The 230,686-nt window shown below is 39.9% G+C and carries 214 protein-coding genes, 14 tRNA genes, 1 other RNA gene, 6 pseudogenes and 1 riboswitch (1 of these 236 cut by a window edge); of the genes and pseudogenes, 102 read left to right on the top strand and 133 right to left on the bottom strand.

Translation table 11 applies throughout. From position 1 onward, the window contains the following. A pseudogene (locus A9J31_RS15860) lies at positions 1-110 on the bottom strand (hypothetical protein); the annotation flags it as partial. A 6-nt stretch (positions 111-116) separates the two neighbouring features. Next, positions 117-1,085: pseudogene (locus A9J31_RS08550) on the bottom strand (MBL fold metallo-hydrolase); the annotation flags it as partial. A gap of 261 nt (positions 1,086-1,346) precedes the next feature. On the opposite strand from A9J31_RS08550, the gene A9J31_RS08555 reads away from it, so the two are divergent. Continuing rightward, positions 1,347-1,721 carry a diacylglycerol kinase gene (locus A9J31_RS08555; RefSeq protein ID WP_067764182.1) on the top strand — a complete coding sequence of 125 codons (375 nt, stop codon included), beginning with the start codon at positions 1,347-1,349 and terminating at the stop codon, positions 1,719-1,721. 139 nt (positions 1,722-1,860) lie between these two features. On the opposite strand, the gene A9J31_RS08560 is transcribed toward A9J31_RS08555, so the two are convergent. Further along, positions 1,861-3,465, bottom strand: coding sequence for an isocitrate lyase (locus A9J31_RS08560; protein ID WP_067764185.1), 1,605 nt, complete (start codon positions 3,463-3,465; stop codon positions 1,861-1,863). Between the two features lie 681 nt (positions 3,466-4,146). On the opposite strand from A9J31_RS08560, the gene A9J31_RS08565 reads away from it, so the two are divergent. The 4 genes from A9J31_RS08565 to A9J31_RS08580 all read left to right on the top strand — a co-directional run bounded on the left by A9J31_RS08565 (position 4,147) and on the right by A9J31_RS08580 (position 8,516). After that, complete coding sequence (locus A9J31_RS08565; RefSeq protein ID WP_067764188.1) at positions 4,147-5,139, top strand: LysR family transcriptional regulator; 993 nt, start codon at positions 4,147-4,149, stop codon at positions 5,137-5,139. A 129-nt stretch (positions 5,140-5,268) separates the two neighbouring features. After that, positions 5,269-6,597, top strand: a complete 1,329-nt coding sequence (gene paeA / locus A9J31_RS08570; RefSeq protein ID WP_067764190.1) for a polyamine export protein PaeA — start codon at positions 5,269-5,271, stop codon at positions 6,595-6,597. A gap of 106 nt (positions 6,598-6,703) precedes the next feature. Further along, positions 6,704-6,931 (top strand): hypothetical protein, encoded by a 228-nt coding sequence (locus A9J31_RS08575; RefSeq protein ID WP_245668220.1) that lies wholly within the window; start codon positions 6,704-6,706, stop codon positions 6,929-6,931. Between the two features lie 244 nt (positions 6,932-7,175). Beyond that, on the top strand, positions 7,176-8,516 hold the full coding sequence (locus A9J31_RS08580) for a CitMHS family transporter (RefSeq protein WP_067764193.1): 1,341 nt from the start codon (positions 7,176-7,178) through the stop codon (positions 8,514-8,516). A 45-nt stretch (positions 8,517-8,561) separates the two neighbouring features. On the opposite strand, the gene A9J31_RS08585 is transcribed toward A9J31_RS08580, so the two are convergent. Further along, positions 8,562-9,068 carry a hypothetical protein gene (locus A9J31_RS08585; RefSeq protein WP_067764196.1) on the bottom strand — a complete coding sequence of 169 codons (507 nt, stop codon included), beginning with the start codon at positions 9,066-9,068 and terminating at the stop codon, positions 8,562-8,564. A gap of 194 nt (positions 9,069-9,262) precedes the next feature. On the opposite strand from A9J31_RS08585, the gene A9J31_RS08590 reads away from it, so the two are divergent. Then, positions 9,263-9,997, top strand: a complete 735-nt coding sequence (locus A9J31_RS08590; RefSeq protein WP_067764199.1) for a hypothetical protein — start codon at positions 9,263-9,265, stop codon at positions 9,995-9,997. Positions 9,998-10,168: 171 nt separating this feature from the next. Beyond that, positions 10,169-10,254: transfer RNA gene (locus A9J31_RS08595), tRNA-Leu, on the top strand. A gap of 829 nt (positions 10,255-11,083) precedes the next feature. Here A9J31_RS08595 and A9J31_RS08605 read toward each other — a convergent pair. From A9J31_RS08605 to rlmE, 4 genes are all read right to left on the bottom strand, one after another. After that, complete coding sequence (locus tag A9J31_RS08605) at positions 11,084-11,398, bottom strand: DUF5713 family protein (protein WP_067764205.1); 315 nt, start codon at positions 11,396-11,398, stop codon at positions 11,084-11,086. A 159-nt stretch (positions 11,399-11,557) separates the two neighbouring features. Then, complete coding sequence (gene folP / locus A9J31_RS08610) at positions 11,558-12,409, bottom strand: dihydropteroate synthase (RefSeq protein ID WP_067764208.1); 852 nt, start codon at positions 12,407-12,409, stop codon at positions 11,558-11,560. A 133-nt stretch (positions 12,410-12,542) separates the two neighbouring features. Continuing rightward, on the bottom strand, positions 12,543-14,441 hold the full coding sequence (ftsH, locus tag A9J31_RS08615; RefSeq protein WP_067764989.1) for an ATP-dependent zinc metalloprotease FtsH: 1,899 nt from the start codon (positions 14,439-14,441) through the stop codon (positions 12,543-12,545). A gap of 136 nt (positions 14,442-14,577) precedes the next feature. Beyond that, positions 14,578-15,228: a 23S rRNA (uridine(2552)-2'-O)-methyltransferase RlmE gene (gene rlmE, locus A9J31_RS08620; RefSeq protein ID WP_067764210.1), complete on the bottom strand. Its 651-nt coding sequence runs from the start codon at positions 15,226-15,228 to the stop codon at positions 14,578-14,580. Between the two features lie 195 nt (positions 15,229-15,423). Between rlmE and yhbY the strand changes: the two genes are divergently transcribed. Both yhbY and A9J31_RS08630 read left to right on the top strand, forming a co-directional pair. Next, complete coding sequence (gene yhbY / locus A9J31_RS08625; protein ID WP_067764212.1) at positions 15,424-15,747, top strand: ribosome assembly RNA-binding protein YhbY; 324 nt, start codon at positions 15,424-15,426, stop codon at positions 15,745-15,747. An 8-nt stretch (positions 15,748-15,755) separates the two neighbouring features. Beyond that, positions 15,756-16,295: a DOMON-like domain-containing protein gene (locus tag A9J31_RS08630; RefSeq protein WP_067764221.1), complete on the top strand. Its 540-nt coding sequence runs from the start codon at positions 15,756-15,758 to the stop codon at positions 16,293-16,295. A gap of 197 nt (positions 16,296-16,492) precedes the next feature. Here A9J31_RS08630 and A9J31_RS08635 read toward each other — a convergent pair whose 3' ends face one another. Continuing rightward, positions 16,493-16,978 (bottom strand): hypothetical protein, encoded by a 486-nt coding sequence (locus tag A9J31_RS08635; protein ID WP_067764224.1) that lies wholly within the window; start codon positions 16,976-16,978, stop codon positions 16,493-16,495. Positions 16,979-17,288: 310 nt separating this feature from the next. Between A9J31_RS08635 and carA the strand changes: the two genes are divergently transcribed. From carA to A9J31_RS08670, 7 genes are all read left to right on the top strand, one after another. Further along, positions 17,289-18,431, top strand: a complete 1,143-nt coding sequence (gene carA / locus A9J31_RS08640) for a glutamine-hydrolyzing carbamoyl-phosphate synthase small subunit (RefSeq protein WP_067764227.1) — start codon at positions 17,289-17,291, stop codon at positions 18,429-18,431. Positions 18,432-18,444: 13 nt separating this feature from the next. Next, positions 18,445-21,675: a carbamoyl-phosphate synthase large subunit gene (carB, locus tag A9J31_RS08645; RefSeq protein ID WP_067764229.1), complete on the top strand. Its 3,231-nt coding sequence runs from the start codon at positions 18,445-18,447 to the stop codon at positions 21,673-21,675. 106 nt (positions 21,676-21,781) lie between these two features. Beyond that, a complete protein-coding gene (greA, locus tag A9J31_RS08650; protein WP_067764232.1) occupies positions 21,782-22,258 on the top strand; it encodes a transcription elongation factor GreA in 477 nt (158 codons plus the stop codon). Between the two features lie 191 nt (positions 22,259-22,449). Then, complete coding sequence (locus tag A9J31_RS08655; protein WP_067764235.1) at positions 22,450-23,322, top strand: class I SAM-dependent methyltransferase; 873 nt, start codon at positions 22,450-22,452, stop codon at positions 23,320-23,322. Positions 23,323-23,395: 73 nt separating this feature from the next. Further along, positions 23,396-24,016, top strand: a complete 621-nt coding sequence (locus A9J31_RS08660; protein WP_067764246.1) for a CatB-related O-acetyltransferase — start codon at positions 23,396-23,398, stop codon at positions 24,014-24,016. A gap of 38 nt (positions 24,017-24,054) precedes the next feature. Continuing rightward, complete coding sequence (locus tag A9J31_RS08665) at positions 24,055-24,753, top strand: hypothetical protein (protein WP_067764249.1); 699 nt, start codon at positions 24,055-24,057, stop codon at positions 24,751-24,753. 408 nt (positions 24,754-25,161) lie between these two features. Further along, positions 25,162-25,740: a hypothetical protein gene (locus A9J31_RS08670; RefSeq protein WP_067764252.1), complete on the top strand. Its 579-nt coding sequence runs from the start codon at positions 25,162-25,164 to the stop codon at positions 25,738-25,740. A gap of 67 nt (positions 25,741-25,807) precedes the next feature. On the opposite strand, the gene A9J31_RS08675 is transcribed toward A9J31_RS08670, so the two are convergent. The 4 genes from A9J31_RS08675 to coaD all read right to left on the bottom strand — a co-directional run bounded on the left by A9J31_RS08675 (position 25,808) and on the right by coaD (position 27,120). Beyond that, positions 25,808-25,884 (bottom strand) — tRNA-Met (locus tag A9J31_RS08675). 73 nt (positions 25,885-25,957) lie between these two features. Further along, positions 25,958-26,337, bottom strand: an RNA gene (gene rnpB, locus A9J31_RS08680) — RNase P RNA component class A. A gap of 26 nt (positions 26,338-26,363) precedes the next feature. Beyond that, on the bottom strand, positions 26,364-26,627 hold the full coding sequence (locus tag A9J31_RS08685; protein ID WP_067764254.1) for a YfhL family 4Fe-4S dicluster ferredoxin: 264 nt from the start codon (positions 26,625-26,627) through the stop codon (positions 26,364-26,366). 1 nt (position 26,628) lies between these two features. Continuing rightward, a complete protein-coding gene (gene coaD, locus A9J31_RS08690) occupies positions 26,629-27,120 on the bottom strand; it encodes a pantetheine-phosphate adenylyltransferase (RefSeq protein ID WP_067764257.1) in 492 nt (163 codons plus the stop codon). A 138-nt stretch (positions 27,121-27,258) separates the two neighbouring features. On the opposite strand from coaD, the gene smpB reads away from it, so the two are divergent. Beyond that, positions 27,259-27,738 (top strand): SsrA-binding protein SmpB, encoded by a 480-nt coding sequence (gene smpB, locus A9J31_RS08695; RefSeq protein WP_067764260.1) that lies wholly within the window; start codon positions 27,259-27,261, stop codon positions 27,736-27,738. Positions 27,739-27,805: 67 nt separating this feature from the next. Here smpB and A9J31_RS08700 read toward each other — a convergent pair whose 3' ends face one another. The 4 genes from A9J31_RS08700 to rluD all read right to left on the bottom strand — a co-directional run bounded on the left by A9J31_RS08700 (position 27,806) and on the right by rluD (position 31,891). After that, on the bottom strand, positions 27,806-29,230 hold the full coding sequence (locus A9J31_RS08700; RefSeq protein WP_067764263.1) for a hypothetical protein: 1,425 nt from the start codon (positions 29,228-29,230) through the stop codon (positions 27,806-27,808). Positions 29,231-29,462: 232 nt separating this feature from the next. Continuing rightward, entirely contained in the window at positions 29,463-30,014 is a 552-nt protein-coding gene (locus A9J31_RS08705) for a flavodoxin family protein (protein WP_067764266.1), read from the bottom strand. Between the two features lie 40 nt (positions 30,015-30,054). Beyond that, on the bottom strand, positions 30,055-30,795 hold the full coding sequence (pgeF, locus tag A9J31_RS08710) for a peptidoglycan editing factor PgeF (protein WP_067764269.1): 741 nt from the start codon (positions 30,793-30,795) through the stop codon (positions 30,055-30,057). 43 nt (positions 30,796-30,838) lie between these two features. Then, entirely contained in the window at positions 30,839-31,891 is a 1,053-nt protein-coding gene (rluD, locus tag A9J31_RS08715) for a 23S rRNA pseudouridine(1911/1915/1917) synthase RluD (protein WP_067764272.1), read from the bottom strand. Between the two features lie 71 nt (positions 31,892-31,962). Here rluD and A9J31_RS08720 point away from each other — a divergent pair, with 71 nt between their 5' ends. Both A9J31_RS08720 and A9J31_RS08725 read left to right on the top strand, forming a co-directional pair. After that, positions 31,963-32,952, top strand: coding sequence for an outer membrane protein assembly factor BamD (locus A9J31_RS08720; RefSeq protein ID WP_067764275.1), 990 nt, complete (start codon positions 31,963-31,965; stop codon positions 32,950-32,952). A gap of 204 nt (positions 32,953-33,156) precedes the next feature. Then, positions 33,157-35,082, top strand: coding sequence for a DNA primase (locus A9J31_RS08725; RefSeq protein ID WP_067764278.1), 1,926 nt, complete (start codon positions 33,157-33,159; stop codon positions 35,080-35,082). A 70-nt stretch (positions 35,083-35,152) separates the two neighbouring features. Here the strand turns inward: A9J31_RS08725 and hemA are convergent, their stop codons facing one another. Next, positions 35,153-36,436 (bottom strand): glutamyl-tRNA reductase, encoded by a 1,284-nt coding sequence (hemA, locus tag A9J31_RS08730; RefSeq protein WP_067764281.1) that lies wholly within the window; start codon positions 36,434-36,436, stop codon positions 35,153-35,155. Between the two features lie 78 nt (positions 36,437-36,514). On the opposite strand from hemA, the gene A9J31_RS08735 reads away from it, so the two are divergent. From A9J31_RS08735 to panD, 11 genes are all read left to right on the top strand, one after another. Further along, positions 36,515-38,227 (top strand): tetratricopeptide repeat protein, encoded by a 1,713-nt coding sequence (locus A9J31_RS08735; RefSeq protein WP_067764992.1) that lies wholly within the window; start codon positions 36,515-36,517, stop codon positions 38,225-38,227. A 9-nt stretch (positions 38,228-38,236) separates the two neighbouring features. Next, positions 38,237-38,815, top strand: a complete 579-nt coding sequence (gene lolB, locus A9J31_RS08740; RefSeq protein WP_067764284.1) for a lipoprotein insertase outer membrane protein LolB — start codon at positions 38,237-38,239, stop codon at positions 38,813-38,815. A 27-nt stretch (positions 38,816-38,842) separates the two neighbouring features. Continuing rightward, a complete protein-coding gene (gene ispE / locus A9J31_RS08745) occupies positions 38,843-39,682 on the top strand; it encodes a 4-(cytidine 5'-diphospho)-2-C-methyl-D-erythritol kinase (protein WP_067764995.1) in 840 nt (279 codons plus the stop codon). A 3-nt stretch (positions 39,683-39,685) separates the two neighbouring features. Then, a tRNA-Gln gene (locus A9J31_RS08750) sits at positions 39,686-39,760 on the top strand. Between the two features lie 38 nt (positions 39,761-39,798). Next, a tRNA-Gln gene (locus tag A9J31_RS08755) sits at positions 39,799-39,873 on the top strand. 30 nt (positions 39,874-39,903) lie between these two features. Further along, positions 39,904-39,978: transfer RNA gene (locus tag A9J31_RS08760), tRNA-Gln, on the top strand. A gap of 90 nt (positions 39,979-40,068) precedes the next feature. Next, positions 40,069-40,143, top strand: a tRNA-Gln gene (locus tag A9J31_RS08765). Between the two features lie 37 nt (positions 40,144-40,180). Beyond that, positions 40,181-41,134 (top strand): ribose-phosphate pyrophosphokinase, encoded by a 954-nt coding sequence (locus A9J31_RS08770; RefSeq protein WP_067764287.1) that lies wholly within the window; start codon positions 40,181-40,183, stop codon positions 41,132-41,134. A 99-nt stretch (positions 41,135-41,233) separates the two neighbouring features. After that, positions 41,234-41,530: a 50S ribosomal protein L25 gene (rplY, locus tag A9J31_RS08775; protein WP_067764290.1), complete on the top strand. Its 297-nt coding sequence runs from the start codon at positions 41,234-41,236 to the stop codon at positions 41,528-41,530. Positions 41,531-41,550: 20 nt separating this feature from the next. After that, the gene (gene pth / locus A9J31_RS08780; RefSeq protein WP_067764293.1) at positions 41,551-42,126 is read left to right on the top strand and encodes an aminoacyl-tRNA hydrolase; all 576 of its coding nucleotides are present in this window, start codon (positions 41,551-41,553) and stop codon (positions 42,124-42,126) included. 150 nt (positions 42,127-42,276) lie between these two features. Continuing rightward, a complete protein-coding gene (gene panD, locus A9J31_RS08785) occupies positions 42,277-42,657 on the top strand; it encodes an aspartate 1-decarboxylase (protein ID WP_067668515.1) in 381 nt (126 codons plus the stop codon). Between the two features lie 117 nt (positions 42,658-42,774). On the opposite strand, the gene A9J31_RS08790 is transcribed toward panD, so the two are convergent. Together A9J31_RS08790 and A9J31_RS08795 are read right to left on the bottom strand one after the other, a co-directional pair. Then, the gene (locus A9J31_RS08790) at positions 42,775-43,383 is read right to left on the bottom strand and encodes a GDYXXLXY domain-containing protein (RefSeq protein ID WP_067764998.1); all 609 of its coding nucleotides are present in this window, start codon (positions 43,381-43,383) and stop codon (positions 42,775-42,777) included. A gap of 11 nt (positions 43,384-43,394) precedes the next feature. Next, positions 43,395-45,236 carry a DUF2157 domain-containing protein gene (locus A9J31_RS08795; RefSeq protein ID WP_081410303.1) on the bottom strand — a complete coding sequence of 614 codons (1,842 nt, stop codon included), beginning with the start codon at positions 45,234-45,236 and terminating at the stop codon, positions 43,395-43,397. Between the two features lie 169 nt (positions 45,237-45,405). After that, positions 45,406-45,559: riboswitch (FMN riboswitch) on the top strand. 103 nt (positions 45,560-45,662) lie between these two features. Here A9J31_RS08795 and ribB point away from each other — a divergent pair. Then, on the top strand, positions 45,663-46,322 hold the full coding sequence (gene ribB / locus A9J31_RS08800; protein WP_067764297.1) for a 3,4-dihydroxy-2-butanone-4-phosphate synthase: 660 nt from the start codon (positions 45,663-45,665) through the stop codon (positions 46,320-46,322). A 59-nt stretch (positions 46,323-46,381) separates the two neighbouring features. Here the strand turns inward: ribB and A9J31_RS08805 are convergent, their stop codons facing one another. Further along, the gene (locus A9J31_RS08805; RefSeq protein WP_067764300.1) at positions 46,382-46,996 is read right to left on the bottom strand and encodes a LysE family translocator; all 615 of its coding nucleotides are present in this window, start codon (positions 46,994-46,996) and stop codon (positions 46,382-46,384) included. A gap of 63 nt (positions 46,997-47,059) precedes the next feature. Further along, positions 47,060-47,548 carry a DUF1289 domain-containing protein gene (locus A9J31_RS08810; RefSeq protein ID WP_067764303.1) on the bottom strand — a complete coding sequence of 163 codons (489 nt, stop codon included), beginning with the start codon at positions 47,546-47,548 and terminating at the stop codon, positions 47,060-47,062. Between the two features lie 189 nt (positions 47,549-47,737). On the opposite strand from A9J31_RS08810, the gene trhO reads away from it, so the two are divergent. From trhO to A9J31_RS08835, 5 genes are all read left to right on the top strand, one after another. After that, complete coding sequence (gene trhO / locus A9J31_RS08815) at positions 47,738-48,670, top strand: oxygen-dependent tRNA uridine(34) hydroxylase TrhO (protein WP_067764306.1); 933 nt, start codon at positions 47,738-47,740, stop codon at positions 48,668-48,670. Positions 48,671-48,863: 193 nt separating this feature from the next. Further along, positions 48,864-49,154, top strand: a complete 291-nt coding sequence (locus tag A9J31_RS08820) for a hypothetical protein (protein WP_067764309.1) — start codon at positions 48,864-48,866, stop codon at positions 49,152-49,154. Positions 49,155-49,451: 297 nt separating this feature from the next. Further along, positions 49,452-50,063 (top strand): DedA family protein, encoded by a 612-nt coding sequence (locus tag A9J31_RS08825; protein ID WP_067764312.1) that lies wholly within the window; start codon positions 49,452-49,454, stop codon positions 50,061-50,063. A gap of 23 nt (positions 50,064-50,086) precedes the next feature. After that, positions 50,087-50,497 (top strand): ABZJ_00895 family protein, encoded by a 411-nt coding sequence (locus tag A9J31_RS08830; protein ID WP_067764315.1) that lies wholly within the window; start codon positions 50,087-50,089, stop codon positions 50,495-50,497. Positions 50,498-50,615: 118 nt separating this feature from the next. Then, positions 50,616-51,032 (top strand): ABZJ_00895 family protein, encoded by a 417-nt coding sequence (locus A9J31_RS08835; protein ID WP_067764318.1) that lies wholly within the window; start codon positions 50,616-50,618, stop codon positions 51,030-51,032. Positions 51,033-51,126: 94 nt separating this feature from the next. Here A9J31_RS08835 and A9J31_RS08840 read toward each other — a convergent pair whose 3' ends face one another. Next, complete coding sequence (locus A9J31_RS08840) at positions 51,127-51,651, bottom strand: YecA/YgfB family protein (RefSeq protein ID WP_067764321.1); 525 nt, start codon at positions 51,649-51,651, stop codon at positions 51,127-51,129. 66 nt (positions 51,652-51,717) lie between these two features. Further along, positions 51,718-51,927 (bottom strand): PA3496 family putative envelope integrity protein, encoded by a 210-nt coding sequence (locus tag A9J31_RS08845; protein WP_067764324.1) that lies wholly within the window; start codon positions 51,925-51,927, stop codon positions 51,718-51,720. Positions 51,928-52,331: 404 nt separating this feature from the next. Between A9J31_RS08845 and rpoD the strand changes: the two genes are divergently transcribed. The 6 genes from rpoD to A9J31_RS08875 all read left to right on the top strand — a co-directional run bounded on the left by rpoD (position 52,332) and on the right by A9J31_RS08875 (position 58,911). Continuing rightward, positions 52,332-54,239 (top strand): RNA polymerase sigma factor RpoD, encoded by a 1,908-nt coding sequence (gene rpoD / locus A9J31_RS08850; protein WP_067764327.1) that lies wholly within the window; start codon positions 52,332-52,334, stop codon positions 54,237-54,239. A gap of 125 nt (positions 54,240-54,364) precedes the next feature. Next, complete coding sequence (locus tag A9J31_RS08855; RefSeq protein WP_067765004.1) at positions 54,365-54,652, top strand: YbeD family protein; 288 nt, start codon at positions 54,365-54,367, stop codon at positions 54,650-54,652. 142 nt (positions 54,653-54,794) lie between these two features. Next, entirely contained in the window at positions 54,795-55,454 is a 660-nt protein-coding gene (gene lipB, locus A9J31_RS08860; protein WP_067764330.1) for a lipoyl(octanoyl) transferase LipB, read from the top strand. 74 nt (positions 55,455-55,528) lie between these two features. After that, positions 55,529-56,062 carry a hypothetical protein gene (locus tag A9J31_RS08865; RefSeq protein WP_067764333.1) on the top strand — a complete coding sequence of 178 codons (534 nt, stop codon included), beginning with the start codon at positions 55,529-55,531 and terminating at the stop codon, positions 56,060-56,062. 3 nt (positions 56,063-56,065) lie between these two features. Further along, the gene (locus A9J31_RS08870; protein WP_067764335.1) at positions 56,066-57,250 is read left to right on the top strand and encodes an iron-containing alcohol dehydrogenase; all 1,185 of its coding nucleotides are present in this window, start codon (positions 56,066-56,068) and stop codon (positions 57,248-57,250) included. Positions 57,251-57,516: 266 nt separating this feature from the next. Then, positions 57,517-58,911, top strand: a complete 1,395-nt coding sequence (locus tag A9J31_RS08875) for an APC family permease (protein WP_067764338.1) — start codon at positions 57,517-57,519, stop codon at positions 58,909-58,911. A gap of 61 nt (positions 58,912-58,972) precedes the next feature. Here the strand turns inward: A9J31_RS08875 and A9J31_RS08880 are convergent, their stop codons facing one another. The 3 genes from A9J31_RS08880 to A9J31_RS08890 all read right to left on the bottom strand — a co-directional run bounded on the left by A9J31_RS08880 (position 58,973) and on the right by A9J31_RS08890 (position 61,664). Then, positions 58,973-59,611: a hypothetical protein gene (locus A9J31_RS08880; RefSeq protein WP_067764341.1), complete on the bottom strand. Its 639-nt coding sequence runs from the start codon at positions 59,609-59,611 to the stop codon at positions 58,973-58,975. Beyond that, on the bottom strand, positions 59,589-60,401 hold the full coding sequence (locus A9J31_RS08885; RefSeq protein WP_081410311.1) for a DUF6502 family protein: 813 nt from the start codon (positions 60,399-60,401) through the stop codon (positions 59,589-59,591). Before A9J31_RS08885 ends, A9J31_RS08880 begins: the two co-directional genes overlap by 23 nt. Before the next feature lie 66 nt (positions 60,402-60,467). Further along, on the bottom strand, positions 60,468-61,664 hold the full coding sequence (locus A9J31_RS08890; RefSeq protein WP_067764347.1) for a cupin-like domain-containing protein: 1,197 nt from the start codon (positions 61,662-61,664) through the stop codon (positions 60,468-60,470). 148 nt (positions 61,665-61,812) lie between these two features. Between A9J31_RS08890 and A9J31_RS08895 the strand changes: the two genes are divergently transcribed. After that, complete coding sequence (locus A9J31_RS08895; protein WP_067764350.1) at positions 61,813-62,208, top strand: hypothetical protein; 396 nt, start codon at positions 61,813-61,815, stop codon at positions 62,206-62,208. A gap of 69 nt (positions 62,209-62,277) precedes the next feature. Continuing rightward, entirely contained in the window at positions 62,278-63,885 is a 1,608-nt protein-coding gene (locus tag A9J31_RS08900) for a PT dipeptide repeat lipoprotein (protein WP_067764353.1), read from the top strand. Between the two features lie 92 nt (positions 63,886-63,977). On the opposite strand, the gene A9J31_RS08905 is transcribed toward A9J31_RS08900, so the two are convergent. From A9J31_RS08905 to rplU, 10 genes are all read right to left on the bottom strand, one after another. Continuing rightward, positions 63,978-64,478: a hypothetical protein gene (locus A9J31_RS08905; RefSeq protein ID WP_067764356.1), complete on the bottom strand. Its 501-nt coding sequence runs from the start codon at positions 64,476-64,478 to the stop codon at positions 63,978-63,980. Positions 64,479-64,646: 168 nt separating this feature from the next. Continuing rightward, positions 64,647-65,126, bottom strand: coding sequence for a tRNA (cytidine(34)-2'-O)-methyltransferase (locus A9J31_RS08910; protein ID WP_067764359.1), 480 nt, complete (start codon positions 65,124-65,126; stop codon positions 64,647-64,649). A 324-nt stretch (positions 65,127-65,450) separates the two neighbouring features. After that, the gene (cysG, locus tag A9J31_RS08915) at positions 65,451-66,836 is read right to left on the bottom strand and encodes a siroheme synthase CysG (protein WP_067764362.1); all 1,386 of its coding nucleotides are present in this window, start codon (positions 66,834-66,836) and stop codon (positions 65,451-65,453) included. A gap of 73 nt (positions 66,837-66,909) precedes the next feature. Then, entirely contained in the window at positions 66,910-68,181 is a 1,272-nt protein-coding gene (serS, locus tag A9J31_RS08920; protein WP_067764365.1) for a serine--tRNA ligase, read from the bottom strand. 117 nt (positions 68,182-68,298) lie between these two features. After that, positions 68,299-69,090 (bottom strand): RsiV family protein, encoded by a 792-nt coding sequence (locus A9J31_RS08925; protein ID WP_067764368.1) that lies wholly within the window; start codon positions 69,088-69,090, stop codon positions 68,299-68,301. 166 nt (positions 69,091-69,256) lie between these two features. Next, positions 69,257-69,952, bottom strand: coding sequence for an outer membrane lipoprotein periplasmic chaperone LolA (lolA, locus tag A9J31_RS08930; RefSeq protein ID WP_067765007.1), 696 nt, complete (start codon positions 69,950-69,952; stop codon positions 69,257-69,259). Between the two features lie 287 nt (positions 69,953-70,239). Then, positions 70,240-70,536 (bottom strand): YadA-like family protein, encoded by a 297-nt coding sequence (locus tag A9J31_RS08935; RefSeq protein WP_067764372.1) that lies wholly within the window; start codon positions 70,534-70,536, stop codon positions 70,240-70,242. A gap of 62 nt (positions 70,537-70,598) precedes the next feature. Beyond that, positions 70,599-70,835 (bottom strand): hypothetical protein, encoded by a 237-nt coding sequence (locus A9J31_RS08940; protein ID WP_067764375.1) that lies wholly within the window; start codon positions 70,833-70,835, stop codon positions 70,599-70,601. A 179-nt stretch (positions 70,836-71,014) separates the two neighbouring features. Continuing rightward, positions 71,015-71,269, bottom strand: a complete 255-nt coding sequence (rpmA, locus tag A9J31_RS08945) for a 50S ribosomal protein L27 (RefSeq protein ID WP_067764378.1) — start codon at positions 71,267-71,269, stop codon at positions 71,015-71,017. A 19-nt stretch (positions 71,270-71,288) separates the two neighbouring features. Then, a complete protein-coding gene (gene rplU, locus A9J31_RS08950; RefSeq protein ID WP_035267860.1) occupies positions 71,289-71,600 on the bottom strand; it encodes a 50S ribosomal protein L21 in 312 nt (103 codons plus the stop codon). Positions 71,601-72,047: 447 nt separating this feature from the next. On the opposite strand from rplU, the gene sdsA reads away from it, so the two are divergent. The 8 genes from sdsA (at position 72,048) to A9J31_RS08990 (ending at position 82,722) form a co-directional block, all read left to right on the top strand. Next, a complete protein-coding gene (gene sdsA / locus A9J31_RS08955; protein ID WP_067764381.1) occupies positions 72,048-73,025 on the top strand; it encodes an All-trans-nonaprenyl-diphosphate synthase in 978 nt (325 codons plus the stop codon). Between the two features lie 30 nt (positions 73,026-73,055). After that, on the top strand, positions 73,056-75,107 hold the full coding sequence (locus tag A9J31_RS08960) for a site-specific recombinase (RefSeq protein WP_067764395.1): 2,052 nt from the start codon (positions 73,056-73,058) through the stop codon (positions 75,105-75,107). A gap of 152 nt (positions 75,108-75,259) precedes the next feature. Then, positions 75,260-75,856, top strand: coding sequence for a phosphatase PAP2 family protein (locus A9J31_RS08965; RefSeq protein WP_067764398.1), 597 nt, complete (start codon positions 75,260-75,262; stop codon positions 75,854-75,856). Positions 75,857-75,898: 42 nt separating this feature from the next. Next, positions 75,899-77,161 carry an efflux RND transporter periplasmic adaptor subunit gene (locus A9J31_RS08970; RefSeq protein ID WP_067764401.1) on the top strand — a complete coding sequence of 421 codons (1,263 nt, stop codon included), beginning with the start codon at positions 75,899-75,901 and terminating at the stop codon, positions 77,159-77,161. A 12-nt stretch (positions 77,162-77,173) separates the two neighbouring features. Then, positions 77,174-80,353: an efflux RND transporter permease subunit gene (locus A9J31_RS08975; RefSeq protein WP_067764404.1), complete on the top strand. Its 3,180-nt coding sequence runs from the start codon at positions 77,174-77,176 to the stop codon at positions 80,351-80,353. After that, positions 80,353-81,807, top strand: a complete 1,455-nt coding sequence (gene adeK, locus A9J31_RS08980) for a multidrug efflux RND transporter AdeIJK outer membrane channel subunit AdeK (RefSeq protein ID WP_067764407.1) — start codon at positions 80,353-80,355, stop codon at positions 81,805-81,807. The genes A9J31_RS08975 and adeK overlap by 1 nt, the downstream gene beginning before the upstream one ends. A 120-nt stretch (positions 81,808-81,927) precedes the next feature. After that, the gene (locus tag A9J31_RS08985; RefSeq protein WP_067764410.1) at positions 81,928-82,284 is read left to right on the top strand and encodes a YbjQ family protein; all 357 of its coding nucleotides are present in this window, start codon (positions 81,928-81,930) and stop codon (positions 82,282-82,284) included. A gap of 3 nt (positions 82,285-82,287) precedes the next feature. Continuing rightward, positions 82,288-82,722, top strand: a complete 435-nt coding sequence (locus A9J31_RS08990; protein ID WP_067764413.1) for a YbjQ family protein — start codon at positions 82,288-82,290, stop codon at positions 82,720-82,722. Between the two features lie 79 nt (positions 82,723-82,801). Here the strand turns inward: A9J31_RS08990 and A9J31_RS08995 are convergent, their stop codons facing one another. Next, the gene (locus A9J31_RS08995; protein ID WP_067764417.1) at positions 82,802-83,608 is read right to left on the bottom strand and encodes an SDR family oxidoreductase; all 807 of its coding nucleotides are present in this window, start codon (positions 83,606-83,608) and stop codon (positions 82,802-82,804) included. A 32-nt stretch (positions 83,609-83,640) separates the two neighbouring features. After that, a complete protein-coding gene (locus tag A9J31_RS09000; protein WP_067764420.1) occupies positions 83,641-84,306 on the bottom strand; it encodes a hypothetical protein in 666 nt (221 codons plus the stop codon). 186 nt (positions 84,307-84,492) lie between these two features. Between A9J31_RS09000 and A9J31_RS09005 the strand changes: the two genes are divergently transcribed. Next, a complete protein-coding gene (locus A9J31_RS09005) occupies positions 84,493-87,387 on the top strand; it encodes a valine--tRNA ligase (RefSeq protein ID WP_067764422.1) in 2,895 nt (964 codons plus the stop codon). A 44-nt stretch (positions 87,388-87,431) separates the two neighbouring features. On the opposite strand, the gene herA is transcribed toward A9J31_RS09005, so the two are convergent. From herA to def, 7 genes are all read right to left on the bottom strand, one after another. After that, positions 87,432-89,180 carry an anti-phage-associated helicase HerA gene (gene herA, locus A9J31_RS09010; RefSeq protein ID WP_045795823.1) on the bottom strand — a complete coding sequence of 583 codons (1,749 nt, stop codon included), beginning with the start codon at positions 89,178-89,180 and terminating at the stop codon, positions 87,432-87,434. Beyond that, positions 89,173-90,408 (bottom strand): DUF4297 family anti-phage-associated protein, encoded by a 1,236-nt coding sequence (locus tag A9J31_RS09015; protein WP_067764424.1) that lies wholly within the window; start codon positions 90,406-90,408, stop codon positions 89,173-89,175. The genes herA and A9J31_RS09015 overlap by 8 nt, the downstream gene beginning before the upstream one ends. Positions 90,409-90,507: 99 nt before the next feature. Next, entirely contained in the window at positions 90,508-91,542 is a 1,035-nt protein-coding gene (locus tag A9J31_RS09020; protein ID WP_067764426.1) for a molecular chaperone DnaJ, read from the bottom strand. Positions 91,543-91,660: 118 nt separating this feature from the next. Then, positions 91,661-92,935 (bottom strand): glutaminase, encoded by a 1,275-nt coding sequence (locus A9J31_RS09025; protein WP_067764429.1) that lies wholly within the window; start codon positions 92,933-92,935, stop codon positions 91,661-91,663. A gap of 86 nt (positions 92,936-93,021) precedes the next feature. Further along, positions 93,022-93,465: a hypothetical protein gene (locus A9J31_RS09030; protein WP_067764433.1), complete on the bottom strand. Its 444-nt coding sequence runs from the start codon at positions 93,463-93,465 to the stop codon at positions 93,022-93,024. 55 nt (positions 93,466-93,520) lie between these two features. Continuing rightward, positions 93,521-94,735 carry a GGDEF domain-containing protein gene (locus tag A9J31_RS09035; protein WP_081410305.1) on the bottom strand — a complete coding sequence of 405 codons (1,215 nt, stop codon included), beginning with the start codon at positions 94,733-94,735 and terminating at the stop codon, positions 93,521-93,523. A gap of 274 nt (positions 94,736-95,009) precedes the next feature. Next, entirely contained in the window at positions 95,010-95,489 is a 480-nt protein-coding gene (gene def / locus A9J31_RS09040; protein ID WP_067764436.1) for a peptide deformylase, read from the bottom strand. A gap of 197 nt (positions 95,490-95,686) precedes the next feature. On the opposite strand from def, the gene A9J31_RS09045 reads away from it, so the two are divergent. The 3 genes from A9J31_RS09045 to A9J31_RS09055 all read left to right on the top strand — a co-directional run bounded on the left by A9J31_RS09045 (position 95,687) and on the right by A9J31_RS09055 (position 99,182). Then, positions 95,687-96,367, top strand: a complete 681-nt coding sequence (locus tag A9J31_RS09045) for a tetratricopeptide repeat protein (protein ID WP_067764439.1) — start codon at positions 95,687-95,689, stop codon at positions 96,365-96,367. 301 nt (positions 96,368-96,668) lie between these two features. Continuing rightward, complete coding sequence (locus A9J31_RS09050) at positions 96,669-97,742, top strand: GGDEF domain-containing protein (protein WP_162270487.1); 1,074 nt, start codon at positions 96,669-96,671, stop codon at positions 97,740-97,742. Between the two features lie 165 nt (positions 97,743-97,907). Next, positions 97,908-99,182 carry an MFS transporter gene (locus A9J31_RS09055; protein WP_067764445.1) on the top strand — a complete coding sequence of 425 codons (1,275 nt, stop codon included), beginning with the start codon at positions 97,908-97,910 and terminating at the stop codon, positions 99,180-99,182. 39 nt (positions 99,183-99,221) lie between these two features. Here the strand turns inward: A9J31_RS09055 and A9J31_RS09060 are convergent, their stop codons facing one another. The 4 genes from A9J31_RS09060 to pnuC all read right to left on the bottom strand — a co-directional run bounded on the left by A9J31_RS09060 (position 99,222) and on the right by pnuC (position 101,257). Beyond that, positions 99,222-99,734 (bottom strand): DUF2505 family protein, encoded by a 513-nt coding sequence (locus tag A9J31_RS09060; RefSeq protein WP_067764448.1) that lies wholly within the window; start codon positions 99,732-99,734, stop codon positions 99,222-99,224. 166 nt (positions 99,735-99,900) lie between these two features. Further along, positions 99,901-100,203 carry a hypothetical protein gene (locus A9J31_RS09065; RefSeq protein WP_067764451.1) on the bottom strand — a complete coding sequence of 101 codons (303 nt, stop codon included), beginning with the start codon at positions 100,201-100,203 and terminating at the stop codon, positions 99,901-99,903. A 68-nt stretch (positions 100,204-100,271) separates the two neighbouring features. After that, complete coding sequence (locus A9J31_RS09070) at positions 100,272-100,565, bottom strand: ubiquitin family protein (RefSeq protein WP_067764454.1); 294 nt, start codon at positions 100,563-100,565, stop codon at positions 100,272-100,274. Positions 100,566-100,672: 107 nt separating this feature from the next. Beyond that, positions 100,673-101,257, bottom strand: coding sequence for a nicotinamide riboside transporter PnuC (gene pnuC / locus A9J31_RS09075; RefSeq protein WP_067764456.1), 585 nt, complete (start codon positions 101,255-101,257; stop codon positions 100,673-100,675). Positions 101,258-101,474: 217 nt separating this feature from the next. Here pnuC and A9J31_RS09080 point away from each other — a divergent pair, with 217 nt between their 5' ends. Genes A9J31_RS09080 through A9J31_RS09090 form a run of 3 tightly spaced genes read left to right on the top strand, consistent with a single transcriptional unit; the run spans position 101,475 to position 103,812 of the window. Beyond that, positions 101,475-102,260 (top strand): crotonase/enoyl-CoA hydratase family protein, encoded by a 786-nt coding sequence (locus A9J31_RS09080; RefSeq protein WP_067764459.1) that lies wholly within the window; start codon positions 101,475-101,477, stop codon positions 102,258-102,260. A 52-nt stretch (positions 102,261-102,312) separates the two neighbouring features. Next, positions 102,313-103,212, top strand: a complete 900-nt coding sequence (locus A9J31_RS09085; RefSeq protein WP_067764462.1) for an alpha/beta hydrolase family protein — start codon at positions 102,313-102,315, stop codon at positions 103,210-103,212. Between the two features lie 36 nt (positions 103,213-103,248). Beyond that, on the top strand, positions 103,249-103,812 hold the full coding sequence (locus A9J31_RS09090) for a TetR/AcrR family transcriptional regulator (protein WP_067764465.1): 564 nt from the start codon (positions 103,249-103,251) through the stop codon (positions 103,810-103,812). Here A9J31_RS09090 and A9J31_RS09095 read toward each other — a convergent pair. Further along, entirely contained in the window at positions 103,794-104,282 is a 489-nt protein-coding gene (locus A9J31_RS09095; protein ID WP_067764468.1) for a hypothetical protein, read from the bottom strand. The two genes, A9J31_RS09090 and A9J31_RS09095, sit on opposite strands and share 19 nt — an antisense overlap. 435 nt (positions 104,283-104,717) lie before the next feature. Here A9J31_RS09095 and A9J31_RS09105 point away from each other — a divergent pair, with 435 nt between their 5' ends. Further along, entirely contained in the window at positions 104,718-105,164 is a 447-nt protein-coding gene (locus A9J31_RS09105; protein ID WP_067764474.1) for a GNAT family N-acetyltransferase, read from the top strand. Positions 105,165-105,210: 46 nt separating this feature from the next. On the opposite strand, the gene A9J31_RS09110 is transcribed toward A9J31_RS09105, so the two are convergent. The 4 genes from A9J31_RS09110 to A9J31_RS09125 all read right to left on the bottom strand — a co-directional run bounded on the left by A9J31_RS09110 (position 105,211) and on the right by A9J31_RS09125 (position 109,438). Further along, entirely contained in the window at positions 105,211-107,127 is a 1,917-nt protein-coding gene (locus A9J31_RS09110) for a sensor domain-containing diguanylate cyclase (protein WP_067764477.1), read from the bottom strand. A 128-nt stretch (positions 107,128-107,255) separates the two neighbouring features. Then, the gene (locus A9J31_RS09115) at positions 107,256-107,594 is read right to left on the bottom strand and encodes an FKBP-type peptidyl-prolyl cis-trans isomerase (RefSeq protein ID WP_004981094.1); all 339 of its coding nucleotides are present in this window, start codon (positions 107,592-107,594) and stop codon (positions 107,256-107,258) included. 228 nt (positions 107,595-107,822) lie between these two features. After that, a complete protein-coding gene (locus tag A9J31_RS09120) occupies positions 107,823-108,353 on the bottom strand; it encodes a YaeQ family protein (RefSeq protein WP_067764480.1) in 531 nt (176 codons plus the stop codon). A 65-nt stretch (positions 108,354-108,418) separates the two neighbouring features. After that, positions 108,419-109,438 carry a CobW family GTP-binding protein gene (locus A9J31_RS09125; protein WP_373685047.1) on the bottom strand — a complete coding sequence of 340 codons (1,020 nt, stop codon included), beginning with the start codon at positions 109,436-109,438 and terminating at the stop codon, positions 108,419-108,421. 517 nt (positions 109,439-109,955) lie between these two features. Here A9J31_RS09125 and A9J31_RS09130 point away from each other — a divergent pair. Both A9J31_RS09130 and A9J31_RS09135 read left to right on the top strand, forming a co-directional pair. Then, the gene (locus A9J31_RS09130; protein ID WP_067764484.1) at positions 109,956-110,177 is read left to right on the top strand and encodes a hypothetical protein; all 222 of its coding nucleotides are present in this window, start codon (positions 109,956-109,958) and stop codon (positions 110,175-110,177) included. Between the two features lie 348 nt (positions 110,178-110,525). After that, positions 110,526-112,133, top strand: a complete 1,608-nt coding sequence (locus A9J31_RS09135; RefSeq protein WP_067764487.1) for a bifunctional 3-(3-hydroxy-phenyl)propionate/3-hydroxycinnamic acid hydroxylase — start codon at positions 110,526-110,528, stop codon at positions 112,131-112,133. A 54-nt stretch (positions 112,134-112,187) separates the two neighbouring features. Here the strand turns inward: A9J31_RS09135 and A9J31_RS09140 are convergent, their stop codons facing one another. Further along, positions 112,188-112,796 (bottom strand): glutathione S-transferase family protein, encoded by a 609-nt coding sequence (locus A9J31_RS09140; protein WP_067765016.1) that lies wholly within the window; start codon positions 112,794-112,796, stop codon positions 112,188-112,190. A gap of 201 nt (positions 112,797-112,997) precedes the next feature. On the opposite strand from A9J31_RS09140, the gene A9J31_RS09145 reads away from it, so the two are divergent. Continuing rightward, on the top strand, positions 112,998-113,909 hold the full coding sequence (locus A9J31_RS09145) for a DUF4349 domain-containing protein (RefSeq protein ID WP_067764489.1): 912 nt from the start codon (positions 112,998-113,000) through the stop codon (positions 113,907-113,909). An 87-nt stretch (positions 113,910-113,996) separates the two neighbouring features. On the opposite strand, the gene A9J31_RS09150 is transcribed toward A9J31_RS09145, so the two are convergent. From A9J31_RS09150 to A9J31_RS09190, 10 genes are all read right to left on the bottom strand, one after another. Further along, positions 113,997-114,890, bottom strand: coding sequence for a LysR substrate-binding domain-containing protein (locus tag A9J31_RS09150; RefSeq protein WP_067764492.1), 894 nt, complete (start codon positions 114,888-114,890; stop codon positions 113,997-113,999). Beyond that, positions 114,890-116,098, bottom strand: a complete 1,209-nt coding sequence (locus tag A9J31_RS09155; RefSeq protein ID WP_067764495.1) for an MFS transporter — start codon at positions 116,096-116,098, stop codon at positions 114,890-114,892. The genes A9J31_RS09150 and A9J31_RS09155 overlap by 1 nt, the downstream gene beginning before the upstream one ends. Continuing rightward, positions 116,085-116,690, bottom strand: coding sequence for a TetR/AcrR family transcriptional regulator (locus A9J31_RS09160; RefSeq protein ID WP_067764498.1), 606 nt, complete (start codon positions 116,688-116,690; stop codon positions 116,085-116,087). The genes A9J31_RS09155 and A9J31_RS09160 overlap by 14 nt, the downstream gene beginning before the upstream one ends. A gap of 196 nt (positions 116,691-116,886) precedes the next feature. After that, positions 116,887-117,408 (bottom strand): acyl-CoA thioesterase, encoded by a 522-nt coding sequence (locus tag A9J31_RS09165; RefSeq protein WP_067764501.1) that lies wholly within the window; start codon positions 117,406-117,408, stop codon positions 116,887-116,889. 302 nt (positions 117,409-117,710) lie between these two features. Continuing rightward, entirely contained in the window at positions 117,711-117,887 is a 177-nt protein-coding gene (locus tag A9J31_RS15710) for a hypothetical protein (protein ID WP_167348721.1), read from the bottom strand. Between the two features lie 366 nt (positions 117,888-118,253). After that, the gene (locus tag A9J31_RS09170; protein WP_067764503.1) at positions 118,254-119,246 is read right to left on the bottom strand and encodes a patatin-like phospholipase family protein; all 993 of its coding nucleotides are present in this window, start codon (positions 119,244-119,246) and stop codon (positions 118,254-118,256) included. A gap of 247 nt (positions 119,247-119,493) precedes the next feature. Next, positions 119,494-120,969, bottom strand: a complete 1,476-nt coding sequence (locus A9J31_RS09175) for an alanine/glycine:cation symporter family protein (RefSeq protein ID WP_067764506.1) — start codon at positions 120,967-120,969, stop codon at positions 119,494-119,496. A 63-nt stretch (positions 120,970-121,032) separates the two neighbouring features. Then, positions 121,033-122,274, bottom strand: coding sequence for a sodium/glutamate symporter (gene gltS / locus A9J31_RS09180; RefSeq protein WP_067764515.1), 1,242 nt, complete (start codon positions 122,272-122,274; stop codon positions 121,033-121,035). 631 nt (positions 122,275-122,905) lie between these two features. Further along, positions 122,906-124,183 carry a DcaP family trimeric outer membrane transporter gene (locus A9J31_RS09185; RefSeq protein WP_067764518.1) on the bottom strand — a complete coding sequence of 426 codons (1,278 nt, stop codon included), beginning with the start codon at positions 124,181-124,183 and terminating at the stop codon, positions 122,906-122,908. A 440-nt stretch (positions 124,184-124,623) separates the two neighbouring features. Beyond that, a complete protein-coding gene (locus A9J31_RS09190) occupies positions 124,624-125,826 on the bottom strand; it encodes a multidrug effflux MFS transporter (protein WP_067765018.1) in 1,203 nt (400 codons plus the stop codon). 134 nt (positions 125,827-125,960) lie between these two features. Here A9J31_RS09190 and yccS point away from each other — a divergent pair, with 134 nt between their 5' ends. The 4 genes from yccS to A9J31_RS09210 all read left to right on the top strand — a co-directional run bounded on the left by yccS (position 125,961) and on the right by A9J31_RS09210 (position 132,537). Then, complete coding sequence (gene yccS / locus A9J31_RS09195) at positions 125,961-128,129, top strand: YccS family putative transporter (protein WP_067764521.1); 2,169 nt, start codon at positions 125,961-125,963, stop codon at positions 128,127-128,129. An 85-nt stretch (positions 128,130-128,214) separates the two neighbouring features. After that, positions 128,215-128,775 (top strand): YcxB family protein, encoded by a 561-nt coding sequence (locus A9J31_RS09200; protein WP_067764524.1) that lies wholly within the window; start codon positions 128,215-128,217, stop codon positions 128,773-128,775. 190 nt (positions 128,776-128,965) lie between these two features. Further along, a complete protein-coding gene (locus A9J31_RS09205; RefSeq protein ID WP_067764526.1) occupies positions 128,966-131,629 on the top strand; it encodes a PepSY domain-containing protein in 2,664 nt (887 codons plus the stop codon). Positions 131,630-131,766: 137 nt separating this feature from the next. Beyond that, positions 131,767-132,537 carry a YdcF family protein gene (locus A9J31_RS09210; protein WP_067764529.1) on the top strand — a complete coding sequence of 257 codons (771 nt, stop codon included), beginning with the start codon at positions 131,767-131,769 and terminating at the stop codon, positions 132,535-132,537. Positions 132,538-132,580: 43 nt separating this feature from the next. Here the strand turns inward: A9J31_RS09210 and A9J31_RS09215 are convergent, their stop codons facing one another. The 11 genes from A9J31_RS09215 to A9J31_RS09265 all read right to left on the bottom strand — a co-directional run bounded on the left by A9J31_RS09215 (position 132,581) and on the right by A9J31_RS09265 (position 135,505). After that, entirely contained in the window at positions 132,581-133,042 is a 462-nt protein-coding gene (locus A9J31_RS09215; RefSeq protein ID WP_067764532.1) for a DUF2750 domain-containing protein, read from the bottom strand. Between the two features lie 82 nt (positions 133,043-133,124). Then, a tRNA-Val gene (locus tag A9J31_RS09220) sits at positions 133,125-133,200 on the bottom strand. A gap of 109 nt (positions 133,201-133,309) precedes the next feature. Then, positions 133,310-133,386: transfer RNA gene (locus tag A9J31_RS09225), tRNA-Asp, on the bottom strand. Positions 133,387-133,430: 44 nt separating this feature from the next. After that, positions 133,431-133,506, bottom strand: a tRNA-Val gene (locus tag A9J31_RS09230). 32 nt (positions 133,507-133,538) lie between these two features. Further along, positions 133,539-133,615, bottom strand: a tRNA-Asp gene (locus A9J31_RS09235). A gap of 13 nt (positions 133,616-133,628) precedes the next feature. Beyond that, positions 133,629-133,704, bottom strand: a tRNA-Val gene (locus tag A9J31_RS09240). 21 nt (positions 133,705-133,725) lie between these two features. Further along, a tRNA-Asp gene (locus tag A9J31_RS09245) sits at positions 133,726-133,802 on the bottom strand. 48 nt (positions 133,803-133,850) lie between these two features. Continuing rightward, positions 133,851-133,927, bottom strand: a tRNA-Asp gene (locus A9J31_RS09250). Between the two features lie 32 nt (positions 133,928-133,959). Continuing rightward, a tRNA-Val gene (locus A9J31_RS09255) sits at positions 133,960-134,035 on the bottom strand. A gap of 557 nt (positions 134,036-134,592) precedes the next feature. Further along, positions 134,593-135,087 (bottom strand): cell wall-recycling L,D-carboxypeptidase ElsL, encoded by a 495-nt coding sequence (gene elsL / locus A9J31_RS09260; RefSeq protein ID WP_067764535.1) that lies wholly within the window; start codon positions 135,085-135,087, stop codon positions 134,593-134,595. Next, positions 135,080-135,505, bottom strand: a complete 426-nt coding sequence (locus A9J31_RS09265; protein WP_067764538.1) for a YbaN family protein — start codon at positions 135,503-135,505, stop codon at positions 135,080-135,082. Before A9J31_RS09265 ends, elsL begins: the two co-directional genes overlap by 8 nt. An 88-nt stretch (positions 135,506-135,593) precedes the next feature. On the opposite strand from A9J31_RS09265, the gene A9J31_RS09270 reads away from it, so the two are divergent. The 3 genes from A9J31_RS09270 to dapE all read left to right on the top strand — a co-directional run bounded on the left by A9J31_RS09270 (position 135,594) and on the right by dapE (position 138,004). Continuing rightward, complete coding sequence (locus A9J31_RS09270; protein ID WP_067764541.1) at positions 135,594-136,454, top strand: DUF1853 family protein; 861 nt, start codon at positions 135,594-135,596, stop codon at positions 136,452-136,454. A 151-nt stretch (positions 136,455-136,605) separates the two neighbouring features. After that, entirely contained in the window at positions 136,606-136,755 is a 150-nt protein-coding gene (locus tag A9J31_RS09275) for an entericidin A/B family lipoprotein (RefSeq protein WP_067764544.1), read from the top strand. 115 nt (positions 136,756-136,870) lie between these two features. Next, complete coding sequence (gene dapE / locus A9J31_RS09280; protein ID WP_067764547.1) at positions 136,871-138,004, top strand: succinyl-diaminopimelate desuccinylase; 1,134 nt, start codon at positions 136,871-136,873, stop codon at positions 138,002-138,004. A 56-nt stretch (positions 138,005-138,060) separates the two neighbouring features. Here the strand turns inward: dapE and A9J31_RS09285 are convergent, their stop codons facing one another. The 7 genes and pseudogenes from A9J31_RS09285 to pilG all read right to left on the bottom strand — a co-directional run bounded on the left by A9J31_RS09285 (position 138,061) and on the right by pilG (position 146,680). Next, positions 138,061-138,522, bottom strand: coding sequence for a hypothetical protein (locus tag A9J31_RS09285; protein WP_067764550.1), 462 nt, complete (start codon positions 138,520-138,522; stop codon positions 138,061-138,063). 3 nt (positions 138,523-138,525) lie between these two features. After that, positions 138,526-142,449: pseudogene (locus tag A9J31_RS09290) on the bottom strand (hybrid sensor histidine kinase/response regulator); the annotation flags it as partial. Positions 142,450-142,548: 99 nt separating this feature from the next. Further along, positions 142,549-143,079 (bottom strand): annotated as a pseudogene (locus A9J31_RS15965) (Hpt domain-containing protein); the annotation flags it as partial. A 161-nt stretch (positions 143,080-143,240) separates the two neighbouring features. Continuing rightward, positions 143,241-145,316: a methyl-accepting chemotaxis protein gene (locus A9J31_RS09295; RefSeq protein WP_067764556.1), complete on the bottom strand. Its 2,076-nt coding sequence runs from the start codon at positions 145,314-145,316 to the stop codon at positions 143,241-143,243. 44 nt (positions 145,317-145,360) lie between these two features. Next, entirely contained in the window at positions 145,361-145,897 is a 537-nt protein-coding gene (locus A9J31_RS09300; RefSeq protein ID WP_067764559.1) for a chemotaxis protein CheW, read from the bottom strand. Positions 145,898-145,903: 6 nt separating this feature from the next. After that, the gene (locus A9J31_RS09305; protein ID WP_067764563.1) at positions 145,904-146,272 is read right to left on the bottom strand and encodes a response regulator; all 369 of its coding nucleotides are present in this window, start codon (positions 146,270-146,272) and stop codon (positions 145,904-145,906) included. A gap of 24 nt (positions 146,273-146,296) precedes the next feature. Further along, positions 146,297-146,680, bottom strand: a complete 384-nt coding sequence (pilG, locus tag A9J31_RS09310; RefSeq protein WP_004723803.1) for a twitching motility response regulator PilG — start codon at positions 146,678-146,680, stop codon at positions 146,297-146,299. A 349-nt stretch (positions 146,681-147,029) separates the two neighbouring features. On the opposite strand from pilG, the gene A9J31_RS09315 reads away from it, so the two are divergent. The 4 genes from A9J31_RS09315 (at position 147,030) to A9J31_RS09330 (ending at position 153,710) form a co-directional block, all read left to right on the top strand. Next, on the top strand, positions 147,030-147,617 hold the full coding sequence (locus A9J31_RS09315; RefSeq protein ID WP_373685038.1) for a hypothetical protein: 588 nt from the start codon (positions 147,030-147,032) through the stop codon (positions 147,615-147,617). A 49-nt stretch (positions 147,618-147,666) separates the two neighbouring features. Further along, on the top strand, positions 147,667-148,770 hold the full coding sequence (locus tag A9J31_RS09320) for an efflux RND transporter periplasmic adaptor subunit (RefSeq protein ID WP_067764569.1): 1,104 nt from the start codon (positions 147,667-147,669) through the stop codon (positions 148,768-148,770). A gap of 23 nt (positions 148,771-148,793) precedes the next feature. After that, positions 148,794-151,898: an efflux RND transporter permease subunit gene (locus A9J31_RS09325; RefSeq protein ID WP_067764571.1), complete on the top strand. Its 3,105-nt coding sequence runs from the start codon at positions 148,794-148,796 to the stop codon at positions 151,896-151,898. A gap of 96 nt (positions 151,899-151,994) precedes the next feature. Further along, positions 151,995-153,710: a proline--tRNA ligase gene (locus A9J31_RS09330; RefSeq protein ID WP_067764574.1), complete on the top strand. Its 1,716-nt coding sequence runs from the start codon at positions 151,995-151,997 to the stop codon at positions 153,708-153,710. Positions 153,711-153,774: 64 nt separating this feature from the next. On the opposite strand, the gene A9J31_RS09335 is transcribed toward A9J31_RS09330, so the two are convergent. The 6 genes and pseudogenes from A9J31_RS09335 to A9J31_RS09360 all read right to left on the bottom strand — a co-directional run bounded on the left by A9J31_RS09335 (position 153,775) and on the right by A9J31_RS09360 (position 161,620). Beyond that, complete coding sequence (locus tag A9J31_RS09335) at positions 153,775-155,076, bottom strand: hypothetical protein (protein ID WP_067764577.1); 1,302 nt, start codon at positions 155,074-155,076, stop codon at positions 153,775-153,777. A 50-nt stretch (positions 155,077-155,126) separates the two neighbouring features. Continuing rightward, positions 155,127-157,307: a DUF6160 family protein gene (locus A9J31_RS09340; RefSeq protein ID WP_067764579.1), complete on the bottom strand. Its 2,181-nt coding sequence runs from the start codon at positions 157,305-157,307 to the stop codon at positions 155,127-155,129. A gap of 30 nt (positions 157,308-157,337) precedes the next feature. Next, entirely contained in the window at positions 157,338-158,027 is a 690-nt protein-coding gene (locus A9J31_RS09345; protein ID WP_067764582.1) for a hypothetical protein, read from the bottom strand. 10 nt (positions 158,028-158,037) lie between these two features. Then, the gene (locus A9J31_RS09350) at positions 158,038-160,098 is read right to left on the bottom strand and encodes a hypothetical protein (RefSeq protein WP_067764585.1); all 2,061 of its coding nucleotides are present in this window, start codon (positions 160,096-160,098) and stop codon (positions 158,038-158,040) included. Positions 160,099-160,345: 247 nt separating this feature from the next. Continuing rightward, positions 160,346-160,915: a dCTP deaminase gene (dcd, locus tag A9J31_RS09355; protein ID WP_005008040.1), complete on the bottom strand. Its 570-nt coding sequence runs from the start codon at positions 160,913-160,915 to the stop codon at positions 160,346-160,348. A gap of 111 nt (positions 160,916-161,026) precedes the next feature. Beyond that, positions 161,027-161,620 (bottom strand): annotated as a pseudogene (locus A9J31_RS09360) (LysE family translocator). 436 nt (positions 161,621-162,056) lie between these two features. On the opposite strand from A9J31_RS09360, the gene A9J31_RS09365 reads away from it, so the two are divergent. From A9J31_RS09365 to A9J31_RS09375, 3 genes are read left to right on the top strand one after another with little or no spacing between them, the layout of a single operon-like run. Then, positions 162,057-163,064, top strand: a complete 1,008-nt coding sequence (locus A9J31_RS09365; RefSeq protein ID WP_067764588.1) for a TAXI family TRAP transporter solute-binding subunit — start codon at positions 162,057-162,059, stop codon at positions 163,062-163,064. Continuing rightward, positions 163,042-163,536 carry a DUF1850 domain-containing protein gene (locus A9J31_RS09370; protein ID WP_227591861.1) on the top strand — a complete coding sequence of 165 codons (495 nt, stop codon included), beginning with the start codon at positions 163,042-163,044 and terminating at the stop codon, positions 163,534-163,536. The genes A9J31_RS09365 and A9J31_RS09370 overlap by 23 nt, the downstream gene beginning before the upstream one ends. Then, positions 163,533-165,545, top strand: coding sequence for a TRAP transporter permease (locus tag A9J31_RS09375; RefSeq protein WP_067764590.1), 2,013 nt, complete (start codon positions 163,533-163,535; stop codon positions 165,543-165,545). Before A9J31_RS09370 ends, A9J31_RS09375 begins: the two co-directional genes overlap by 4 nt. A gap of 501 nt (positions 165,546-166,046) precedes the next feature. On the opposite strand, the gene apbC is transcribed toward A9J31_RS09375, so the two are convergent. Next, entirely contained in the window at positions 166,047-167,318 is a 1,272-nt protein-coding gene (gene apbC, locus A9J31_RS09380; protein WP_067764593.1) for an iron-sulfur cluster carrier protein ApbC, read from the bottom strand. A gap of 347 nt (positions 167,319-167,665) precedes the next feature. Between apbC and A9J31_RS09385 the strand changes: the two genes are divergently transcribed. Further along, on the top strand, positions 167,666-167,974 hold the full coding sequence (locus A9J31_RS09385; RefSeq protein ID WP_067764596.1) for a hypothetical protein: 309 nt from the start codon (positions 167,666-167,668) through the stop codon (positions 167,972-167,974). Positions 167,975-168,062: 88 nt separating this feature from the next. Here the strand turns inward: A9J31_RS09385 and A9J31_RS09390 are convergent, their stop codons facing one another. Continuing rightward, complete coding sequence (locus A9J31_RS09390; RefSeq protein ID WP_067764599.1) at positions 168,063-168,461, bottom strand: hypothetical protein; 399 nt, start codon at positions 168,459-168,461, stop codon at positions 168,063-168,065. Between the two features lie 278 nt (positions 168,462-168,739). Next, positions 168,740-169,537, bottom strand: coding sequence for a hypothetical protein (locus tag A9J31_RS09395; protein WP_067764601.1), 798 nt, complete (start codon positions 169,535-169,537; stop codon positions 168,740-168,742). Between the two features lie 173 nt (positions 169,538-169,710). Here A9J31_RS09395 and metG point away from each other — a divergent pair, with 173 nt between their 5' ends. The 4 genes from metG to A9J31_RS09410 all read left to right on the top strand — a co-directional run bounded on the left by metG (position 169,711) and on the right by A9J31_RS09410 (position 173,594). Next, positions 169,711-171,768: a methionine--tRNA ligase gene (gene metG / locus A9J31_RS09400; RefSeq protein WP_067764604.1), complete on the top strand. Its 2,058-nt coding sequence runs from the start codon at positions 169,711-169,713 to the stop codon at positions 171,766-171,768. Between the two features lie 179 nt (positions 171,769-171,947). Continuing rightward, complete coding sequence (locus A9J31_RS09405; protein ID WP_150922940.1) at positions 171,948-172,619, top strand: hypothetical protein; 672 nt, start codon at positions 171,948-171,950, stop codon at positions 172,617-172,619. Next, positions 172,606-172,842, top strand: coding sequence for a putative phage abortive infection protein (locus tag A9J31_RS15590; protein ID WP_150922938.1), 237 nt, complete (start codon positions 172,606-172,608; stop codon positions 172,840-172,842). Before A9J31_RS09405 ends, A9J31_RS15590 begins: the two co-directional genes overlap by 14 nt. A gap of 395 nt (positions 172,843-173,237) precedes the next feature. Next, positions 173,238-173,594: a hypothetical protein gene (locus A9J31_RS09410; RefSeq protein WP_067764607.1), complete on the top strand. Its 357-nt coding sequence runs from the start codon at positions 173,238-173,240 to the stop codon at positions 173,592-173,594. 48 nt (positions 173,595-173,642) lie between these two features. Here A9J31_RS09410 and A9J31_RS09415 read toward each other — a convergent pair whose 3' ends face one another. Continuing rightward, on the bottom strand, positions 173,643-174,266 hold the full coding sequence (locus tag A9J31_RS09415) for a LysE family translocator (RefSeq protein WP_067764610.1): 624 nt from the start codon (positions 174,264-174,266) through the stop codon (positions 173,643-173,645). Positions 174,267-174,439: 173 nt separating this feature from the next. Between A9J31_RS09415 and A9J31_RS09420 the strand changes: the two genes are divergently transcribed. After that, on the top strand, positions 174,440-174,895 hold the full coding sequence (locus A9J31_RS09420; protein ID WP_067765024.1) for a DIP1984 family protein: 456 nt from the start codon (positions 174,440-174,442) through the stop codon (positions 174,893-174,895). A 234-nt stretch (positions 174,896-175,129) separates the two neighbouring features. On the opposite strand, the gene A9J31_RS09425 is transcribed toward A9J31_RS09420, so the two are convergent. Continuing rightward, positions 175,130-175,333, bottom strand: coding sequence for an NF038215 family lipoprotein (locus A9J31_RS09425; RefSeq protein WP_067765027.1), 204 nt, complete (start codon positions 175,331-175,333; stop codon positions 175,130-175,132). 312 nt (positions 175,334-175,645) lie between these two features. Between A9J31_RS09425 and A9J31_RS09430 the strand changes: the two genes are divergently transcribed. The 5 genes from A9J31_RS09430 (at position 175,646) to A9J31_RS09450 (ending at position 181,386) form a co-directional block, all read left to right on the top strand. Then, positions 175,646-176,194, top strand: a complete 549-nt coding sequence (locus tag A9J31_RS09430) for a TetR/AcrR family transcriptional regulator (RefSeq protein ID WP_067764613.1) — start codon at positions 175,646-175,648, stop codon at positions 176,192-176,194. Positions 176,195-176,199: 5 nt separating this feature from the next. Beyond that, positions 176,200-177,846: an MFS transporter gene (locus A9J31_RS09435; RefSeq protein ID WP_067764616.1), complete on the top strand. Its 1,647-nt coding sequence runs from the start codon at positions 176,200-176,202 to the stop codon at positions 177,844-177,846. A gap of 59 nt (positions 177,847-177,905) precedes the next feature. Continuing rightward, positions 177,906-179,036, top strand: coding sequence for an HlyD family secretion protein (locus A9J31_RS09440; protein WP_067765030.1), 1,131 nt, complete (start codon positions 177,906-177,908; stop codon positions 179,034-179,036). Positions 179,037-179,262: 226 nt separating this feature from the next. Beyond that, entirely contained in the window at positions 179,263-180,135 is an 873-nt protein-coding gene (locus A9J31_RS09445; protein ID WP_067764619.1) for a 1-aminocyclopropane-1-carboxylate deaminase/D-cysteine desulfhydrase, read from the top strand. A 51-nt stretch (positions 180,136-180,186) separates the two neighbouring features. Further along, a complete protein-coding gene (locus tag A9J31_RS09450) occupies positions 180,187-181,386 on the top strand; it encodes a BaiN/RdsA family NAD(P)/FAD-dependent oxidoreductase (protein WP_067764622.1) in 1,200 nt (399 codons plus the stop codon). 62 nt (positions 181,387-181,448) lie between these two features. On the opposite strand, the gene A9J31_RS15595 is transcribed toward A9J31_RS09450, so the two are convergent. The 4 genes from A9J31_RS15595 to A9J31_RS09465 form a co-directional block, all read right to left on the bottom strand. Beyond that, a complete protein-coding gene (locus A9J31_RS15595; protein WP_155857605.1) occupies positions 181,449-181,610 on the bottom strand; it encodes a hypothetical protein in 162 nt (53 codons plus the stop codon). A gap of 132 nt (positions 181,611-181,742) precedes the next feature. Next, the gene (locus tag A9J31_RS09455; protein WP_067764625.1) at positions 181,743-181,928 is read right to left on the bottom strand and encodes a hypothetical protein; all 186 of its coding nucleotides are present in this window, start codon (positions 181,926-181,928) and stop codon (positions 181,743-181,745) included. 66 nt (positions 181,929-181,994) lie between these two features. After that, positions 181,995-183,776, bottom strand: a complete 1,782-nt coding sequence (locus A9J31_RS09460; protein WP_067764628.1) for a mechanosensitive ion channel — start codon at positions 183,774-183,776, stop codon at positions 181,995-181,997. A 239-nt stretch (positions 183,777-184,015) separates the two neighbouring features. Next, positions 184,016-184,294 carry a hypothetical protein gene (locus A9J31_RS09465; protein ID WP_067764631.1) on the bottom strand — a complete coding sequence of 93 codons (279 nt, stop codon included), beginning with the start codon at positions 184,292-184,294 and terminating at the stop codon, positions 184,016-184,018. A 227-nt stretch (positions 184,295-184,521) separates the two neighbouring features. Between A9J31_RS09465 and A9J31_RS09470 the strand changes: the two genes are divergently transcribed. The 5 genes from A9J31_RS09470 to A9J31_RS09490 all read left to right on the top strand — a co-directional run bounded on the left by A9J31_RS09470 (position 184,522) and on the right by A9J31_RS09490 (position 188,466). Then, the gene (locus A9J31_RS09470) at positions 184,522-184,944 is read left to right on the top strand and encodes a hypothetical protein (RefSeq protein ID WP_067764633.1); all 423 of its coding nucleotides are present in this window, start codon (positions 184,522-184,524) and stop codon (positions 184,942-184,944) included. A 337-nt stretch (positions 184,945-185,281) separates the two neighbouring features. After that, positions 185,282-186,229 carry a transporter substrate-binding domain-containing protein gene (locus tag A9J31_RS09475; RefSeq protein ID WP_067764635.1) on the top strand — a complete coding sequence of 316 codons (948 nt, stop codon included), beginning with the start codon at positions 185,282-185,284 and terminating at the stop codon, positions 186,227-186,229. Positions 186,230-186,299: 70 nt separating this feature from the next. Further along, entirely contained in the window at positions 186,300-187,043 is a 744-nt protein-coding gene (locus A9J31_RS09480) for an amino acid ABC transporter permease (protein WP_067764637.1), read from the top strand. Further along, positions 187,043-187,726, top strand: a complete 684-nt coding sequence (locus A9J31_RS09485) for an ABC transporter permease subunit (protein ID WP_067764640.1) — start codon at positions 187,043-187,045, stop codon at positions 187,724-187,726. The genes A9J31_RS09480 and A9J31_RS09485 overlap by 1 nt, the downstream gene beginning before the upstream one ends. Before the next feature lie 14 nt (positions 187,727-187,740). Continuing rightward, entirely contained in the window at positions 187,741-188,466 is a 726-nt protein-coding gene (locus A9J31_RS09490; protein WP_171256689.1) for an amino acid ABC transporter ATP-binding protein, read from the top strand. 93 nt (positions 188,467-188,559) lie between these two features. Here A9J31_RS09490 and A9J31_RS09495 read toward each other — a convergent pair whose 3' ends face one another. After that, a complete protein-coding gene (locus A9J31_RS09495) occupies positions 188,560-189,321 on the bottom strand; it encodes a ferredoxin--NADP reductase (protein ID WP_067764653.1) in 762 nt (253 codons plus the stop codon). Between the two features lie 85 nt (positions 189,322-189,406). On the opposite strand from A9J31_RS09495, the gene gigC reads away from it, so the two are divergent. Beyond that, the gene (gene gigC, locus A9J31_RS09500; protein WP_067764656.1) at positions 189,407-190,285 is read left to right on the top strand and encodes a LysR family transcriptional regulator GigC; all 879 of its coding nucleotides are present in this window, start codon (positions 189,407-189,409) and stop codon (positions 190,283-190,285) included. A gap of 24 nt (positions 190,286-190,309) precedes the next feature. Here the strand turns inward: gigC and A9J31_RS09505 are convergent, their stop codons facing one another. The 16 genes from A9J31_RS09505 to ndhC form a co-directional block, all read right to left on the bottom strand. Further along, the gene (locus A9J31_RS09505; RefSeq protein ID WP_067764659.1) at positions 190,310-191,062 is read right to left on the bottom strand and encodes a cold shock domain-containing protein; all 753 of its coding nucleotides are present in this window, start codon (positions 191,060-191,062) and stop codon (positions 190,310-190,312) included. Positions 191,063-191,160: 98 nt separating this feature from the next. Continuing rightward, complete coding sequence (locus A9J31_RS09510) at positions 191,161-191,454, bottom strand: cold-shock protein (protein WP_067764662.1); 294 nt, start codon at positions 191,452-191,454, stop codon at positions 191,161-191,163. An 83-nt stretch (positions 191,455-191,537) separates the two neighbouring features. Then, on the bottom strand, positions 191,538-192,173 hold the full coding sequence (gene upp / locus A9J31_RS09515; protein WP_067764665.1) for a uracil phosphoribosyltransferase: 636 nt from the start codon (positions 192,171-192,173) through the stop codon (positions 191,538-191,540). Between the two features lie 126 nt (positions 192,174-192,299). After that, positions 192,300-193,844: an NADH-quinone oxidoreductase subunit NuoN gene (gene nuoN / locus A9J31_RS09520; RefSeq protein WP_067764668.1), complete on the bottom strand. Its 1,545-nt coding sequence runs from the start codon at positions 193,842-193,844 to the stop codon at positions 192,300-192,302. Positions 193,845-193,847: 3 nt separating this feature from the next. Further along, positions 193,848-195,461, bottom strand: coding sequence for an NADH-quinone oxidoreductase subunit M (gene nuoM / locus A9J31_RS09525; protein WP_067764671.1), 1,614 nt, complete (start codon positions 195,459-195,461; stop codon positions 193,848-193,850). Position 195,462: 1 nt separating this feature from the next. Continuing rightward, positions 195,463-197,352, bottom strand: a complete 1,890-nt coding sequence (gene nuoL / locus A9J31_RS09530; protein ID WP_067764674.1) for an NADH-quinone oxidoreductase subunit L — start codon at positions 197,350-197,352, stop codon at positions 195,463-195,465. Continuing rightward, positions 197,349-197,657 (bottom strand): NADH-quinone oxidoreductase subunit NuoK, encoded by a 309-nt coding sequence (gene nuoK, locus A9J31_RS09535; RefSeq protein ID WP_067665227.1) that lies wholly within the window; start codon positions 197,655-197,657, stop codon positions 197,349-197,351. Before nuoK ends, nuoL begins: the two co-directional genes overlap by 4 nt. Next, entirely contained in the window at positions 197,657-198,175 is a 519-nt protein-coding gene (gene nuoJ / locus A9J31_RS09540) for an NADH-quinone oxidoreductase subunit J (RefSeq protein ID WP_171256690.1), read from the bottom strand. Before nuoJ ends, nuoK begins: the two co-directional genes overlap by 1 nt. After that, positions 198,175-198,717 (bottom strand): NADH-quinone oxidoreductase subunit NuoI, encoded by a 543-nt coding sequence (gene nuoI, locus A9J31_RS09545; RefSeq protein WP_067764680.1) that lies wholly within the window; start codon positions 198,715-198,717, stop codon positions 198,175-198,177. Before nuoI ends, nuoJ begins: the two co-directional genes overlap by 1 nt. Before the next feature lie 18 nt (positions 198,718-198,735). Further along, positions 198,736-199,752 (bottom strand): NADH-quinone oxidoreductase subunit NuoH, encoded by a 1,017-nt coding sequence (gene nuoH / locus A9J31_RS09550; RefSeq protein WP_067764683.1) that lies wholly within the window; start codon positions 199,750-199,752, stop codon positions 198,736-198,738. A gap of 3 nt (positions 199,753-199,755) precedes the next feature. Next, a complete protein-coding gene (nuoG, locus tag A9J31_RS09555) occupies positions 199,756-202,437 on the bottom strand; it encodes an NADH-quinone oxidoreductase subunit NuoG (RefSeq protein WP_067764686.1) in 2,682 nt (893 codons plus the stop codon). 11 nt (positions 202,438-202,448) lie between these two features. Next, positions 202,449-203,780: an NADH-quinone oxidoreductase subunit NuoF gene (gene nuoF, locus A9J31_RS09560; protein WP_067764689.1), complete on the bottom strand. Its 1,332-nt coding sequence runs from the start codon at positions 203,778-203,780 to the stop codon at positions 202,449-202,451. Then, entirely contained in the window at positions 203,777-204,286 is a 510-nt protein-coding gene (gene nuoE, locus A9J31_RS09565) for an NADH-quinone oxidoreductase subunit NuoE (protein ID WP_067764692.1), read from the bottom strand. Before nuoE ends, nuoF begins: the two co-directional genes overlap by 4 nt. 14 nt (positions 204,287-204,300) lie before the next feature. Continuing rightward, the gene (gene nuoC / locus A9J31_RS09570; protein ID WP_067764696.1) at positions 204,301-206,088 is read right to left on the bottom strand and encodes an NADH-quinone oxidoreductase subunit C/D; all 1,788 of its coding nucleotides are present in this window, start codon (positions 206,086-206,088) and stop codon (positions 204,301-204,303) included. 87 nt (positions 206,089-206,175) lie between these two features. Then, on the bottom strand, positions 206,176-206,853 hold the full coding sequence (locus A9J31_RS09575; protein ID WP_067764700.1) for a NuoB/complex I 20 kDa subunit family protein: 678 nt from the start codon (positions 206,851-206,853) through the stop codon (positions 206,176-206,178). A gap of 6 nt (positions 206,854-206,859) precedes the next feature. Next, entirely contained in the window at positions 206,860-207,408 is a 549-nt protein-coding gene (ndhC, locus tag A9J31_RS09580; protein WP_067764703.1) for an NADH-quinone oxidoreductase subunit A, read from the bottom strand. Positions 207,409-207,977: 569 nt separating this feature from the next. Here ndhC and A9J31_RS09585 point away from each other — a divergent pair. Next, complete coding sequence (locus A9J31_RS09585; protein WP_067764706.1) at positions 207,978-208,334, top strand: hypothetical protein; 357 nt, start codon at positions 207,978-207,980, stop codon at positions 208,332-208,334. Between the two features lie 93 nt (positions 208,335-208,427). Here A9J31_RS09585 and bfmS read toward each other — a convergent pair whose 3' ends face one another. Together bfmS and bfmR are read right to left on the bottom strand one after the other, a co-directional pair. Further along, a complete protein-coding gene (gene bfmS / locus A9J31_RS09590; protein ID WP_067764708.1) occupies positions 208,428-210,095 on the bottom strand; it encodes a sensor histidine kinase BfmS in 1,668 nt (555 codons plus the stop codon). Between the two features lie 45 nt (positions 210,096-210,140). Continuing rightward, positions 210,141-210,857 (bottom strand): response regulator transcription factor BfmR, encoded by a 717-nt coding sequence (bfmR, locus tag A9J31_RS09595; protein WP_067764711.1) that lies wholly within the window; start codon positions 210,855-210,857, stop codon positions 210,141-210,143. A 588-nt stretch (positions 210,858-211,445) separates the two neighbouring features. Between bfmR and A9J31_RS09600 the strand changes: the two genes are divergently transcribed. The 3 genes from A9J31_RS09600 to A9J31_RS09610 all read left to right on the top strand — a co-directional run bounded on the left by A9J31_RS09600 (position 211,446) and on the right by A9J31_RS09610 (position 216,247). Continuing rightward, a complete protein-coding gene (locus A9J31_RS09600; protein ID WP_067764722.1) occupies positions 211,446-214,277 on the top strand; it encodes a ribonucleoside-diphosphate reductase subunit alpha in 2,832 nt (943 codons plus the stop codon). A 415-nt stretch (positions 214,278-214,692) separates the two neighbouring features. Then, entirely contained in the window at positions 214,693-214,821 is a 129-nt protein-coding gene (locus A9J31_RS15905) for a hypothetical protein (RefSeq protein WP_257232760.1), read from the top strand. A gap of 142 nt (positions 214,822-214,963) precedes the next feature. After that, complete coding sequence (locus A9J31_RS09610) at positions 214,964-216,247, top strand: ribonucleotide-diphosphate reductase subunit beta (protein WP_067764737.1); 1,284 nt, start codon at positions 214,964-214,966, stop codon at positions 216,245-216,247. Between the two features lie 249 nt (positions 216,248-216,496). Here the strand turns inward: A9J31_RS09610 and A9J31_RS09615 are convergent, their stop codons facing one another. Further along, the gene (locus A9J31_RS09615; protein ID WP_067764740.1) at positions 216,497-217,381 is read right to left on the bottom strand and encodes an alpha/beta fold hydrolase; all 885 of its coding nucleotides are present in this window, start codon (positions 217,379-217,381) and stop codon (positions 216,497-216,499) included. A gap of 59 nt (positions 217,382-217,440) precedes the next feature. Between A9J31_RS09615 and A9J31_RS09620 the strand changes: the two genes are divergently transcribed. The 3 genes from A9J31_RS09620 to A9J31_RS09630 all read left to right on the top strand — a co-directional run bounded on the left by A9J31_RS09620 (position 217,441) and on the right by A9J31_RS09630 (position 219,665). Next, on the top strand, positions 217,441-218,064 hold the full coding sequence (locus A9J31_RS09620; protein WP_067764742.1) for a TetR/AcrR family transcriptional regulator: 624 nt from the start codon (positions 217,441-217,443) through the stop codon (positions 218,062-218,064). Positions 218,065-218,374: 310 nt separating this feature from the next. Next, positions 218,375-218,983: a DUF805 domain-containing protein gene (locus A9J31_RS09625; RefSeq protein ID WP_067764751.1), complete on the top strand. Its 609-nt coding sequence runs from the start codon at positions 218,375-218,377 to the stop codon at positions 218,981-218,983. 82 nt (positions 218,984-219,065) lie between these two features. Beyond that, a complete protein-coding gene (locus A9J31_RS09630; protein WP_067764757.1) occupies positions 219,066-219,665 on the top strand; it encodes a DUF805 domain-containing protein in 600 nt (199 codons plus the stop codon). A gap of 40 nt (positions 219,666-219,705) precedes the next feature. Here the strand turns inward: A9J31_RS09630 and A9J31_RS15765 are convergent, their stop codons facing one another. The 3 genes and pseudogenes from A9J31_RS15765 to A9J31_RS09645 form a co-directional block, all read right to left on the bottom strand. Continuing rightward, positions 219,706-220,119 carry a TM2 domain-containing protein gene (locus tag A9J31_RS15765; protein WP_213029713.1) on the bottom strand — a complete coding sequence of 138 codons (414 nt, stop codon included), beginning with the start codon at positions 220,117-220,119 and terminating at the stop codon, positions 219,706-219,708. Between the two features lie 96 nt (positions 220,120-220,215). Continuing rightward, a pseudogene (locus A9J31_RS09640) lies at positions 220,216-221,380 on the bottom strand (low temperature requirement protein A). A 176-nt stretch (positions 221,381-221,556) separates the two neighbouring features. Further along, positions 221,557-222,228 carry an HAD-IA family hydrolase gene (locus A9J31_RS09645; protein WP_067764766.1) on the bottom strand — a complete coding sequence of 224 codons (672 nt, stop codon included), beginning with the start codon at positions 222,226-222,228 and terminating at the stop codon, positions 221,557-221,559. A 94-nt stretch (positions 222,229-222,322) separates the two neighbouring features. On the opposite strand from A9J31_RS09645, the gene A9J31_RS09650 reads away from it, so the two are divergent. Beyond that, entirely contained in the window at positions 222,323-223,093 is a 771-nt protein-coding gene (locus A9J31_RS09650) for a hydroxymethylpyrimidine/phosphomethylpyrimidine kinase (protein WP_067764781.1), read from the top strand. An 84-nt stretch (positions 223,094-223,177) separates the two neighbouring features. On the opposite strand, the gene A9J31_RS09655 is transcribed toward A9J31_RS09650, so the two are convergent. From A9J31_RS09655 to A9J31_RS09695, 11 genes are all read right to left on the bottom strand, one after another. Continuing rightward, entirely contained in the window at positions 223,178-224,230 is a 1,053-nt protein-coding gene (locus tag A9J31_RS09655; RefSeq protein WP_067764798.1) for a DUF1176 domain-containing protein, read from the bottom strand. Between the two features lie 124 nt (positions 224,231-224,354). Further along, on the bottom strand, positions 224,355-224,930 hold the full coding sequence (locus tag A9J31_RS15865) for a GAF domain-containing protein (protein WP_245668221.1): 576 nt from the start codon (positions 224,928-224,930) through the stop codon (positions 224,355-224,357). 74 nt (positions 224,931-225,004) lie between these two features. After that, positions 225,005-226,228 (bottom strand): AI-2E family transporter, encoded by a 1,224-nt coding sequence (locus A9J31_RS15870; RefSeq protein ID WP_245668222.1) that lies wholly within the window; start codon positions 226,226-226,228, stop codon positions 225,005-225,007. Positions 226,229-226,351: 123 nt separating this feature from the next. Then, positions 226,352-226,747 carry an AI-2E family transporter gene (locus A9J31_RS15435; protein WP_081410306.1) on the bottom strand — a complete coding sequence of 132 codons (396 nt, stop codon included), beginning with the start codon at positions 226,745-226,747 and terminating at the stop codon, positions 226,352-226,354. Between the two features lie 142 nt (positions 226,748-226,889). Continuing rightward, a complete protein-coding gene (locus A9J31_RS09665; protein ID WP_245668223.1) occupies positions 226,890-227,336 on the bottom strand; it encodes a YybH family protein in 447 nt (148 codons plus the stop codon). A gap of 35 nt (positions 227,337-227,371) precedes the next feature. Further along, positions 227,372-228,004 carry a DUF2939 domain-containing protein gene (locus tag A9J31_RS09670; RefSeq protein WP_162270488.1) on the bottom strand — a complete coding sequence of 211 codons (633 nt, stop codon included), beginning with the start codon at positions 228,002-228,004 and terminating at the stop codon, positions 227,372-227,374. 234 nt (positions 228,005-228,238) lie between these two features. Next, a complete protein-coding gene (locus tag A9J31_RS09675) occupies positions 228,239-228,577 on the bottom strand; it encodes a YegP family protein (protein WP_067764823.1) in 339 nt (112 codons plus the stop codon). Between the two features lie 279 nt (positions 228,578-228,856). After that, a complete protein-coding gene (locus A9J31_RS09680) occupies positions 228,857-229,219 on the bottom strand; it encodes a 5-carboxymethyl-2-hydroxymuconate Delta-isomerase (RefSeq protein ID WP_067764826.1) in 363 nt (120 codons plus the stop codon). A gap of 177 nt (positions 229,220-229,396) precedes the next feature. Continuing rightward, positions 229,397-229,738: a zinc ribbon domain-containing protein YjdM gene (locus A9J31_RS09685; protein ID WP_067764829.1), complete on the bottom strand. Its 342-nt coding sequence runs from the start codon at positions 229,736-229,738 to the stop codon at positions 229,397-229,399. A gap of 178 nt (positions 229,739-229,916) precedes the next feature. Next, a complete protein-coding gene (locus A9J31_RS09690) occupies positions 229,917-230,282 on the bottom strand; it encodes a DUF488 domain-containing protein (RefSeq protein WP_067765038.1) in 366 nt (121 codons plus the stop codon). Positions 230,283-230,321: 39 nt separating this feature from the next. Next, on the bottom strand, positions 230,322-230,686 hold the 3' portion of the coding sequence (locus A9J31_RS09695) for an SRPBCC family protein (protein WP_067764832.1). Its footprint extends 82 nt past the window's final position; only the last 365 of its 447 coding nucleotides appear in the window; its start codon lies beyond the right edge, outside the window; the stop codon is at positions 230,322-230,324.

Raw genomic sequence — 230,686 nt, forward strand, 5'->3', positions numbered from 1 at the left:
GCTGTCGGAGCTGTCGGAGCTGTCGGAGCTGTCGGAGCTGTCGGAGCTGTCGGAGCTGTCGGAGCTGTCGGAGCTGTCGGAGCTGTCGGAGCTGTCGGAGCTGTCGGAGCTAAATTTAGCGGGTTCCAACGGAACTGACCATCATTGATTTCACTTATTTTACCAATACCCGGAAATGGTAAATGTGCAAATGCAACAACGGTTTGCTCTTGAGCGAAACGTTTAAAAACTGCTAAACGTGTTTCACTGGCTTTAACCGGATCGACATCAAAATCGACTGATAACTTGGGTTGTTCAAACTGTAAATGATAGGAATGAACCACATCGCCGAGTATGGCAAAACTTTTAGCTTGCGATTTTAAGATAAAAGAATAATGCCCCGGTGTATGTCCCACACTCGGTAGTACTTCTAATCCATTAATCACAGAACCAACACTAAAAGTCTTAAAACTCCGCATGGTTTGATAAGGCGCAATCGCAGCTTTAATTTTCGCAACGGTTGCTAAATAACCGTCACGTTTTTCCGCAGCTAAAGTGTTGACGGTGCTTTCACTTAACCAATACTGACTTTCTTGTTCATTGACGTAGATCGTTGCATTCGGAAACACGGCCTTACCTTGTTTCGCAATACCACATACATGATCAGGATGTAAATGAGTTAAGAATACACTTCGTACACGATTAAGCTTATAGCCGGCAGCTTCAATATTTTGTGCAATAGAACCTAAGTTCGGACCAAAACAACTTGCTGCACCACTATCGACAAGACTGATACCACCTTGTCCATCATCAAGCAGATAGGCATTGACACTGGTTTGTATGCCTTTACTCTGATCAACCGCAAGCTTTTGGAATAAAGCACTGACTTCTTCTGGAGTTAAATTTTGTTTAAACAAATCAGGACTTAATTCGAGTGTCCCATCTTTTAAAGCAATGACTTTATATGCGCCCACTTGGAAAGGATAAAATCCCATGGGCTGTGTCACATTTGATCTGATTTCCGTTTGACTAACTGTCGGCTCTGCACTGACAAACTGACTGGTTAAAAGTGTTGCTGCAAGCACAGCAAAACTAAAGTTTTTCATTGTTGACCTATATCACTTTTATTATTTCATGCAATGAAGCAAAGGCTTCAAAATTAAAAAATTTAAACGCCTATATTGTGCCTGAAATTCAGGCAGATTTTAAGTCTAATACAGAATAAACATAGTACTAACTTGATACAGGCTTATGTGGATCGCCCTAAACTTTTAAGCCCAATAAAATAAAAGCTGAATGCAAGAAAACTTTAAGCTTGGCGTGCTATATTTTCGCCAGTTTTTAAATCTATACGTCTGTACAGTGCTATGAGTGAAATTTCCCCGTTTAAAGGTAAATCTGGACTTAAACGAATTTTAAATGCAACGCAATATTCCCTCGACGGATTCAAAGCTGCTTATCAAAATGAAGCTGCATTTCGACAAATTGTCTGGATGAATATTATACTTATTCCCACCAGTTGTTTTCTCGATGTGAGTCGTGTTGAACATGCCCTTATGGTGGTGGTGTGTTTATTTGCCTTGATTGTTGAGTTATTTAACTCTGCCATTGAAGCCGTTGTCGACCGCGTATCTTTAGACAAGCATCCACTTTCTAAAATTGCCAAAGATATGGGAAGTGCTGCTCAATTCGTCGCTTTAGCAATTATCTTTTTTACTTGGTTAATTATCCTGTTGCCTTAAATAAAAGCTGTCTCACTCTATTTGCAGGGTTATACCCTGCTTTGTTATATCGATGCGCTTCAATAAATGGATTTAAGACGATTTTAAAGCCATAAAAAAACCCAGCTTTCGCTGGGCTTTTTTCGAATCAGTTCAGTGCTTAGTGAGCAGCGAATTGGTTCATTGTGTTTTTAGCATCATCGTGCGCTTTAAGAGCGTTGTCACCAGAGAAAATTTCTTTGTGATCATCACCGATATCAGAACCAGCCATTGCTTGGTGTTTAACACAAGAGATCGTACCGCGGATTTCTTTACGTTGAACGCCAGCTACATAAGCAAGCATACCTTGGTCGCCGAAGTAACCTTGAGCAAGCTCGTGAGTAGAAAGAGCAGCTGTGTGGTAAGTCGGAAGTGTGATCAAGTGATGGAATACACCCGCTTCACGAGAAGCATCAGCTTGGAATGTACGTACTTTTTCGTCAGCATCAGCAGCTAATTCAGTTGCATCGTACTCAGCACTCATTAGTTTAGCGCGGTCGTAAGCAGAAACGTCTTTACCTTCAGCAACCCAACGGTCATATGCTTGTTGACGGAAGTTTAAAGTCCAGTTGAATGAAGGCGAGTTATTGTAAACAAGCTTAGCATTTGGAACTGTTTCTTTAACACGGTTAACCATGTGAGCAATTTCTTCAACGTTTGGAGTCGCAGTTTCGATCCAAAGAAGGTCAGCACCGTTTTGTAGGCTAGTTACACAGTCAAGTACAACGCGGTCGATTTGAGTGCCTTCACGGAACTGGTATAGACCAGAAGCAAGACGTTTAGGACGGTGAAGTTTACCATCACGCTTGATCAGGATTTCGTCTTCTTGAGCTTCTGAAATGTCGATTTCAGTTGTGTCTAAGTAGCTGATGTATTGAGAAGCGATGTCGCCTGGCTCTTTAACCACTGGGATTTTTTGAGTCAAGTCAGCGCCTTCAGAGTCAGTACGTGCAACGATGATACCGTCATCAAGACCCATTTCTAGGAATGCATAGCGAAGAGCGTGGATTTTCGCGATGAAGTCTTCGTGTGGAACTGTTACTTTACCAGCTTGGTGACCACATTGTTTCGCGTCAGAAACCTGGTTTTCGATTTGTAGTGCACAAGCACCCGCTTCGATCATTTTCTTAGCAAGAAGGTAAGTCGCTTCTTCGTTACCGAAACCAGCGTCGATGTCCGCAATAATTGGCACAACGTGAGTTTGGAAGTTGTCGATTTGTGAAGTGATTTCAGCTGCTTTAGCAGTGTCGCCCGCTTCTTGTGCTTTTTTAAGGGCACGGAACAAGTCGTTTAATTCTTTCGCGTCAGCTTGACGTAAGAAAGTGTAGATTTCTTCGATCAATGCAGGAACAGAAGTTTTTTCGTGCATTGATTGGTCAGGAAGTGGACCGAATTCTGAACGAAGCGCTGCAACCATCCAACCTGAAAGGTAGATATAGCGACGTTCAGTTGTACCGAAATATTTTTTGTTCGCAATCATTTTTTGTTGTGCGATGAAACCGTGCCAGCAACCTAATGATTGAGTGTATTTGCTTGAGTCAGCATCATATGCTGCCATATCACGACGCATAATCGCAGCTGTGTATTTAGCAATGTCTAAACCAGTTTTGAAACGGTTTTGAATTTGCATACGTGCAGCATCTTCAGGACTGATGTCTGCCCAAGTATTGCCGAATTTTGCTTTTAATTCGCGGATTGCATCAATCGCTGTTTGGTATGTAGTCATGATATGTTCCTGTAATAATATTAGGATTTTTCTTCAACGAACGCTAAAATCATACCCTCTAATGATTGTTCAGATTTAGAACATTTCGTTGCGATAGACACAGATTAGAGTGACTAAAAAAATTAATCCAATATTCTGGGTTAATTTTCAGTATTTATTTAAAAAATATGTAGATTAAAGTCGTATTATAATAAATAACCAATCACAATAAGTATTTGTTTTTTATTTTAATTTTTTGATATTTTTTAAAAATTAAATGAATCTTTTTTAAACAATCTGTTGGATTTTTATTCATTAGACTTAAGTCGACCGAGGCTTTTTATTCTGAAAATACAGCATTTTTTACGCCATTTTTTTATATTTTTGCCTTACTCGTTGTATTTATATTTTTTAAGAGAATCTTATTTTTCACATTAATATTCACACTAAATATTAAAACCAACTTATTGCGTACACGCTTTTAATTTTTTGTCAGACCCCGTTTTGTCCGCAAAAATTTGATGCTTTGCTAATAAAAATGTTTGAACTCTTTTTTCGCGTTTTTTTGACATTAAATGACTTCTAAATATTGATATTCATGCACAAAAGTACACGCGATTTTTTCATCCAATTTCTACACAAGCCTTAGGAGTTATGGCATAATCAGAAAAATTTCTTAATTTTATTGTCGGTATTTATTTTATGAATCTGGAGCGGGTCGACCTCAATCTATTAATATATCTTGATGTACTTCTTCGTGAAAAAAATGTAACCCGTGCGGCTGAGCAATTAGGTGTGACTCAACCAGCGATGAGTAACATTTTACGTCGTCTGCGCAATTTATTTAATGATCCTCTACTGATTCGCTCTTCTGAAGGTATGACTCCAACAGAACGTGCTCTCGAACTCCAACCGCGTATTCGTGATGCATTGTCTGACCTTTCGATGATTTTGGAACCCCGTACCGAGTTCCGTCCTTATACCTCAAATCGTGTCTTCCGTATTATGACTTCGGACTATGCCGAAGCAACACTGGTTCCTCGCCTCGTTAAAGCTTTACGTTCTGAAGCACCGAATGTTGTGCTGGATTTCTTAACACCAAGTGATGTGTCTTATCGTGATATGGAGCAAGGCAAAGTTGATCTTGCCATTAACCGTTTTAACGAGATTCCGCAAAGTTTTCATCAGGTTTTGGTTTGGCGTGATAGTTTTTCTTGTCTTCTCAATGCTAAACACCCTGCTGCAAATAATTTGAATTTAAAAAGCTATTTAGATGCACAGCATATTTGGGTGTCTAAAACGGGTATGGGCGTTGGCTTTGGTGTCAACCCAGAAAAACAAGCCGGCCTCGGTTGGATTGATCAAGCTTTAGAACGTATCGGGCAAAAACGTAAAATTTCAGTTTTTACTCGTCATTACCAAATGCCTGGGCTTCTGGCTTCTAATGTCGACTTGGTTGCAACACTGCCTTCACGTATTGCTCGTCTACAAGCAAAAAGTCAAAACCTACTGCTAAAAGATCCTCCTTTTTATATTCCAGAATTTGAATTGAAAATGGCATGGTGCCCACTTCTACACCATCATCCTGCACACCGTTGGTTACGCCAACTGATTCTTTATGTTGCACGTCAGATGATCGAAGAAGAAAACCGTGAATATTTGATGAATAACTCTCAGTTTTCTCAATATCAATAAGTAATTCTTTAAATCCTTATTTTTTCAAGCGTATACTGTCAATATACGGGTAGTAGTTAAGACTACTACCCAACCCATTTTTGTGTTAGAAATACAGAAAAATAGAATGAATCACAAACAGGTGTATTCGTGAGCCTTTTCCAAAATATTGTCATTATTATTCTCCTGATCATTGGAGCTGGATTTCTATCCCTTACAGAAATTGCCTTAGCTGGTGCGCGTAAAGTCAAGCTTAAGATTCTTGCCGAGTCAGGTGATGCACGCGCACAGCGCGTTTTAGACCTACAAGCCAACTCCGCAGATTTCTTTGCAGCCTCGCAAATTGGCTTAAATGCTGTAGCAATTCTTGGTGGTATTTTAGGTGAAGGTGCTTTTCGTCCATACTTCCTTGCTTTAGTGAATCGCTTCTATCAAGGCCCTTGGGCTGAAACCATTGGCTTTACCCTTTCATTCACCTTAGTTACTTCTCTATTTATTCTATTTGCTGATCTGATGCCAAAACGCTTGGCAATGATTGCACCTGAAAAAATTGCAGTGTCGGTGATTGACCCGATTCAAATTTTTATTAAAGTTTGTAAGCCTATGGCTTGGGTTATTAACGCCATTGCGAACTTGCTCTTCCGTTTATTTAAAGTCAACACCACACGTGATGACAACATTACTTTTGATGACATTTCCGCTGTCATGGATGCTGGTGCACAAGCGGGTGTTTTACAAAAGCAAGAGCACCACTTCATTGAGAACGTATTTGAACTTGAGGAACGTAATGTTCCATCTAGTATGACCACACGTGAAAATGTGGTTTACTTTACTTTAAAAGAGTCTGAAGCCAGTATTCGCCAAAAGCTTGCTGAATTTCCTTATTCTAAATTTTTAGTATGTAGTGAAAACATTGATGACGTAATTGGATATGTCGACTCGAAAGATATTTTGGTTCGTATCCTTAACAATCAATCTTTACTTCAACTCAATGAAAATACCATTCGAAATGTTTTAACCATTCCCGACACACTCACTTTGTCTGAATTGCTTGACCGCTTTCGCTCAACCAAAGAAAAATTTGCTGTGGTCATCAACGAATATGCCCTTGTCGTTGGTGTAATCACACTTTCAGACATTATGATTACGGTAATGGGTGACTGGGTCACTCCAATTGAAGCAGAGCAACAAATTATTAAACGTGATGCTAATTCATGGTTAATTGATGGCAGCACGCCGATTGAAGACCTGAAACACGCACTGGGTTTAGATGAAATGCCTGATGAAGAGAACTATGAAACTCTCGCAGGTTTTATGATGTACAAACTACGTAAAATTCCACGACCAGCAGACTTTGTGAGTTTTAATGGTTACAAATTTGAAGTGGTTGATGTTGATCATTTTAAAATTGATCAGCTATTGGTTACGCGCCTTCAAGAGACACTAAACGACACCATTCCTGAAGAAGAATCAGATTGATCTGATTCTTCTTTTTATCATCTAATAATTATAATAATTGGATCAAAAGAGGGGAATATCACTACGCGCCTTACTCACTTGTCTAAGTTTCTATACAGGTGCTTACTTGGTTTATTACTTTTTTAGCAACACTCAGCAAGCTTTATTTCTCATTATTGGTGTTGCTCTGATTATTTTAACTTGGTTTTTGACGCCCTATCCGCATGAACGAGGTCGCCAAGGTTATACCGATACGATGACTTTTGGATTGTTCTTCTATAATCCACTCATATTTTGGTATCGTTTTTTTAGTTGGCCGATTCGCATATTGTTGGCACTTTGGGCATCAAATTAAGCCCATGAACATCAATGATCACCCCCAGCAATGTAGCAAAATGTAAAATCATGCAGATTTTATAAAGTAGATAATTAAAAAGTCATTTTGCAGGTGTTACTAAGTATTTTATTTTTAAAAAACATTTTTTAGCTAAATAGTGACCAATTTCACATTTTATTGGCTTTGTTTTGTCCTTTTTTTATACCCGCTAAGCTCTGTCACTCTTTACATGCTCGCAATATAAAATTCAAAGGAATGAACCATGCTTACCATACTTGGTCTAGGCATGATTATGTGCTTTATGTATCTAATCATGTCCAGAAAAATGAGCCCACTTGTTGCGCTCACCTTAATCCCATTACTGTTTGCTCTAATTGCATGGTTACTTGGTTATTATTTTGAAAGTTTGGCACATATACAAATAAACCAAATCGGCGAAATGATGATTGAAGGTGTAAAAAAATTAGCACCTACAGGCATTATGCTTTTGTTCGCGATTTTATATTTTGCCATCATGATCGATACTGGACTATTCGATCCATCTGTTAAATTTATTTTACGCTTAGTTAAAGGCGATCCGCTTAAAGTCGTCCTTGGCACGATTACGCTCACTCTGATTGTTTCACTCGATGGCGATGGCTCTACAACTTATATGATCTGCGTTGCAGCGATGTTACCGCTGTATAAACGTTTGGGCATGAGCCCTTTAATTATGGCCTGTCTCATTATGCTTTCTAGCGGCATTATGAACCTTACACCTTGGGGCGGCCCAACTGCCCGTGCTGCCAGTGCCTTACATGTTGATCCTAGTGATGTATTTGTTCCCATGGTTTTGCCCATGCTCTTTGCCATCGCATGGCTCTATTTCTTAGGTTTCATGTACGGCCGTATGGAACGTAAACGCTTAGGCATTATTCAGCTAGATGTCAGCCATGGCGATAGCATTCAAATTTCTGAAAATCCTGAAGCCAACCGAGCTCATTTACGCTGGTTTAATGCATTACTCACGCTGTTATTAATGGTCGGCTTAGTACTCGGTATTCTACCTATGCCAATTTTATTCATGGTGGCGCTATGTATTGCACTTGTTGTGAATTATCGCAGTATCGACATGCAAAAGAGTCTGATTGCTCATCATGCCGGTAGTGCATTGAACGTCGTCGGGATTATTTTTGCAGCAGGTATTTTTACAGGCATTTTAGCTGGTACGGGTATGGTAGATGCCATGTCTAAAGAATTAGTTGCGATTATTCCAGCCAGTATGGGACCTTACTTAGCACCAATCACGGCAGTGATCAGTATGCCTTTGACCTTTTTCATGTCAAATGATGCTTTTTATTTTGGCGTCTTACCTATTCTTTCAGAAGCCGCTGCTCATTATGGTATTGAACCCGTTGAAATGGCACGCGCTTCTATTGTCGGCCAGCCTGTGCACTTACTTTCACCATTAGTTCCATCGACCTATTTACTCTGTGGGCTTGCTGGTATTGAATTTGGACAACATCAAAAATTCGCGATTATTTGGGCTGTAATTACTTGTATGGTAATGCTACTTGCCGCACTTGTCTTTGGAATGTTCCCATTTTACTCCACACTCAATTAACCTAATTTTTGCCAATAAAAAAGCGCCAACTGGCGCTTTTTTTAATTAATGCTTACTAATTAAAGCATCCAGTACTGCTTGATAATGGATGGCAATATCTTCTTCTAAAATTTTGTAGACATTATCAAACTGCACCATTGGCCAGCCTTCTTTCCAAAACGGGAAAATGTTATGCAAATCATGGGTAACTGTCGCATCTTCACGTGTAATCGCTTGCGCTACTTGTGACAGCACTTGTGCAGTCTCAGCACCATCAATATCTAAGTAATCAATACCACGTACTTTTAGAATGCGGATACGGTCTTTTTTATAACGAATTTTTTTACTTTGTGCTTCATTTAGATTTAAAGCTAAAGTCACTGCTTCAACAAATTTTGCCTCAAAAGCAACATTTAGACAGACCAATGCTTGTTTATGCGCTTCCTGACGACCTGCTTTACCACCATTACGAATGACAACATTTGCTTCAGTATTTAATTCATCAGATTTCATAGACTGAAGAATGTCTAAAATTTCGATATCACTCAGTGTTGCAGGAGATTGATCAGTCATAAACTGCCTTTTCAAATAAAAAATAATTCGGTTTATATTTTCGCATAAAAGTGTATTTAAAACTGCTTATTCAATTATAGAATTATTCGTTTGCTGTTTAATGATCAGATATACAACACTATTTTTTATTTTTTTATGCCATTTTTAAAGAAATCATCTATATTAGTTTCACGCTTTAATACCAATGTCACCACATGACTCAGAATAAACAGGCTGTTCTTTTTCTCCAACAACTGAAACTGCAATACCCCGCTGCCTTTAAACGAAATTACCTGCTTTATAGTATGTTAAAAACCCAAGGGATTTTAGATGAGCTTAAGGAGCTCTTACCTTGGATCATTGCAGCCATGATCTTTGTTTCATTGAGCATGAGTATTCATCAGGCCATTCAGTATTATTTTCCGAGTATGAGTGACTTTCGCTCAAATAGTATTGCTGTGCTGAGCATTATGCTGTTTTTTATGTTGGCCGTACTGGTTGTCATTAAGCAGATCAAACACAGTTCAATATCGCTATATAAAAGCCTAAAAAATACGCCGTTTAAGCTTGCCGTAGTGATTTTGCTGCAACTGTTAAATATCGCATTTTTACAAAGCCAGTTTGTGCAATCTGTGCTTTTCTTTTTTGCAATCAGCTTTGGTTTTGTTCGCTTTTATAAGGAAAACCTATTTAAAGGTGAAAGTAGCAGCGAACAATACTATGTATTACAAGAGACTCGCCGTATTTGTTATTGGTCTTACAAACAAATGCTTAAAGCTCAATTTAAATTAAAATTATGTACAGCATCTGGTACTAAACAAATTCAGCTTAAAGAAGAGTTTACTAAATTTCAGACTTTGCACATTCAAATGCTGCATCATGAAAACCAACTATGCAAAAAGCTTAAGCACAAAAATGTGGAAAATTACTTAGATGAATTAATGAAATAAAAACCACCTCATTTTGCGCATGTACAGGCATCATAAAATGAGAAATAAGGTAGGTATTTTCAATAAAAAATAGTATTTTTTCGACATATGCACATGAATTGATTGAAATTAAAACAAATACAACTAAATACGCTTGCCAAGTTTAAATCTGTCCTCTATTATTGCGCACATGCCCGAGTGGTGAAATCGGTAGACACAGGGGATTTAAAATCCCCCGCCCACAAAGCGTGCCAGTTCGAGTCTGGCCTCGGGCACCATTTTAATACTTCTTAAAATGGTGCAATAAAAGATCCAGCATTATGCTGGTTTTTTTATGCCTAAATTATTCTTATAAAATTTGTTCCATGCCTGAATCATCTAAATTCGATCTTCCCTCGTTACAACTCAAGCATCCTAAAGCATTTTTTCAACGCCTCCTCTTTAGTCATAACAAAATTGTAGGCTTAAGCCCATCAGTACCTGTTTTTCTTTCTTGCCTTCTATTTTTTGTTTTTTTTATTTTCTGCATTCAATTAATGGGTCATTTTGCCCAAACATTCATTAATGTTACAACCAATACAGCGCTATTTAATATAGGTCTACTCTGTGTAGTGCCTTTTATTTTTATATATGTCGCATATGCGCATTTTCAGGCAACCTATAGTGCAAAATGCCAGATCCATGTCTTGCAAGTGCAACTTTATTTATTACTGATAACAATGCTTTTACTTGGGTTTAACTTTAACTACTTTCACTCAGATTTCATTAATATTTTTTGCTTCAGCTGTATTAGCTTGAGTACGTTTGGGTTGGTGCTATCTGAGCCCTTTTTTAAATCTGATTGTAGCGCTATAGATCGCATAAAGTTACAAAAGCTGAGACAACTTGCGTATTGGGCATACAAAGAATCTAAAAGAATTCGAAAAGGAGAAAATCAAGATATACAGGACTATTTTTACCAACTGCATATACAGGCAATGCAACAAGAACAAAAACTTTGCCAACAGATTCGTTTTAAATCAATTCGCGAATATTTAGACTCATAGTATTGTCTTAAAAAATCCCACAAAAAAGCCCCGTTAAAAGCGGGGCTTTTTAGTACAGACTTTACCATTCGCGATTGGCAACTAACTCTTCCATTTCAATATCCATATAATCTGCATCTTGTAAAACCATCATCATGGCTTCAGCAATATAATCTGCAGCAGTATCATCCAATGATGAATCCAAATCTTCAAATTGTGGCTTCATCTTGTTTAATTGCGCTACAGTTTCATTTGCAAAATGGTAGATATCAGTTGCAGATAAATCAGTTTTCGACACCTTCTTCGCAAATTGGTCGACCAATAATTTTACTTCCGCCACCAATACATCTGGATAATATTCATCATCAAACATAGGCAGCAGTAAATCTGCAAACATACCAAAACTCTAAACTAAATATTTAAGCTCGCCTGTATAACACAAACGCTACAATTAAGCCAAATAGCATCGAAAAAAACCGTCAAATTTAGAAATTACCAATCACGTAAACATTCAAATTGCATCACATCATCTTGTTAATCTAAAACACCCAATAATTTAAGCCGACTGCATGGCCTGCCAAACTTTAATAGCCTCAACTGTGGCTTTTACATCATGTGCACGCACCATACTCGCTCCCTGTTGAATACTTATCAGATGCCCTGCAACCGAACCTACAGCGCGATGCTGTGCATCTGCCCCACCTAAAGCTTCACCAATAAAACGCTTACGTGAGAGCGCGGAGAGCATTGGATAGCCCATTGTCATAAGCTGATGTAAATTTTGTAATAGCTGTAAATTTTGTTGTGCATTTTTAGCGAAGCCAAAGCCTGGATCAATCATAATATTGTGTGATTTCACCCCTGCAGCTAAAGCATCATCAATTCGCTGCTTAAGTTCATTCATCACATCTTGTGTCACGTCATCATACTGATCGAGATTATTCATGGTCGTCGGCTCACCACGCATATGCATGATAATGACGGGTAAATTCAATGCTGCTGCTGTTTCAAGTGCTTGTGGCTTAGTCAGTGCTCTCACATCATTCCAAATATGAGCACCGGCTTTTACCGCTGCTTTGATGACCTCAGGTTGTGAAGTATCTATTGAAATCACAACATTCAATTTCGCTAATGCTTCAACAACTGGTACGACTCGGCGGATTTCTTCTTCCACTTCAACCACTGAAGCACCTGGGCGAGTTGACTCTCCCCCAACATCAATGACTGTCGCGCCATCTTCAATCATTTGAATCGCATGTGCGATGGCTTGCTCTTTAGCATTATGATGCCCACCATCGCTAAATGAATCAGGTGTGACGTTTAGGATGCCCATAACGTGCGGTTTAGATAAATCTAATTGTAAATTCCCACACGTTAAAATTTGATTTGGCAGTGTTACTAATTTCATATCAATTTATCCTAAACATCATGCAGCATTACACTGTGTTATTTTACCCTTAACCACACATCATTGCCTGCAAATGCACTTCATGCAGTAGTTAAAGGCATAAAAAAACCACCCGAAGGTGGTTTTATACATCTTAAACCTTAGGTAAAGATGGCAATGGTGGCGGAACTTCTGGACCATCTGTAGGTGTTACATCAATCACTGGATTCTCAGCGATGTACACTTTCGGTGGTTGTGGTTCACGACCTTCCATAATGTCACGGATTTGATCACGATCAATGGTTTCCCATTCAAGTAATGCTTTCACCATGGCATGCGCAATATCCTTGTTATTTTCAAGAATGTCACGTGCTACACGATATTGTTCATCTAAAATGCGGCGAACTTCACGATCAACCTCGAGTTGAGTTGCTTCAGAAATCGTACGACTTCCCAAACCACCCATAAATGATTGCTGTGAGTCATCCTCGTAAACCATCACACCCATTTTGTCTGACATACCGTACTTAGTGACCATAGCTCGTGCCATTTTGGTTGCACGTTCAAAGTCATTCGAAGCACCTGTCGACATTTGGTTAATGAACACTTCTTCAGCAATACGACCACCGAACAAGATTGAGAGTTCATTCAACATTTTGTCTTTGTAATGGCTAGTTTGGTCGTGTTCAGGCAACTGCCAAGTCACACCCAATGCCCAACCACGCGGCATAATTGTTACTTTATGCACTGGGTCAGTACCCGGCAAGATTTCAGCAACAATCGCATGGCCTGCTTCATGGTAAGCTGTTGCACGACGCTCTTCTTCACGAATCACCATAGATTTGCGTTCAGGGCCCATGTACAGTTTGTCTTTAGCATCTTCAAAGTCATGCATATCGACGGTATTCTTGTTACGACGTGCAGCAAACAACGCAGCTTCGTTCACAAGGTTAGCCAATTGTGCACCTGAGAAGCCCGGTGTACCACGTGCCAAAACTTTCACGTCTACACCAGTCACTGAAGGTAATTTTTTCAAATGTACATTCAGAATTTGCTCACGACCTTTAATGTCTGGTAAAGACACCATCACTTGACGGTCAAAACGACCTGGACGAAGTAATGCTTTATCTAGTACGTCAGCACGGTTGGTTGCAGCAATAACGATAATACCTTCGTTACCCTCAAAACCATCCATTTCAACCAACATTTGGTTCAATGTCTGTTCGCGTTCGTCATTACCACCGCCAGTACCCGAACCACGATGACGACCGACTGCATCAATCTCATCGATGAAAATGATACATGGCGCATGGCGTTTCGCTTGTTCGAACATATCACGGACACGGGACGCACCCACACCCACGAACATTTCAACAAAGTCAGAACCCGAAATACTAAAGAACGGTACTTTCGCTTCACCAGCAATTGCTTTCGCTAGTAAAGTTTTACCTGTACCTGGAGGACCAACCATCAACACGCCTTTCGGAATGCTTGCACCTAAACGCTTAAACTTAGATGGATCTTTTAAGAAGTCGACAATTTCTACAACTTCTTGCTTCGCTTCATCACAGCCTGCAACATCAGTAAATGTCACTTTAATTTGATCTTCAGAAAGCATTTTTGCTTTTGACTTACCAAAGCTCATTGGGCCGTTCTTACCACCAGCTCCACCACCCATGTTGCGCATAAAGAACATGAATAACAGAATGATTAAAAGAACAGGGAAACTTGCAATCAGAAGTTGCATCAAAATACTTTGACGCTGTGGCGCTGTACCTTCAACAACAACATTGTTTTTGATAAGGTTCGGCATTAGTTCAGGATCTTGAACCGCAGGACGGATACTTTCAAACTCTGAACCGTTTGATTTTTCGCCACGAATTCTTTCGCCATCAATGGTGACTTGTTTAATCTGACCCGCATTTACGGCTGCCACGAACTCAGAATAGTTCATCGCGGTCGGTTGATTGCGGTCACTGACGTTGCTGAAGATTAGCACCAGCACGCCTAGGATAACCAGCCACAACACGGCATTCTTAAAAAGATCGCTCAAAGCTTTATTCCCATTTCTATCTAATTCGATCATTCCCACCCAAGTGGGTGACTCTAATATTTACGCTGCAGAGTAGCTTCGCAATAATTTAAAAACGTACAAAATGCACAATTTTTAACGCCTTGGCAAGTAAACTTTACTTGATTAGCTTCTTACGCCCTTGCCCAATCAAAAACACTTCTTTTGAACGAGCACGAGATGCCGCGGGTTTCGCTGTTTTTAACACATCAAATGTATCAACAACTTGCTTACGGTATTCGTCAAATCCAATGCCTTGGAACACTTTCACAACAAACTGCCCTTTGGGTCCTAGAACCTTCTGTGCAAAGTCAATTGCTAATTCACAAAGATAAATTTGACGCGGTTGATCTACAGCCTTATTACCTGATGTATTGGGGGCCATATCTGAAATTACAACGTCTACTTGACGTCCATCTAAAATATTTAACAATTTATCGAATACTTCTTGTTCACGAAAGTCACCTTGCAGGAAGGTTACATCCGGTAAAGCATCCATAGGTAAAATATCAGAAGCAATCACGAGACCTTTGTCGCCAACTAGCTTACCTGCTATCTGAGACCAACTCCCAGGTGCAGCACCCAAGTCGACAACTGTCATACCAGGCTTAATAATTTTATACTTTTCCTGCATTTCGAGTAGTTTATAAGCGGCACGCGCACGATATCCTTCCTTTTGCGCTTTTTTCACAAAGGGATCGTCAAGATGCTCGCGCATCCAATCACGACTGCTTTTGGATAATTTTTGGTTGGTAATGCGTGTAGCCATAACTCTCTAAATAAAAAAAACTTCTCATTCTTGATTGTACGTGAAATTACACCCTTTTGCAGTATACATCTGTATCTAAAAACATGCTAAATCGGTGTTTTTTTCAATAATACTCATCGATAAAATGCTGATTATTTAAAGCGCTTCAACTTTGATTTTGCTATACTAGGTCGTTTTTAAAATTAGGTTATATTTATGGCGGCTTTATCTATTCAAGAACGTAAACGCTTACGTCAAATTGGTCACACGCTTAACCCAGTGGTTATGGTAGGTGATAAAGGTTTATCTGAAAGCGTTGTTGAAGAATTAAACCGTGCGTTAAACGACCATGAACTGATCAAAGTAAAAGTCGTTGCAGAAGACCGTGAAGCACGCGCTGCAATGATTACTGAAATTGCATCAGTTTCTGAATCAGAAGTTGTTCAAACTATTGGTAAAATTGCATTGCTTTACAAAAAAGCGCCAAAGCAAAATGCAAAATTATCAAATCTTGTTCGTTTCGCTCACTTATCTAACTAAATTATCGCATGGCAAGTTTCGAACTCAGCGCATTTGATCGTCGTTTTCAGGCTATCTCCCTCGTTGGTGCGATCGAACAACAAAGCCCATATACATTAAATGTGGGTTTTTGGATTCGTGATCCGAACCAATTGATTCAATGGCCAGAAATGGTATCTGCCCATCCTAGAGCTGATTATCTATGGGAGCAGACCTGTCTTGAAGTTTTCATTGGTGTTCGTGATGAAGACTTCTATCGTGAAATCAACCTCTCCCCTTCACAAGCTTGGCAGGCATACCAGTTTGAAGAATATCGCTATCCAGAAGACATGCCGCCACAAGCTGCTTACGATATTGAACTGAATCAGTTAAAACGGACGCACTATGGCTTAAATGTCAGTCTAGATCTGACAGAATTCATGCTGAAGTACAAACTTAAATGGGAAGACCTATATCTAGGTTTAACCGCAGTATTACAAACCCCCGAGGGTGCGCAATACTATGCCATGCAGCACAGTAGCCCTAATGCAGACTTTCACAATAAACGTGATTGGTTGCATCAGTTCTAAATTGTGAAAAAAAGCAAAAGGTTTTCCTTTTGCTTTTTTATTGCTTGTAAATCGCTTCAAGTACGGCCATATCTACTGATTCGAAACTATCGCCAACAGTTATTCCGTTTAATCCGTATAGCCGATCTACACATGTTAAATAGACCATCCTATATGCTACTTTCAGACTTCATCAATATTCAGTCCTGAATTAAATCTTAGCTTTTTAAATCTGTAGTTTTGTCATTTACGTCTGCTTTAACTGGCACGACTTTTTTCCACGCTTCCAAAGTATGTTCTTTTGAACGTTTAAATGTTTCCGTTAAATGTTCTTTATGTTTACCCGAAATTTGAGTGACATCTTCTTTCAATTCTTTACCTAATTTTGAAAGGTCTTCAATCACGGTATTTAATTCAGTTTTTACAAACTCTTTAAGCTCGCCAAAATCTTTTTGAGAAGATCCAAATTGTGATTTCAACTGATCTAACTTTTGCAACAAATCTTGCTTAAGTTGGCGTAGCTGATCCTGCACACTGGCATTCAGCTGTTTTGCTTCAGCTTCAATTTTACTCGTACTCTCTGTGACCGCTTCAGTCGCCTGAACAGAGGCTTCTTTGGCAACTTGTTCCAATTTTTCTGCACCCTCTGCTACGACTTCTTTTAGGGAGGATTTAGCCGCTGCTTGTTTTTGTTGTGTAGCCATGACTGTGTACCTTTAGTTATTAGATGAAATAACTACATTAGCCGAATTGATAAATTTTAATTTATGATTTGTCAGACAATAATTAATTGCTTACATTTTTTATGTATTTCCTTAAAACCAAACTTTCACTCGAAATACAACCCCTATATCTCACATATTCACGATTTTTAGAATGGACTTCACGCTCCATCATGCGTATAATGCAGTGTTAAGTTCAAGCGAGCAGACATAGGGAGGGTAGGTTTTTAAATAGCCTTCCTTTTTTTTCGTCTTCTCGCTTTTTTACAGCCTAAATTTCAGGAGCTTTGGTTTGAGCACCCCAGCAATTTTAGCCCTTGCCGACGGAACTATCTTTAAAGGTACTTCTATTGGCGCATCGGGTAGTACGACTGGTGAAGTCGTTTTTAATACAGCAATGACTGGCTATCAAGAAATTTTGACTGACCCTAGTTATGCACAACAACTTGTGACACTAACTTACCCACATATCGGTAACACAGGTTGTAATGATGAAGACGCTGAGTCAGGTCGAATTCATAAAGTATGGGCTAACGGATTGATCATTCGTGACCTACCTTTATTGCATAGCAACTTCCGTGCTGAGCAATCACTTGGTGATTACCTTGAACAACACAATGTTGTTGCTATTGCAGACATCGATACACGTAAATTAACGCGTATTCTGCGAGCAAAAGGTGCACAAAATGGTTGTATCCTTGCTGGCGAAAACATTACAGAAGAAGAAGCTTTAGCTAAAGCACGCGCTTTTGGTGGTTTAAATGGTTTAGACCTTGCAAAAGAATGCTGTGACCCTGAAGGCTTTGAATGGACTGAAGGTTCTTGGACATTAGGTAAAGGTTTCTCTCAGCCTGAAGCTAAATTCCATGTTATTGCATACGATTACGGTGTCAAAACCAACATCTTACGTATGCTCGCAGACCGCGGTTGTAAATTGACTGTCGTGCCTGCGCAAACTCCTGCTGCTGACGTACTTGCATTGAATCCAGATGGCGTGTTTTTATCGAACGGCCCCGGCGATCCAGCTGCATGTGACTACGCAATTGAAGCTGTAAAAACAATTGTAGAAGATGCTCGTAACGTACCTGTATTTGGTATTTGCTTGGGTCACCAAATTCTTGCACTTGCTTCAGGTGCTAAAACTGTGAAAATGCCTCACGGCCACCACGGTGCCAACCACCCTGTGCAAAACATGGAAACTGGTATTGTGATGATTACTTCGCAAAACCATGGCTTCGCAGTCGATGCAGAAACATTACCTGCAAACTTGAAAGCTACGCACAAATCACTGTTCGACCAAACCCTACAAGGTATTCACCGTACAGATAAACCTGCGTTCAGTTTCCAAGGTCACCCCGAAGCAAGCCCTGGTCCACATGACTGCGCACCATTGTTCGATCATTTCATCGAACTTATCGAAGCATCTAAGAAGTAATTAAGGAAGCATCATGGCTAAACGTACAGACATTAAAAGCATCTTAATTATTGGTGCTGGTCCGATTGTCATCGGTCAAGCATGTGAGTTTGACTACTCAGGTGCTCAAGCATGTAAAGCCCTTCGTGAAGAAGGCTACCGTGTTATTTTGGTAAACTCTAACCCAGCAACCATTATGACTGACCCTGCTATGGCAGACGCAACTTACATTGAGCCGATCACTTGGCAAACTGTAGCTGCAATCATTGAGAAAGAACGTCCAGATGCAGTTCTTCCTACAATGGGTGGTCAAACTGCATTGAACTGTGCCCTTGCCCTCGATGAGCACGGCATTTTAGCAAAATTCAATGTTGAATTGATTGGTGCGACCAAAGAAGCAATCGAAAAAGCTGAAGACCGTAAACTGTTCGACCAGGCAATGCGTAAAATTGGTCTTGAATGTCCAAAAGCTGACATTGCTGAGTCAATGGAACAAGCGTTAGAAATTCAAGCACGTTTCGGCTTCCCTGTGATTATCCGCCCATCATTCACCATGGGTGGTTCTGGTGGCGGTATCGCATACAACCGTGAGGAATTCATCGAAATCTGTGAACGCGGTTTCGATCTTTCTCCAACCAAACAGTTATTGATCGATGAATCTTTAATTGGCTGGAAAGAATACGAGATGGAAGTTGTTCGTGACAAAAACGACAACTGTATCATTGTATGTACCATTGAAAACTTTGACCCAATGGGCGTACACACTGGTGACTCAATCACTGTTGCTCCTGCGCAAACATTGACAGACAAAGAATTCCAACTTCTACGTAATGCATCTTTAGCTGTACTTCGTGAAATTGGTGTTGAAACTGGCGGTTCTAACGTTCAGTTCGGTATTAACCCGAAAGACGGCCGTATGGTTGTAATCGAGATGAACCCACGTGTTTCTCGTTCATCTGCACTTGCGTCTAAAGCAACGGGTTTCCCAATTGCAAAAATCGCGGCGAAATTGGCTGTAGGTTATACCCTTGATGAGTTGAAAAACGACATCACTGGCGGTACAACCCCTGCATCTTTCGAACCAGCAATTGACTATGTTGTAACAAAGATTCCTCGTTTCAACTTCGAGAAATTCCCGCAAGCGGACGCAACTTTGACGACTCAGATGAAATCTGTCGGTGAGGTAATGGCAATTGGCCGTAACTTCCAAGAGTCTGTGTCTAAAGCGCTTCGTGGTCTTGAAGTTGGCGCATGTGGTTTTGATGAAAAAATCGCAGTGGGTACTGAAGGCGCACGTGAAAAAATTCTCGTTGAATTGAAAGTTCCAGGTCCAGAGCGTATTTGGTACGTAGGTGATGCATTCCGTCACGGTTTCACACTTGATGAAGTATTTGAAGCAACCAAAATTGACCGTTGGTTCTTGATTCAAATCGAAGACATCATCAAAACTGAAAACCAAATCAAAACTTTAGGTTTTGGTGATTTGAATGCGGACAACATCCGTTCGTTCAAACGCAAAGGTTTATCAGATCTTCGCATTGCGGACTTGATGGGCATTTCACAAAAACAATTCCGTAAACACCGTTGGAACTTGGGCGTAACTCCAGTTTACAAACGTGTAGATACATGTGCTGCAGAATTCGAATCTGATACAGCTTACATGTACTCTACTTACGATGAAGAATGTGAAGCGAATCCATCTAACCGTGACAAAATCATGGTGATCGGTGGTGGTCCTAACCGTATTGGTCAAGGTATCGAATTCGATTACTGCTGTGTACACGCTGCCCTTGCAATGCGTGATGACGGCTATGAAACAATCATGGTGAACTGTAACCCTGAAACTGTTTCTACAGATTACGACACATCTGATCGTTTGTACTTCGAACCAATTACTTTGGAAGATGTACTTGAAATCGTGCGTATCGAGAAGCCTAAAGGCATTATCGTTCAGTACGGTGGTCAAACTCCGCTTAAATTGGCTCGTGCTTTAGAAGAAGCTGGTGCGCCAATTATCGGTACATCTCCAGACGCAATTGACCGTGCGGAAGACCGTGAACGTTTCCAACAAATGATTCAACGTCTGCAACTTCGTCAACCAAACAACAGCATTGTTAAATCTGCTGAAGAAGGTATGGCTGAAGCGGCAAAAGTTGGTTATCCATTAGTTGTACGTCCATCTTACGTACTTGGTGGTCGTGCAATGGAAATCGTGTACAACGATGACGAATTGAAACGCTACCTACGTGACGCGGTTCAAGCATCTAACGAAGCGCCAGTTCTACTTGACCATTTCCTTGACGACGCGATTGAAGTTGACGTGGACTGCGTATCTGACGGTAAAGACGTTGTGATTGGCGGTATCATGCAGCACATCGAACAAGCTGGTATTCACTCAGGTGACTCAGCATGTTCTATTCCTCCTTACTCTTTATCTCAAGAAGTACAGGACGAAATGCGTCGTCAAACGATCGCTATGGCAAAAGAGCTTGGCGTAATTGGTTTAATGAACGTTCAGTTTGCGGTTAAAGGTACTGACGTATACATCTTAGAAGTGAACCCACGTGCATCACGTACTGTGCCATTCGTTTCTAAATGTATCGGTGAGTCTTTAGCAAAAGTCGCTGCACGTTGTATGGCAGGTCAATCTCTTGTGTCACAAGGTTTCACTTCAGAGATTATTCCTGAACACTTCTCTGTAAAAGAAGCTGTGTTCCCATTCAACAAATTCCCTGGTGTTGACCCAATTCTTGGCCCTGAGATGAAATCTACTGGCGAAGTAATGGGTGTTGGTAAAACATTTGGTGAAGCATTCTATAAAGCTGTGTTAGGCTCGAATGATCGTTTACCAGGTCTACCAACTGAAGGCGAAGTAAAACATGCATTCTTATCTGTTCGTCATTCTGACAAGCCACGTGCTGTTGGTATCGCGAAACAGTTGACAGATCTTGGCTTCAAAGTTATCGCGACTGGCGGTACTTATGATGTAATTAAAGAAGCTGGTATTGAATGTGAACGTGTGAACAAAGTGACTGAAGGTCGTCCTAATATCGTCGATCGCTTGAAAAATGGCGAAGTTCACCTCATTATCAATACAACTGAAGGCAAACAGGCTCAAGAAGATTCATTCTCGATCCGTCGCTCTGCACTACAAGGTAAAGTGTATTACACAACTACCCTTAACGGTGCTGATGCAGTATGCCAAGCTTTAGCAATTAAATTGCCAATGGATGTATATCGTCTACAAGACCTTACCAAAGGTTAATTAGCTTCCAAGAAGTCCCGTCACCTTCTTGGTGGCGGGCTTTTTTCATTTGTAAATCAGTGTTTTTCTGATTTTTTCTTTTTTTAAACAAACATGAGGGACAACAATGCAACGTTATCCTATGACTCCCGAAGGCAAAATTGCCCTAGAGAAAGAATTACAGCAACTTAAAAGTGTTGATCGTCCACGTATTACTGCAGCAATTGCTGAAGCACGTGAACATGGGGATTTGAAAGAAAACGCGGAATACCATGCTGCGCGTGAGCAACAAGGTTTCTGTGAAGGCCGTATCCAAGATATCGAAGGTAAATTGGGTGCTTGCCAAGTCATTGATGTTAAAGACTTAGAGCAAAATGGTCGTGTGGTTTTCGGTGTGACTGTAACGATTGAAAACTTAGATACTGAAGAACAAAAAACTTACAAAATCGTAGGTGATGACGAAGCAGACTTTAAGATCAACAAGATCTCTGTGAACTCTCCAATTGCGCGTGGTCTTTTGGGTAAAAACGAAGGCGACGACGTGAAAATCATCACACCACAAGGTGAAGTTGAGTACGAAGTTTCTAAAGTTGAATATCTTTAATTCATTAAGATAAGCAATTTTAAGCCCCTCTTTTGAGGGGTTTTTTATTGTTCTATGTTTTTCGCTTAGGTCATGCATGCTATCGAGTGACCAAAATGTACGTTCAGCAACAATAGTCGACTGAATACGTCATTGTTCAAATGGCTTATTTCATTAAAGTGTTATCTAAAACAAAAGAGTCATAACACACGATGAAATTTGGACATGCAAGCCGAACAGCGCAAGCTGCTGCTGCCATTCGCGCTAATCATTATCTATATACGAACCAACCTGTTTTTTCCGACCCTTATGCCTTTCATTTAACCAGTCCAATTTGGCGTCGACTCCTTTCAAATCGTACGTTTATAAAAGCGTTAAATAGCAAAATACCCAATCAAACGTTTGGATTACTCACTGCACAAGTCGTGGCTCGTTCACGCTATGCCGAAGATCAATTAGAAATGGCACTACAACAAGGGATTAAACAATATGTGCTGATTGGTGCTGGCCTAGATTCTTTTGTCCTCCGTTTAGCTCAGAAGTACTCCGATATTAAAGTCTTTGAAGTTGATCACCCTGATACTCAGGCATTAAAAATACAAAGTCTACAAAAACTCGGCCATGTTCCAGACCATGTTGAATTTGTTTCAATTGATTTTGAAAAAGAAAATTTAGCGCATGCTTTAAAACGTAGTTCTTATAATATCGCGCAACCTGCTTTCTTTTCTTGGCTTGGAACGACGCATTACTTAAACCCAGAAACAACTTTTAGCACCTTGCAAACCATTGCCGAATTTGCAGTCGCGGGCAGCGAATTAGTTTTAGATTATTCTATTCCCTATCAAGATTTAACAGGACTAGAGCGTGTCGGATCATTTGCTGTTTCCAAATTTACCTATTTTTTAAGTGAACCCATTATTGGGACATTTCACAGTGATGAGTTACACCGTGCCGTTTCAAGGCTAGGTTATGTGGTCTTAGAAGATTTATCTGCACATGACATTACTCAGCGTTATTTTGCAAATCGTAAGGATGGAATACGACATACTCAAGCCACGCATTTGCTGCATTTAAAACGGGCTTAAGCATTTATCTATAGTCGACATTTATAGTGAGTCAGCTAGAATAGTCACGCGAATCATTAAGCTATTTAAAATTATGTCTGAAAAATTGATTAATTCACCTGTCAATCATTGGTGTGAGTTTGAGTTCATCTCTAAAACAGTGAAGAACCCTAATATTCACATCAAAGGGAATTATTCATATTATTCTGCATATTGGGATCAAGGTTTTGAGCGTTGTGTGGTGCGTTATTTACATGATAAGCCTGCAACAGCTGAGAAGCCGATAGACCAGCTATATATCGGTAATTTTGTCTGTTTTGGCGCAGAATGCGTGATTATGATGGGCGGCAACCAACTCCACCGCACGGACTGGATTTCAGCATTTCCGTTTGATACACGTAGTTTTGTACCTGCCGGTAACACAATCATTGGTGATGGCTGCTGGATCGGCTCACGTGCGATGATTATGCAAGGCGTTACACTCGGTGAAGGTGCTGTGGTGGCTACAGGCGCGGTGGTAACCAAAGATGTACCGCCTTATGCTGTTGTAGGCGGTGTACCTGCTAAAATTATTAAATATCGCTTTTCTGAAGAAGATATCAAAAAACTGCTTTCACTCAAGCTCTATGACTTAGATGAAAAGCAGTTTTTAAAGATGCGGGAACAGTTGCAGACGGATAACATTGAATATATAGTAGAATTCTTAAACAATTAAACCCATGATTAAATTATTAAAATTCCTAAAGATTCTATATGCAAAGTATTTTGAGTTTTGTAAGTGAAAATCCTGTTTTCTTTACCATATTATTTACACTTTCAAATATCTTATGGATGATATTTTCTTTTTACCAAAAACAAAAAAATGATAAATCTTTAATTGATTATAAAGCTGAAAAAGACAAAGATTTGGAAAGCTTAAAACATAGTTTTGATTTAAAACTAGAAACAAAGAAAAAGAATTTTGGTATCAAGCAAGAAATTTATGGCGACTTCTTTAGTAAATTAGACAAATTTCATTCAAAAGCACAAATCGACTCACAAAAGTCAATCAACCTTTATATGCAAAAATTTTTGATTGATCTTTTTAATGCTTCTGAAAAAAATGATACCAATATGATAGCTCAAGTTACTAGTGAGTATCATCAAAACATCCAAAGCTTATTTGCAAATTTATCTAAAGAGCTAAATACATTACAAAATGAATGCAATCGCTTGAAATTCTTTGCCCCTGATGCCATAAGAGACAAATTAGCTGAAATAACAATTGGCTATAAAAACGTTTTCGAAATGACAACTCAGTATATAAGTAACATCTCTAAACTATTTTTTGATGAATCCGCACAAAATGAGATAACCCAAAAATTTACAGTAGATATTCAGCCCATTTCAGAAAAATTAAAAAATGACATGGAAGAAATTGAAAAAATACTAAGATCAGATTTATTTTCATAAAAATAGCCACTTAGGTTGAGTGGTTTTTTTAATCATACAATAGCTATTACATGTTTTAAAATAATAGCCCTGCACTATCATTATGAAATTTAGATTTTTTAGTCATAAGTTGTGCAAGGGATTTTGATAGATATAAATCAATTTATTTAAAAGAGTGAACACTTTCTTTTCCAATGAACACCTTCCCATACAGTTTCAATATTCTCAAAATTATCTTTAGCCCAGTTCAATTGGTTATCTATCATTTCTATTTATATTCATCAAGTTAACTATATATTAAGTATAACAGTAGCTCTATAAATTAACATTTAACACATGAGCATCTCGCAACTTGTCATAGCCTTTTCTCTAAATTCATACTATAAAGAACTCACAAAATAAAAAGATCACTACTTTTCAGGATGAATGATGACGAGAACCACTCAATTCTCAGGCATATTTATACTTGCCCTACTGGCAGCAGTCGTCGCAACTTTTTGCGATGCGATTCATGTCTATACCCAGACGCTTAGTTATCCAGACCCAATATTTTTTAATCAGGCTTGGTGGGTATTCCCCGGCTTTTTTATTGCCTTTGCTTTCATGGCATTTAGCTACATCCAACTTACGCAACTATTCAAACACTATGTGATGACTCAGCTCAGTTGCCATCACGACGGTACAGCTCCATTGATTGAGGCTTTGGTGCTCTTTGCGATTGTCTACATACTCAGTGGTTTTGGTAACTTCCACCCAGAAGCATTGTGCTGGATTTTCTATATTAGCTTTTTTATTCGCTGGTTATTTAGCTATGAGCGTACATGGCTACTGATATTAGCCATTATGCTTGCCATTGGCGGCATGTTCTTTGAAGGACTATTAGCTGAATTTGGGTTAGTCAAATATCGCTATTCAGAAGTTTTTAATGTGCCGTATTGGCTCGGTGGCGTATATATGCATGGCGCATTTGCCTTACGTGCAGGTATGCGTCGTTTTATTTATCGTTAATTTTTTAAATTTGGAAGATTTAGAAATAAAAAAAGACCACTCAATCGGAGTGGTCTTTTTTTGAATATGGTGGCTATGACGAGACTTGAACTTGTGACCCCCGCATTATGAGTGCGGTGCTCTAACCAACTGAGCTACATAGCCTTAAACTGTGCGCGCATTATGGAGGGATATTTAAATATCGTCAAGCCCATAATGCGCGTATTTGATCAAAATTTGTTGAAGTGAACCGATAAGCCGGGTTCTGTCGAGGACGATCATTCCTCTAGGCGTACAATCACTCATACGCTCAAGCGACCTACCCGGATCCAGCATGGGCCATGCCTAAAGGATCCCTATTTGGTCTTGCTTCCGGTGGGGTTTACCATGCCATGAACTGTTACCAGTCATGCGGTGCGCTCTTACCGCACCCTTTCACCCTTACCTCCGATTTTGATTGCTCAAAACCATAATGAAGGCGGTCTACTCTCTGCTGCACTTTCCGTCGGCTCACGCCGCCCAGGCGTTACCTGGCACCTTGCCCTATGAAGCCCGGACTTTCCTCCCCTGCTTTAGTCACGAAGACCTATACACAGCAGCGATCGTCTGGTTCACTTCGGGGCGAATTCTAACAAATTTGCAAACTAATTGCTTGATGTTTTTTGAGCAATCAGTTTTTCATACTTCTGCAAAAGTTGCTCTTGGGTTTCTGCATGCGATGGATCAAGCGGAATACAATCTACAGGACAAAACAACTGACATTGTGGTTTGTCATGATGACCTACACACTCCGTACATAGGTCTGGATTAATTTCATAAATGACCTCACCCATAAAAATTGCCTCATTTGGGCATACAGGTTCACAAACATCGCAATTGATGCATTCATCAGTGATATATAAAGACACTCTACCAGCCTTGTTGTTGTTTCCGTTTAAAGGCTTCGACCACAGCTTGAGGAACAAACTGTGTTACATCACCATTTAAACGAGCAATTTCACGCACTAATGTCGATGAAATAAAAGAATATTGCTCTGATGGTGTTAGGAATACCGCTTCAAATTTAGAATCTAAACGGCGATTCATGTTGGCCAATTGAAATTCATATTCAAAATCTGAAACTGCACGTAAACCACGCAGTACAGCAGTGGCTTTTTGTTCATTAAAGAAATTTACCAACAAACCATCAAAACCTACAAATTCAACATTAGACAGATGACTTAATGACTCTTGTGCAAGTGCGACACGTTCATCCAGACTAAATACTGGGTTTTTGTGATGACCAATTGCAATTGCCACAACAACTTCATCAAACATACGTGATGCACGAGTGACTAGATCAATATGACCATTGGTAATTGGATCGAATGTGCCCGGATAAATTACACGAGTTTTAGACATCCAGCTGTACTCTGTTTATTTTGTAGATGGGTATTTTAGCAAAATCTTGATTTATAGGTGAAGTAACTCGATTAATTTAAAGACTTCATCTCTTCAAAAGTTCGGGTACAATAGTCTTAAGTTTGGAAGTATTAGATTATGGCGAAAGCAAGTATTGTAGTTAAAAAGAATAACGGCGGAACGATTGCACTCAACAAGCGTGCTCGTCATGATTATTTTATCGAAGAAAAATTTGAAGCTGGCCTTTCTCTACAAGGCTGGGAAGTCAAGTCTATGCGCGCGGGTCGTATGACCATTGTGGAAAGTTATATTACATTTAAAAATGGTGAAGCTTTCTTATTTGGTGCGCAAGTACAGCCTTTACTCAGTGCTTCAACACATGTTGTACCTGAAGCGACACGTACACGTAAGCTTTTACTTAATCGTCGTGAAATTGAAAAGTTACAAGGTGCGATTAACCAAAAAGGCTATTCGTGTGTGCCTTTAGCGTGTTATTGGAAAGGACCAAATGCCAAATTGGAAATTGCTTTGGTAAAAGGTAAGCAATTACATGACAAACGCGCGACTGAAAAAGACCGTGACTGGCAACGTGATAAAGCACGGATTTTCCATAAATAAGTCCGCATGTAGATACAAAATAAAAAAACCTCCAATTCGGAGGTTTTTTATATGTTGCAATCAGCATTTAACAGAATTTCAAACCACCAAAACAGTTCGGTGCAAAACCTTGCCCATTTAGGATTAAGTTTTCAACATTAAGTTTTAGTGGTGACTTGCTTAAATCCACATTACCAATATTTGCTGTCAAAGCACCAATTTTTAATAAACCACCCAAATCGCTGGTCTTGGCAGGATTAGTATTTAGGTAAGCACTGACTGCTGTACCAATTTGAGGAAAAAACTGTTCAATATTAATTAAATCTTGTGGAATCACTTCACCAATGTTTACAGGATCTTTAGCCGATAACCACCATCCTGTTTGAGCAATATCATCGTCATTGGTGCCCAACCACTTAATGGCTTGCTTTTGTAGACTAAGTGACATTGCTGAATTAATTGGTAAGTTATGAATTAAACCCAATGATTGTTTTAATGTTAAATCCGCAGTGATTCCCGTAATTTTACCGCTCATATAGACATTTTCAAATTTTGAACCTGTGGGTGCGAGCAGACAGGCTAACCAATCACACCCTGTCACCGTGGCAGTTACCTTACCGCCAAGAGCTGTCACACCCGTGGGGTTACCATTCGCGTTATAACTTACAGTCCCAGCTGCTGGATATCCACTTTTGTCATCACCCAGTAAGATATCTGGGACTTTGACTTGTGATACCAACGTCACATCTTTCATCCGCGTACCATTCACCACAATTGCCGGTGTGGTAAATGGATTACGCTCGATATTTGGGATATTAAAACCACCCGCTGTGGTTTTAAAATCAACCTCGGCCAAGCCTCCCAAGCCTAAAGCTTGAAGTCGCCCAGTCACTGATAAATTACCGTATTGATTTGAACCGTACAGGTTATATCGCGTGCCAGCTGTACTTGCGAGACCTTTAATCATACCACTACTATCGGACTGTACTTTCATATAACCAGATAAGTTATTAATACCATTGGGTTTGCTGGTATTTTCTGTACCTGTAGTTAATAAACCTACCACTTTATCTGCACTCAAACGGAAGCCAACAACCTCACGTTGCGATGCACTTTTTGGATTTTTTATTGCAAGTTCTATGAATGGATTGGTTAATTTTGCAGAAGAACTAGCACGGCCATCCGAAGAGCTACTTTGCCCGCTCAGACTTAAATTATCGATATCAATATCGCATGCACCCGCGCCATTTACACCGCCACATCCAAGCCTTAGGCTTTTAACATTGACGTTAATATCCATTTCAGCATCCATACCAAGTTTATAAAAACCGACATTGGCTGCTTTCATCAAAGCATTGGTATTCTCAGGATCAACAACACTCAGATTAATTAATGCAGCACCATCAATACTAGACAACTCTTGATCATCTAAGCTTACAAGGCCTTCATTAGCGTATACAAATGATGTGAGCGACAAGGCAGATAACGCAATGATTAATGCTGATTTTTTCATTATTAATTAATCCTTTTTCATATTTCCACCCATCCCGAGTGGATTTTTATGAGAAGATTAAATCAATAGTTTTTGAGCAAATGAATATCATTTTTGTGACACGTATCACAGATAAATGATACATAATGCCAATAAGTATGCATAAACACTCAATAAAAAAGCCTGAAGATATTTTATTCTCCAGGCTTTTCAGTGATTTATATCATAATTTCTAAGTGTATTTTCTTACAAATTAATTAATTTTATTTAACAACAATCCGATGTATTCACCAAACCAAACAGCCGTTGTTAAATCTCCTTCAGGTGGCGTCACCTCAACGGGTGCATTATCAGATTGTGTCATTAGCCCCAAGAAGCTCGACATACGGTTTAAATCTGTAGTGCTTCGCCCTGTTGGCATAAGAGGTAAGCCCGACCACAACATGCCATGTTGCATGGCAAAAAGATTAATTTGCTGTAAAACAGCCAATTTATCACCACTAAGACCTCCGCCATTGGTAAAACCAGCAGCTAATTTACCCTGCCAAGTGCGTGCTAACCAGCGCTTAGAAGACTGCTCCATAAAAAGTTTCATGGCAGCACTCAAGCTCCCCATATAGGTAGGGCAACCAAAAATTATCGCATCTGCCGCATCAAGCACATCCCAATCAACTTGTTCAACATTCATTAAATGTACTTGAACACCCGCTTTTTCAGCACCTTGCGTAATATATTGGGCTACTTTAGCAGTATGTCCATATGGACTGTGATAAACAACAGCAAGAGATTTAGCAGTCAAAGACATAACAATTAAAAGTCGATAGATTCAGTCAAGTTTAGCATTTTCACGCCATAAAAACGAATGTTGCCATACGACCTGTTTTTGCTTCTCTACGGTATGAATAATATTGATCCGCTTGGCTGAATGAACATTGGTCTCCACCCAGTACAGTTTTAACACCATGTAATTTAAGTATATAAGTGGCTATAGAATACAGGTCCGCATAGTACTTCCCTGCTTTAACACCTTCTTTAAAAGCTGTCTCTAGTTCAGGATACTTGGAACAAAAGGCCGTCTTAACTTCAGCACCGATCTCAAAACAGTCTTGGCTAATGGCTGCACCCAACCAGGCCACAACAGGCTGACTTTGCATAGCTACAATAGTATTTTCAACAATACCGTGTGCTAAACCTTTCCAACCTGCGTGTAAGTTGGCAACTTCGCTTCCATCCGCATTAACTAATACTATCGGCAAACAATCTGCTGTCATCATCATTAATACGTGGTGCTTACGCTGAGTTGTCATACCATCGCCTTCAGGCGCAGTAAAATACATTTGCTCATTAATCGTATGACAAATGGTACTATGAGTTTGATTCATCCAACTGATTTTATCCACGCCATAGCCTGCAAAGTCTTGAAGCAATTGCATCCGGTGTTTTTGCACACGTGCAGGATTGTCACCAACATGCAAAGCAAGGTTAAACCCTGCTAATTCAGGTACATCTGATGACTGCATTTGCTCATGATGTACACGTGTTTGGCCCACATATACGCCGTGTGGCAGTCCCTGAACAAATTGCATGTTGTCGTCCTTTGTAACTATAGCGAGTAAATCATTCTTAAGCTTAGTAAGCTTTATTTTCTGTACGGAGCACTTCAACTAAATGATTGAAGTCTTCTGGCCATGGTGCATCAAACATCATGTCTTCACCTGTACGTGGATGAACTAAGCCCAGTTGCACAGCATGCAATGCCTGACGTTTAAAGCCACGCAAAGTGTCGTCAAGTAATTGTGATGCGCCTGCTGGCATACGTACACGTGGCATATAAACGGGATCGCCAACAAGACCATGACCAATATACATCAGATGCACACGAATTTGATGTGTACGACCTGTCTCAAGACGTGCTTGAATACGAGTAAAGTTTTGGAAACGTTCTTTCACATTATAGTGAGTCACTGCTTCTTTACCGCCTGGTAACACCGCCATTTTTACGCGATCAACCGGATGACGTTTAATTGGCTCATCAATCGTGCCACCTGCAATGATATTGCCGTACACTACAAGATCATAAACGCGATAAACAGACTTTTTCGCAAGCTGCTTACTCAATGAAAATTGTGACTCTAAGTTTTTAGCTACAACAAGTAGACCTGATGTATCCTTATCAATACGATGGACTAAGCCCGCACGTGTAAGTTCAGCCGATTTTGGATAATGATGCAAAATTGCATTCACTAACGTTCCGCTACTATTACCCGCACCCGGATGTACTACCATACCCACAGGTTTGTTAATCACCATAATATCGTCATCTTCATAAACAATATTAAGTGGAATATCTTCAGGTAAGCTGCGTGTCTGTGCTTCAAGCTCAACTTCGAGTGTTAAAAGCTCATTGCCTTCACATTTGTACTTTGGCTTGACAGTGTTACCATTGACCAACAAATGGCCCTCTTTGAGCCATTGTTTGAGTTTTTCACGAGAAAAATCAGTCCAAACCAGCGCAGAAACTTGGTCGATACGTTGTCCTAAATAGCTTTCATCCAATTGAAATTGCAACGATAAACGTGTTGCAGTTGAGTCTGAAGTATGGTTATCTGCATCCTCAGAATCTTCAAGTAAATTGAAATCAGTTTCAGGGAAATTAGAATTGGAAGATTGTGCTTGACTCATTTGCTCATTCAGACAAAAGTGGTTTAATAGTTCAATTGTAGCTCATTGCCCGTATTAACAGAGGAATTTTTATGTCGCTACCAAAATATAAAATGACAATGCTTGCTCTAACTATAGGCATTGCATCGGCAATGGTAGGCTGTAGCAGTAATCCAAAGAAAGAAGTGGTCGACACAGGTCCACAATCAAGCGAACAGGTTTATATCGAAAAAGCAAAAAAAGCGCTTGAACGTAACCAATATACAGATGCGGCAAAACACCTTGAAGCACTTGAAACCTATTACCCTACGGGTAACTATGCACAGCAAGCGCAACTTGAACTATTGTATGTAAAATTTCAGCAAAAAGACTATGAAGGTGCAATCGCACTTGCAGACCGTTTTATTCGTATGAATCCACAGCATCCACAAGTTGACTACGCTTACTATGTGCGTGGTGTGTCAAACATGGAGCAAAACTATAACGGTTTACTTCGCTATACGTCATTAAAACAGTCACACCGTGATGTCAGCTATTTAAAAGTGGCATACCAGAACTTTGTCGACTTTATTCGTCGTTATCCTTCAAGCGAATATGCTGTTGATGCCGCACAGCGCATGAAGTTTATTAGCCAAGAATTGGCTGAAAGCGAAATGAATGCTGCACGTTTCAACGTAAAGCGTAAAGCATGGTTAGCTGCGGTTGAGCGCTCACTTTGGGTGATTGAACACTACCCGCAAGCACCGCAAGTACCCGAAGCTTTAGCAACTGTCGCTTATGGCTATGACAAACTCGGTGATAAAACAACATCTCAACAATATATTGAAGTGCTGAAGCTCAACTACCCTAAATTGGTTAAGTCCGACGGTACCGTGAATATGCGTGCCGCACGTAGTGAAGGTAGTTTTATTAACCGTGCGACCTTAGGTATTTTTGGTAAAGAAGCCCAAACTTTAACGGAACAAAACCCGTCTGAAGTTGAGGCCGATGAAGAAAAACGTAGTTTGACTAATCGTTTAAGCTTTGGCTTACTCGATCGTCCAAAAGATGAAAAAACACAATCGACCGAAGCAGCTGAATAATATCAGTTCATATATTGTCGATTTTTTACAAAGGGCAAGTTAGAATACTTGCCCTTTTGTCTTTTCATGATGAAATTTATCAGATAGATTAAAAGATACGCACTCTTTAGCACATACCGATTTTGTAGAAATGAATTACAGCATTGCTGACGTTATTTTACTTAAAGAACTGCACTAACTGACCGAATAGACAGACAATACAGCATGGCAATTCCACAACACACCATTGATCAAATTTTAGATCGCACCGACATTGTCGATGTGATTGGTCAGTTTGTGAAATTGAAAAAGACCGGACGCACCTATTCTGGATGTTGCCCTTTCCATCAGGAAAAATCGCCATCTTTCCATGTATATCGTGATAAACAATACTTTCACTGTTTTGGTTGTCAAGCCAATGGTAATGCCATTCGCTTTTTAATGGATATCGGTAGCCGAAACTTTATTGAAGTAATGAAGGATCTCTCTAGCCAAACAGGTATTGAGCTCCCTAAAGACAATACAGACTCAAATAAACTTAAATATAAACGTGAGTCAAAACCCAAACCTGTAGAAAAAAAGCCTGCTGCATCGACACAAGAGCCTCTGGTTCAACAACCATCAAATTCAGATACACCCGCAGTTTTTGAACATGATCCATTTGCTGAGTTTCAGTCTGCAGACGAAGCTTTTTATGGCAATGATCCATTTGCGCATTTCGATCAAATTGCTGATGGTTTTGAAGATGTCCCGCAAGACGGTAACCTTTACGACCTATTAGAAAATGTCGCCCAATTTTATGAGCAACAGCTTCCATTAAGCCAAATCGGTCAAGCCTATTTTAAACAGCGTGGGCTGAGTGCAGAAACCATTGCCTATTGGCGGCTGGGTTATGCCCCTGAAGATTGGCAGCATTTAGAAAAAGCGTTCCCACAAGATATCGAAGGGCTTAAGTTATTAGGCTTAATTCGTACCAGTGATAGCGGACGTGACTTCGACTTATTACGTGAACGGGTTATTTTCCCGATTCGCGATAATAAAGGCCGTGTTGTCGGTTTTGGTGGTCGTGCCCTGAATGACGAGATTAAGCCCAAATACATTAACTCGCCAGATTCTGAGGTCTTCCATAAAAACCAATTGCTTTACGGCCTATATGAAGGCCGTAAACAGAAAGCGCAAGACTGGCTCATGGTGGAGGGTTACATGGATGTCATTGCATTACAGCAATATGGCATACATGGTGCTGTAGCAACACTAGGGACAGCCAGCAATACCGATCATTTAAATATTTTATTTAAACAAAATAATCGAATCACTATTGCTTTTGATGGTGATGCTGCTGGTCAAAAAGCAGCACGTCGTACCCTTGAAATTGCTCTACCGCTGCTGAATGACGGCCGCGAACTCAAGTTCTTTGTACTGCCAAATGATCACGACCCTGACTCGCTCATTCGCCGCGAAGGCATTGAAAATTTCCGACGTTTATTAGATCAATCACCATTAATGTCGGATTTTATTTTTGCTCTGTTGACGCAGAACCAAAATATTGCAACACCTGAAGGTAAAAGTCAGGTGATGGGCGAATTAAAAAATTTGACAGAGCTATTACCGAAGCATGGTTCATTCCGTTATTTATTACAGCAATTCTTCCGTGAAAAATTAGGTTTTAATCGTAAGTGGCAACCACAAGTTAACAATGATGCTTCTTTGAGCTTCAGTACCAAAATTGATGCTGAAGAATATGTCATCGCCATTTTAATTAACCACCCTTATCTTTATATTCACTTTGAGCCATTACGCGCACTGGTTTCACAAGACTTATTACTCTTCCACATATTGAATATTTTCAATGTGATTTTCGATGAGTTACCTGATGACCCTGAGCTTTCGACTTATTATGTGTTAGGTGCGTGTGCGGCTCATCATCATGAATTGCAGCATATTTTAGAACACGCAAATATAAGCGACTATACGTCTTCGCCTGAACAGGCGGATAAGCTGGCAGCAGATTTTTCGACTAAGCTGCAATATGCTTTCTTAGAGCAAAAAATTAAAACCAATAAGTTCTCGTCACTTGCAGAAATGCGCAATCTCAAACAACGAATTGCAGAGATTGCGAAAAAACGATCACTGACTTTACTTGAAGATTAAAGTTTTTGGGCGGAAATAAGCCCCTATAAGATGCATGACATTCAATAAAACATTGAATATTTGCAGCGAGTTATTTCTTCGGTTTACGACGATTTTCCGCAGTATGAACCAAATCTTGTTCTAACATTTCAAAATAGGCTGGATCTTCAGCGGTCGCTGCATGGCGCAATGCAATAGATGTCGGATGCAGTAATTTTTGTGTTAAGCGATGAGAAAACTCTTGCATGACTTGCGCAGCATCTTCCCCTTTTTGCAGACGATTTAAAGCCAAAGCCAATTCTTCCTGACGTAAAGCTTCACCCTGTGCACGGTAGGCATGAATTGTTGAGCCAGCTTGATTCACTTTTTGTTGCGTGATCAAATCAGTCGCAAGCTGATTGACCATAACTTCAGCTTCAACCGCTGCTTGCCGACGCTGAGCTAAGTTTTCTTCAATCACCGTTTGCAGGTCATCAACACCGTACAAATAGACGCCATCTAGACTTTCTACTTTCGCTTCAATATCACGTGGTACAGCCAAATCCACTAACAACATTTGCTTATAACGACGTTTTTTCAATGCGGCTTTTACATCAGCAAAATGAATAACCTGATGCAAACTACCAGTACAACTTGAGATCACATCTGCGCGATACAAATTAGCCGCCAGATCATCAAATTCAATAATTTCAACTTCAACGCGATGTGCAATTTCTTGGGCCAAAGCTTCAGCACGTGCGCGTGTACGGTTACAAATTATGATTTTACCAACACCCATTTCAGCTAAATGCTTCGCCACAAGACTATTCATTTCACCTGCAGCAACAACCATCACGGTTAGTTGTTCGGGCTTGCTAAACACCTGTAAAGCTAACTGCGCTACTGCATAACCCATTGAAACAGCGTGACTTCCAACAGCAGTTTCAGAACGTACTCGCTTCGCTGCATAAAAAGCATATTCAAAAATTCGGTTTAAATTGGGAGAAACAGTTGACGCATCTTTGGCTAAAGATAAGGCCGTTTTCACTTGCCCTAAAATTTGCGGCTCACCAAGCATCAAAGAATCAAGACCACTCGCAACCCGCATTAAATGTGTTACGGCTTGTGCATTTTCATAACGATACACGTGATTTGACAATTGCTTTACATCAATACCATTTGATTGGGCGAGCCAATTCAATACCATGTCTGCATTTTCAGACATCGCATACACTTCGGTACGATTACATGTAGACACCACCACCATGTCATTCAATTCAGGGGTGTGGCTTTGCTGTTCAAGTAAAGCACTTAACTTTTCAGGGTTAAATGCGACTTGCTCACGCAGTTCTACAGAGGCGGTTTGATGGTTGACACCCAATGCAAAGAAAGACATATCAGATCATCATTTCGCTAAATTTATGCTATTGTGCAACATCGGTGTCATAAAAAGCATTACTTGGATCAAGAAAAATTGCGTCTAACAAATAGCCGAATTAACGGCCAGACAATAAAGCATTATTCTACCACATTCTTACTTGTGGGTAGCATGGCTTCAACTCTCCCTATTCGGGCAGTTGGAGAAGTTTACCATGCAAATTCAGGATATGATGCAATAAAACAAAGTATGATTGCTGAGTTTGCATTGGCATACCAAGATATTCCAACTGCTTTGCATAATTACACTGTTCTTGCGATTAAAAGTAAATCAAGTATGGTCAAGCAACGCGCTCTAAATGTTGCGATTGAGCAAAATGACTTACATGCAGCATTAGACATTGCAACCCATTGGGTGGTGCAAGAACCTGAAGACGTTCCTGCTTTATTTTATTTATCACATATCGCGTTAAAATCCCATGAGTACGAACTCGCGGCGGAAACACTCGATAAAATATTAACTATTGACCCAAATGCAGACCTTGAGCAAATCTTGGCAGGTATTTCACCTGAATCGACGGACGATCGTGCTTATCTCATTCAGGCTTTAAGTGCCAGTAAAGAAAAAAATAATCCTTCTATTTTGGTTTTAGTCGCAGGCTTACAGGCACAAAATGGTGAAATTGCAGATGCACTTGACACCATTAATCTTGCACTAAAAAAACGTCCAAAAGTCACTGGCTACATTTTAATGAAAGCCAATTTATTAATGGCTATGGGCGATGAAGATGAAGTTTTAAAATGGTTTGAAAAATCCAGTCGTAAGCACCGAAATAATATGGAAGTGCGACTCGCCGAAGCCAAATATCTGATTAAAATTAACCAATCAGAACTTGGTCTCAAAAAATTAGAAGACATTTTAAAAAAATGGCCTGATGCTGAAGAAGCCTTATTCATGGCGGGTTTAACCAGTATTGACTTAGAGCTGTATGAAAAAGCTGAAAAATATTTGGTCGAACTGCGTTATTCATCGCAATTTCAAAACGAAGCTTATTACTATTTGGCTGTCAATGCGGAACGTAAGCAACATTTTGAAACTGCAAAAGCCTACTATCGTTTGGTCGATGGCAGCTTATATACCGTTTCACGCCGCAATATGATCAGTATTTTTGCTCAACAAAGTAAATTGCATGATGCTTTGCGCTTTTTAACGCAAGAACGTGTCAACTATCCACAACATGCAAGTTTTCTGTATTTGGCTCAGGCGGATATTCTTAAACGCATGAATAATAAAAAAGCAGCCATTCGCTTACTTGATGAAGCAGTACGCAACTTACCCGACGATCCAGAATTAATTTATTCAGAAGTTTTACTTTTAGATGCCCATCAAGATAAAGATAAACTGGACAGACTACTTAAACAATTACTCGAAATTGAGCCCAATAGCCCAACCTATTTGAATGCTTATGCCTACACTTTAGCCGTGCAAAACCGCCGTTTAGATGAGGCGCGTAAATATGTTGAACATGCCTTGGAATATGCGCCTGAACAAGCCTCGATATTGGATACACTCGGATATATTTGTTATTTACAAAATGATTTTAGTACAGCTGCGGCCGTGTTAGAAAAAGCTTTTGAATTAAGCAATAGCGTCAAAATAGGTGTTCGCTATGCGCGTTCTGTCTTTATGTTAGGCGACTTGTCAAAATTTGACGCCCTGTTACAACAACTCCAACAAAAATACCCGAATGATCCGCAATTAGAACAGCTGAATTCGTTATTGTTACCCCTACAAATGAAAAAGAGTTAAAACATTTTTATGCGTATAACTTCAAAATTTGGGTTATCCACCCTCACTTGCTGTACATTATTTTTCACCGGTTGTCAGCAATATGTACAACCCCAAACTCCGCCTACGCCCGAAGAAATTGCTGCAAACCAATTTAATCTACAAGGTAAGATTGGTGTTCGAACCCCTCAGCAAACAGGTAGTGCATTTTTTACGTGGGCACAAGACCGTGAAGAATACGAGATTGAACTGAGTGGTATTTTAGGTGTCGGTAAAACCCAAATATCTGGCAAATCAGGGCTCGTTCAACTCAATAGTGCAAAAACCGGCCTCATTGAAGCAGATACACCAGAAGAATTGCTTGAGCGTGCAACTGGTTGGCAAGCTCCAATCACCCATTTAGTTGATTGGGTTCAAGCACGTCCTGCAACGACTCAAGCAAAAATCACCCGTGACACCGCAGAACGCCCTCAACAGATACTTGAAGATGGTTGGACCGTAGATCTAAGCTACAACGATGCTGCACAGCTGCCAAATAAGTTAATTTTAAAACAAGCGCTTGAGAACGGTACAGAAAACCGTATTACAATGATCATTCAAAATCGTTAATTTTTTCTAAGCTGACTTATGACTTCTGTGATTCGTGTACCTTCTCCAGCAAAACTTAATCTTTTTTTGCATATCACGGGTCGCCGTGCCAATGGCTATCACGAATTACAGACCATTTTTCAGCTCATTGATCTTTGCGACTGGCTTGAATTTAGCCAAAGCGAAGTAACAGATGAGCAAGCTTTGATTCAAATAGATGGTTTAAATAATGTCAATCTAGAGCAAAACCTTATTTTTCGTGCTGCGCAAATACTCAAACCTTTCGCGAAAAATTTGACTGCACAAAGTATCCGCATTGAGAAAAATATTCCTATGGGTGCAGGACTAGGCGGGGGTTCATCCAATGCTGCAACCACGCTTATTGTGCTGAATAAATTATGGCAATGTGAATTAAATACTGAACAATTGGCAGCATTAGGTATACAACTTGGCGCAGATGTTCCGGTATTTGTACATGGTTTAAATGCATGGGCTGAAGGCATTGGTGAACACTTAACATTCATAGATTTAGATCAAAAACAGTACATTGTGTTAAAACCTGACTGTTTTATCAGCACTCAACTGCTTTTTTCACAAAAAACGTTGACAAGAGACACGAAGCCTACTAAATTTTGCGGCTATCAGGATATGCCATCTGATTTTGGAAATAACTTTGAGCCTGTGGCAAGAAGTTTGTATCCCGAAGTCGATGAGGCAATGCAGTATTTAGATCAGTTCGGTACAGCAAAGCTTACAGGTACAGGTGCTTGTGTATTTACTGAAGTAACTGAAAAAATGAATATTGATGACATTCTGAAAAATTCACCATGTAAAGCTTACTTGGTTCAGAGTTTGAAAGAATCACCATTACGTCATTTTGAAGTTTGATATAGGGGCGTCGCCAAGTGGTAAGGCACCGGGTTTTGATCTCGGCATCCGTTGGTTCGAATCCAGCCGCCCCTGCCATCATTTTTCACCTGTAGATGTTATTGCTGTAAAGTTTTAGGGGCGTCGCCAAGTGGTAAGGCACCGGGTTTTGATCTCGGCATCCGTTGGTTCGAATCCAGCCGCCCCTGCCATTTAACTTCACAGTCAATTAATATCAAATTAGGGGCGTCGCCAAGTGGTAAGGCACCGGGTTTTGATCTCGGCATCCGTTGGTTCGAATCCAGCCGCCCCTGCCATTTCTTCAAAAAAGACAGAGCATAATTTACAGCGTCTTTGTTAATTCACCTTGACAAAACACAGTAAAAATATTAAAGTTCTGCCGCATTAGGGGCGTCGCCAAGTGGTAAGGCACCGGGTTTTGATCTCGGCATCCGTTGGTTCGAATCCAGCCGCCCCTGCCATCTAATTCCCTAATTTGCCAACCGCCAAGGGTGCTTCATGCCCAATCTTGTCGTTTTTAGTGGATCTGCACATCCACAATTCGCCCAAAAAGTCGTAAGCCACCTGCACATCCCTCTAGGTGCTGCATCTATCGGTCAATTTTCTGACGGTGAAATCGCTGTTGAAATTACTGAAAATGTTCGTGGTAAAGACGTGTTCATCGTACAACCTACTTGTGCCCCAACTAACGATAACCTAATGGAAATCTTAGTGATGGCTGATGCTTTGCGTCGCGCAAGTGCTGGTCGTATTACTGCTGTAATTCCTTACTTTGGTTATGCTCGTCAAGACCGTCGTCCACGTTCAAGTCGTGTGCCGATTACTGCAAAAGTTGTAGCAGATATGCTAACAACTGTGGGTATTGACCGCGTTGTGATGATCGACCTTCACGCTGACCAAATCCAAGGTTTCTTCGATATTCCTGTAGACAACATCTACGGTACTCCTGCGCTTTTAGCTGATCTTCGTCAACAGTCTCATGACAACCTTATGGTTGTTTCTCCAGACGTTGGTGGTGTTGTACGTGCGCGTGCAGTTGCTAAACAAATGGGTGATATCGACCTAGCAATCATCGACAAACGCCGTCAAAAAGCCAACGAATCACAAGTAATGCACTTGATTGGTGACGTTAAAGGCCGTGACTGTGTCATTGTGGATGATATGGTGGATACAGCAGGGACATTGTGTAAAGCTGCTGATGCACTTAAAACTTTCGGTGCGCGTAAAGTTGTTGCTTATGCAACTCACCCAGTTTTATCTGGTAAAGCACTTGAAAACCTTAAAAATTCTGTGATTGATGAACTTGTTGTTACTGACACAATTCCTCTTTCAGAAGAAGCTTTAGCACTTGGCAAGATTCGCCAAGTTTCAGTAACAAGTATGGTTGCTGAAACAATTCGTCGTATTAACAACGAAGAATCTATTAGCGCAATGTTCGATTCTTATCTATAATAGTGCGCTGAAATTCCAAAGCCCTGCCATTTGGCGGGGCTTTTACTCACTAGACTGGTCGCAAGTCTAGTCATTTAAACTTAAAATAGGATGTCTATCATGGCAAACTTCGTATTAAACGCAGCAGCACGTGAAGAAGCAGTACAAGGGAAAGGTGCGAGCCGCCGCCTTCGTCTTCAAGCTAAAGTTCCAGCAATCATCTATGGTGGCGAAGCAGCTCCTGTAACAGTAACTTTAGAACTACGCGAGCTTGTTAAAGCTTTAGAAAACAATGCATTCTTCGAAGAAGTTGTTGAAATCAACATCGACGGTAAAGTTGAAAGCGTTAAAATCCAAGCGTTACAACGTCACCCAGCTAAAAACACTCCAATGCACGCTGACTTTGTTCGCGCATAAGTGTTAAATGGTGTAAATGAGTGAGTAAACTTTCACTGATTGTTGGTTTGGGTAACCCAGGTTCTGAGTACGCCCAAACCCGCCATAATGCAGGCTTCTGGTTTGTTGAACGCCTTGCAGATCAATATGGCATTTCCCTCAAAGCAGACCCAAAATTCAACGGAATTAGCGGTCGCGGTAATATTGAAGGTCAAGACGTTCGTCTGCTATTACCTACAACCTTTATGAACCTTGTCGGTAAAAGTGTTGTTCCCTTCGCTAAATTCTATCAAATTGCTCCTGAAGCGATGCTCATTGCACATGATGAACTTGATATGAATCCCGGTGTCATTCGCCTAAAAACAGGTGGTGGTCACGGCGGTCATAATGGTTTACGTGATATCGTCCCGCATACAGGTCCTAATTTCCATCGTTTACGTATTGGTATTGGTCATCCTGGTTCAAAAGAACGTGTATCTGGCCATGTCTTGGGTAAAGCACCGAGTAGTGAACAAGGTTTAATGGACGATGCGATCGCACATGCATTATCACGCACGAAGTTGCTGGTAACAGGTGAGCTTCAGCAAGCCATGAACCAAATCAATGCTTACAAATAGAACTGACTAATCCACAAATTGTTGAACAATGCTTATTGCCATCTTGTTCATTTCAGAGCAAAATGCGCTTGCATTTGACTGCTTATCCAGCATTCATAGATTGTTCCACCATAAGATCACAATCTTAGGTCCACTAAGGAGACGCTAGCCATGCTATCTCGTTTATTAAAAGCTAAAATCCACCGTTGTGTCGTTACACAAGCAGAATTACATTATGAAGGTTCTTGTGCGATTGACGGTATTCTCCTAGATTTAGCCGGTATCCGCGAATATGAAGAAATTCATATGTGGAACGTGACTAATGGTAAGCGTTTTACGACTTATGCAATTCGTGGTGAAGAAGGTTCAGGCATCATTTCTGTTAATGGTGGCGCTGCACTGCAAGCTGATGTTGGTGACTTAATGATTATTGCGACTTTTGGTGATTTCACTGAAGCGGAAGCAAATGCACACAAACCTCGTTTAGTCTATGCAAATCCAAATAATACTGTGAATCACACAGCAAACTGCATTCCAGTTCAAGTTGCATAAACAAATTTAAAGATTCAAAAAAGCCTGCCGATTTGCAGGCTTTTTTTATGGCTAGAAAAATTGGCTTTTATTCGTTTAAATCAGTAGCCAATACCTTTTTGCTAAAATAATTTTTAATCAATTTACCAATGTCGCTTTCGATCCTTTCCACCACGCTTGTTTTTGTTCACAGTCAAATGCTTGTAAATTTTCTCCCACTAAGCCCACCAATAAAGGCTGACCATTTTTTTTCACTTTAAGTGCCGCATATTGAGCATCGCGATAACATGCCTCCAATCCTTCAGCAAATAAATAACTTCGTGCTGCTGGATATAGCCCATCAAAAGTATTTTCAGAATTTTTGAGTATGAGCTTTGTCGATGAATTTGGATACATCGTTAATACGTCTGGATTAAAACTAGTACGAATGACCCGATGCTGCGCATCGAGCTGTACATAACTCAATATACTTGCTTGATCAATAAAATATTCACGTTCTAAATTTTCAGTTGTTCTATCTTGAGCAATCTGCACATCTGTTGATGTTGCTTGAGGTGGTTTGCCTCCAAAATACAAATCGTAGTTTAGCGCCATATAATCCCCTTGAATCAATGAACGCGGATCGACCGGTTGGAGTTTCACATAAATATGATCACTATGAGCCAAATGCCACTCATGTCGTGCAATCATCAGTCCAAATAGAATAATACTGAGAGTGGCTAAAACAAGTGGAAGCATTTTTTGCATGGGCATTTTCATTATGCTCCTCCTACTTGCTTTACATTTACCTTTGACAGTACCCATGTGATACCTAGCAGCAATACACCTGATAGCAGAATGGTGAGACTTTTTAATAAAAAACTGAGCCCTAAGTTGTAATACAGCATCCATAAACTAAAAATGAACAACACAATGCTTAGCGCTTTGACTAATGTTTGTTGATAAACCTGTGCCCAAGATATGAGAACCAATAATAAGAAAATTTCAAAGTAGCCCAGCGCAATGAGCACCATACCCAATAACAATAAAAGCCATTTTTCTCCCCCCAGATACTTTTGATCATATGTGATGTATAGGCAGAGCCAAATTACAGGTAAGATATAAACAATAAATAGGAAAGCAACAGGACTATTTGATTGTTCAAAATAAAGAAAATTATTTGACAAGGTCTGCAAAACGACACTCGCCAAGACAATAAATAACATCCATAACACAACGGTTTTGCGATACATTGATTGCAGCCAATATGCTGCAGTTATGAGCAAGATAATCAGTAGCAGATGGTTTAAACCTGTTACAGCTAAAAAGAGGTTTTCTTCAGCCTGGATCAAATCGCCAAAGCAAATGGTCGCCACAGCGAGACCATATCCTGCAATCAGTTGAATGAGTGCAATAAACCAATGCATACGACTCGATAGACACAGTAATATAAATCCAATTTGCAGGATTAAAATAAAGGCAATACTCTGCGTCAGCATCTCGCTATGAATTAATACCGCAGACTGTCCACAAACCCATAAACAATATGCAAATTGGCGACTAAAAATACTTTGCGCACGTCGAATAAGCCACCAAGCTATAGTAATGAAGATCAAACCCATTACAATGGAAAATGCTTTCCAATAAGTCAGCAATAGACTTGATAAAATAATGCCTGCGAGCCATGCACCAATCGCTAATGGAATAACAGCAAATTTAGTTTGTGGCAGGAACTTCATCAGCGCCAAACTAATTACGGCAAACCAAGCAAAAATAAGCAACGCCAAAACCAGTATTCCAACAATCGAATCCGACAAAATATGTTCAGCCCATTGGAATATCAAAATACTAAAACTGGCTGCCAAACCTGCGGCTTGTAAACTGGTTTCTAATGCGCGATGTTGCAGATAAAAATAGAGGATCAGATAAATCGGTAGCACGATTGAAAGCAGCAAATACTGCCATTGATATTGTTCAACACCATTGCCGCAAAATAGAAACATGCTATACATCGACATTACTGTGACAAATGCAATAAATAGAAAGCGCAATGCTGAATAATATTTCAAACTGAACGTAAGAAAGAACGCCGTCAAAACATTCATACACAGCAAATACAATAATGAATGTTCTGACATTAAATAGCTTTGTTTAAAATACAAAAATAAAGCCAATTGACTGACGATACACAGCAGCGCAAAAACACCTATATTGGGTCGATAGAGCCAAGGCAAAAGTAGCAATGCCCAAACCAAAAACAGCAAATAACTATCCGCACCTGTTTGATAGACCTGTCCAATCACAGCGAGACTTAAGCCAAGGAATAACCCGCTCAAAGCATCAAGACTTTGCCGTATCCATGTATGTTTAGTTAAATACACACTCGCAGCAGCGCTTAAAACCAGTAGTAAGATGGGTATCGCCAATTGAATGAATTTTGGCAGCATCAACCAATTTGCCGCAACTAAATACAGAAAACTCGCAGCAATCAACGCTAGACCAATCACTTGCAAATACTGAATAACCTGTACGTGTCGGAACAACCGCGTAGAGAATTCATGTTTAGGTTTAGAACTGTGCAGATTTAAATTTTGCTGCTGAGCATTATTGTGTGCAGTCATTTTTTATCATTATGAAATCACTGTTGATTTATCGGGAAGATAACATGCTTTGCTGCAGTTAATGAAAATGCTTACAAATCCAATCATTGAATTTATTTATCTAAAATTTTGCAAAGGATTCGGAGTATTAACACCCTATTCAGCCTAGAACAGGTCTATAATCATTTCACATCGCTTCAGGGCGGGGTGTAATTCCCCACCGGTGGTAAATTTGATTGATATATGCCAAATCAAAAAGCCCACGAGCGGATCATTTCATTATGATTCGCAGATCAGGTGCAAAACCTGAGCCGACGGTATAGTCCGGATGAAAGAAGACGACGTCACATCTCTATATCATTGATCATTTTCAATATATATCGTAACGCCACTATTTCACATGTCCTGAAATGTTCAATCGTATCTAATATTTACGCGAGCGTTTCAATGTCTAGTTTAATTCAACCCGAAATTTTCTTTTCTGCCCTTCCACCCGCAGAGCAACGTATGTTGCAAGCCTTAGAAGATATCCGTCAAGGCAAACCTGTACTTGTGATGGATGACTTTGACCGTGAAAACGAAGCCGACCTGATTGTGGCAGCTGAAACCCTCACCGTTGAAACCATGGCACGTATGATCCGTGATGGTTCTGGCATTGTATGCCTTTGCTTAACCGACGCCCATGCCAATCATCTAGCATTACCACCAATGGTGACTGACAATTCAAGCCAATTCAAAACTGCATTTACAGTAACAATTGAAGCAGCTGAAGGTGTAACAACAGGGGTCTCAGCGAAAGATCGCACCACAACGATTAAAGCTGCAATTAAAGACGGTGTCGTTGCAAGTGACCTAAATCGCCCTGGTCATGTATTTCCTCTTCGAGCTCGTGAAGGTGGCGTGTTGACGCGTCGTGGTCACACCGAAGGCACAATTGATTTAGCCCGTTTAGCCGGCTTAAAACCTGCTGGCGTACTCTGTGAATTAACCAATCCGGACGGAACCATGGCGAATGGTATTCAAGTTTTGGCTTATGCTCAAACCCATCACCTTACAGTGATCACCATTGAAGAAATTGTGCAGTATCGCTTAAAACATAATATTTAAAATAACCTCAACGGCTACTTAGCAGGTCTATTTAAATAGGCCTGTTCTTCATTTTAAATTTAGAGTTTTAAGGTTGTAAAAATGCCATATAGAGCAACCAATATCAATATCACACCACAGGCTGCCAAAAGCTTTGAATACAAGCGTGATTTAGACAGCTTTTGAAAAGACAAGTACACCACAGACAACGTCGCGAAATCTAAAACAATCCAAGTCAAGGTCAGCATCGTTAAACTCAGATTCATATCCGGCGTTATATTCACAAACTGTGGGAAAAATGAGGCGAAAAAAATAATATCTTTAGGATTGGAAATACCGACCAAAAATCCCTGCTTAAACCCGCCATTCACTGCATGTAAAGGTAGGTCAGCATCCATCGAAGATTTATCAAAGACTTCTTTTAAAATACCGAGTCCAATATAAGCAATATATAGGCAACCGAATATTTTGATCAGACTTAACCACTGTTCATTAATATTTAGCATGCCTTTTAAGATCAGCACCGACAGTAAAATCAACACTAAGGAAGCAAGATTCGTCCCAAATATTGTTTGTAATGCTTTTTTATAGCCCCCTTTTAAGCCTGCACTTGCAACTAAAAGCATGACAGGTCCAGGTGTTGCAATCATCACGATGACTGCCACACAATATAAAAAGTACTCCGAATAATTCAAGCTGAGATTCCTTCACTTATTTTTTTACACCACGATAAATTTCATACATAAAAAAAAGAGGACTTAGTCCTCTTCTTCGATACTATGCAATAAATGCAAACTGATGCCATCTGCCCGTAAAAAGGCCAAATCATAACTGGCAGTCGCAAGTGCCAATACACGGCGCTCAAATTCATCCCATAACGGGCGAACATCTTTATAATGAATGCCTAGACCACTTTCATCGGTAAAATGACGATTTTTTTCGCATAGCTTCAAAGCATGATAAAGTTTGCGACCTTTCGTGGCATCTGGGCGTAAACGCACACGTTTCGACAGCACAAAAGCCTCAACATGTACAACATTCGCCATGGGCAACATTGGAATTAAAATTTGATCAAGTTGAGCATCAAGCCGACGCCAAATAGCGCTATGTTGTTCAGGGGTATAGGTATTCCATCGAATCACTTCATGATTAAATCGACGACAACCACGACAAACTGAATCACCAAATACCGTCGAGCAGCGCCCTGCACACGGGGTTAATGAGGCAATTCGACGATCAATACTCAAAACAAACTCCACAACATCACAAAGACTGCGTAATATGACCAACAGCGCATGACTATACACGCTAAAACTGTTGAATTGAAGCCACGTGAATATCGTATTTTAAAAGCCTGCAAGTCACTCGCAAATTCATGTAATTCACGATAGAATACGCCCCTTAATTTTTCCTGTTTTATTACTTTGGAGTACTCCATGAACGCTACTGTAGAACAGCTTGCACCTGTAGAACAGCAAGCGACCTCTGGTTGGGTTGTTGCCGCACTTTATCAATTCAAAGAAGTTCAAGATCCTGCTGATCTTCAGCAACGTCTTTTAGACTTGGTAAAAACCATCAACCTATGCGGTACTCTAATTGTGGCAGGTGAAGGCATTAACGGAACGGTTGCAGGTGATCGTAAATCCGTTGATGTGATCAAACAATTCCTTCTTGATGAAGGTTTTACGACAATGGAATATAAAGAATCACATAGTGACGACAAACCATTCCGTAAAATGAAAATCAAATTGAAGAAAGAAATTGTGACTTTGGGCGTGGAAGTTAAGCCTCGCGATTTAGTCGGTCACTATCTTGATCCTAAAGAATGGAATGAACTGATTGCACGTGATGACGTGATTCTAATTGATACACGTAACGACTACGAATACAAAGCAGGTACCTTTAAGGGTGCAATTGACCCGAAAACTGAAACTTTCCGTGAATTCCCTGACTATGTGAAAAAAGAACTTGAGCAGCACAAAGATAAGAAAATTGCGATGTTTTGTACGGGTGGTATTCGTTGTGAAAAATCAACTTCATTGCTTTTGCAAGAAGGCTTCAATGAAGTCTATCACCTCAAAGGCGGCGTACTTAAATACTTAGAAGAAACCCCTGTTGAAGAAAGCATGTGGGAAGGCGAATGTTTCGTATTTGATGGACGTACCGCTGTGACGCACGGTATGGAAGAAGGCGAAAATATTAAATGTCACGCATGTGGTTGGCCACTCCTTCCTGCTGAAGTTGAACTACCAAGCTATGAACACGGGGTTTCATGCAAATACTGTATTGATAAAACATCTGAGCAGCAAAAAGCTGGCTTCCGTATGCGCCAATCACAAATTGTTGCGGCAAAACGTAAACGCCTCTAATTTTTAATTGTAAATTTTTAATAAAAAAGCCCTTTTCTAAGGGCTTTTTTTTACGCAAGTTAAACAATTTTAAAATTTCGCGACAATTTCACAGATTCTGGGTATATACCTGCTGCATTTAACAATTATAAGCTAATCCTAATCATTAAGTTCGACTAACAAATACAACTAGATACTTGAAAAGGATACTAATATGCCAAAAGTTCTAGATACAACGGTACTGCCCGCAAGGAGATCACACAGTGTATCTCCGACCACAATAAATGCCAGCATGTACAAACAAGAAATGAATCATCCAGCACAACTGTTAATTGTCGCTGTAGGTATGTGTATTGGGGCCATTTTCGCCATCAGCATTGCCTACAATCTTCATATACAACCCACACTGTGGCATATCGGATTACTTACCCTTATTCCAGTAAGCATCGCATTATTATTACGCCAAGTGTATATCTACACGCTTATACATATGGAACAAGATTAACGCGTGGGTTTAACAACTCAGTTCACTGTTTTTCAATTCAAGGCGCTTTCAAAACATCAATGCATTCAAAAATAAAATACTTCATTGAAATACTGTGAAGCGCCATATTAGCTCTATGCCTCTAGCAATTCAGTCCTCAAACTAAAAAAACAAAATAGCGCATCTAAAAATTAAAATTACTTTTCCATTTTTCGTTTCAGTCTAGTCGTCAAATTATCATTGTGTAAATGCATGAAGCACTTTACCTATTCAGTGATTACACTTAGGATGAATTACCATTTTTAAATCCAGACTGTCATGAACTTAACTGAATGGATTATTTCCATCATGGAACAATTGGGCTACTTCGGCATTGCCCTTCTCATGTTCCTCGATAATGTCTTTCCGCCAATTCCATCCGAAATTATTATGCCATCCGCAGGTTATGCTGCTTCACAAGGACAGCTAATGATCATCGGTGTCATCATTGCAGGCTGTATTGGTTCTTTGACTGCTGCTGCTTTGCTGTATTGGATTGGTTATAAGTTTAAACATGACAGTATTTTAAGTTTTGTCGATCGCTATGGAAAATACCTATTTATCAAATCACAAGACGTAGAAAAGTCCTTAAATTGGTTTGAGCAATATGGACACCGTATTGTATTTTTTGGTCGTATGATTCCTGCTGTCCGCTCCCTCATTAGTATTCCAGCAGGTATGAGTCGCATGCCTTTTTGGAAATTCATGTTTTTTAGTGGATTAGGAACAATTATCTGGACCACATTTCTTGCCTATGTTGGTTTTTATTTTGGGGAAAACCAACAATTGATGCAGCAAATTTTTAGTAAAGTTGGCCACGTCATTATTGCAATTACAGTTATTATCATTGCTTGGATTTTTTACCGTCGCCATCAACGTCGACAGCGTTAATCTGTTTTTCTTTTGGGGTTCGAATGAAACATTATTTATTACATTTTGCGGCAGTTTATAGCATTGCTTTGGTGCTTTTGGTTACAGTTTTAATGTTTGGTTTAAATTTGGGTGGTCTAACACTATTCCCTGCATTGATTGCTTCTGCTTTCATTTCCGCACGTCATTTTGTACAAAAAGAACATCGTCTTGCGACGAGTGATGAAAAAATTCAATTGGTATGGGGCTCAAGTGCCGTAGCAATCATCATTGGCAGTATTTTCGTATTCTTCCTCGTGTTGATAAATCCAAATGCTGAAGCCATTTTGAAAGCAGCTGATCAGGCAGGTTTAGGGCTATCAGCACTGATCATGCTATGTATGATTGCAATTCATGGTGTGATATTCCATATTGCCTATGGCTGGTATGCAACTTATTGTGCAAAAAAATTATAGTCATCGAAACATTCCAAAAAATACCATTGCCGAACCTAAGCAAAAGCTTTGGATGTTTTAAACTGATCCATGTTGTGTGATTCAATCCTTTTTAATAACGATAAAACGAAGTTTAAAAATGAAAAAATATATCCTGACTTTTACTGCAGCTTATGTGATTACGATGCTGGCTGTTGTTGCCATCGAGTCATTATTTGATTTACCTAGCGGAACATCCATGACCTGTTTAATTGTTGGTGGTTTTAGCGCTGCTGCAAGCTTTGTCAAAGACCGTCAACGTGTTCCTAATGAGACTGAAAAGAAAACTTTAGTTTGGGGCTGTCTACTTGCCTCAATCATCATCAGCATCATTGCGACATTAATTAGTATTGTTGTATTCCCTGAAACATTGGCATTTTTAAAAATGGCTATGACCCAGCTGCCCTCTTGGGTTTGGTTGATTGCGATCGCATTTACACTGCTTATTCACTATTTGATTTTGGCATTATCTTTTGGTTGGATAGCAAAGTACTTTTTACCCAAGACAACAGTATAAATGCTTATTTAACCCATAAAAAAAGCACCTTACGGTGCTTTTTTGAATCATTTGAAACACACTTGCAATGTAATTCAACATTGCACTGCAAACATTATGCTGGTGTGTGATACATCAAATACAACTCGTTCAAGTTAGTTGGAATTTCTTCTGCAAGTTCATCCATTAACTGACCATTACGACGGAAAGATTCCATTTGTGGATCTTCTTCGTCAATGCCACTGAACACCATAATTGGTAAAGTCAGGTCAACAAGTTGCTCTTCAAACTCATCTGTAAACCAAGCATCTTCGTTTAGGAACATAGCATCAACGAAACCAACACTCCAGTCACCAAGACTTGATTCAACATCTGCTTCTTCAATTTCAAACGGAAATTCAATACCGTCTTCATTCGCAAGATTTTGACGTATAGATTCAAGCCATGCTTTTACTTGTGCAATAATTTCAGTAGGAACTTTCTTTTGATTATTATCAAAAAGTTCATCCAACCATTTATCAAAAGTTGGGCCAACTGCAATTGCACACAAAAAACCATGAGTCGCTGCAAAATCTAGACCATGCTCGTTGTCATCGCCGTCTAGATAGTCACTCAAAAGGTCTAAATCTAAAGCACTCATTTCATATCCAGAGTTAGAAACTTAATGCGCTAGCATAGCATTTTCAGGCGCTATGCTAAACGTTAATTAGTCTTCTTCGTCATCAAAATCATCATCGTCGTCGAAGTCATAGTCAAAATCTTTAAGCTCACGCTCAAGACGACGTTGTGTAAGAAGTTCATCGATAAGACGGCGTTTTTCTAGCGATTCTTTCGCTGAAGTTTTCGCACTGGCCTCATCGAAATTCACATCATCATCACCGTAGTTATCATCTAGTTCAAAATCTGTAGAAGACACTGAAACTACCTCATAATGCAAAAAATTGAAGGGGTCTAGCCGCTATTTATATGGGTTATAAAATATTGTCAAGTTTTATTTAAAAAAAACATATTTAAAAGCGAAAAATAGGGCTTTTTTTCTTACTGAAATGTATGGCATGATATAATCCACCCTGCGTCCTTCTGTTTTATGACAGTTTTACAAAACTTTCAAAATAGGCGCGCGTATGGGATGAACTTGAAAACAACAAATTCACCCCCACCTTAAATTACTGAATTTATATTTTTAATATTTTATCAGTCAGCACATTTCGCTGTCAGAACTGATGAAATACTCAAGCTATTCACAAAATTTAAATGAGATGAATCGTGCACTTATGCACGGTTTTTTACTGCCACAGATTCACTGAAGAGTAAGCAAAGATGAGCGATATGACTTCCCCTACTTCTCAAGTAGCGGCGCTGATTAGCCGAGGCAAAGAGCAAGGTTACCTAACTTTCGCCGAGGTTAACGATCATCTCCCAGACTCGATCACAGAAAGCGAACAGATTGAAGACATCATTCAAATGTTGAATGACGTTGGTATTCCTGTGCATGATCGAGCTCCGGAAACTGACGATACAATGTTTGAAGGTGGCAGCGAAGCGACGGATGAAGTTGCTGAAGAAGAAGCTGCTGCTGTACTTGCATCTGTAGAAAATGAACCTGGTCGTACCACTGACCCTGTACGTATGTATATGCGTGAAATGGGGACAGTTGAACTGTTGACTCGTGAAGGCGAGATCAGTATTGCAAAACGTATTGAAGAAGGTATTCGTGACGTTCTTCACTCGATTGCTTACTGGCCAAACGCGGTTGAAGTAGTTTTATCAGAATACAAAGATTATGAAGCGGGCGAACGCCGTCTTGCTGACATTTTGTCTGGTTATCTCGATCCAGAATCAGATGAAGAAATTCCAGAAGTAATCGAAGAAGATGACGCTGATCTTGATGATGAAGATTCAAGCACAACGAAATCGACGAAATCGACGAAATCGACGAAAGATGTCAAATTAGATGACGATGAAGAAGACGAAGAATCTGAAGGTGATGACGATTCTGAAGGCGAATCTGGTCCAGACCCTGAAATTGCAAAAGCACGTTTTACTGAACTTGAAAATGCTTGGATCGTAACTAAAACTGCGATTGAGAAACATGGTCGTAACAGCAAAGAAGCTGCTGCTGCACTTGAAGCTCTTGCAACAGTGTTCATGATGTTCAAATTCACGCCACGTTTATTTGACATTATTTCTGACCTAATTCGTGATACGCATGATCAAATCCGTACTTCTGAACGTGAAGTAATGCGTTATGCAGTACGTCGTGGTCGTATGGATCGTACGCAATTCCGTACTTCTTTCCCTGGTCAAGAGTCAAATCCCGCTTGGTTAGAAGAACAAATTGCCAAAGCTCCTGCGGACATGAAAGGTTACCTTGAAAAAGTTCGTCCTGACGTTTTAGCATTCCAACAAAAAATTGCTGATATTGAAAAAGAATTGGGCCTTGACGTTAAAGGCATCAAAGACATTTCAAAACGTATGTCGATTGGTGAAGCGAAAGCTCGCCGTGCGAAAAAGGAAATGGTTGAAGCCAACTTACGTTTGGTAATTTCGATTGCGAAGAAATACACCAACCGTGGCTTGCAATTCCTTGACTTGATCCAAGAAGGCAACATCGGCTTGATGAAAGCGGTAGACAAGTTTGAATACCGTCGTGGTTATAAATTCTCGACATATGCAACTTGGTGGATTCGTCAGGCGATTACCCGTTCGATTGCTGACCAAGCACGTACTATTCGTATTCCAGTACACATGATTGAAACGATTAACAAAATCAACCGTGTATCTCGTCAATTACTTCAAGAAATGGGCCGCGAACCTACGCCTGAAGAATTAGGCGAACGTCTGGAAATGGATGAAGTTAAAGTTCGTAAAGTACTGAAAATTGCCAAAGAACCGATTTCTATGGAAACGCCAATTGGTGATGATGAAGATTCGCATCTTGGTGACTTCATTGAAGATGGCAACATCACCTCTCCAATTGATGCTGCAACTTCAGAAGGCTTAAAAGAAGCAACACGTGAAGTGCTTGAAAACTTAACTGAACGTGAAGCGAAAGTCTTGAAAATGCGTTTCGGTATCGACATGCCAACGGACCACACTTTAGAAGAAGTTGGTAAACAATTTGATGTAACACGTGAACGTATTCGTCAGATTGAAGCGAAAGCATTGCGTAAATTACGTCATCCTTCACGCTCAGAACATCTGCGTTCATTCCTTGAGAATGACTAACCTATCCATAGGATAATACAGGCTTGAATATGGGGGGAACTCCCCCATAATATGAGCATGTAGAGATAAAACAAAATACCTGCATCTTGCAGGTATTTTTACAAATGAGGTGTCCCATGACTGACATGACAAATCGTATGCCATCACGCGAATTGCAAGAACATCTTTGGGTGTTCCCGATGGACTATCCAATTAAACTGATTGGTCTTGCAGGTGAGGAACTCCGTCAAGCGGTAAATGATATTTTCTTGAAACATTTCCCTGAGTTTGATGGCAGTACCATGACTGTAACGCCTTCACGCACAGGTAAATACCATTCTGTAACTGCTCAGTTGCGTTTTATAGAGCTTGAACAAGTTCACGCAGTTTATGCAGACCTTGCAGCTTGTCCATTAATTAAGACAGCACTGTAAGTACTAAAAAACACGCTTTCGAGCGTGTTTTTTTATGTGAAAATAGAGCATTAAATTACAACTCAAACCGTTCAACGCCCCCATTATTCTGCCAATTCATTATAATAAAACTCTATGTTTGACCATAAAGGACGCAACACGCGTGACTGAGACTGCTCAAAAGCCAGAACTAATTATTCGCCAGTACAATACACTGACTCCCTATGAAGATCGCTTTTTAGAAATGAAAGCGTTGACTGAACAACGTGATGAACACACTGCGGATGAACTCTGGATATTGCAGCATCATGATGTGTTAACTCAAGGTCAGGCAGGCAAACCTGAACACATCCTCATGCACAGTAATATTCCTGTGGTACAAACCGATCGCGGTGGTCAAGTAACGTGGCATGGTCCTGGTCAGTTGGTCGCTTATTTCATGTTTGACTTAAATCGCTTAGGTTGGAACGTGCGTACGCTGGTTTCCTATGCAGAAAACTTGATGATCGAACTGCTGAAAAAGTACGGTATCGACGCTTATGCCAAGCCTGATGCACCTGGTGTTTATGTTGCAGAACGCAAAATTGGTTCACTCGGTTTTAAAATCCGTAAAGGGCGCTCATATCATGGTTTAGCATTAAACATTGACTGTGACTTGTTTGGATTTCATACCATCAACCCATGCGGTTATGCAGGTTTAGAAATGGTACGTATACAAGACTTAGTTCCAGATTATCCAAAATTTGCAAACTTGTGCGTCGATATCATTGATACTTTGAAAAACAGCGGTTACTTTAAAGACGTAACCGTCAAACAACTATAAAGACTTTGCTTTCTAATACAAAATAATTTAGAGTATTTACTCTAAACAGATAATTATAGATAAGGGATGATCGCGTGATTGCAACTAAATCCGTTAAACCCGCCCTCCAACAAGCCTATGTCAAACTCATGATGGATGTAATTGGCAGAGGCTTGGTCATGGCGAGCCAGGTCGATGAAGAAATTAAACAGGAAGTGGCTAAATTTCCTGTGAACTTCATTCTCTCTATGAATGTATTTCCAAATGGTGCTGCATTTGTGGCACAGGTAACTGAAGATCATCAGCTAAAGCTGCTGACACCGGGTAGCCAAAAACCTGATTTAACCATTACCTTTAAACATTTGACCCATGCTTTTTTAGTGTTTTCCTTTCAAGAAAGTACAGCTCAAGCCTTTGCTAATGACCGTATGATTGCAGATGGTGATTTGTCTTATGCGATTCGATTAGTACGTTGTCTTAATAAGATGGAAGCACTTATTTTGCCAAAACTGGTGGCTGAACTTGCAGTTAAAGAATATCCAACACAATTAAGTTTAAAAGAAAAACTCAGTGGTGCTGCAAATATCTATTTGAAAGTAGCCCAATCTTATTTAAAGCGGAGTGCATAACACATGGCTAAACCATATTACGAATTTTTCTGTCCTGTAAAAGTGATTGCTGGCCATGCAGCTTTAGAACACATTCCCTTTGAACTTGCCAGCCTCGGCTCAAAACGCCCGATGATCATTACTGACAAAGGTGTCCGCAGCAATAATTTACTTGCACCCATTGAAGCTGCGTTCGAAAGCACAGATGCTGTGATTGGTTTTATCTTTGATGATGTTCCACCGGACTCTAGTCTAGAAACCGTTCGTAAAGCAGCACAGCTTTATCGCGACAACAACTGTGATGCAATTATTGCCATCGGTGGTGGGTCCGTCATCGATACCTCTAAAGCGACCAATATTTTAGTGTCTGAAGGCGGCGATGACTTATTAAAATATTCTGGTGCGCATAATTTACCAAAGCCATTAAATCCTTTCTTTGTGATACCAACCACATCAGGTACGGGCTCTGAAGTCACAATGGTTGCCGTGGTGTCTGACACTGAAAAGAATGTCAAAATAGCCTTTGCATCTAACTATCTGATGCCACATGCTGCTATTTTAGACCCGCGTATGACACAGACATTACCACCTCATCTTACAGCAATGACAGCAATGGATGCGATGACACATGCGGTTGAAGCCTATACGTGTATGGCGGCAAACCCAATTTCAGATGCCTATGCCACTGCTGCCATCAAAAAGGTTAGTAATAGTTTATTTAGTGTATTAGATAATACAACCGATGCACATGGCCGTTTAGAATTGGCACAAGCATCAACAATGGCAGGAATTGCTTTTTCAAATTCGATGGTTGGTTTAGTCCATTCATTGGGTCATGCTTTAGGTGCTGTTGCTCACCTGCCCCATGGATTATGCATGAACTTATTCTTGCCTTATGTGCTGGAATACAACAAAGAAGTCAATGGCGATAAAATTGCAGAATTATTATTACCTTTAGCTGGCCCAGACATTTATGCACAGACACCAGCACATCTTCGTGCAGATAAAGCAATTTCAACGATTTTAACTATGCGTGATCGCCTGTATAGCTTGACCAAATTACCACGTACTTTGAGTGAAACAGGTAAAGTGACTGAAGCACAATTAGATGAAGTTGCCGAAAAGGCACTGAATGATGGTTCTATCATTTACAACCCGAAAGAAGCCAGCTTAGAAGACCTAAAAAGTATTCTAAAAAAAGCTTGGTAATTACTGAAAAATAAGCGAATATAGCGACAAATTTAAGCCTGATGTTTTTTTAAACATCGGGCTTTTCACTTGCAGAAACAAAGAATAGTCAGTTTTTTAACCAAATTGGCATAATTTCTGCTAAAAACAAATTCAAAGTTACTGACAAAATGTTCCATTTACAGTAGATTGGCGCACTTTTGTTTTAAAACGTAGGGGGGATCGTTCGTCTCAAACGATCCTTAGAACATGACTGATCCTTGATCAACGATAAGAGGATAACGCCGTTGACAAATTTTTCTGGGACTCAATCGGCAGCTAAACTGCAAAAAACGCTTGGACTCTGGCACATTATTATTATCGGTTTGGCTTACATCCAACCAATGACTCTATTTGATACTTTTGGTTTAGTATCTGAAGAAAGTCATAGACATGTGCCGACTTCTTACATTATTGCCCTTATTGCAATTCTGTTTACCTCGATTAGTTATGGTCATATGATCCGTCGCTACCCTTCTTCGGGTTCTGCGTATACCTATGCCCAAAAATCTATTCACCCGAACGTAGGTTTCATGGTGGGTTGGTCTTCTTGGTTAGACTACCTATTATCTCCAATGGTAAATATCATTCTTGCAGTGATTTATCTTGAAGCCTTATTCCCAGAAGTTAACCATTGGGTTTGGGTAATTGTACTGACAGCATTCATGACAGGAATCAACCTGCGTGGTGCTAAATTCGTTGCAAACTTCAATGGTTTGATCGTATTCGTACAATTAGGTGTTATTGCTTACTTTACTTGGATGGTATACAGCCTATTGGCTGGCGGTGTAAATGCCGACGGTACATTGGTTAATGCGCAATACCAATTATGGAGTTTAGAACCATTCTGGAATGAATTAACCAGCGTAGGTGCATTAATTACAGGTGCAACCTTACTCTGCTTCTCATTTACAGGTTTTGACTCATTAAGTTCACTAGCTGAAGAAACTAAAGATACTGAGAAGACTTTACCTAAGGCAATTTTCTTAACTGCCTTAATTGCAGGTGTGATCTTTATCATCAGTACTTACTTCATGCAAATCTATTTCCCGAACGATCCAAAAACATACTTTGAAGATGTTGCTGCAACGCAACCTGACATTCTTCAAGCAGTTGGTGGTGTAGCATTTAAGACTGTTGTACTTTACTTTGCAATTGTAACTGTAATGGCATCGGGTATTTCTGCTCATGCGGGTGTATCACGTTTAATGTACGTTATGGGCCGTGATGGTGTTATTAATAAGAAAATCTTCGGTCATATTAGCCCGAAAAATTTCACCCCGTCTTATAACATCATGATCGTTGGTGCTGTTGCATTAACTGCAGGCTTCATGGATCTTGATATCGTTATTTCGATGATCAGTTTCGGTGCTTTGACTGCATTTACATTCGTTAACTTGTCTGTAATTTCACGATATGCGCTGCGTGATGGTCGCACCAAAAATGCCAAAGATATCTTTAGCTTCGTAGTTATTCCACTACTTGGCTTTATCAGTATCTTTGCAATGTGGTTGGAAATTGAAGAAACTGCTTTGAAATACGGTTTATGGTGGGCAATGTTTGGTATTTTATACCTTGGTTATAAAACCAAAGGTTTTAAACACCCTGCGCCGCAACATAACGAATTTGATGATAAATTCTAATCAAGTTTATCTCTAAACAAAAAAGGCGCTTAAAGCGCCTTTTTTGTTCTAAATATATCAATTAAGGTTGTATGGCTTTTCTAGATTGCTGAAATTGAATTGAAATTTCTTCACACTTGTCTGGTGTATTGCCTTTTAATTCAACCGATGCTCCATCACCGTGTGACCATATACCATCTTCAACAGTCTCTAAATTTACAGCTGCTTCAAATATATGCTGTTGTTGTGGATAGAGTTTGATATCTACAGGTGTATCACATACATGTTTTGGAAAATATGGTCTAACCTGCTCGAATAATTGCATGGTTAATGGCATATCACATTGCAAATGAATGGTGACTGGTACGCTATTGGTATTTTTTAAGATCAATTGAACATTTTGCGAATTAAGATCCGCTTGGGCAGCAGGTATTTCTACATACGTTTTTGTGTCAATCGACTGACGATCAAATGGATTGAGGAAGGCTAATTTACGTTCCACGCCATAACAAGAATCCTGCACGGAAGCTGAAAACTCTAAATATCGTGTCCCCAAGATAATTGTTCCGCGGCCTTCCCCTGCATGACCGATATCAATGATTGGATCACCTGTACCTTCAATTGAAACCCCGCCACTGCGAAAAAACTCTATGTCACAACCCGCTAAAACGCTGATCAAGCCACAAAGGGTTAAAGTCTTAAAGTTTAATTTTCGTATCATGTTGATAAACTCCAAAGCGAAATACACGATTTGCTTCAGGATTTCCCTCATCCATTTCGCAACGCTCCGCGGCAAGTTTTAAAAGTTGTAGTGAGTATTTTTGCCAAAGCTCTAAACTCATTTCATGTAATTTATTAATCGATTCTTCTGTTAATTCGTCAGCACAAATGGCTTGTTCTAAGTATGGCATTTCATCAGGATTCAATAAATTATGCAAACCTGCTTCTAAATGCGCTTGAACGTTTCGAGTTAAAATTTTGCGTGCTTCTAATTGTGAAGGATCTGGAATAAAACGACGCTGTTGTAAATATACCTGCCCATCTTTTTCTGTCGCAATTTCAAGCCTTATAAGCTCGTTGAGTACTGAACGCGGATGACGTTCTGTTGAAATTCTTTTCACCAGCATTTCAAAGCTATTTTCTGACTCACTGCTAAATGGTAAAGAATCCCCCCAACCTTCTGCTAACCATAAACCAATCACACGCGATGGCACACTAATCGGTTCAGACACAGTTGCATCTTTCAGCGCTTTACCTTCGGAAATCACTTCTTTATAAGCCGTGACATCTTTACGATGCAGCCCTGAAAGTAAACTAATTGCTGATATTGTTGGTTTTTGATCAATACGCTCAAGTTCATGCACAGCCTGTTGAAAAAATATAGGCTTCAATGCAGCAGTAAACTCAGTATATCCAACACCTGATCGTATCAACCATTGGCTCAACTCATTCATCAGCACCAATACTTGCTGTAAATTTTGATCTGCCTCATTGGTGAGAAGTTTGCTCATTAAATTGCCATGAAAATTAGACTGCATAAGTGAAATTTTCGCATTATTTGTTCTACTGCACAATTTTTATCTGATGAGATCTTGAGGGTATTCAGTAAAAAAATCATTCTTTACATTAAAGTGCGTAAATGACACGCTGATCGATATATCCAAACTTTCAACGCTATGCCACCACCCAATCGGTATAAATAAGGTTTCTCCTGGATGCACTGTACACTCAATAGGTGTGACCTTTTTCAACGATGGATATTGAAAAAAATCAGCCTTTTTTAAATCTGTAATTTCACTAAATACCCACTGATCGTTATACATATATGGCATTTGCCAAGCAGGAATTAAGGTCACTTTCTTACGACCATAGATTTGTGCCAACAAATTATTGGTTAAGTCATAATGCAGTGGCGTAAATGTGCCTGCTGGCCCAAACCAAAGAAAATGTCGATCTGTTTGTACAGTTTGACTATAGCCTGTTGAAAAGTCAGCGAGATCATCTTTCAATTTCAACATGAAATCTTTATTTTGAGCTGCATTATTTGCCGTCAAATAAATATCATTTGTCTGTTCAGACAATTTTATTTTTTCAACAAAATCTTGCATCAAAATAATCCGCTTAAGTTGTACCGACTTTTTTTCAAAGTCTTGATGTCGTGTTCTGTCCATCTGAACTTCTACAAGTTCATTTTTGAAAGTTTGTGAAAAATAGTCAGGTGACCATTTACTCAGTGCTGGCCAATGATCTATACCACCTTGTAAGATTACAGGTTGCATTTGGCTATAAAAATCTTGAATAAATGTTTTGAAATTTGGTGTTTCGATACGCTCGATATGATTTGTGGTTGTTGCGTTCAATGTTTTAAGTTGTCCTATTACACTCAACAACCAACGCTCTTTGTTTTGTTGCTGTGTTACTTTTTTCAATCTTTTAAAAATAACGTTATTGTTTATTTGCTTTAAAAAATGAATGATCAAATGATTTGAAATATTTTCTTGCTTATTTTTTTCTAATATTTCTGCAGTATTTAAACCATTCAAGCAGTCATCTAATAATACATTTTGCAGATGCACTGGTAATTGCTCTATTGGAGCAAAAGTATCTGTATAGCTAACTGGACTAAATCCATGTGCTTGTAAAATTTCACTTATTTTTTCTGTATCACAACCGTTATCAATGTTTTCAGTCAACCAGTCTTGCCATTCCGTTGGTAAAGATTGATACCAAATTTGACTATGCTGAATATTCTTATACTGGCTTTCTAAGTTCATCTCACTATCTCCACCCTCTTTACAACTGAAGTATAAATGATCTATTTTAAAAATGCTAAATTTTCGCATTTTAAAATTATTTAAACACAGTGGATGTTATCAGCCCCTATAAAAATAGCGCTAGATAACTCAACAAAGGAGAAAGTTAATGAAAATTAGTTACTTAATACTAGCAAGTAGTCTCTCTTTGATTTGCATTCAGACTAATGCTGGCTTTGCAGATACCATGCGTGATTTACGCAGCACCCTGAGCCAATTTAATGAAACTTCAAAAGAGGTTTCAAATACAGCCCGTGAATGGACAGGTAGTCGAACGAATAACACGTCAAATTATACAAATTCTAGTTTCACCGTAGGCCAACAACTTCGCCCGAAAATAAATAATCTTCCGCTTTATCAAAGTGCCGATAAATCTGGGGTAGTTTTGAACAAACTGTCAAAAAGTGCGGATATTATTTTTGCTGGGAATGCGACCAAAACTGGTCTAATCGAAGTCACTACAGAATACGGCAATGGCTGGATTGAATCTCACCTTGTGCAATAAATCATTTCTGAAAAAAAGCAAACATCAAAAATAGCTGTGCATAACAATTTCTTTTATCGAGCACTAGTCATGAATAACATCAATAAAATCAGCATTATTGCTGCTGTATTTAGTACTTTGGTCGGCTGTGGCGGCTCCAATAATGATGGCCCATCACCAACGCCGACACCGACACCGACACCGACACCGACACCGACGCCAACGCCAACGCCAACGCCAACACCAACACCAACACCAACACCAACGCCAACGCCAACGCCAACGCCAACGCCAACGCCAACAACTGTAGCGGATAAATTCACAGGAGAGTGGATTCAAGGAAACTCTGCTCTCGGTAATAGTAATTGTGATTTACCACAAATTTCCATTCACAAAACCAGTGAAAATTCAGTCAGTTCACTGAACGAAGAACTAAAATATGCTGTACACAATAGTTCAAGTAAAACCTGCAGCGGTGAATTTATTTCCAAACGTTATCAATTACTGCATGACATGGTAATCAGTGATATCCAACCTGCTGCAGCTCTAAATAACTTTGAATATCATGCCATTAAGTTTCAACCAGTCAGAGATGGAACAACCAGCAACCGTGTCCTGACTTTTTTAAATAGTAATTCTTTTTGTGTGATTAATGCGACGATTTCAAATCCAAGCTATATCATCATGGAGCGTGGTCTAATTAAAGATCCACTCAAGGACAGCCGCTGCTATACAAAAAATACCAATGAATTCTTCACCAATTTAAAACCGAAAGCCAAAATCACAACTGCAGACTTTAAGTCTGAGAGCTTTATTAATACGACTGACACTGTGAACTTCTTGGCTCAGCTCAATGCGATGGGACAAAATGGTTATAAATTAATTGGCTATGATACTAAGACCCTGGACAATGGTAATGTTAATAGCTACATGAAACTTGCTAATGAAAATACGCGTTTCAATCATATTGTGGCAGACCGTACAGCATCCTCTACCGCTGACATTTATTTTACATGGCGTAATCAGTTAAATGAAAAAGGTAAATCAGGTTATCAATACCTACATAGCGTCAGACCAACCAATGCCATGAATTTCAAAGATTATTTCATTAAAAAGGAAAACGATACCGCGACGTACACCTATGACAGCGGCTATGTTTCCCCACTCGTTGACCCAGTGCAACTGGAAACCATGCTCAATACATTAGGTTCTCAAGGCTGTCGTATTATTCAGTTCAAAAGCTATTTCACAGGTTTACGACCTGAAGTTCTGAACGGCAAACAAAATAGTCCTAAAGTTGCAACCTGTATCAATAGCAGTACACATCATGGCACTTACAGTTATCGCCATAAAACCTATCCAACCGGTAGCAATAGTCTAGAACGTACTCTGAAATTGCAGACAATGATTGATGAGCAAGCAAAAGAAGGGTATCGCTTAATTAGTCGATCTTTAGATATGAGTTCAACCACCAAAAATGGCATGCTGTTTATGAAAGACAGTGAAAATACCAATATCGGCGAATTTAAAGTCTTTAGTGAAACTGTCTTTGCAACATCGACGTTTAACGACGTCTTACTGAAACGTCTTCAGCAGCAAGGTCAATTGGGTTGGTTATACACCAGTGGTCAACTGCTATTTGCAAATAATCCAAAACATCTACAAACAGAACTGAGTGACTTTAATTTAATTGATTAATTCATGAGGTATCTCGAGCTTTTCCATGTCCTTTATTTTTTGCATTAAGGACATGGATCATTCACATAAATCAAAGCAGTGATAAAAACCACTTATTTTAAGCGGCAATTAAAACCCATCTTGGTATCAACGATATTATTTTCATAACCTAAGCTTTGAATAAATTGGTTGCGGTCTGATATTTGTTTTTGATCCGCTTGACTCAATCTTGCTTTATTTTTTTGTGCCAACCCATAGGTTTCATTCACTAAACCCTGATAGATCCCGCAAACTTCCTGACGCTTGGACTTTTTCAATTGACGACCACCATACCATGAACGTTCAAAATCTTCCGCTTTAAGTGTCTTACCCCAGTCTTCAATACGTTGATTTTGTCGCTGCTGCATTTCCAATAAGCCTTGTTGAATCTCAGCTTTAGTAAAAGGTTTATTTACTTCAACTTTTGGTAAAACAGGAACAGCGTCTGGCACAGGTGCTGCAGTGGTAATCGCCTCCTCTGCAGTATTCGATACAACTGGATTTGCCAAACTCATTGATGAAATTAATCCGGTCGCAATGACGACACCAAAAGCTTTTAAATTTATAGATTTCAAGTTTTAAGTACCCGTTTTAATTTTTCACAGTGTCCTTATACACATTTTTATATTTTGGCAGAAGTTTTTAAAGTATTAATTTACAAAACTTCATTAGTGTAAATGATTAGGCTTATGCAGGCTCAATAAAAAACCGCTCCTAGAAGCGGTTTTTTAAATTATGATAACTTAAACCAATTCTTTAAAATCTTGTTGACGCCAAGCTTCATATAAAATTACTGCTGTCGCATTCGACAAATTCAAACTACGTGAATTTGCAGCCATTGGTAGACGAATCCAATGTTCTTTCGGGAACATCATACGTACATCTTCAGGTAAACCACGTGTTTCTGGACCCATCAAAAGTGCGACCGGTCGATTTAGATTAGACGTATGCGGTGTTTCAAAACCCTTGGTCGTTAATGGATAAATCGCATTTTGATCGATCCCTACACTCGCTAAATGCTCTAAACACGCAGCAAAATTTTCCCACACTTTCATGTGCGCCCATTCATGATAATCCAATCCAGCACGACGTAATTTTTTATCATCTAGTTCAAAACCCAAAGGCTTGACTAAATGTAACTGCGCTCCAGTATTGGCACATAAACGAATGATATTCCCTGTATTTGCAGGAATTTCTGGCTCGTATAAAACAACATGGATCACAGGATTTACTCTACTCTTTGGTTAAAAATGGATGAGGTAAGATATTCACTTAGCGATGATATGCCATAGCTAGCAAATAAAAATTCATTCGACTGAGTATTCGCACTTTAGCATAACGAACACCGAATAATGAGGGTAGCAACTATAGCTATGTCCACTTTACTCAGACATAGCCTTCGCCTTGTGCTCGGGCAGCGTTATCGCTACTTTATCCTCTTTACTCAGGCACAGCCTTCGTCTTGCGCTCGGGCAGCGTTATCGCTGCTTTATCCTCTTTACTCAGGCACAGCCTTCGTCTTGCGCTCGGGCAGCGTTATCGCTGCTTTATCCTCGCTCATGCCATTGAAGTTGATCACGTAAGCTAACCACATCACCAATAATGGTCAATGTCGGCGCCTGTATTTGGTACTCGGATACTTTAGAAGCAATATCTGCCAAAGTCCCGACCACCACTTTTTGCTCTGGAGTTGTGCCTTTCGATACCAATGCAACTGGCATATCCGGACGTTGCCCATGTGCAATTAATTTTTCACAAATTTTTTCAAGACCCACCAAGCCCATATACAGCACAAGCGTTTGGTTTTGGTAAACCAGTTCATTCCACGGTAATTCAGGTGAGCCTTCTTTCAAATGCCCAGTTAAAAAACGCACACTTTGAGCATAATCACGATGAGTTAAAGGAATACCCGCATATGCTGAACAGCCCGAAGCCGCAGTGATACCAGGCACAACTTGAAAGGCTACGCCAGCAGCAAAGAGTTCTTGAATTTCTTCACCCCCGCGCCCAAAGATAAATGGATCACCACCTTTCAGACGACAAACTCGCTTACCTTCACTGGCGTATTTAACCAATAATGCATTAATGCCTTCTTGTGGCACTGCGTGATTCGATCGAGCTTTACCAACGTAGATTTTTTCGGCATCGCGACGGCACAAATCCATAATCGGCTGTGAAACCAAACGATCGTAAATAACCACATCTGCTTGCTGCATTAAGCGTAAAGCTTTCAGAGTCAATAGGTCTGGATCACCAGGCCCAGCACCGACCAAATACACTTCGCCTTTTGGACGTGTCCATTCAATAAGAGCCTGCTGAATTAAGCGATTCGCTTCAACTACATTGTCGTTAAACACCTGTTCTTTCAGTGGACTTGCATACAAGTCTTCCCAAAAGATACGGCGTTCGTCTGGATTGGCTATTTTTGCTTTAACTTCAGGACGCCACTTACCAGAAAACTCAGCAAGCTTGCCCATACCATGTGGAATAGCTGCTTCTAGTTGAGTTCGAATTTGGCGAGATAAAACGGGCGATGTTCCATTAGATGCAACTGAAACAATCAATGGTGAACGATCAATAATTGCAGGTACCATAAATCGGCAATGCGGCGGATCATCAACACTATTGACCAAAACATTTTCAGCTTCACAAGCCTCAAACACGGCTTGATTAATCGTTTTATCATTGGTTGCGGCTATAACCAAACGGTATGCACGCAAATTAACTTGAGTATCTTGATAGCGTGAATTGAGATATTGCCCTTGGCTATGTGTCACCAATTGCATTAAATCATCTTCTATTTCGGGTGAAATCACCGTAAGGCAAGCACCTGCTTTTGCAAGCAGCACTGCCTTACGATATGCAATTCGACCACCACCAACAATCAGACAAGGTTGCTGTTGCAACTTCAACGAGATTGGAAAAATATCCACACACTACCTCAGTATTTTAAATCTGATTGTCTTAAGCAAATTTTGTGCACAAAACTGTGCACTTTATCGTTCATTAGTCGATAAATTCTGCACCGCCCATATATGGACGAAGTACAGCAGGAATTTCAATTGAACCATCAGCGCGTTGGTAGTTTTCCATCACCGCAAGTAAAGTACGACCAACAGCCAAACCTGAACCATTCAATGTATGTACGAATTCAGTTTTCTTTTGGTCTGCACGGTAACGTGCTTTCATACGACGTGCTTGGAAATCGCCCATGCATGAGCAAGAAGAAATTTCACGATAGGTATTTTGACTTGGCACCCAAACTTCAAGGTCATAGGTCTTGATTGCGCCAAAGCCCATATCACCGCCACACAGAACGACTTTACGGTATGGCAAGCCTAATGCTTGAAGGATACCTTCGGCATGACCCGTTAATTCTTCCAAAGCATCCATCGAAGTTTCAGGTTTTACAATCTGAACCATTTCTACTTTGTCAAATTGGTGTTGACGGATCAAACCACGTGTATCACGGCCATACGAACCCGCTTCGCTACGGAAACATGGTGTATGTGCTGCATATTTTAATGGCAAACGTTCTGGATCAATGATTTCGTCACGCACGAAGTTGGTTACAGGAACTTCAGCTGTTGGAATCAGGTAATATTCTTTTTCGCCTTGTAGTTTGAATAAATCTTCTTCAAATTTAGGCAATTGACCTGTACCACGTAAAGAGTCAGCATTTACTAAATAAGGTACATATGCTTCGGTATAACCATTTTCTAATGTATGCGTGTTCAACATGAACTGAGTCAATGCTCGTTGTAAACGCGCTAAAGGCCCTTTTAATACACTGAAACGTGTACCAGTTAATTTGGTCGCAGTTTCGAACTCTAAACCACCCATCATTTCGCCAAGATCGGTATGGTCTTTGATTTCGAAATCAAATTCGCGAGGTGTGCCCCACTTTAAAACTTCCACGTTATCATTTTCGTCTTTACCCTCAGGCACAGACTCGTGTGGTAAGTTTGGAATTGAAAGAGATTTAGCTTCTAACTCAGCTTGAAGTTCTGAAAGTGCAACTTCTGCTGCTTTAATTTCATCACCAATGGCAGACATGCGCGCCATGATTTCTGAAGCATCACCGCCTGCTTTTTTAATCTGACCGACTTGTTTTGCGCCAGCATTACGTTCAGCCTGCAAAGACTCAGTTTTTGACTGAATTTCTTTACGGCGAGCTTCTAGGTCTGCCCACTCTGCTACGTTGAGTTGAACACCACGTTTTGCTAAGGCTAAATTTACAGCCTCAATATTATTTCTGAGTAATTTCGGGTCGATCATAGCCAATCTGAAGTAAAGAAAAAAACTGGCTATAGTGTAAGCTCTTAAAGCTTAAAAATACAGTGATCGAGCTTACACCTGAGCTTTATTGAATCAATATTATTGACTCAATGAACTTCATTTCGTTTCATAATTTGGCAAATTCGGTAAATACTCTGGTTTGAATAAACCTTTTACAGAGTAATACGGTAGTTTTAATTCAGGCATACCTTCTGCATAACTTGCTAATTCATACAATGGATAAACAAACACAATACCGTTACCCCCATAGTAGAAATTATCACTCAGTTGTAATTTACCGCGTTCAATATCATGGTTATCTAACCAAATTGAATTGGAATCAAACAAAGCACTTAGAACTTTGGCATCGGCACCTTTCACCAATACATCTTGTAATGCTAAACGTTTTTTTTCATTTAGATCAAAATTGACATATTCCACATGAGACATACCGTGCGCAGCATGTACGGCATAGGTATAACTTTCTATCGCAAAAGTCGCAATATGGCCCCATTGGCTAATATATCGCACCGAAGTTGTGCTTTGACCTACGCCAGCTTCCGGATTTTGTGCTAAATCCACTTTTTCATTGGGTTCAGGCGAAAATGCAATTGGATCCGCTTTCTTAATACGCTCAAGGAAGTATTGATTGATCCAATCAACATTGGTTTCTACAGTTTGAATGGAATATTGTGTACACCCTTCAGCTTCGCATGCTTGCGGTTTCGGCAAATTAACCACAACAGATTTAGATTCAATCAGGGGAACCGATTGCGTCGTCTTTTGTTTACTTTGTGTCGTGCTTGCATCTTCGACAGGTTCATTTCGTGGATGACAAGCTGTCAATGCTCCAACCATCAAAATTGTTGTGATAGCCGTAGCCAAAACATTGATACGTGTTTTTTTCATCCTAAAATCCCTATACCTCAAATCAGATATGCTGCAAAGTTGACGCTCAGCTTTGCAAAATAAGCATACTACTAAATGCATAGCTGCATACGCTTGGTTGATTTACATTTATCCATAAAAAAAGAGCAGATATTTATCTGCTCTTTTGCATATCTAAAGATCAAATTTATTGATCAATAATATCTGTACCTTTTGGTGGTACAAAATTAAAGGTCGATGCTGGAATTGATGCATTCACTTTAACGTTGTTAAAACGCACATTTGTGGTTTGACCCAATGAATCCTGAAGAATCATCAATGTAGGCGCATTTTTCGCACCAAAACTAATGGTTAAGCTTTGGAATACACCATCATCGCTTTTTGGATATAGAGTGTAATAAGTTTTGCTCTTATTCGGCTGCGTAATACGGTAAGACTTCATAATTTGAGCCGTATTACCCGACAATAACAAGGCTGGTGTATTTGCTACCTGCTCATCTAGGCTTTGACGTACAGCTTGTTGTAAGTCTGGATCATAAATCCATACCGTTTTACCTGTAGTTGCAATGGTTTGTTTCGATGGACTTGTGGTTTCCCAATAGAACTTACCTGGACGCTGAACTTTCATCACACCTTTAAAAGTCTGATTCATGTGCTGCGCGCTTAAGCCTTTTTTCTGAGTGGCCTTCGGATTGGTTACTTTGGTGGTTTGCTCAAAGTTTGCAGTAAAGCTTTTAATCCCAGACAGCTGTTTTACAAGATTCGCAGTTGCCTGTTGCTCCGACGCTGCTACTGGCGCAGCGAATACTGTAGTACTCATTACAGGTGCCAGAGTCGCTGCACCTAATGCCATAGCACAGATGGTTTTACGAAGCATTTTCATAGATTCACCTTTTATATTTGCATCAATGCAATTTGTTAGATAAGCCATCTTAAACCAATTTCAGCTGCTAAATTTAGAGAAAATAAGAAGTTTTGTATGGTTATTAATTCAATTTGATCATTTTTATTCATCATGATGGAGAAATTTGCAGATCTTTTACTTTATTTTGAGTGTTATTTCTGTCAATCATTTTGGCTTTGCAAAGTTTTTGGTGAATCATAAAAAAGCTCCGTCATTATGCGGAGCTTTTAAAGTAGACAACAATTTAACATGTTTTATTTCCATTACTAGCCAATGGAAGCACCTGCACCAAAATCACCTTCAGAATTTGATGTTGCTGCGACTTTATATACATATTTATTACTTTCAGCTACTCCGCTAAATCCAAGTGCATAAATTTGTTTACTCTCCCAAGTCCCCATACCTACGCTGAACTTATTGTATCCAGCATCAGTTGGTTGTGGTAAAGAAGCTATGGCAATACTAGAAGCCACGGCTGCATATACTTCATCTCTAAAGCTATCAAATCGGCTATTGAGCTCATTCACACGATGATGGGTATAGGCTTTGGACTCCTTCAGCACATCTTCCGTGTCAAGACCACCTTGTCCATTTGCACCTTTTAGACTTAATAATCATTGAGACTCTATTCCATTAAAACCTTGATTGAGTGCGACTTCATAAGTCGCTTAGACCTTGCGAACCTGTTGCACCAAGAGAGTAGAATACTCACAGCAAGTAATTTTGGTACAGCTTTAATAGCGATTGAAGTTGTTTCAGCAAGTCCTAATAGCTTTTCAAGTGCCATTTCTTGGTTTTTATCAGAACAATTCCTTTTCTGAAAGTCAGTATGCGCCAGCACTGTTTTTAAAATTTTATTCATGTCTTTATCCTTTTTTGTATTTTTATTCTTTTATGACCCACCCTTATTTATGTGAATTTAATCACTTATAATTTTGATTAATTGATAAAAAAATAATTTTTAACAATCTTGAAACTTTGATCCTATTTTTATAGACAAAAAAAAGCCCACATAATGTGGGCCTTTTTTTCTATTAAAACTTACGCTTCAACAGATACGTAGCGACGACCGAATTGGCCTTTCACTTCGAATTTTACAACGCCGTCAGCAGTTGCAAATAAAGTATGGTCACGGCCCATACCTACGTTTACACCAGCGTGGAATTCAGTACCACGTTGACGAACGATGATGTTACCAGCAGTCACAGATTGACCGCCATAGATTTTAACACCCAACATTTTTGGGTTCGAGTCACGACCGTTTTTAGTCGAACCACCGGCTTTTTTAGTTGCCATGTCTACTTACTCCTCGTAATTAGCCTGAAATAGCTGTAATTTTCAACTCAGTGAACCATTGACGGTGACCTTGTTGTTTACGATAGTGTTTACGACGACGCATTTTGATGATGCGGATTTTGTCGTGACGACCATGGCTAACTACTTCAGCAGTTACTTTAGCGCCAGCAACTACTGGTGCACCAATTTGAATGCTGTCACCGTTTACAAGCATCAACACGTCATCAAAAGTGATTGTTGAGCCAGTTTCAGCTTTCAATAATTCTACTTTAAGGGTTTCACCCTCAACTACACGGTGTTGTTTACCACCGCTTTGGATTACTGCGTACATAAATGTACTCCAAACATGCCCGTGTTGTCGTGCCGGTAAAGGGATATACCGATCTTAAAACGATCGTCACTGGGGTTTCACAAAGGCAGAGATTTTAAGGGATAACCAGCAAAACAACAAGCTATTTAGGCAAAATATTAGTTTAGCACGCGTGTATTTATTAAACAGCGGCGTTTAACTCAATAAAGTTCAGACATTTGATCGTGTTATTTTAAATTGAAATGGATTTTTAATACGCGTTCGCTAATATAGGCTTCAATTTTCAGTATTAGCGCTTTAAAACTTGGAAAAACACACTTAGGAATATTAAAAAAATCGACAGGAACATACCCTAGGATAAAAAAATCACTTAAGATTAAGCCAATTGAGTACGTTTCTGTCTGTAATTCATAAATCAAATTGCTACACTACGGCTGTAATTTAAAAATAACTGAGGCTTCTCTTCATATGACCATCGACTTTAAGCAAGATATTCTCGCGCCTGTTGCATCTGACTTTGCTGCGATGGACACATTCATTAATGAAGGGATTACGTCTAAAGTTGCCTTAGTGATGGCGGTCAGTAAACATGTGGTAGAAGCTGGTGGTAAACGCATGCGCCCGATTATGTGTCTACTGGCGGCAAAAGCATGTGGTGCAGAAGACCTTGAAAAGCATCGTAAGCTCGCTGCTATTATTGAAATGCTGCATACAGCAACTTTAGTACATGACGATGTGGTTGATGAATCCGGTTTACGTCGTGGTCGCCCAACGGCCAACGCAACTTGGAATAATCAAACTGCCGTGTTGGTAGGTGATTTCCTAATTTCACGCGCATTCGATTTGTTGGTCGATTTAGACAACAATGTCTTGCTGAAAGATTTTTCGACCGGGACGTGTGAAATTGCAGAAGGTGAAGTTCTACAACTGCAATCGCAGCACCAACCTGATACGACTGAACAAACTTATTTAGACATCATTCATGGTAAAACTTCGCGTCTCTTTGAATTAGCGACCGAAGGTGCTGCTATTTTAACGGGAACGCCAGAATTCCGTGAGCCACTGCGTAAATTTGCAGGTCATTTTGGTAACGCATTCCAAATCATTGACGATATTTTAGATTACACCTCTGATGCTGAAACATTAGGTAAAAATATTGGTGATGATTTGATGGAAGGAAAACCAACTTTGCCTTTAATCTCTGCGTTAAAGAATACAACAGGTGAAGAACATGAGATTATTCGCCGTAGTATTGCAACAGGTGGTACAGCAGATTTAGATCGTGTGATCCAAATTGTGCAAACATCTGGTGCTTTAGATTATTGTAGCCAGCGTGCCACAGAGGAAACCAATGCAGCACTTAGCGCATTGGATGCTTTGCCAGAATCAGAATATCGTCAAGCCTTAATTAATTTAGCAAACTTGGCATTACATCGAATTCAATAATTCACCATATTCATCGTAATACCCTTGCCTATGCATATAAAATTAAATGATTTATTTTTAAACATGCAGCAACAGCTCGACACGCCTCGAGCTGTGCTGGATGAAAATTTACTGATTGAACTGATTAATCGTATTCGTCCCGAAGACACAAAAAATACCGACGAAATTAAAAAGCGCTTTCAAGCTTTTATACAAGCGCTATTGATTACCCCTGATGCTGCCTCAACACTACAAAGTTTTGTTCTAAAACTGATCAGTAAATATAAGCAAACCAGTCTTTATGCTGATACTGGGATTTTGTCTTTGGATGGTTTCTGGGGACAATTATTTCAACGTCTGGGTGCACACTTTCTCCCTTTAATTAATGATGAAACGCAGTTACAAGATCTTGTTCGTCGTGTTTTCCATCGACATAGTGACAAATATTGGCTCGATAGCATCCCAGATCAACAATGGATTCAATTGTTCCGATTATTTAATCAGGGGCATAGCAACCAAGATGAAAAAAGACAAATTCGCCGCGAGCTGATCAAAGCAATTACCGTCTTGTCTTATCGTGTCAGTGGTATTGGTCTTTACCCAGAATTCATTAATGCACAACCTGAATTAACTGAATATGAATCGCCTTTTTTGGTACAAAACCGTGAAATAAACGATTTTATTCAGCAATATAAAAAGCTCCATCAAAGCGCAGAACAGATGACTGCGGTACTTCCTCCGGATGCATCTCAAGCTTTAGTGATGTTAGAGCAGTGCCGCGATGTCGTCCTAAAAATCCGCCGTGCAACCAAACGTATTGGTGTGAGTGTCAGCCTGACATATTTACTGTCTCTACTTGAGCAATGTTTAGATCGTTTAGAAATTTTGCTTAACCTAATTGTTGAAGAAGATGACGTCCGCTACATCTCGATGGGTAGCCTACTGAGCGATGTCACTTCAGCCATATATAGCGAACGTAGTGTGCGTGATTTGCTCGCTACTAATAGTGAATTAATGGCTCTACAAGTTACTGAAAATGCCAGTAAAACTGGTGAACATTATGTAAGTACGGACAAACAAGGCTTTATGAGCATGTACCGCTCTGCTGCGGGTGCAGGTGTCATTATTGCCTGTATGGCCACATTAAAAGTACTAATGACACGTTTGACAATGGCTCCTTTAATGCAAGCCATTTCATACAGCCTAAATTACTCTCTCGGCTTTATGCTAATACATGTCTTGCATTTTACAGTTGCGACCAAACAGCCAGCTATGACAGCTGCTGCACTTGCTGCTACGGTCCAACACCGTAAAGGCTCTAAAATGGCGCAGATTGCAGAATTGGCTGCACTGATTATTAACATCATTCGAACCCAGTTTATTGCAATCTTAGGCAACATCAGTATTGCAATTCCTGTTGCCGCCCTGATTGCGCTGAGTTGGGATATGGCCTTACATGAACCTTTGATGAATCATGCAAAAGCCGCAAAAACCTTACATGACCTCAATCCATTTACCTCACTAGCTGTACCTCATGCTGCAATTGCAGGGGTCTGTTTATTTTTATCTGGCTTAATTGCAGGTTATTTTGACAACATGGCTGTGTACCGAAAAGTCGGCCCACGTATACAAGCACACCAGAAGCTCAAACGCTGGTTAGGTCAAGAGCGTCTTAATAAATTTGCTGCTTATATTGAACGTAATCTTGGTGCATTAGCGGGTAATTTCTTATTCGGCATTATGCTCGGTAGCATGGGTACCATTGGTTACATTTTAGGTCTTCCCTTAGATATTCGTCATATTGCATTTGCTTCAGCCAATTTTATTCAAGGTTTAATTAATATTAATGGCTCACCAGATATCGGCTTAATTATTGTGTCATTTTTAGGGGTTATCCTGATTGGTCTGACTAACTTATTCGTCAGTTTCACGTTAACCATTATTGTGGCATTACGTGCACGTCGCGTAAGATTTGAGCAATGGAAACCCTTGGCTAAATTGGTGATGACTCATTTTCTAACTCGACCAAGTGACTTTTTCTGGCCACCAAAAACCCCACTTGAAGTTGAAGATGGCACACAAGCCAGTAAGAACAATCATTAGCAGATTTGTGTTTTATTTTAGTAAGATGTAAATGAACACAAAAAATAAAATCAGTATGATTTACACAGACTTGAAATAAAGTGTACTGATGAGTACACTTTAGTCCATTAATTAACCGAGCTCGAACCGGTTAAAATGACAAGGAATAAAATATGCCACGAACGCTACTGTTTGTTGGTTTTTTTGCATTAATTATCAGTGTGTTGTCGCTTTATTCTAGCCATTTAAATCTATTAGATTTGAGTATCGTGGAATGGATGAGTCAGCACCGTATTGCTGTTTTTAATCAAATTGCCATCGGACTTTCAGCGCTAGGCGGCATGCCTTTTGTATTATTTTTCACCACGCTATGGTGTTTACACTTTGCGTGGTATAAAAAATACACAGAGATTGTTTTTATCAGTATAGGGATCTTTGGAAGTATCGGCCTTGCATGGTTGCTTAAATTTACGTTCACCAGACCGCGTCCCCCAGAAATGTACCATCTTGTAGCGTCTTACGGGAGTTCATTTCCAAGCGCACACAGTTGTTATGCTGCATCGCTTGCGTGTCTGATGATCTTGATTTACCGACAACATGCTCAACATCGCTTGATCACCATTTTGGCATTGTTATGGATGCTGTGTATGGGTGTTTCGCGAGTTTATGTTGGGGTTCATTTTCCGACAGATGTCCTATCCGGTTGGAGCATTAGTTTGATTTGGATCGCGCTACTTTATTTGATCACCATCAAATTCAGTAAAGCGTAAACAAATGAATAATTTAGATAAAAATCTAATTGAGGTGGAACAATGATGTCTGCAAAGCTTTGGGCACCTGCCCTGACTGCTTGCGCATTGGCAACAAGTATTGCACTTGTTGGTTGTAGCAAAGATCCTAAAGATGCACAGCAAGCTGCTGCTGCACAGCAAATGCCACCAACTGAAGTCGGTGTAATTGTTGCTCAACCACAAAGCGTTGAACAGTCTGTTGAACTTTCGGGCCGTACATCTGCCTACGAAATTTCTGAAGTGCGCCCACAAACCAGTGGTGTCGTACTTAAACGTCTTTTTGCAGAAGGCAGCTATGTTCGTGAAGGACAAGCCTTGTACGAGATCGACTCACGTACAAACCGTGCTTCAGCTGACAGTGCTCGTGCTGCTTTAACACGCCAACAAGCGAACTTAGGTGTGTTACGTGTTAAAGAAGGTCGTTACCGTCAACTTGTAGGATCGAATGCGATTTCTAAACAAGAATATGATGACATTGTTGCGCAAGTTAAACTGGCTGAAGCTGATGTTGCTGCCTCTCAGGCAGAACTTAAAAATGCTGAAATCAACCTGGGTTACTCAACTGTTCGTGCACCTATTTCTGGTCAAACAAACCGTTCAACTGTGACTGCTGGTGCTTTAGTTACAGCATCTCAGGCTGATCCATTGGTGACAATTCAACGTCTTGACCCAATGTATGTTGATATCAACCAATCGAGTGCTGAGCTACTTCGCTTACGTCAACAATTAAGCAAAGGCAACTTGGACAGCAGCAACAATACAAAAGTTAAATTACGTCTTGAAGATGGCAGTGAATATCCAATCGAAGGTCGTTTAGCTTTCTCTGATGCCAGTGTGAATCCGGATACAGGTACAGTCACTTTACGTGCTGTGTTCTCTAACCCGAACCACTTATTGCTACCAGGTATGTTTGCCAATGCACGTATCGTGCAAGGTGTAATTCCGAATGCCTACCTTGTTCCACAAGCTGCAATTACACGTACTCCAACAGGTCAAGCGATTGCAATGATTGTTAATGCTAAAGGTGCTGTAGAGTCTCGTCCTGTAACAACAGTAGGCACTCAAGGCGCTAACTGGATTGTGACTCAAGGTCTGAATACTGGCGACAAAGTAATTGTTGATGGTATTGCCAAAGTTAAGCCAGAACAACAAGTTGTAGCAAAACCGTATCAACCACAGGCTGCTGCCCCACAAGGTGCGCAACAACCTGCTGCAAAAGAACAAGGTAAAGCTACTGAACAAGCAGCTCCAAAAACTGAACAAAAAGCTACTTCAAACGCATAAGGAGTAGACTGAATGGCTCAATTCTTTATTCATCGCCCCATTTTTGCATGGGTGATTGCATTGGTGATTATGTTGGCGGGTGTACTCACGCTAACAAAAATGCCAATTGCGCAGTACCCGACCGTCGCTCCGCCGACTGTGTCGATCTCTGCAACTTATCCTGGTGCATCTGCAGAAACCGTTGAAAATACAGTGACTCAGATCATCGAACAACAAATGAATGGTTTGGATGGCTTACGTTATATTTCGTCAAATAGTGCGGGTAACGGTCAAGCATCAATCCAATTAAACTTCGAACAAGGGATTGATCCAGATATCGCCCAAGTTCAAGTTCAGAACAAATTGCAGTCTGCGACAGCACTTTTGCCTGAAGACGTTCAACGTCAAGGTGTAAAAGTAACAAAGTCTGGCGCGAGCTTCTTGCAAGTTGTGGCATTCCACTCACCGTCAGGTAAGTTGACTGCCGACGACATTAAGGACTATGTAAACTCGAATATTTCTGAACCTCTTAGCCGTGTAGCGGGTGTAGGTGAAGTCCAAGTATTCGGTGGCTCATATGCAATGCGTGTATGGTTAGACCCTGCCAAAATGGCAAACCTAAAAGTAACACCGAGTGATGTTGCTGCTGCAATCCGCACACAAAACGCGCAGGTTGCTGTTGGTCAATTGGGTGGTGCACCATCAACACAAGGTCAAGTTTTAAACGCAACAGTTACTGCTCAAAGTTTGCTACAAACACCTGAACAATTCTCAAACATCTTCCTACGTAACAGCTCGGATGGTGCTCAAGTACGTTTAGGTGATGTAGCACGTGTTGAATTAGGCGCGGATAACTATCAGTTCGACTCTAAATTTAACAACAACCCTGCCGGCGGTGTTGCAATCAAACTAGCAACTGGTGCAAACGCATTAGATACAGCAGAAGCAGTTGAAGCACGTCTAAAAGAATTACGTCCAAACTACCCTGATGGTTTAGAAGATACTCTTGCCTTTGATACAACGCCATTCATTAAGTTATCTATTGAAAGTGTTGTACATACCCTTGTAGAAGCCGTGATTCTCGTATTCTTTGTGATGTTCTTGTTCTTACAGAACTGGCGCGCAACGATTATTCCAACATTGGCTGTACCAGTGGTTGTATTGGGTACATTTGCTGTCATTAACATGTTTGGGTTCTCGATCAATACACTCACCATGTTCGCGATGGTACTGGCGATTGGTCTCCTCGTGGATGATGCGATTGTTGTGGTAGAGAACGTTGAACGTGTCATGGTCGAAGATCATCTTGACCCAGTGACTGCAACTGAAATCTCAATGAAACAGATCTCGGGCGCCCTAATCGGTATTACCTCTGTTTTAACCGCTGTATTCGTTCCGATGGCATTCTTCGGTGGTACGACAGGTGTAATTTATCGTCAGTTCTCAATCACGCTGGTAACAGCAATGGTTCTGTCATTGATTGTGGCTTTGACCTTTACCCCTGCCCTCTGTGCAACCATGTTGAAACAACATGAAAAAGATAAACCTCAAAGCAACAGCATTTTTGCGCGTTTCTTCCGAGGCTTTAACAACGGTTTCGATAAACTTGCAGATAAATACCAAGGTGGCGTGAACTTCATGACACACCATAAGATTTTCTCTGGTGTGATCTATGCAGTTGTGATTGGTTTATTGGTGCTATTGTTCCAAAAACTTCCATCTTCGTTCTTACCCGAAGAAGACCAAGGTGTCGTGATGACACTGGTACAGTTACCACCGAATGCCTCATTAGAGCGTACGGACAAAACTGTTACCGCAATGACCAACTATTTCCTTAAAAATGAAGAAAAATACGTCGACTCTGTATTCAGCGTTTCCGGTTTCTCATTTACAGGTGTCGGTCAAAACGCGGGTCTTGCTTTCATTAAATTAAAAGATTGGGAAGACCGTACTAGCCCTGAATCTCAGGTTGGCGCGATTATTCAACGTGGTATGGCATTGAACATGATTGTGAAGGATGCTTCATACATCATGCCAATTCAATTACCAGCAATGCCTGAATTAGGGGTGAGTGCTGGCTTCAACCTTCAGTTGAAAGCATCAGCAGGTCAAACACATCAACAATTAATCGACGCACGTAATATGGTGCTCGGTATGGCTGCTCAAGATAAACGCCTCATAGGTGTTCGTCCAAACGGTCAAGAAGATACACCACAGTACAAAATCACGATTGACCAAGCTCAAGCTGGTGCTATGGGTGTCAGCATTGCTGAAATCAATACCACCATGGGTATGGCATGGGGTGGTTCATACATCAACGACTTCGTTGACCGTGGTCGTGTGAAGAAAGTCTATGTACAGGGTGAAGCTGCGGCACGTATGATGCCTGAAGACTTAAGCCAATGGTATGTACGTAATAACCAAGGTACGATGGTTCCGTTCTCAACATTCGCTACAGGTGAATGGACTTATGGTTCACCACGTCTTGAGCGTTATAACGGTATCTCATCTGTGAACATTCAAGGTTCACCAGGTATTGGGGTAAGTTCGGGTGACTCAATGAAAGCGATGGAAGAAATTATCCAAAAACTTCCATCTATGGGTGCACCTGGCTTTGACTATGAATGGACAGGTTTATCACTAGAAGAACGTGAGTCTGGCGCACAAGCACCATTCCTATACGCACTTTCATTGTTAATCGTATTCCTATGTCTTGCTGCCTTGTATGAAAGCTGGTCAATTCCGTTCTCAGTATTATTGGTTGTACCACTGGGTGTCTTGGGTGCGCTACTACTGACTTTCCTTGGAATGGTGTTCTTCAAAAATCCAAACTTGGCGAATAACATTTACTTCCAGGTGGCAATTATTGCCGTCATTGGTTTGTCCGCGAAGAATGCGATCTTGATCGTAGAATTTGCCAAAGAACTTCAAGAAAAAGGTGAAGATCTGTTTGACGCAACATTGCATGCCGCTAAAATGCGTCTACGTCCAATTATCATGACAACATTAGCCTTTGGTTTTGGTGTACTTCCGCTTGCCCTTTCTTCGGGTGCAGGTGCAGGTAGCCAACACTCTGTAGGTTATGGTGTATTGGGTGGCGTAATCAGTTCGACCCTACTCGGTATCTTCTTTATTCCTGTGTTCTACGTATGGATTCGAAGTATCTTTAAGTACAAACCAAAACAACAAAATAATCAGGAGCATTTATCGTGATGCAAAATGTATGGTCTATTGCAGGTCGTAGCATTGCGGTTTCTTCACTTGCGCTTGCTTTGGCTGCCTGCCAAAGCATGCGTGGTCCAGAACCGGTTGTTCAGACCAATATCCCAGAAAGCTATACAGCAAGTGCAGCTGGCACTTCAGTGGCTGAACAGGGTTATAAAGATTTCTTTGCTGACCAACGTCTGGTACAAGTTCTTGACTTAGCTTTAGCCAATAACCGTGACTTACGTACTGCGGCATTAAATATAGACCGCGCGCAGCAACAGTATCAAATCACTGCCAATGGTCAATTACCGATGATCGGTGCGAGTGGTGGCGTACTACGTCAAGACACTTTAAATACAACCAAGCCTATCACCTCTTATAATGTAGGTTTGGGTGTAACTGCCTATGAGCTAGATTTTTGGGGCCGTGTACGCAGCCTGAAAGACAACGCTTTAGATAGCTACCTAGCAACTGCAAGTGCACGTGATGCAACACAAATTGCATTGATCGGCCAAGTGGCTCAAGCTTGGTTAAACTATGCTTATGCCAATGCTAATTTAAAGCTTGCAGATCAAACGTTGAAGGCTCAGCTTGAATCTTACAATCTGAACAAAAAGCGTTTTGATGTAGGTATCGACAGTGAAGTTCCTGTACGTCAAGCACAAATTTCTGTAGAAACTGCACGTAATGATGTTGCCAACTACAAGACACAAATTGCCCAAGCGCAAAACTTGTTGAATTTACTTGTAGGACAACAAGTTCCGGCAAACCTACTTCCTGCCCAGCGTGTTAATCGTATCACTGCAACCAACACCATTGGCTCAGGTATTCCAAGTGACTTGTTAAATAACCGTCCTGATGTCCGTGCAGCAGAATATAAACTGTCTGCAGCGGGTGCTAACATTGGCGCAGCAAAAGCGCGTTTATTCCCAACCATCAGCTTAACGGGTTCAGCAGGTTATGCTTCGACTGACCTAGGTGATTTGTTCAAATCAGGCAACTTTGTATGGTCTGCAGGCCCAAGCTTAGATATTCCTATCTTCGACTGGGGTACACGTCAAGCCAACATTAAAGTCTCTGAAACTGACCAGAAAATTGCATTGTCTGATTATGAAAAATCAGTGCAATCAGCTTTCCGTGAAGTGAATGATGCTTTAGCTGTTCGTCAAAACATTGGTGACCGTATTGCAGCACAACGTCGTTTAGTTGATGCAACCAATACAACCTATAAACTATCGAATGCCCGCTTCCGCGCAGGTATTGATAGCTACTTAACTGTTCTTGATGCACAGCGCGCATCATATGCAGCTGAGCAAGGTTTATTGTTGCTCGAACAAGCCAATTTGAATAACCAAGTTGAGCTTTATAAAACCTTGGGTGGTGGTATTAAAGCCAACTCATCTGATGCTGTTCAATACCAACCTTCAACTACTGAACGTAAAGCAGCAGCGACAAAATAATCATTCGTTTTAGCTTTGCTAAAGTACGAAATAAAAGCTCACTTCGGTGGGCTTTTTTTATTGCTTTTTCAATGAGACTTTTCTATCTTCAATTCATCTCTTTACTTTTTGATATTAAAAATGCTTTTAAGTAATCTCGAATCTGTTCCAGGCCACACCATTACCCAACAATTAGACGTGGTTTATGGCAGTACAGTACGCAGTAAACATGTTGGCCGTGACTTTATGGCTGGCTTAAAAAATATTGTCGGTGGTGAACTTAAAGGCTATACCGAATTATTAGAAGAATCTCGTCAAGAAGCCATGAGCCGTATGATTGATAAAGCCCGTGCGATGGGTGCAAATGCAGTCGTGGGTATCCGCTTCTCAACATCAAATATCGCCCAAGGCGCATCGGAGTTATTTGTCTACGGTACTGCAGTTTGTGTCGAACCACTACAACATAAAATTCCAGATCCATTTCCAACACAGGACTAAGTCATGGATGCTTTTATTTTAAAAGTCCTGATTTTTGTGGTGCTGTTTTGCATCGGCTGGGGATTTGGTCGTCATGCCGAACAAAAACATCTGAGAGAATTGGAAGAACAAGAACGAAGGTTGGCACATATTCGTGTAGACAATAATCGTTTTAAAACCAGTACACAGACAGGCCAAATGATTTCAAGTAATGTTGTCATTTCACATGATTACTTTAAGTATGTGATTGCCAACATTCAAAACTTTTTTGGGGGTCGTTTGACCAGCTATGAAAGTGTGGTCGAACGTGCGCGCCGTGAAGCGTTAGTTCGCTTAAAACAAGAAGCGGAAAATATGGGTGCAACTCATATTATGGGCTTACGTTTAAGTACAACTGAGCTGGGCATGCACGGCGGTATGGTTGAAGTATTTGCTTATGGCACGGCAATTCAGGGTTAAAAAATAAAAAGCCTCCTATATCTTTATTGCTAGTCATGGAGGCTTTTTAAATTCATAAACTTTTGAAAATGGATCTGTATTACTTCACTTTCATTTTACGAATCATCTTATATAAGGTCTTCGGCGATAGTCGTGATACCACAACGCCGAGTTTTTCCTTGCGACCACCTACTACAATATATTCTTGCCCTTGCTGTAAAGCTTTAATGGTTATTTTGGCAAAATCATCAGCTTCTAAACCATTGGCAGTGGCTTCATTGTCATAGCCTTGTGCTTTACCTTCACCATTCAGTGCATTTATCGAAACATTGGTTTTAACAAAACCAGGGAAGATTACCGAAACTTCAATGCCATCTTGAGCAACTTCAGCCCGTAAGCTATTTGCCCACATGTGAATGGCTGCTTTGGCCGCCGAGTAAGACGCTCGATATTGCGTACCTAGCAAGCCTGCCACACTCGAGACAAAAGCAATACGCCCAGATTTTTGAGCTAGAAAGGTCGGTAATACCGTTTTGGTTAAGAATACTTGCGAGAAGTAATCTACTTCCATAATAGCGCGTTCTGTTTGCATGGACGTTTCACTAATCAAGGCACGTTGGCTAAGCCCGGCATTATTAATTAGCCAATCGATACGACCTTTACGCTGTAAAACTTGCTCATAGGCATGTCGCACTTGATTTTCATTGGTTAAGTCTGCTGCAACAACTATATGATGCTCAGGGTTTGTAAGGCTTAAACGTACACTTTCCAATTCATCTACACGACGCGCCGTAAGAATAAGCTGCGCCCCTTGTGCTGCACATTCTGCTGCCATGGTTTTACCAATACCGGATGATGCACCGGTAATCCACACCACTTTGCCATCTAAATTTTCAAACTTTGCCATGCGCGTGCCTATACCCTTCACTTTGTTTTTAATTAACTTTTTACCGACTTATCATTAAAAAATGCCATGAAATGGTCAAAATATTGACTCATGTCTTGTGCATTATAAGTTTTACCTAATTTATCAAAACGTTTATAACCCAATTGCGTGGTTAAATTAATGACACCATTTAAGGTTTTATCCACCACCATATTAAACTTCAGCATTTTTTTTGGTTCACGCACTAAGTGTGTTACGCCCTCGTCCACCACTTTGGTAAAGGCTTTTAAAGCAGGCGATACATATTGATTATTGCCTTCCTTCATTTGATTCACACAACCCAACAATTCGTTGGCAAGTGTGGCATCTACTGGATAATTCATAAAATGTTGACCATTTTCTTGATAAAAACGACCATGTAAATAATTCACCATGGGTTTTAAACGGTCATTGCCAAAGAAAGACACCGACCATGGCATATACTTTCGGGTCGTTTCACGAATTTGCTGAATAATTTTTTCAGACTCGTTATCTCCCGATTTATTCATACGCGCCATTTGACCAAACACTTGATCTAATATTTCGCAGGTAATATCTGCGAGATTGTCACCCAAAACTTTAGACTGGCTTTCAGACTCACCTGCATTTAATTTTTGATAAATCGAATCAAAACGTTGATAAGTTTCTGGCTGAATTTTAAGAAAAATTGAATAACTCATATGATATTGCTCCTATTTTTATCTTAGTTTTGGGATCAATCTGTGTTTCTTGTACTTGCCCTATCATACGGACTCTTTTTTATACTGCCAATTGGCTAAAGTTTACATTCGCCCAACATCCCTAAATCGTCATTTTTTTTGCTACAATAGATCCAATTTTTTATCCACTTTTGATCTGTTTAGACTATGACTGATTCAGCGCAAAATATCGCGACAACCTACGATCCGACTGAGATCGAAAAAAAATGGTACCAAACTTGGGAAGAGCGTGGCTATTTCAAGCCCTCTCAAAAAGGTGAATCTTTTTGTATCATGATTCCACCGCCAAACGTCACTGGTAACTTGCACATGGGTCATGGTTTCAACAATGCCATTATGGATGCGTTGACTCGTTATAACCGTATGTCTGGTAAAAATACCTTATGGCAACCGGGTACTGACCACGCTGGTATTGCTACACAAATGGTTGTAGAGCGTCAGTTGGGTGCACAAGGCGTGAGCCGTCATGACCTTGGCCGAGAAAAGTTCATTGAAAAAGTATGGGAATGGAAAGAACAATCTGGCGGTAACATTACCCGTCAAATTCGTCGTCTAGGCTCATCTGTAGACTGGTCACGTGAACGCTTTACCATGGATGAGGGTTTATCAAATGCTGTGAAAGAAGTGTTTGTAAAACTACACGAAGATGGTTTGATCTACCGCGGTAAACGCCTTGTAAACTGGGATCCAAAATTACAAACTGCCCTTTCTGACTTAGAAGTTGAGTCTGATAAAGAAGAAGCAGGTTCACTTTGGCACTTCAAATACTTCTTTGAAGATAAATCAATTCGTACCCACGATGGCAAAGATCACATCGTTGTTGCGACCACTCGTCCTGAAACATTACTTGGTGATACAGCTGTAGCAGTTGCACTTGATGATGAACGCTATGCAGCGCTTGTTGGCAAAAACATTATTTTGCCTATTACTGGTCGTGCGGTTCCAATCGTTAAAGACGAATATGTTGATAAAGAATTCGGTACAGGCTGTGTAAAAATCACCCCTGCGCATGACTTCAATGACTATGAAGTGGGTAAACGCTGCGAATTGCCAATCATCAACATCTTCAACAAAAATGCTGAAGTTCTTGCTGAGTTTGAATACATCGCAAAAGCAGGCGAGCAAATTTCTAAAACCATTCCTGCTCCAGCAGAATATGTTGGTTTAGAGCGTTTTGCTGCACGTAAACAATTGGTTGCTCAAGCTGAGGCTGAAGGCTGGTTAGACCAAATTCAACCGTACACACTTAAACCACCTCGCGGTGACCGTTCAGGCGTGATTGTTGAACCATTACTGACTGACCAATGGTACGTAAAAATTGCACCACTTGCTGAGCCTGCCATTAAAGCGGTGAAAGATGGCGACATCAAATTTGTACCTGAGCAATATAGCAACATGTACATGGCTTGGATGAACAACATTCAAGACTGGTGTATTTCGCGTCAATTGTGGTGGGGTCACCGTATTCCAGCTTGGTACGACGTAGACGGCAATGTTTACGTAGGTCGTAATGAAGCTGAAGTTCGTGAGAAAAACGGTATTGCCGCTGACGTTGAACTGAACCAAGACGAAGATGTATTGGATACATGGTTCTCTTCAGGTCTTTGGACATTCTCAACTTTAGGTTGGACTGGCGACGCTGCGAAAGATAAAGAAAACTATTTCTTAAATACTTTCCACCCAACTGATGTATTGGTAACAGGTTTCGACATTATCTTCTTCTGGGTTGCCCGCATGATCATGATGACCATGCACTTCATGAAAAATGAAGATGGCACACCACAAGTACCGTTTAAAACTGTGTATGTACACGGTTTGGTACGTGATGGCGAAGGTCAAAAAATGTCTAAATCTAAGGGTAATGTACTTGACCCATTAGACTTGATTGACGGTGTTGATCTTGAAACCTTAGTACAAAAACGTACTTATGGTTTGATGAACCCGAAACAAGCGTCGAAGATTGAGAAATCTACCCGTAAAGAATTCCCAGAAGGCATTCAATCTTACGGTACAGATGCCGTGCGTTTCACTTTCTGTGCGCTTGCCAACACGGGTCGTGACATTAAGTTCGACATGAAACGTGTTGAAGGCTACCGTAACTTTGCCAACAAAATCTGGAACGCAACCCGTTTCGTGATGATGAACTGCGAAGAGCAAGTGATTGGTCAAGAAGTTCGCCAAGACCTTTGGGAATTGCCTGAACAGTGGATCGTGAGCCGTCTACAAAAAGCGGAACAAGCTGTGCAAACAGCATTTGCGACGTATCGTTTAGACTTAGCTGCACAAGCGATTTACGAGTTCATTTGGAATGAATACTGTGACTGGTATGTAGAACTCACTAAGCCTGTTCTCAATGACGAAAATGTATCGGTTGAGCGTAAAGCTGAAGTACGTCGTGTTCTTCTTTCTGTAATGGAAGCGTCTTTACGTTTAGCACATCCGTTGATGCCGTACCTTACAGAAGAAATCTGGCAAACACTTGCGCCGAAACTGAACATCGTTGGCGAAACGATTATGCTTGCGCAGTACCCTGTTGCTGACCAAGCGCTTATCAACGAACAAGCTGAAGCTGATATGCAATGGCTGCAAGGTTTGATTGGTGCGGTACGTAACATCCGTGGTGAGATGGGTCTAGGGAATGCGCGCTTGTTGCCTGTTCTGCTTCAAAACACAACGGATGCTGAAAAAGCACAAATCGCACGTATTGAACCATTATTTAAGGCATTGGCTAAAGTTGAAAGCATCACGTTCTTGGGTGATGCTGAACAACCGCCATTGTCTTCTTCATCTGTAGTGGGTCATGTGTCTGTATTCGTTCCTATGAAGGGTTTAATTGACCCTAAAGCGGAATTGGCTCGTCTACAAAAAGACTTAGACAAGGTTCAAAAACAACATGACCAAATTGCCAACAAACTTTCTAATGAAGGTTTCGTAAGCAAAGCACCTGCTGCTGTGGTTGAAGGTGAGAAAGTGAAGCTTGCTGAGTTTGCTGATCAGTTAGCGAAGATTAAAGCGAATATGGAGCAGATTGCAGCGCTTTAATGCTGTAGTTTGATTCAAAAAATCCCCTCGAATGAGGGGATTTTTTATTTCCATTTTTGGCAAATGTCTTCAAATGCAACGTCTTTCCATTGCTCTTTCCATAACGTCCAATATGGAATATCACTAGAAGATGGCTCAGGATTACAACGATCTATAGTAACGATAGATGGGAGTACTATTGAATCTCCTACTAGCAATGCATCACCTTGATGCAAGCTAGGCAAAATATCGATAATACCACCAAGCGAATCGGGTAAAAGTTTTCTTACATAGTTTTGATCGACAGGGTTTGTAAGTCGCATCGAAATAAAATTATTACATTGAGCAAAAATAGTTTCAGAAATTTCTGATGGTCTTTGACTAGATAACATTAATGTTATCCCATACTTTCTTCCTTCTTTAGCAATTCGCTCGATTGCAATTTTAGATGCTCGATACTTTGTTAGTTCACTGTTAGGAACATACTTATGTGCTTCTTCGTAAACCATTAAAATAGGAACATCATTATTAATTTTCTCTTCAGCATTAAGCTCAAATCTATGTCTTTTATAAAAATATCCATAATCGAATATTAATCTAGAAATTACTGAAACAGTAATTGTCAGCACTTCAAATGGAACATCACTTAAATCTATTACAGTAATATTAGATTCTTTATCTTTTTCAAAGCCTAAAATTTGTTTAAGAACATTCACAAACTCTATATCTTTAAGGTCGTTATTAAACATAAAACTTAAACGATCTTGTCTAATTTTTTCACTCAAACGATTATAGAATTTATCTAATGTTCCATCAGCATACATACCCTTATTAACATACGAATTTTTCGTAGGTAAAAACTTTAATTGCCTATCAAAAAAATAATTGATTTTTTCATCATCATTTTGAAAATAATAACCAACATCCTTATCAATATTTGCATCATCAATCATGCAATTATCTGGATTTTTAGAACTTTTAGTTTCATTTTTTAAATTAAAAATAGCATTAACAACTTCGTTTAAATCAAATTTTATTGGAGTATCATAAAAAATATTAGATATATCAGGGTTATGCTTTTTCTTATTAAGTGTAACTATTTTCCTAAATATTGAAGACTGATTATAATTATCACGTTCACCTGTATCCAATAAAATTTCTTCTAACTCATCACTATTAAGTAACCAATATGGTATTTCCAACGTATTAATATCTAAAAAATTAGCATTCGGAAATGCATTTTTATATTCAGAGTGAATATCAAAAATAATAATATGAGAATTATTCAGACTAAACTTACCACTTTTTGCAGATACTGCTGTTTGTAGAATTTTAGATAACGTATGTGACTTTCCTGAGCCTGTTGAACCCAAAATGGCAATATGTTTATTAAAGAATTTATTACCATCTATTGGTATTAGAACATTTTTATTAGTACTTAATTTACAAAAATTTAAACGTTTATCCTCTGAAATTGAATTATAAATCGCTCTAATATCCTCTAATGTAGCTGGTTGCACTAACTTAGGTGGAATTGCAATTGTGTCGCCACCTCTTGTAAATTCACCATCTTCCAATACACCTAATGGTAATGCTTCTATTAGATAAATTCTTTGGGTATTGTGATCAATTCCAATTGTAAAATTTTCAATAACAGCAATCAGTATGGCATCATCATTATTAGTCACTCTAATGTATGATCCAACTTTTAATGATTCATTAGGTAGCTTAAAATCTTCAAGATTTGTAACCTGCACAATAATTTTATTAGGTTTTACTGATATTACTTCTGCTAAACATCCTGTATCACTCACAAATCATTCCCCTCAAACAATCTAAATTTGAAAAATAAATATCAAAAGAATCATCAATATCTATAAATGGATTTTTTGAATACATTTGGTAAATATATTTATTTGAAATTTTTTCTTGATGTAATTGATTAAAATCATCAAGATCATTAATGATTTTCAAAAAAACTCTATAAGGATTACCATAATCTACAACATCTCGTATAAATAATTTAGGATCAAAACTACTTCCTTTATAGTAATAACCATCTTCTATTAAAAAATTTTCACTTATCAATTCTTTTTTAATTTTGCACAGATCTTCATCTTTAAAATTATGTAAATATACATAAGGACAAAATTTTTCAACTTGTCTTACAGCATGTTGATTTGACCATTTATGACTAATACTCTTTAAAAGATTTTTTATTTCATAATAATCGATACCTGATGCATCTATCAAAAAAAACCTATTAAATTTAGACTGAGTATTATTAAAATATCTTTTTCTTATTGACTTAGAGTACCTTTCTCCACTTACTCTTTCCAAATACCAATGATCAAAAATCATTTTTTTAGAATACTTGAGATCACCAATGAATCGACTTTTCGTAATTTTTCTTTCGGTTTCCAATTGGTTTTTGGCTAAATTTCGTATGATATAGATACTTTTTGCATAAAAAAACTCTGCATCACCACTAGTACATATATTTAGTTCAGATAGTTTTTGCAGTATGGACTCATGCTGTTGATCTAAAGATTGACCATCAATATTAAGAGTTAACTTACTTAAAAATAGTTCTAAATTTTCATCATTTAAACTTAACTCTTCATGAATTTTCGTGGTTACACTCGGTTTATCTTCTTTTTCTTGTGTTTTACTTGTTAAAAGGCTCTCTTTAAGATAAGCAATACTAATAGGAAGTAGGATTTTATCTTGTCCACTTTTATAATGACCAAATAATTTATATTGTATTAATTCTTTACCGTCTTTAACTCTTTTTGAAAAATCTTTAACCATCCAAACTATAGCTTCTTTAATTTTTGATGGCGTAAAATCGCTTTTTTCATAATATTTACATTGTATGGCAACTGTTTCACAGCCTATCTGCTCAATATCAATATCTTCAATACCTTCAACAGTAAAACTAGCATTTTCATCTTCATGGTTCAGGATTTGCAGAATCGTATTATCAAACTGATATAAATAGCCCCTAATTGTATCTATCGCCTGTCTATTTGGCTCAGACATTTTCACCCCTATAGAAATAAAAATTAAAAAAATAATTGATTATTCTATATTCAGTTCAAAAAATTATCTAATATTTTTATACACTTATTTACTTCTCGGTTAAAGCACCCCATGCTCCAACAACATCTCCAACCCACGCTCTTTCCCCATAAAACTCAACCTTTGCTTTTCCGCTTTCAGCTGTTGCTTCATCGCAGACACATCCGCATCAATCTGTTTATACAACTGCTCAATATTGAGTTGCCCTTTGGACTTTTGCACCGCAATTTTGGCTTTATTTGACCAAACGAGCGAATCTATCAATTCCTGAATTTGCTGCTTTAAAGCTTGGCTTTGCACTTCCAAAGCCTGTTGGTAAAACTTCACTTGCTCCGCAGTTAAACCTTTATTTGAACCCTGCTTACTTTGTTCCACTTCAAGCTGAAGTTTCAATAAAAAGAATAAATCTTCCTGTTCATAGGCGTCATTGGCACGTTGTAAAAGCTCAGTTTTCTCAGCTTTTTTAGATTCATCAGGCTCACGGTCAGGGTGAATGATCGAAGCAATTTTTAGATAGACTGTTTTGAGTGATTGGTTCACTAACTTTTCAGCTTGGGCTTGTTTCTCTTGCTGACGTTTGAGCTTGGCTTGCTCACGTGCTTGTTGGTATTGATCGCTATTCCAATCCTCATCAAAGCTTTCTTCTTGAACGTTAGACGCTATATTTTCAGACGCTTCAAAAAACTCATCTTTCTTCTTGGATTTTTTCTTATCGTACTCGTTCGCCTGTACATAATAAGCATACATCTTCTCAACCTCATCCACCTGCTGTTGATTCAGCATACGAGAACCTTGCAGTAGACGAGTAAGGGCTTGGATTTTATCTTCAACAGTCGATGTATCAGTTTTGCTGAAACGGTATAAATTCAAGCTATTCCACAAGGTCTGCATTTGTTCATACAGCGTAGCGTATAGATCCCGATAGACAGGCATGAGTGCCTTTTGACTATAAGCACGAATCTCATCTTTAGCATTTTGCCAAGCAGCCAACAATAATTTTTGCTGTTCAATCTCATCAATTAAACGATTGAGCTTTTTATCGGGTGTGGCGGGCTCTAGTTGGGTTTGATGCGTGGTTTTTAAATCGAAAGACATACATGAAAACGTACAGCGAAAATATCATTATAGCTGAAAACACAGCCTCCCAAGCAGTGCTACATAATGTATGTCGTGTCGTTCATGCAGCATCGATTGGATAATTAAAAAAAATCACTTAAGCAAAATGTTGTAAGTATTGTTCTAATTCCTCATGGCGTACAACATCATGTCCTGCATGGCTTCGGCCTTGTTGTAAGATTTGCTCAGAGTCAATCACGACAACGTCATGACCATCTGCAATCAAGCGATCTACACCTTCAAATAACATACGTTCACCGACATCATGGATCAAAGAAATATTAGTGAGATCAAGGACAATTTGAGTCGGTTCGACAGCTTCATTTTGCAGTATGCGCAATAACATTTCAGACTCCGTAAATTGCAGCACACCACGCAGCTCATACACCACAACTTGGTTATCAACGCCACAGGTATAACGTCTTTGTACAATAGTCTGAGCGCTAGGCGTCCCCTCCATCAGGTGCAGCCCCATATCTTTAGACAATCGTTCAAAAATTTCCACGCCACGTACACTATTGCCGTGTTCATCGAGTTTTGGGCTAAATACCGCAATACCTACCTGCCCCGGTAGCACACCCATGATGCCTCCTGCTACGCCACTTTTTGCAGGTATGCCAACTGTGCTCAGCCAGTCACCTGCGGCATCGTACATGCCACACGTCATCATTACACTCAGTACTTGGCGAACCACAGCGCGTGACAATATCCGCTTGCCTGTTTCAGCCTGTACTCCGCCGTTGGCCAATACACTGGTCATTTTCGCTAAATCTTTCACTGTGACTTTTATCGCACATTGTTGAATATAACCATGCACAATCTGTTCAGGTTCTTCATCCAAAGCACCGACAGTACGTAACATGTAGCCAATCGACATATTACGAAATGCGGTCTTTACTTCAGACGCATACACTGCGTCATCAAAACTCAGCTCACGCCCTGCTAACTCACTTAAAAACTGACGAAGCTTTTCTGCACGTGAAATGCCATCTTGATGCGGGAGTAAAGCATGCGTCGTGATTGCACCCGAATTTATCATCGGATTCTTAGGCAGATTGGTATTTTTATCTAAAGCAATTTGGTTAAAGGCTTCGCCGGAGGGTTCAACCCCGACTTTTTTTAATACTACATCCAAACCATGATGACGTATCGCCAAGGCATAAGCAAAAGGTTTAGACATTGATTGAATGGTAAATTCAACCTCATCATCTCCTGTTGAGTAAATCGTGCCATCTACCGTAGAAAGTGCCAATGCCAATTTGTTTGGGTCAGCCTGTGCAAGCTCTGGAATATAATCTGCAAGTGCACCTTTATGGTTTTGATCGCATGCAGCTAAAACATGCTGAAGATAATCTGGCACGGGTGTTTTCATTCTTTTGCCTATGTCTGTTATAAGTTTGGATGTACTCTTTTTTATACCAAATTCAGGCTCAGGCTTGATTCAAGCTTACAATATTTCTATAAAGCCTTGGTCCCTAACTCAATATAAACAATATTTAAATGATGCATCATCTCGCGAATGAATACGAAATAGCTCAGTACGATAAAAGCATCTTGTGCTAACAGGTTTAGATAATATTCTTTGCGCTCAACCATTTGATTAAAAGCTGCTTCTAGCGCGATTCGATCAATTATCTGACTATCGTCAAATAACACATGACTTAAGGTTTTTAATTCAGCATCTTGGCTTATACCAATACGTTCAACACGATGCTCCAGTTTTAATTGTTCTAATATTTCTTCAATTGCATAGATGAGATATTCAATCGCTAAATCATCAAAATGAGCACGGCGAATACTTTTTTCCATCAACTGTTTTAAACCGATTTGAAAGACACATTGCTGCTCGGTTGTATCAAACTGCAATTGGTTTGCAGCCAAATGAAATTGAATTGTTTGCATGGCTCATCTCACCCAAAGCTTAAACACGATTCATGGAGTCTAAATTTAGCTTAAGTTAGCTCATGTCAGTTGATGTTAGCTCATGAAAATGACGTACCTGGTTCCGCCCTTGTTGCTTGGCTAAATACAGTGCTTGATCGGCGAGTCGAGTGACTAATTCAGGTGATGTCCCCTCAACAGCAGTCGCGACACCAAAGCTAGCTGTTATTTTTAAACAATGTTGATTGGTTAAAATAATGTCTTCATCAAAAATGGCACGACGGCAACGTTCAGCAACCTCAATGGCTTGTTCTAAATTTTGATCTTTTAAAATTAAAATAAACTCTTCACCGCCAAAGCGCCCAACCACATCTTGCTTACGGGTACTGTCATTGAGTATCTGCGCAATCCTTTTTAATACCAAATCGCCCGCTTCATGCCCATATTGATCATTGATTTGTTTAAAATAATCCATATCCAATAACACGACTGCAAATTCTTGTTCGTATTCATGGGTAAGTTGATGCAATTCATGACTGACAAAGCGGCGGTTATAGACATTGGTCAGTCCATCGACACGACTTAAAGCTTCAATTTTTTGTTCCCGATGACGCCATTGCATCAGTAAGATTTGAAAAAACAAAGCACTGACCAGCAAGATCGGTAAATACAGCTCCGCCATACTGAGTAGCCAAAAGGAATTATCGTAAAAACTGGATTGGTTGAGTAAAGGACTAAATATCGGCGCATAGTCCAAACGATTTTGTGCCGTTAAATAACAGATTACACCAATAAAAATCGTAATTGGGAACATAATCACCAACATAATAATAGGGCGATAAAAGACCAATCCGACCAATAGTAAATTCACTGTGCCCGCCATGGTAGCTGGACTATAAATACCCACCATATAACCGCCATAAATCATGCCGAAGCCAAACAATACGGGGGCGAAATAACTAAAAAAGGTACGAAAAGGCTTATTCTTTTTAAACCAAAAACTCAGTGCTGCCAGCAAGGCAAACATGCTCAAAACCAATGACCCAATAAGAATCCGCATTTTTAATGCAGCTGGATCAAACCAAATGACATTTTCTGAATAGTAAAAATTGGCCACAGACCAACGCAGCACACTAAACTGTGCCAAAATGCCAAAAATAAGCAGCAGCCGGCCTTTATCATAATCCGACCAGTTAATAATTAAATTATCTGATTCAAATAGATAATGTTTGAGCTTATCCCAATACACCCACATTTTTTTGTAGATGCCATATCCAAGATACTTCCCCATTTTTTGTACTGTTTTCTGATTTTATTATGCGCTTAGTTATACCCATAAATGCGTATAAAAAGAAATGACCAAAATGATTTGTTACATGTAAAATAATGAAAAATTTGAGTTATTTTTAATCTATCGCTGTTAAATGCTCACTATGCCTCAGTTTCAAAGCAGCCCTAAAATTGGCTTAAAAAGTAAACTTTACAGTCATCTGTTCAGGTCAACTTTTTTCAAAATAGTGCTGCATATTTTGCTTACACAATATTCGTAAAACCATCACATCTACTTAAAGTCGTTCAGTAAATAAGATACCGTCTAAATGATCGACTTCATGCTGTACAATTCGTGCTGGAAAACCTTCTAGATGAATTTCAACAGGCTGTCCCTGTAAGTTTAAATATTGCACGGTAATTTTCTCAGCACGTGCCACTTGCCCCCGCGTATCCGGCACACTCAAACAGCCTTCCTCACCTAAAATCGTTTGCTCTGAACGCTTAGTAATTACTGGATTCAGCATGATAATTGGCTGCATTTCTGGTGCATCTGGATAACGTACATTCGGTCGAGAGGCCACAATAATCACGCGTTTAGAAACATAGACCTGAGGTGCTGCGATACCGACACCATTACGTTCTAACATGGTCGCTTGCATGCTTGCCGTTAAATGCTGAAGCCAATTACTATTCAACTCATGGATTTGTATTTCCCTCGCACGAATGCCAAGTATTGCTTCACCTAGTTGTGCAACTGCCATAATCTGCGACATGTTAGTTTCCTTTAATCTTTTATCTTTCGCTGAATCACATCTTAGCGATTATAGCTGGTAGAGCTATGCTTATTTATTCAAAAGTACATCGGTTATCTGAAAATTCTCAGGCACATGTAACTTCAAAAATTCATCGACAGAAGTAAAAACTTAATCATAATAAAAAGCGATACACCGTCATCTAACATGGACGTCCAATGATGCAATTCGTTCAAATTACTGTACTGATCCTGTGCTCTGTATTCATATTAAGTGCCTGTAAACCTACGCCCCAAAATGAACATGTTGCTCAGTCTAAAAGTGAACAGGTCCTTTCGTCTCAAGCTGCAGATTTATTGCAACGTTATGAAAGAACTTGGAACGACTATCTCAAACATCACGACCATTTACAGCTACAACAAGACCTGAATGCTTTACTGCTGGATATTCCACAAATTAGCGAAGATTATTCCGTTCTACATTTAAAATCACAAATATTGATGCAGTTGGGTCGCTTTCAAGATGCCTTAGAGGTGAACCGAAATTTGTTTCAATTGAAACCATCAGCAATAACATACAGTCAACAATGTTTAGTGCAGGAAATTCTTAAAGCTACGCCCAACGATATTCAGCAATGTTACCGTGAAGTTGTCAAACTGAATCAAGATGCATTGGCTCAGCTCCATCAAGATTCAAATGAGTATCAAGATGCTTTGTGGTTACATCAACTGTTTCAATATCAAGCAGGAGAGCATCAAGTCTTAGGTGATTTACAAAGATATGTACAACGTCAACCCGAGGCTTTACGTGGTAATTTACAGCTTGAATTAGACATGCGAACACAGCTTGAAGTACGGGCAGAATTACTCGAATCAATCCGCCAAAATGGACAATTTTAAGATGAAAATTCTATTTTTACTCAATCTAAAGTAAAGGCTCTAAATAATTGTTTTTAAAAAAATTAATATTGTTTGAAGTTTCACTTAATTCATTTTTATCATTGATTTTATCAATCTTTGTTATGAAAATTTTTCTTCAAATTTCCGATCAGTTACAAACTGTAACATAGGATTTAGTGCTAAGATTAATTTTGATTATTGCTGTATTTTTATACTATTTTTTATGCTTGTTCCTCAGCTGAATGCTTTTAGTCTGGTTACCCCATTATTTATGATCACTATGGGATTCGTGATTAGCATTATGCCTTTCATAAAGCACATCCCCGATTATTTGGTGCGTTATGGCTATTCTACTGCGCTCGCAGGAACAGCATTGTTAATGTATAGCATTATTCAGCCCACAGAAATTCCACGGATTTCTACAATTATTAGTGGTCTACTTTTTTTTAGTGTGGCTTTGTTTGTGCAAGCTGTCAGCCTACGCTTAAAAGTAAAAATTTCGTGGTTGTTTATGCTGCTGATTATTGCGATCGGCATGTCAATCACTTTTTATTTTTCAATAATTGATGAGCAATATAGCTATCGCCTAAGTATGCTGGCCATCGTGCCTATTGCCTTATTTACTCATAATTTACCTGCATTGTATGAGGCACAGCTTAAGCATCGTCTTGACCGCTTGCTTCGCGTTTCAGTCGTCCTGCTTATTTTTGTGGTGATATTTCGCATCGGTTATTTAATGTTTGTCCTTGAACCGAGCAATGAAATTTTAGCGAACAATATGTTATTCGCTACATTGCAGTTATTAATTTTAGTCTTAAGTATTGCACTTGCAGCCTTACTTATTAGCTGTGCTATTCAAGATATTTATCAAGAATTAAAACGTGAAAGCCGTATTGACCCTTTAACTGGCTTGCTTAATCGAAGGGCTTTTCAAGAAAAAATTCAACAGCGACAACAACGTTCATCCCCTTCTCAGCATGCTGTTATTGTCTGTGATATCGACCATTTCAAACACATTAATGATAACTATGGGCACAAAATTGGTGACATAGCCCTCAAGAAAGTTGCAGATATTTTAAGAAAATCTTTACGTAAACAAGATGAAATTTCTCGTATTGGTGGCGAAGAGTTTTTAATCCTGTTACATGACATTGACCGTGATACAGCGCTATTAGTGGTGGAGCGTATGCGTCATCACATTGAACAGTCAGTCATGAATATTCAAAATCAAAAAATAAAGATAACAATCAGTTTTGGTATCAGCTTTTTTCAAGACTATGCGCAAATTCATGAATCAATTCAGCATGCAGATTTGTTACTTTATCAGTCCAAAAAGTATGGGCGAAATCAAGTACAGTGGCAGTTAAGCCCTTAAAATACACACTTCTAAGTTTTGGAATTGTTCATAGGTATTACACATTCGACATAATATAATTGTCATAAAAATTAGTTTGTTATCATTCAAAAAAGTTTGATTATTCATCAAAAATATAAATCACTAAAATCATAAAACTGCATATTTGCTACTGGATTTTTTTGCATGGAAGCACAGACTCGTCTCACCCCACAAGATAAACGCACACTTGGACTATCCTCACTCGGTGGCGCATTAGAGTTCTATGATTTTGTCATCTATGTGTTTTACGCCAAAATCATTTCTGAGTTATTTTTCCCCACGGGCTTAAGTCCATTTTGGGCCATGCTAAATACTTATGGGATTTTTGCGGCGGGCTATTTTTTCCGCCCTTTGGGTGGTGTCGTCATGGCACACTTTGGTGATCTGGTTGGACGTAAGCGTTTGTTTAGTTTGTCCATTTTACTCATGGCACTTCCAACATTAATGATCGGCATTATGCCAACCTTTGAAACCATAGGTTATGCCGCCCCGCTGCTACTGCTACTCATGCGTGTTATTCAAGGCATTGCTATTGGTGGAGAAATTCCTGCTGCGTGGACTTTTGTATCAGAACATGTACCTGAAGGTAAAATTGGTATTGCCAATGGCTTACTGACCGCAGGACTGTCACTGGGCATCTTATTGGGCGCCTTAATGTCACTGTTCATTTCTTTAAAATTTAGTGAAACTGAAATACATGATTGGGCGTGGCGAATTCCCTTCATTGTCGGCGGGATTTTCGGTTTCGTCGCATTGTATTTACGTAGTTATTTAAAAGAAACGCCTGTGTTCAAAGCCATGCAAGAAAAAAAGCAATTGGCGAAAGAACTACCTGTAAAACAAGTATTGCAACAACATAAAACTGGTGTTGTGATTGGTATGTTGTTTACTTGGTTCTTGACGGGCTGTGTGGTGGTGTTGATTCTCGCTATGCCAAATTTGCTGACGGGTGCTTTTGGTTTTGAACGTGCCGATGCCTTTAAAATGCAAAGTGCTGCAATTGTCATGCAGATGCTCGGCTGTATCTTGGCAGGCTTATTGGCTGACCGCTTCGGTGCAGGAAAAGTGATGTTGTTTGGATCATTACTCGTTGCGATTATTGCTGGCGTCTTTTACAACAGCTTAGGTCATGTTGCAGCTTCTACGATATTCATACTGTATATGCTTTTAGGTTTAGCGTCTGGCACTGTCGGTATGGTGTCTTATAGCATGGTTAAAATGTTCCCAGCCCAAATTCGTTTCTCTGGCATTTCGTTTTCCTACAACCTTGCATACGCTATTGCTGGGGGTATTACGCTTCCTTTAGTCCAATGGCTCAGCCTATATAGCAACATCGGTGCTTTATATTATGTCTGGACAGTGTGTGTAGTGACGTTCTTCACGGCCATGCTGTATCGCAACAAATTTGAAAAAGCTTAAATTTTAGCGCATAAAAAAGCGGCATACATGCCGCTTTTTTTAATCAAAACGCTGTTCACTCTTAAAGATTTTACGTAATTCGTCTTCTACAATTTCAATTTCAAGCTGACTAAAGCGACGAATTTCGCCTTCAGCATGTTTCTCTAACATCCCACCAATCAAAGGAACTTTAACTTTGACTGTCCAATCTAAGTTAAAACTTACTTGTGTTGCATCACCGGAAACACGGCGTTTACAACTTGCAGCCAAAGGTAAATTTGGATCTAAAATTACATCAGACGTTAAAGCAGCCAAATCACTGATGTCTGTGCGCTGTAAACGAAAAGCATCTTTTAAAAATTTTTTCGCAATATCTGGAATATTTACGTCTAAACTGTATTCACGTTTAAGCGTATAGATGTCACCCACTTTTTTAGATTCAAGTATTTCTAAATTTTCTCCAGGAATTCGTCTACAAACTGCCTCATGTAAACGGGTGTCTGCTGCTAGTCTTTTAAAATCCTCTAAAGAGACACCATGAATTGTGGCATTCACTGTAAATTGATGCGCCATTCGCATAATCCTTAAAAATAATTTTGGTTTTATTGTTTTATTTCGCTTACATCCAAAGCGAAAATCGAGAATATATGGATTTAATCGAAAACAAAAGTGACTGTCATTGACTGAAAAATAAGAAGCGCTCACCAATTTGCCAATCTTAAAGATGAAATCAAAATATTTAAATTTTAGAGACAAAAACTTGCCCCTCTAAGTCCTTATACTCCATTTCAAAACACCAAGCTGCATCAATATTGAGATACATACCTGCATAGGACAACTTCGCATACCAATGACCAAAATCCAAGCCACCTATATCAAAACTGGCTTGTTTGGGTAATTGATTGAGCAGCCCAGCATTCAATAATCCATCAGGCTGCATCGATGTACAATGCTCACCATAATGATGAAACAACTGAAAACAGATATGATTAAAACGCTGCTGCTGGAAACTTTTTAAATCAAGTATGAAAAGTTCTGTCATCTTTATTCTTCTTATATTAAGGTGTTTGTGCATGTCTATGCTGTGTATTTCCTCTACACAATGGGACATTAGCCGAGCCGGTGTTCATGACCAAAACGATCGTGATGTACCAGTTTGATGTGTTGAGCATAATCAATCATCAAGCTCTGTTCCCGAAAACTGACGTAAATACAATACTCCTCAGTCCCATCATCTAAGCCACTGACTTGACAATGTGTCCCTTTGGGAAATTGGTTGAGCCACTCTGCTGCATATACATCTGCAATTTGCTCAAACTGAAAATAATGCGTAGGATCACGCATGAGTTTTTCTACCTGTTGGTCAAACCGCAGGCATTGTTCATGATAAAAATCAATGATCATGGGTTATTTCCCTCAGTTATCACAACAGAATATTTTCCAAAGCCTTTTCTTTGTAACGACATCTTCTACGAATAATGAATAGATTAAAAACTTACTGATTCTATCCATCAAAGCCCAGTGATAGCATGCTGTTGTTGTTTGTTTTTGACTTGTGTCCATTGCCACCAACCAAATGCGGCAAGTCCAACAAAGGCAGCATACAAGCCTGCGGTTAAAAATAAATCTTTATAGATAAACATGCCAACATACACGATATCGACAAATACCCAGAGCACCCACGTCGCAATATGCTTACGACTGGTCCAATAGGTCGCCAATAAACTAAATGCCGCCAGTTGAGCACCTAATAAAGGCACTGCTGCATCGGTAAAATACTTTAAACTTAGACCAAAAATTAACCCAGCCACGGCTGCCATTGCCATTTGCATAATGACCAGTTTTGTCGCAATCGGCTCAATTCGAATATCATGGTCTTGCTGCTTACCTTTTAACCAATGGTAAAAGCCATAAAAATTCACCACAATAAAGAAAAACTGCAAAATAGTTTCGCCATACAGCTTGTAGGTATAAAACAGATAGGCATATAGCAAGAATGCAGCAAAATTAAACCACCAGCACAGCATATTTCGCTTAATAGTCAAGCTGACACCAATAATACTAATAATCACCGCAAAAATTTCTAAGTTTGACATGCTAAAAGCTGCCCTGAATAAGCTGCTGCTATTATGAAAAAAACCGTGTCAAAGGCAAGTAAAATCCGCAAAATTTCACCAATGCTGAATAGCGTATGTTCTACGATTTTTACACCTTAAACCTGAATTTTGAAATTTTTCAAATATGAACGCTAGAGTTTTGACAGTTTTCTAACAATCGTTTAAAAACATATAAAACGAATAAGGAATAATCAAAATGTCAGAACTACAGGGGCGTGTTAGTCGTGAAGTACGTGGTCATCTTTTTCTCATTGGTTTAGACCGAGTAAATAAAAGAAATGCTTTCGATAGTCATATGATTCAAGACTTGTCCTTAGCCCTCACAGAATACGAAGACCAAGCAGAACTTCGCTGTGCCGTGATTTTTGCACATAGCGATCATTTCACTGCTGGTCTCGACTTAGTCGAACTACAACCCAAGCTCAGCACTGGTGTGTTTGATTTTCCTGAGACGCAAATTAACCCTTGGGGAACAACATCAAGACAACGTAAAAAACCAGTAGTGGTCGCAGTTCAAGGCTTTTGCTTTACGGCTGGAATCGAATTGATGTTGAATGCTGACGTGGTTGTCGCCCATAAAAATACCCAATTCGCACAAATGGAAGTTCAACGTGGCATTCTGCCTTTTGGTGGCGCGACAGTCCGTTTTGTACAAGCTGCCGGCTGGAATAAAGCCATGCGTTATCTACTCACAGGTGATAGTTTCGACGCACAAACCGCTTATGACATGAATTTAGTAACCGAACTAACTGAACAATCGAGTTTAGAACGTGCTTTAGTTCTAGCCCAGGCCATCGCTCAAGCAGCACCACTCGCAGTGCAAGCAACTTTAGCATCTGCTCAACAAGCCGTTACACAGGGAACTGATACGGCCTTTAAACAGTTAAATCAACACTTACAGCCCTTACTCCATACCCATGATGTGCAAGAAGGTGTACTCGCCATGCTGGAACGTCGAAGTGCCGACTTTAAAGGTGAATAGTACCTTAATCGTTTCAAGCCATATTGATCATAAAAATAAGAGAATGAAGAAAATGATGTCCACAGCCCAACTTAGCAGCATTCAAAAAAGCACCAGTCAACACGTTCAGTTTTCAGCAACAGATGGCTACACACTTGCAGGGATTCAATACACACCAGCCCTACCAATCAAAGCACAAATCGTGGTGTCGAGTGCTACAGGTGTGCCACAACAATTTTACCGTCGTTTTGCTGAATATGCAGCCGCGCTCGGTTATCAAGTGCTGACCTTTGACTATCGTGGCATTGGACAATCTGCACCTCAACATTTGAAGGGCTTTGAAATGTCCTATCTAGATTGGGGAAAATTTGATCTTTCAGGCGCAATTGAGTTTGTGCAACATGCTGGACTTAAAACCTTTGTAGTGGGACATTCCTATGGCGGACAAGCTCTAGGACTCACCTCAAACCACCAACGCGTCAGAGCCATGTACTGTTTTGGCACAGGTGCAGGTTGGCATGGATATATGCCTTTTAAAGAGAAGATGAAAGTGCATGTAATGTGGAACATCGTTTTCCCACCCATAGTCGCAGTTAAAGGCTATCTCCCTTGGAGTAAACTCAATATGGGTGCAGACTTACCTGTCGATGTTTATAAGCAGTGGCGTAGATGGTGTAAAAATCCAACTTATTTTTTTGCTGACCCTGATCAGCCCGAATTAAAAACCCTATATGCGCAAGTCAAAACCCCTATATATGCAGTTGCCGCATTAGATGATGATTGGGCACTTCCAAACTCACGTCATGCCTTTATGCAACATTACCGTCAAGCACCTATGCACTATCAAAATATTGAAGCACAAAATTATGGGCTTAAAAGCATTGGACATATGGGCTATTTTCGACAAGGTGCTGAGCCCATTTGGGATGAGGTCTTAATGACGTTTGATCGTTATATTGCAGATGAAACCTAGTCACGATGCTGCTTATTACAATACGGGAGTGTCTGCATGAGACCGCGTAAGTCCTCTACTGAACAAGTGCTGATTCGCTCAGCACAATGTTTTAAAAACTATGGCTATACCGCATGCAGTATGGGAAAGCTTGCGGAAGCATGTGACGTGTCCAAAGCAGCTTTTTATTATGATTATCCAAGTAAAGATGCCCTGCTCATGGATATTTTAAACATGACCCATCTGCATTTAAATGAACAAATTTTTAATACTTTAACCCAAAAAATCGCTCAACCACAGCAACAATTCACCATGGCGCATCAACGAGCTGTTGAATTTTTCAGCTACGGTGAAATGGGATGTTTGGTGGGAATTCTAAGTACAGAACGTCATCTACTCAGTACTGACTTGGTGACAAAGTTACAGCTCATTTTCCACGATTGGCAAAATGCCTTTGAAGCTTTTTTTAAGTTTTATTTAGATGAAGCCACATCCCAAAAACTGGCCAAAATCAGTTTGGCTGACTATGAAGGCGCAATTTTAATGGCACGTTTAAAGCAAGATTCAAGCTACTTAGATTTGGTATTGGAACGGATTTTAGCTCAACTGGCAGTTTCTTGAACTTTATATTCAAGCTTATGTTCTTTACCAAAACGATCCACATGGGTATAAAATTCCCCATAGCGCCCTAAATAATATTCAAGCGATTGATTATAAAAATTCCAATATATTGACCATTCACCCAGATCAAGCTGACGAATTTGTGTTTTACAATTGACTGGCATTTTTCTTAAAAAATCAGCCTGTAATTGTTCCGCTGCGGCTTGCGAATCTAAAACATATTTTTGTTGAAAAAAAAGTGCTGCAATATCATCAAACAATTGTTGTTCATATTCGTCCACTTCTACCGTTTCATCCACTTCACGCGTTGCTTCTGAAGCCGAAATTTTAGACGTACTTTTAGAGCGTTTAGGAGCTTGATATCGTGTGTAACCTTGACGATAGCGCTCTGTTTTATAGATTTTTTTAGCGACAATCCCAATACCGCAAAGGGCAATAAAGATACAAAGAAATATTAAAAAAGTGACCATAATCTCAACTCACTGAAGTTAAACACTCAGTATTTAGATATTTTCATTTTTAAATATAACGCAGAATATGCTGCAAACTTCACTAAAATTGCCAACAAATTGGCAAAAACTGCATTTTCAGACCAAAATATTATTTCAAGTTATTACAATGCTTAACCAATTCATCGATATACACAAGGCAATAAATAAAAAAATTTGAGAAAATTGTATTAAATACAATTTCTGTATCATCAATCGTAGTATTGGAATCGATTAGAAATTAAAGAGAAATAAATATACATTTGTAAATTTTGCAACAATTTTGAAATAAAACTTAAACCTAAATAGGCAAATGCTTCAATAAGGACATAAAAAGCAACAATAAGCCTATTTAAGCCAAGGGCATTATCTTCTGAAATGTCAGGCTGTTGAAGTTTATATAAAAAGAACAACCTTATGATTCGAGAGGCACAAATCCAGGACATTCCTGAAATTATTCAGGTCATTCACAACAGTATTCGTTCATGTATCCAGGACCATCAACGAAATGAAAGCGTTATTCAAACATGGCTAGAACAAGCCAATCATGCCAACATCATGTTATGGATGCTGTATAACGATAGTTGGGTATATATCAGTCATGACCGCGTTGTTGGTTTTATTTTAGTGAGCGATAAAGGTGAAATACTACTCAACTATATTTGCCCTGAATGCCAAAATCGAGGTATTGGCACTGCGCTTTTAATGAATATGATGAAATGCTTTCGTCAAAAAAATATCAATGAAATTCATCTGCAAAGTACCCATACTGCACTGCCCTTTTACCAAAAATATGGTTTCGAACCGACTCTTGGCGTATTGCAGGAATCGACACCTTTAAAATTAAGCAAGCAATTATGTTAATGCGAAGCGATATTAAAAAGCCTATCTCGTTATCAAATTATTCTTTTTAGTGTAAAGACGCTCTATCAGATGAATCTACTTGAGGTTGAAGCTGATCTCGACCAGCTTGTTTTGCGGCATAGAGACAAGTATCCGCTGCTTTCATCAACTCATGAATATTATCAAAATCATGCTGACGATCCATCCAGGCCATCCCCATACTTAAAGTGACATAGGTTTTTTCATCCCCTCGATTAATATGTTGCATATTTTCCTGACGAACAGCCTCAAGTACCATTTCAAGTTGTTCTTTGGCTTTAGCATAAGGCACATCATTCATTAATATCGCAAACTCCTCTCCCCCATAACGAGCGATATACGCAGAGTCAGGCAATGTGTCGCGCATAATCTGTACCAGTTTTTGTAAAACTGTATCGCCTTTTAGATGCCCATAATGATCATTATAGTTTTTAAAATAATCCACATCTAACATGGCAAAGGTTAAGGTACGATGGCTATGAAAACGTATTTCGCTAAATAAACACTGAATTTCTGCATTTAAAGCACGACGGTTAAAAGCACCAGTAAGTGCATCGATGCGTACTTGTAATTCAAGCTTCTCATTTAAAGTATTTAACTGTACTGTACGTTCACGTACTTTTTGGTCTAATGAACTATTTAGTTCTAATAGCCTGTTATTGAGCTGCTCTGTGTTTAAGGTTTGCTGTGCATAATGTCGTGACTGCTGAAACATAATGAGTAAGGCATATAAGCTGGTCGATATAAATGATAAATTCATCGAATCAATTAAATTCATCATGAATAAAAAGTCATTCAAAAAGGTAATACATAGAAATATCACTGCAAATAAATTTAATCGTGAATATTGTTCTTTCTTTTTTAAGGTTAGATAAAAGCCATAAGCAAAATTGAGTAATACTGGCACAACATAAGCAAAGCTATAGGTCGCTAATGGCTGAAAAATTTCTGGAACTGAAAACAAAGTCACTGAAATATTGAGCGATAAAAGTAGCATCGCAATTTGATAGTTCAAATTAAATAAGTAGCGCCGGCTAAGCAAATGGATATAACTTAAAAAGAAAATTGATGCGAGATAAGTAAATAGATACTCAAAGCGTGTGCCCCACAACCAATTAATATCTGTAAAAACCGTATAGGCATAAGGTGCTGAAAATAAATTATGTAAGGCTAAAAAAACAATAAATAAGCCAAAAACGAAATTACTGCGACTATTACGTCCACGTAAACCGCGAAACACCGAAAACACCGAAAACACCGAAAACACCGAAAACAAAATGGTAAACAGTCCTACACCGAGTACTGCCCCCGAGACCATCGCAATGCTCATCATTTGCTGTTGGAACTGACGGTTAACCGTTCGGGCTAAACCAATCCGCATCGGATTTTCAAAACCGCCATGCAGCGTATTAAAGCTAGAGGCTTGGATGGTTAAGGTAAAATATTCATCTTGTGCAACAAAGTAGGCAATACGTGGCGCATTTTCTGTTTTTTGTTCACTTTCGTTTTTACCGACTTCCCCTAAGCGTACAAGTACGTCGCCGTTTAGGTACACACGATAAGCACCATATTGGTTAGGAATCAATATCGCTATACGACGGCCAATAAATGCTTTAGGGATTTTAAAATGGCCAGTAAACGTACCGAAGCCTTTATTTTCACCTGTTAATTCTTTAAATGAAGCAGGTAAAACCACGGATTTACCCATCAATACTGAACTTGATTCAGTTAATAATTGATTGGGATAAAATAACCAATGGCCATGTAATAATGTACTGGTATCTTCAGTAAATGTGACCGAGTTAACATCTTTTTGATGTTCTAAATAAAAAGACTCTGGTGCTGTTTCATATTGCGCCTGTGCAGGCGATAGCCCCAAGGTGAGGCTTAATAATATAAGCGTAAATGCCCAGAACAGACTGGTGCGATGCAAATGAAAAAGCAACGTATCAAAATCCTGTGCATAGCGTCGAGTATTTATTCTAATCTACGCATAAAAATAGAAATCACCAAATACTATTTTATCTAATTGATCATTACATCCATGTTTATGATCAACTTTGTCAACTTAAATTAATCACGTGTTTTAACGTCATATAATTCAATTTCAAAAATAAGGTTTGAGTTCGCAGGAATAATATTCCCCATTTTACGTTCACCATAAGCAAGATGTGAAGGAACGATTAATTTACGTTTACCACCAACTTTCATACCCATAATGCCTTGATCCCAGCCTTTAATTACACGGCCAGTACCAATCACAGTTTCAAAATAGTTACCACGGTCAAGTGATGAATCGAATTTAGTTCCATCTTCTAACCAACCCGTATAATGAGTAGTAATCAAAGCACCTTTTACCGCTTCTTTACCTTCACCTACCACTAAATCGATAATCTCTAATTCTGCGCTCATGCCGTCAACCTTAAATATAAGTACTTTTCGAAAAGCATATTATAAAACAGTTTGGAATTGATGTGCCCTTGGTTTCGACTCTGGGCTCACAATCTCCTCTGAATTTGACTGTGTGTAGCCCGTATAAATTATCGTTAAATTTTTTTTATAGGCTGCTCAATTTATTTACGGCATAAAAAAAGGATGTAAATGACATCTACATCCTCTTTGAAACATCAACAATCAAAATTATTGCAACTGCGTCCATTCAATTACAGCTTGTGCATGGTCACCAATCAGTGTCCATTCACCATCCATCACATTTAACTGCAAAGACATGGTACGTTCACACAGCGCTTGAATTGCTTCAGTCGTTGCTTCTGACAACTGCCAAACTTCGACGTTTTTGAGCGTTTTCAATTTGCTGCTACGCTTGTACCATTCAGCAACTGAAGAACCATACGTAATGACTGCAACATGTGGGCAACGTGCGCTAGCTTTCTTAACTTTATCTTCGTCAGGACTGCCAACTTCAATCCATTTGACCAATTGACCTGTTAAATCTTTTTCCCACAAAGCCGGTTCATCAGTTTCAAACAAATCCTTGGTAAATTCTAACGCCTCACTTGCATAACGTGCGTATGCAAGTACACGAACCATCAAACGCTCAATGGTTTCAGATGGATGTAATGCCATAGTGAGTTGATAGTCACCATATTGGTGTACATCCATATTGGCAATGTTCAAATCTGCTTTATAAATTGTAGCTTTCAGCGCCATACAAGAGTCCTCAAATTTGGCGCCTAGCATATAAGATTTGGCGCGTCTTTGCTGACATGATTTACTTAATTCTCTGCGTCAATACGACATTGCATGAGTAAATCTTCAAACGCTTGCCAGTCACGTTCACCCTGATAAATGACTTCGACTCGATTATCGATACCTTCTTCGCTCGACAAATAATTAAATTGCTCTGGATTAAAGTTAAAGGTTTTCCAACCTTGATTGGTGTGAAAAATACCTTTAATTCGGAGCCAATTTTTCTGCTCACACAGTAAATCGAGCAATTCCATGAAATCAAATGTCCATCTTTTTGGGAGCTTCCACCCCGCAACACTATAGCCTTGTGCGGACTCGACATAGTGATATGGCAATTGTTTTATTTCAATTGGCGTACTTTGAGTCTGCTGTTTTTGTATTCGCAGTAAAGGCTGTATTTTACGTGGGCTGCCTGCATAAACGTGATCTATCTCGGCAAATTCGATCTTGCCATTTTCAGGCTTTAACCACAGCTGTAGATAAGGTGCATAGGCCTTTTGCAAATCGTCCAATGCATGCTCATCGGCATTCGTCATCATATCAACATGAGAGATGAAAACAATTTGCGCGACTTTCAATTGATCCGCATATAAGTTCTGCTTGGTCCAATCAGCATCGTGCAAACGTGAACCATCGACCACAGTCACTAAAGCACGCATACTTAAATGCGGCAACCAATGCGGCTCTGTCAGTTGTTCTAATAACTGAGCTGGATGCCCAAGACCTGTTGGTTCAATAAAGAGACGATCTGGTTTTTCTTCTGAGAGTAAACGAGATAAAGCAATTTGCATGGGTAATTGGCTGCTACAGCACAAGCAACCACCTAAGAGTTCTTTCACTGCATAGCCACCTTGTTGTGGCAATAATTCCTGATCAACCCCAATTTGTCCAAACTCGTTCATCAGAACGGCCCACGTCTCCCCTTCGGGCTTCTGTGCCAACAAGTGCTGTAATAGCGTGGTTTTACCCGCACCTAAAAAACCAGAAATAATATGAACAGGAATCGCGCCATGTGGGGACACTAATTTCAAAGCAAACTCACTCATACAAAATGTAAAAGACCAATGAGCATCACTCTAATGACTTCACATGCTCACATCAATACTTGTGTTCTATACCTTCGAATCCTGTTTGCAGGCTAAATGACGCAAGCGTGTTTAAATCTTTCTAAAATGATGAGCCATTTAATATTCAGTCACACTTAATTGACAATCGCGCCATTATCTTTCCGTTATTGCATCAATTTGAAAAGAATACTTACATTTATATTTGCCAAATGATCGACCAAATAGCCTATTCACACGATGTAATGTAAATCGACTGTTATTCCATTCGAAAAAATAATATGTGTTCAGGATATATTTATAAAAAATTAAGATGAATTTTCTGGTTATTTTTTACATTTTTTGCACATTGGGCTATTGCTTGTTGCATAAAGGTTAATCGTTCTGTTTCGCTTTGTTGCTCGCATTGCCGCTCGTGATTTATCGCTTTAGCATGAGTTCTCTCCTGATTGTTGTGATGAACTTTCAGGTTTTATTAAAATATATAAGGATGCTCAAAATGAAATTCACTCAAATTTTACTTGCTTCTACTCTGGCTGCTGCTGCGGCTACATCTTTTGCTGCAAGCAAAGATAAACAAGAAGCACCTGAACAAGAAAAAGTTGTAGTTAGTACACAAGAACAGCCTGCAACTGAAACGACTGCTGCTGAAGGTACAAGCGCACAACCTGCGTCTGAAGCAAATGTTGAAACGACTGCTCCAGCTCAACCGGCTCAGTAATAACTTAGCATTCTCCACATGCTAAATACGTTCAGTTCTGCTGATCAACATTAAACCCTCACACAATGTTGTACTGAATGTAAATAAACTGGATCTGTCTAACGATTGATCCAGTTTTTTTATGCCTGATTCCATTTCAAAAACGTTCTAACAATAGATATTTATGATCGCTAAATCATTCTAAATTATGGTGAATAATTAACTAATAATTGAAATATCATAAACTTATCTTAATATGCTTAAAAATCTTATGCTTTTAGATTAATCGTTTCGACTTATGCCTAGCTTGTTGCTTAAGCAGAACTCCCTCTTAATAGAGGCATATGTGAAGTGATTGGATGTTTACGCATGAGCAATAAAGCAAATTTTACAACGGAAGTTGCCATTTTAGGTGCTGGTCCTGTCGGTCTTACCATTGCGAACTATTTAAGTAAGCAAGGCTTAGAAGTGACTGTCATTGAGCAACTTGATAGCTTAATTGATTACCCGCGTGCAATTGGTATTGACGATGAATCTTTACGCACGATTCAGTCTTTAGGTTTGGTTAATCAAGTATTACCACATACAACACCGAACCATGCAATGCGCTTTTTAACACCTAAAGGACGTTGCTTTGCAGACATTCAGCCGCTCACACGTGAATTTGGTTTCTCGCGTCGTAATGCCTTCATTCAACCACAAGTGGATAATGTGCTTTTACAAGGCTTGGCGCAATACGAAACTACACAAGTATTGTTCTCTCGCCAATTGGTAGATTTCAGCCAAGACAAGAATGGCGTTACCCTCAATATTCAAAATAAAGAAGGTCAACAAGAAAGCATCCATGCCAAATATTTAATTGCATGTGATGGTGGTAACTCAATTGTACGCCGTACTTTAAATATCGGCTTTGATGGAAAAACAGCGCCGAACCAATGGATCGTTATTGATATCGAAAATGATCCGCTAGCGACACCACATATTTACTTATGCTGTGACCCTGTGCGCCCTTATGTTTCTGCTGCGTTACCACATGGTATTCGTCGTTTCGAGTTCATGGTTATGCCAGGTGAAACACAAGAAGAATTGAGCAAACCAGAAAATATCGCAAAACTTTTATCGAAAGTCTTACCAACGACAGATGGCATTGAAGTGATTCGTCAACGTGTATACACACACAATGCACGTATTGCCGATAAATTCCGCGTAGACCGTATTTTACTTGCAGGCGATGCTGCACACATTATGCCAGTGTGGCAAGGTCAAGGTTATAACAGCGGTATGCGTGATGCCTTTAACCTAGCTTGGAAAGTTGCGATGGTTGTACAAGGCAAAGCTGGCCCTGAACTTCTAGACTCATATCAAGTTGAACGTAAAGACCATGCCAAAGCGATGATCGACCTATCAGTAATGGCCGGCCATGTCCTTGCACCACCAAAAAAATGGCAAGGCTTTGTTCGTGACGGTATTGCTTATGCGTTGAATTACATCAAGCCAATCAAGCAATATTTATTAGAAATGCGCTTCAAACCAATGCCGAAATACCATGATGGTGCTTTGGTTAATAATGGTGATAAAGAATCACCTGTAGGTAAAATGTTTATCCAACCTCAAGTCAAACTTGAGTCTGGTGAAACGGTTTTACTTGATGAAGTGATTGGTAATGATTTCGCTATCATTGCTTGGGGTGTGGACCCGAAATGGGGACTGTCTGAAGCAACAATGAAACAATGGCAAAAACTGGGTGTAAAATTCATCCAAGTGATTCCAGCGGTTCAGTTTGGTAATGAAAAACGCACTCAATATGACAATGTGATCACGATTGGTGATATCGGCACAGAAATTCGCGGCTGGTTCGGCAAAACCTCTGAATCTGTTACGATTCTTCGTCCTGACCGTTTTGTAGCAGCACTTGCGATTCCGCAAACGTTGGACAGTGTGAGCCAACAATTATTTGCCAAGCTACATGTAAAATAATTTAGGCCAATAAAAAACCACGCAAATCGCGTGGTTTTTTATTGCGATCTAAAGCTAAACCGCTTGAAACCAAGCTACATCTTGAACCGATTCACGCTGCTGTATACGTTGAATAAAGGGCTTAAATTCATCTAAATAAGGTAAAATTTTAAAAGAGATGGCATAGACCATCCAGTACGCCAAATACAAATCCGCAGCAGTAATATTTTCACCCAATAAATAAGGCTTAGCTTGGCGCAAACCTGTTTGAATAAAATTCAATAAGATAGTCTCATTACCAAAACTCAGACTCCCCTTTTTCTCATTCATGGTTTCTACACCAATACCAACATTTTTCATGTCCATATATTCAGTGAGAGGCCCATGACAAAAGAACATCCATTTCAGATATTCACCACGTTTGGGATCATTTAAAGCCGGTGCTAAACCTTTCTCAACATATTTATCGGCCAAATAGGTAAAAATGGCAGCAGTTTCGCTTACAACAGACTCGCCATCGACCAAACACGGCACTTTACCCATGGGATTAATTTTCAAATATGCAGGTTGATGCATCTCTTCATAAGGTACTTCCACAATTTCAATTTGCTGCTCAATATCCAACTCTTTGAGTAATGGTAAAATCGTATTACTACGTGATCGTGTATTGCTATACAGCTTCATGCTTTTCATGTGTTGTTTTCTTTCCTTGTTTTTATGCTTTTACTATACGCCGATTTGTGTAGAAAATTATTCCGGATAATCTTTCCATTTGCCTATTTGGTTACAATACCCACGCGAAAAAAATCACTCTAATTTTCAATTTAAATACTTCAATAATTTAAAACCAATTAATACATAGCAATACCAATTTGAGCCTTTTAAATGAAAAACAAATATTTAGTTGCAATTTTGACGCTTATAGTCCTGTCAGGTTGTTCGAAAAAAACTGAAGAAATAGCCAGTGAGGCGAGTCAAGAAACGCAAGACTCACATGTCGTTGCTTCCAATGAAGCTACAACTGATACCTCGCAAAACAATACGCCATCCACAGCACCAATCACCGAACAAAAACCCAGCCAAATCATTAATGAACAGGTGAATGCAGCGGAAAATGGCCGCAAGATGGTGCGTGAGGCAAATATTAATTTTGAAGCCAAAGATGTAGTGAAATCAGCCTTGGAAATTGAAAAAATTACCCTTCAATCAGGTGGTTTTATCGAACAAAAGAATATTGGTTTTGTCGTGCAAGATTCAACCTATCAAAACATTGCCGATGGCAAAATTAAAATTTTTGAAAAGGTTTCTCCACAAGCTGAGATGATTGTCCGAATTCCAAGTGCAAAAGCAGCGCAGTTTGTGAATCAATTATTACCGCTGATGCACTTTTTAAATGCTCAACAATATTCAGCAAAACGATATGAATTAAAACTGCTCGAACAAAAAATGGGACAAAGCCAAACTTTGCCTGAGCATGTTGCTACCGCACAATTGAGTGAAATTGCACGGTTGACTCGACTTGAAGTACAAGATCGCGTTCAATTTAGTACGATAGTGATTGCTTTGACACAACCAACAACTGTCCGTGAGCGCTATGACATCAATCTTGATGCAGTTGCTCAACTAAATGGTGATAGTTTCTGGCAACGTGCTTGGTATGGCATACAAAAAGGCTGGCAATTTGTACTCAGTTTATTGGTCATCCTCATTACCATTTGGCCACTTTATCTGATTGGCCTCTTAGCTTGGCTGCTTTATCGTGTGATCAAACCGTATATCGATAAATCGACAAAATAAGACTTCTCTTTTTTGAAAAGTGAGCAGCTGAAAAAAACTCCCCATTACATCGATGTAATGGGGAGTTTTTTTACTTATGTTCTACTTTTAGAAAAAGCCCATGTAGAACTGTTCTTTTAATACTTTAAGTATCAATTCAATGGCTTCATTCTTACGATCCTTGCGGTAGCTTGCATACAGCCCAATCGTTGGTAAGGGCTCAACCGTACTCTTCACTAAAATCTTATCTCCAAGCAATGGAATCACATAAGATGGAACTAAACTCCAACCTACCCCCATACCGACTAAATTCACATTCAGCAAAATATTTGTCGAATGCTGTACCAAATTTACATTCAGTTTATTTTGCTTGAAAAAGTCCTGAATAATACGATACAGCTCAGGTGATGAATGCTCGTCACTGATAATAAAGTCTTGCTGATTCATGCTCTTGATGCTGATATGACGCTGCTCAGCCACGGGAGAATTTTTAGGAATAATCAACGCAAGTGGTTCTGTAAATATCTGTACAGATTCAATTTCAGGACTTTCTTCGACATAACGGGTAAAGGCAATATCAATTTCACCCTTACGGACTGCGCTAATTTGATCAATGTCCATCAAACTGTGAAAGTGGATTTTTAGCTCAGGGAACTGCGCGCGAATATTTGGCATGATGTAGGGAAATACTTTCATTTCTGCCACTGGCACAAAACCAATATTTAATTGCTCTTTACTCAATTGCGCAATCTGACGTGCATCCATAATGGCTTTTTCAGCATGCTCTAAACTTAAACGTGCTTCTTTTAAAAATGCTTGGCCTTCAGCCGTGAGTTCTACTTTCCGATTGGTACGCATAAGCAGTTGCACACCGACTTCATGCTCTAAATCTTTAATTTGTTGACTCAATGACGGTTGAACCGTACACATGCGCTGTGCAGCCTTGGTAAAATTGAGTTCCTCGGCAACCGCAATAAAATATCGCAAATGTCGTAATTCCATTATTCAACTCCCAACCTACTGCGTTTAAATTTGATTGCTACAGTTTGGCGATACACAACTAGAGTCACGATCACCATCGCAGCACAGAATAAATAAGTCGCTTGAAAGCCCATCCAAGCAATGAGTACTCCCATTACGACAGAACCCACAGCGAGACCAACATCAAACAAAGTGAAAAAGGTAGAAATCGCATGTCCCATGCGTGGCTTTTCAACAGATTGAATCGCAACGGTCTGTAAACATGGAAAAACTGAGCCATAACCAATACCCATGAATACTGCTGATAGCCACATCACCCATTGGTTATTTAAAAAGCTCACAATCACTAAACCGATGGTAAAAAATACAAAAGAGGGGTATATCACCGCACTCGGGCCTTTGCTGTCATATAACTTGCCCACCCAAGGCCTTACCAACAACATTGAAATAGCAAATACAATAAAGAAGACACTGGTATATGCGAGTAATTGCTTCACTTCTGCATAAGCTGTGATAAAACTCATTACACTGGAATAGGCAAATGCTGTGAGTAAGGCAACAAAACCAATCGCTAATACTTTGCTTTCTACAATATCATGGAGCTGCAAACTCGAATTCCCCTTAGCTTGAGGCTTTGGACTCTGCTTGGCAGTTGTATTTTCTTGAATATTGATAAGCCAAGTAAAAATATAACCTAATGCTACGATGCCAGCTAAGACGGCAAATAACAGCCTAAAACTGGCAAATTGAATCAGGGTTAGTGCCAGAAATGGCCCAAAAACAACACCTAAGTTGGTCGACATCACAAAGTAGCCCATGCCTTCCCCCTTACGCTCATCGGGAATGTAATCATTCACAATCGGTACATTCACAGTGGTTAATATGCTGAACCAAAAGCCATGAGGAAAACGAACCAGCAGTAATGACCACATGCTTTCTATTAATAAATAAGCAAAAGCAAATACAACAAAAATGATGCCAGCTATACGTACAGAACGCGCCTTACCAATTCTCTCTACAATCATTCCTGAAAATGGGCGAATGGCAATGGATGACACTAAAAATAAGGTCAGTGCCATACCTGCTTGTTGTACCGTTCCACCCAAGTCGTTCATGATGTAAATTGGCAAAATGGTCAACAGCGCAAAATAATAGGTAAATAAAAATAAATTATTGAATAGGCAAAATATAAACGCACGGTTCCAAATGCTTAGGCTATTTTGTTTCATCAACACTCACCTGTGTGCGTGCTGACAACGCTGTATTTTGACGTACCGGTGCGAGTGCAAGTTCAACTAAGCGCTGAATATATTCAGCATCAGGTTTGCGATTAAAGAAAATAATTTGGTAATGAATAGGCCCATACAACATATCCAGCATCAGCTCAAATGGATACTCTGCACGAATTTCTTGACGTTGAATCGACAGTTGAATTAGCGCACGCGTCGCTTCTCGACGCGGTAATAAATATTGTTTAAAAAATTCACCCGCAGCTTCTCGATGTTCAGCCATTACGACTAACAATGCCCGCCCGACATGCTGGTTCAAAGCATAAGATAATTTTAATAATTGCTGATTTAAATTGAACTCTAAACTTTGACTTAAATCTAAATCAAATACAGATGCTGTTTGCTCTTTAAAGGCATCAAAAACCAAATCAGATTTATGTTTCCACCAGCGATAAATGGTTGACTTACCCACCCCTGCGCGTGCAGCAATATCTTCTACCGTCATATTACGATAATCATGTTCAGCCAAGGCATCTGCGACAGCTTGCAAAATACATTGCTTACGTCGAGAAGTTTTTTCAGTCTCACTCATTTAGCACCGTACCAGTAAAAACGAAACGCTACGTATCGTTTTATTTTAAATGCTAAGACAGCTAAAAACTATGCTTAAACAGAATTTAGGCCCTAAACTTTAGTAGAACACTCGGGATTTATTGTGGATAAAATTCACTATCTGAATGAAAAAAAAAGACCACATAAGTGATCTTTTTTTAAACAGAAGTCGCCACTTAGCTTTGTGGCGTTTTCTTATAAATACTGCATGAAGGATGATGATTTTCCTGTAAACGTGCAACTTTACGATGCTCTGCAGCTTCAAAACGGCAACGCTTCCAGTCATTATCTAAATTTAATGGTGGAATTTGCTTCGGCTTACCTTGCTCATCAACGGCAACCATAGTGAAGTAACAGCTATTGGTATGGCGAACAGTACGCTTTTGAATATTTTGTGCTTCGACACGAATACCAATTTCCATAGAAGTACGACCAACATGGTTCACACTTGCAAGGAAAGTTACTAATTCACCGACATGAATAGGCTCTTTAAAATTAACTTTATCTACAGATAAGGTCACCACATAGCTACCTGAATAACGACTTGCGCATGCATACGCTACTTGGTCTAGCAATTTTAAAATTGTTCCACCATGCACATTTCCAGAGAAATTGGCCATGTCAGGCGTCATGAGGACTGACATCGATAATTCGGACTGGTCGTCTAGTGCATTCGCAATTTGATCTAATGGGGACATCTTGTTTCTCTAGACTCGTGATATAACAATGATTAATGTGATTATTATATAGATTTAAATGCAAATTAAATGTTCAATTCGGCAAAAAAACCATCATTATTATTTATAGTGATCATGCCATCATTCAGTAAAATATATATCAACACAAATAAAAGCCGATATTACCGTCACTTTTAAACTGTATTGATATAATTTGTATAAACACCTGTATACAGATTTACTTAGCGATGAGCAATCTGCATTTTAGCAATGGTGATCGTCAGTCAGTATTTTTATGGTGAAATGATTTTAACCACAATGATTTAATCCGCTAAGACTTTTAACATCTCGAATGATACATTGTCATAACTAGTTTTTTGACCACCGTCTTGAGTACTTTCAACAGTATAAGTATTATCAATCTTCACTTGAGTGATGATAAATACACTGTTTTCCATCATAGCAAGCTTAACTTTTTGTCCTACCTGAAGCATTTGCATCTACATTTCCCCCTATAAAAGAGTTATTGATTTAAAGTATTAATATAATGTAGGAAGTCTAAACACTTTAAAACACTCGGTAAACTTAAATATATGAATAAAAAGGGTAATATAGATATATAATATAAGTATACAGTTAAAACCAATTAGTTATTATTTTTTAATAAATATCAATAAATTAATTTTACAAATGAATATTTTGTTTAATATAAATACAATTTATTCAATAAAATAATATCTATTTACGATAAGTGATTAAGCTTTTATCGATCACTATTGAATCAATAACTGGATTTTATGTAGAAATAAAAGCCCCTATTTCTACATAAAAAATAGAGGCCAGCAATATATGTTCAAATGAGCTGACTAATCTTGTGCCGCCATATAATGAATATTATGACCTGAACTATATTTATGCTGTGCATATACCCTTGAAATGTCAGAAAGCTTTTCAAAAGTCGCTTCCTCACCCGCTTGCATTGTCGCCTCACGGCCCTTTACATCAAAGATATGTGCTTTTTCACGTAAATCAGGCTGAATCACAATATCGGCACGTTTAAGTTCTTCTTGCGCCAATCGATTTTGCATAATATTAATATTTTGGTTAAACAATCCCCATACATTTGAAGTTTCTGTATGTATCGGCCGCGCTAAGATATCAACTGCAATTATGATATCCGCCCCTAGCTCACGTGCTACATCCACGGGTACAGGGCTAACCAAGCCACCATCCACATATTCCGTTTTTTCTATTATAGTGGGAATAAACATACTGGGTATAGACACAGATGCACGCACCGCCTGCCCTGTATTGCCATAATTAAAAACAACTTTTTTGCCGTCTTTTAATTCTGTTGCAACAACATACATTGGTGTTTTAAGGAGTTCTAAAGGCACATCTTCAACTTGCTGATTAATGAAGTCTTCAACTTTTTTACCATCAAAAAAGCCTTTCATGTCTAATCGAATATCACGTACATCATTGGCTTTTAAATCTAAGGCAATTTTTCGAAGTTCTGCTGCATTTTTTCCTGACGCATACAATGAACCCACAATGCTTCCTGCACTTGTACCGACAATAAAATCTGGCTTGATGCCTTGTTGTTCAAGTACCTGAATCGCCCCAATATGCGCATAACCACGTGCACCACCGCTTCCCAAAACCAAAGCAACAATCGGGCGCTTTTCTTGCTTTTTCACTTTATTGAAATCAATACGATTTGCCGAAACTTGTGCAGGTGCAGCGTTGTATTTTGGAATTTCAGTAATGTGTTGAGCATTAAGCGGTTTAGAGGGAACACTCTGACAGCCTGTAATGGCAAGGATTACCGATGCAATCAAAATGCTTCTACTTTTCATGGGGAGATTTTCCAAATTCGAACTCAAGATTTAAGGAAAGACGTAGTCTAAACACTCGGTTTTGAAACCACTGTTATAATTCGGTAATAGCCAAACTGCATTTATTATATCGAAACCTTAACTATTAAACATTGACTCGCGCGCTCTTCGGTGAAGTTACGGTGTGCCAATTGATACAAAATCAATTCAGTACTGATAAAAAAGAAGCCGCTATAAATAGCAGCTTCTTTTATTGATGAGAACAGGATTACCAAATATTAGAATTCACTTTATCTTTATATTTTGGATGTTTATCTAACTTAAACACGGGCTCTTTCACGCCACTCTTTAACTGTGATGTGTAGTCTTTTAACAACATCAAAAGGAAAGGTGTCAGCAACAATATAGCGAATAGGTTAATACTCGCCATCACACCCATAAATAAGTCTGCCAAATTCCAAATCACTGGCACACTCATAACTGAGCCTAGATAAACCATCATTAATACAAACACTCGGAACACGAACATGACTTTGGGATTGTTATTGATGAACTGGACGTTACCTTCTGCATAAGCATAGTTACCAATCACTGATGAATAAGCAAATAAGAATAGAATAATTGCTAGGAAGTCATCGCCCCAAGCACCGATTTGGCTTTCAAGTGCCATCTGAGTGAGTGCAACGCCTTCAAATCCAGCATTTTCGTATAAACCTGATGCCAAAATAATAATAGCGGTACAAGTACACACCACGAAGGTATCTACAAATACACCCAACATTTGTACCAAGCCTTGGTTTACAGGATGTTTAACATCCGATGCTGCCGCAGCATTCGGAGCAGACCCCATACCCGCTTCGTTTGAGAATAATCCACGCTTAATGCCTTGCATCATCGCCATAGAAACCATAGCACCGAAGAAACCACCTGCTGCCGCATCAAACTCAAATGCTTTGCTGAATATTAACTGGAAGATATCAGGCAAGATTGCAAAGTTAGCAAAAGCGATATAGAGCGCGACTGCCAAATAAAGTAATGCCATAAATGGAACAAAACGTTCTGCCACTTTTGCAATACGCTTAATACCACCAAAAATAATCAGCGCTGTTATAAAAACAAGGAATAACCCTACCCATGAAATTTCAAAACTAAAACTGCCCAAACTCAATACTAGATTGGCTTTATCCCAACCCCAAGCATGTGACGTTGCACCCGTAATGGCATTGGCTTGTACTGCATTAAACACAAAGCCATAAGTTGAAATCAGGGCAATCGCAAATACCACACCCAACCATTTTTGTTTTAAGCCTTGGGTAATGTAATAAGCTGGTCCACCGCGGAATTGCTGATTTTGAGTATCACGCACTTTAAAAAGTTGAGCTAGAGAAGATTCAACAAATGCTGAACTCATCCCTAAGAATGCCGTCATCCACATCCAAAAGACTGCACCAGGCCCACCAATAGCAATTGCAATTGCAACACCGGCCACATTACCTACACCGACACGACTTGCAAGACCCGTTACAAAAGCTTGAAATGGTGTAATACCATGATCATCATCGCCTTCCTTTCGGCTAGACTTCATCACTTTCATACTGTGAATGAATAGGCGAATCTGGACTGCACCTGTTACTACCGTATAAAAAATACCGACAGCAACCAAGAAGACAACAAGGAAATCCCAAAGTGGGTCATTAAAAATTTTAATCCACCCCAACAGGGTTTCATTTAATTGTTCATTCATATTCAACCCTAGTTTTAAATGGTCAAAACTATGAAAGGCTCTTTTTTGAAGAGCCTTTCTAAATTAAGCAAAAAATTTAAGAATTAATTGAATAACTGTCGCGTTAATCAAATCAACAAAAAATGCACCGCATAGAGGTACGATTAAGAAAGCCTTATGAGATGGGCCATACATATTGGTAATGGCTTGCATATTTGCAACGGCGGTAGGTGTTGCACCCATACCAAAACCGCAGTGACCTGCCGCTAAAACCGCAGCATCATAATTTTTGCCCATTACACGGAAAGTGATAAATGCAGCATACAATGCCATTGTTAATGTTTGCGCACCCAGAATGACAACTAATGGTCCTGCAAGATCTGATAGCTGCCATAATTTTAACGATAATAGCGCCATTGCTAAGTAAAGTGATAATGAAGCATTACCAAATACGTCAATTGCACGATCAAAAATTTGTACGCGGAAAATACCTTCCAATACATTACGTAAAATGACACCGCCAGCTAAAGCCCACACAAATGTTGGTAATTCAAACATCGTACCTTTACTGAAAGCCGTCATAAAATCAGCAAACGCTAAACAGCCAGCAAATAAACCCAAAGTCGTAATTGCATTATCTGCGGTAATTAAACGAACACGATGTGGATATTCAAAAGGTACATATTCTGTTGAATTAATATCAGCTAATGGTGTGTTATCACTACGCTCAATTTGCTCATTCGTGCGCGGAGTTGCTAGGCTATAGCGATTAATTAGCAACTTAGCTAATGGCCCACCAATAATACCACCAATGATTAAACCAAAAGTTGCACTCGCCATACCCAAGGCTAATGCACCTTGTATACCATGTTCAACTTCAAGAATTTCACCCCAAGCCCCTGCTGTACCATGTCCACCTGTTAAAGTAATTGAACCTGCAATTAAACCAATCAGTGGATCAATACCTAATAAAGTCGCAAGACTGATACCAACAACATCCTGCACAACAATGAAAGAAGCAACGGCTACGAGGAAAATGACAAGACCAATTCCTCCCTCTTTCAATTTGGCAAAGTTTGCGCTTAAACCAATGGATGCGAAGAAAATCAACATGAAACTGGTTTGTAATTCACTACTCGTAGTGATGCTATAACCCCAAATGCTATGTACCACCAGTGAGATTATTGCAGCAACCAAACCACCAGCTACAGGTTCAGGAATGTTGTAACGACTCAAAAAACTGATTTTCTTTACAAGAAAACGTCCTAATAAAAGAACGATCACCGCCGCAATTAAGGTATAAAATGCGTTAAAGCTAAATTCCATAATAATTTGTCCAAAATGGTTTGAATATTTATTAGTCCACTTAATAGAAATTAGTAGCTTTTATTACCTAAAATACAATTCCAATTTGTAATTTTAACCAATAAATCAAGCTTGCAGCCTATTAAATGCCAATCATAAATATTCATCATCTGATTCAAATATGTATGTCTGAGTTTAAAAAAGTGAAAACTCAATTCGACAAAACAAATCCATAAAAGTAGTTCATTCTAACTAAACCGATACTTACAACAGCATTCCCATCATAGATAAAATAAATAAATCGAATGCTGATTAGAAAAGTCGCACATTATGCGTGGAGAACAGATAAATTTCATTAATTTTAATTACAAAAAGTTTTATTTACTATAATTTAAAGTTATATCTATTTGTTTTTACGTGAATATACACCTTTTTTTAATCTATACAAAATATAAAAAAATTGAATATTGCTGCTTTTTTTTACCATTCAGTTAATTTACTTGAATACCTTTTAATCAAATTTTACTCTAAAGCCTTTGTGCAGTAGTGAATAGGAAATTCCTATACCCTATCCATAAAGTTTAAAAATTTGCGAATCCAAATAAAAAAGCCTGAACAACGTCAGGCTTTTTTAATAACGATCATTTTCGTCTTAGAAGCTGTATTTAGCCATTAAGCCTACACGGTCATCATTGTACGAGTTACCATCAAATGCTTTACGCTTACCGTTGATATACTCAACACCTAATTCAACTGGTTTAACTGGTGCATAGATAAAGTTAATCCACGCTTGTTGAACTTCTTCGTTTGCGTTGGCATTTGCCACAGCATTTGCATACGCACTGCCATCATCAGCAAACAATGCGCCGTACGCTAAAGTTGAACGTAGTTTTTCATTGAACTTATAAGTGGCGCCTACTTGTACCGCAGTAAACTTATTTTGTTCAATATTGCCGTCAACTACAGAATAAGCACTGTTTGCGCCATATAAGTAGTTGCTGTTACCTTCAGCATATGAAACGTCACCGTTCAATTTCAACTGATCAGTTACTGCATAGCTTGCACCAGCTGCAATACCGAAACCTGTTTCAGTATCATCTGCAGCTTTCGATTTATAATTTTCGACTAATGCACGTGCAGATGCTGTACCCTTGCCATCAGCAAAACCTTGAGTCAATTTTGCAGTGATATTTGGTACGCGGTAAGAAAGATCACCCGTAGCTGTTGCTTTACTGTCACCTTCTTCAGCAGAAACAAATAATTGTGTTTGCGGTGCAAGTTTTACGTTGTAACGCACTTGAGGGATACGTGTAGTACCACCACCTACGTTCGTAGAGAAGTCAATCATTTCAGGCGCATGGCTAGAAAGGAAGTTAGACGTTGTTTGACCAAACAACCAATCGTTATAAGTTAAATAACCATGACGTAAACGTAAGCCATCATTTGAACCATTACCATCTGCAAAGTCGACTTCAATTTTACCGCCAACTTTGTTGTCTGCACCAACTGGTGCACTAAAGTCCAAACCAAAACGCGTCGTTTTAGCAGTTGCGCGTAATTTGTCACGTGCCTCTTCTTTAGACGTGTGTACATTGTTGAAGTCGTTATCCGCACCTTCAATGATATAGTTCGCATCGCCACGAACAAAACCATAAAGATTTACATCAGCACCAGCTTTTGATTTGAAACCAGCTAAAGATGCAGCAGGTGGTGGCGGTGGAGTAGGACGTGCTTTTACTTGCTGAATTTCTGCCTGTTGCTGAGTTTGAACTTGTTGCTGTGCTTTAATCAGACTTTTAAGTTCAGCAACTTCTGCACGAAGTTGCTCAATCTCTGAAGTGCTGCTTGCTGCATGTGCCATTGACACTGTTGCTAAGCTCATTGCAACAACAAGCGTTTTCATTGGGTGGAATACAGTTTGAATTTTCATTCTAAGCTCTCTTTCGTCCTATCATTGTTTTTTAAGCCCCTTCTATGGGTACTTTATGCTGTGCTTTATTTGAGCGGACAATAATCAAACTGCCTATCTGTGCTTTAGTCGCAGTGAATAAAAATTCAATGACACACAAAGGTGAAAAGCATTGTTAACTACTGACATTCCTCATAATAATCTATTGATATTGCTGGTAGAACAAGTCACGGACAGTCCGCTCGCCCCCAATCATATGACCAAAAACACCACATAAAATACCTTTTAAGTATAAAAACATACCCTGAAAGTATTTAATAAATTATAGATTTCCGACATCTAGTGCAACCGTGCTGCAACTAATGTCTACCTTAATTTATATATAGCGTATTACATACCAATCCATATTAGTTATATTAAATAGTCATATCTGCATGACAATTTAGAAAATACCATTAAATTTAAGCTTGAATACTCGCTTTTAACTGCTGAATTGAGTACATAGCAGCCCCAACAAACAAGAGCATGATGATTGCCATATTCAGTAATGGCTGCCAAATAAGCACACTTAGTAAAGCCCCACCAAGTAAACCGCATGCAAATTGAGCACTCCCCATGATTGCACTCGCTGTTCCTGCGCGTGCGCCCTGCTCAGACATTGCTAAAGCCATTGCATTTGGTCCGGTAAAACCAATAGATGCAACACATAAAAACATGCCAAATAGCACTCCATATAAAGACACTTGTTGCATAATAGCTAACACTAACAACACCATGACGCCTATCAATTGGATGATATTGCCAAACTGTAAACGTTGAAGCACATTAAAACGGTTCGCCAATTTCTTGTTTAAAGTTGAAAACAACATGATCCCTAGGGCATTTCCACCAAAGATATAGGCGAAGTTTTGCTGACTAAAGCCATATTCATCCATCAAAATGGCAGATGCACCACTGATATAACAAAACAATACTGCACCTGAAAAACACCCTGCTAACATCGGTTTTCTAAAGCTATCATCTTGAAAAATTGCACTGTATAAGCTGATAATTTGTTTGAAATTTAATTTTAGACGGCGCTCAACAGGCAGTGTTTCTTCAAAGAAAAAATGTACACAGCCCAGACAAATTACCCCCACCAGCATTAACAGTGCAAAAATATACTGCCACTCAAATACTCTTAGTACCCAAGCGCCCAAGGTTGGCGCAATAATTGGCGCTATCGTGGTGACAATCATCATACTGGCAAAAGCTTGTGCTGAGGCTTGCATACTCAGACGATCACGTATGGCCGCACGAGCAATTACTACGCCCACACATCCACCCAATGCCTGAACGATTCGCGCTGCGATTAAACTCCATTCGCTATCTGCAAATATGCAAAGAAAACTCGCAGCAATATACAAAACCAAACCGAAATACAGTGGGGTTTTACGCCCAATACGATCACTGACAGGGCCATAAATTAACTGACCAATGGCAAGCCCTAAAAAATATGCAGGCACACTATTGGCCACTTGCTGCGTTGAAACATCAAAATCATCAGCCATTTGTGGTAAAGCAGGCAAATACATATCAATGGATAATGGACCCAATGCTGTTAACAACGCTAGAAGTAAAATCCAGCGCTGGGAAAAGTCCTTTTTTTCAGGTGTTATTGGCATAATAATATTTCGTAGATGGACAGCAAGTTTTGCAGACAAGTTTACACTGCACATAGTATTATTTCTTAGCATCTAAGTGAAAATTCACACGATACAAATCTCTTTTAGCAATAAGCTTTTGTAAAGGAAATATTTTGAACGCCTGGCTTGCACGTCTGACACAAGCGACATATAACACGACCTTTATGTATAACCTGCGCATGATCATTGCCTTCGCAGGTACTGCCTTTGTTCCCTATTATCTTGATCAGCAACTGATGACCATTCCGCTTACTTTGGGTGTGGTTGCAGCAGGTCTTAGTGATATCGATGATCGCTTCTCTGTGCGCATCATGAACCAAATTTATACCTATATTGGTTTCTTTATCACCGCTGTTTCAATCTATGTGCTATTTCCACATCCGGTGCTGTTTGCCATTGGTTTAATTGTCTCTTGCCTCGGTTGGATTTTGCTTGGTTCACTCGGTCGACGTTATGCCACCATTTCCTATGGTTGCTTAGTGATTGCAGTTTATTCTATGCTCGGTGTTGAGTTATTTGATAACTGGTATACCCAAGCAGGCTTACTCGTCATTGGTGCTATCTGGTACGGCTTACTTTCAACGATTAGTTTTTTACTTTTCCCTGTACGCCAAGTGCAAGATAAATTAGCGCAAAGTTATTCATCTTTAGGTGATTTCTTGTTTGCTAAATCGAACTTGTTTGATGTTGATATGACACCTGAAAGTTATCAACAAAGCATGATTGAATTGTCACTTGAAAATGGCAAGCTGATTGGCATCTTCAACGACATGAAAACCGCCCTACTCACCCGTTTAAAAGGTGACCGTGGACAAAAAGATACCCGACGTAGCCTGCAATATTATTTTGTTGCTCAAGACATTCATGAACGTGCCGATTCAGCACATATTGACTATCAAAAGCTGACCCGGATTTTTGAACATAGTGATATTTTATTCCGCTTTCAACGTGTACTTTCAATCCAAGGTAAAGCGTGTAAAGATTTAAGTATCAGTATCTTACAACGAAAACCTTATCATCATAATAAACGCTTCAAGCACGCCTTTCATAACCTGAAACTCTCGCTCGAAAAGCTGCGCCAAGAACAACAATACGATGAAGTCTGGGTAAACTCACTGTTTTCGTTATACCAAAATTTAAAAGCCATTGACGCTCAACTACGTAATGTCGAAACTGAGCGCTATATCGACAAACAAGCCATTATTGAAAGTCGTTTAAAAGATGATGATCTAAAAGGTTGGGACGACATCGTGGTGCGTTTTAAACAGCATCTCAGTCCTGAATCCGTATTGTTTCGTCATGCAGTAAGACTTTCGATTGTGCTGTTCGTAGGCTACATTTTTGTACAAACTACCGATATCACTTATGGATATTGGATTTTACTCACTGCGCTTTTTGTGAGTCAGCCTAACTTTAACGCCACCAAACGTCGTTTATATTTGCGCATTGTCGGAACGTTGGTTGGTATTACAGTTGGCTACGCGATTTTGTATTTTGTGCCTTCAGTTGAGGGGCAACTCCTACTGCTTATCCTAAGTGGCGTACTGTTTTTTGAATTACGGAGTAAGCAATATGCTCAAGCAACTGCATTTATTACTATTCTAGCGCTCATTAACTTCAACCTCGATGGAATGGGCTTTGCAGCTGCCATACCACGTATGATTGATACCCTTATAGGCTGTGCATTGGCATGGTTAGGCGTGAGTTTTATTTTCCCCGATTGGAAATTTCGCCGTTTACCGCGCACCATTAGTCGTTCTATTCAAGCCCAATGTAACTACTTGGCAGAAGTGGTTGAGCAATATAAATCTGGACGTAACAATGGTCTAAATTATCGTATCGTGCGTCGTGCTGCACATAATACTGATGCAGATGTGGCTTCACTTATTTCAACTTTAGCCACTGAACCAGACTTTGACCCTGCCCAAAAAGCCTTAGCTTTTGAGTTCTTATGCTTAAACCATACCTTTATTAGCTATATTGCTGCACTGGGCGCACACCGTGATAAGATTTCAGATCAGCAAGTCTTAAACTTATTAGATAAAGCATTAGAAGATATTCAAGGTGCTTTATTACGTGATGAAGTACCGGACTTGAGTTCACAAAACATGCTGCAAGAGATTCGTCAGCGCTTATCGCAAAATAATGATGATGATCAAAAGTCTTTAATTGTGTTACAACAACTTTCATTGATGTTTAGTGTGTTGAATCAATTCAGTCAGTTAAAGCAAAATTTGAGTCATGAGCATGATCAAGCATCGACTGAATTGGCATCCTTATAATTTGGATGATTTTGGAACAATATACTCACTGAATTGGTATAAATAATGCTAAACTTTTTACAGTTTTAAATCTGTTACTTTGACTATGACCGCAAAAAATTTATATGCCTATACGCTAGAGCCAGTAGCTTATGAAATTTCTGAAGAAGAACAGCGTTATGCGCAACTTGTTCTTTCGCGCAGCAATTTCAAAATTGGCCAAAAAGCGTGGCTCATCATGGGTGCTATTATCGCACTTGCAGTACTTGGACTGATCTTTATCAAAAACTACTCAACCGTATTTTGCTGGGTAGCGATTGTCTGTGTTGTGATTTACTTCCTAGTGCGTAAATTCGGCATTGAATGGTATGCAAAACGCAAACTCAGTGAAGTGCCTGTACAAGAAATCAAAGGCATCCGTATGGGTGTACAACCACATGGTATCTCTATGCAGCAACGTATGGGTACTAACATGGGTACGATGACTGTCGGTTGGAAAGATATTCATGAATGGTACGATACTGCCGACTTCATCCTTTTAAACTTCAAAGTTAAAGGTCAAGATGGTGCGTATATTTTACCGAAACGCATGGACAGCAAAAAGTTTCCTTTTGCAACCATTCGCAAGCACTTGAACGAATCTGTTGGCCCAGCTAAATCTGTTTAATGAATTAAACCGAAATTTGCTGATATAGAAAACCTCCATTCATGGAGGTTTTTTTATGCAATTTATTCAAAACTTTATTGAAATTTACAATAATGAGAATGAATATTAATTACAAAATCCACATTCTCTGCCAAATCATCGTTTATAATTCGTCGCAATTCAGCCACCGTATATTCATATACTCTCCATCATGCTAAAAAAGACCTTTTTCCAACTTCATTGGTTCTTTGGAATTACCGCTGGTTTAATACTCTCACTTATGGGCGTAACTGGCGCAATTTATTCTTATGAACAGCAAATATTAAAAGCCATCAATCAGGACAGTTATACGGTTGTTGCTGAACAAAAATCAAAACTCAGCCCTGCCCAGCTCTATCAACATTTCAGTCAAACGAACCCTGAAATGAAAATTAATAGTATTACACTTGCACAAGACCCTACAGCTTCAAGCACAGTAAATATTGTGAAAGAAGGGGCTCGTCGTGGCTATAACATGATGGTCAACCCCTACACCGCTGAGGTTTTACCCGAAATAAAAGGACAAGCCTTCTTTCAATTTGTTCAACAATTACACCGTAACTTAACTGTCGGCCCTATTGGTAAGCAAATTACAGGTGCATGTACGCTTATTTTGATTTTCTTTGTACTCAGTGGCTTATACTTACGCTGGCCTAAAAAGCATTCAATAAAACAATGGCTCGCAGTTAAACCCAAGCTTAAGGGTCGTAATTTCATTTGGGATTTGCATGCTGTTGTAGGAACATGGGTCATTATTTTCTACCTTGTTTTAGCATGTACAGGCTTGTATTGGTCATATGACTGGTGGCGTAATGGCATGTTCAAAGTATTAGGAGTTGAACGTCCGCAGCCTCAATTACAAGTAAATCAGGGTGCTAAAAAAGATCCTACTAATAGCCAAGGCTCTGAGAAAAAAGATGCTGGGCGTGGTGAACAACATATGCGTGGCGACGGAAATAACCAAGGTCAAACGCGACAAGACGCAGAACATCGTGGTGAGAGTCATGGCAAAAAAGAAGGTTTAAAACCTGAACAAATTAATATTGCCTTAAGCCAAAGTTGGGCAGGTTTTAATCAAAAAATTGGCCGTGAATATTCATCAGTTACCTTTAATATTCCAAAAAAAGCCAATGGCGAATTAGAAATTAACTTTGTAGATGCTGTTCCACAACATGAACGCGCACGTAACAAAGCAACCTATAACTACCAAACTTCATCACTGAATGATGTTGAGTTGTATGAAGACAAAAAGCTCAATGAAAAAATCATGAGCAGCATGCTGCCTGTACACCGTGGTAGCTTCTTCGGTCCAATTTACCAATTCTTTGCAATGGTAGCCTCATTGCTTATGCCACTGTTCTTTGTAACAGGTTGGATGCTGTATTTAAAACGTCGCAAGCAGAAAAAACTGACTCAAGCAGCAAAAGCAAGCTTAGCACCGCTTAGTGTTGATCCAAATGCTAAACCTTGGTTAATTTGCTATGCCACCCAAACTGGGCTTTCAGAGCAATTGGCTTGGCGTACAGCAACGAGCCTACAAGAAGCGCGTCAACCTGTGAGTGTTAAAGCTGTTCAGCAATTAAGTACAGAAGACTTACAACAGGCGCATCAAGTGTTGTTTGTTGCAAGTACTTATGGCACAGGTGAAGCACCTGATTTAGCCAGCAGTTTTGAACGAAAATTTATGCGTTTAACGCTAGATTTGAAACATATTCAATTTGCAGTACTCGCGCTTGGCTCTCAAGAGTATCCAGATACATACTGTAGTTTTGGTCATGCGATTGCGGCTTGGATGACGAAAAATGGTGCTCAAGCACTTTTCAAAACCATAGAAGTAAATAATGCAGACACCAATGCCATTGAAGCGTGGAATGCGGCACTAGCAAAAGCATCAAAGCTTGAACTGCAAGCAATGAATATTATCAAAACCTTCGACACTTGGACTTTAACCCAACGTAGTTTACTTAATCCAAATAGTTTAGGTGCGCCAGCATTCAATATCGAATTAAAAGCGCAACATGAAGCAAACTGGCAAGCAGGTGATATTGCAGAAATTCAACCAGGCAACAGCCCTGAACGTATTCAACACTTTATGCAGCAACAGCATATTCCAGCAAAACAATTGGTCGATTCAACTCAGCAAACAATTGAACAAGCCCTTTGGGATAAAGATTTAACTGTTGAAATTGAGCCATTTGCCAATTTAGATCATTTACTGGAACAACTCCCGACGCTACCGTCGCGTGAGTACTCAATTGCCAGCATTCCAAGTCAACAAGTTTTACGCCTTGTGGTACGTCAGCAATCTAATGCGCAAGGTGAATTAGGACTAGGTTCAGGTTGGTTGACTGCACACGCACCACTAAATACTCCTATACAGCTTCGCATTCGTACCAATGCATCATTCCACATCATTGATGACAATCGACCAGTGATTTGTATTGGTAATGGTACAGGTATTGCTGGTCTAATGAGTCTACTCCACTCACGTGTCCGCCAAGACTACACCCAAAACTGGTTAATCTTTGGTGAACGCCAACGTGCGCATGACTTCTTCTATCAAGATGTCATCGAAGCGTGGCAGACCACAGGCTTTGTGCAGCACATCGATTTAACTTTCTCTCGCGATCAGCAAGAAAAAATCTATGTGCATCATAAGCTGCGTGAGCAAGCAGAACGTTTACGTGCATGGGAAAAACAAGGTGCTGTCATCTATGTGTGCGGTAGCATTCAAGGTATGGCAACTGATGTTGATCATGCCCTGATTGATATTCTAGGTGAAGATACAGTTGAGAAAATGCGTAGCGAAGGTCGTTATCGCCGTGACGTTTACTAAGACTGCTCTTTAAGATCGTCATTTAATCTTCCTCAAAAAACCAGACGCCATGTCTGGTTTTTTATATGCGCAGTTCTATATTCAGCTTTTCAATAAAAGTGACTAAACTAGCGACAAGTAAAAAATGTACGATTTAAATGAAAAAAATCTTGTTAATTATATTTGGCACCCTACTCTGCGCGGATGCTACTTGGTTATTGGCACAGGACAAGATAAATCTTGGCATTGTACTCCCGCTAATCATTGGCATTTTTTTTCTCACCTGTAGCTGCTTTTCTGCACCAATTCAAAAGCTTTTAAATCGCTATCCCTACATTAAAGTGCTTTATCGTGTTTGTTGGAATATATTTTGGGTATGGCTATTTAGCTTATTCCTTTTCTTTACCTATCTACATTTCAATAATCATAAAAATAATTCCGTAGCTCAAGTACAAGCAATCGTAGTACTGGGCAGTGGTATTGAAAATGGACAACCCTCACCTACGCTAAAAGCTCGTCTTGATGCGGCAGCTCGGGTGGCAGTCACTCAACCACAAGCGGCCATCATCATGACTGGTGGATTAGGCTTTAATGAAAACATTACTGAAGCGGATGTCATGCAACGCTACATACACACATACCACCCTCAAGTTAGCAATAAAATTTATCAAGAAACCCATAGCACAAGTACTGAGCTAAATTTAATCAATACTAAAGTGATATTAGAACAGTTAGATATTCCGCTAAATGCTCCAATTGCAATTGCTACTAGTGATTTTCACTTACCACGTGCACAAGCAATTGCAGCAAACATAGGTTATTCAAACATTTACCCTATCAGTGCGCCTACACCACTTTACATACGCTATAACGCATGGCTACGTGAATATTTTGCATTCATTAGTGGCTGGTTGTTAAATGAATACTAAAAAACCGTGTATTTATAGAGATATACACGGTCGAAGATGAAAATTAGTTTAGACGAATGGTTCTAGGCAAGGGTATTTTAATGTTTTCAAACACTTCTGGGCGCTGTTGATAGACCTGATATAAATAATTTTTAATATCGAGTAGCATCTTTTCAGGGGCAACCAAAATATTTTGCCCTTCAGGCGTTAAATCCAAAGAAACAGTAGTATTTTCGCTACGTAAAAACGGGATCACTTTTTCAATAAAATCTTTCAAGCTGATTTCTTGAATCTGGTAATTTGCCCAATTATCTTTAATAAGCAGTCGTGCTAATCCACGGTTTTGCCAAATTGCAAATGAGCGTTGACCTGTAGGTGTTGCGCAAAGTGCCCAACCATCTTGATAAAGCGCAATAACACCACCTTGAGCAACCATATTTTCAATAAATTGCTTATAAGTATCTTGAGGATTGTAATTTGTAGTTTGAGTTTTCGACGCGGCCTTGCGCTGATATGGATTTCTCATAGATCACATACGATATTAAAATTATTATAGAGCGGATTCTATGAAAACTAGAGAGATTAGGCAAGTATTATAAGAGAGAATATGGTGGGCGCTGACGGGATCGAACCGCCGACATTCTGCTTGTAAGGCAGACGCTCTACCAACTGAGCTAAGCGCCCTGAGGAATAAAAACAACGCTGTTGTTTTTATGACGCAAGACAAACGTATACGAAGTCTTGGTATCTGAAACATCTTAAATCTCAGGAATTTAAGATATTTTAAGATAAATGGCGCAGCGGACGGGACTCGAACCCGCGACCCCCGGCGTGACAGGCCGGTATTCTAACCAACTGAACTACCGCTGCATCACGATGTTTCTTGCGAAACACAACCTATATCTTAAAAGATATGGTGGGCGCTGACGGGATCGAACCGCCGACATTCTGCTTGTAAGGCAGACGCTCTACCAACTGAGCTAAGCGCCCTTTAAGGGTTACAACTTTTATATTCTTTGAAATGGCGCAGCGGACGGGACTCGAACCCGCGACCCCCGGCGTGACAGGCCGGTATTCTAACCAACTGAACTACCGCTGCATCACAAAAAATATGGTGGGCGCTGACGGGATCGAACCGCCGACATTCTGCTTGTAAGGCAGACGCTCTACCAACTGAGCTAAGCGCCCTCAAAAGGTCTATCATGTAAATGGCGCAGCGGACGGGACTCGAACCCGCGACCCCCGGCGTGACAGGCCGGTATTCTAACCAACTGAACTACCGCTGCACTTACACAATGTCGCTATTGTGGCAAACGTATGATTGAGATTTAAAGTGGCGCAGCGGACGGGACTCGAACCCGCGACCCTCGGCGTGACAGGCCGATATTCTAACCAACTGAACTACCGCTGCACTATAAAATCTCAAACAATATGAAAGAAGCTTGGTGGGCGCTGACGGGATCGAACCGCCGACATTCTGCTTGTAAGGCAGACGCTCTACCAACTGAGCTAAGCGCCCTTTCAAACATGTTCATCGTTTGATGAGGTGCATTATAGAGAATCCTCACCGAGTGTCAAACGCTTTTCTAACTCTTTTCCACTTTTTCTGTTTGAGTGATTAAAAAATAAGTTATATTGCGGAAAAATCAGTATTTTTGTATGTTTTTTAGCTTTAAATTGCACTTTTTTCTACAATTTAATTCCTCTAATTTATACAACATTCACATAATCTTCGACAAAACAGACTAGTAATAAAAATCACAAAACCAATTTAAGCGCATTAATTGTACATTCATTTTTATTAAGCAGCATTTGTTTACTGTAATAAATGATGAACTCAAAATTTTAAGTGCATTTAAAACAATTCCATTGCCCCTAAATGGCATCTTAAAAGCATTAAATATTTAATTTTCTAGTAAGTAATCAATACAACAAAAGCCCTAAATAGGCTTTTGTCTAACTTTAAATTTTTAAGAGGTTTACTGTCTAACTGATTTCTGACCGTTTTGAGATTACTCAAATCTGTAATGCCTAAATCAATACAGCTTAAAAGACTGAACTATAAATAACTTCAACTTAGTCTTCTGATATATAAACTTTCGCATCAATTGGCACCAAATTAAATAATTCAACAACATCATCGTTTCGCATACGAATGCATCCATGCGACATTGGTATTCCCATCGGCTCTGTATCAGGTGTTCCATGTATATAGATATAGCGCTGATAGGTATCGCAGCCCTCTCCTTGATTAAATCCTGCTTCTAAGCCACTTAACCAAAGAATGCGCGACAAAATCCAGTCACGCTCAGGGTATTCGGCTGCCAGTTCGGCATCGTAGACCTCCCCAGTCCACTGGCGTGCTTTAAAAACCGCATTTTTAGGCTCATTCGCACCAAATTTTTCAGCGATTCGATGCCAACCTCGTGGTGTCTTGCCACTATTTTCCTGCTCACCAATACCATTTTTACCTGTCGATACGACATAAAATTTATTGAGTTTTGGCAGACTCAAGGTTTGATCTTTCAGATTGATCAACACATCTGCTTGATCGATTGAATAATCAGACATGTTCTTTCTCTTTTTGTACTGAAGTCGTTGTTTTAGATTGATCGATTTGAATGAATTCTTTGAGTGGTTCTGGTCGTTTCCATAACCAAATACTGACTGCCAACATGGTTAAATTTGTAAAAACTTTGACCAATAAGGGTGCATTGGTAAAAAGCATGAGTATCGCACTGACCAACATCATCACGGATGCAAACCATTTGGCTTTTCTAGGCACGGTGCCATTTTCACGCCAAGCACGCAGTGTAGGACCATATTTAGGATGATTTAACAACCATGCATCCATTTGTGGCCAGCCTTTTGAAGCTGCCCATGCAGCTAGAATTAAGAATACCGTTGTTGGCATACCTGGCAATAAAGCACCTATAAAACCCAATATGACAAAGATGACCACCAAACTTCGCCAAAACAACGTTTTCATACAACAACCCTAAGTTTGCAATTTATGTAGTATAAAGTGTTTTCAAGGTTTATCCGTTGTTATTGTGCATTATTCTCAAGGTTTATCTATGTCTCATCTGATTGATACAACGCCATTGTTTGAGCCTTGGTTAAATTATAAAAATCCACTGGTACGTCAACTCGCCTTTTGTATTGCCAGTCCTGGCATTTTGCAGCACCTACCAAACGAATTATCACTCGTACATTCATTCCAGCTGCCTGCAAGCGGACTATGGCAACAGCATTGGCAACATTACCATCCACGCTTGCTGCAATTGGATAAAAATGTAGATGAACTCGTGGATTTTTTACAGAAATTAAAAAGCACCCGTTTGGGCTTACGTTTTGAAATGTTTATTTGGTTCTGGTTATTAGATCATCATTATCATCAATATGAGCTGTTGGGACACAGTATTCAAAAAATAGATGGCCCTAGAACTGTCGGTGAACTGGACTTTGTCATTCGTAATACTGAAACTGGTGAAATTGAGCATTGGGAGGTCGCACTAAAGTATTATCTCGCCGAACGTGATTACTCACTTCCCTTTTGGTATGGGCTAAATCGTAGTGATACCCTCAGCCGAAAACTCAATCATTTTAGTCATAAGCAATTTCAGTTTACAGAGGCTTTAAATGAGCAAATCCAGCAGCGCTATTGCATCTTGAAAGGTCAGCTTTATTTACCACAAAACAATCCGCAAGAACTGCCTGACTGGGTGAATCCACATCGCAGGATTGGTGAATGGGGATACCAAATACCGTCACGAGATCAAAATTTCTATCGCCTGCAACGACATGAATGGATTTGTCCACAACCTCGACCGAGTAGTTTAACTGCACAGTGGTGGACAGACGGCTTATATAAACAGGCAGATCAAGAACACTATTATATGTATCGGCAACCACGTTTAATACTTCCCCAAGTTTAAAGTTATAAGCTGAGCTAATTCATTTTTACATTTGTTTACCGAACCACTGTAAAAACCACCTACTGTTTAAATCGGTGTTTTTTTACTCTAATTCACACAACAGAATAATTTATCTTAAAAAAATTATTCATTCATATGGAGAATAAGGTCAATGAATAAAATTTTAGCTGCTTCACTCTTGGTTGCTTTTGTACTGACTGGTTGTAATACAGTAAAAGGCGTTGGAAAGGACGTATCTAAAGCGGGTGATGCTGTAACCAATACAGCTGAAAAAACTTCAGATGAAATTCGCCGTAATTAATTTTACTGCCGAGTAAAAAGAGCCCTATTTTAATAGGGTTTTTTTATATCTAAATTTCCCTTTCATCACATGATTCGCCTATTATATTGCGACATTTTTGATTTCTGTAATTAGCATGACCTCAACAGCAACTCTAGATCTCAGCCTTGAACTATTACGCCAACCTTCGGTTACGCCTATAGACCACACTTGTCAGAACATCATGGCAGATCGCTTAGCCAAGATTGGCTTTAATATCGAAAACATGCGTTTTGATGATGTCGATAATTTATGGGCACGTAAAGGCACTGAATCACCTGTATTCTGCTTTGCAGGTCATACAGACGTTGTTCCGACGGGAAGTTTAGATGCTTGGGGTTCAGACCCGTTTCAACCCGAAATTCGTGATGGCAAACTTTATGGTCGTGGCAGTGCGGATATGAAAACTGCTTTGGCTGCAATGGTGGTTGCTTCTGAACGTTTTGTCGCTAAACACCCGAATCATAAAGGTTCAATTGCTTTTCTCATCACTTCAGATGAAGAAGGACCTTCAATTAATGGCACAGTTAAAGTTGTTGAGACTTTAGAAGCACGTCATGAAAAAATGACGTGGTGTTTGGTTGGTGAACCATCAAGTACCAATACATTAGGTGATATTGTTAAAAACGGCCGTCGTGGTTCATTAAATGCCAATGTGACCATTAAAGGTAAACAAGGTCACGTTGCTTACCCTCATCTTGCGGTTAACCCTATTCACACTGCTTCAAAAGCGATTGCTGAACTTTGTGAAACTGTATGGGATAACGGAAACGAATACTTTCCAGCAACCACCTTCCAAATTTCAAACATAAATGCAGGTACTGGGGCAACCAACGTCGTACCGGGTACGATGAATGTTTTATTTAATTTCCGTTATTCAACTGAAGTAACTGCGGAAGAACTGAAAGCACGTACATTAGAAATACTCGATCGCCATGGTGTTGAATATGATATCTCATGGACATTATCTGGTTTACCATTCCTAACGCCAGTTGGTGAATTGGTTAATGCTGCACGTGATGCGATTCGTGAAGTTACTGGCACTGAAACTGAACTTTCCACCAGTGGTGGAACGTCGGATGGCCGCTTCATTGCACCTACAGGGGCACAAGTGCTTGAGCTTGGTGTATTGAATGCGACAATTCATCAAATCAATGAACATGTAAATGTGGAAGAACTTGAACCACTTTCTGAAATTTACGAACAAATTTTAGTGAAGCTTTTGGCTTAATCTACAGCACAGACAAAAAAAGGAACTCATCAGAGTTCCTTTTTTACATCGATTTTTTATGCAATACCGATACTGGCTTGAATATGAGCCAAATCAGGAATATGAAAAACCTGATCTGCCATACGAACATATTGGAAAATATCAGGATCTGTCCCCGCTTTTTCCTCATCAACCACTTCAGAAATACGCAAACGAATTGTTCGTGGCATTTGATTACACATCAAAGCAAAACGCTGTCCAACATCGTCTCCTTCAATAACCAATGCCACCCCAGTACTTTTTTCAGGGTCATTGACGGTGTAAACAGGCAGTTTCAACTCATGCCATTCAACAAACGGAACTTGAGTCTGACTATCGAGTGCTGACAACACAATGTTCTGCGGCAACAACATGGGTTCTTTGCCATGGCAATCAATGATGTAAGCATCGATAAAACCCGTTGAAACCGTAATCAGATGTTGCAGCTCTTGCTGATCAATCTTTTCACTTACAACTTTAGATACAGAGTTTTGGCTCATGGATTACCCCTGCTTTTCTGCGATTAGTGCTTCAATGTTGGCAAGTAATTCAGCCTCTTGGAATGGTTTACCCATATAGTGAGTCACACCTAAGCTAAATGCGCGTTCACGATGTTTTTCACCGGTACGCGAAGTAATCATAATGATTGGCAAATCGCGATGTATATCATGGTGACGTACCAAGTTGGTTACTTCGAAACCATCCATACGAGGCATTTCAATATCTAGCAACATCAAATCAGGACGGACATTTTCAAGCTGCTCAATTGCATCCACACCATCTTTGGCCGTTACAATGTCATAACCTTGGCGTTCAAGTAGACGAGACGTTACCTTACGTACCGTTACCGAGTCATCGACAATCATAACGAGGCGACGTGCATTACCTTGACGGCTAAGATCACGTTGATCGATTGATTGCTTAATGCGTTGTGTCGTTTGAATCTGACGTGCAATATTTTGACCATCAAGAATCAAACATACCTGGCCATCACCCAAAATCGTTGCACCAGCAATGGCACCGACACTGGTAAACTGCTGACCAATTGGTTTAACCACAATTTGCGAGCGTGAACCCACAAGCTGATCTACCAAGAGCGCAATGGTTTGCCCGCTGTTACCTTTGATTAACAGGACTGGCAGTGAATGTGCCACATTGCTTAAACGTGGTACTGGCTGGTTACCTACAAACTCAGATAAATAACGCAGTTTGTAATTAGTATTGTCAATTTTGAAGAAGTCTTCTTTACCATTGAAATAGCCTTCTAGCGCTGACGGTGCAATACGAACAATACGTTCAATTTGTGCAAGTGAAATCGCATATTGCTGATCACCGGCTTTCACCATCAAGGCATCGCTGACCGCTACAGTTGTTGGTACACGAATGGTAAATGTCGTGCCTTTGCCCATTTCTGAGTCTACAGATACATGGCCACCCAACGCTTTAATTTCACTTTGTACAACGTCTAGACCAACACCACGACCTGAAATTTGGGTCACTGCTTGCGCAGTTGAGAAACCTGGATGGAAGATTAATTGCAGAATTTCTTGTTTATCTAAGAATTGGTCTGCTTTGATTAAACCTTGTTTTAAAGCTTTTTCTTTAATCTTCGCTTCATCAATCCCTTTACCATCATCACTGAACGATACCAATACGTCTGTACCTTGACGGCTAATATTCAAGACAATATTACCCACTTCTGGCTTATTCAATGCCAATCGCTCAGCTGTATCTTCTAAACCGTGGTCAATCGCGTTACGTAGCATATGCTCAAACGGAGTCACCAAACGCTCTAGAATGGTACGATCCAATTCACCTTCTGTATTTTGTACCACCAATTCAGCTGGACGGTTCAAGGTCGAAGATGTTTGTCGCACAATACGCTGTAAACGCGGTAGCAAACGATCAAAAGGCACCAGTCGCGTACGCATTAAGCTTTCTTGAATTTCTGATTGAATACGTGATTGTTGTAATAACAAACCTTCAGCATCACGGATTTTTTCAGACAATGTACTCTTAAAATCGACTAAGTCCGACGCAGATTCTGCAAGTGATTTTGATAATTGGTTAATGGATGAATATTGATCCATTTCCAATGGGTCGAAATCGGCATAACGCGAATTTTCAGAACCATGCTTGGCAATAATTTGCGATTCAAGCTCACCATCCATTCGACGCAACTGGTCAGCAAGACGCTTAATCGCCAATTCCATTTCATTGAGGGTATTCCCCAATTGCCCCAAATCCATCTCAATACGCGAGCGGTTAATCGAGTTCTCACCAGACAAGTCAATCATCTTCTCAACCAAGTCAGCTGAGATACGAATCATTTCATTGCTGTTATCAGTATTACTTGCTTCGGCCCATTCACCTAGCATTGAAGGTGGTTCGACACCATCACCTTGAATAAATTCAAAGCCTTTAGTCACAATACCTTGATCAATTTCAGCAACAAGATTCGGCAACTGAGCCGTAACGTCGACGTATTGAATGGATTCAAGACTTAATTTAATGCTGTCAAAGTTACTATAATCTTTATTGAAAATAGCTTGCTTTAACCAGCTTAAGGTGGTTTTTAATAAACCATCGTAGGCATTCGAGTTGAAATGATGTACCGCAAATTGTTCAAATGTGGTTTCAACTTGGTAGGCAATCGACGCAACAGGTTCATTTTCAACCATACGTGCGCCACCTTTAATACTGTGGGCTGCACGTTGCAATTGAAGTAATAAGTTACGGTCACTACGTTGCTCAATCCAATGATTCAGCAATTGGGTCGCTTGTTCTAAAATTTCTTCCGATTCTTCAAGGAAGGTTTCTTCCATGACTGCACGAAGGTCATCGTCAACATCTTGTCCATGCTCCGCAACAGCATGTTCTAAGATCTCAACAGCTGAATCTTGAGCAATCTCAATCTCTGATGCAGACAGTTGAGGCTCATCAACAACTTGTTCTGTGTCTACAGTATTGTTATCAGCAAATTGCTCTACAACAGAAATATCATCAACCACCGCGGCAGGTTGATCAAGCTGTTCAGCTGGCGCTTTCACGTCAACATGTGATACCTCACCCGTAGAAATCGATTGGATATTCTGTAAAATATCAATGACCTGATCTGCTGGATAATCAATGGCTTCTTCACGAATCGTTTGAATACGGTCAGCAATATCATCCTGAACCAAACGAATAATCTGAATTAAGCTCGGGCTCACACTGATTTGCTGGCGAATAATCCGTTCATAAATCGACTCTAGCTCATGCGCAATTAACCCCACATGTGATGCTGAAATCATGTTTGCACCACCTTTCAGTGTATGCAAATAACGCATGAGGTTATTCAGCGCCGCTGTATTGCTTTGATCACGTGTCCATGTACTGAGGTCTTGGTCAATACCAACCAATAATTCTTCCGCTTCTTCAATAAAGATATTTAATAAATCTTCATCAAAATCACGGTTAGCAGCATCTGATTGCTTTTGTTGATGATCTTGCTGAACGCGCTGACTTAATAATGCAAAATCAACGCCTTTGATAGCCGTTGAAGTTGAGGTTTGAACATCGTCAACACCATGTATTTCAGCCTGAGTCACTGGTTCTACAGCTTCAGCTACATCAACAACATCGGCAGACTTAAGCTTAGCAAACTGTTCAATATCTTGCTGAACATATGCAGTTAATTCAGCTAAGAATTTCTGTATATCTTCACTTAAAACTACACGTTGACCTGCTGCCAATGTGTCAAATAACTGAATGAACTCTTGATGTGCTTGAGCAAATAACTCATACGCATAATCAGCATGCAGTAATTCAGGCTTTTGAATCAGTGCTTGATATGCAGCATTTAATTCTGTCGTAAAGTCATGAATACCGACTGACGCACGTGTATTGGTATGATCAGCCAATTGCTGTGCTTGCTGACTCAACGTTTCAATATAACTTGGGAATTCTGTGAGTGCGCGTTTATCAAACTCAAATTCAGCATCTAATAATTGATCAATATTTAATTCAATCAACTTAGAAACCAAGCCTTGAGGATTGTCTTCTGACTCTAGATGTTCTTGACTTGCAAAACCATAGTCTTCCCAAGCTTTGTTGAATGTCGCATAGATCGATTGTAAGTTATCAGTATTTCCAGCACGTAATACATGTAGATAATCACGAACAAATTCAGCATATTGAATTAACAATGCAGCTTCTTTCGATGATGAAACAATCTCTTCTTGTAGTAATGTTTTAAATAAGTTCTCTACTTTTGAGCTTGCTTCAAAAATCTCATCAATTTGTGCCATCGATGAACTGCCACGCAATGTATGTAACGCGCGGATTAAGTCATTATAGTCCTGTGATTTTGAATCTTCGGTTTGTAAGAACTGATCAATTGTTGATAAATGCTCTTCTGCTTCTTCAATAAAGATCGTCAGGGTTTCAGCAACCAGAGCATCATCAAAGTCATCAGCATTATCTGTTTGTTCCAGTTCATTCACTGCTACAGTTGTTTCAGGCGCAGGCGCGACTTCAACAGCTTGATCAACAAGCTCTAAACCTGTAACACCATCTTCACTGTTTAAGCTATCTGCTAAACCAAGCAGCTCTTCTAATGCTGGCTCTAGGCTCATATTTTGTTGTAATTGCTGACCTAGTAAAACCAATGGACGCAAGTCTACATCCAATTCTGCGACATTTTTGAAGCGTGGATAAAGTTTGTATTGATAAACGTTTAAAACAGTTTTAGCAAATTTTTGAACTGTAGGTGTTAACTGAACTGAACCCGCAATCACACGATTGAGTGTATCTTCAACCGCCCAAGCCGATTCACCTGCCGATTTCGCCCCGACCATACGACCTGAACCTTTCAGCGTATGGAAATGGCGACGAATAGTCGTGAGGGTTTCTTTATCTTGTGGATTGTCTAGCCAAGTTGTAAATAGACCATCTAATTCAGCGAAGATCTCTTCTATTTCTTCAACAAAAATCTCAAGAATTTCTGCATCTTGATCAAGATAACTATCTTCAGGAAGCGTAGTCGTTTCAACTAAATTTTTTAATATTTCTTTCATAGCTAAGGCTTCTTATGTTTTGCCACCAAGAAGGTTGCTCAAACTTAATTGTAACCATCACGCAAGACTCAACCGTGGGTCAAGTTCATCTTGTCGATGTGTTATCTGTAATCGATGTAGCGTCCTACCCTAAAGTAGGACACCACGATATTGCGCCTGACTTATTCTGGAAGTTTAAAGTCAGATACAGATTCACGTAATGATTCGGCCATATTTGCCAATTCAGATACCGAACGTGCAGTATCAAATGTTGCAGTCGTAGTTTGCGAGGTAATTTCTTGTACAACGTTCATCGTTGTTGCAATATGACCTGCAGAAGCAGACTGAAGTTTTGCAGCATCCGAAATGTTTGCAATCAGTTTTGCAAGGTTACCCGATACAGACTGAATTTCATCAAGTGCAACTCCGGCATCCTTAGATAAGTTCGCACCACGTACAACCTCAGAAGTCGTTTGCTCCATCGAAATTACAGCTTCGTTAGTATCGGTCTGAATGGTTTTTACCAAGCCTTCAATCTGTTTGGTTGCAGACGCAGAACGTTCCGCAAGACGCTGTACTTCATCCGCTACCACGGCGAAACCACGACCAGCTTCACCAGCCATCGATGCCTGAATAGCAGCGTTCAATGCCAAAATGTTTGTTTGGTCGGCAATATCGTTAATCAAGGCTACGATGTTACCAATCTCTTGAGATGACTCACCAAGACGTTTAATACGTTTTGAAGTTTCTTGAATCTGCTCACGAATCGTATCCATACCTTCAATAGAACGGTTTACGACATCCGCACCATTTGCAGCGATTTGTACTGAACGTTCTGCTACCACCGCTGACTCTTCTGCGTTTGAAGATACTTGGTCAATTGACATTGCCATTTCGTTAATCGCAGCAGAGGCACCAGCAATCTCTTGCGCCTGATGCTCAGATGCTTCAGCTAACTGGTTGGTAATACCCTGAGTATTCGCCGTATATTGTGCAACCTCTTGCGATGTTTCAGTAATACGAGATACCAGGTCACGTAATTGGTCAATCGCGAAGTTAATCGAATCGGCAATCGCGCCCGTGAAGTCTTCAGATACCGTTGCGTATGAACGTAAGTCACCGTCTGCAAGATCGGCGATCTCGTCAAGTAAACGCAAAATCGCATTTTGGTTACGGTCATATTCTTCTTGTAAACGACCCACACGGTGTTTATCTGACTGACCACGTAAAGAAAGTAATTTGAATACACAGATCAAGAATGCTGTTAATGCAAGAATTAACAATACCGCTGGTAAAATCGTTTTAAGACCAGTATTTGAAGACAATTGGTTTAAGTTTTCTAATAACTTATCTGACTCAGCAAAAATTTGTGAAGACGCTTTACGTACGTTCACAATTTGCGAAGAGTTTTTCAGAATTGTTGCAGCAGCTGATTTAAGTACATCATCGTATTCAGCTTTAATGCCTTCTAAAGACTCACGAAGTTCTGGGCTTTCAATACGTTGTACACCTAATTCAGCACTACCATTTAATTGTGCTTCTAAGTAAGAACCAAATGTTTCAGTATCGGCACTGAAGTCATCTGCAGATTCACGTGAACTGTCTGAACCAGAAAGTACAGAACTGATCGAACGTAAAATACGTTCCGCAATAAACACCTGGTTTTTCGCAATAACCACCTGGTTTGACGGCATGTCTTGACGTGCCATTTGGTCAACCATCAAGTTATATTCAGCCTGAATCCCTGGAATCGTTTCACCGATTGCAATGTTCGTGTCGTATAGCTTGTTAATGATTTTTTGTTGCGAAGTAATTAAATCAATACTTTTTGATACTTCAGCCCACTGAGTATCAACTGATTTCAATGCATCAGTATTGGCGTGAATATCTTTAACAGTTTCTAAGTTTTCTTTGAAGCTGTTTTGCGATTCAATCAATTTCTTCATTGAATCTTCAGTACCTGAAGCGGTTGCTTCAGTTGCCTGACGAGAAATCGTTTGCGATAGAAGACGTAATTCACCAAGACTACGTGTTAATTCGTTCCCACGAGGTACACTGTAGAAGAGATAGAATAAGATGAGTGTTGCAAACACCAATGAACCAATCGCACCATAAATAAATGGTTTAGATTTTTCACTGTCCCCAAATACGCGTGATAATTGATCTGTTTGTGACTGCAATTTTGCCAGAAAAGCATTACCGCCTTTACGACTACCCGTGCTTTCACTCGTATTTTTCTTTTTAAGTTTAAAGCCCATTCAGCTTCTCCCCGATTACGCCTTCTTTCGTAGCTGCGCGATAATTAATTTATAAATTTTATAGATGCGTTCATATATTTTGGATTTTGCAGTAAACGACTGAAGAGAAATACATTCCACTGCTGGTTATGCTGGTGGAAATACCCCTGACAATATTCCTGTAAATTACTATCCAACTCATTATGTTTAGAAAAATAGCTTTTCTTATTAAAGTGCTGAATACCCAAAACTTGATCGACGACTAAACCGACATAATGGTCATTATGACTAATACATAAAACTTTCTGAGTAGGTGAAAAACTACTTCTGTGACCTGTTATATATTGTGCAAGGTCGGATACCGAAAGTAAGCGCCCCCGAATATTCGAAAGTCCCAACACCCATGCTTGCGTGTTTGGAACTGGCGTATATTTTGGTGGATAGATCACTTCAGATACTTCACCAAGAGGGGCAACGAAATATTGCCCCATCATCTCAAAAGCAATGCCTGACCATCGGTTTACTTCATTTTCTGTAGAAACATAGTTTTTGTTTCCACGTTTTGCTATTCGAAGTAATTCGATAAATCCATTTGCTGCCATAGAGCGTTATCCTGCATTGAGGTGTTGCTTAATCACATCAATTAATTGTTGTTCATCTACAGGTTTTGTTAGATAGTCACTTGCCCCTTGGCGTTTACCCCAAACACGGTCAGTTGCCTGATCTTTGGTGCTTACAATCACAATTGGAATGTGTTTTGTCGTTGCACCACGTGCGATTTGGCGTGTTGCCTGGAAACCGTTTACCCCTGGCATCACCACATCCATTAACACGAGGTCTGGAAGTTCGGCCTGCGCCATGGTTACACCGTCTGCCCCGTTCGAAGCTTCAATGACTTCAAAGCCATGTTTGCCCAAAATTTCCTTAAAACGGAATGTCTCAGTCGGTGAATCATCAACGATTAGGATACGTGCCATGCTTTTCCCCAATAAAAAATCTAATTAAGCTGTTACGTGGTTACGGATTGCATTCAGTAATTCATCTTTACTGAATGGTTTTGTTAAATATTCATCCGACCCCACAACACGGCCTTTTGCTTGATCAAAAAGACCGTCTTTACTTGAAAGCATAATGACTGGAATATTTTGATAATTTTGTGAATTTTTGATTAATGCACAAGTTTGATAGCCATCAAGACGCGGCATCATAATATCGACAAATACAATATCTGGATTTGCTTCTGCAATTTTTGAAAGTGCTTCAAAACCGTCAACGGCAGTAACCACCTCACAACCTTCACGCTGAAGAAGTGTTTCGGCTGTACGACGGATGGTTTTTGAATCGTCAATGACCATGACTTTTAGATTTTGGAATTTATCGTCCATTTATTGACCCTACCCATTGAGGCTGTACAAACAATTAAGTTAGTAGCTTTATTCTTTACAAGTTGTGAACATTTTTAACATATCTTTACTTGCATTATCAACGAACAATTTCTGCGCGAAGACACATTTATTCTCATTTTTATTAACCGTTTCACACTTTCCGATGCCCAACGATTTTTTTTTATCTTGGAATAGTTTTTAATTATCGAAATTGAGCATAATATAGCATTTTAATTACTTAAAAATAAGTAATTTAGTCAACTTTAAACTGGGGAGTACAATGTCGAGTCAGTTCAATAAAAAACTTACCTTCATTGGTCTGAAAAGCATCACAAAAAAAACGATATTGATGTTGTGCTTGTTTGCACAGGTTCCTTGTATTCAAGCTGCAACTACATCTGCTCAACAAGTTCAAAAAGCCACTTGGTATCGTTATTACGACAGCAAAGGTGTGGCCAATATTAGTACCAATGTGACACCCAATCACATCCGCTACGGTTATGAAGCACTTGACCAAAACATGCAAGTCATAAAACGTAACCGTCCATACAATGCTGAATCGGATGTTCGCCAAGCACCTCAACGTGCTGCACAAGCTCGTCAGCAAGATGCAGATTTAAAATTAAAAAAAGCTTATACCAATAGTCGTACTGCTGCAGCGAAAAAGCGTGATGCGTTAACGGGCATCCGTAAGCAAATTGTATTTGAACAAGAACAATTAAAACAATTACAAACAGATCGTGTATTATTTGTACGCCAAGAACGTGAATATTTCAGGAAAGGTGAAACTGTTCCTGCAAAACTAAAAACCACATTAAACAATAATCAAAAAAACATGGTAGCGAAAAAAGAATATATTCAATCGTTACAAACTCGCTATCGAAATACAGAAGCAGAATACGACAGAATTATCTCACGTTTAAAAGCGATGGAGTAAATTCTGTTATTCAATTGCTTTCTGTAGACAGCTGAATAAAAGGACCATTATGCAATCTGCACAGCCTTCATCTCATTTTTTTAAACTTAGTTTGCTTTGCTTAAGCCTAACATTGGCAGCATGTCAAAAAGATGAAAAGCAAGAAACGGTTAAAACACAAAATAAGATTGAGTTAATTCAGCAAGATTTAGTCCCGATTCAACAAGGTTCAGCGGTCAGTAAAACTGCCTTTACCGGTACCATTCGTGCCGTGCAACAAAGTAGTATTCAGGCTCAAGTTACGGCTACTGCAACCAATGTCACTGCTGAAGTGGGTCAACAGGTTCATAAAGGTCAAATTCTTGTCCATTTAAACAATCAAGATAATGCATCACGTCTTGCTCAAGCACAGGCCAATCTCGCGTCCACTCAAGCCCAAGCCAATCAAGCACGCTTGATGATGGAAAGAAAACAACGTTTACTGAATCAAGGCTTTATTTCCAAAGTTGAATTTGAGCAAAGTCGCGTGGACTATCAAGGTCAAATGGAAAGTGTTCGTGCACAACAAGCCAATGTAGATATTGCACGTAAAGCCAATCAAGATGGAACCATTTATAGCCCTATTAGTGGCGTAATTACTAAACGTGAAGTCGAGCCAGGCCAAACGGTTAGTGCGGGACAAACCTTGTTTGAAATTGTGAATCCTGACCGCCTAGAAATTCAGGCCAAACTACCAAGTGATATGCAAGCCGCACTAAAAATTGGACAAAAAATTGAATACACGATTCAAGGGAATAGCAATGTACTAACTGCCAATGTCAATCGTATCTCCCCGATTGCCGATCAAACCAGCCGTCAAATTGAATTTTTTGCACAACCGAATGAAGCGATCACCTCTTTAAGTATTGGTTCTTTTGTTGATGGCAGTCTCGTTAGTGCCCAGTCCATAAGTGGTCAACAAATTCCCCTCGACACGATTCAAAATGTAAAAGACAACCCATATGTGTGGGTCATTCGACAAAATAAAATTGCTAAAGCACCTATTCAGATTTTGAATCAAAGCTACAGCAATAACACAGCGATCGTTCAAGGCTTGCAAAATAGCGATTTGATTAGCCGTGTAAAATTTAACGATGAAGATATTCAGCAAGTCGTAAGCATTGCCAAGAACTAAAAGAAAAAATCAGGATTGTTGTTATGTGGTTAACCCGAATTAGTGTGAAATACCCTGTTTTCACCATTATGATGATGTTCTGTCTGATGGTGCTTGGGCTTGCCTCATGGCAACGGATGGGTGTCGAGGAATTTCCTGATGTCGATTTTCCATTTGTTGTGGTTTATACCAATTATCCAGGTGCTTCGCCTGAGTCGGTCGAATCTGAAATTACCAAAAAACTTGAAGATCAAATCAACACCATTTCTGGACTCAAACAAGTCATTTCACAATCCAGTGAAGGATTATCAACGGTCATTGTAGAGTTTAATCTTGACGTATCTTCTTCAGTTGCAGCACAAGATATACGAGATAAAATTGCACCTGTGACCGCCCAATTTCGTGATGAAATTGATGATCCCATTGTAGAGCGTTACGATCCGACAGCCAGTGCTATCATGTCCATTGTCTTTGAATCCAAAGATATGAGCCTACGTGATCTGAGTTCTTATTTGAATCAACGGATTGTGCCTCAACTTCGTACTGTGCCCGGGGTCGGAACAGTCAATTTACTCGGCGATGCTCAACGACAAATCCGCATTCAGGTTAATCCTCAAAAATTACAAAGCTATGGCATTGGTATTGATCAAGTCATAAATACCTTAAAAGCTGAAAATATCGAAGTTCCAGGCGGTACGCTTAAACAAGCCAATTCAGAGTTGGTAGTCGAAATTAAATCGCGTGTAATCCACCCTTCAGCTTTTGGTGATTTGGTGGTTACCAATAAAAATGGTGCACCAATATATCTCAAACAAATTGCGGAGATTGAAGATAGCCAAGCTGAAATGGAATCGAGCGCCTATCTCAATGGCAAAACGGCTGTTGCTGTCGACATCTTACGCAGTTCAGATTCAAACGTGATTGAAGTCGTAGACAATACCCGTGAGACCCTTGCAGAGATTCAAAAACAACTCCCTAAAGGAACAACAGCCGAAGTCGTCGTCGATTCTTCAAAAGGTATCCGCGGCAGTATTAAAGATGTAGCGCGTACCATTATTGAAGGTGCCGTTTTGGCGATATTAATCGTCTTGTTATTCTTAGGCTCATTCCGCTCTACAGCTATTACAGGTTTAACTTTACCGATAGCTCTATTGGGCACGCTAACCTTTATTTGGATATTTGGTTTCACAATTAACATGATGACTTTACTCGCTTTATCTCTGAGTATTGGTCTGTTGATTGATGATGCGATTGTGGTCCGTGAAAATATTGTACGCCACGCCGATATGGGTAAAGACCATGTCACAGCTGCACTAGATGGTACCAAAGAAATTGGCCTCGCTGTATTAGCGACAACGCTCACTATCGTTGCGGTGTTCCTTCCTGTCGCTTTTATGGGCGGTATTATTGGCCGCTTCTTCTATCAGTTTGGTGTCACGGTAAGTACGGCGGTACTCATTTCCATGTTTGTCAGCTTTACCCTTGACCCGATGCTCTCTGCGCATTGGGCTGAAAAACATGACCCAAACAAAAAACCAGGACGTGTAAAGCATTTCTTTAATTGGATCTCTGGAAAGCTCGATAACTTAAGTCATCATTACGAAAAGCTGCTCAAACTGGCTTTACGCTTCCGTTTCATTACTATTTTAATTGCTGTTGCATCTTTATTTGGTGCACTTGGTCTGTCGAAACTGATCGGGACAGAATTTGTCCCTGTGCCAGACAAAGGTGAAATTCGCATTAAATTTGAAACACCTGTTGATGCAACGCTCGAATATTCACAAGCCAAACTGAAGCAAGTTGATCAGATTGTTCGTCAACATCCTGAAGTCAAAGCAACCTACGGCGCAATTAATAGTGCTACAGATCGTGGTAAGAACCATGTGAGTTTACGTGTCACAGTTACCCCCCGTACTGAACGTAAGCAGAGTTTGACTGATTTAAACAACGAATTCCGTCAACGCTTGAAACATGTGGCTGGGATTACAATCACATCAGTCGCTTCAGCCGATGAAACTGTTTCAGGTGGTCAAAAACCGGTCATGATTTCTATTAAAGGCCCTGACTTAAACGAATTACAACGTATTTCAGATCGTTTCTTAATTGAGGTAGCAAAAGTAGAAGGTATTGTCGATTTAGAAAGCTCGTTAAAGGAACCAAAACCAACTTTAGGGGTTCACGTAAATCGTGTTCTTGCGAGTGATTTAGGACTATCAGTCAATCAAATTGCCAATGTAGTTCGCCCACTTCTAGCAGGCGACAATGTGACTACATGGAAAGACGACAAAGGTGAAACCTATGATGTAAATCTACGTCTCACCGAAGATCAACGTCGCCTACCCACTGATATTCAAAATATGTATATCACTTCTCAAAAAACCGATGCAGCTGGCTTACCTATATTGGTACCTTTGGCCAGTGTTGCGAGTTTTGAGCAAACTTTAGGTGCTTCACAAATTAACCGTCGTGATTTGGCTCGTGAAGTAATGGTGGAAGCCAATACTGCAGGCCGTCCTGCAGGTGATATTGGTGCAGAAATCAATCAAATTGAAAAAGACTTTGATTTGCCACCGGGCTATAGCTTTGTTACACAAGGCGCGAACAAAGATATGGCTGAATCCGCAGGCTATGCCATGACTGCCATTACCCTTTCAATTGTGTTTATTTATATCGTATTGGGTTCGCAGTTCAACAGCTTCATTCACCCTGCGGCCATCATGGCATCACTCCCACTATCTCTAATCGGTGTGTTCCTCGCATTATTTGTTTTTAACTCCACCATGAATCTATTTTCCATTATCGGGATCATTATGCTCATGGGCTTAGTCACCAAAAACGCCATTCTACTCATCGACTTTATTAAAAAAGCCATGGATCGTGGCGTCGATCGTTACGATGCCATTATCGATGCTGGTAAGACGCGGTTGCGTCCCATTTTAATGACTACTAGTGCCATGGTCATGGGGATGGTACCACTTGCTCTAGGGCTGGGTGAAGGTGGTGAGCAAAGTGCACCTATGGCCCATGCTGTGATTGGTGGGGTTATTACTTCGACTCTCCTCACTCTTGTGGTGGTGCCGGTTATTTTTACTTATCTTGATGACTTCCGTAATTTTCTTGCACGTCAAGCCAAAAAAATCATGTCATAATTGCAAAATCTAAATTGAGGGGACATTGAAAAATGTTCGCCTCATTTTTTATTGTATACTCTCTACTTTAACGCTTAATTTTTTAGGACAGTTTCCATGCGCGCGAGTCGCTTTTTATTTGCAACGTTAAGAGAAACCCCAAACGATGCTGAAGTTATTTCACATCAGTTAATGCTTCGTGCTGGGATGATTCGTAAATTGGCTTCAGGTTTATACACTTGGCTGCCGATGGGCGTTCGCGTATTAAATAAAGTTGAAGCGATTATCCGTGAAGAGATGGATCGTGCCGGTTCACTTCAAGTCCTAATGCCTGTCACTCAGCCTGCTTCACTCTGGGAAGAATCAGGTCGTTTTGTGCAATATGGCCCTGAACTGCTACGTTTTAAAGACCGTCATAACAATGACTTTGTTCTTGGACCAACGCATGAAGAAGTGATTACTGATCTTGCACGTAACGAGTTAAAAAGTTACAAGCAATTACCTGCGAACTTCTACCAAGTTCAAACGAAATTCCGTGACGAAATTCGTCCACGTTTTGGCGTAATGCGTTCACGTGAATTCATTATGAAAGATGCTTATTCTTTCCATGTGGATCAAGCATCTTTACAAGAAACCTATGACAATATGTATGCTGCATACTGCAAAATTTTCACTCGTTTGGGTTTAAATTTCCGTCCAGTCCAAGCAGATACAGGTTCAATTGGTGGTTCGGGTTCACATGAATTCCACGTCCTTGCGTCTAGCGGTGAAGATGACATCGCATTCTCTACAGAGTCAGATTATGCTGCTAACGTAGAAATGGCTGAAGCCGTACTAGTTGGTGAACGTGCTGCTCCAACTAAAGCACTTGAAATTGTTGATACACCAAATCAAAAAACTATTGCTGATGTTTCTGAATTCCTTAAATCAGACCCTGCTCAATCTGTCAAAGCATTATTGGTCCAAGGTGTTGCTGAAGAAGGTAAAGCTGCACCAGTTATTGCTTTATTCTTACGCGGTGACCATGAACTGAATGAAATTAAAGCAGAAAAACACCCATTAATTGCTGCTCCTTTAACTTTTGCAACTGAAGCACAATTAGCTGACTTAGGCTTAACTGCTGGTTTCTGTGGCCCTCAAGGCTTAACCGAAAAAGGCATTACCGTTATTGTTGACCGTGCAGCGTCTGTACTTTCAGACTTTGTTGCTGGTGCAAACCAAGTCGATAAACATGCAGTCGGTGTAAACTGGGAACGTGATGCACAATACACCGAAGTTTATGACCTTCGTAATGTTGTTGAAGGTGACCCTTCTCCAGACGGTCAAGGTACGATCTTGATTAAACGTGGTATCGAAGTTGGTCATATCTTCCAGTTGGGTCAAAAATACTCTGAAGCACTTGGCTGTAAAGTCTTAGGTGAAGACGGCAAACCTCTCGTTGTGACTATGGGTTGCTATGGTATTGGTGTAACCCGTGTTGTTGCTTCTGCAATTGAACAAAACTTCGATGACAAAGGGATTATTTGGCCGTCTGCAATTGCTCCTTTCGAAGTTGCTATTGTGCCAATGAATGCGCATAAATCACCGCGCACGTTAGAAGCAGCTGAAGCACTGTATGCAGAATTAACTGCTGCTGGTTATGATGTTCTTCTAGATGATCGTAATGAACGTCCAGGTGTTAAATTCTCTGATATCGAGTTAACAGGTATTCCACACCGTATCGTTATTGGTGAGAAAGGTTTGGATGCTAGTACATTTGAGTACAAAGGTCGCCGTGATGAAGAATCAAGCAACCTCAGTAAAGAAGACCTTTTAGCGAAAATTGCAAAATAATTTGCGCTAAATATAAAAAAATCCCGCTAAGTGCGGGATTTTTTTATATTAAATACTTTAAGCCTTAACAGAATTTCAGCCCGCCGAAGCAGTTAGAACGAAACTCCTGTCCAGAAAGTTTTAAATTGTTTAATGGGAAATCAATTAATGACGGGTTTTTAATTTCTTTAACATCTAAAGCCGAACCTGCAACACAACCAAAGATTAAATCTCCACAATTACGAACATTGGTACTTAAGTCATGGTTAATTCCAGCGATCGTTTGTTTCAACACTTCATCCGTAATCGCCACTTTGTCTGATGGCGTAATACTGCCCAAATCGACTTCATCTTCCATCGCCAGCCACCACCCTCTTTCTGCTGCGACTGCAGCACCAGGCCAGAGTATTTTTTGAGCTTGTAAAGATAGCGAAGCAGGGTTATTTAGATAAAGTGCGTGAATCAAACCTAAACTTTGATTTACCGTAATATCGGTTTTTAGCCCAGTAAGATACCCCGTCACATCTTTATTCAAATTAATGTTTAAACCGAGTAGAGAGATTTGAGCTTCTAATGGACCACTAAAATCAAGACGATCAACTGTTCCTGTACCCTTTAACTGTACATCTGTCATTCTATTCCCACTCACGACAGTAGCTGGAATCGTAAAAGGTGCTGTGGTTGATTTTAAATTAAAAGAATAATTATCTGATTTGTAGTGAAGCGGTAGATCAACTTCTGCACCAAATAATGTCCCCTTAACTGCTCCTTCAATATATTGCTGCGTAGAAGCATAGTCCATCACACGCTCGGCAGTTGTTGCAACACCCGCAGACGCTTTTGTTTTCATATAACCACTAAAGGTATTGATACCATTGGGTGTATTGCTATTTTCTGTACCTAATGTCATTAATCCAGAAATTTTTTCAGCGCTCAAACGAAAGCCCATCACTTCACGTGTTGCCGCTGATTTCGGATTTTTAATTGCAATTTCGATAAAAGGATTGGTCAGCAAAGCTGAAGTTGCCGCACGTTCATCCGACGTATAATTGCTATTTGCAGGCAAGCCACTCAGTGAAATATGATCAATATCAATATCACAAGCACCTGAGCCATTTGCACCACCACAACCCAATTGGAGCTTTTTAATATTGGCATTGAGCTCCATTTCAGCTTCCAAACCAAGTTTATAAAAGCCAACTTTGGATTGGTCAACGGCTTGTCCACTCTCATCCACAGAATTATACCCCTGCGTATATTCCATGGAGAGTAAAGCTTGACCATCAACTTTTGATAAGCTTTCATCATCTAAAGCCATCATTGCATGAGATAAGCTACTCATCGCAAATGTCGAGAATATCAAACCTCTGATTAACTTCTTTTTCATAACAAATTCCCTGTTCGTTATTTTATTTATTTGTTATTGATTTAATTTTACTAGCGTGGAGTAATCCCCATCGTACTTCGCATTGTTCCACCGGTTAGGGCAATATCCGCCATCTTTTGCATATTGCCATTTGTTAACATCGAAACTTCTGCACGAAACGCTTTAGACATATTATTGGTTGGATTGAATTTTACCTGATTATCAAACTCTACCGAATCTTGTTTCATTTTAATTCGAGCATCAAAGCCTAGATCGCCCTGCATTTTATTAATATTGATACTTGAAGCTGAAACGACACCGCTGGCATTTACATCTTCATTCATCAAACTTAAATAGCTTCCCATAACTTTTTGATCTTTCTTTTCAGCATCAGTTAATGCTTTAAATTCAAAGCTTCCACGGAAAGATAAATAATTATTTTCTGCAGTGTCATTTAGACCCGGTACTATAAATAGCTCACCTTTACCATCAAGTTTAAACACAATATTCGTCAACACATCATCACGTTTAGAGAAATTATCTAAAGGTACTGTAGTCCCACATTTGGCAGAAGCTGTAGTCGCACAGTTATAGGTTGAACCCGGAAGTTGACCAATCGCTAACTCGGCATTAGCTGCAATCAATAAATTATCTGCACGTACATAGATGCCATCATTTTCATAACCAATCACACCATCAGATTGAATAAGTGCATTGATGTTTCTTAAGCCAGCATAATAATTGACTTCTTGACCATTAATACCTTTTTTACCATCAATCAAAATAATAGAAGTTGTACTTGGTGTTCCTGTTTTTTTATCAACACCATAACCATCTGTGCTCATTACAAGGTTATAGCCAATACCTGATTTTTCAGCCGCATTTTTATAACTGTATTTTTTCTCTGATAATGCAACGTTAGCATTCATATTATAAATCGGGATACCAATCCCCCAACTATTGTCATTACTTGCAATTGCGGCAATTGAGTTATCAGAAATAAATCGTGCTGTACGCGCGATGGACTGAAAATCCATACCACGAATCGCCACTAGTGCAAAATTTCCGCCCGCCGTTTGATTTGACAGATTCTGGGTTAAAACATTATTGGTTAAACCTAATGTTGCTTTTAATTTATCATTTACCAGAAAATCAAGGCTTTTTGCTTGAATGGTATTGATATAAATATCGCCAAAATCAATATAGGCATTTTTATCAGCAACTAAAGACGTTAAATTAGAAAATTCAATGGCATAACTACCAATACCCGTATGGCCAATTTCTAAGGTTGTCGGTGCTTGACCTGCAACAAGGCTAGGATCATCCTTTGAAGTGAAATCCGCGCGCACACCTAAATGTAAACCACCTGAACCAACGGACTCATATCCAGAAGCCTTCGTTGCTAGACCAAAATCTTTGATTCCGTCTTGATTGGCATTTAAGGCAACTCGTGCATTAGTGACAGCACCCGATGCTCCCATACGAATTAAATTGCGCTGCGCACCACCATCGGTACCGTATCGTAAATCGATATTAACGCCGGGGTTTGTGGCATCGCTACGTGAACTATGCACATCTGAAGTGTCCTTTACCCGCCCCAAATTGACCGTATGGTCTTTGCTCCCTGTGGATTTTGTGGTGAGAACAATGCCTTCATCAGCTGCGACATACATATAACCTGAACCAGCAAAGTTAAAGTTAAAGTCCTTTAAGGTTACGCTATGTCCATTCATACCATGACTAATACTGGCATTTTGCAATTGAAATTCCATATACGCCGTATCATTACGGTTAAATAGACCATTGCTGGTTTCAAGTAATACTTTTAAAGGTGAAGATGTTGCAATCGCAAGTGAACCTAAATTTTGCGTAGGCGTTTGGCACGTTGCGCCTTGACACAGCAGCATAATATTTTGCGCAACAGCAGTAAATGGGCTGACACTTGCGGCAATACGCATGCCTACACCAGCATCCGTAGTCCCAACATCAAAATCTAATTTTGATGTAATGGTGCTTTGCCCAACGCCATCTATTTGTACATTGTGCAACCCCATTTTCATCTTATTTTGGTCAGTTGGGTCAACCCAATTTAACTGATCAACTTTGACTCTAGAAACTTCATGGGTAATCGAAATACCATCTTGGCCAGTAACTGCACCCAAGCTTTCATCGGTCATCGCTTCAAAAGCATAGGCGTGTTGAGCAAGTAAAATACTGGTTGCGAGTGCCGTTAAAGTTGTTATTGTTTTCATCACTATATCCTTATATTCAGTCACAGCTGATTAACAGCGACCTGCACCATTTCCAGTGCAGTTAAAACTGAAGATGTTTAACTTTCCACTCATGTGCATGTTGCCATGCACATTAACACCCATAAATCCTTGTTCTGAACCACGATCAAAATCAGGCACTGCTAAAGTTGAAGTTGTTCCATCAGCTTTCTTTTCGGTATAGGTCGTATAAGTACTGGTATTTTCATAACCTTCCTTACCTGTCGTCCCTGTTTCCACCGCCAACGTAGCAAAACCTAAATTTCTAATTTTTAATGGCTTATCATCATAAAATGTCAACTGCATAGCCGTTTGTGGATTACCTTCACGATTGATAATCGTCACACCATCTAGTGAAAATTGATCGATCTGTAACGTTCCTTGAAACTGTTTAAACACCAACCATTTCTTATTACCATTTGCATCCACATGATTATTGGGCGCAAGTGCTAAGCGACAAAACTCATTGGATGAACATTGATATCCATAAAAAGCTTGAGTCGTTTTTCCATTCGCATCCATGATAGAAATGTTGTTTTTCGACATATCATTGGCGTATTGATGGTTTAATGAAAGTGTCCAACTGAGATCAGCACCGCCTTGACCGGTTGCAGCAGTGAGTTCGGTATTATCCATAGACACTAAGCCTGCATGAGTTTGTGTCAGTGCAGCACAAACAACAGCGCATAAAATTTTATACATGTAATTTCTCCTACAGCCCTGTTGTTCTTATTTTTAAGTGCTGAATCAAGACGCCATCTATGGCAACAGATCCTAAATTCGTGCTTTGTCCATTGACACCTTTAAAGACCACACCTGTCGCCGTATCCGTACTTTTTGCATTCAGCAGATTACCAGGCAAGCGCTCTACTGTACCGATTGCAATACTACTATGTGTTGCATCACGCCCTTGATACAGTGCTGTAGCATCTGAAGCATTGGCTTTTAATTCTGTGCCACAACTATAGACGTTACAGGTTGATCCTTTAAAGTCTGCAGCCGTTAAGCCTGATGTACCTGTAGTATTTCCAGCGATATCTGTATAGTAAGTATAAATTTTACTGTATATAGAAGGCACGTTAGGAATACGTGTTACTTCCAAAATAATATTTCGACCTTCCGATCCCACAATAAAGGGTTGATACATATTGCCTAAAACTAAATTGATGTTTGGGCTATATAAGTATAGACCCTCCGTTTCATGGAAAATCGGAGCGACAGAACGGTCCATCGCTGGTGTCGGTGCCGTACCATCATCCAGTTCGGAGCGTGCAGCTGTACTGATACGCATACCGCGAGCATCCAAATCACCGTCATTGATACTCAGTGACTCAGCACGATCATTGGTATTAATACGAATTAAACTGGCTAAACCTAAAGTTTGGTTATAGTTGGTATTGGTTGATTTCAAGGTTTGAAAAATGCGAACTTGTGAACCATTTAAGCTCAGGCCATTCGCAACAATTTGAGTCCGTAACCGATAATCTTTATCTAAGCCACTGGTGGGCGCCCCTGTAATCGGATCGACGACATTACTTGAATTTAAAGACCGTGAAAATACATCCATCCACAAACCAAGTTTGATGTTGTTAGATGCATCATCTGCCGCAATTTTCTTTAATGGTGCCTCAATAGCTAAGTAACCAACATTCCCCTTATTATCTTTGGCAAATTGTTCAACATCTTGATTTCCCGCATGGAAAAGCCATGGATTTTCAGCTGTACCCCAATTAAACCCTTGATCGGTATAGCGTGTTGCTAATGAACTTTTGCCATTTTTATCTTTACTGTTGGACAGGGCTAAGCCATATATAAATACATCTGCTTTCGATCTGAGGCTCGATACGGTCGCAGTCGAGGCAATTTGTTTTGCTGTAATTTCAGCATTTTTTTTCACGGTTGCTAATGCTGCATCGCTTGCCTTTTGAGCTTCAAGCTTGGCATAGTCAGTTGCCAACTGATTGAGGGTTTCTGCCGCTTTGGCATTCAACTGAGCATTTTTTGTCGTATCTATAATATTTGAACGTGTAATTTTTCCTGAGACATAATTTTTATAAAAAGTCGAAGTGGTCGGTAAATTACCCGTACTATTGTTACCGTATAGTAACTCAATCATTTCATAGGTATTTTTTAAAGCAGCAGTTTGTGACTTTTCTTTTAGTCCTGGAGTAATTGATTCTTTCGTTGTTCCATCTTCCTCGAAATCCATTAACCACGATGACCCATTATAATAGTCTTTATAACGCTGATCGTAATATGCCTTCATCGTTGGCGATTCAAGATAAGACTGTTCTAATCGGCCACGATATTCTGTTGAATATGTTGCGATGGTTTCATTGGTTACTCGTGTAGCATTATTGGTCTCATAGGTGCTTTTAGAACTTAAGAAAGTGGAGTCATAAACACCGTTATAGCCCGTAACTCGGCCTTGCTGATAGGCATCAACATAAGCTGCTTTGTAGATTTTATCGTAAGCACGCTGCCCTAATTGTTCATAGTTTTCACCTGTAGGAATAATCCGAATAAAACCTGTATCGTTTTTCCCAGGATCAACCATACCAGACGCATAACTAGAAGCCGTAGAACGGTCATTTGGCCCTTGAAAGACCATTTTGAAATTTTCTAAAGTGAGTGCAACACCTTCACCCGTTGTGGCTGAAAGTGCTTCATCTGATAAATCTTGAAGCGCATATACAGTTGGTGCAGCAAAAATGCTGACTGCGGCTGCTAAGCAACTCTGGCGGAATAACTTAGCCTGGGTGAATTGAGTCATCTCGACCTTCCTTTTATCAGATGCTCTGCATCTCTCTTATATTTATTCCTGAGAACTGGCTTTAATTTTTGGTTCCATTTATTCCTTAAACGGATGTATGTGATATACCAGTCACTTAACTTTTTATTATGCTGAATAATTACTCAATTGCAAAAAAATCCCGCCTGAACGGTTCAATTTCCGATGAATGACCCACATAAAAAAAGCGAGCCAATGAAGCTCGCTTTTTTAAACATAAAATCAAAATTTATGCTTTCGGCAATGTTACGCCTGTTTGACCTTGGTACTTACCACCACGGTCTTTATACGATGTTTCACATACTTCATCAGATTCAAAAAATAGCATCTGAGCCACACCTTCACCCGCATAAATACGCGCAGGCAAGTTCGTTGTATTCGAAAATTCTAAAGTCACATGGCCTTCCCACTCAGGCTCAAGAGGCGTTACGTTTACAATAATACCGCAGCGAGCATAAGTCGATTTACCCAAACAAACCGTTAACACATTACGTGGAATACGGAAGTATTCAACTGTGCGCGCTAAAGCAAATGAGTTCGGTGGAATGATACAAACGTCAGATTCAATATCAATAAAACTTTTATCATCAAAGTTTTTAGGATCAACAATCGCTGAATGAACATTGGTGAATACTTTAAACTCACGTGCACAACGAACATCATAACCATAGCTCGATACGCCATATGAAATAAGCTTTTCGCCATTTTCATCATAACGGACTTGGTTTTCTGCATACGGTTCAATCATGCCGTGTTTTTCGCTCATTTCGCGAATCCAACGATCAGACTTAATAGCCATTTATTTCAATCCAAAAACTTAAATCAATTATTGCGTGGTACTTTAACTGAAATCACAGTTAATGAAAATAAGCGCATCGGAACTTAACACATTTAACCGATTTTAATCTGCTTAGAGTTTTAAAAGAGCCGAATAACTTAATGGAATAGAAAAACTGACCAATACCAAGGATGCAGTACGCTGTAAATTTGCTTGATTTAACCAGCTAATTTTATTGGATGCTAAAACAGAGCCAATAAATGTCCAAAAAAAAGCAATCGGCACGATCAAAAATAAAAACACCAGCATGTGTGCAACATAATACTGTGGATTTTGCCAAGCCAATGCAGGAAAAATCGCAGATGCAAATAATAGTGCTTTAGGATTTAATAACGTCGCAACAAAGAGTTCGCGTGCTCGGATGCCTTTTTGTATAAAGTTTTCACTTACCGTTGCAGTACGCCATAAACGCAGTGCTAGAAATAAAATATAGCCTGCGCTAAACAGTTTAAGAATGGTCGGCAATAACGGTAAATGAACGGATATTTTACCGATTAAAAAGCCCCACAAGGTGATGGAGATCAGATAACCAAAGGCTTCCGCTGGAATGAGTCAGAATGATTTACGTAGCCCAACTTGAATACCCGAAGATGCGAGTAAGGTATTGGTTGGTCCTGGCGTTAACAAAATACTGATAACTAGACCAATAAAAAACCATGAAATCATACTTTGACCTCAAACTTAATCCGCGAAGATTAATTCAGTTGTTTCGTATTAGCAAAATAAAAAATAGAAATGCTTATAAAAAACTCCTTATTTAATTATAAATTCAGTAACTTAAATAGAAAAACAAAACCTTAGCTGAACAGTCATTCAGAGCACCTTACAATTCAAAGAAATATCTTGAACTTATATTTATAAAAGAAATTTCACATGATTCCATGTATACCCTACAGTTTTTACACGTAACAAAATATTATTAAAATAAACGATATAGCTCCATGCCATTCTTACGCATAACCATTATTTATTGGAGACTAAAAAATCAAAAAAAAATACTTTTCAAAAATAATTGATTAAGTTATGTTCAATTGAGTAGTGGAAATTAAAATTAAAACTCATCAAATCAATATTCAAAATTTATGTGTAAAAGGACGTTTCTATGAACCAATGGACAAAACTCACGTTACTCTCGGTTACTTTGGCGTGTATTACTGCTTGCTCAAATGATCAATCTACTTCAAAAAATACCACGGAAGGAAAAAGCGCAGAAACTGCTACATCTGACAAACTTCAAACCAAGTTCGTAACCATTGCAACTGGCGGAGCATCAGGACCTTACAATGTGATTGGGACGAGTCTTGCAGAAATTTATAACAAAACTTTTGGTGTAAATTCTAAGACTCAGACTACAGGTGCATCAGTCGAAAACTTAAACCTTCTCAAACAGAATAAAGTTGAAATGGCATTTGTTATGAGTGACAGCTTAACAGAAGCACTGAACGGAGCAGGAAGTTTCGCAAATGGTAAAGTTGAGAATGTCAGCCAAGTCGCAGCGCTTTATCCAAACTACGTACAAATCGTAACCTCTAAAAAATCAGGGATCAAAAATATCGAAGATTTGAAAGGTAAACGTATCGCTGTGGGTGCACAAAATTCAGGTGTAGAAGTAAATGCACGCACACTGTTGAATGGTTTTGGAATCACCTATAAAGATATTAAAGTTGATTATTTAGGCTATGCTGAAGCCGCTGATGCTTTAAAAGGTGGCAAGCTTGATGCAGCATTCCTGACTAGTGGCATTCCAAATTCATCACTCATGGAACTTCAACAAAGCTTTGATCTACAGTTAGTTTCAATCAATGCAGATAAAGTCAAAGAAATAGCTAAAGATCAAAGTTATTTCTTACCGATGATTATTCCAAAAGGCACATATGGCAATACTGCGGACATTCAAACTGCCGCAATTAAAAATGCATTAGTTGTTCGCACAGATATATCGGATGATGATGTCTACAAACTAACAAAAACTTTCTTTGACAGTTTGCCTCAATTGGCAACTTCACACCAAGCAGCAACAGAAATCACGCTTGAAGGTGCTCAACAAGGCCTTGTAGCGCCTCTACATCCAGGCGCGAAACGCTACTATGATGAAGTGGCTAAAAAATAATAAGCTTCAAAAAAATGCAGTTTATACTGCATTTTTTATATTGTTCTTCTTAATCTATGCTAGCTATCCAACACTGTATACGCAGGTTAGAGTTGAAACTGATATATGCAAAATTTCAACTGATCAATTTGATTTACAGTGGAAGCATTCAGTAGAAAAGACGGCTTGGTCTGAACAATATCAGCGTCAAAAGAATAAGTTTTTACTGCGCCACACCGATTTGATTTCATTTGGTGCAGGTACACCCTCAAATTATCCCATTGAGTTTCAAAAAAATGGTGTGATTAGAATGCGGGTCAATCAAAATATAGATGAAATCAACTGGGTGATTTCTAGAAATATGCAAGGCACGATCCTCGCTGACCAAAAAATTTGGTCTATTTTTCAAAGTTACCCAGACTATAGTTTGGTCAACATCTCGGTTCAATATCAACCCAAATGGAAGTCTTGGTGGATTGGAGAATGCCTATGAATTCCAAAGAAGATAAAGTTGTATTAGAACAACTCGATGAGAAACAACAACAAGCCATATTAGAAAAATTTGATCGGGAATCTGTTACTCGAATCAATATGAGTAAATCTGTTACCTACTTTGTTGCATTTGTAGCGATCTTTTATTCATTATTTCATTTATTTATTACGTTTAATCCTTTACCTGAGTTAATACAGCGTGCAGCCCATGTCGCTATTGGCCTAGCACTCATTTTCTTACTCTATCCAGCTCGTCAAGCAAGCTCCCGGCAGCATATTTCACTTCTCGATTGGTTCTTGGCTTTGCTTTCCATCTTCAGTTTTTTATATTTATGGAAAGAATATCAATCTATTATGACCACTCGAGGTGGTATTCCAAATACCTTAGATATCGCGTTTGCAATTATGAGTGTGGTATTAGTCATAGAAGCAACTCGCCGGGTCATGGGGTGGATGCTGCCCATTTTAAGTTTAATTTTCCTGACCTATACATTTATCAGTCACTTTGATTGGTTGCCAGATCGATTAATTACTCGCCCTTATACCATCAGCGACATTTTCGGACATATGTATTTAAAAACCGAAGGCTTATATTCTTCGGCAATTGGTGCATCCGTCACTTTTATTTTCTTATTTATCCTTTTTGGTGCTTTTCTTGCAAAATCAGGTATGGGGAAATTGTTCAATGATCTTGCCATGGCATTGGCGGGTCATAAACAAGGTGGTCCTGCCAAAGTTGCTGTAATTTCAAGTGGATTTATGGGCAGTATTAATGGAACTGCTGTTGCCAATGTTGTTGGCACAGGCTCATTTACCATTCCATTGATGAAAAAAATTGGTTATCACAAGAATTTTGCTGGTGCCGTTGAAGCCAGTGCATCCGTCGGTGGACAAATTTTGCCGCCAGTCATGGGTGCGAGTGCCTTCATTATGGCCGAAACAACTGGCGTGAGTTATGGCACGATTGCACTAGCCGCATTATTACCTGCCTTATTGTATTACCTTGGCGTCATGGCTCAAGTTCATTTCCGTGCGGGTAAAGATGATCTGAAAGGCGTACCTAAAGCTGATTTACCTAAAGTAAAAGAAGTTCTAAAAGAGCGTGGACATTTACTTATTCCAATTTTGGCACTGGTCTTTTTCTTATTTCAAAATATTCCTGTGAGCTATGCTGCTGTCTACACCATCGTCCTGACCATCTTTGTAGCAGCTTTAAGAAAATCAACACGAATGGGTGTAAAAGATATTTTAGATGCGCTCGTTGATGGAGCCAAACAATCATTATCTGTGATGGCTGCTTGTGCTGTCGTTGGTATTATTATCGGCGTAGTAAGTCTGACAAGTTTTGGTTCAGTAATGACTTCTTCAATTATGAGTTTAGGTGCAGGTAGTCTCTTTCTCACTTTATTTTTAACCATGATTGCATCGATGATTTTAGGCATGGGGCTTCCATCTATTCCGGCCTATATCATTACTGCCACCATGGCAGCACCAGCACTCGCAAACTTTGATATCCCTGTATTAGTCGCGCATATGTTTGTGTTCTATTTTGGTTTATTTGCAAACATCACCCCACCAGTTGCCCTTGCCGCCTTTGCGGGCGCAGGAATTGCAGGCGGTGATCCAATGCGCACTGGGTTTCAGGCCTTAAAACTATCTCTTGCTGGTTTTATTGTTCCATTTTTATTCGTTTATAACCCTGCCATGCTGATGATTGATACCACCAATGTTGCAGTCAATGCTCGAGAATTTGCCTTTCCTGCATGGACAACTATAGTGAGTATTACTGTCACTTCAGTGATAGGAATTCTCGCTTTAGGCTCCGCAGTTGAAGGTTATTTCAAGACTTATCTCAACTGGTTCTGGCGTATTTTTTTAGGTGTGGGTGCGCTGTGTATGATTATTCCAGAAACCATTACAGATATTGTAGGCATTATCATGGTCATCATCGCAATTACGGTGAATATTATCACTGCTAAACGTAAAGCAAACCCGTCTCTTTCCTCCTAAAAAACCAATTAAAAAGCCCGGTAATTACCGGGCTTTTTAATTTCTTAGACTAAGGCGTACCCTCATTTGATGGGTGGGTTTTAATGACTTCAAATAATATTTAAAATTATTTGTTCCTCTATATTTTTTCAATGCTAAGCCCCTTGTAACAGAGGACATTTGGCAAAAAATCTAAGACACAATGCGTTTGTACAGTTACTGCCGTTCAAAGAATTGATCCTAGCCAAAATAATAGAAATATCGTGAAAGCTATTTTGTAAAAACTAAGTACAAACGCGACATCCTTTGATATGCCTCAAGAATTTTATCCTTGGCATACGGCTTATAATCGCAGGAAAAATAAGAAATTGTGCAAATCGTTTTTTAGATGTGTAATTCATAGACATCGTTGAATGTCTAAAGTTCAGTACTCATAATTTTCAAACACTCCCAATACCACGTTATAAAAAATCTGGCACGAGGCCAGATTTTAATACGATCAACTTAAATTTCAGTTCACCCTTAGAAAATACGGTTTTTATCTTTTTCAGCCTGAGGTAATGCATCTGCAACTTTTTGTGCAATCGCCATGTAGCTTTCAGCAGCATCATCACCTGCTATCACAGATGGTTTCCCTGCATCGGCATTTTCACGAATTTGTACATTCAGCGGTAAACGACCTAAGAGCGGAATGTCGTATTGGGCTGAAAGTTGGTCGCCACCACCTGTACCAAAGATTTGCTCTTCATGCCCACAGTTCGAACAAATATGGGTCGACATATTTTCAACCACACCCATCACTGGGATGTGTACACGGTTAAACAACTCAATGCCTTTGGTCGCATCCATTAATGCAACGTTCTGTGGTGTCGTCACAATCACAGCACCTGTCACTGGTATACGCTGTGCAAGCGTCAACTGAATATCACCTGTGCCTGGCGGCATATCAATGACCAATACATCCAGATCAGGCCACAACGTTTGATTAAACAACTGCATTAACGCCCCTGTCGCTTTCGGCCCACGCCAAGCCACTGGCGTATTGTTATCCCCAGTTAAGTGACCAATTGAAAGCACAGCCATACCATATGCTTCAATAGGAACAAATTGCTCAGCTTCAATCATCGGCGTGCGGCCTGCATTGCCGAGCATCGTTGGAATACTTGGACCATAGATGTCTGCATCTAATACCCCAACCTTTAAACCCAGCTGTTGTAATGCGAGCGCCAAATTCACAGTGGTGGTCGATTTACCCACACCACCTTTGCCTGAAGACACTAAAATTACATTTTTAATGCGTGGATGTTTCGGTACATCACGCTGTTGTGGAGCCGCTTTTTGAATCGGTGGATTATTCGGATCAACTTCGGCAGGTGCTTCAGGTGTTTTCGCAGACGCATCCACAACTGGAGGTAACTGACTTTTTGCAGCTGAACTTTCAGCTTTTTCTTGGCTAGAACAAATTTCGCCTTCTGCATGATGATGACCACAACCACCTTCAGATTTATGCCCTGTTTTTTGTTGAATCACATGCATATTCAGCTCGTTAATGCCGCATTTTTCCAACGCATCTGCCAAATCATCATGGATTTTTTGTAGATCATCCGCCTCGGAAGGCATTGTATTTATGGTGATTTGAAGTATCTGCCCTTGCACATTGACCTGTGTAATACGATCCTTCAATGCATTGCTAGAATTCGGCAAGATATAATTTTGTAAAACCTGTTGGATTTCCTCCTCTTTCACCTCTTGTGACGGTGAAAACACAGATTTTAGGGAAGAAAGCCACGACATTGCTTTGTCTCCAAACAGGAACATCAGAAAAATAATATTGATAGTTTACCTGTTCGCGGGAGCGAGAGTAAGAGGGAGATGAATGACTTATCCCTATAAGCTTATAAAGTTGAGTAATTTAGTCAACTTTTCAGCAAGTTTCTAAAAATGTGCAACATATCACTGATCCTTGAAGATATACACGCCAATCAATCTAGCGAATTAAGTCCTAAACTGTTTACATTTCAACCCTACATTTCCCAAATGAATTCAGCTTATATTTCAGCATATTCAAAAGATAATAATCCGTTTGATGTGAAAATCATCATGTAGTGCTTCATTTTATAAGTTTAAGCTGGGGGAAGAAGATGTTTAAAAAAACTTTATTAGTCTTGATGTTCTTTGCCACAACATTACAGGCCGCAGTATCGACCGAAGCTATTCAAACACCAGATCGTCAAACTGTAGCAATTGGCGATCGACTTGAGGATATGCGTACACGCATGCAGGCATCACCAATCAAGATGGAATCTCATCCTCTCCAAATTAAAGGTCAGCCGACGACATTAGCAGTGGATTACACGTATGAAATTGCCAATATGCGATATGTGATTACCATAGTAAATGATCACGTGCATGAAATTAAAACTGAGAACCTCGATGGTCTCCGTCAATAATCATTTGAGATACACGTTTTACAAGTAAAAAAACCGTTCCAATGGAACGGTTTTTTTAAGGTTGATCAAAGTAATTTTTAGTTACGAATTAAGCCTGATCATCTTTTTTAAACTTATTAAAGGTATCAGTGGCTTTCTTTTTCAGTTCATCAAATTTTTCACTTGCTTGCACTTTAAGTTCGTCAAATTTCTCTACTGCGTCATGTTTAAGTTCTGCCGCTTTGACTTTGGCTTCATCTAATTTGTGACTGGCTTCAGTTTTGAGATGCTCAAATTTATCTTTAGCCTCATTACTTTGTTCAGCATGTTCATGCTTAGCATCATTTAAAGCTCTTTCTCCTTCGAGTTTTAACTCTTCAGCTTTATGCTTTGCACCATCGAGGGCTTTTTCACCTTCAAGCTGAGCTTCTTTGGCTTTGAGCTTTAGATCATCACCCAACTCTGACGCTTTATCTTTCAATTGATCAATTTTATTTTCAGTTGTCATCGTTCTCGCCTCTTCTCTGTTATTGTCTAACAATAGTTATAACGTGCTTTGACGGGATGACCTTAAAAATATGCATTTAGAAACAATTGAGCTACATGACGTTGCATTTACGCTTTTTGGCATAAGGTTAGGAGTTAAAATTGATCCGAGTTTAAATGTATTAAATCATTGAAAAATATAAAGGCTACTTTTATTGTATTGATATTCATCAATATAAATTAAGCAAAACGCATAACGGTAAAGCCCCTAATGATGCACTTTACCGCTGCATAAAAAGATTATTTGCTGACTGTGCTCATAAAACTGACCGCTGCAAATAACCAAATAAAGAGTACAAAGCTACGACCTTGATTGAAATGGGTAAGCTCTGTTCCATGTAAAATATTATGGCGCGTCATCGCAACTGTTGAACTGCTATCCATTTGATAAGCAGCCAATTCAGCAAAATAATGATTCAGTTCATTGGCAATTTTTGCTTTATGCCAAAGACTCTTAATTTCACTGCCTTTTAGACCGGGTACAATTTTATATACATCGACAAACTTGGTACCGCTCTGCTTTAAAAAGCCCGTTTGAATCAGTACATCAGTTAAAATGCCTTCTAACTGTGCATACAAGACAGGGATACAACCGGCATGGAAATTCAGCTTATACAGTTTAAAAGCTTCAAGTAGAACCAAACGACGTTGCGCTTTATTTTCACCAATCTCTAAGGCATCAAAGGCTTTCAACATTTCTGTCTGAAAAAACTCGGTGTTAATCGCATCGAGTAAATGAAACTGTTTTTGATCTTCATGTTGATGCAGCAATTGCCAAAAGTACAACAAGTTTAAGGCGTCATTTGCCACTTTCATTTCTACAGGTTGATCAAGCTCATCGGCCAATACATCGAAGTAAGGTTCAGTTGTAGCCAAATCACGTAAAGTCTGAATCAGTAATGCATGTTCATCTGCCGAAATCTGCTCAAGGTATTGTTGTGCTTCTTTGACAATGTGCTGACCGAGTTGTTTATTACGCTGTTGATTTTGCGGAATACGGGTCACAGGCTGGTCGTCATCATAATCGTCGTCGTACATGGGCTTGTCACTCTTAAAGGCATCACAGATATGCCCTATTATCACTGTAATTAGCGCTGCAATATAGAAATATTTAGTTTTCAGAAGATTTCACTGATTCCCTTGTGCAAGTACTGGCTATCTCATGTAAAATTACAGCCCATTGCATACATACGAATGAGAGAGTTATATCCGTGCGTAATATTTTAGTCACTAACGCCCTACCATACGCCAATGGCCCGATCCATATGGGTCACTTACTTGGTTACATCCAGGCTGATATCTGGGTTCGTGCTATGCGTGCAATGGGTCATAACGTGACTTATGTATGTGCGGATGATGCTCACGGCACAGCGATTATGCTGCGCGCTGAAGCCAACGGCATTTCACCTGAACAGCAAATTGCCAATGTTCAAAAAGAACATGAGCGTGATTTTGCTGGCTTTAAAGTGGACTTTGACCACTACGACTCAACGAATAGTGCTGAAAACCAAGCACGTGCTTCAGAGATCTATCTGAAAAACCGTGATGGCGGCAATATTGCAGTACGTCCTGTAACACAGCTGTTCGACCCTGAAAAAGGCATGTTCCTGTCTGACCGTTTCATTAAAGGCACATGTCCGAAATGTAAAGCGGAAGACCAGTACGGCGACTCTTGCGAAGTATGCGGTACAACATATAACGCAACTGAATTGCTGAACCCTAAATCGACATTGAGCGGTGCTGCACCTGTTGAAAAATCTTCAGATCACTACTTCTTTAAATTGCCAAACTTTGGTGAATACTTACAAAAATGGACACGTGACGAAGGTCGTTTACCTGTATCCATTGCTAACAAATTAGATGAATGGTTTGAAGCAGGCTTGTCTGATTGGGATATTTCTCGTGACGCACCTTACTTCGGTTTTGAAATACCAGATGCGCCAAACAAATATTTCTACGTTTGGGTAGACGCGCCTATCGGCTATATGTCGAGCTTTGAAAACTACATTAAAACTAAACGTCCTAATTTAAGCTTTGACGATTACTGGAAAAAAGATTCTAAAAATGAGGTGTATCACTTCATTGGTAAAGACATCGTTTACTTCCACGCGTTGTTCTGGCCTGCAATGCTTGAAGGTGCAAACTACCGCACCCCAACAAGCTTATTCGTAAATGGTTTCTTGACTGTAAATGGTCAAAAAATGTCTAAATCTCGCGGTACGTTCATTAAAGCGGAAACATATTTAGAGCATTTAAACCCTGAATATTTACGTTATTACTTCGCGTCTAAACTTTCTGACAAAGTTGAAGATTCTGACTTGAACCTTGATGATTTCGTTCAGAAAGTAAACTCCGACCTTGTTGGTAAAGTCGTGAACATCGCAAGTCGTTGTGCAAAATTCATTAACACCAAGTTTGATAACAAACTTTCTGCAACATGTGCAGAACCTGAATTGGTGCAAAGCTTTATTGATGCAGGTGCATCTATCGCTGCGCAATATGAAGCGCGTGAATTCTCTGCTGCAATTCGTGAAATCATGGCACTTGCAGACAAAGCCAACCAATACATCGATGAGAAAAAGCCTTGGGCGCTTGCGAAAATTGAAGGCGAAGAACAACAAGTTCATGACGTATGTTCTGTAGGTATTAACTTGTTCCGTCAATTGGCAGTTTACCTTGCTCCAGTTCTTCCAACTTTGGCTGCTCAAGTTCAAGACTTCTTGAAGCTTGAGTCTTTCGACTTTGCTTCAGGCAAAACGATTTTGGTAAATCATGAAATTGCTCAATTCCAACCATTGATGCAGCGTGTAGATCCAAAAGCAGTTGCTGCAATGGTCGATGCATCTAAAGACTCTTTAGCTGCACCTGCTGAAGCACCAAAAGCTGAGAAGAAAAAAGAGAAGAAAGCTGAAAAGAAACCTGAGCTTAAAGTTGGCGAAGCTGAAATCATCGGTATCGAAGACTTTATGAAAGTTGACTTGCGTGTAGCAGAAGTTTTAGAAGCTGCTCACGTTGAAGGTTCTGACAAGCTTTTACAACTCACTTTAAATGTCGGTGAAGTTGAACCACGTAACGTGTTTAGCGGTATTCGTGAGTTTTACCAACCTGAAGACCTTAAAGGCAAATTAGTCGTAATGGTGGCAAACCTTGCACCACGTAAGATGCGTTTTGGTATTTCTAACGGTATGGTTTTAGCTGCGGGTAATGGCGAAGGTGTTTGGGTGATTTCACCTGAAACAGGTGCTAAAGCTGGCGATAAAGTGTCTTAAGATTTAGACACTTAGACAAAGCCCTGCTATATTTTAGTGGGGTTTTTTTATAGCTATAAATAATGAATAGATTGATAAAGTTTTTTTGCTTAGCTCTACCAATAATCTTAATAATTATTAGTGTACTAGCTACTTATTTTATTTTTACTAACAAAGCTTTTCAAATTGGAACAACCTTCTTGATTGATCCAAATTTAGGAGCTTCTTTAGGTAATTTGTATGGAGGACTTATAGGTACTCTCTTAAGTGCATCAAGTATATTCCTCTTAATTTATACAATTATTAATCAAAGAGATGAAACACAGAAAAATAATTTAAAGTCAAATTTTTTTAAAATGATTGATTATCACAACCAACATTTAATAAATATTTCTTTATCTACACCCAACCCAAAGAATCTATCAAAAGTAGAGAAAGAAACTTTTGTAACTTCTAAAATTCAGTTCAAAAGAATTGTACAAGCAATTAAAGAAATTTCTGTACAAGAAAATCTACAGAATCCACCCAAAGAAGGGAAAAAGGCTTTTGTAACCTTCAAAATTCAGTTCAAAAGAATTTTAGAAACAATTAAAGAAATTTCTGTACAAGAAAATCTACTGCTTAATGACTCAGAGATAATAGATATCTCATATGTTATTTTTTACTTTGGCATAGAAGGAAGCTGGACCACATTTATAACAAATAAGCTATCAAGATATAAAGGATTTAATGAAGAATTAGTTATCAAAATTCAAAACTCATTGATACAAAAAGATGCTACTGGTGGCTTGTTAAAAACAAACCAAACCCATTTAAGTTCTTATTTTAGAAATATGTACAATGCCATAAAAATGGTAGATGATTCTAAATGATTTAGAAAAATATGAGTTAATCAAAATTTACCGTGCTCAGCTTTCAAATCCTGAGCTTTATGTAATTTTTTTCAATGTTCTATCACGCTTTGGGAAAAAATGGCTCCAAAGTGATTTCATTAATAAATATGATTTTATCAAAAATATTCCATTTGAATATTGTGATGGATATGACCCTAAACATTACTTTCCATCTATCAAATTTGAAGAGGATGAATATTAATTAAAAATATTTGACGTAAAGCAGGGCGACATGGATGTCGCCCGTTCGTTAGGGGGCACACGGACGTGCCCTCTGACGAACAAAGGGGTTTTGTTACTTTTTATCCTTTAAAAGTAAGGTAAAAAGCATAAACATCATGCCTTACGAAGCAGTGCTTCTCATCTCCTAAAAGGAGAAGGAAAATTCATTGTGACCCCAATGAAACCATTCACTCCAAACTACTATAAAGCTTTAAGCATTCATTATGCTAAAAAGAGCTAAAACTAAAATTTTGACAAATCGCTCTATGAAAAAACTACTTATTTAAACTAAAGTAAATTTAATTTATTGATATTTCATTATCTTTATATAAAATGTGCTCGCTTTTTATAATTTATTAATCTTAGGGGTACAACATGAAAAAATTATTGGTTGCAGCACTAGCAGTTTCGACAGTGGCTTTCACTGGCTGTTCAATCCGTATGGCGGATATGACTGTAGCTTCTACAAAAAACTATAATTTAAACTCAAATCAATTCGTAAAAGGTCAGCGCGTTACTGGTGAAGATAAAGTACCAGTTGTGTTATTCCCACTAGGTATTCCAAATTTCAAAACAGCAATTGACCGTGCTATCGAAAAAGACCGCTGTGCAGTTGCACTTTCAGACGTTGTTATCACTCAACTAAACCAAGCATTCCTTGTTGGTCAAATTGGCTATCGCGTTGAAGGTACACAAGTTATTGACCGTTCACAACCAGAATGCAACAAATAAAACTGAATAAAAAAGCCTCTATCAAAGAGGCTTTTTTGCTTCGTTCAATCACTTCATTCCAAAAATCAGCTTTAACCCAAGCACTGTCATCACTGCCCCAGCTGCCCGATCAAAACCCGCTTTAAACTTCAAATAAACTTTGCGTGGTTTTTCTGCCGATAAAGCTACAGCGACCAATGAGCACCACCCTGCATCGATAAAGAAACACAAAACTGGCAGTACAAAGTAAAAATACGTCGGAATGTCTTTCGGTAAAAGTGCCGTAAAAATACTGGCTAACACAATTGCAATTTTAGGATTCGACAACTGAGTAATTAAACCAGTGGTAAATGCACGACGGAGTGACATCTGCGAGCTGCTGGCATCACCAGCTTCAATCGGTTCTTTGGCATGTTTAATAATTTTAAATGCCATCCACAGCAAATATAAACCGCCGCAAATCTTTAAAGCCAAATAGGCCGAAGGCACTGCCAATAAAAATGCCTGTAAACCAAGAACTGCAAGCAAACCAAAAATTGCTGCACCTGTTCCTGTGCCTAATGCAGTAAATAAACCGTGCTGACGTGAAATCGCAATTGAATTTTTCGCCACATATATTGATGTAGGCCCAGGACTCATTGCACCTAACATCAACGCAGCTGCAATTGAGCCCAATATCCAAAATGATTCCACAGTTACACCGCTTACATATAATTTCGAGGCAATTTTACCGAGAGAAACTCTGAATTTCTCCCTATAATTTGCAAGGAATCATTCAATTGACCAAATTTTTCACTAAAAAAGTATTGAATGACCGATGAAACCCAAGCATGATCAATGAAAGTACAGATAATAAAAGACTGAAGATGAAATTAGCTGAAGCCTTACTCTTACGTAGTGATCTACAAACCAAGCTTGCCTCACTACAACAACGCATCAATAACAACGTGCTTATACAAGAAGGAGATGTGCCGAGTGAAGATCCAAATGCATTAATTCAGGAAGCATTTGCAGTCAATACTGAGTTGCATGGTCTGATTGAAAAAATTCATGCCACCAATGCACAGGCAAAAACCAGTACAGGTCGTTCGATGCTTACTGTACTAAATGAACGGGATTTATTGACCCAACAACATCGGATATTGCAGCAAGCCATCGACAGCTCTCGTCGTGAAAATGGTCGTTATAGCTCAAGTGAAATTCGTTGGTTAAAAACCATTGCTGTGGCTGACTTACAAAAGCAAGCGGATGGTCTGAGCCAACAATTACGACAAAATAATTTAGAAATTCAGGCCTCTAATTGGCAAATTGACCTGATTTAAAGATTTGAACTTCGGTTCATACCAGTTCGGACATACTGGGCGAGTACAGAGCCTTTTTTTAATGTTTGTAAGGCTTTAATACAACAAACATCTATGCAGAAGTAAGACGTCTACTTCAAAACTTTACTGGTCTGACGTAGCACACTGCATCTGTGACACTTTACCCGTCACGTCTCACTACCATGTACTGACAGTATGTCCACTTTTTCTCATACTTTTAATTGCGTAGATATCTTAATCATCCGAAGCCGCAGCTTCATTTAAAGCGACATCTTCTTTAGGTATTTTATAGTCTTGCTCATACACAGGTACGCCGCCAATAATCATGGCACGATTATCTGTTTTCGGGCGATGCAGTTCATCAGTGGTATCACACCCCACCAAAGCTACACTGCCAAGCAATACTAGGGGCACGACCATCAGGGATAATTTGCTCATTTCCCAACCCTCCATTTTTATATTTATCATCGTTCTGATTTGAGCATAGCACTTTTGTATATCTTTTCATCATTTTTTTAATGGCATGAAGCTATTGAATTGTCAGCAAAAATGACTGATGAAATAATCCATACAGCTGATTGGTTAAAGCAAATTAAGTCATTCATTTAATAAAAGATTGTTAACCCAAACACGCATTAGACCTGAGCTTTAGTTTTTTTATTTACAAAACTGCAATCTAAATTCATTTTACTTCGGACACTTTTGTCCGTTTAATGCGCGTATAAATATCAAACGATAATGAAAAAGATAATGTCTACACGCCAACAACTCGCTGCCCAAAATCGCGAAGAGCTGCTGAATGCTGCGATTCATGTATTTCGCATACATGGCATTAATGCGCCCTTGCAATTAATCATGGATCAAGCCAACGTTGGACGTGCAACCTTCTACCGTAACTTTAATGATCGTCGCGACTTGGTACTGGCCTTAATGGAAGATGCACTAAACCGCCTGGAAGCGAGAGCCAACAATTATGCCCAATTTGAAGATGGCTTTATTCGGCTGATACAAGACCATATTTATAATATCCCCTATCTCACAGCGCTCATGGAGTATTGGCGGGTCATCGACCGAGCAGACCCTGTGATGATCGAGATCTACCAGCGACGCGATGCGATATTGCAGCCACTGATTGATCAGTCGATTGCCAATGGTACCTGCCGCACTGACTTCAAAACTGCAGACTATTCCATGGTGACGTCCATCTTAAGATCCGCTTTACAAGGCCATACCGAAGCAGATCAAGAGAAACTGGCCAAACGTGCGGTTGAATTTTTACTCCATGGTATTTGTGGATAATACTTATGGCAGACCAACCACGTTTACTTGAACCTGCACCCGACTGGACAGCGGAGGAAAAACCAACGCTGCCCGGCTCCCCTGCAGCGATTGCTCATCCGACCTACAAGCGATATTTATATTTTTTTATTGGGTTGTTTGTTGCTATATCCGGTAGCTTAAGTAATGGTTTCATCACCGCAAATTTACCACTTTTACAAGGTGAATATGGCCTCACACCTGCCGAAGCCGCATGGATTCCTGCGGCTTATGTCATGGCCAATGTCAGTTCCAACCTGATTTTATTTAAAGCACGGCAGCAATACGGCCTCCGGCTTTTTTCAGAAATCGGCTTGGTGCTGTTTATTGGCGTGATGCTGCTACATCTGTTTGTACATACCTATGAAATGGCGATTTTTGCTCGTGTTATTAGTGGCTTATTGGCTGCTCCGCTAAGTTCGCTGGGTATGTATTACATAATGCAAGCATTTCGGCGGGCGCATTTTGGTCGTGCCATTTATATGGCACTGGGCTTTCAACAACTCGGTATTCCGTTAGCATGGATCATGTCACCGTATCTGGTCGATGTGAATGACTGGCGCATTTTCTATACTTTTGAACTCGGCTTAGCACTGTGCTGCCTCGCAATGGTGGTGTCACTCAAACTACCCCGCAGCCTCAGAATTGCAGTGTTCGAATATCAAGATTTATTTACTTTTGCGTTACTGGCTACCGGTTTCGCTTTGCTATGTATTGTGCTGACTCAAGGGCCTATTCAGTGGTGGTTTGAGGCTGACTGGCTGGCTTACTTGCTCATTGCTGCGTTTATTATGATTGTCGTCGGTTTGACCTATGAACATTTTCGCGTTAACCCCCTGATTGTGACCCGTTGGCTCGGAACTTCCTCCACTGTGCGGTTTATTATCGGGGCATTTGCCATTCGCTTTTTAATGTCCGAACAAAGCTATGCTGCGGTGAATTTTCTTAAAACTATGGGTATGGGTCCAGATCAGTTTGTCTCATTTTATGTGGTGGTGCTAGTCGGGATTGTTTCAGGCACAATATTCAGCGCCCTGACTTTTTCCAAAGAAAAAATGGTTTTTCATCTGCTCGGTGCCGTCATTCTTGTTCTATGTGCTTGTGCTTTGGACTATCACCTTACGAGTGATGTACGTCCACATGACTTTTATCGCAGTCAGTTTTTAGTCGGCTTTGCTAGTGGTATGTTTATTGGGCCATTGTTACTGACGGGTATTATTAGTGCCTTACAAAAAGGGCCATCACATATGGTCACGTTTATTGTGTTGTTCTCCGCAACACAAACCTTTGGCGGATTGGTTGGTTCATCGTTCTTTTCTACCTATCAACAAATGCGTACCCAAACCTATCAAGCGCAAATTTACAATGATTTATCTCAAACTACGCCACAGGTGGATCAACGTATACAAGTGCTCACGCAAAGTGCACATCAGTATTCACTCGATCCTACTCTTGATCATCAGCAAGCCATGCGTACTTTAAATCAAAGCATAGGCCGTGAAGCACAAGTTCGCGCTTATAACGATGTGATCTTTTTAAATGGTATTTTTGCTGTCTTACTACTGTTTTGGGGATTATTTGTCATTGCGATCAATAAATATAAAACACGACGACAATTGAGCAATAGCAGTTAGCTAGAAATGAAATATTAACCATTACATAAATGAAGAAATTTGAAAATATTGAGAACAACATGAGCGAACAACAGCAAACACCCGATATGAATGAAGTCAAAAATGCTGCGGTAAATCCTGAAAATACTGTGCCGACACCAGCACCATCAAGTAAATTGATTTCAACAGGTAAACGTACCTTAATTTTAATGTTAATTGTGCTTTTGATTGGTATTGCGCTGATACTTTGGGCATGGAAGCTCGGGCCATTTCACAGCAACATTCAATCGACTGAAAATAGCTATGTGAAAGGTAAAACCACCGTGCTGTCGTCTCAGATTAATGGCTATGTTAAAGATGTATTAGTGACAGACTTCGATCATGTCAAAAAAGGTCAAGCCTTAATGCATATTGATGCCACCACATATGATCAAAAAGTAACGCAAGCAGAATCAGGCGTTGAACAAGCTGAAAACTCTTTGGCCAATCAAAGCCAAGCGATTGAACAACGTAAAGCAGATGTGAGTGCAGCAGAAGCCAAAGTCGATCAAGCTCAGGCAGCCTATGAGCTTGCTGTTGCACAGATGAACCGATACCAACAACTCGGTAACAGCGGTGCAGCTTCTAAAACAGAACAAGACAAAGCTGCTGCCGATGCAAAAAACAGCTTAGCCTTATTACATCAAGCTCAAGCCAATGTACTCGTTGCAAATCAAGCTCTAAAAACGGCACAAGTCGCAGCAACAGGACTTAAAGCGCAAGTGAATAGTGCTAAATCGCAGTTTGATCAAGCCGTCACCACGAAAGATTACAGCATTATTGTGGCACCGATGGATGGGCAACTGGGTGAAGTGAGTCCACGAATTGGCCAATATGTTGCTGCGGGTTCACAATTAATGTATTTAATTCCACAACAACGCTGGGTGACTGCCAATTTTAAAGAAACCCAAATTGCGGATATGCGTATTGGACAAAAAGCATGGTTCACTGTTGATGGGATGAAACATCAAAAATTTTATGGCAAGGTCGAGCAAATCTCGCCTGCGGCTGGCTCAGAATTTAGTGTGCTGAAAGCGGATAATGCCACAGGTAACTTTACCAAAGTGGTGCAACGCATTGCAGTCAAAATTGCAATTGATCCCAACCAAGCCGGCCTAGAAAATTTAAGACCCGGCATGTCGGTCGTCACTTCGGTCGATGTCGCCAATTAAACAAAGAAATTTAAAAATGTTGGCTCAAATTCGAAGCGGATAAACAAGTAAATATGATTTCATTGTATTTAAAACTGATGTAAAACTTTGCGATTTTATTTATAGCCTGATTGTATGCAGTTTCTGACAAGCTCTATGCTCTGGTAACTTATATGAGGCTAGCGCACGCTAATCGCTTTTCACACCACATTTGCTTTTATTAACAAGTTAAGGGATTGTCATTTCAATGTTTGAATCTATTGCCCAAGCCATTCCAACAGATACGATTGTTTATGGTGGCGTGGTCATTCAGATTAAACGCCTAGACTTAGTTCATCCGCAGATTTCAGGCAACAAGTTTTTCAAGCTGAAATATAATTTTATTGAAGCGCAAGAATTGGGCTTGAGCAAAATCTTAACCTTTGGTGGCGCTTATTCCAATCATATTGCTGCAACTGCCTTTGCAGCCCATCAGTGTGGTTTTGACAGCATGGGCATTATTCGTGGCGAAGAATTAGCTAACCAGCCTTTAAATCCCACCTTAGCAACGGCACAGCACTTTGGTATGCAATTGCAATTTGTCTCACGCCAGGCCTATCGAGAAAAAACCAATTCGGCATTTTTAGCCCAATTACAACAAGATTACCCTGCGCATTATCTAATTCCTGAAGGCGGCACCAATGCACTTGCAATACAAGGTTGCCAAGAAATTTTAACGGCTTCAGATTTAACCGATTATGATTTGATTTGCTGCGCTGTCGGCACAGGTGGCACCATTACAGGCTTAATTGAATCCAGTGCTAAACATCAACATGTTTTAGGGTTTTCTGCATTGAAAGGCGATTTTCTACAGCGTGACGTAGCTCAGCTCACTTCAAAAACCAACTGGAACATTCTTGATGACTATTGCTGTGGAGGTTATGCCAAAACCAATGCGGCACTTTTAGATTTTATTCAGCATTTTGAGCAGCAATACAATATTCCCTTAGAACAGATTTATACCGGAAAAATGCTCATGGGCATCTTCGACATGATTGATCAAGGTCGAATCCAACCACAACAAAAATTGTTGGTCATACATAGCGGTGGATTACAGGGAAAATTGAAAGGTTCAACCTAAACGTGGAAAAGAGTATAATCCTGCGTCCTTTCTCCCACGCAGGAATATGCCATGTCCCAAAATCAATATGATGTCCTCATCTTAGGTGCAGGTGCATCCGGTTTAATGACGGCATATAAAGCAGCGCAACGTGGCCGCAGAGTTTTAGTGGTAGAGAAAGCCAATAAAGTCGGTAAGAAAATTTTGATGTCGGGTGGTGGTAAATGTAACTTCACCAACCTCTATGTCGAACCTGAAAATTATATTTCGCATAATCCACATTTTGTGATTTCTGCTTTGTCGCGCTACACCAATTGGGACTTCATTGGCATGGTCTGCGAGTACGGGATTGAGTATGAAGAGCGTAAACACGGTCAGCTGTTTACCCAAAATGGTGCAAAAGAAATTTTAGCCATGCTATTGGCAGAATGTGACAAAACAGGCTTGGTCGACATTAAAACCAGTTGTGAAGTGAAAACTGTCAATGCCATTGAAGATCATGGCTTTCAGGTCGTAACCACACTGGGTTATTTTGAAGCTGAATCTGTGGTGATCGCAAGTGGTGGTTTATCTATTCCAACCCTAGGTGGTTCAGGCATTGGCTATGAAATTGCCAAACAATTTGGCCATTCGGTTTATCCAACACGTGCTGGTCTTGTACCGTTTACCTTCTCCGATGGTTTCAAAGAAGTGACCACACGCCTCAGTGGTAATGCGGTTGAAGCGACGCTATCAAATGAATTAAACAGTTTTACTGAAGCCTTGCTGTTTACCCATCGTGGTTTAAGTGGCCCAAGTTCATTGCAATTATCAAATTATTGGGATGTCGGCCAGCGTTTCAATATTAACTTCCTCCCTGCCCTCGATGTATTGGCATTTTTGAAGGCTAAAAAAGTCAGTCAACCAAAAGTGTTATTACGTACCTTATTCAATGAACACTTACCAAAAAGCGTGGTAGTTGAATTACAAAGCCTGATTTGGGCAGAACAAGCTGAACTGGCGATTGGTAATATCAGTGACGAAAAACTTGAACACATTGCTGGTCGTTTAGAAAACTTTGAAGTAAAACCTTCGGGCACTGAAGGGTATCGTACGGCGGAAGTGACATTAGGTGGTGTCGATACAACTGAAGTTTCATCAAAAACCATGGAAAGTAAAAAGCAAAAAGGCCTGTACTTTATTGGTGAGGTTTTAGATGTGACCGGACATTTAGGTGGTTTCAACTTCCAGTGGGCCTGGGCATCGGCACATGCCGCTTCGGAATATGTATAAATTTGAAATATAAAAAGGGCTGAATTATTCAGCCCTTTTGTTATGAAATCAACCGAAATGGTTTATTCCAAATAATCAGTTTTAAACAATGAAACTGAACTTGAAGATAGACGTTCAATCGTCTCATCCATTTTTTCCACTGCTTCTGAAATGTGTTGTGGTTGTGAATGTACACTGTTTTTAAAAGTTAAAATAATTTGATTAAACATCGAAAATACCCCCATTTTTTTCATTCCTTTGCGCTAAGCATAAAAGCTATATATGACAGCCTTATGAATCCTAAGCTTTTATATTTTAAGTAATATTTCATATATCACTATTACTAAAAATACCAAATTATGAACAATTTTCAACCATTATTTTTCATCATCTTTCAAGTGATGACTAACACTTTTATCTAATGGTGCAGTCTTATTCTCTGTTTGCGCGGTATTGGTGCGTTTTGGCTTGGCAAAAATAAAGCGTCGAGCACTTGCCAAGAATCCAACTGTTATGCCTGCAATGATCACTGGGGCTAAGAATTTATTTGGAGCTTTCGCCATAATCATGTCCTTTCTTAAATCAAAATCGACCACAAAGCGTGGCCGATTTTATATGAAATAAACAGGTTAATTTGGGTCATCCGGTTTTGGAGGAGTTGATGGCGCTTGCACATCCACGACATCCTTCTCGGCTTCACCAGTAGAACCAAATGGATTGTTTTGTGGTTTTTGCACAGGATTTACATCCAACTGATCAGGCGTTGCCGTTTCTTTTTCACTAACACCTGGTGCTGCATGTTGAATATTTGGATATCCATCATTTTGATTCACCTCCTGTGTGCCCACAGTTGCTGCTGAAGGTGCTGCTTGAGCAGTGGATGATGGGGCCACAGATGAATTAAATGTCGTTTTTGCCTTTGCTTGCGCTTGAACCGGATTTGGCTCATTGGCTTCACGTTTCGCTTTATCCATTAAGTCTGAAAGTAAGCGTTCTGCTGGGTTTCGACCACCTAAACCAAAGGCCAAGGCAAATGCAACTGCGACTGCCCCAAGGGTTAAACCGAAGGCCAAATTCACGATCGAATCGGCAATACCCATGGCACGTAAACCCATGGCAACCACTAAGCCCATGATAAGGACACGGACAAGATTACCTAACCAACGTGAACTGTTATATTCGCCACGTTGCACCACGTTCGCCACAATATTTGCCAGCCAGAAACCAATCACCAATATGACTGCTCCTAACAAAATACTGGCACCAAACTGGATAAACATAGCAATCAAGCCACTAATTTGCTCAAAGCCTAAACGGTTTGCCGCTTCGGATACCGCAAACAACATGGTAAAAAATACAATCAGATAGCCAACAATATCGGATAACTTGGTTGTACCGAGAAAGCGCTGCACATCTAGTTTTGCAGGAACATTATCCACACCTGTACCTGCGATCACGTCTACCACCAAACGCGCAACAAAACGTGAAACCACATAAGCCAAAATTAAAATTAAGCCCGCTGCAATAATGTTTGGAATAGCGAACATGATTTCATGCAGCATCGCTGTTGCAGGCTGTGAAATTGCCTGTATACCAAGGGCTTCGAATGCAACGATTAATGCCGTAATAATAATGATGGCAAAAACAAAGTTACCTAACACTTGCGCAAGATTGGCGCTTTTAAACATGCCAATTTTTTCGGCCTGTTGTTGCAAACTCAAACTATTAATCAAACCTTCAACGATGCCACGTACAATCTTCGCCAAGATATAGCCAATGAAGACAATCACGCCCGCAATGAAGATATTCGGTAAGTATGAAACAACTTCTGTCACCATATTTTGAATTGGGAACAGTAAGCCATTCAGTCCGAGTATCGAAAGTACAATCGGGAGGAATAACAATAAGATGAGCCAGTAGATTATTTCGCTGATATTTTGACTGATTGGACTCACGCCGACATCCGCACTGAGCTTTTCATCCAATTGTGTTTTGTTCAGTAGTTTCTGTGAACCGACTTTGACCAAGTTGGCCACAATCCAGCCAATAAAACCTACGGCAACTGCTGCGAGTAATTGAGGAATGAACAGTAAGAATTGTTGAATCATATTACTAAATGGGCCGCTGACACTGGTCAGATTCAACACATTTAGTGCACCTATGACGGCGATGACCAAAATAATCCAGAACACCACTCTGGAGACGATATTTTCAATATTGGAGCGGTGACCCGTTGCACTCGAAAGCTTTTGATTGGTTCCCAGTTTTTGCAGGACTTTTTTCACCCCTGCTGCAACCAGTAACGCAATAATCCAACCAACCAGCAAAATTGCCACTGCACTGAGTATGGGATGAAACTGCTCCCAATAATACATGGCATTAAAACGACCATGACCGGTAAAATCATTCATTCTTTCGCCCTCATTGTTATTACGTCGTGTGTTGTTATATACGTGTTATTTGCGATTAATCATTGTTGTCTCAAATCGCAAGAATTTGATCTGTATGAAAAGATCAATCTACTTTTCCACCTTAGGTTTTGCTTGTTTTTTATTCAACACTTGTATGCACAACTCCAACAAATGCTCACAATTGAATGCAAAAAAGCCCTAGATAAAACTAGAGCTTTCTTTTGTTACAAATACCGTTGTTAATGATCAGTTGCAGTTGCGGTATTTGAGTCATTGGCAACCGCTTCATCCCCTGGTGCACCAGATGTCGTATCATTTGCAGTGGCTGTTTGTGCATTTGGCGCTGGATGATTCGGCGGTGCATCCGAAGCCGATGGCTTCATGTCTGCAAACATATAAAACAGTAATGCAATTAAAAAGATACCCACTAAAATCAGCATGTACACTGGAATACGTTTTTTTTGAGTGTTTTCTTCTGAACTGGTGGTATGGGGCGGTTTATTAAAGTCATGTGTCATGTTCGCCTCACTATTTTTGTCCTTTGTTGATTTTTTATACTATCAAGACTTTTTAACCGATTGTGTGAAGAACATTTGCATTAAGTGAAAACATGTAACTTGGACTGTAATTAAGCTCATAACTCATGATTAAAATATGCCCCAACATGGCATTCGACTAAATCGCTGCCTTTGCCGATTCAAATGAGCTATAATCATGCACCTTATTTTCACCTGTTATCAAATCTATGGCGTACCATCAACAAGGTGTAACGCTTGATCTTGACACTGACGTCACTCATCAATGTTCCCTTCATTACACTCGTGATCAGCATCTTATTGGCATTATTGAATTTAGTAAGCCAAGTTATGTACTGAAATGGGGAGATTTAGAGTATTTCCGTCGCCGTACGGAAGAGCTTTCTGTTATGCCATTTCCTGAATGCATCAATGCTATGGTCATTGATATTCGGAATATTGCCGCATTTTTAGATAATGAAGTTCCGATTATTCCATGGCGTTTACTTGAAGAAGAATGTCCTATACGTTTGGTTGTACCCCAAGATCGTCTTGAACACTATGCTGGCCTATTTGAACCCACTTGGCTAACCTCAGATGTAGATACAGCTATACAGGAAATCCGTGAATTTATGGACATGTTTGTGCATTAATTTGGATATTCAACTAAAGTCGAATGCTAAAAACCTCCACTTGGAGGTTTTTTTATTGCTAAATAATTAAACAATATTTTTTGATAAAGAAATATTTACTATAAATTTTCAACCGCTTATAAATTAAATATAGCCCACTCAGCCGCATAAGGGGTAGATTGAATTGGTAACAATTCAGTAATACATAATGCTTGAGCCATGCTCAATTTATCCCCTAAGATGTAGAAAATGATCTGTTTTTATTGTTGCAACATTCTTAAAAACAACGCAATAAAATCAAAAGATTAATAAGATCATAAAAAGTGGATATTAAATCAGGGTACAAGGAGTTTTAACAATGACGTCAAAAAAACATTTAGCAACTTTATTCTGTGCAAGTGCGCTAACTTTAGGTATCACTGCCTGTAGCGATAACAAAGCACCTGCAACAGACAAAGCGGCTGGAAGCGAAGCTGCAGTTTCAGACTCTGGTACTTTAGATAAGATCAAAAAATCCGGCACAATTGTATTGGGATATCGCGACTCGTCTATTCCGTTTTCCTATATTTCAGATAACCCAAATCAACCTGTCGGTTATGCACATGATCTTCAACTTAAAGTGGTTGAAGCGGTCAAAAAGCAACTCAACTTGTCTGACTTAAAAGTACGCTATAACCTCGTAACTAGCCAAAATCGTATTCCTTTGGTGTCGAATGGTACAGTCGATCTTGAATGTGGATCGACAACCAACAACAAAGAACGCCAACAGCAAGTTGCATTTTCTACAGGTTTCTTTGAAGTCGGCTCTCGTCTCCTCACCGCAAAAGACTCTGGCATTAAAGATTTTGCCGACCTAAAAGGTAAAAAATTAGTAACTACGGCTGGCACGACATCTGAACGCTATATCCGCCAACATGAAAAAGAGCTGGGTATTGGTGAAGTTATCTCCGCTAAAGACCATGCCGAATCATTCTTAATGCTACAAAATGGTCGTGCAGCAGCATTTATGATGGATGATATTTTGCTTGCAGGTGAAAAATCTAAAGCCAAAGATCCAAACAAATGGGAAATTGTGGGCACAGCGCCAATTCATGAAATTTATGGCTGTATGATGCGTAAAGGTGATGCAGGCTTCAAACAAGTGGTAGACGATGCAATCAAAGCAACATATAGCTCTGGTGCAATCAACGAAATGTATAAAAAATGGTTCCAGTCACCAATTCCACCAAAAAATATTAACTTAAACTTTGAAATGTCAGACCAATTAAAAGCACTGATCAGCAATCCGCATGACCGTGACGAATAATTAACCCTTAACTTTCAAAATATAGCTTAAGCCAAAAGGAGTTTGGCTTAGGCTCAATTCAGGGGGGTCTATGAATTATAGTTGGAATTGGGGTGTGCTTTTCCAGTCAACTGGCGTCGGTGATTCCACCTACATTGGCTGGATTTTAATTGGTTTGGGATGGTTGTTTGTCATTGCCTTAGTGGCATGGACAATCGCAATGATACTCGGCAGTATCCTCGGCATTATGCGTACCTTACCTAGCCCTGTGGCGCGAGGCATTGGTACTGCTTATGTGACTATTTTCCGTAATGTCCCATTATTAATTCAGTTATTTATTTGGTTCTACGTGGTTCCAAATTTTCTACCGACACCCATCAAAAACTGGTGGATGAATGATCTTGGTGCAAATACTACCGCACTAATCTCAGCCAGTGTCGGCTTAGGTTTATTTACTGCAGCACGAGTCTGTGAACAGGTGCGTACAGGGATTGAAGCAATTCCACGCGGTCAAACCAATGCGGGTTATGCCATGGGTTTTAGTACGACACAGCTTTACCGCTACGTTATTTTACCGCAATCTTTTCGCACGATTTTGCCACCGCTCAGCTCTGAGTTAACCAACTGCGTTAAAAATACCTCTGTTGCATCTTTAGTGGGTGTTGCAGAAATTATTTCGCAGATGAAAACAATTAGTGAATACACGCAAAACACCATCGAAATTTATACCTATGTCACCATTATTTTCATCGTAATCAATATCTGTTTGATTGGTTTCATGAACTTGCTGGAAAAACGCTTACGTGTTCCTGGCCTAATTGCAGGAGATAAATAATGGATTGGCTTACTTCTTTTATACAAGACTTGCAATTGTCTGGCCCTGCACTTTGGCATGGTTTAAGTATTACTCTGAAAGTGGTTATTTCTGCCACAATTGGTGGAGTTTTGATTGGCACACTGTTAGCTTTAATGCGCTTATCATCAATTAAAGTGTTCAACATCTTTGCCAAAGGCTACGTTAACTTATTTCGCTCAATCCCTTTACTGTTGGTATTGATGTGGTTCTATTTTGCCGTACCATTTATCTATACAGGGATTACCGGCAATTACCTAACGATTGATACCGCATTGGTTTCCAGTATTGTGGCATTTATGCTATTTGAGGCCGCATATTTCTCTGAAATTGTCCGTGCTGGGATTCAATCAATTCCAAAAGGTCAAACCTCTGCGGCCTATGCCCTTGGCATGAGCTATAGCCAGTCCATGCGCCTGATTATTTTGCCGCAAGCCTTTCGCAAAATGACTCCATTGCTGTTACAGCAAACCATCATCCTCTTTCAAGATTCAACCATGGTGTATGCCATTGGATTACTCGACTTTTTCCGCACCAACTATGTCCGCGGTGACTTAATGTCATTACTCACGCAATATATTATTTTTGCAGGACTGGTGTATTTCACCATCAGTATGATTGCGACTTATGCAGTTAAAAAATTACAACGGAGGTTAAGTGTATGACCGATGCAAAAACAATGATCGACCTCCAAAATGTCAGTAAATGGTATAAAGATTTTCAAGTATTGACCGATTGCACCACGCAAATTAAACAAGGCGAAGTGGTTGTGGTTTGTGGACCTTCCGGCTCAGGTAAATCAACGTTAATTAAAACCGTGAATGGACTGGAACCCTTCCAATCCGGTCAAATACTAGTGGATGGCATTTCCATAAATGATGCAAAGACCGATTTAAATAAATTACGTAGCCGCGTCGGCATGGTGTTTCAGCACTTTGAATTATTCCCCCATTTGAGTATTACTGAAAACTTAACCATTGCCCAAGTCAAAGTATTAGGACGCTCAGAAGCAGAAGCCAAACAAAAAGGTTTAGCGTATTTGGAACGTGTTGGACTCAGTGCACACGCCAACAAATACCCTGCTCAGCTTTCAGGTGGTCAGCAACAACGTGTCGCCATCGCTCGCGCACTAAGTATGGACCCGATTGCCATGCTCTTTGATGAACCAACCTCTGCGCTCGATCCTGAGATGATTAATGAGGTATTGGATGTAATGGTTGGTTTAGCCAAAGAAGGCATGACCATGATGTGTGTGACGCATGAAATGGGTTTTGCCCGTCAGGTAGCGGATCGTGTGATCTTTATGGATCAAGGAAAAATTGTAGAAGACTGTACCAAAGACGAGTTCTTTAATACACCTCGTGGTGAACGTGCACAGCAATTCCTGAATAAAATTTTGCATTAAGTTACAGCGATGTTCGCGTCATACTACCTAACAAAAAAAGCTCATCTCAGGATGAGCTTTTTTATATAAACAGTGATAAAAAATGCAGCGAATTTACCAGTAGTTTTCTACTGCAATATTCCCCTCACCGCGGCGGTTCATGGTTAGCCCACGTGCTTTAAGTGCTGCTTTAGTGTCATCAACCATTTGTGGATTACCACAGAGCATGACATGAGTCGTATCAATATTAAATTCTAGCCCCGCAGCTTTTTCTAATTCGCCATTTTCAATGAGCACTGGCAAACGGTCATGCAAAACGGCATTTGGATCACGTGTAATAATTGGAATAAATTTAAATCCCTTATGCCCTTCACCAAAAGTTTTGGCAATTTCTTGAATCCGTTCTACATAAGCCAACTCTGATGCAGTACGTACACTGTAAACCAAATTGATCTTTTCGTATTTTGACCACGTTTCAAAGTCCTGCAACATCGATAAAAATGGAGCAAGTCCAGTTCCTGTACCTAATAACCACAAGTCCTTTGGCAATGGCAACTGATAACGTGCCAATGTTAAGAAACCATAAGGAATCTTTTCCAGATACAATTCATCGCCGACTTGTAGATGCTGTAAGTTCGAGGTAAATGCACCATCAGGCACTACAATCGAAAAGAATTCTAAAGTCTCATCAAAAGGAGATGACACCACCGAATAAGCACGAACCACCAATTCATCGCCCACTTTCAACCCGATTCGTGCAAACTGCCCAGCAGTAAATTTAAAATGTGCGGGACGCGTCATGGTAAAACTGAACAAAGTATTGGTCCAACGGTGTACAGATAAAACCTTTTCTAAGCTAAATTTTTCAATTGACATGATTTGAACGTGGCGTGACAGACTATGCTCATGTTAGCATGACAGTATAATTTATTAATATTTTTTAAATGTTAAGGTCCAATTCATGCGCATGACTTTACGCCAGTTGGCTGTTTTTGTAGCAGTCGCTCAAGAAGGTACCGTTACTAAAGCTAGTGATGCTGTCAAACTTACTCAAAGTGCAGCAAGTATGGCTTTGGCCGACCTCGAAGATGGTCTAGGTGCTCCGCTGTTTGACCGTCTGGGTAAACGCCTACAATTGAATGACTTGGGTCGATTCTTGCTCCCTCAAGCTTTAGAAATTCTTGGACGCTGTGAAGCATTCGAACAAGCAGCCAAAGGTGAATTGCAAAGTATTGATTTACGTCTAGGTGCGACCTTAACCATTAGTGACTACCTAATGCCAGACTTGATGGCGAATTTCTTACAAATTCAGCCGCAAGCACATTTACAGCTTCAAGTGGGTAATACACGCCAAATGATTGAAGCGGTGAATCAATTTCAATTGGATTTGGCATTAATTGAAGGTTCATGCCATCTGCCACAGCTCCAATGCATTCACTGGCGTGATGATGAGCTTGCTGTCTGTTGTTCACCTGAACATCCATTAGCAAAACTGGATCGTGCTTTAACCTCAGATGACTTTAATCATGTTGAATGGATCTTACGTGAAGAAGGCTCAGGTACTCGTGAAGTTTTTGACAATGCAATCTTAAAAGATTTACCAGATGCCAATATTCGTCTGACCCTAGGTCATAACGAGGCGATTTTAAAAATTGTCGCAGGCGGTCTTGGTATGTCGTGCATTTCTAAACTTGCAATTGAACCTTTACGCGAAAAAGGTCAATTGGTTGTGCTAGACACGCCATTCTGGCAGTTGGCACGTCCCCTGTTTATGCTTGTGCATCGTCAAAAGTATCAAGGGCCTGGACTAAAAGCCTTTATGCAATTCTGTGAAAAATAAAAAAAGCGCCTTAAGGCGCTTTTTTTATCTATTTTTAAATTGGCGTTCACATGGTTCGCCATCATTATTGCCGTCCATTTTCGTATTTGGACAATTATTATTAAAGAACACTGCTTCTTCGTATGAACGCATCTGACTGCAATGTGTACGTCCGTCACAACTGAACTTGGCTGGCGCTGCTTGTTGTACTGCTTGAGTCGATTTAGGTGTGACATCCACCACATCACGACGTAATTCACTCGTGCCTGTTCCATGCAAATTATGTAGACCTTGCTCACTCAGTACTTGGTCGGGTAAATCGCCCTGCGCTTTACGCTGTTCTTCTACAATCTGCTGTTGTTGCTGCATCAATTGCTGTGCGTGTAATTGCTTTTGTTCTCTATAGCCTTGATATTTGCCATAAACCATTACAGCAAGTACAACAATAATGACCACACCCACAAAACTGATGATTTTACTCAATGGACTAACTGAAGCAACTTCATAACGCGGTGAGGCTGAAATAGGCTCACGTGAATGATCTTCTACAATTGTTGATTGTAATGCTTGTTCTGTAGCTTGTTGTTGCTTTAAATCCAAACGAACAATATTGACCGCTTTAAAATTGCCTTGATCTTCAGAAATAAGGTATTTCACTTTTTCACCAAGCTTTAATTCAATATGGCGGCTTGGTATGTCCGTTACGTGGAAAAACAAATCTTTCACTTGTTCATTTTGTTGAATAAAGCCAAAGCCACGCTCAGCATTATAGCTTTTTATTTTCCCCTCTAAAAACATATGGCTATCCAATTTTTATAATGATTATATATTAATAAAAAAGAGGCGAAGCCGCCTCTTTTTTATCTATTTAAGCTGAACGCAAAGTTCACAAAAGCTTACTTGCGTAGATTACTCAATAAAGCAGAAGTAATAGATGTGTTGTTCGCTACAATTTTTGATTTTTTAGCACGTGTAGATTTATCTTCAGCACGTTCAATATTAATCGCTTTGTAACGGTCACCATTTTCAACGACATTGAATTGAACACGTTCATTACGCTTTGGTTCACCTTCTGCCGCAGGAAAATCGGAAATATGAAAGAACACTTCCCCTTCTGCTGAAGCAATAAAACCGTACCCTTTTTCAGAATTGTACTGTTTAATTTTTCCTTGATATAACTCTGACTTCATGCGCTTAGCCTAATATCTAAATATGATTGCTACATTATATAAAAAAGAGGCTATTAAAGCCTCTTTTTGATTTCAGTTTAAAATTAATCTTTTTGAACTGAACCGAAAATTTTATCACCAGCATCGCCTAAACCAGGAACGATATAACCGTTTTCATTTAAGCCGTGGTCAACGGATGCAGTAAAGATGGTAACGTCTGGATGCGCCTCTTCTACACGCTTAATACCTTCTGGTGCAGCAACAAGAACCATCACACGGATATCTTTACAACCACTTGCTTTTAGAACATCAATTGCAGCAACTAAAGAAGAACCCGTTGCTAGCATTGGATCGATAATCATGGCTAAACGGTTTTGAACGTCTGGTACTAATTTTTTATAGTAGGTACGTGCTTCCAAAGTTTCTTCATCACGCTCTAAACCTAATACTGATACTTTTGCACTAGGAATAAGGTTAAGAAATCCATCTAACATACCAATACCAGCACGTAGAATTGGCACAACTGTTATTTTTTTGCCCGCAATACGGTCTACAGTTACTTTACCATTCCAGCCATCAATTTCATGATCAACCATAGGTAAATCTTTAGTTGCTTCGTAAGTCAAAAGCATGGTGACTTCTTGAGCAAGCTCACGGAAGTTTTTAGTACTAATGTCTGCACGACGAAGTAAGCCGAGTTTATGTCGGATTAACGGATGACGGATTTCATGGATAGCCACGGGAGAACACCTAAAAGGTTAAGATAAAATTTCATCTATTATAAAGCTATTTAACAAATGTTAAAAATAAAAAAACCCCCATTGCTGGAGGCTTTTTTGTAATAACTGAATTAATTGCTTAATTCATTAGTTAAAACCGCTTTGAATCAAGCTCATGATGAACTGTTGAAGCTCAGGTGAGATTGCAAAGTATGCCACTTGAGATACTGCAATAATTGGATCTGGATATACACCGATCAACAAAACTAATGCAGCTGCACCAAGCACCATGATACCACCCACTTTTTGGCCCCAATGATCGACAGCATCGATACGTGGGTTTTCTGGTGGTGTCATGTACATTACAACCATTACACGTAGGTAGTAGTACAAACCAATACCAGAACCAAGGATTACCATTGCCGCTAAGAACCATGAACCACCAGCTACCGCTGTTTTGATGACAAGGAACTTACCAATGAAGCCAGCAGTTAAAGGAATACCTGCAAGAGACAACATCATTACAGTCAGTGTTGCAGTCAATACTGGACGACGCCAGAACAAACCACGGTACTCAGCAAGGCTACCTGCTTCATCTTTGTTGTTGTAAGGGCTAGACATTAATGTCACGACACCGAACGCACCGATTGTGGTTAATACATAAGTAATAACATATACGTTTACGCTGCTGAATGTCGCAAAGCCTTGTACTTGAACAAAGTCAGTATTACGAGCACTGATAATCGCCACAAGTAAGTAACCGAAGTGAGCAATTGAAGAGTATGCAAGGATACGTTTCAAGTTCACTTGACGTACTGCAAGCAAGTTACCCGCAAGGATAGACAAGACTGCAATGATCGTTACAATTGTGATGAAGCTGTCGGAAAGGATTAAGCCAGAAGCCAAGAAGTAACGAACGAATAGGCCGATCATTGCCACTTTAGCAACAGTTGCAAGGAAAGTCGCAACTGGCGCTGGCGCACCTGCATATACGTCTGGTGTCCATTTATGGAATGGCGCAAGAGACAATTTGAATGCAACAGCAAATACGATTAATGCAAGACCTAATACCACGCCAGGTTGGCTGAAGTTGGTAAACATTTTACCTGGTTCAGCAACGAATGACATTGTACCTGTGTAGGCATAAACATATGCCATACCCATTAACAGCATTGCAGATGCAGTTGCTGAAAGTACTAGGTATTTAACGCCCGCTTCAAGTGATTGAGAACGTTGATGTGTATATGCCAATAGGCCATATACAGGAATCGACATTAACTCAAGGCTGATGAAGAATGATGCATAGTGTGAACTTGCCACCATCAACATCGCACCAGTCACTGAACATAACATCAAGATGTATAGTTCTTCACGGTTGTCTTCATACTTTTCAATATAAGCATGTGACAAAGTACAGCAAGCAAGTGCTGCAACTAAAATCACAAACTGATACAACATCGTAAACGGATCTACGATGAATAAGTTCATTACGTTTGCAGGTGCATACTGCCCTGCAACCAGAACGAAAATAATGTAAAAGGCTGCAAGGTTCAGACCGATAACGGAAGTCGTTGCAACTAAATTGTGGTTACGCTTGATTGCAATTAGCAACATCACGACGATCGCAGTTAAAGCCACGATCATCACAGGAGCTAATGGCATAAGCTCAGAAAATGACATTGTGAAGTCCATGGCTTATTGCATCTCCACATTTTCAGGTTGTACAGCAATTTGCTGCACAACATCAACGACTTCTTGAACTGGAATATAGCTGTTCGCAATCCACGCCATACTTGAATTTGAAATATCAAGGAAGCTTTGTGGGAATAGACCAAGCCATACAAGACCAAGAGCACAGATTAAAAGAATCACAACTTCACGCGCATTTAAGTCTTTCAACGGATTTGCGTAATGCTGTTTTTGTTCTTCATTTGGCGTACCAAACAATGCTTTGTGAATCAGGATTAAACCGTAAAGACCAGCAAATACTAAGCTTACCGCAGCAAGAATTGTGTACACAGGGAACTTCGCGTATGAACCCATCAAGATTAGGAATTCACCGATAAAGTTACCAAGACCTGGAATACCTACAAGTGCCGCAACAAAGAACATTAAGAAGAATGAAAGGTATTGGAACTGACCACGGATACCACCCATCAAACGCATGTCACGTGTATGCAGACGTTCGTAAACCTGACCACACATAATGAACAATGCAGCAGAAGATAGACCGTGAGCCAGCATCATAATCATCAAGCCTTGGAATGTCAGGATGTTACCTGCATACAAAGCGAGAAGTACGAAGCCCATGTGCGAAATAGATGTGTACGCAAGCAGACGTTTCATGTCTGTTTGTTGGAATGCACACCATGCACCGTAGAAAATACCGATTAGACCAAGAATGATCGCGATGTCAGCAAACTGAGCAGATGCTACTGGGAAGAATGGAATAACGAAACGTAAAAGACCATAAGCCGCAGTTTTAATCAAGATACCTGCAAGGTCGACAGAACCCGCTGTAGGTGCTTGCGCATGCGCATCTGGTAACCAGCCGTGTAATGGGAAAACTGGAAGTTTTACCGCAAAACCAATGAACATACAGATCATGAATGCATAAGCAATTGCTGGAGCTTGAGCTTCAATCGTATGCGCAACACTCATTAAGAAGTCATAGTTAAAGCTGATTTGACCATGAATTTGGTAGCCGACTACAACTAGACCCAAGATACCGATCAACATGATGAGACCAGCAACTTGTGTATAGATGAAGAATTTAGTCGCAGCGTAAACACGTGATTTACCGTCTGCCCCTTTATGACCCCATAACGCAATCAAGAAGTAGATTGGTACAAGCATCATCTCCCAGAAGAAGAAGAACAGGAACATGTCAATCGCAAGGAATACACCGATTACACCACCCAAAGACCATAAAAGGTTTAAGTGGAAGAAACCAACGTTCTTTTGAATCTCACCCCATGAACAACCTACTGCAAGTACACCTAGTAATGCAGTTAAGCCAACCATAAGCAGTGAAAGACCATCCACAGCTAAGTGAATGTTAATACCTAAAGTGGTAATCCACGGTAGGTTAAATTGAGCAGCCCACTGTGGAGCTTGTGTACCCAACTCGTAGTTATAAGTACCGTTTTGCCATAAAACAATGGTTAACACCAAAGTTAAAAGCATACCGATTAACGCGATATAACGTGGCAAGTGCTTGTCGAGTTTATCGACAAGCCAGCATACAAAACCTGCAATGAACGGAATAAGGATCAGAGCGGGTAGAATTAAATTGTTTGGAGTTTCCATTTTATTTCCCCACGACCTGAATCACGACCAGGATCAATAGTAATGCAAACGTACCGAATGCCATACTAGATGCGTATTCACGCAATGAACCTGTTTGACGTGAACTTGTAAAGCTATTACCGCCTTTAACAAGTGCAGGCAATACAAGCCATAAGCCGTCAATTGGATCACGACCAAAGATTTTAGCCAGTAGCAAATAAGGCTTAACGAAAACAATGTTGTACAAAGCATCGAAACCAAGTGCATTACGGCAGATATTTGCAAGCCCTGCACCCAGTGAAGTTTTAGCAAATGCTTTCACTGCGCTATAAGCAAAGGCAAACAACACCACACCAACAACCAAGCCTGCAAGTGCAATACCTACAGCTGTATATTCAGCGCTGTGCATACCATGCTCAAGTGCTTCTGGAACATTAAACGCTGGAATTTGCGCAGCATTTAGAATGTTTGTTACTGGTGCTTTTAATACATAAGCTAAACCAGTTGAAAGCACTGCAAGAATTGCCAATGGGCCCCAGTACGTGATGCCTTTAATTTCATGGTAAGGCGTGTTTTCTTTACCAAAGAATACAACCCAGATTAAACGGAATGTATAGATTGAAGTTAAGAATGCACCAGCTACACCAGTCCAGTACAAGCAATCATAAACTGCAACAGCTTGACCTTTCACCCATACTGCACCAAGAATCGCATCTTTTGAGAAGAAGCCGATTGTGATGAATGGGATCGCTGCCAATGCACCGCCACCAATTGCGAAACAAGCAAACAAGAATTTGTTTTTGTGGAAAAGACCACCCATCTTGAAGATGTTTTGTTCGTGATGGAATGCAAGAATCACCGCACCAGAAGACAAGAATAATAATGCCTTGAAGAATGCGTGAGTGAGCATGTGGAATAAACCAGCTTGGTAAGCTTCAGCACCTACAGCCATGAACATATAACCCAACTGACTCATTGTAGAGTAAGCAAGAATACGTTTGATGTCTGTTTGAACCAATGCTGCAAAACCAGCAACCAATAATGTCACCGCACCAGTAATCGAGATGAACATCATTACTTCAGGTGCTTGTTCAAACACAGAGAACATACGGCAGCATAGATAAACACCAGCTGTTACCATTGTCGCTGCGTGGATCAATGCAGATACTGGTGTAGGACCAGCCATCGCATCTGCCAACCATGTTTGTAATGGGATTTGTGCAGATTTACCTGCAGCGCCCAAGAACAACATTAAAGCAGTCCAAATCGTTAACGATGAACTTTCAACCATCACTGTTGGTGCAGCAGCAACCACTTCAGCAATGTTTAAAGTACCGAACTGTTGGTAGATTAAGAACAAAGCGATTAGTAAGAATACGTCACCCACACGTGTAACAGTGAATGCCTTAATTGCAGCAAAACCGTTCGCAGGTGTTTGGTAGTAGTAACCAATCAATAGGTAAGAACATAGACCTACGCCTTCCCAACCCAAGAATAACAACGCTAAGTTGTCACCCAATACAAGCAATAACATGCTTGCAACGAATAGGTTGAAGTAAGAGAAGAAACGTGCAAAGTCCTCTTCACCACGCATATACCACGTTGCAAAGATGTGAATTAGGAAACCAACACCAGTGATCATACCCATCATTAACAATGATAAGCCATCAAGGTGAAGCGTAAAGCCTGGTGCTAAATCACCTGCACTGAACCATGTCCAAAGGTGTTGAGTTGTCGCAACTGAACCATTGTTGACAAAGTCGATACCTGCAATCAATGCAAATAAAGCTGAAAGACCAACCGAACCTGCACCAATAATCGCTGCAACAGATTCAGGAAGGTTTTTACGCCCTGCCGCTAAAAGGATGAAACCGATTAGCGGAAATAATACTGTTAAATATAAATAGCTCATCCGCGCATCTCACTAGCAGCATCCACATCCAAGTGATGGAAGCGATGATAGAACTGAAGGACGATCGCAAGACCAATACACGCTTCGGCTGCAGCAAGCGTTAAGATCAAGATAAACATCACCTGACCGTCTGGCTGTGCCCAAGCACTACCTGCCAAAACGAACGCCAATGCAGCAGCGTTCATCATGATCTCGAGGCTCATTAAAATAAATAATAGGTTGCGTCGAACCATCACACCGTAAAAACCAAGTGCGAAAAGGATGGTTGCAACGATCAAACCATGTTCTAAAGGGATGTTGCCCATTATTGTTTGTCCTCTTCTGCACCTGGCTCACGTTTGCCAAGATGGAATGCAGCGACAAGCGCGCCAAGCAATAACATCGCAGCAACTTCAACCAGTAATAAGTACTGAGTAAAGAGTGTTGTACCAACTTGTTTTGGACCTACAACTTCAGCACCCATTAGAGCGCCAGCAGTTGTGTAGTCTGACTTCAGCATCCAAACAAGGATTAAACCCATAAGGAAGCTCATCAACGCAGGATAAGCCCACGCAGATGAAGTCAGCCATTTGCTTTCCTGTTCAACAGTATCCTGCCCAAGGTTTAGCATCATCACTACGAATACGAACAGCACCATAATTGCGCCGGCGTAAACAATAATTTCAAGTGCACCAGCGAATGGCGCACCTACGATCATGAAGATACCTGCTACAGCAAGTAAAGAGATGATCAAGCTTAATAAAGCATGTACAGGGTTCGTGTTGGTTACAACACGAACGGTAGAGACGATGGCCACAAGTGCCATCAAATAAAATGGCCACATCATGGTAATAGACTCCGTACATCAACTGGCGTGCTTTCGCGCTGCGCCTGACCTTTATCTTTACCAGCAACAGCCATACCTGTTACACGGTAGAAGTTGTATTCTGGGTATTTACCAGGACCAGAAATGAGTAAGTTTTCTTTCTCATATACCAAGTCTTGACGAACATATTCACCTAACTCGAAGTCAGGTGTCATTTGAATCGCAGTTGTTGGACATGCTTCTTCACACATACCGCAGAAAATACAACGAGAGAAGTTGATACGGAAAAATTCCGGATACCAACGACCATCTTCTTTTTCAGCTTTTTGTAGTGAAATACAGCCTACTGGACATGCAACCGCACAAAGGTTACATGCAACACAGCGTTCTTCGCCATCAGGGTCACGCGTTAATACAATACGACCACGGAAACGCGGTGGTACGATATCTTCGCCTTTAACTTCTGGATATAAAATGGTGTCACGTTTACGCGTCACGTGTGAGAAAACCATCCACAGTGAACGTACAATTGACCCAAATCCAGCTAGAAATTTAAACATTTTATTCTCCCTGCTGTCTTAGGCCTGATTCATCAGAATCACAGCACCAGTTACCAGAAGGTTAACCAACGCCAATGGCAAGCAAATTTTCCAACCAAAGTTCATCACTTGGTCATAACGTGGACGCATTAAAGAACCACGAGCCAAGACAAACATCATGACAAAGAATGCTGTTTTAATAATGAACCAGAACGCTGCTGGAACGAATGGAATTTCTAAGTTGAATGGCGCTAACCAACCACCGAAGAATAAAGTTACGATAAGCGCAGAGATCAGTACTACGTTGACGTATTCCGCAACGAAGAACATACCCCATTTCATACCGCCGTATTCAACATGGTAACCTTCCGCCAATTCTTGTTCTGCTTCAGGTTGGTCAAATGGGTGACGATGCGTTACCGCAACACCCGCAACCACAAAGATTAAGAAACCTAAGAACTGAGGAATAACAAACCAAACATCACGTTGCGCTTCTACAATTTCACGCATATTGAATGAGCCAGCAATTGCAACCACACCCATCAATGAAATACCCAAGAACACTTCATACGAAATGGTTTGAGCTGCAGAACGTAGACCACCCAATAATGCATATTTGTTGTTTGATGACCAACCACCGAACAATACTGCGTATACCGCAATACCTGCCATTGCCATAAAGAACAATAGGCCGATGCTCATGTCTGAGACACCTAAGTAAGGTGAAACAGGAATAACCATGAACGACAGCACCGCAGTTGCCATCGCAACTGCTGGAGCCATACGGAAAGTGAGTTTGTCAGCAAATTTTGGTGTCCAGTCTTCCTTGAACATGATTTTCAGCATGTCGGCAACGATCTGGAACATACCACCCGGACCTACACGGTTCGGACCGTAACGGTCTTGCCACAAGCCAAGTAAACGACGCTCGATGAAAGACATCAACGCTGCGATCAATACCACAACCAGTAAGATCACAATAGCTTGCAGCACTGAATAGGCGATTGGCCAGTTTTCAGCCCACAGCGGCGTTTGACGGATTAATTCTTGTTCCATGAATTACACTCCTACCGCGACTGAAACAGGTTCTGCAAGCGATACTGTAGGTGCAATACCCACTGGATAACCGATATAACCTGTTGGTAAGTATTCAATCACTTGAACTGGAAGAACGATTTCAGCTTCACCAGTTTTCACTGTGATCTTCTGACCATCTTGAACATTCAAACGAGCAGCATCTTGTTCACCCACAGCAAACATTGCTTCTGGAATACGTGATTCCATCGCAGGCGTTTTCACTGTAAATTCACCTGAAGCGAAAATATGGTGCATTGGTACAAGACGGAAGCTTTCAGGGTTTGCAACCACTGGCGCTGGCGCTACAAATGTACGTGCAGGACGTTTTACTAGGCGATCGAATAAACGAATACCAGCATCACCACCTTTTAAGTGACCCCCCACGTTGTCTTGGAATTTATTCCAGGCTTGTGGTGAGTTCCAACCTGCAGACCAAGCAAATGGTACAAGTGCAGCTGGAGTTTGGTTACCTACATAACCTTCCATTGAGAACGTCAACGCAGAGTCTTTATCGACTGGTTGCTTAGGTTCGTGAATAGAAAGTGGTGCACGCATTGCAGTACGACCAGAGTAACGACGTGGTTCACGAGCTACTTTAAGACCATGTACACGGAAGCCCGCATTTGGTGCTACATCTTGAATCGCTTCAAGTGCAGGTACGTTTTTCGCAACTGACTCGATGACGTCATCAAGTAATGTCCAAGAAATTGCCTTACCTTTAAGACCTGTTTCTAGGGCATGTAACCAACGCCAAGATTCTTTAATCGCAAGTTCTGGTTTGTAGTAGCTTGGGTCATACACTTGGTAGAAACGTTGTGCACGGCCTTCTTGCGATACCACAGTACCATCACCTTCAGCGAAACTTGCAGCAGAAAGAACGATATCTGCTTTTTTCACAGTTTCAGTTTCAGAGTGATCTAATACAATCACATCTTTACCCGAAAGCGCTGCATTCACTTGCGCTGCTGGTAAACGACGATAAAGATCGTTTTCAACCACAATCACTGCATCAAAATCTTGTGCAAATGCTTGCTCAAGGCTTTGACCACCCAAGATTGCCAAGCCCATTGAGTTCACTTCAGGAACAGTCAATGTCAAACCTGCATTTGAACCAAGGTTTTGTGCAACTTGCGCTGCTGCTTCCATGATTGATGCGTCTTGTAAGCTTGTACCAGAGATGATCAATGGTTTTTTCGCAGCTTTTAAGGTGTCAGCAATGGTTTGTGCAAATGCTTTAGCATCATCAGCAAGACCAGTAATGCTCTCGCCTGCTACTGCTGCAGCAACCGCAAAACCTAAACGCGCGATGTCGTTAGGAGAAGCCACCACTTCACCTGTTGCAACGTCAGCTAAACGTGTTTGAGTCGCAGCAAGAATGTAGATTGGAGATTTTTCATCTTGACCAATACGTTGTACAGGTTCAGCCAACCATTCTTGAGTACGACGCTCTGCTGCCATTTCTTTGGCTTTGTTTTTCGCCGCTTGACGAACAGACAATGCCATACGTGGCGCAGTTTGGGTTAAATCTTCACCCAAAATTAGCACTGCATCATAGCTTTCAATTTCACGCATTGTTGGGTTGTAAACACCCTCTGTTTGCATGATTGATGCCGCTAACTCAACCAAGTTTTGCTCTTTTTGAGACATACCTGTTGAGTAGTTTTCCTGACCTACTAATTCACGAAGCGCGAAGTTAGATTCAAGTGATGCACGTGGTGAACCGATACCCAATACTTTTTTAGCTTGGATATTTTCAATCACGGTATCAAGTGCTTGATCTACAGAAACTGTAGTCACGTTGCCGGCAGTACGGAACTGCGGTTGACGTGGACGATCTGCACGGTTCACATAACCTGTACCGAAACGACCTTTATCGCATAGGAAGTATTGGTTCACGTCACCGTTAAAGCGGTTTTCTACACGACGTAGTTCGCCATAACGCTCACCCGGAGAAATGTTACAACCTGAAGAACAGCCTTGGCATACGCTTGGCGCATACTGCATGTCCCACTTACGGTTATAGCGTTCTGAGTGAGTTTTATCCGTGAATACACCTGTTGGACATACTTCAGTCAAGTTACCAGAGAATTCAGATTCTAAAGTTCCTGATTCTGGGCGGCCAAAGTAAACACGTGATGCACTTGCATAAACACCGAAGTCTGTACCACCAGCATAATCTTTGTAGTAACGAACACAACGGTAGCACGCGATACAACGGTTCATTTCGTGAGAAATGAATGAGCCTAACTCTTGGTTGTAATGCGTACGTTTTGTGAAACGGTAGCGACGACGATCATGTTGTGTCATCACAGTCATATCTTGTAAATGACAGTGACCACCTTCTTCACACACTGGACAGTCGTGTGGGTGGTTGGTCATTAAGAATTCTACAATTGAAGCACGGAAGTTTTTCGCTTCGTTATCTTCAATAGAGATATAGGTATTGTCAGCTGCTGGTGTCATACATGACATGACCAAACGACCACGGGTATCTTCCGGATTCGCATATTGAGTCACAGCACATTGACGGCAAGAACCGACAGAACCTAAGGATGGATGCCAACAAAAGTACGGGATATCAATACCCAAAGACAAACATGCTTGTAGCAAGTTCTCTGAGCCATTGACTTCGTACGATTTGCCATCGACATGAATTGTAGCCATAGTCGAATTCCTTAAACTTGTTCGGCGTTGCTAACTTGAGCAGCAGCATTCACTACTTTTGCTTCAAATTCGCCACGGAAATGTTTGAGCGCGCCCATAAGCGGTTCCATTGCACCCGGTGCATGGGCACAGAAAGTTTTACCAATCCAAAGCTTACGAGTAAGTTCTTGTAAGTGATCGATATCTTCTTTCTTACCTTCGCCATTTTCTAAAGCTTTTAATGCTTTAACAGCCCAAGGTAGACCATCACGGCAAGGCGTACAGAAACCACATGATTCACGCGCGAAGAATTCTTCTAAGTTACGTGTCGCAGAAACCATACACTGAGTTTCATCGACTACCATGAGCAAACACGTACCTAAACGTGAACCTGCTTTCATGATGCTCTCAGCATCCATAGGAAGATCGATGTGTTCAGCAGCAAGGAAGTCGGTAGACGCACCACCTGGCAACCAAGCTTTTAGTTTAAGACCATCACGCATACCACCAGCATGATCTTCAATCACTTCACGCGCAGTCGTACCAAATGGTAGCTCCCAAAGACCTGGGAATTTTACTTTGCCTGAAGCGCCGTAAATTTTTGTGCCTGGATCTTTCGACTTACCTTCAGATAAACCGATGTACCATTCAGGACCACGAAGCATAATTGCTGGTAAGTTGTTGTAAGTCTCTACGTTATTGACAATCGTAGGACGACCCCAAGCACCTGCAACTTGCGGGAATGGCGGTTTAGTACGTGGGTTTGCACGACGACCTTCAAGCGAGTTAATCAATGCAGTTTCTTCACCACAGATATAACGACCCGCACCGGTATGTACGTGTAAATCAAAGCTCCAACCTGTTCCTTGAATATTTTCACCCAAGTAACCTTTGGCACGAATTTGATCAAGCGCTTCATTTAAGTAGCCAGCAGCTTCGATGTATTCGCCACGGATGAAGATATAACCTTGTGTTGCTTCTAATGTATAAGCAGCAATCAACATACCTTCAATCAGTTGGTGAGGAAGTTTTTCCATCAACAAACGGTCTTTGAACGTACCTGGTTCCATTTCATCGGCATTACAGATCAGGTAACGTGGGCCTGAGTTATCGTTTGGTGCCATAAGCGACCATTTGATCCCTGCAGGGAAACCAGCACCACCACGACCTTTTACAGTCGCTGCTTTAATAACATCAAGCACTTCTTTTGGTTGCATGCCAATTGCTTTTTTAAAGCCAGCATAACCCTCAAGTGCTTCATAATCGTCTGCACTGCGTACGTGTTCCTGTTTACTCAAACGCCAAGTTAATGGGTGAGTTTCTGGGTTACCGTCGCCATAAATTGGTTTTGGTTCAGTATTCATACATACTTCTCCAATAACTGTTTAATTGAAGTCACTTCAACTAGACCGTGAGTGTCTTCGTCAATCATTAACGTCGGACCTTTATCACAGTTCCCCAAACAGCAAATTGGCAGTAGCGTAAAACGACCATCAGCAGTCGTTTGGCCAAATGAAATACCCAATTCACGTTGGAATGCTTCAGCAAGCGTTTCCGCACCCATCAAGAAGCAAGCGATCGAATCACATAATAAAATTACGTGACGGCCTACTGGCTGACGGTAAATACGGTTATAGAACGTTGCAACACCTTCTAAGTCTGCAAGAGTCATGCTAAGCATTTGTGCAATAGCATTCATCTGAGCATCATCTACCCAACCATTACGGCGTTGTACACATTTCAATGCATCAAGACATGCTGCACGAGGGTACGGGTAGTGACCGATGTGATGTTCGATATCGTGGATTTCTTCCGCAGTTAAAATCCCTTCAACGTTCACACGCGGTTTTTTGTCAGTCAAAATCATCATAATGCGATTACCCCTTAGCGATCCACGTCAGCCATTACGACGTCAATTGTCGCTAAATAAATGATTAAGTCAGACATTAAGCTGCCGTTAATCACAGAAGGCATTTGCTGTAAATGCGTGAAAGTTGGTGTACGGATACGGGTACGGTAACTCATGGTTGACTTGTCTGAAGTCAAGTAGTAGTTCGACGCGCCTTTTACCACTTCCGCCATTACAGAGCTTTCGCCTGCTGGCATTACAGGACCCCATGACACGCTCAAGAAGTGCGTAATCAAAGTTTCGATGTCTTGTAAAGTCTTGTCTTTTGGTGGTGGAACAGCCAGTGGATGGTCTGCTTTATGTGCACCAGAAGGCATGTTATCTAAACATTGCTTGATGATTTTTAGTGATTCTTCAATTTCACGGAAGTGAACAATCACACGCGCATAAGCATCGCCTTCGTACTCAAGTGGTACGTCGAAGTCGTAGTTTTCATAACCACTATAAGGGCGGTATTTACGTACGTCGAAATCAATACCTGTTGCACGTAGACCAGTACCTGTTACGCCCCAAGCCAATGCAGATTTTGCATCGTACTGAGCAACGTTACGGGTACGACCAATGAACACTGAGTTTTTCAATGCTGCTGTGTAGTACTCGTTCATACGCTTCGGCATCCAGTCCAGGATTTCGCGAATGAGGTGCTGCCAGTTGTTTGGCAAGTCGTGAGCAGTACCACCGATACGGAACCATGCTGGGTGCATACGGTAGCCTGTGATCGCTTCGATTGCGTCATAGATTTTTTGACGATCGGCGAACATATAGAATACAGGTGTCATACCACCAGCATCCTGAATTGCTGTACCAATGAACAATAAGTGGTTATTGATACGGAACAATTCAGACATCATGACACGGATACATTGCGCGCGGTCTGGAACAGTGATGCCTGCCATTTGCTCTACGCCAAGTACGTAAGGCATGTTTTGCGCACAACCACCTAAGTAGTCAACACGGTCTGTATACGGAATGAATGAATGCCAAGTTTGACGCTCAGCCATTTTTTCCACGCCACGGTGGTGATAGCCGATATCAGGCACACAGTCTTTCACTTCTTCACCGTCCAACTGCAAGATCACACGGAATGCACCGTGCGCAGATGGATGGTTAGGACCCAAGTTTAGGAACATGAAGTCTTCGTCATCATTGCCGCGCTTCATACCCCAATCTTCAGGTACAAAACGAAGATGTTCTTGTTCGTAATCCTGTTTCGCTTGGTTCTGCATATACGGTGTGTATTCAGTCGCACGCGCAGAATATTCTTTACGAAGTGGATGACCTTCCCAGTAAGTTGGCAACAAGATACGACGGAGCATTGGATGCCCTTCGAAATTAATACCAAACATGTCGTAAGCTTCACGTTCATACCAGTTGGCATTCGGCCAAATGTTAGTCGCAGTCGGAAGATTTACATCATTTTCAGACAACGCAACTTTAATACGGATATCCGAGTTACGTTCAAGCGATAACAAATGATAGAACACAGTGAAGTCAGACGCAGGTAGACCATCGCGGTGCGTACGTAAACGTTCATCTACCGCAGACAAGTCAAATAGCATCACGTATGGACGTGACACTGTGCGCAAGAACATTAAAACTTCTTGTACACGTGCGCGCTCAACCCAGACTGTTGGAAAGTCTTCAAAAGTCGTTTGCACGTAGAAGTTCTCACCAAACTTGGTTTTGAGCTCTTCTACAATTGCAAATGCAGGGCGTGAATCAACAGGCGTTGATTCTGGCATAGCAATGTCAGTTTCAGCCATTAGCTTGGCTTCCTATTTAATACAAATTCAGTCAATCAAAACGACAATTACACCCAGACCGGGTGTATCAATATTTCATCGTAAAGATTATTTAATTTCATCCATTGAGCGCAGGTTTTTCACCGCAATACGCTCTGCATTTTTACGGTCACGTTCTGGCATCATCTTTGGCTTATACACTGGCTTAAGATCATCACCAATAACCGCAGAAAGTGGTCGGCGCTCAAGTTGAATCTGGTCTTGCAATAACATCAATGCCTGAATTAAAGCTTCAGGACGTGGTGGGCAACCTGGGATATATACATCGACAGGGATGATTTTATCCACACCTTGTACAACTGAATAAATGTCGTACATACCACCAGAGTTTGCACATGCGCCCATTGAGATTACCCATTTAGGCTCAAGCATTTGCTCGTACAAACGTTGAATTACAGGCGCCATTTTCATGAAGCAAGTACCTGCAACAATCATCAAGTCAGCCTGACGTGGTGAAGCACGAATAACCTCGGCACCAAAACGTGACAAGTCATGCACGCCTGTTAAAGTCGTTGCATACTCTACGTAGCAGCACGATGTACCAAAGTTAAACGGCCAAACTGAGTTCTTACGACCCCAGTTTACTGCTGTATGTGCCACGTCCTCTAAACGAGTCATGAACACATTTTTATTCACTTCTTCTTCAAGCGGATCTGTAACGATTTGACGCTCTTGAAGTGGATATTGGTCAGCATCCGGATTCGCACGGGTTAAGGTATATTTCATCCCGTATTACTCCTTGTCAGATGATGCAGTCGGTGATTTAGGTTTCACACGACCAGATGATTGCGCTGGAATTTGACCCGTAGGGTCCATAACCAACTCTTCAATAGAGTTAAAGCGTGTGATTTCTGCGATGTCCATATTTGGCGAACCAACTTTAGGTTTAATTCCGGCCGCTTTACGTTTGTCAGAAGGTGACCAATTTAAACCACCAGTAGACAACTCATAAACCAAACCAGCAAGTAAAACTAAAATAAAGACTGCTGCAGCTGCAAAACCAACCCAACCTGTCTCACGAACAGATGATGCCCATGCATAAAGGTAAAGTGCTTCGATATCAAACACGACGAAGAAAATTGCAACTAAATAGAATTTCGCAGACAAGCGAATACGTGCACCACCAGCACCTACTACACCTGACTCAAACTGCTCTTGCTTAGCACGACCCCATGATTTACCCCCAAGGAGTAAAGGGACGGTCAGCATAAAGACGCAAAGGAATGTAACGCCGATCACGAAGGCAATAATTGCCCAATCGTATGGAGTAATGGCACTCATGCGGGGATAACTCCTGGCAGGCCTATTTATTAACAAAGAATGTATGTATTGGCCTTCAAATACACCAAACACAAAATTAATCCCGCCAATTGTACCTGATTGACACGGCTTGTTGCTAGCTTATCGGTATTCGTCTTTAGGATGATTTTTTAATCATTTCAGCATTAAAGTCAGCTTTACTCCCTTAAAATTAGGATTGATCGCTTATATGAATTAAATTTAAATTTTTTATTATTTTTTCTACTTAGTGGATTTTTTACAAAAATTATGACTGGCTAGTTTTATTAAAAAAGGCGCATGAATTAAGTAGGATTACTTCTTTTTGCAAGAATTGATGAAATAGACTATTTATTTTCTAAATACAAGTTACACCTATTTTAGATGAATTACTGAACAAATTAAGTTGTTCATCGGCACAAAAAAAACATCCCTCCCGTTTAGCCTTGGAAATCTCCTATTTACTCAAATTGGGCTTTGTTGTGGATTTTTTGCAACACTTTGACATCCAATTTAAAGAGTGTGATATTGGTAGATAAAACACAATAAGCAATCACAACGGAGAGACAATAATGACTTTAGAATTCACGCATAAACCGGATTATTTTCTATCTGCGCAGCTTGTGATCCATCACATTAAAAACTATTTAGAAAAGCACCCAGATGCTCAGAATGCGATTTTTGATTTACGCGATGTTTATGAATTACTTCGCCAAGACTTTGCTTCTGCAACCACTAATTTAAACGGTATTATGAACATTGCAGATGAATATAAGCTCGAAACTTTAAATGGCGATCAAAAGCTCATTAGCAATTATTCAATTGATGCCAAAAATAATTCACTATTAATTGATTTCAATGCCGATGCTCTCGCGGCTTTAAAAGATGGCAAGCCCATTATTGAGCCAGATGCAACAATTACCGAATAAGTTTATTTAATTCAATAAAGCCAATATAAAAAAGCCATTCAAAATTGAATGGCTTTTTTAAAGTCTTAAATAAAATGATAAGCAATAACGTCTTTAATTTGCATCAGGCTCGTTTGAATCCTTCAACTCTGCTTTACGCTTGGATTGCTTTTTAAAACGTGTAGCAGGCCAACGCATTGTGAAACGTGCCCCACCCAACTCAGGGCTTGCATCAATCACCACCGTACCACCAAACCAATAGGCAATACGACTCACAATGGAAAGTCCGAGACCATAACCACCCGATGCACGAGTACGACTATCATCTAGACGCGCAAAAGCATCAAAAATACGCTGACGATCTTCTTCTGGAATACCAGGCCCATCATCCTCTACACAGATATAGGCCATTCCATCATCATCAACACCACCACTCATCAATACGCGATCATCACAATAACGCACCGCATTACCGACCAAGTTTTGAATCACACGGTGCAAATAACGACGTTCGGTTTCAACAATCACACCTATAGGTGGAGCTTGCAGCTCAAGCTGTTTGCCGGTTTTGAGTGCCTCAGTTTCAATCAATACTTGATCCAACACTTCAAACAGACTGACATCTTCAAATTCTAAAGATGGCATGCCCTGCTCAAGTTTGGCATAAGTCATGATTTCATCAATTAAAGTATTCAGCGCTTCAATATCTTTATCAATCTGTTCGACTTGCTGCTGACGATAGTCATAATCATCTTCATCCGCCATCATTTCTACGCCAAAGCGAATACGCGCAACAGGTGTCCGCAACTCATGCGATACCGCACGCATTAATTCACGTTGCGCCTCAATTAAACGCTCAATATGGTCAGACATCGAGTTATAGCTAGACGCCAAAGTACCAAACTCATCTGTACCATCTACAGGTAGACGTACAGTTAAATCACCACCCTTCATTTTATTCAATGCATAATTTACTGCACGCAGTTTGCGCTGCATTGGAATTAACAAACCATACACACCCAAGCTCAAGACAAACAAGCTAAGCAAGGTGATCCCTGCTGCCAATTGGAATGGCATCCAATTAAATAGCGGCACAGGCCCCATAACCAAAACTTCAGAGGTTGAGCTTGGAATAGGTGAAACGATTGAAATCGTTGTACCACGCTCAGTTGCACTATCACGATATAAAATAATGCTGTGATCGAGTCTGAGACGGCCTATTTGTTCCGAATCTAGTGGTAAATTTTGAACACTCTGAATGGAAATAGGATAAGAAAAATGATGCTGAATTTTTTCTAAATACTGCTTTTCTTGACCAGGGTAATAAACCAAATAATCAAGAATGAAGACAGGCAATGCTTTCATCTGGCGTTCGGTAATATTATCAGCCTTGATATAAAGCAAATGCTCAGGGTCGTCTTTTAAACCCAAAATAATATATGCAGCCGTGGTTTGTGCATCCCAACGAACAACAGCTTTACGCTCTTCAATTCGTTTGGATTCCGCACGGGTTAAATCGACTTGATTCGACTTAACATAATAGATGGGCAACTCAAGCAAATCCGATGCATCAGACACCCAATCTGACTTTTGCTGCTCATTTGGCTGACGCGCTATGCCTTCACTAATAATAAAGGCAAGCCCATCGGTAAGAGACTCACGATACTCTTGCGCGCGCTGGTAGTTAATAATTTGTACCAGCAAATAGCCGAATGTTGCGACGAGAAAGACTAATATCAATAGTCCTGCATAGACGCGCAAGAATATGCTGTGTTTAAACACGTATGAAGTGTCCTACATGGCCAAAGTGTGGTTCGGCATTTTACATTAAATGCCGTTGGTTTCTTTCACAAATAAGTAACCTTTACTACGTACGGTTTTAATACGTTTCGGGTTTTCTGGATCATCACCAATTTTTGGACGAATACGTGAAATACGTACATCGATTGAACGGTCTTGACCATCGTACTCAATACCACGTAGACGCTCAAAAATATCTTCACGAGATAAAATGCGACCCGCATTTGAAGCCAACAACCACAACAAATCGTATTCTGCACTTGTGAAATCAACCAATTCGTTATTCAGCGTTACTGAACGACCACCATTATCAATAACCAGGTCATCAAATTCGATACGCTGTGCAACTTCATCTTCAGGTGCTTTGTCTGTACGGCGTAATAATGCACGGATACGCGCAAGCAATACACGTGGTTGAACAGGTTTAGCGACATAGTCATCTGCACCCATTTCTAGACCCAATACTTGGTCCATATCTTCAGTACGTGCAGTCAACATTAAAATTGGCTGATGGTAATGTGGACGAACTTCACGGCAAATGGTTAAACCATCTGCACCAGGAAGCATCACATCAAGCAATACCATATCTGGTTGTTCAGCGATAATACGGCGGATTGCACGGTTACCGTCTGGTTCTACCCCAACTTCAAGTCCATTACGGATTAAGTATTCCTGAGTTAAACGAGCGAGACGCTCATCATCTTCAACAATTAAAATTTTAGGTAACTTTTCTTCTTGGCTCATTGACTGCCCCTTATTTGGTGGGCGTATCCTATTTGAAATCCGATAGATACGCTTAAATATAATTTGCAATATACACACGTTTACATTGTAAACAAGATGACATTCACGAAACTGATACATCAATATCGTATTTTGTAATAATTTTTAACCAGCCAATTTATGTGAATTGATTCACTATTCATTTATTTGATGCATTGCTCACATAATCAACAAATTAAAAATTAGTAAGATTTTGATCGCATAAAAACTGACTAGTTAATTCACAAGTTTTTCTGGGTTTATTTAGTTATCCACAATGTTATCTATAAGCACAATTTTCTGACTTTGCTATGCTATGCCCTTGTCCAATAAGGCATATACAACAAAGATAAAAAACAGGGATTTTGACGCAACGGAAAGCTGTTCAAACTGACCAAACTTTTTAGATGAATGTCAATATTGATCTACCCTAAATTTTCCCGTATCTTGTGTTCAATTAATTTTAAACCACTAGGTCTTGTGTTTAAACCTCAAACACTGTGGCATAGTTTTTGCCCAGTTCAAACGGTCCATAACATAAAAATAGATGACAAATGGAGCTATGCTAGCATGAGCGTAACGAATTCAACCCCTGGTCAAATTCAGGTGATTAAACGCACCGGTGACGTTGCACCTTTTGACGCGGAAAAAATATCTGTCGCAATTGGTAAAGCATTTTTGGCCGTTGAAGGCCAGCAAAGCGCTGACTCCAGCCGTATTCACGACCGTATTTCTCAATTAACTGAAATGGTATTGAATACTTTTAACCGCCGTTTACCTTCTGGCGGTACAATCCATATTGAAGAAATTCAGGATCAGGTTGAACTTGCGCTTATGCGTACAGGTGAGCAAAAAGTTGCTCGCTCTTACGTGATTTACCGTGAGCAACGTGCTGAAGCGCGTAAACAAACAGGTGCAAATCACCACCCTACACTTCAAGTGACTGGTTCAAATGGTCAACTTAAACCACTTGATCTTGGTGCTTTAGAAGCAAGCATTGCGAAAGCTGCTGAAGGCTTAGAAGGTATCGATGTTCAAGCGATCATCGATGAAACTGTAAAAAACCTTTACAACGGCGTAAAAGAGTCTGACATCTCTACAACCATGATGATGGCAACTCGTACCCGTATCGAACAAGAACCTAACTACACCTATGTGACTGCACGCTTACTTCGTAACGACCTTGTTGCAACCGGTTTAGAATTCTTAGGCTTAGCTGCTGACACCAATGAAGCAGATGCACTTGAAACTTTCTTGAAGAAAGGTATCGAGTTAGATCTTCTTTCTCCAGACTTATTAAACTTTGACCTTGCAAAATTGGCTGCGGCGATTCAACCAGAACGCTCTAACCAATTTACTTACTTAGGTCTACAAACATTATTTGACCGTTACTTCATCCACTCGGATGGCGTACGTTTCGAATTACCGCAATTGTTCTTCATGCGTGTTTCGATGGGTCTTTCGCTAAATGAACAAGATAAAGAAGCTCGTGCAATCGAGTTCTACAATTTGTTATCTAGCTTCGACTACATGGCATCTACACCAACACTATTTAACTCAGGTACTTTACGTCCACAGTTATCTAGCTGCTACTTAACTACAATTGCCGATGACCTTTACAACATTTATGGCGCAATGCGTGATAACGCAATGTTGTCTAAATGGGCAGGCGGTTTAGGTAATGACTGGACACCTGTTCGTGCATTGAACTCTTATATCAAAGGCACAAACGGTAAGTCTCAAGGTGTTGTACCTTTCCTTAAAGTTGCCAACGATACTGCCGTTGCAGTAAACCAAGGTGGTAAACGTAAAGGTGCAGTATGTGCATACCTAGAAACTTGGCACTTGGACATTGAAGAATTCCTAGAGCTTCGTAAAAACACGGGTGATGACCGTCGTCGTACGCATGACATGAACACAGCAAACTGGGTTCCTGACTTATTTATGCAACGTGTGTTTGAAGATGCTGAATGGACACTATTCACACCATCTGAAACACCTGACCTGCATGACTTAACAGGTAGCGAGTTTGCAGAACGCTATGCTTACTACGAAGGCATTGCGAAAGAAACCAACATGCTTCATAAGAAAATCCGTGCAAAAGATTTATGGCGCAAAATGCTTTCTATGTTGTTCGAAACTGGTCACCCTTGGATCACATTTAAAGACGTATGTAACTTACGTTCTCCACAGCAACACGTGGGCGTTGTTCACTCATCGAACTTGTGTACTGAGATCACACTCAATACAAACCAAGACGAAATCGCGGTATGTAACTTAGGTTCGATCAACCTTGTACAACACGTTCAAGGCGGCGTACTAGATCGTGAAAAACTTGCGCGTACAGTAAAAACTGCTGTTCGTATGCTCGATAACGTGATTGACATTAACTACTACGCTGTTCCTCAAGCGCGTAATTCGAACTTGAAACACCGTCCAGTTGGTATGGGCATCATGGGCTTCCAAGATGCACTATATGAAATGAAGATGGCTTACGGTTCTGATGCTGCTGTAGAGTTTGCAGACGAATCTATGGAAGTGATTTCTTACTACGCAATTCAAACGTCTAGCGACCTTGCAATTGAACGTGGTACTTACGAAACATTTAAAGGTTCATTGTGGGATCAAGGTATCTTACCAATCGACTCTTTAGACATCGTTGCGAAGTCTCGTCCAGACCGTATGTTCGAAGTTGACCGTACACAACGTTTAGACTGGGACACTTTACGTGCCAAAGTTCAAAAAGACGGTATGCGTAACTCAAACGTAATGGCGATTGCTCCGACTGCAACCATTTCGAACATTTGTGGTGTGTCTCAATCAATCGAGCCAACATTCCAAAATTTGTATGTGAAATCTAACCTTTCTGGTGAATTCACAGTGATCAACCCTTACCTAGTTCGCGCATTGAAAGACCGTGGTCTTTGGGACTCTGTAATGGTAAATGACCTGAAACACTTCGAAGGTTCGGTACAAAAAATTGCACGTATTCCTGAAGAGCTTAAAGCAATCTTCGCGACTGCGTTCGAAGTTGAGCCACGTTGGATTGTTGATGCTGCATCGCGTCGTCAAAAATGGATCGACCAAGCTCAGTCTCTTAACCTTTACATCTCTGGTGCAAACGGTAAGAAACTAGATATGACTTACAAAATGGCGTGGTTACGTGGTCTTAAGACGACTTATTACCTACGCGCATTGGGTGCTACATCTGCTGAAAAATCAACCATTAACACTGGCGCATTAAACGCAGTGAAACCAACAACAGTTGCCGCACCTGTTGCTGCGGTTGCAAAAGAAGAACCTAAAGCTGAAGTTGCTGCTGAAGAAGAAGGTTTTGGTCAAGCGGCTCCAGTGCCAATGGCATGTTCAATTGACAACCCTGATTGTGAAGCTTGTCAATAATTAACTAAAGGTATCGAAATCAGAAATTAGGCTACTCACGTGGCCTCTCTGAAAATCTCTATAACGTTGGCCGCGTATAGCGTAATTATTCTGAAAGGAACGATTATGAAAAAAAGAAAAGATATCTTTGGAAGAAAAATTGATTTAACCACTGAAGAACGTAAGTCTCTTCAAGCGGTTGTAAGTTTTACAATAACAATACTGTGGGCATTGAGATTCAGAGATTCTTATGTAGCACATGTTTTGTTGAAGTGTATTAGTTTAATTTGCTCAAAAATATTCAAATTAATTAAAACACTATGGGATATATGTATTTTGACAGCTATACCATACTTGGTATTTAAGCTATCAATTTACTTACAAAATATAGCTAATCCGTTCATTTAAATGGATTAGCAATAATTAGGAAACCTCCATGCCACATATGACGCATAACTATCAGTTAGGGTTAATTGCCTTGGTGGTTTCCTTTATTTTGACTTTTTATGTCCCGATTGCCTATTTCTGGTTTAAGGCATATAAAACGCGTAATCAAAATAAGTAGTGGGGATATTTGCTCTACCGAATAAAATTAGAGCATCCATCGACAAAACTTGATTTTGCTTACTCAAATTGAGCGTATAGTAGGACATCTCAGCGCGACTGGATGTCTATAAAAGATATAAAGCAACGTAGAGAGAATTGATATGTCTATCCTAAGTTGGGACGATTTCGAAGATGATGAACCGAAACAAGCTGCACAAGCTAACCAGCCTGCGCCCGTCGAACCGAAGAAAACGACTGATTCGCAAGTGGTATCTCATGCACAGCACTCATCGCCGAATTTGGCAGCTGCACAACCCACTCGAACCAATTCAAGTCGAGCAACAGATCCAACCGATCCGTTGGCAAGAGCATCTAACGCCTTAGAAAATCTAGATGTTGCACCTGGCTTAGAAGAGCTTGAAATGGGTGCTCAGCGTGTTCAAGTTGATGATAAAGCGATGATCAACTGCCGCGCCGACTTAAACCAACTTGTACCATTCAAATACGAATGGGCTTGGCAAAAGTACCTAGACGGATGTGCAAACCACTGGATGCCTCAAGAAGTCAACATGACTCAAGACATCGCATTGTGGAAGTCTGAAAATGGTTTAACTGAAGATGAACGTACTATTGTAATGCGTTCACTTGGTTTCTTCTCGACTGCTGACTCATTGGTTGCAAATAACTTGGTTCTTGCAATCTACCGTCACATTACTAACCCAGAATGCCGTCAGTACATTTTGCGTCAGTCTTTTGAAGAAGCGATTCACACACACGCTTACCAATACTGTATCGAATCTTTAGGTATGGATGAAGGCGAAGTCTTCAACATGTATCGTGAAATTCCATCAGTTGCCCGTAAAGCGGCTTGGGGTCTGAAATATACTCAGTCTTTAAGTGATCCTACTTTCAAAACAGGTACACCTGAAACTGACCAAATCTTGCTTCGCAACTTGATCGCTTTCTACTGCGTGCTTGAAGGTATCTTCTTCTACTGTGGTTTCAGCCAAATCTTGTCTATGGGTCGCCGTAATAAGATGAATGGTGTTGCCGAGCAATTCCAATACATCCTACGTGATGAGTCTATGCACTTGAACTTTGGTATCGACATGATTAACCAAATCAAGATTGAGAACCCTCACCTATGGACTGCTGAGTTCCAAGAAGAAATCGTTCAGATGATTCTTGAAGGTACAATGCTTGAAATTGAATACGCACGTGACACTATGCCACGCGGTGTATTGGGTATGAATGCAGCGATGATGGAAGAATACTTGAAGTTCATCTGTAACCGTCGTTTAAGCCAATTAGGCTTACCTGAACAATTTGCTGGTGTGAATAACCCATTCCAGTGGATGTCAGAAATGATGGACTTGCGTAAAGAGAAGAACTTCTTCGAAACTCGCGTAACTGACTACCAAACTGGTGGCGCGTTAAGCTGGTAATAATTTACTCAGTAACGTCATGCGACTCATTGTTTGTCATTTACGACTCATAGTTTGTCATTAGACGACACATAAGTTGTCATAGAAAAAATCCCATTCAGCATGAATGGGATTTTTTTAAAGTATTAACCTATTGCTCTTAAAAGATTTTCATAGTGTTTATTATATTAATTTTAGGAAAATTAAAGAGCTTCAATAGTGGAAACAACAACTCTTTGATTTTTTGCTCGTACACAAGGAACTAAAAAATTAATTAGTGGTAAGAAATGAAGACAAAAAAGTTTTTATTTCTTTTTCTACTCTGCTTGGCTGTTCCCAAGGAGTCCAGTGTCCACAATCCTCAAGTTCAATCACATGTGGATTAGGAATAATTTCTTTATATCTTTGTGCCATATGTTCACCAGAATTAGGATCTCTTTTTCCATTGATGAGTAGCATAGGAATTTGACTGTTGATCAACGCACCTACCAATCTATCTCGATGTTTAAATCTTTCAAAAATCGCACGATTCAATTGAACTAAACTTTTCTTTCCTTCATTAATATTTAATAGTTGATACCATTGTTGTAAATCTAGATGGCTCGGCTGAGTCTTTTGATCAAACATATTTTTCATGTTTTTTGAGAAAACACGAAAAGATAAAAACGTTGTAATAATATGCCCAACAAAAGAAGCCATAAGTTTTTGGATAAGGCGAGGACGATAAACTTCAGGAAATAAACTACCATTCATAAAAACAGATGATTTAATCTGAAATGATAAAAGCTTCTTCTGTTGTCGGTCGAGTAATTCCTGGATGATGCCAACGCCCAAATCATGTCCTATCAAATGAATATTCTGTAGCTGTAATTCTTCAAGTAAAGAAATGCATTGATCCGCATGACCTTGGACAGAATATACATATCTATTGGGTTTATCTGAAAATCCTAACCCAAGTAAATCTATAGCAACTAATTGATAATCATCTTTTAAAGTATCCCAAATTTTTGCCCAATCAAATGAACTCGTGGGATAGCCATGAATGAGGAAAATGGTTGGGCTATCTGGTTTAGGTGAAAACTTATAGAAAATTTTATAATTCTTAAAAGCTGAGTAATTTCCTTGTTGCTCCCAAGTCTGTAATGTGTGTTTCATTATTTTTCCTTCTTTTGTTAGACTTACACTGTAAGTTAGATTATAAGGTAACCATTTTTATGTCAAATCAAACTGAGAATCAGAAAAAATCAAAAGTAAATTTGTCCAAAGATTTGATCATTCAAACTGCTTTAGGGATGATTGAAGAACAGGGAATAGAAGGTTTCAGTTTGCGTAAACTTGCTCAAAAGCTAAATTGTGAAGCGATGAGTATTTACTATCATATGAAGAATAAAGAACAAATTCTTGATCAAATTGTCGATTTTTTAATTTCAAAAATTATGTTTCAAAACCTAATAGAAGATCCAAAAGAACAATTAATTCATATAGCAAAACAATGGAGAACATTAGCTAAGGAATATCCAAAATTTTTTCCGATCTTAGCTGTACATCCATTAAATACAGATATTGGATATAAATTTTTGAATAGTATTTTATTAGTTTTTAAAAATGCAAACCTAGCGGTAAAAGATGCTAGTTACTTTCTAAGAATTTTAAATTACTACTTAATCGGAATGGGGATTGATGAAGCGAAAGGATATCAGCTTGCAAATCACAGCCTAAAATTAGACGCATATCCTTTATTGGATGACGCTAAATCATACTGGACAGAAAAAGATCAAGAGAAAATTTTTGAGTTAGGTTTAAATATGCTCCTTGCAAATATGTTACATATGAATTGAACGGAAAATGACACAGTTTGAGTCGTTTTAAACCCATAATGACATCAGTTGAGTCGTAGTATGATGTCATATGATTCGTTAGAAGAATTAAGATGCTGATTTGATTATTATACTAATGACAAGCTATGTGTCGTTTGACGAGTAAAATGCAAAAAAAGCGGAACCAATGTGTTCCGCTTTTTTATATAAAAAGAATCTCAATACAACAGCTTAAAAAGATATTTTGTTTGAATTTTAAACAAATCTGCTATGATAAATCAGTAAAAAATACATCATTTTCAAAATAACGCACATAATAATAGAGGTAAAAATGAAAGGTCAAATTCTAGATTATTCAATTCAAACCAATTTAGGCATTATCACCGCCGATGACCAAAAGCGTTATGAATTTACAGGGGCAGAATGGCGAGGACAAAATACGCCAAAACGTGGTGATCATGTTGACTTCGACATTAATCCTGAAGGAAAAGCGGTACAGGTATTTACTGCCTTAAGCAGTTCAAATCCAATCTACAACTTAACCGAACAGCTTGATAAAATATCAAACCAAGACCAAGCAGAGTCACAATTTAATATGATTGATTGGTTTGTAAAATGCCTTAAAAACTATGCCAATTTCACAGGCCGTGCACGTCGTAAAGAGTTTTGGTTTTTTACGCTAGTGCAATTCATCATACTCATCATCGCTCAAATCATTGATTCTGTCATCGGAACCGAGTTTGTACTTTATGCCCTCATCGTATTGGCATTATTAATTCCGAGTTTAGCTGTTTCTGTACGTCGTCTACATGACTTAAGCAAATCAGGCTGGTGGTATCTCATTGCGTTAATTCCCCTGATTGGTGCAATCATCCTTATTATCTGGTTTGCTACCGAAACAAAAGCTGAAGTCAATCAATGGGGACAACCTGCAAAATAGCTAAAAAATATAGAGAGGTGTTCACACTCACCTCTTCATTAAAATGTAAATTTAATTTTTAACACCATAACTTGAGAATAATATGAAGGGTCAAATATTAGATTTTTCAATTCAAACTAATACAGGCATTATTAGTGCTGAAGACCAAAAACACTACTCGTTCACTGGTGCTGATTGGCATGCTCAAAGGCCTCCTATGCGAGGCGACACTGTTGACTTTGCAATAGATGAAACTGGCCAAGCTGTGCAAGTTTATATTGCGTTACAGCAAAATTCGTTTCAGCACAATGCTCAACCCAATTTTAGCGAAGAAGAGGAAAATTACGATTTCTTTGCGTGGTCTTTTAAACCACTCAAGCAATTTGCTGTTTTTGAAGGTCGATCTCGTCGCAAAGAGTTTTGGTACTTTTGGTTATTTTGTATGTTAGTCACTGTCCTTGCTTCCGTTTGTGATTATATTATTGGTAGTGACCCTTGGCTAGAAAATATCTCAAGCTTAATTTTATTGGTTCCAAGTTTAGCAGTTGGCGCACGACGCTTACATGACACTGGACGTTCTGGTTGGTGGCAACTTTTAATGTTAACCATTATTGGTTTTATTCCGCTTATTATCTGGTGGGCAACCGATACCAAAGCGGAAAATAATCAATGGGGACAACCCGCTCGTGATCTTCAAATATAAAAAGGCGCTTCAAGCGCCTTTTACATTTTCAAGATTCAATTTAGCCATATTTGCGTGCAAAGTCTTCATCAGATGTACATAGATAAATAATGAACTCAATAAAAGCGACAATTGAAGGAATAAATGTCCAACAAAATAACAGGTAAACAATACCCCAACCTATTCGCCCTAAATAAAACTTGTGAATCCCGAAACCGCCGAGAAAAAAAGCCAAAATTGCTGCCACAATGCGACTCTTTTGACCATATTGTGTTCCCAACGCAGAAGGTACAGCAACTAAATAAATATTTGTAGCTTGCCCAATTCCATTCGTCTCAAAATCAACAAATTGCCCGCGTGCTGGAGCATTTTGGCCTTTCCAATCACTCCCCGTAAAGTGGTAACGATTTTGATCATCACCACTAATTACCCCCGTATTGCTTTGGACGGAAAAATCCAATATTTGCCCTTTCATACAACCATCCTCTCGTTATTCTCTTTTTCTATTGTCTTTATCGTAAGTATTTAAAATAACACAAAGACATATTAATTAAATTATATCATTAGCTTATCATGCTAAATAACATTTAGAAAACATCAATCGCAGTGCATAGACCACAGCCATCGCAAAAATGGCATAGCCTGCTGGCTTAAGCAATAATGGGATACACAGCACTATCACGACAGTTAAAGGATAGAGAATTTTTTTCCATCCATGCTGGTGATGTAACTCATGCAATAAATACAAACTGGTGGTATAGAGTATTAAACTAATCGCCACAAAGTAGCTTTCTTTTTCCGAACTAATCATCGCTTCATGAGAAACCACATCGACTGCCGCGGCCAAACCTGCACCAATCGCAGCAATACTAATAAAGACAAAGAAATGCCCATAACCCCATGTGAAAGCCATTTTTCTGCTGTTCAGTCGCTCTGCGATACTAGTATCGAAGTACGACCACCACATAGTGAACATCATCATCAAACCACCCACCATCAGAAAAATGAGTTCAGTACTAAAGCGTTGATTATTTAGCGCATCAGCCATTGCCAATGAGCAACCGACAATAGACTCACCTAACACGATAATCGTCAGCAATGAATAGCGTTCTGAAATATGATGCGCATGCCATGGCGTCATATTGTGGGATTCAGCAAAAATCGGTACACAGTTCAGCAATAGCAAGTAAAACAAATAAATAAACACTAAAATGAATGGGCGAAAAATGGAAAAATAGCCATCCAATTTGAACAAGGATGATGCCAAAGGCATAACGTAGTGCTGTTTTACGACGTGCTGTATCACTTCTCGCAACACGAAACCACTGTGTCACCAAGCCTAGACGCATGATGGCGTAACCAATAATAATTACATCAAAATCTTGCTGCTGAAATGCACTCGGTATGCCCGCTGCTATTACCAATGAACCAATGATCTGCACAAAGGTGAGAATTCGATAAAGTGCATCATCATTATCATAAGCCGATGCAAACCAACTAAAATTCATCCATGCCCACTACAAAGCAAAAAAGACCATGCCATATAGTGTTAGACCCTGTGCCAAATGATTTTCAATAATGGCGTGATGTAATTGTTGCCCTGCTGTCACAATGGCAACCACAAAGATTAAATCGAACAGTAATTCTAATGAAGTCGCGACACGGTGTTTTTCATGCGGGTCGCGTGGAAAAAGTGGTTTTAGCCATTCTTGGGGTAATTGCAGAGACTTAGACATGCATTATCAGCTTTGTTGTTTTATGTCTGAATTTTTTCAAAAGCATGATATAGATACAAGGCTGTTTACAAAACTTTATGCTGCTCTTTTCTTACATCTAATGAAATATAAATTTCGAGTGAAGTTATAAATAGTTTTATGTAAATAGCGACCTAAGCCGCTATCCATAAGAATGTTCAAGATACCTTGGCTTGATTTAAGACTGCGACCATATCTGGTAAATCACTAAATGTATGAATAATTTTGGCAGGCGCGGCATGTTGAATCTCTTCACTACTACCATAACCATAGCTCACAGCAATACCCTGAATTTGATTGCGGCGCGCACCTAAAATGTCATATTCACGGTCACCAACCATCACACATTCAGCAGCATGAAGCTGTTCTTGCTGCAAAATATATTCAATCAAATCACCTTTATTGGTACGTTCACCATTCAGCTCACTACCATAAATTGCCTTAAAATATTGGGCTAAATCAAAATGTTCCAATATTTGGCGGGCATAAACCGTTGGCTTTGCTGTTGCAACATACAAATGGAAACCTTGCTGCGTTAATTGCGCTAAAGTTTCAGCGACACCCACATAGACTTTATTTTCATATAAACCTGTCACAGCAAACCGTTCACGGTAACCTTGTAAAGCTTGATCAGCCAACACATCAGACACGTCCACGTTCAAAAGTTTAGCTAAAGATGCTTTAAGAGGCGGGCCAATAATCCAGTCAATATTCAGATCTTCAGCTATAGGATGCCCAATTTTTTCCAGGCCATAACGCGCCGAAGTAGTAATCCCAACTTTAGGATCGGTTAATGTTCCATCTAGATCGATCAATATATTCTTAATCACAGACTACACCCTATTCACTTCAGCAAAAAGACTATCGAGTGTTGACCCGATTTTGCCTATACTATCGCAAATTTAATATTTTAAGGACATCATTGTGCGCCCTACAGTACTTTGCTTTTCTGGTCTTGATCCATCAGGTGGTGCTGGCCTCCAAGCCGATATTGAAGCAATCGGTCAAAGTGGTGCACATGCCGCAATTGCCTGTACCGCATTAACCGTTCAAAATTCACAGCAGGTCTTTTCTTTTGAAGCGACACCTCGTGAATTATTGCTCGCTCAAGCCAATGCTGTGGTCGGTGATCTGCCTATTCGCACTGTAAAATCAGGCATGTTAGGAACCACTGATAATATTGCTGCACTTGCTGATTTTCTTCGTGAACATACCGAGTATAGTTATGTGCTCGACCCTGTATTAGTCGCAAATAGTGGTGGTTCATTGGGAGACCAAGCAACCCTTGTGAAAGCTTTCATTGAGTTGATTCCACTGGCAACAATTATTACTCCAAATACAGTTGAACTGAGAGCTTTAACTGGAGAACAAGATATTCAAGTAGCAACTGCTAAGCTATTTGAAATGGGAGCGAAAGCAATATTGGTCAAAGGCGGTCATGAAGATACCCCTGACTACATTCAAAATAGTTTATATATGAATGGCGAGCTTGTTTCTGAAACGCGTTGTCCGCGTTTAGCAGGTGAATATCATGGATCAGGCTGCTCCTTAGCCAGCTTTATTGCAGGTCGTTTGGCCCAAGGGGATGCATTAAAAACAGCAGTTCATCATGCTGAAACATGGTTATTTGGTGTGTTGAAAAATGCCGAATCCCCTGTCGAAGGTGGACAAAAAATGCCGAAACGATTTGGATAATCTATTCATGTAAAGTCATATTTAAAGTCAAAGCCCTAAATTCATTTAGGGCTTTTTTTATTCTCATGACAGCTGATTATTCAGCTAAGAGCTAAGCTGAACACGGTAAATGAGTGTTGGAATATCCCACGCACCGCCAGCAAATCCACGACACATTTCGGTACGTGCTTGATAGGTTTTAATAAAGCGCTTGCCCGTCCAAGACCATTCTTCCACACTGTTACAATCACCAATACCACGACCACGTTGATTTGAAAAAATTTGACCTTCACTAAAACTACTACCAGTCCCTGTGACCATTTGCTTAACTTGCTTCAACTGGCGATCCATCACCCAATAGCCATTGCCAACATTATAAGCACCCCGCCAACATGGAACTTCAACCACGGCATATTGACTGTTTAAAGGAAAGACCACGACACGATCATCCGCTGAAAAGTTCGTATCAAAGACCAAAGGACAATCTTCTGCTGTTGTTGTATGCTTAATTTGCTTGAATATTTGTTTTGAGGTTGCGGAATGAATTAAGTGCCGCGCTTGCAAACCCTTTACATAGCTATTTATATTCACTTTGGGAATATTTTTTGGCTTTAAAACTTGATCAGAAGAAGCTGTGCTTTTACGTAATAAGGCAGAATTTGTCCCTATACGCTTTTGAAAGTCATCCATTCTCAGCAGTACTGCACTTGCACCATCGACAGATAAAGCCCAAGTAAACTTATTCCATTTCCACAGAATTGGCTCTTTACCCTGCAAGGCTTGTATTAATTTCTGAGTTTGAGCAATGCTTAACTGACCTTCATCTGTTTTGCTGTCTATTTTGACAAAACCAAACGATTGTCCCGCTATAAAAAGTTGTAATTGTTTTAGCTCTCGACCAAAAGCTTCACGATCAATTTTAACACGCGCACTGACCTGTGCTTGTGCCCCAGCCGCACGTTGCAGTAACACTGAAATACTATGGCTTTGATTATCTGCTTGATAACCTGCTACACGACAAGTCCCAGTATTATCACAGGCAATCTCCCAATCCTTATGGGAAAAATAATTACCCTGTATCTGAGCATGGCTCAAAACACTGCCGAATGCCGCTGCTAGGCCAAACAGGCATTGCCATATGAAATTATTATTTTTCATGCCCTTGGCTCAAATTTTATAACCTCTTCCATGGTAAAACTGTTTGCCTATAAACACCAGCAGAAAAGTTATTTTTGCGATGTCGGGCTTAGCTATCTCTAGACTGCTGTAAAGCCTCTAGCTTTTAGCGGCGCAATTTTTCATTGCTCAATGTCTGCATTAAATCGGCAGCCAAACCTTTGAGTAAGTTCATATCATCTTCAGTCATGCTTTGTGGTTCACGATCTAGCACGCAAAAACTTCCCAAGGCAATTCCATCACTATTGCGTAAAGCAACCCCCGCATAAAATCGAATACGATTATGTAATAACTCAGGTAAGTGAGCGAAACGAGGATCTCGTTGTAAATCGTGAATGATTAAGCTTTCATTTTGATACACCAAATGGCTGCAAATCGCATCATGCTTCGATTGGCGTACCTGCATCGGTTGATCACTCGCTTTAGCCAACAAACTCCCCGGTGTATAGACCCAGTCTTCTTTAACCCATGAGATTTGTGCATATTTCACATCAAAAGCTTGTCGTGCCTCTTCAATATATTGCTCAAACAATGGCAAATTACGTTCATCCAATACATTTAAATCCTGCAAAGCTTTCAAGCGTATAGCTTCTTCCTTAGGATCAGGCTCATCTAACCACAATTCACCTTGTCTCATTTGTAAGGCATCTATACTGAGCAATAAGTCATTCAGATTATTCACTACTGCATCCACATCAAACTTGGCTTTGATTTCATCTAATTGCTGAATATCGGCACAACTCCATAACGCGATAATCAGTTTTTATCGGGATATTGACGGCGAATGATATGGCTTAATAACCGAATTTGCGCCTCAGGTGCCGTGTGGAAAATTGAGATGCATACGATCTGAATGCTGTCACTCATTTTGACAAAATTAGCCTGTTGACTTTGAATTAACACTTCATCAAATGCTTGTGCAGCAACTCCGCGCACATTTAAACCATGCGCCAACATTGAAGAAACTTGCACGTCTATTTCCCAACGCGCGCCGGCACAATAGACTTCAGCTTCAGCACTACTCGGCTTAAATGGATAAGCGTGCTGGAATTGTTGATTAAACAGTTTTAGACCTTGATGTAGGCTCAATCGATGCTCTGCACTGGCCTCGGTATTATGACCTTTTGAAAAAATGCGTATCGCTGGGATCGCCACTTGATCGTAAAAGGCATTAATACGGCGCACCTTTAGCTCTTCTGTGGCATTTTTCAGCAATTTCTCATCGATAAATCCCTGCGCGACATCCATTGCATCTTGTACGTCATCGGCAACTAAACGCTGATAAAAACGCTCATAAGGAGTTAATGCCGGTGCATTACCAATTAATATTCTAAAGAAGCCTAAAGATGGCACATAATTCGAAAGCACCAATAAACATGCGGTGAGTGGCGTTGATAGAATCAGACCAATTGGTCCCCACAATGTAGTCCAAAAAGTTGCTGCCAAAATAATTGCTAAGGTAGAAAGTCCCGTACTTTCACCATATAACCAAGGTTCAATAATATTATTACTAATAAGTTCGAGTAATAAAATTAAACCAACTGTCCACAGCACCATATTCCATGTCGGATCAACTGCAAATGCTAGGGTAATTGGAAAAATTGCTGAAATCATCGGGCCGACATAAGGCACAAAACGCATCACAATCGCAACCATTCCCCACATGATTGCAGCAGGCACACCAATAAGCCACAACCCCAATGCCATCGGAATGCCATAGGTGACATTCACCATCAATTGCATCCGTAAATAGGTTCCGATGCGATTAGCTGCCTCATCTAGAGCGTCTGTGCCGATATTTAAGTTACCACCGAGCAATTTTAGAAAACGGTCATGCAGGTCTTTTCGATTGACCAAAATTAGAATCACAAACAGAAAAACAATACCGGCTGTAGCTAAAGGACTGAGTACTTTATCACTCCACGCCATTGCTGCTTCTGCGTTAGTTTGCTCTTGCCCGACCACTTTGACTTTTTGCACACCAGGTTCTTTTTCCTCTGGAACTGCTTTATCAATCGAAGTTTCTACTGTATCAAGCGTGGTTTTTGCCCCATCCCAAACACTTGGTCCTTGGGTAAATTGACGAACTGAATTTAATTTCTTTTAAATAGTACCGTGATATTGCGGCAATTGCTGACTGAGCTGCCCCAACTGATAACCCAAATAGGTTGCAGCTCCTGAGAGTATTGCCAAAACCATCGTCACGACCAATATGATGGAAGGCATTTGCGGTAGTCCCCATTTGCGTAAACGCATAACTAATGGATCTACCAAAAATGCCAAAAGCACGGCCAAGGCCAAAGGAATTAAAATATCTTTGCCTAGGTACAGTGCCGCAATTACGATTGTGGAAATAATAAAGCCCGCAGTAATGCGAATGAGCTTTTGTAAATCGCCTTGAGGGGCAAGCTCTTGTTGTTGCAAGTCTTGCAAACTCTGTTGTACTGAATCCGTTTCAGTGGTGTTTTGTGGTCGAATTTTATTATTTTTATGATCCATTTTTATTGTCCTGAATCATGGGTTATTGTTTTTTAATTTAGGCTGATAAAGCACAATTGAGTACAATATTCCTGTAATAATTTGCAAATAAAAAAGCATGCAGCACAAGCTCAGGTTCAAACTATAACTTGTGCTCGAACTTTTAAAAATGAATGGGTTTGCTTTGATGTGTTACTAAATCAACTGGGACAGATACATGTTGATGGACAATTCTCCACTTTCCTTTGGCTTTGCGCAGTCCCATACTGGAGCGACACCATGAATTCCCCGGCGTTGGAACGCCACTCATTTGATCAACCATAGAATAACAATGCACAAAAGCTAAGTGTTCATCCGTATGAATGACCACTTCACGACGAAAAACTTTAAGCCCTTCTCGGAAATAGTCACTATAGAATTCCCACATTTTTTGATAAGACATCAGTCCCTGCATTTGACAACTCGCATCAAAAAAACTCACATCAGCAGCACAGTATTCTGCAATTTTTTCAATATTTAATTGGCAAAGCACCTCATCCCAACTGTTTAAAAATGCTTTAATTTCTTCACCAGCAACAAGGTTGCCTACAACTTTCATTTGTTCTGACATATATTCAGCCTTGAATAATTTTTGCCTTTGATGACTTACATTGAATGCGGCAGTTGTATTGCCACTATTTTCCAACTTACACCGCTACGCTGCATACTAAAAATCGTAAATTGGGCGTTTTTTGCAGCTGTGCGAACAGGGACCTCTATATCAAAGCGATTCCATGCTCGATATTTTGTCGTTGGTCGTATTGCTTGTGGCTTCTGCCCAACTTGCAGATTTTCGACGGTCTTGTTGGGCTGAAAAGTGAATGAAGGTGATAGCTGATTTTTTTCTTGTGCAATTACCTCCTTGTTGAATGAATTAGACCAGTCCTGTAATTGCTCTAAATGTCGAAGTTCAGCGATGTTTACACTGTCTTTTATTGCTTGTCCTTGCATTAAAAGCATTAAGCTCGTCGGGTTAACGATCACCTCCACAGCAGCATCACTCAAATTCGCACTAAATGGCATCCCCCACTTTTGCACAAACTTAGGCATCTGATTCAACGCGAACTGCTGAACTACCCATTGTTGAATTTGCGGTTTAAGACTACTTTTTACTGCAGCATAATCGATATACTTTGAGATTTTTTCAGGTTGATTTTGCTCATAAGCTTGGTGTATTTGAAACAAAACCCAATAAGGGGATGCAAGCCAAATAAGCAACGTGAGTGCAAAAGCACTCACGAGACTATATACCCCTATTCGATGCTGTTTTATCATGATTCACCACACTTCAAGATGTAGTTCAGGTACATCCATATACCTTTGAATGCTGTATATTTTTCACTTTCATTCAGTCTAATTACAAAGCCTTCACAGACATCTCATATCCATCTATTACAGACAGAACTATTACACCAAGAACGACTCAGATATTCAGTGAAAACTCTCTAATCAAAATACCAAATCTAATGCTCTCTATGCGACCGTTTGATCCTTAATGGTCGTGGTAGAACCATTGGTTTTTACCGACTCAATGCCTTTATCACGAGATTGCTCACTCGCATAAAACTGACTGCTACCAATAATCTGATGGTTCGCGGCTTTCAAATTAAAATATGGCTTACCATTTTTTGCGGTCAAACGCTCAAAACGGCTATCATCCGCGCTATTTTTTTGAACTGATTCAATGCCATTTACAGCAGAAGCTTTTGCCTTATACAACTCACTGTTTAAAATCACTTCGCCATTACCTGCTTTCAGTACAAAACGATATTGCTGATCACTTGATTGACTAATTTCATACCAACCTGACATGATTTTCCCCTATTCTTAAATCAATTTTAGTTTTATTCCATCAGGATTTATTGTTTAAAAGTTAGCCTGATTCTTCGAATATAAATGAACTTGATCACACTTTTCAATGGCTTTTTTTATCAGTGGATTAACATAAAGTTGAAACAATAAAGAAGTGATTTTTAATGCAAAAAACTCCTTCATTTGACCTGTAAAAAACCGGCCAATGCCGGTTTTTTTCATGATTCAGTCATCAACATTTGCTAGGACAAAACATTCAACTGAGCTTAATTAACTCAATTAAGCCTGAATAATGGTTTTACTATAAGTCTCTTTATTCATCTCTAAAATCTCGACACATAATTGGACATCACACTGCGTTACAGGCACATGTTGCTGTAAAACGTGCAGCAATTGATTCGAAATCTGTTGTTGTACTTCAATTGAGCGCCCTGTCAACAATGATACTTTGGCATGAATATAAGCTTGGTTGGCATTTTCATCTAAACCCACAATGAATTCTGGCTGAACCATTGCACGACTTTTAATATCCTTAGCATCGCTTACATGACCCGATTCAAATAAAGACAAATTTAAAGCTTTAAGTAATGGACGTGCTTCGACTGCAAGATTGTCTGAATATTCCACATGAATGTGCGGCATAAGAAAAGTTCTTTGTAACAGAGATTAGCTCTATTATGAGGGCAGAACAATGCAAGAAATATGCTTCATACGAAAAAGATATATCTATTGTTTTAGTTTTATCCAAGCCTTGTTTAAAACAAGGCTTGGATCTATCGGTTTACACAGATCACTTGATGATCGATTACAAATTTCGTTTTAGACTTTTTTCACATACTCTGACTTAAGCTTCATCGCACCAATCCCATCAATTTTACAATCGATATCATGTCCATCACTCGCATCAGTCAGCAAACGAATATTTTTGACTTTGGTGCCCACTTTAACAACAGAAGATGAACCTTTAATCTTCAAATCTTTTACAACAGTCACAGTGTCACCATCAGCCAAAAGATTACCATTAGCATCTTTAATAAGCACTTGCTCTTCTACAGTAGATTCACCCTCTTTCCACTCGTGTGCGCACTCTGGGCAAATCAATAAATCGCCATCGTTATATGTGTATTCTGAATTACATTGGGGACAATTAGGTAAAGACATAAAAAACCTCAAAAAACATGAGCAACAATTGTGCTCAAAATATCAATATAACATTTTTATATTTGTCAGAATATTAAAAACCTTATTTAAGATAGGGTTTTATTATCGTGGCGATGCAGCTAGATCATTTGTATAAGTATTTCGGAACTATCTTCAGTGAATAGAACTCTATCGGAAGTCATTCATCTAGTTCATCAAGTATTAGCTCACGCAAGAATGTCGCATGATTGTGCTGCATATTTTTTGCAGCTGTTAATAAGGTCAGCGATTGCTTCTTGAGTAATTCCCGTAGTGTAATAATCGCTTGAGATTGCGTCTCGAGCTCAACTCGATAACGCGTTCTAAATTCATCCCAACGACTTTCCATGGCATCATCTTGATGAAACCAACGGCGTAACGCTGTCGATGGGGTCAGCTCTTTAGGCCATAAATCAATTTGAGCACTTTCTTTACTCATACCACGCGGCCATAAACGATCGACCAATATGCGCTTACCATCGGCAGGACTTGCAGGCTCATAAATCCGTTTAATTTGTATCGGCACCATGAACTCCTCTATCCACTTTACCTTTCCAACTTCAAATTATTCATCTGGAATTGCAGGATTAACTAAAAAAGACAACAGTTGCAAAGACTCCTGCCATCCTAAATAGCATGCATCTGGTGGAATGACATTCGGTACACCTACTTGAGTGATCAGTAACTCTGTACCAACTGAAACTTCCTCTAAACGTACTGTTACTTCAATTTCACCAGCCAATTCAGGTGTGTCAAAACGGTCGGTATAACGTAGCAGTTTATTAGGAATCACTTCATGATAAACACCATGGAATGAGTGACGCGTACCTGTGGTAAAGTTTTGAAATGACATGCGATAGGAACCACCCGTACGTACATCAGAATGCTCTATATGTGCCGTAAAACCATGTGGTGCCATCCATTTTACCA

This window comes from Acinetobacter gandensis (genome assembly GCF_001678755.1).
GTDB lineage: Bacteria > Pseudomonadota > Gammaproteobacteria > Pseudomonadales > Moraxellaceae > Acinetobacter > Acinetobacter gandensis.

Excerpts from the sequence above, each read along its gene's own strand:
- A9J31_RS09505 (WP_067764659.1), bottom strand. The coding sequence starts at position 191,062 with ATGTTTTTAGAGGGGAAAATAAAAAGCTATAATGCTGAGCGTGGCTTT.
- A9J31_RS09615 (WP_067764740.1), bottom strand. The coding sequence starts at position 217,381 with ATGAAACACACATTACAGACTTGGGAGCAACAAGGAAATTACTCAGCT.
- A9J31_RS09390 (WP_067764599.1), bottom strand. The coding sequence starts at position 168,461 with ATGACAACTGAAAATAAAATTGATCAATTGAAAGATAAAGCGTCAGAG.
- A9J31_RS08990 (WP_067764413.1), top strand. The coding sequence starts at position 82,288 with ATGGATGCTTTTATTTTAAAAGTCCTGATTTTTGTGGTGCTGTTTTGC.
- A9J31_RS08585 (WP_067764196.1), bottom strand. The coding sequence starts at position 9,068 with ATGACTGATCAATCTCCTGCAACACTGAGTGATATCGAAATTTTAGAC.
- A9J31_RS09465 (WP_067764631.1), bottom strand. The coding sequence starts at position 184,294 with ATGACACATGACTTTAATAAACCGCCCCATACCACCAGTTCAGAAGAA.
- yhbY (WP_067764212.1), top strand. The coding sequence starts at position 15,424 with ATGGCGGCTTTATCTATTCAAGAACGTAAACGCTTACGTCAAATTGGT.
- folP (WP_067764208.1), bottom strand. The coding sequence starts at position 12,409 with ATGAAATTAGTAACACTGCCAAATCAAATTTTAACGTGTGGGAATTTA.
- A9J31_RS09065 (WP_067764451.1), bottom strand. The coding sequence starts at position 100,203 with ATGACAGAACTTTTCATACTTGATTTAAAAAGTTTCCAGCAGCAGCGT.
- A9J31_RS09025 (WP_067764429.1), bottom strand. The coding sequence starts at position 92,935 with ATGAAAACACCCGTGCCAGATTATCTTCAGCATGTTTTAGCTGCATGC.
- A9J31_RS08665 (WP_067764249.1), top strand. The coding sequence starts at position 24,055 with ATGCAAAGTATTTTGAGTTTTGTAAGTGAAAATCCTGTTTTCTTTACC.
- A9J31_RS09190 (WP_067765018.1), bottom strand. The coding sequence starts at position 125,826 with ATGCCAATAACACCTGAAAAAAAGGACTTTTCCCAGCGCTGGATTTTA.
- A9J31_RS09665 (WP_245668223.1), bottom strand. The coding sequence starts at position 227,336 with ATGTCAGAACAAATGAAAGTTGTAGGCAACCTTGTTGCTGGTGAAGAA.
- rpoD (WP_067764327.1), top strand. The coding sequence starts at position 52,332 with ATGAGCGATATGACTTCCCCTACTTCTCAAGTAGCGGCGCTGATTAGC.
- A9J31_RS09305 (WP_067764563.1), bottom strand. The coding sequence starts at position 146,272 with ATGGCACGTATCCTAATCGTTGATGATTCACCGACTGAGACATTCCGT.
- A9J31_RS08925 (WP_067764368.1), bottom strand. The coding sequence starts at position 69,090 with ATGAAAAAAACACGTATCAATGTTTTGGCTACGGCTATCACAACAATT.
- A9J31_RS08890 (WP_067764347.1), bottom strand. The coding sequence starts at position 61,664 with ATGAACTTAGAAAGCCAGTATAAGAATATTCAGCATAGTCAAATTTGG.
- A9J31_RS09285 (WP_067764550.1), bottom strand. The coding sequence starts at position 138,522 with ATGAGCCAAAACTCTGTATCTAAAGTTGTAAGTGAAAAGATTGATCAG.
- rluD (WP_067764272.1), bottom strand. The coding sequence starts at position 31,891 with ATGAGTCAAGCACAATCTTCCAATTCTAATTTCCCTGAAACTGATTTC.
- A9J31_RS08605 (WP_067764205.1), bottom strand. The coding sequence starts at position 11,398 with ATGTTTGCAGATTTACTGCTGCCTATGTTTGATGATGAATATTATCCA.
- A9J31_RS09020 (WP_067764426.1), bottom strand. The coding sequence starts at position 91,542 with ATGTCTTTCGATTTAAAAACCACGCATCAAACCCAACTAGAGCCCGCC.
- A9J31_RS08835 (WP_067764318.1), top strand. The coding sequence starts at position 50,616 with ATGAAAAAATATATCCTGACTTTTACTGCAGCTTATGTGATTACGATG.
- nuoJ (WP_171256690.1), bottom strand. The coding sequence starts at position 198,175 with ATGTGGCCATTTTATTTGATGGCACTTGTGGCCATCGTCTCTACCGTT.
- A9J31_RS08970 (WP_067764401.1), top strand. The coding sequence starts at position 75,899 with ATGATGTCTGCAAAGCTTTGGGCACCTGCCCTGACTGCTTGCGCATTG.
- A9J31_RS09300 (WP_067764559.1), bottom strand. The coding sequence starts at position 145,897 with ATGGCAGCAAATGGATTTATCGAATTACTTCGAATAGCAAAACGTGGA.
- sdsA (WP_067764381.1), top strand. The coding sequence starts at position 72,048 with ATGACCATCGACTTTAAGCAAGATATTCTCGCGCCTGTTGCATCTGAC.
- A9J31_RS15710 (WP_167348721.1), bottom strand. The coding sequence starts at position 117,887 with ATGCAAATGCTTCAGGTAGGACAAAAAGTTAAGCTTGCTATGATGGAA.
- panD (WP_067668515.1), top strand. The coding sequence starts at position 42,277 with ATGCTATCTCGTTTATTAAAAGCTAAAATCCACCGTTGTGTCGTTACA.
- A9J31_RS08725 (WP_067764278.1), top strand. The coding sequence starts at position 33,157 with ATGGCAATTCCACAACACACCATTGATCAAATTTTAGATCGCACCGAC.
- nuoN (WP_067764668.1), bottom strand. The coding sequence starts at position 193,844 with ATGGACTTCACAATGTCATTTTCTGAGCTTATGCCATTAGCTCCTGTG.
- A9J31_RS09175 (WP_067764506.1), bottom strand. The coding sequence starts at position 120,969 with ATGAATGAACAATTAAATGAAACCCTGTTGGGGTGGATTAAAATTTTT.
- A9J31_RS08840 (WP_067764321.1), bottom strand. The coding sequence starts at position 51,651 with ATGAGTGCTTTAGATTTAGACCTTTTGAGTGACTATCTAGACGGCGAT.
- A9J31_RS09620 (WP_067764742.1), top strand. The coding sequence starts at position 217,441 with ATGTCAAATCAAACTGAGAATCAGAAAAAATCAAAAGTAAATTTGTCC.
- A9J31_RS09685 (WP_067764829.1), bottom strand. The coding sequence starts at position 229,738 with ATGTCTTTACCTAATTGTCCCCAATGTAATTCAGAATACACATATAAC.
- A9J31_RS09480 (WP_067764637.1), top strand. The coding sequence starts at position 186,300 with ATGAATTATAGTTGGAATTGGGGTGTGCTTTTCCAGTCAACTGGCGTC.
- A9J31_RS09120 (WP_067764480.1), bottom strand. The coding sequence starts at position 108,353 with ATGGCGCTGAAAGCTACAATTTATAAAGCAGATTTGAACATTGCCAAT.
- A9J31_RS09015 (WP_067764424.1), bottom strand. The coding sequence starts at position 90,408 with ATGTCTGAGCCAAATAGACAGGCGATAGATACAATTAGGGGCTATTTA.
- A9J31_RS09430 (WP_067764613.1), top strand. The coding sequence starts at position 175,646 with ATGTCTACACGCCAACAACTCGCTGCCCAAAATCGCGAAGAGCTGCTG.
- A9J31_RS09680 (WP_067764826.1), bottom strand. The coding sequence starts at position 229,219 with ATGCCGCACATTCATGTGGAATATTCAGACAATCTTGCAGTCGAAGCA.
- A9J31_RS09325 (WP_067764571.1), top strand. The coding sequence starts at position 148,794 with ATGTGGTTAACCCGAATTAGTGTGAAATACCCTGTTTTCACCATTATG.
- dcd (WP_005008040.1), bottom strand. The coding sequence starts at position 160,915 with ATGGCTATTAAGTCTGATCGTTGGATTCGCGAAATGAGCGAAAAACAC.
- A9J31_RS09140 (WP_067765016.1), bottom strand. The coding sequence starts at position 112,796 with ATGAAGCTGTATAGCAATACACGATCACGTAGTAATACGATTTTACCA.
- pgeF (WP_067764269.1), bottom strand. The coding sequence starts at position 30,795 with ATGCAATTTGTTCAGGGACTGCCACACGGCGTATATGTGGGCCAAACA.
- coaD (WP_067764257.1), bottom strand. The coding sequence starts at position 27,120 with ATGTCTAAAACTCGTGTAATTTATCCGGGCACATTCGATCCAATTACC.
- A9J31_RS09045 (WP_067764439.1), top strand. The coding sequence starts at position 95,687 with ATGATGCAATTCGTTCAAATTACTGTACTGATCCTGTGCTCTGTATTC.
- A9J31_RS09050 (WP_162270487.1), top strand. The coding sequence starts at position 96,669 with ATGCCTTTCATAAAGCACATCCCCGATTATTTGGTGCGTTATGGCTAT.
- A9J31_RS09335 (WP_067764577.1), bottom strand. The coding sequence starts at position 155,076 with ATGAAAAAGAAGTTAATCAGAGGTTTGATATTCTCGACATTTGCGATG.
- pnuC (WP_067764456.1), bottom strand. The coding sequence starts at position 101,257 with ATGTCAAACTTAGAAATTTTTGCGGTGATTATTAGTATTATTGGTGTC.
- A9J31_RS09445 (WP_067764619.1), top strand. The coding sequence starts at position 179,263 with ATGTTTGAATCTATTGCCCAAGCCATTCCAACAGATACGATTGTTTAT.
- A9J31_RS09070 (WP_067764454.1), bottom strand. The coding sequence starts at position 100,565 with ATGATCATTGATTTTTATCATGAACAATGCCTGCGGTTTGACCAACAG.
- A9J31_RS09585 (WP_067764706.1), top strand. The coding sequence starts at position 207,978 with ATGACTTTAGAATTCACGCATAAACCGGATTATTTTCTATCTGCGCAG.
- A9J31_RS09575 (WP_067764700.1), bottom strand. The coding sequence starts at position 206,853 with ATGAAATATACCTTAACCCGTGCGAATCCGGATGCTGACCAATATCCA.
- A9J31_RS08560 (WP_067764185.1), bottom strand. The coding sequence starts at position 3,465 with ATGACTACATACCAAACAGCGATTGATGCAATCCGCGAATTAAAAGCA.
- A9J31_RS08660 (WP_067764246.1), top strand. The coding sequence starts at position 23,396 with ATGTCTGAAAAATTGATTAATTCACCTGTCAATCATTGGTGTGAGTTT.
- A9J31_RS09135 (WP_067764487.1), top strand. The coding sequence starts at position 110,526 with ATGAGCAATAAAGCAAATTTTACAACGGAAGTTGCCATTTTAGGTGCT.
- A9J31_RS08700 (WP_067764263.1), bottom strand. The coding sequence starts at position 29,230 with ATGAAAAAATCAGCATTAATCATTGCGTTATCTGCCTTGTCGCTCACA.
- A9J31_RS08895 (WP_067764350.1), top strand. The coding sequence starts at position 61,813 with ATGAAAATTAGTTACTTAATACTAGCAAGTAGTCTCTCTTTGATTTGC.
- gltS (WP_067764515.1), bottom strand. The coding sequence starts at position 122,274 with ATGGAATTTAGCTTTAACGCATTTTATACCTTAATTGCGGCGGTGATC.
- A9J31_RS09315 (WP_373685038.1), top strand. The coding sequence starts at position 147,030 with ATGTTGTGCTTGTTTGCACAGGTTCCTTGTATTCAAGCTGCAACTACA.
- A9J31_RS09420 (WP_067765024.1), top strand. The coding sequence starts at position 174,440 with ATGAAATTAGCTGAAGCCTTACTCTTACGTAGTGATCTACAAACCAAG.
- trhO (WP_067764306.1), top strand. The coding sequence starts at position 47,738 with ATGAACGCTACTGTAGAACAGCTTGCACCTGTAGAACAGCAAGCGACC.
- A9J31_RS08940 (WP_067764375.1), bottom strand. The coding sequence starts at position 70,835 with ATGAATAAAATTTTAAAAACAGTGCTGGCGCATACTGACTTTCAGAAA.
- A9J31_RS09060 (WP_067764448.1), bottom strand. The coding sequence starts at position 99,734 with ATGGCGCATCAATTTACAGTGAATGCCACAATTCATGGTGTCTCTTTA.
- A9J31_RS08965 (WP_067764398.1), top strand. The coding sequence starts at position 75,260 with ATGCCACGAACGCTACTGTTTGTTGGTTTTTTTGCATTAATTATCAGT.
- A9J31_RS08795 (WP_081410303.1), bottom strand. The coding sequence starts at position 45,236 with ATGACTGCACACAATAATGCTCAGCAGCAAAATTTAAATCTGCACAGT.
- A9J31_RS09270 (WP_067764541.1), top strand. The coding sequence starts at position 135,594 with ATGTCTCATCTGATTGATACAACGCCATTGTTTGAGCCTTGGTTAAAT.
- A9J31_RS09125 (WP_373685047.1), bottom strand. The coding sequence starts at position 109,438 with ATGAGTGAGTTTGCTTTGAAATTAGTGTCCCCACATGGCGCGATTCCT.
- rplU (WP_035267860.1), bottom strand. The coding sequence starts at position 71,600 with ATGTACGCAGTAATCCAAAGCGGTGGTAAACAACACCGTGTAGTTGAG.
- A9J31_RS09410 (WP_067764607.1), top strand. The coding sequence starts at position 173,238 with ATGAAAAAATTATTGGTTGCAGCACTAGCAGTTTCGACAGTGGCTTTC.
- A9J31_RS08830 (WP_067764315.1), top strand. The coding sequence starts at position 50,087 with ATGAAACATTATTTATTACATTTTGCGGCAGTTTATAGCATTGCTTTG.
- A9J31_RS09365 (WP_067764588.1), top strand. The coding sequence starts at position 162,057 with ATGAACCAATGGACAAAACTCACGTTACTCTCGGTTACTTTGGCGTGT.
- A9J31_RS09200 (WP_067764524.1), top strand. The coding sequence starts at position 128,215 with ATGACCGCAAAAAATTTATATGCCTATACGCTAGAGCCAGTAGCTTAT.
- A9J31_RS09600 (WP_067764722.1), top strand. The coding sequence starts at position 211,446 with ATGAGCGTAACGAATTCAACCCCTGGTCAAATTCAGGTGATTAAACGC.
- A9J31_RS09210 (WP_067764529.1), top strand. The coding sequence starts at position 131,767 with ATGAAAAAAATCTTGTTAATTATATTTGGCACCCTACTCTGCGCGGAT.
- nuoK (WP_067665227.1), bottom strand. The coding sequence starts at position 197,657 with ATGGGCAACATCCCTTTAGAACATGGTTTGATCGTTGCAACCATCCTT.
- nuoL (WP_067764674.1), bottom strand. The coding sequence starts at position 197,352 with ATGAGCTATTTATATTTAACAGTATTATTTCCGCTAATCGGTTTCATC.
- greA (WP_067764232.1), top strand. The coding sequence starts at position 21,782 with ATGCAACGTTATCCTATGACTCCCGAAGGCAAAATTGCCCTAGAGAAA.
- A9J31_RS09080 (WP_067764459.1), top strand. The coding sequence starts at position 101,475 with ATGTCAGAACTACAGGGGCGTGTTAGTCGTGAAGTACGTGGTCATCTT.
- A9J31_RS08960 (WP_067764395.1), top strand. The coding sequence starts at position 73,056 with ATGCATATAAAATTAAATGATTTATTTTTAAACATGCAGCAACAGCTC.
- A9J31_RS15905 (WP_257232760.1), top strand. The coding sequence starts at position 214,693 with ATGCCACATATGACGCATAACTATCAGTTAGGGTTAATTGCCTTGGTG.
- A9J31_RS09630 (WP_067764757.1), top strand. The coding sequence starts at position 219,066 with ATGAAGGGTCAAATATTAGATTTTTCAATTCAAACTAATACAGGCATT.
- A9J31_RS08885 (WP_081410311.1), bottom strand. The coding sequence starts at position 60,401 with ATGAGCAAACTTCTCACCAATGAGGCAGATCAAAATTTACAGCAAGTA.
- pilG (WP_004723803.1), bottom strand. The coding sequence starts at position 146,680 with ATGGACGATAAATTCCAAAATCTAAAAGTCATGGTCATTGACGATTCA.
- A9J31_RS08900 (WP_067764353.1), top strand. The coding sequence starts at position 62,278 with ATGAATAACATCAATAAAATCAGCATTATTGCTGCTGTATTTAGTACT.
- A9J31_RS08580 (WP_067764193.1), top strand. The coding sequence starts at position 7,176 with ATGCTTACCATACTTGGTCTAGGCATGATTATGTGCTTTATGTATCTA.
- A9J31_RS09395 (WP_067764601.1), bottom strand. The coding sequence starts at position 169,537 with ATGTACGACGACGATTATGATGACGACCAGCCTGTGACCCGTATTCCG.
- A9J31_RS09470 (WP_067764633.1), top strand. The coding sequence starts at position 184,522 with ATGGCGTACCATCAACAAGGTGTAACGCTTGATCTTGACACTGACGTC.
- A9J31_RS09610 (WP_067764737.1), top strand. The coding sequence starts at position 214,964 with ATGTCTATCCTAAGTTGGGACGATTTCGAAGATGATGAACCGAAACAA.
- A9J31_RS09295 (WP_067764556.1), bottom strand. The coding sequence starts at position 145,316 with ATGGGCTTTAAACTTAAAAAGAAAAATACGAGTGAAAGCACGGGTAGT.
- A9J31_RS09340 (WP_067764579.1), bottom strand. The coding sequence starts at position 157,307 with ATGAAAACAATAACAACTTTAACGGCACTCGCAACCAGTATTTTACTT.
- nuoG (WP_067764686.1), bottom strand. The coding sequence starts at position 202,437 with ATGGCTACAATTCATGTCGATGGCAAATCGTACGAAGTCAATGGCTCA.
- A9J31_RS09450 (WP_067764622.1), top strand. The coding sequence starts at position 180,187 with ATGTCCCAAAATCAATATGATGTCCTCATCTTAGGTGCAGGTGCATCC.
- A9J31_RS08880 (WP_067764341.1), bottom strand. The coding sequence starts at position 59,611 with ATGATACGAAAATTAAACTTTAAGACTTTAACCCTTTGTGGCTTGATC.
- A9J31_RS08985 (WP_067764410.1), top strand. The coding sequence starts at position 81,928 with ATGCTTTTAAGTAATCTCGAATCTGTTCCAGGCCACACCATTACCCAA.
- serS (WP_067764365.1), bottom strand. The coding sequence starts at position 68,181 with ATGATCGACCCGAAATTACTCAGAAATAATATTGAGGCTGTAAATTTA.
- dapE (WP_067764547.1), top strand. The coding sequence starts at position 136,871 with ATGACCTCAACAGCAACTCTAGATCTCAGCCTTGAACTATTACGCCAA.
- A9J31_RS09145 (WP_067764489.1), top strand. The coding sequence starts at position 112,998 with ATGAAAAACAAATATTTAGTTGCAATTTTGACGCTTATAGTCCTGTCA.
- A9J31_RS08720 (WP_067764275.1), top strand. The coding sequence starts at position 31,963 with ATGTCGCTACCAAAATATAAAATGACAATGCTTGCTCTAACTATAGGC.
- A9J31_RS09460 (WP_067764628.1), bottom strand. The coding sequence starts at position 183,776 with ATGAATGATTTTACCGGTCATGGTCGTTTTAATGCCATGTATTATTGG.
- lolB (WP_067764284.1), top strand. The coding sequence starts at position 38,237 with ATGCGTATAACTTCAAAATTTGGGTTATCCACCCTCACTTGCTGTACA.
- nuoF (WP_067764689.1), bottom strand. The coding sequence starts at position 203,780 with ATGAATACTGAACCAAAACCAATTTATGGCGACGGTAACCCAGAAACT.
- A9J31_RS09435 (WP_067764616.1), top strand. The coding sequence starts at position 176,200 with ATGGCAGACCAACCACGTTTACTTGAACCTGCACCCGACTGGACAGCG.
- A9J31_RS09370 (WP_227591861.1), top strand. The coding sequence starts at position 163,042 with ATGATGAAGTGGCTAAAAAATAATAAGCTTCAAAAAAATGCAGTTTAT.
- A9J31_RS15590 (WP_150922938.1), top strand. The coding sequence starts at position 172,606 with ATGATTCTAAATGATTTAGAAAAATATGAGTTAATCAAAATTTACCGT.
- A9J31_RS15595 (WP_155857605.1), bottom strand. The coding sequence starts at position 181,610 with ATGGGGGTATTTTCGATGTTTAATCAAATTATTTTAACTTTTAAAAAC.
- A9J31_RS09510 (WP_067764662.1), bottom strand. The coding sequence starts at position 191,454 with ATGAAGTCAGAGTTATATCAAGGAAAAATTAAACAGTACAATTCTGAA.
- A9J31_RS08630 (WP_067764221.1), top strand. The coding sequence starts at position 15,756 with ATGGCAAGTTTCGAACTCAGCGCATTTGATCGTCGTTTTCAGGCTATC.
- A9J31_RS09105 (WP_067764474.1), top strand. The coding sequence starts at position 104,718 with ATGATTCGAGAGGCACAAATCCAGGACATTCCTGAAATTATTCAGGTC.
- A9J31_RS08855 (WP_067765004.1), top strand. The coding sequence starts at position 54,365 with ATGACAAATCGTATGCCATCACGCGAATTGCAAGAACATCTTTGGGTG.
- bfmR (WP_067764711.1), bottom strand. The coding sequence starts at position 210,857 with ATGAGCCAAGAAGAAAAGTTACCTAAAATTTTAATTGTTGAAGATGAT.
- A9J31_RS09185 (WP_067764518.1), bottom strand. The coding sequence starts at position 124,183 with ATGAAAATTCAAACTGTATTCCACCCAATGAAAACGCTTGTTGTTGCA.
- A9J31_RS09090 (WP_067764465.1), top strand. The coding sequence starts at position 103,249 with ATGAGACCGCGTAAGTCCTCTACTGAACAAGTGCTGATTCGCTCAGCA.
- A9J31_RS09485 (WP_067764640.1), top strand. The coding sequence starts at position 187,043 with ATGGATTGGCTTACTTCTTTTATACAAGACTTGCAATTGTCTGGCCCT.
- rplY (WP_067764290.1), top strand. The coding sequence starts at position 41,234 with ATGGCAAACTTCGTATTAAACGCAGCAGCACGTGAAGAAGCAGTACAA.
- A9J31_RS09350 (WP_067764585.1), bottom strand. The coding sequence starts at position 160,098 with ATGACTCAATTCACCCAGGCTAAGTTATTCCGCCAGAGTTGCTTAGCA.
- A9J31_RS08825 (WP_067764312.1), top strand. The coding sequence starts at position 49,452 with ATGAACTTAACTGAATGGATTATTTCCATCATGGAACAATTGGGCTAC.
- nuoH (WP_067764683.1), bottom strand. The coding sequence starts at position 199,752 with ATGGAACAAGAATTAATCCGTCAAACGCCGCTGTGGGCTGAAAACTGG.
- A9J31_RS09490 (WP_171256689.1), top strand. The coding sequence starts at position 187,741 with ATGATCGACCTCCAAAATGTCAGTAAATGGTATAAAGATTTTCAAGTA.
- A9J31_RS09035 (WP_081410305.1), bottom strand. The coding sequence starts at position 94,735 with ATGGGGAAGTATCTTGGATATGGCATCTACAAAAAAATGTGGGTGTAT.
- carB (WP_067764229.1), top strand. The coding sequence starts at position 18,445 with ATGGCTAAACGTACAGACATTAAAAGCATCTTAATTATTGGTGCTGGT.
- A9J31_RS09160 (WP_067764498.1), bottom strand. The coding sequence starts at position 116,690 with ATGAGTGAGACTGAAAAAACTTCTCGACGTAAGCAATGTATTTTGCAA.
- A9J31_RS09055 (WP_067764445.1), top strand. The coding sequence starts at position 97,908 with ATGGAAGCACAGACTCGTCTCACCCCACAAGATAAACGCACACTTGGA.
- A9J31_RS09165 (WP_067764501.1), bottom strand. The coding sequence starts at position 117,408 with ATGTCCCCATTAGATCAAATTGCGAATGCACTAGACGACCAGTCCGAA.
- A9J31_RS09475 (WP_067764635.1), top strand. The coding sequence starts at position 185,282 with ATGACGTCAAAAAAACATTTAGCAACTTTATTCTGTGCAAGTGCGCTA.
- A9J31_RS09085 (WP_067764462.1), top strand. The coding sequence starts at position 102,313 with ATGATGTCCACAGCCCAACTTAGCAGCATTCAAAAAAGCACCAGTCAA.
- A9J31_RS08590 (WP_067764199.1), top strand. The coding sequence starts at position 9,263 with ATGACTCAGAATAAACAGGCTGTTCTTTTTCTCCAACAACTGAAACTG.
- rlmE (WP_067764210.1), bottom strand. The coding sequence starts at position 15,228 with ATGGCTACACGCATTACCAACCAAAAATTATCCAAAAGCAGTCGTGAT.
- A9J31_RS08770 (WP_067764287.1), top strand. The coding sequence starts at position 40,181 with ATGCCCAATCTTGTCGTTTTTAGTGGATCTGCACATCCACAATTCGCC.
- rpmA (WP_067764378.1), bottom strand. The coding sequence starts at position 71,269 with ATGGCAACTAAAAAAGCCGGTGGTTCGACTAAAAACGGTCGTGACTCG.
- nuoE (WP_067764692.1), bottom strand. The coding sequence starts at position 204,286 with ATGATGATTTTGACTGACAAAAAACCGCGTGTGAACGTTGAAGGGATT.
- A9J31_RS09155 (WP_067764495.1), bottom strand. The coding sequence starts at position 116,098 with ATGAAACAAAATAGCCTAAGCATTTGGAACCGTGCGTTTATATTTTGC.
- A9J31_RS09655 (WP_067764798.1), bottom strand. The coding sequence starts at position 224,230 with ATGAAAAATAATAATTTCATATGGCAATGCCTGTTTGGCCTAGCAGCG.
- A9J31_RS09115 (WP_004981094.1), bottom strand. The coding sequence starts at position 107,594 with ATGAGCGCAGAATTAGAGATTATCGATTTAGTGGTAGGTGAAGGTAAA.
- A9J31_RS09205 (WP_067764526.1), top strand. The coding sequence starts at position 128,966 with ATGCTAAAAAAGACCTTTTTCCAACTTCATTGGTTCTTTGGAATTACC.
- A9J31_RS09385 (WP_067764596.1), top strand. The coding sequence starts at position 167,666 with ATGTTTAAAAAAACTTTATTAGTCTTGATGTTCTTTGCCACAACATTA.
- A9J31_RS09150 (WP_067764492.1), bottom strand. The coding sequence starts at position 114,890 with ATGGAATTACGACATTTGCGATATTTTATTGCGGTTGCCGAGGAACTC.
- A9J31_RS08655 (WP_067764235.1), top strand. The coding sequence starts at position 22,450 with ATGAAATTTGGACATGCAAGCCGAACAGCGCAAGCTGCTGCTGCCATT.
- elsL (WP_067764535.1), bottom strand. The coding sequence starts at position 135,087 with ATGTCTGATTATTCAATCGATCAAGCAGATGTGTTGATCAATCTGAAA.
- A9J31_RS08790 (WP_067764998.1), bottom strand. The coding sequence starts at position 43,383 with ATGCAAAAAATGCTTCCACTTGTTTTAGCCACTCTCAGTATTATTCTA.
- lolA (WP_067765007.1), bottom strand. The coding sequence starts at position 69,952 with ATGAAAATGCTTCGTAAAACCATCTGTGCTATGGCATTAGGTGCAGCG.
- ribB (WP_067764297.1), top strand. The coding sequence starts at position 45,663 with ATGTCTAGTTTAATTCAACCCGAAATTTTCTTTTCTGCCCTTCCACCC.
- A9J31_RS09345 (WP_067764582.1), bottom strand. The coding sequence starts at position 158,027 with ATGTATAAAATTTTATGCGCTGTTGTTTGTGCTGCACTGACACAAACT.
- A9J31_RS08565 (WP_067764188.1), top strand. The coding sequence starts at position 4,147 with ATGAATCTGGAGCGGGTCGACCTCAATCTATTAATATATCTTGATGTA.
- A9J31_RS09495 (WP_067764653.1), bottom strand. The coding sequence starts at position 189,321 with ATGTCAATTGAAAAATTTAGCTTAGAAAAGGTTTTATCTGTACACCGT.
- A9J31_RS08555 (WP_067764182.1), top strand. The coding sequence starts at position 1,347 with ATGAGTGAAATTTCCCCGTTTAAAGGTAAATCTGGACTTAAACGAATT.
- A9J31_RS09425 (WP_067765027.1), bottom strand. The coding sequence starts at position 175,333 with ATGAGCAAATTATCCCTGATGGTCGTGCCCCTAGTATTGCTTGGCAGT.
- A9J31_RS09320 (WP_067764569.1), top strand. The coding sequence starts at position 147,667 with ATGCAATCTGCACAGCCTTCATCTCATTTTTTTAAACTTAGTTTGCTT.
- A9J31_RS08975 (WP_067764404.1), top strand. The coding sequence starts at position 77,174 with ATGGCTCAATTCTTTATTCATCGCCCCATTTTTGCATGGGTGATTGCA.
- gigC (WP_067764656.1), top strand. The coding sequence starts at position 189,407 with ATGCGCATGACTTTACGCCAGTTGGCTGTTTTTGTAGCAGTCGCTCAA.
- A9J31_RS08635 (WP_067764224.1), bottom strand. The coding sequence starts at position 16,978 with ATGGCTACACAACAAAAACAAGCAGCGGCTAAATCCTCCCTAAAAGAA.
- A9J31_RS08870 (WP_067764335.1), top strand. The coding sequence starts at position 56,066 with ATGGCTAAACCATATTACGAATTTTTCTGTCCTGTAAAAGTGATTGCT.
- A9J31_RS09095 (WP_067764468.1), bottom strand. The coding sequence starts at position 104,282 with ATGGTCACTTTTTTAATATTTCTTTGTATCTTTATTGCCCTTTGCGGT.
- A9J31_RS09275 (WP_067764544.1), top strand. The coding sequence starts at position 136,606 with ATGAATAAAATTTTAGCTGCTTCACTCTTGGTTGCTTTTGTACTGACT.
- A9J31_RS09625 (WP_067764751.1), top strand. The coding sequence starts at position 218,375 with ATGAAAGGTCAAATTCTAGATTATTCAATTCAAACCAATTTAGGCATT.
- A9J31_RS09170 (WP_067764503.1), bottom strand. The coding sequence starts at position 119,246 with ATGAAAAGTAGAAGCATTTTGATTGCATCGGTAATCCTTGCCATTACA.
- A9J31_RS08820 (WP_067764309.1), top strand. The coding sequence starts at position 48,864 with ATGCCAAAAGTTCTAGATACAACGGTACTGCCCGCAAGGAGATCACAC.
- A9J31_RS09375 (WP_067764590.1), top strand. The coding sequence starts at position 163,533 with ATGAATTCCAAAGAAGATAAAGTTGTATTAGAACAACTCGATGAGAAA.
- A9J31_RS08670 (WP_067764252.1), top strand. The coding sequence starts at position 25,162 with ATGACGAGAACCACTCAATTCTCAGGCATATTTATACTTGCCCTACTG.
- A9J31_RS09265 (WP_067764538.1), bottom strand. The coding sequence starts at position 135,505 with ATGAAAACGTTGTTTTGGCGAAGTTTGGTGGTCATCTTTGTCATATTG.
- nuoM (WP_067764671.1), bottom strand. The coding sequence starts at position 195,461 with ATGGAAACTCCAAACAATTTAATTCTACCCGCTCTGATCCTTATTCCG.
- def (WP_067764436.1), bottom strand. The coding sequence starts at position 95,489 with ATGTCGCAGATTATGGCAGTTGCACAACTAGGTGAAGCAATACTTGGC.
- hemA (WP_067764281.1), bottom strand. The coding sequence starts at position 36,436 with ATGTCTTTCTTTGCATTGGGTGTCAACCATCAAACCGCCTCTGTAGAA.
- A9J31_RS08995 (WP_067764417.1), bottom strand. The coding sequence starts at position 83,608 with ATGGCAAAGTTTGAAAATTTAGATGGCAAAGTGGTGTGGATTACCGGT.
- ndhC (WP_067764703.1), bottom strand. The coding sequence starts at position 207,408 with ATGAGTGCCATTACTCCATACGATTGGGCAATTATTGCCTTCGTGATC.
- A9J31_RS09455 (WP_067764625.1), bottom strand. The coding sequence starts at position 181,928 with ATGGCGAAAGCTCCAAATAAATTCTTAGCCCCAGTGATCATTGCAGGC.
- apbC (WP_067764593.1), bottom strand. The coding sequence starts at position 167,318 with ATGTCGTGGCTTTCTTCCCTAAAATCTGTGTTTTCACCGTCACAAGAG.
- A9J31_RS15765 (WP_213029713.1), bottom strand. The coding sequence starts at position 220,119 with ATGAAAGGGCAAATATTGGATTTTTCCGTCCAAAGCAATACGGGGGTA.
- A9J31_RS15435 (WP_081410306.1), bottom strand. The coding sequence starts at position 226,747 with ATGGATCATAAAAATAATAAAATTCGACCACAAAACACCACTGAAACG.
- A9J31_RS09675 (WP_067764823.1), bottom strand. The coding sequence starts at position 228,577 with ATGTCAGGTTGGTATGAAATTAGTCAATCAAGTGATCAGCAATATCGT.
- nuoC (WP_067764696.1), bottom strand. The coding sequence starts at position 206,088 with ATGGCTGAAACTGACATTGCTATGCCAGAATCAACGCCTGTTGATTCA.
- A9J31_RS09000 (WP_067764420.1), bottom strand. The coding sequence starts at position 84,306 with ATGAGTTATTCAATTTTTCTTAAAATTCAGCCAGAAACTTATCAACGT.
- A9J31_RS09215 (WP_067764532.1), bottom strand. The coding sequence starts at position 133,042 with ATGAGAAATCCATATCAGCGCAAGGCCGCGTCGAAAACTCAAACTACA.
- A9J31_RS09330 (WP_067764574.1), top strand. The coding sequence starts at position 151,995 with ATGCGCGCGAGTCGCTTTTTATTTGCAACGTTAAGAGAAACCCCAAAC.
- A9J31_RS09030 (WP_067764433.1), bottom strand. The coding sequence starts at position 93,465 with ATGCAAACAATTCAATTTCATTTGGCTGCAAACCAATTGCAGTTTGAT.
- A9J31_RS09440 (WP_067765030.1), top strand. The coding sequence starts at position 177,906 with ATGAGCGAACAACAGCAAACACCCGATATGAATGAAGTCAAAAATGCT.
- smpB (WP_067764260.1), top strand. The coding sequence starts at position 27,259 with ATGGCGAAAGCAAGTATTGTAGTTAAAAAGAATAACGGCGGAACGATT.
- A9J31_RS09005 (WP_067764422.1), top strand. The coding sequence starts at position 84,493 with ATGACTGATTCAGCGCAAAATATCGCGACAACCTACGATCCGACTGAG.
- A9J31_RS08705 (WP_067764266.1), bottom strand. The coding sequence starts at position 30,014 with ATGTCTTTGACTGCTAAATCTCTTGCTGTTGTTTATCACAGTCCATAT.
- nuoI (WP_067764680.1), bottom strand. The coding sequence starts at position 198,717 with ATGTTTAAATTTCTAGCTGGATTTGGGTCAATTGTACGTTCACTGTGG.
- adeK (WP_067764407.1), top strand. The coding sequence starts at position 80,353 with ATGCAAAATGTATGGTCTATTGCAGGTCGTAGCATTGCGGTTTCTTCA.
- A9J31_RS09130 (WP_067764484.1), top strand. The coding sequence starts at position 109,956 with ATGAAATTCACTCAAATTTTACTTGCTTCTACTCTGGCTGCTGCTGCG.